The sequence below is a fragment of the Acinetobacter sp. ANC 4470 genome, assembly GCF_002135335.1.
In the GTDB taxonomy this organism is placed as follows: Bacteria; Pseudomonadota; Gammaproteobacteria; order Pseudomonadales; family Moraxellaceae; genus Acinetobacter.
The window spans coordinates 57,672-288,357 of the sequence record NZ_NEGC01000003.1; the positions used below are offsets into that span (position 1 = coordinate 57,672).

General features: G+C 39.0%; 213 protein-coding genes, 2 tRNA genes, 8 pseudogenes and 1 CRISPR repeat array (2 of these 224 only partly in view). Of the genes and pseudogenes, 134 read left to right on the forward strand and 89 right to left on the reverse strand.

Annotated features, from left to right (window positions below):
- Positions 1 to 789, reverse strand: partial view of a Do family serine endopeptidase gene (locus B9T25_RS05380; protein ID WP_086187450.1) — the 5' portion only. It extends 594 nt beyond the left edge of the window; the window shows 789 of its 1,383 coding nt (coding positions 1–789); its start codon is at positions 787 to 789; its stop codon lies off the left edge, out of view.
- Positions 790 to 1,017: 228 nt separating this feature from the next.
- Here B9T25_RS05380 and nadB point away from each other — a divergent pair, with 228 nt between their 5' ends.
- Positions 1,018 to 2,667 carry an L-aspartate oxidase gene (nadB, locus tag B9T25_RS05385; protein ID WP_171262732.1) on the forward strand — a complete coding sequence of 550 codons (1,650 nt, stop codon included), beginning with the start codon at positions 1,018 to 1,020 and terminating at the stop codon, positions 2,665 to 2,667.
- A gap of 68 nt (positions 2,668 to 2,735) precedes the next feature.
- Here the strand turns inward: nadB and B9T25_RS05390 are convergent, their stop codons facing one another.
- From B9T25_RS05390 to pabC, 4 genes are all read right to left on the reverse strand, one after another.
- Entirely contained in the window at positions 2,736 to 3,152 is a 417-nt protein-coding gene (locus tag B9T25_RS05390) for a PaaI family thioesterase (protein ID WP_086187452.1), read from the reverse strand.
- A gap of 91 nt (positions 3,153 to 3,243) precedes the next feature.
- The gene (gene tmk / locus B9T25_RS05395; RefSeq protein ID WP_086187453.1) at positions 3,244 to 3,843 is read right to left on the reverse strand and encodes a dTMP kinase; all 600 of its coding nucleotides are present in this window, start codon (positions 3,841 to 3,843) and stop codon (positions 3,244 to 3,246) included.
- A 3-nt stretch (positions 3,844 to 3,846) separates the two neighbouring features.
- Positions 3,847 to 4,896: an endolytic transglycosylase MltG gene (gene mltG / locus B9T25_RS05400; protein WP_086187454.1), complete on the reverse strand. Its 1,050-nt coding sequence runs from the start codon at positions 4,894 to 4,896 to the stop codon at positions 3,847 to 3,849.
- A 1-nt stretch (position 4,897) separates the two neighbouring features.
- On the reverse strand, positions 4,898 to 5,710 hold the full coding sequence (pabC, locus tag B9T25_RS05405) for an aminodeoxychorismate lyase (protein ID WP_086187455.1): 813 nt from the start codon (positions 5,708 to 5,710) through the stop codon (positions 4,898 to 4,900).
- A 167-nt stretch (positions 5,711 to 5,877) separates the two neighbouring features.
- On the opposite strand from pabC, the gene B9T25_RS05410 reads away from it, so the two are divergent.
- From B9T25_RS05410 to B9T25_RS14400, 8 genes are all read left to right on the forward strand, one after another.
- The gene (locus B9T25_RS05410) at positions 5,878 to 6,882 is read left to right on the forward strand and encodes a sulfate ABC transporter substrate-binding protein (RefSeq protein ID WP_086187723.1); all 1,005 of its coding nucleotides are present in this window, start codon (positions 5,878 to 5,880) and stop codon (positions 6,880 to 6,882) included.
- 176 nt (positions 6,883 to 7,058) lie between these two features.
- Entirely contained in the window at positions 7,059 to 8,072 is a 1,014-nt protein-coding gene (locus tag B9T25_RS05415; RefSeq protein ID WP_086187456.1) for a sulfate ABC transporter substrate-binding protein, read from the forward strand.
- Positions 8,073 to 8,110: 38 nt separating this feature from the next.
- Positions 8,111 to 8,716 carry an RBBP9/YdeN family alpha/beta hydrolase gene (locus B9T25_RS05420; protein ID WP_086187457.1) on the forward strand — a complete coding sequence of 202 codons (606 nt, stop codon included), beginning with the start codon at positions 8,111 to 8,113 and terminating at the stop codon, positions 8,714 to 8,716.
- Positions 8,717 to 8,799: 83 nt separating this feature from the next.
- Positions 8,800 to 9,633: a sulfate ABC transporter permease subunit CysT gene (cysT, locus tag B9T25_RS05425; RefSeq protein WP_086187458.1), complete on the forward strand. Its 834-nt coding sequence runs from the start codon at positions 8,800 to 8,802 to the stop codon at positions 9,631 to 9,633.
- On the forward strand, positions 9,630 to 10,523 hold the full coding sequence (gene cysW, locus B9T25_RS05430) for a sulfate ABC transporter permease subunit CysW (RefSeq protein ID WP_086187459.1): 894 nt from the start codon (positions 9,630 to 9,632) through the stop codon (positions 10,521 to 10,523). Before cysT ends, cysW begins: the two co-directional genes overlap by 4 nt.
- Before the next feature lie 11 nt (positions 10,524 to 10,534).
- Positions 10,535 to 11,596 carry a sulfate/molybdate ABC transporter ATP-binding protein gene (locus tag B9T25_RS05435; protein ID WP_086187460.1) on the forward strand — a complete coding sequence of 354 codons (1,062 nt, stop codon included), beginning with the start codon at positions 10,535 to 10,537 and terminating at the stop codon, positions 11,594 to 11,596.
- 53 nt (positions 11,597 to 11,649) lie between these two features.
- Positions 11,650 to 12,573 carry a CysB family HTH-type transcriptional regulator gene (locus tag B9T25_RS05440; RefSeq protein ID WP_086187724.1) on the forward strand — a complete coding sequence of 308 codons (924 nt, stop codon included), beginning with the start codon at positions 11,650 to 11,652 and terminating at the stop codon, positions 12,571 to 12,573.
- A 360-nt stretch (positions 12,574 to 12,933) separates the two neighbouring features.
- Positions 12,934 to 13,491, forward strand: coding sequence for a hypothetical protein (locus B9T25_RS14400; protein ID WP_143222457.1), 558 nt, complete (start codon positions 12,934 to 12,936; stop codon positions 13,489 to 13,491).
- A gap of 345 nt (positions 13,492 to 13,836) precedes the next feature.
- Here the strand turns inward: B9T25_RS14400 and carO are convergent, their stop codons facing one another.
- Positions 13,837 to 14,583 carry an ornithine uptake porin CarO gene (gene carO / locus B9T25_RS05450; RefSeq protein ID WP_086187462.1) on the reverse strand — a complete coding sequence of 249 codons (747 nt, stop codon included), beginning with the start codon at positions 14,581 to 14,583 and terminating at the stop codon, positions 13,837 to 13,839.
- A 300-nt stretch (positions 14,584 to 14,883) separates the two neighbouring features.
- Between carO and dapD the strand changes: the two genes are divergently transcribed.
- The 6 genes from dapD (at position 14,884) to B9T25_RS05480 (ending at position 18,923) form a co-directional block, all read left to right on the forward strand.
- Positions 14,884 to 15,705, forward strand: a complete 822-nt coding sequence (gene dapD, locus B9T25_RS05455) for a 2,3,4,5-tetrahydropyridine-2,6-dicarboxylate N-succinyltransferase (protein ID WP_086187463.1) — start codon at positions 14,884 to 14,886, stop codon at positions 15,703 to 15,705.
- 133 nt (positions 15,706 to 15,838) lie between these two features.
- Positions 15,839 to 16,549 (forward strand): 7-carboxy-7-deazaguanine synthase QueE, encoded by a 711-nt coding sequence (gene queE / locus B9T25_RS05460; protein ID WP_086187464.1) that lies wholly within the window; start codon positions 15,839 to 15,841, stop codon positions 16,547 to 16,549.
- A 41-nt stretch (positions 16,550 to 16,590) separates the two neighbouring features.
- Entirely contained in the window at positions 16,591 to 17,262 is a 672-nt protein-coding gene (gene queC, locus B9T25_RS05465) for a 7-cyano-7-deazaguanine synthase QueC (protein ID WP_086187465.1), read from the forward strand.
- Positions 17,263 to 17,275: 13 nt separating this feature from the next.
- Positions 17,276 to 17,695, forward strand: coding sequence for a hypothetical protein (locus B9T25_RS05470; RefSeq protein WP_086187466.1), 420 nt, complete (start codon positions 17,276 to 17,278; stop codon positions 17,693 to 17,695).
- 59 nt (positions 17,696 to 17,754) lie between these two features.
- Positions 17,755 to 18,447, forward strand: a complete 693-nt coding sequence (locus tag B9T25_RS05475; RefSeq protein WP_086187467.1) for a diphthine--ammonia ligase — start codon at positions 17,755 to 17,757, stop codon at positions 18,445 to 18,447.
- 14 nt (positions 18,448 to 18,461) lie between these two features.
- Positions 18,462 to 18,923 carry a peroxiredoxin gene (locus B9T25_RS05480; protein WP_086187468.1) on the forward strand — a complete coding sequence of 154 codons (462 nt, stop codon included), beginning with the start codon at positions 18,462 to 18,464 and terminating at the stop codon, positions 18,921 to 18,923.
- Between the two features lie 72 nt (positions 18,924 to 18,995).
- Here the strand turns inward: B9T25_RS05480 and B9T25_RS05485 are convergent, their stop codons facing one another.
- Positions 18,996 to 19,601 carry a LysE/ArgO family amino acid transporter gene (locus B9T25_RS05485; RefSeq protein ID WP_086187469.1) on the reverse strand — a complete coding sequence of 202 codons (606 nt, stop codon included), beginning with the start codon at positions 19,599 to 19,601 and terminating at the stop codon, positions 18,996 to 18,998.
- 138 nt (positions 19,602 to 19,739) lie between these two features.
- Between B9T25_RS05485 and argP the strand changes: the two genes are divergently transcribed.
- Positions 19,740 to 20,636, forward strand: a complete 897-nt coding sequence (argP, locus tag B9T25_RS05490) for an HTH-type transcriptional regulator ArgP (RefSeq protein ID WP_086187470.1) — start codon at positions 19,740 to 19,742, stop codon at positions 20,634 to 20,636.
- A gap of 48 nt (positions 20,637 to 20,684) precedes the next feature.
- On the opposite strand, the gene B9T25_RS05495 is transcribed toward argP, so the two are convergent.
- Both B9T25_RS05495 and B9T25_RS05500 read right to left on the reverse strand, forming a co-directional pair.
- Complete coding sequence (locus B9T25_RS05495) at positions 20,685 to 21,254, reverse strand: YceI family protein (RefSeq protein ID WP_086187471.1); 570 nt, start codon at positions 21,252 to 21,254, stop codon at positions 20,685 to 20,687.
- A gap of 51 nt (positions 21,255 to 21,305) precedes the next feature.
- The gene (locus B9T25_RS05500; RefSeq protein WP_086187472.1) at positions 21,306 to 21,881 is read right to left on the reverse strand and encodes a nicotinate-nicotinamide nucleotide adenylyltransferase; all 576 of its coding nucleotides are present in this window, start codon (positions 21,879 to 21,881) and stop codon (positions 21,306 to 21,308) included.
- A 104-nt stretch (positions 21,882 to 21,985) separates the two neighbouring features.
- On the opposite strand from B9T25_RS05500, the gene B9T25_RS05505 reads away from it, so the two are divergent.
- Together B9T25_RS05505 and B9T25_RS05510 are read left to right on the forward strand one after the other, a co-directional pair.
- Positions 21,986 to 22,786 carry an enoyl-CoA hydratase gene (locus B9T25_RS05505; RefSeq protein ID WP_086166033.1) on the forward strand — a complete coding sequence of 267 codons (801 nt, stop codon included), beginning with the start codon at positions 21,986 to 21,988 and terminating at the stop codon, positions 22,784 to 22,786.
- 107 nt (positions 22,787 to 22,893) lie between these two features.
- On the forward strand, positions 22,894 to 23,652 hold the full coding sequence (locus B9T25_RS05510) for a nitroreductase family protein (protein WP_086187473.1): 759 nt from the start codon (positions 22,894 to 22,896) through the stop codon (positions 23,650 to 23,652).
- 208 nt (positions 23,653 to 23,860) lie between these two features.
- Here B9T25_RS05510 and B9T25_RS05515 read toward each other — a convergent pair whose 3' ends face one another.
- The 4 genes from B9T25_RS05515 to purL all read right to left on the reverse strand — a co-directional run bounded on the left by B9T25_RS05515 (position 23,861) and on the right by purL (position 29,493).
- The gene (locus tag B9T25_RS05515) at positions 23,861 to 24,178 is read right to left on the reverse strand and encodes a YqfO family protein (protein WP_086187474.1); all 318 of its coding nucleotides are present in this window, start codon (positions 24,176 to 24,178) and stop codon (positions 23,861 to 23,863) included.
- Positions 24,179 to 24,208: 30 nt separating this feature from the next.
- Positions 24,209 to 25,228: a DUF4145 domain-containing protein gene (locus B9T25_RS05520; RefSeq protein WP_086187475.1), complete on the reverse strand. Its 1,020-nt coding sequence runs from the start codon at positions 25,226 to 25,228 to the stop codon at positions 24,209 to 24,211.
- 84 nt (positions 25,229 to 25,312) lie between these two features.
- On the reverse strand, positions 25,313 to 25,441 hold the full coding sequence (locus B9T25_RS14775) for a KGW motif small protein (RefSeq protein WP_265733489.1): 129 nt from the start codon (positions 25,439 to 25,441) through the stop codon (positions 25,313 to 25,315).
- 221 nt (positions 25,442 to 25,662) lie between these two features.
- Positions 25,663 to 29,493, reverse strand: coding sequence for a phosphoribosylformylglycinamidine synthase (gene purL, locus B9T25_RS05525; RefSeq protein WP_086187476.1), 3,831 nt, complete (start codon positions 29,491 to 29,493; stop codon positions 25,663 to 25,665).
- Positions 29,494 to 30,066: 573 nt separating this feature from the next.
- Here purL and B9T25_RS05530 point away from each other — a divergent pair.
- The 3 genes from B9T25_RS05530 (at position 30,067) to ruvB (ending at position 33,368) form a co-directional block, all read left to right on the forward strand.
- Positions 30,067 to 31,407 (forward strand): deoxyguanosinetriphosphate triphosphohydrolase, encoded by a 1,341-nt coding sequence (locus B9T25_RS05530; protein WP_086187477.1) that lies wholly within the window; start codon positions 30,067 to 30,069, stop codon positions 31,405 to 31,407.
- A gap of 130 nt (positions 31,408 to 31,537) precedes the next feature.
- Complete coding sequence (gene ruvA, locus B9T25_RS05535; RefSeq protein WP_086187478.1) at positions 31,538 to 32,140, forward strand: Holliday junction branch migration protein RuvA; 603 nt, start codon at positions 31,538 to 31,540, stop codon at positions 32,138 to 32,140.
- Between the two features lie 223 nt (positions 32,141 to 32,363).
- Entirely contained in the window at positions 32,364 to 33,368 is a 1,005-nt protein-coding gene (ruvB, locus tag B9T25_RS05540) for a Holliday junction branch migration DNA helicase RuvB (RefSeq protein ID WP_086187479.1), read from the forward strand.
- A 145-nt stretch (positions 33,369 to 33,513) separates the two neighbouring features.
- On the opposite strand, the pseudogene B9T25_RS05545 reads toward ruvB, so the two are convergent.
- Positions 33,514 to 34,094 (reverse strand): annotated as a pseudogene (locus B9T25_RS05545) (hypothetical protein).
- Positions 34,095 to 34,321: 227 nt separating this feature from the next.
- Between B9T25_RS05545 and ybgC the strand changes: the two are divergent.
- The 6 genes from ybgC to pal all read left to right on the forward strand — a co-directional run bounded on the left by ybgC (position 34,322) and on the right by pal (position 39,247).
- On the forward strand, positions 34,322 to 34,729 hold the full coding sequence (gene ybgC / locus B9T25_RS05550) for a tol-pal system-associated acyl-CoA thioesterase (protein WP_086187480.1): 408 nt from the start codon (positions 34,322 to 34,324) through the stop codon (positions 34,727 to 34,729).
- A gap of 23 nt (positions 34,730 to 34,752) precedes the next feature.
- A complete protein-coding gene (tolQ, locus tag B9T25_RS05555) occupies positions 34,753 to 35,451 on the forward strand; it encodes a protein TolQ (protein ID WP_086187481.1) in 699 nt (232 codons plus the stop codon).
- Positions 35,451 to 35,900 (forward strand): protein TolR, encoded by a 450-nt coding sequence (gene tolR, locus B9T25_RS05560; RefSeq protein WP_086187482.1) that lies wholly within the window; start codon positions 35,451 to 35,453, stop codon positions 35,898 to 35,900. The genes tolQ and tolR overlap by 1 nt, the downstream gene beginning before the upstream one ends.
- Positions 35,901 to 35,903: 3 nt before the next feature.
- Positions 35,904 to 37,151 (forward strand): cell envelope integrity protein TolA, encoded by a 1,248-nt coding sequence (gene tolA, locus B9T25_RS05565; protein WP_086187483.1) that lies wholly within the window; start codon positions 35,904 to 35,906, stop codon positions 37,149 to 37,151.
- A 204-nt stretch (positions 37,152 to 37,355) separates the two neighbouring features.
- The gene (gene tolB / locus B9T25_RS05570; RefSeq protein ID WP_171262740.1) at positions 37,356 to 38,639 is read left to right on the forward strand and encodes a Tol-Pal system beta propeller repeat protein TolB; all 1,284 of its coding nucleotides are present in this window, start codon (positions 37,356 to 37,358) and stop codon (positions 38,637 to 38,639) included.
- A gap of 38 nt (positions 38,640 to 38,677) precedes the next feature.
- A complete protein-coding gene (gene pal, locus B9T25_RS05575; protein ID WP_086187485.1) occupies positions 38,678 to 39,247 on the forward strand; it encodes a peptidoglycan-associated lipoprotein Pal in 570 nt (189 codons plus the stop codon).
- A gap of 55 nt (positions 39,248 to 39,302) precedes the next feature.
- Here pal and B9T25_RS05580 read toward each other — a convergent pair whose 3' ends face one another.
- Positions 39,303 to 39,497 carry an NF038105 family protein gene (locus B9T25_RS05580; RefSeq protein WP_086187486.1) on the reverse strand — a complete coding sequence of 65 codons (195 nt, stop codon included), beginning with the start codon at positions 39,495 to 39,497 and terminating at the stop codon, positions 39,303 to 39,305.
- A 191-nt stretch (positions 39,498 to 39,688) separates the two neighbouring features.
- Between B9T25_RS05580 and B9T25_RS05585 the strand changes: the two genes are divergently transcribed.
- From B9T25_RS05585 to B9T25_RS05605, 5 genes are all read left to right on the forward strand, one after another.
- Positions 39,689 to 40,663 (forward strand): class 1 fructose-bisphosphatase, encoded by a 975-nt coding sequence (locus tag B9T25_RS05585; protein ID WP_086187487.1) that lies wholly within the window; start codon positions 39,689 to 39,691, stop codon positions 40,661 to 40,663.
- Between the two features lie 51 nt (positions 40,664 to 40,714).
- Positions 40,715 to 41,491 carry a TrmH family RNA methyltransferase gene (locus B9T25_RS05590; protein ID WP_086187488.1) on the forward strand — a complete coding sequence of 259 codons (777 nt, stop codon included), beginning with the start codon at positions 40,715 to 40,717 and terminating at the stop codon, positions 41,489 to 41,491.
- A gap of 165 nt (positions 41,492 to 41,656) precedes the next feature.
- Positions 41,657 to 42,271, forward strand: coding sequence for an RNA polymerase sigma factor (locus tag B9T25_RS05595; RefSeq protein WP_086187489.1), 615 nt, complete (start codon positions 41,657 to 41,659; stop codon positions 42,269 to 42,271).
- Positions 42,268 to 42,588 (forward strand): hypothetical protein, encoded by a 321-nt coding sequence (locus B9T25_RS05600; RefSeq protein ID WP_086187490.1) that lies wholly within the window; start codon positions 42,268 to 42,270, stop codon positions 42,586 to 42,588. Before B9T25_RS05595 ends, B9T25_RS05600 begins: the two co-directional genes overlap by 4 nt.
- Positions 42,578 to 42,982: a DUF3106 domain-containing protein gene (locus B9T25_RS05605; protein ID WP_086187491.1), complete on the forward strand. Its 405-nt coding sequence runs from the start codon at positions 42,578 to 42,580 to the stop codon at positions 42,980 to 42,982. The genes B9T25_RS05600 and B9T25_RS05605 overlap by 11 nt, the downstream gene beginning before the upstream one ends.
- Positions 42,983 to 43,234: 252 nt before the next feature.
- On the opposite strand, the gene B9T25_RS05610 is transcribed toward B9T25_RS05605, so the two are convergent.
- The 4 genes from B9T25_RS05610 to cxpE all read right to left on the reverse strand — a co-directional run bounded on the left by B9T25_RS05610 (position 43,235) and on the right by cxpE (position 49,538).
- Positions 43,235 to 45,640 carry a CSLREA domain-containing protein gene (locus tag B9T25_RS05610; protein ID WP_086187492.1) on the reverse strand — a complete coding sequence of 802 codons (2,406 nt, stop codon included), beginning with the start codon at positions 45,638 to 45,640 and terminating at the stop codon, positions 43,235 to 43,237.
- A gap of 3 nt (positions 45,641 to 45,643) precedes the next feature.
- Positions 45,644 to 47,479 (reverse strand): rhombotarget A, encoded by a 1,836-nt coding sequence (rbtA, locus tag B9T25_RS05615; protein WP_086187493.1) that lies wholly within the window; start codon positions 47,477 to 47,479, stop codon positions 45,644 to 45,646.
- 118 nt (positions 47,480 to 47,597) lie between these two features.
- Positions 47,598 to 48,302 carry a DnaA regulatory inactivator Hda gene (gene hda / locus B9T25_RS05620; RefSeq protein ID WP_086187494.1) on the reverse strand — a complete coding sequence of 235 codons (705 nt, stop codon included), beginning with the start codon at positions 48,300 to 48,302 and terminating at the stop codon, positions 47,598 to 47,600.
- Between the two features lie 15 nt (positions 48,303 to 48,317).
- Positions 48,318 to 49,538, reverse strand: a complete 1,221-nt coding sequence (gene cxpE / locus B9T25_RS05625) for a chloramphenicol efflux transporter CxpE (RefSeq protein WP_086187495.1) — start codon at positions 49,536 to 49,538, stop codon at positions 48,318 to 48,320.
- A gap of 134 nt (positions 49,539 to 49,672) precedes the next feature.
- Here cxpE and purM point away from each other — a divergent pair, with 134 nt between their 5' ends.
- Together purM and purN are read left to right on the forward strand one after the other, a co-directional pair.
- Positions 49,673 to 50,740: a phosphoribosylformylglycinamidine cyclo-ligase gene (gene purM, locus B9T25_RS05630; RefSeq protein WP_086187496.1), complete on the forward strand. Its 1,068-nt coding sequence runs from the start codon at positions 49,673 to 49,675 to the stop codon at positions 50,738 to 50,740.
- A gap of 1 nt (position 50,741) precedes the next feature.
- The gene (gene purN / locus B9T25_RS05635) at positions 50,742 to 51,371 is read left to right on the forward strand and encodes a phosphoribosylglycinamide formyltransferase (RefSeq protein WP_086187497.1); all 630 of its coding nucleotides are present in this window, start codon (positions 50,742 to 50,744) and stop codon (positions 51,369 to 51,371) included.
- A 69-nt stretch (positions 51,372 to 51,440) separates the two neighbouring features.
- On the opposite strand, the gene B9T25_RS05640 is transcribed toward purN, so the two are convergent.
- Together B9T25_RS05640 and sppA are read right to left on the reverse strand one after the other, a co-directional pair.
- Positions 51,441 to 52,244, reverse strand: a complete 804-nt coding sequence (locus tag B9T25_RS05640; protein ID WP_086187498.1) for an alpha/beta fold hydrolase — start codon at positions 52,242 to 52,244, stop codon at positions 51,441 to 51,443.
- Positions 52,241 to 53,266: a signal peptide peptidase SppA gene (gene sppA / locus B9T25_RS05645; protein ID WP_086187499.1), complete on the reverse strand. Its 1,026-nt coding sequence runs from the start codon at positions 53,264 to 53,266 to the stop codon at positions 52,241 to 52,243. Before sppA ends, B9T25_RS05640 begins: the two co-directional genes overlap by 4 nt.
- 129 nt (positions 53,267 to 53,395) lie before the next feature.
- Here sppA and B9T25_RS05650 point away from each other — a divergent pair, with 129 nt between their 5' ends.
- Positions 53,396 to 54,361 (forward strand): lysophospholipid acyltransferase family protein, encoded by a 966-nt coding sequence (locus B9T25_RS05650; RefSeq protein WP_086187500.1) that lies wholly within the window; start codon positions 53,396 to 53,398, stop codon positions 54,359 to 54,361.
- On the opposite strand, the gene B9T25_RS05655 is transcribed toward B9T25_RS05650, so the two are convergent.
- The 3 genes from B9T25_RS05655 to B9T25_RS05665 all read right to left on the reverse strand — a co-directional run bounded on the left by B9T25_RS05655 (position 54,350) and on the right by B9T25_RS05665 (position 58,772).
- On the reverse strand, positions 54,350 to 56,776 hold the full coding sequence (locus B9T25_RS05655; protein ID WP_086187501.1) for a DNA internalization-related competence protein ComEC/Rec2: 2,427 nt from the start codon (positions 56,774 to 56,776) through the stop codon (positions 54,350 to 54,352). The two genes, B9T25_RS05650 and B9T25_RS05655, sit on opposite strands and share 12 nt — an antisense overlap.
- A gap of 84 nt (positions 56,777 to 56,860) precedes the next feature.
- Entirely contained in the window at positions 56,861 to 57,544 is a 684-nt protein-coding gene (gene lolD, locus B9T25_RS05660; protein WP_086187502.1) for a lipoprotein-releasing ABC transporter ATP-binding protein LolD, read from the reverse strand.
- On the reverse strand, positions 57,537 to 58,772 hold the full coding sequence (locus B9T25_RS05665; protein WP_086187503.1) for a lipoprotein-releasing ABC transporter permease subunit: 1,236 nt from the start codon (positions 58,770 to 58,772) through the stop codon (positions 57,537 to 57,539). The genes lolD and B9T25_RS05665 overlap by 8 nt, the downstream gene beginning before the upstream one ends.
- 23 nt (positions 58,773 to 58,795) lie before the next feature.
- On the opposite strand from B9T25_RS05665, the gene B9T25_RS05670 reads away from it, so the two are divergent.
- Positions 58,796 to 59,359, forward strand: a complete 564-nt coding sequence (locus B9T25_RS05670) for a PilZ domain-containing protein (protein WP_086187504.1) — start codon at positions 58,796 to 58,798, stop codon at positions 59,357 to 59,359.
- Positions 59,360 to 59,370: 11 nt separating this feature from the next.
- On the opposite strand, the gene B9T25_RS05675 is transcribed toward B9T25_RS05670, so the two are convergent.
- Positions 59,371 to 60,282 (reverse strand): DMT family transporter, encoded by a 912-nt coding sequence (locus B9T25_RS05675; protein WP_086187505.1) that lies wholly within the window; start codon positions 60,280 to 60,282, stop codon positions 59,371 to 59,373.
- Positions 60,283 to 60,294: 12 nt separating this feature from the next.
- Entirely contained in the window at positions 60,295 to 60,765 is a 471-nt protein-coding gene (locus B9T25_RS05680; RefSeq protein WP_004648315.1) for a YaiI/YqxD family protein, read from the reverse strand.
- 273 nt (positions 60,766 to 61,038) lie between these two features.
- On the opposite strand from B9T25_RS05680, the gene B9T25_RS05685 reads away from it, so the two are divergent.
- The gene (locus B9T25_RS05685; protein ID WP_086187506.1) at positions 61,039 to 61,971 is read left to right on the forward strand and encodes a hypothetical protein; all 933 of its coding nucleotides are present in this window, start codon (positions 61,039 to 61,041) and stop codon (positions 61,969 to 61,971) included.
- Between the two features lie 1,315 nt (positions 61,972 to 63,286).
- On the opposite strand, the gene serC is transcribed toward B9T25_RS05685, so the two are convergent.
- Positions 63,287 to 64,366, reverse strand: a complete 1,080-nt coding sequence (gene serC, locus B9T25_RS05690; protein WP_086187507.1) for a 3-phosphoserine/phosphohydroxythreonine transaminase — start codon at positions 64,364 to 64,366, stop codon at positions 63,287 to 63,289.
- Between the two features lie 119 nt (positions 64,367 to 64,485).
- Positions 64,486 to 65,151, reverse strand: coding sequence for a hypothetical protein (locus B9T25_RS05695; RefSeq protein WP_086187508.1), 666 nt, complete (start codon positions 65,149 to 65,151; stop codon positions 64,486 to 64,488).
- 156 nt (positions 65,152 to 65,307) lie between these two features.
- Between B9T25_RS05695 and B9T25_RS05700 the strand changes: the two genes are divergently transcribed.
- From B9T25_RS05700 to B9T25_RS05720, 5 genes are all read left to right on the forward strand, one after another.
- Positions 65,308 to 66,804, forward strand: a complete 1,497-nt coding sequence (locus B9T25_RS05700; RefSeq protein WP_143222458.1) for a TolC family protein — start codon at positions 65,308 to 65,310, stop codon at positions 66,802 to 66,804.
- A gap of 18 nt (positions 66,805 to 66,822) precedes the next feature.
- Positions 66,823 to 68,007 (forward strand): HlyD family secretion protein, encoded by a 1,185-nt coding sequence (locus tag B9T25_RS05705; protein WP_143222459.1) that lies wholly within the window; start codon positions 66,823 to 66,825, stop codon positions 68,005 to 68,007.
- The gene (locus tag B9T25_RS05710) at positions 68,007 to 69,137 is read left to right on the forward strand and encodes an ABC transporter permease (RefSeq protein WP_086187509.1); all 1,131 of its coding nucleotides are present in this window, start codon (positions 68,007 to 68,009) and stop codon (positions 69,135 to 69,137) included. Before B9T25_RS05705 ends, B9T25_RS05710 begins: the two co-directional genes overlap by 1 nt.
- An 8-nt stretch (positions 69,138 to 69,145) precedes the next feature.
- On the forward strand, positions 69,146 to 70,243 hold the full coding sequence (locus B9T25_RS05715; RefSeq protein ID WP_086187727.1) for an ABC transporter permease: 1,098 nt from the start codon (positions 69,146 to 69,148) through the stop codon (positions 70,241 to 70,243).
- Between the two features lie 482 nt (positions 70,244 to 70,725).
- Positions 70,726 to 71,892 carry a type I restriction endonuclease gene (locus B9T25_RS05720; RefSeq protein WP_086187510.1) on the forward strand — a complete coding sequence of 389 codons (1,167 nt, stop codon included), beginning with the start codon at positions 70,726 to 70,728 and terminating at the stop codon, positions 71,890 to 71,892.
- Between the two features lie 82 nt (positions 71,893 to 71,974).
- Here B9T25_RS05720 and gyrA read toward each other — a convergent pair whose 3' ends face one another.
- The 4 genes from gyrA to B9T25_RS05740 form a co-directional block, all read right to left on the reverse strand.
- The gene (gene gyrA / locus B9T25_RS05725; protein ID WP_086187511.1) at positions 71,975 to 74,983 is read right to left on the reverse strand and encodes a DNA gyrase subunit A; all 3,009 of its coding nucleotides are present in this window, start codon (positions 74,981 to 74,983) and stop codon (positions 71,975 to 71,977) included.
- A gap of 450 nt (positions 74,984 to 75,433) precedes the next feature.
- Positions 75,434 to 76,366 (reverse strand): FAD-binding protein, encoded by a 933-nt coding sequence (locus tag B9T25_RS05730; RefSeq protein WP_086187512.1) that lies wholly within the window; start codon positions 76,364 to 76,366, stop codon positions 75,434 to 75,436.
- A gap of 17 nt (positions 76,367 to 76,383) precedes the next feature.
- Positions 76,384 to 77,133 (reverse strand): electron transfer flavoprotein subunit beta/FixA family protein, encoded by a 750-nt coding sequence (locus tag B9T25_RS05735; protein WP_004648300.1) that lies wholly within the window; start codon positions 77,131 to 77,133, stop codon positions 76,384 to 76,386.
- Positions 77,134 to 77,643: 510 nt separating this feature from the next.
- The gene (locus B9T25_RS05740; protein WP_086187513.1) at positions 77,644 to 78,249 is read right to left on the reverse strand and encodes a LysE family translocator; all 606 of its coding nucleotides are present in this window, start codon (positions 78,247 to 78,249) and stop codon (positions 77,644 to 77,646) included.
- Positions 78,250 to 78,363: 114 nt separating this feature from the next.
- Between B9T25_RS05740 and B9T25_RS05745 the strand changes: the two genes are divergently transcribed.
- Both B9T25_RS05745 and B9T25_RS05750 read left to right on the forward strand, forming a co-directional pair.
- Entirely contained in the window at positions 78,364 to 78,858 is a 495-nt protein-coding gene (locus B9T25_RS05745) for an Lrp/AsnC family transcriptional regulator (RefSeq protein ID WP_086187514.1), read from the forward strand.
- 9 nt (positions 78,859 to 78,867) lie between these two features.
- Positions 78,868 to 79,476, forward strand: a complete 609-nt coding sequence (locus B9T25_RS05750; RefSeq protein ID WP_086187515.1) for a GNAT family N-acetyltransferase — start codon at positions 78,868 to 78,870, stop codon at positions 79,474 to 79,476.
- Here the strand turns inward: B9T25_RS05750 and B9T25_RS05755 are convergent.
- Entirely contained in the window at positions 79,403 to 79,771 is a 369-nt protein-coding gene (locus tag B9T25_RS05755) for a hypothetical protein (protein ID WP_171262733.1), read from the reverse strand. The two genes, B9T25_RS05750 and B9T25_RS05755, sit on opposite strands and share 74 nt — an antisense overlap.
- Before the next feature lie 452 nt (positions 79,772 to 80,223).
- On the opposite strand from B9T25_RS05755, the gene B9T25_RS05760 reads away from it, so the two are divergent.
- Positions 80,224 to 81,759, forward strand: a complete 1,536-nt coding sequence (locus B9T25_RS05760) for an FAD-dependent oxidoreductase (RefSeq protein WP_086187517.1) — start codon at positions 80,224 to 80,226, stop codon at positions 81,757 to 81,759.
- Between the two features lie 21 nt (positions 81,760 to 81,780).
- On the opposite strand, the gene xerA is transcribed toward B9T25_RS05760, so the two are convergent.
- The 5 genes from xerA to B9T25_RS05785 form a co-directional block, all read right to left on the reverse strand.
- Positions 81,781 to 82,701, reverse strand: coding sequence for a site-specific tyrosine recombinase/integron integrase (gene xerA / locus B9T25_RS05765; RefSeq protein ID WP_086187728.1), 921 nt, complete (start codon positions 82,699 to 82,701; stop codon positions 81,781 to 81,783).
- A gap of 531 nt (positions 82,702 to 83,232) precedes the next feature.
- Positions 83,233 to 84,078 (reverse strand): diaminopimelate epimerase, encoded by an 846-nt coding sequence (gene dapF, locus B9T25_RS05770; protein ID WP_086187518.1) that lies wholly within the window; start codon positions 84,076 to 84,078, stop codon positions 83,233 to 83,235.
- A 15-nt stretch (positions 84,079 to 84,093) separates the two neighbouring features.
- Positions 84,094 to 85,338 (reverse strand): diaminopimelate decarboxylase, encoded by a 1,245-nt coding sequence (lysA, locus tag B9T25_RS05775; RefSeq protein WP_086187519.1) that lies wholly within the window; start codon positions 85,336 to 85,338, stop codon positions 84,094 to 84,096.
- 39 nt (positions 85,339 to 85,377) lie between these two features.
- The gene (gene lptM, locus B9T25_RS05780; RefSeq protein ID WP_086187520.1) at positions 85,378 to 85,575 is read right to left on the reverse strand and encodes an LPS translocon maturation chaperone LptM; all 198 of its coding nucleotides are present in this window, start codon (positions 85,573 to 85,575) and stop codon (positions 85,378 to 85,380) included.
- 133 nt (positions 85,576 to 85,708) lie between these two features.
- Positions 85,709 to 87,112, reverse strand: coding sequence for an amino acid permease (locus B9T25_RS05785; protein WP_086187521.1), 1,404 nt, complete (start codon positions 87,110 to 87,112; stop codon positions 85,709 to 85,711).
- Positions 87,113 to 87,394: 282 nt separating this feature from the next.
- On the opposite strand from B9T25_RS05785, the gene radA reads away from it, so the two are divergent.
- The 6 genes from radA (at position 87,395) to B9T25_RS05815 (ending at position 93,112) form a co-directional block, all read left to right on the forward strand.
- The gene (gene radA / locus B9T25_RS05790; RefSeq protein ID WP_086187522.1) at positions 87,395 to 88,783 is read left to right on the forward strand and encodes a DNA repair protein RadA; all 1,389 of its coding nucleotides are present in this window, start codon (positions 87,395 to 87,397) and stop codon (positions 88,781 to 88,783) included.
- A gap of 114 nt (positions 88,784 to 88,897) precedes the next feature.
- Complete coding sequence (locus B9T25_RS05795; RefSeq protein ID WP_086187523.1) at positions 88,898 to 89,869, forward strand: Tim44 domain-containing protein; 972 nt, start codon at positions 88,898 to 88,900, stop codon at positions 89,867 to 89,869.
- Positions 89,870 to 90,100: 231 nt separating this feature from the next.
- Complete coding sequence (locus B9T25_RS05800) at positions 90,101 to 90,454, forward strand: hypothetical protein (protein WP_086187524.1); 354 nt, start codon at positions 90,101 to 90,103, stop codon at positions 90,452 to 90,454.
- Between the two features lies 1 nt (position 90,455).
- Complete coding sequence (locus B9T25_RS05805) at positions 90,456 to 92,168, forward strand: PepSY-associated TM helix domain-containing protein (RefSeq protein WP_086187525.1); 1,713 nt, start codon at positions 90,456 to 90,458, stop codon at positions 92,166 to 92,168.
- Entirely contained in the window at positions 92,165 to 92,503 is a 339-nt protein-coding gene (locus tag B9T25_RS05810; protein ID WP_086187526.1) for a DUF3325 domain-containing protein, read from the forward strand. Before B9T25_RS05805 ends, B9T25_RS05810 begins: the two co-directional genes overlap by 4 nt.
- Before the next feature lie 99 nt (positions 92,504 to 92,602).
- On the forward strand, positions 92,603 to 93,112 hold the full coding sequence (locus tag B9T25_RS05815) for a tetratricopeptide repeat protein (protein WP_086187527.1): 510 nt from the start codon (positions 92,603 to 92,605) through the stop codon (positions 93,110 to 93,112).
- A 48-nt stretch (positions 93,113 to 93,160) separates the two neighbouring features.
- Here the strand turns inward: B9T25_RS05815 and B9T25_RS05820 are convergent, their stop codons facing one another.
- A complete protein-coding gene (locus B9T25_RS05820) occupies positions 93,161 to 94,093 on the reverse strand; it encodes a DUF4424 family protein (protein WP_086187528.1) in 933 nt (310 codons plus the stop codon).
- 21 nt (positions 94,094 to 94,114) lie between these two features.
- Positions 94,115 to 94,648: a cysteine peptidase family C39 domain-containing protein gene (locus tag B9T25_RS05825; RefSeq protein ID WP_086187529.1), complete on the reverse strand. Its 534-nt coding sequence runs from the start codon at positions 94,646 to 94,648 to the stop codon at positions 94,115 to 94,117.
- Between the two features lie 260 nt (positions 94,649 to 94,908).
- Between B9T25_RS05825 and ahcY the strand changes: the two genes are divergently transcribed.
- From ahcY to B9T25_RS05855, 6 genes are all read left to right on the forward strand, one after another.
- A complete protein-coding gene (ahcY, locus tag B9T25_RS05830) occupies positions 94,909 to 96,291 on the forward strand; it encodes an adenosylhomocysteinase (protein WP_086187530.1) in 1,383 nt (460 codons plus the stop codon).
- A gap of 146 nt (positions 96,292 to 96,437) precedes the next feature.
- Positions 96,438 to 97,274: a methylenetetrahydrofolate reductase [NAD(P)H] gene (metF, locus tag B9T25_RS05835; protein WP_086187531.1), complete on the forward strand. Its 837-nt coding sequence runs from the start codon at positions 96,438 to 96,440 to the stop codon at positions 97,272 to 97,274.
- 46 nt (positions 97,275 to 97,320) lie between these two features.
- Positions 97,321 to 98,037 carry a 16S rRNA (uracil(1498)-N(3))-methyltransferase gene (locus tag B9T25_RS05840; protein ID WP_086187532.1) on the forward strand — a complete coding sequence of 239 codons (717 nt, stop codon included), beginning with the start codon at positions 97,321 to 97,323 and terminating at the stop codon, positions 98,035 to 98,037.
- Between the two features lie 168 nt (positions 98,038 to 98,205).
- Entirely contained in the window at positions 98,206 to 101,073 is a 2,868-nt protein-coding gene (locus tag B9T25_RS05845) for an EAL domain-containing protein (protein ID WP_086187533.1), read from the forward strand.
- A gap of 176 nt (positions 101,074 to 101,249) precedes the next feature.
- Positions 101,250 to 103,523, forward strand: coding sequence for an NADP-dependent malic enzyme (locus B9T25_RS05850; RefSeq protein WP_086187534.1), 2,274 nt, complete (start codon positions 101,250 to 101,252; stop codon positions 103,521 to 103,523).
- A gap of 88 nt (positions 103,524 to 103,611) precedes the next feature.
- Positions 103,612 to 104,847 carry a multifunctional CCA addition/repair protein gene (locus B9T25_RS05855; RefSeq protein ID WP_086187535.1) on the forward strand — a complete coding sequence of 412 codons (1,236 nt, stop codon included), beginning with the start codon at positions 103,612 to 103,614 and terminating at the stop codon, positions 104,845 to 104,847.
- 161 nt (positions 104,848 to 105,008) lie between these two features.
- On the opposite strand, the gene epmA is transcribed toward B9T25_RS05855, so the two are convergent.
- A complete protein-coding gene (gene epmA / locus B9T25_RS05860; RefSeq protein ID WP_171262741.1) occupies positions 105,009 to 105,980 on the reverse strand; it encodes an EF-P lysine aminoacylase EpmA in 972 nt (323 codons plus the stop codon).
- A 32-nt stretch (positions 105,981 to 106,012) separates the two neighbouring features.
- Positions 106,013 to 107,080 (reverse strand): 4-phosphoerythronate dehydrogenase, encoded by a 1,068-nt coding sequence (locus B9T25_RS05865; RefSeq protein ID WP_086187536.1) that lies wholly within the window; start codon positions 107,078 to 107,080, stop codon positions 106,013 to 106,015.
- 521 nt (positions 107,081 to 107,601) lie between these two features.
- Between B9T25_RS05865 and B9T25_RS05870 the strand changes: the two genes are divergently transcribed.
- Together B9T25_RS05870 and B9T25_RS05875 are read left to right on the forward strand one after the other, a co-directional pair.
- Positions 107,602 to 109,026: a PLP-dependent aminotransferase family protein gene (locus B9T25_RS05870; protein ID WP_086187537.1), complete on the forward strand. Its 1,425-nt coding sequence runs from the start codon at positions 107,602 to 107,604 to the stop codon at positions 109,024 to 109,026.
- A 204-nt stretch (positions 109,027 to 109,230) separates the two neighbouring features.
- Complete coding sequence (locus B9T25_RS05875) at positions 109,231 to 109,341, forward strand: hypothetical protein (protein WP_086187538.1); 111 nt, start codon at positions 109,231 to 109,233, stop codon at positions 109,339 to 109,341.
- 134 nt (positions 109,342 to 109,475) lie between these two features.
- A CRISPR array of direct repeats spans positions 109,476 to 114,785; the repeat unit is 28 nt; unit sequence TTTCTAAGCTGCCTATTCGGCAGTGAAC.
- Positions 114,786 to 114,916: 131 nt separating this feature from the next.
- On the opposite strand, the gene cas6f is transcribed toward B9T25_RS05875, so the two are convergent.
- The 8 genes from cas6f to B9T25_RS05915 all read right to left on the reverse strand — a co-directional run bounded on the left by cas6f (position 114,917) and on the right by B9T25_RS05915 (position 129,201).
- The gene (gene cas6f / locus B9T25_RS05880) at positions 114,917 to 115,504 is read right to left on the reverse strand and encodes a type I-F CRISPR-associated endoribonuclease Cas6/Csy4 (RefSeq protein ID WP_086187539.1); all 588 of its coding nucleotides are present in this window, start codon (positions 115,502 to 115,504) and stop codon (positions 114,917 to 114,919) included.
- Positions 115,504 to 116,547: a type I-F CRISPR-associated protein Csy3 gene (gene csy3, locus B9T25_RS05885; RefSeq protein ID WP_086187540.1), complete on the reverse strand. Its 1,044-nt coding sequence runs from the start codon at positions 116,545 to 116,547 to the stop codon at positions 115,504 to 115,506. The genes cas6f and csy3 overlap by 1 nt, the downstream gene beginning before the upstream one ends.
- Before the next feature lie 2 nt (positions 116,548 to 116,549).
- Entirely contained in the window at positions 116,550 to 117,656 is a 1,107-nt protein-coding gene (csy2, locus tag B9T25_RS05890; protein ID WP_086187541.1) for a type I-F CRISPR-associated protein Csy2, read from the reverse strand.
- The gene (csy1, locus tag B9T25_RS05895) at positions 117,657 to 118,991 is read right to left on the reverse strand and encodes a type I-F CRISPR-associated protein Csy1 (protein WP_086187542.1); all 1,335 of its coding nucleotides are present in this window, start codon (positions 118,989 to 118,991) and stop codon (positions 117,657 to 117,659) included.
- A gap of 439 nt (positions 118,992 to 119,430) precedes the next feature.
- Complete coding sequence (gene cas3f / locus B9T25_RS05900) at positions 119,431 to 122,934, reverse strand: type I-F CRISPR-associated helicase Cas3f (protein WP_086187543.1); 3,504 nt, start codon at positions 122,932 to 122,934, stop codon at positions 119,431 to 119,433.
- Positions 122,931 to 123,890: a type I-F CRISPR-associated endonuclease Cas1f gene (cas1f, locus tag B9T25_RS05905; RefSeq protein WP_086187544.1), complete on the reverse strand. Its 960-nt coding sequence runs from the start codon at positions 123,888 to 123,890 to the stop codon at positions 122,931 to 122,933. Before cas1f ends, cas3f begins: the two co-directional genes overlap by 4 nt.
- A gap of 292 nt (positions 123,891 to 124,182) precedes the next feature.
- Complete coding sequence (locus tag B9T25_RS05910; RefSeq protein WP_086187545.1) at positions 124,183 to 125,883, reverse strand: NAD-dependent malic enzyme; 1,701 nt, start codon at positions 125,881 to 125,883, stop codon at positions 124,183 to 124,185.
- A 546-nt stretch (positions 125,884 to 126,429) separates the two neighbouring features.
- The gene (locus tag B9T25_RS05915) at positions 126,430 to 129,201 is read right to left on the reverse strand and encodes a heavy metal translocating P-type ATPase (protein WP_086187546.1); all 2,772 of its coding nucleotides are present in this window, start codon (positions 129,199 to 129,201) and stop codon (positions 126,430 to 126,432) included.
- Between the two features lie 84 nt (positions 129,202 to 129,285).
- Between B9T25_RS05915 and B9T25_RS05920 the strand changes: the two genes are divergently transcribed.
- The 3 genes from B9T25_RS05920 (at position 129,286) to lon (ending at position 132,871) form a co-directional block, all read left to right on the forward strand.
- The gene (locus B9T25_RS05920; RefSeq protein ID WP_086187547.1) at positions 129,286 to 129,666 is read left to right on the forward strand and encodes a MerR family transcriptional regulator; all 381 of its coding nucleotides are present in this window, start codon (positions 129,286 to 129,288) and stop codon (positions 129,664 to 129,666) included.
- Between the two features lie 44 nt (positions 129,667 to 129,710).
- Positions 129,711 to 130,298 carry a 5-formyltetrahydrofolate cyclo-ligase gene (locus B9T25_RS05925; RefSeq protein WP_086187548.1) on the forward strand — a complete coding sequence of 196 codons (588 nt, stop codon included), beginning with the start codon at positions 129,711 to 129,713 and terminating at the stop codon, positions 130,296 to 130,298.
- 146 nt (positions 130,299 to 130,444) lie between these two features.
- The gene (gene lon / locus B9T25_RS05930; RefSeq protein WP_086187549.1) at positions 130,445 to 132,871 is read left to right on the forward strand and encodes an endopeptidase La; all 2,427 of its coding nucleotides are present in this window, start codon (positions 130,445 to 130,447) and stop codon (positions 132,869 to 132,871) included.
- 229 nt (positions 132,872 to 133,100) lie between these two features.
- On the opposite strand, the gene B9T25_RS05935 is transcribed toward lon, so the two are convergent.
- Complete coding sequence (locus tag B9T25_RS05935) at positions 133,101 to 134,060, reverse strand: M28 family peptidase (RefSeq protein ID WP_086187550.1); 960 nt, start codon at positions 134,058 to 134,060, stop codon at positions 133,101 to 133,103.
- Between the two features lie 154 nt (positions 134,061 to 134,214).
- On the opposite strand from B9T25_RS05935, the gene rlmH reads away from it, so the two are divergent.
- From rlmH to B9T25_RS05950, 3 genes are all read left to right on the forward strand, one after another.
- Entirely contained in the window at positions 134,215 to 134,697 is a 483-nt protein-coding gene (gene rlmH / locus B9T25_RS05940; protein ID WP_086187551.1) for a 23S rRNA (pseudouridine(1915)-N(3))-methyltransferase RlmH, read from the forward strand.
- Between the two features lie 203 nt (positions 134,698 to 134,900).
- Entirely contained in the window at positions 134,901 to 135,677 is a 777-nt protein-coding gene (locus B9T25_RS05945; protein ID WP_086187552.1) for a dioxygenase, read from the forward strand.
- A 135-nt stretch (positions 135,678 to 135,812) separates the two neighbouring features.
- Positions 135,813 to 136,580 carry an META and DUF4377 domain-containing protein gene (locus B9T25_RS05950; RefSeq protein ID WP_086187553.1) on the forward strand — a complete coding sequence of 256 codons (768 nt, stop codon included), beginning with the start codon at positions 135,813 to 135,815 and terminating at the stop codon, positions 136,578 to 136,580.
- Positions 136,581 to 136,650: 70 nt separating this feature from the next.
- Here the strand turns inward: B9T25_RS05950 and gdhA are convergent, their stop codons facing one another.
- Positions 136,651 to 137,997, reverse strand: coding sequence for an NADP-specific glutamate dehydrogenase (gene gdhA, locus B9T25_RS05955; protein WP_228146856.1), 1,347 nt, complete (start codon positions 137,995 to 137,997; stop codon positions 136,651 to 136,653).
- 281 nt (positions 137,998 to 138,278) lie between these two features.
- On the opposite strand from gdhA, the gene B9T25_RS05960 reads away from it, so the two are divergent.
- Entirely contained in the window at positions 138,279 to 139,139 is an 861-nt protein-coding gene (locus tag B9T25_RS05960) for an RnfABCDGE type electron transport complex subunit B (protein ID WP_228146862.1), read from the forward strand.
- A 1-nt stretch (position 139,140) separates the two neighbouring features.
- Positions 139,141 to 139,836, forward strand: a complete 696-nt coding sequence (gene nth / locus B9T25_RS05965; RefSeq protein ID WP_086187556.1) for an endonuclease III — start codon at positions 139,141 to 139,143, stop codon at positions 139,834 to 139,836.
- 2 nt (positions 139,837 to 139,838) lie between these two features.
- Here the strand turns inward: nth and B9T25_RS05970 are convergent, their stop codons facing one another.
- The 4 genes from B9T25_RS05970 to B9T25_RS05985 form a co-directional block, all read right to left on the reverse strand.
- Positions 139,839 to 140,021 (reverse strand): hypothetical protein, encoded by a 183-nt coding sequence (locus B9T25_RS05970; protein WP_086187730.1) that lies wholly within the window; start codon positions 140,019 to 140,021, stop codon positions 139,839 to 139,841.
- Positions 140,022 to 140,117: 96 nt separating this feature from the next.
- On the reverse strand, positions 140,118 to 140,777 hold the full coding sequence (gene adk / locus B9T25_RS05975) for an adenylate kinase (protein WP_086187557.1): 660 nt from the start codon (positions 140,775 to 140,777) through the stop codon (positions 140,118 to 140,120).
- A 116-nt stretch (positions 140,778 to 140,893) separates the two neighbouring features.
- Positions 140,894 to 142,210, reverse strand: a complete 1,317-nt coding sequence (locus B9T25_RS05980) for a hypothetical protein (protein WP_086187558.1) — start codon at positions 142,208 to 142,210, stop codon at positions 140,894 to 140,896.
- A 62-nt stretch (positions 142,211 to 142,272) separates the two neighbouring features.
- Positions 142,273 to 142,791 (reverse strand): hypothetical protein, encoded by a 519-nt coding sequence (locus B9T25_RS05985; protein WP_086187731.1) that lies wholly within the window; start codon positions 142,789 to 142,791, stop codon positions 142,273 to 142,275.
- Positions 142,792 to 143,023: 232 nt separating this feature from the next.
- Between B9T25_RS05985 and mrdA the strand changes: the two genes are divergently transcribed.
- The 4 genes from mrdA (at position 143,024) to B9T25_RS06005 (ending at position 146,963) form a co-directional block, all read left to right on the forward strand.
- Positions 143,024 to 145,036: a penicillin-binding protein 2 gene (gene mrdA / locus B9T25_RS05990; RefSeq protein ID WP_086187732.1), complete on the forward strand. Its 2,013-nt coding sequence runs from the start codon at positions 143,024 to 143,026 to the stop codon at positions 145,034 to 145,036.
- A 3-nt stretch (positions 145,037 to 145,039) separates the two neighbouring features.
- A complete protein-coding gene (rsmD, locus tag B9T25_RS05995; protein WP_086187559.1) occupies positions 145,040 to 145,597 on the forward strand; it encodes a 16S rRNA (guanine(966)-N(2))-methyltransferase RsmD in 558 nt (185 codons plus the stop codon).
- A 143-nt stretch (positions 145,598 to 145,740) separates the two neighbouring features.
- Positions 145,741 to 146,475 carry a sulfite exporter TauE/SafE family protein gene (locus B9T25_RS06000; RefSeq protein WP_086187560.1) on the forward strand — a complete coding sequence of 245 codons (735 nt, stop codon included), beginning with the start codon at positions 145,741 to 145,743 and terminating at the stop codon, positions 146,473 to 146,475.
- A gap of 158 nt (positions 146,476 to 146,633) precedes the next feature.
- Complete coding sequence (locus B9T25_RS06005; protein WP_086187561.1) at positions 146,634 to 146,963, forward strand: hypothetical protein; 330 nt, start codon at positions 146,634 to 146,636, stop codon at positions 146,961 to 146,963.
- 153 nt (positions 146,964 to 147,116) lie between these two features.
- Here B9T25_RS06005 and B9T25_RS06010 read toward each other — a convergent pair whose 3' ends face one another.
- Positions 147,117 to 147,704: a 1-acyl-sn-glycerol-3-phosphate acyltransferase gene (locus B9T25_RS06010; protein WP_086187562.1), complete on the reverse strand. Its 588-nt coding sequence runs from the start codon at positions 147,702 to 147,704 to the stop codon at positions 147,117 to 147,119.
- Between the two features lie 293 nt (positions 147,705 to 147,997).
- Here B9T25_RS06010 and B9T25_RS06015 point away from each other — a divergent pair, with 293 nt between their 5' ends.
- From B9T25_RS06015 to B9T25_RS14545, 3 genes and pseudogenes are all read left to right on the forward strand, one after another.
- Entirely contained in the window at positions 147,998 to 148,486 is a 489-nt protein-coding gene (locus tag B9T25_RS06015) for a copper resistance protein NlpE (protein ID WP_086187563.1), read from the forward strand.
- A gap of 172 nt (positions 148,487 to 148,658) precedes the next feature.
- Positions 148,659 to 149,417, forward strand: a complete 759-nt coding sequence (locus B9T25_RS06020; RefSeq protein WP_171262734.1) for a copper resistance protein NlpE N-terminal domain-containing protein — start codon at positions 148,659 to 148,661, stop codon at positions 149,415 to 149,417.
- 246 nt (positions 149,418 to 149,663) lie between these two features.
- Positions 149,664 to 149,852, forward strand: a pseudogene (locus B9T25_RS14545) (Arm DNA-binding domain-containing protein); the annotation flags it as partial.
- Here the strand turns inward: B9T25_RS14545 and B9T25_RS14410 are convergent.
- The 8 genes and pseudogenes from B9T25_RS14410 to B9T25_RS06060 all read right to left on the reverse strand — a co-directional run.
- A pseudogene (locus B9T25_RS14410) lies at positions 149,807 to 150,052 on the reverse strand (DUF2280 domain-containing protein); the annotation flags it as partial. The pseudogenes B9T25_RS14545 and B9T25_RS14410 overlap by 46 nt on opposite strands.
- A 51-nt stretch (positions 150,053 to 150,103) precedes the next feature.
- Positions 150,104 to 150,745 (reverse strand): annotated as a pseudogene (locus B9T25_RS06035) (putative metallopeptidase).
- On the reverse strand, positions 150,705 to 151,181 hold the full coding sequence (locus tag B9T25_RS06040; RefSeq protein ID WP_086187565.1) for a hypothetical protein: 477 nt from the start codon (positions 151,179 to 151,181) through the stop codon (positions 150,705 to 150,707). Before B9T25_RS06040 ends, B9T25_RS06035 begins: the two are co-directional and overlap by 41 nt.
- 41 nt (positions 151,182 to 151,222) lie before the next feature.
- Positions 151,223 to 151,348 carry a hypothetical protein gene (locus B9T25_RS14830; RefSeq protein WP_416202351.1) on the reverse strand — a complete coding sequence of 42 codons (126 nt, stop codon included), beginning with the start codon at positions 151,346 to 151,348 and terminating at the stop codon, positions 151,223 to 151,225.
- A 1,085-nt stretch (positions 151,349 to 152,433) separates the two neighbouring features.
- Positions 152,434 to 154,068: a chaperonin GroEL gene (gene groL / locus B9T25_RS06045; protein ID WP_086187566.1), complete on the reverse strand. Its 1,635-nt coding sequence runs from the start codon at positions 154,066 to 154,068 to the stop codon at positions 152,434 to 152,436.
- A 58-nt stretch (positions 154,069 to 154,126) separates the two neighbouring features.
- Positions 154,127 to 154,417 carry a co-chaperone GroES gene (locus tag B9T25_RS06050; RefSeq protein WP_086187567.1) on the reverse strand — a complete coding sequence of 97 codons (291 nt, stop codon included), beginning with the start codon at positions 154,415 to 154,417 and terminating at the stop codon, positions 154,127 to 154,129.
- Between the two features lie 184 nt (positions 154,418 to 154,601).
- Entirely contained in the window at positions 154,602 to 155,375 is a 774-nt protein-coding gene (locus B9T25_RS06055; RefSeq protein WP_086187568.1) for a metallophosphoesterase family protein, read from the reverse strand.
- Positions 155,356 to 156,294: a diacylglycerol/lipid kinase family protein gene (locus B9T25_RS06060; protein WP_086187569.1), complete on the reverse strand. Its 939-nt coding sequence runs from the start codon at positions 156,292 to 156,294 to the stop codon at positions 155,356 to 155,358. Before B9T25_RS06060 ends, B9T25_RS06055 begins: the two co-directional genes overlap by 20 nt.
- Before the next feature lie 416 nt (positions 156,295 to 156,710).
- On the opposite strand from B9T25_RS06060, the gene B9T25_RS06065 reads away from it, so the two are divergent.
- The gene (locus B9T25_RS06065) at positions 156,711 to 158,543 is read left to right on the forward strand and encodes a phosphoenolpyruvate carboxykinase (GTP) (protein ID WP_086187570.1); all 1,833 of its coding nucleotides are present in this window, start codon (positions 156,711 to 156,713) and stop codon (positions 158,541 to 158,543) included.
- A 78-nt stretch (positions 158,544 to 158,621) separates the two neighbouring features.
- Here B9T25_RS06065 and glpD read toward each other — a convergent pair whose 3' ends face one another.
- On the reverse strand, positions 158,622 to 160,136 hold the full coding sequence (gene glpD / locus B9T25_RS06070; protein ID WP_086187571.1) for a glycerol-3-phosphate dehydrogenase: 1,515 nt from the start codon (positions 160,134 to 160,136) through the stop codon (positions 158,622 to 158,624).
- A 345-nt stretch (positions 160,137 to 160,481) separates the two neighbouring features.
- Between glpD and B9T25_RS06075 the strand changes: the two are divergent.
- Both B9T25_RS06075 and B9T25_RS06080 read left to right on the forward strand, forming a co-directional pair.
- A pseudogene (locus B9T25_RS06075) lies at positions 160,482 to 161,741 on the forward strand (MFS transporter).
- A 158-nt stretch (positions 161,742 to 161,899) separates the two neighbouring features.
- Positions 161,900 to 162,328 carry a hypothetical protein gene (locus tag B9T25_RS06080; RefSeq protein ID WP_086187572.1) on the forward strand — a complete coding sequence of 143 codons (429 nt, stop codon included), beginning with the start codon at positions 161,900 to 161,902 and terminating at the stop codon, positions 162,326 to 162,328.
- 27 nt (positions 162,329 to 162,355) lie between these two features.
- Here the strand turns inward: B9T25_RS06080 and B9T25_RS06085 are convergent, their stop codons facing one another.
- The gene (locus B9T25_RS06085; protein ID WP_086187573.1) at positions 162,356 to 163,024 is read right to left on the reverse strand and encodes a class I SAM-dependent methyltransferase; all 669 of its coding nucleotides are present in this window, start codon (positions 163,022 to 163,024) and stop codon (positions 162,356 to 162,358) included.
- Positions 163,025 to 163,274: 250 nt separating this feature from the next.
- Positions 163,275 to 164,123: a bifunctional methylenetetrahydrofolate dehydrogenase/methenyltetrahydrofolate cyclohydrolase FolD gene (gene folD, locus B9T25_RS06090; RefSeq protein ID WP_086187574.1), complete on the reverse strand. Its 849-nt coding sequence runs from the start codon at positions 164,121 to 164,123 to the stop codon at positions 163,275 to 163,277.
- Positions 164,124 to 164,275: 152 nt separating this feature from the next.
- Here folD and B9T25_RS06095 point away from each other — a divergent pair.
- Together B9T25_RS06095 and B9T25_RS06100 are read left to right on the forward strand one after the other, a co-directional pair.
- Positions 164,276 to 164,349, forward strand: a tRNA-Cys gene (locus B9T25_RS06095).
- 12 nt (positions 164,350 to 164,361) lie between these two features.
- Positions 164,362 to 164,447, forward strand: a tRNA-Leu gene (locus B9T25_RS06100).
- Between the two features lie 226 nt (positions 164,448 to 164,673).
- Here the strand turns inward: B9T25_RS06100 and B9T25_RS06105 are convergent.
- The 4 genes and pseudogenes from B9T25_RS06105 to B9T25_RS06120 all read right to left on the reverse strand — a co-directional run bounded on the left by B9T25_RS06105 (position 164,674) and on the right by B9T25_RS06120 (position 166,935).
- Positions 164,674 to 165,666 carry an NAD(P)H-quinone oxidoreductase gene (locus B9T25_RS06105; protein WP_086187575.1) on the reverse strand — a complete coding sequence of 331 codons (993 nt, stop codon included), beginning with the start codon at positions 165,664 to 165,666 and terminating at the stop codon, positions 164,674 to 164,676.
- Positions 165,667 to 165,808: 142 nt separating this feature from the next.
- Entirely contained in the window at positions 165,809 to 166,069 is a 261-nt protein-coding gene (locus B9T25_RS06110) for a DUF2798 domain-containing protein (RefSeq protein WP_086187576.1), read from the reverse strand.
- A 33-nt stretch (positions 166,070 to 166,102) separates the two neighbouring features.
- Positions 166,103 to 166,405, reverse strand: coding sequence for a DUF3861 domain-containing protein (locus B9T25_RS06115; RefSeq protein ID WP_086187577.1), 303 nt, complete (start codon positions 166,403 to 166,405; stop codon positions 166,103 to 166,105).
- Positions 166,406 to 166,414: 9 nt separating this feature from the next.
- Positions 166,415 to 166,935: pseudogene (locus tag B9T25_RS06120) on the reverse strand (PadR family transcriptional regulator).
- A gap of 347 nt (positions 166,936 to 167,282) precedes the next feature.
- Here B9T25_RS06120 and B9T25_RS06125 point away from each other — a divergent pair.
- The gene (locus tag B9T25_RS06125; protein WP_086187578.1) at positions 167,283 to 168,227 is read left to right on the forward strand and encodes a retron St85 family effector protein; all 945 of its coding nucleotides are present in this window, start codon (positions 167,283 to 167,285) and stop codon (positions 168,225 to 168,227) included.
- Position 168,228: 1 nt separating this feature from the next.
- Complete coding sequence (locus B9T25_RS06130) at positions 168,229 to 169,176, forward strand: retron St85 family RNA-directed DNA polymerase (RefSeq protein ID WP_213032988.1); 948 nt, start codon at positions 168,229 to 168,231, stop codon at positions 169,174 to 169,176.
- Positions 169,177 to 169,206: 30 nt separating this feature from the next.
- Here B9T25_RS06130 and cysN read toward each other — a convergent pair whose 3' ends face one another.
- A complete protein-coding gene (gene cysN / locus B9T25_RS06135) occupies positions 169,207 to 170,823 on the reverse strand; it encodes a sulfate adenylyltransferase subunit CysN (protein ID WP_086187579.1) in 1,617 nt (538 codons plus the stop codon).
- An 82-nt stretch (positions 170,824 to 170,905) separates the two neighbouring features.
- The gene (cysD, locus tag B9T25_RS06140) at positions 170,906 to 171,814 is read right to left on the reverse strand and encodes a sulfate adenylyltransferase subunit CysD (protein WP_171262743.1); all 909 of its coding nucleotides are present in this window, start codon (positions 171,812 to 171,814) and stop codon (positions 170,906 to 170,908) included.
- A 341-nt stretch (positions 171,815 to 172,155) separates the two neighbouring features.
- On the opposite strand from cysD, the gene B9T25_RS06145 reads away from it, so the two are divergent.
- The 4 genes and pseudogenes from B9T25_RS06145 to B9T25_RS06160 all read left to right on the forward strand — a co-directional run bounded on the left by B9T25_RS06145 (position 172,156) and on the right by B9T25_RS06160 (position 174,520).
- Positions 172,156 to 172,698 (forward strand): hypothetical protein, encoded by a 543-nt coding sequence (locus B9T25_RS06145; RefSeq protein ID WP_086187581.1) that lies wholly within the window; start codon positions 172,156 to 172,158, stop codon positions 172,696 to 172,698.
- Between the two features lie 185 nt (positions 172,699 to 172,883).
- Positions 172,884 to 172,994 (forward strand): annotated as a pseudogene (locus B9T25_RS06150) (flotillin domain-containing protein); the annotation flags it as partial.
- A gap of 326 nt (positions 172,995 to 173,320) precedes the next feature.
- A pseudogene (locus B9T25_RS06155) lies at positions 173,321 to 173,538 on the forward strand (flotillin domain-containing protein); the annotation flags it as partial.
- A 148-nt stretch (positions 173,539 to 173,686) separates the two neighbouring features.
- Positions 173,687 to 174,520, forward strand: a complete 834-nt coding sequence (locus B9T25_RS06160; protein WP_086187582.1) for a VOC family protein — start codon at positions 173,687 to 173,689, stop codon at positions 174,518 to 174,520.
- 228 nt (positions 174,521 to 174,748) lie between these two features.
- Here the strand turns inward: B9T25_RS06160 and sucD are convergent, their stop codons facing one another.
- From sucD to sdhC, 9 genes are all read right to left on the reverse strand, one after another.
- On the reverse strand, positions 174,749 to 175,639 hold the full coding sequence (sucD, locus tag B9T25_RS06165; protein WP_086187583.1) for a succinate--CoA ligase subunit alpha: 891 nt from the start codon (positions 175,637 to 175,639) through the stop codon (positions 174,749 to 174,751).
- A gap of 12 nt (positions 175,640 to 175,651) precedes the next feature.
- The gene (gene sucC, locus B9T25_RS06170; RefSeq protein WP_086187584.1) at positions 175,652 to 176,818 is read right to left on the reverse strand and encodes an ADP-forming succinate--CoA ligase subunit beta; all 1,167 of its coding nucleotides are present in this window, start codon (positions 176,816 to 176,818) and stop codon (positions 175,652 to 175,654) included.
- 175 nt (positions 176,819 to 176,993) lie between these two features.
- Positions 176,994 to 178,427 (reverse strand): dihydrolipoyl dehydrogenase, encoded by a 1,434-nt coding sequence (gene lpdA, locus B9T25_RS06175; RefSeq protein WP_086187585.1) that lies wholly within the window; start codon positions 178,425 to 178,427, stop codon positions 176,994 to 176,996.
- 66 nt (positions 178,428 to 178,493) lie between these two features.
- Positions 178,494 to 179,711 carry a 2-oxoglutarate dehydrogenase complex dihydrolipoyllysine-residue succinyltransferase gene (odhB, locus tag B9T25_RS06180; RefSeq protein ID WP_086187586.1) on the reverse strand — a complete coding sequence of 406 codons (1,218 nt, stop codon included), beginning with the start codon at positions 179,709 to 179,711 and terminating at the stop codon, positions 178,494 to 178,496.
- On the reverse strand, positions 179,711 to 182,551 hold the full coding sequence (locus B9T25_RS06185; RefSeq protein ID WP_086187587.1) for a 2-oxoglutarate dehydrogenase E1 component: 2,841 nt from the start codon (positions 182,549 to 182,551) through the stop codon (positions 179,711 to 179,713). Before B9T25_RS06185 ends, odhB begins: the two co-directional genes overlap by 1 nt.
- Positions 182,552 to 183,386: 835 nt before the next feature.
- Positions 183,387 to 184,097 carry a succinate dehydrogenase iron-sulfur subunit gene (locus tag B9T25_RS06190; protein WP_086187588.1) on the reverse strand — a complete coding sequence of 237 codons (711 nt, stop codon included), beginning with the start codon at positions 184,095 to 184,097 and terminating at the stop codon, positions 183,387 to 183,389.
- A 14-nt stretch (positions 184,098 to 184,111) separates the two neighbouring features.
- The gene (sdhA, locus tag B9T25_RS06195) at positions 184,112 to 186,010 is read right to left on the reverse strand and encodes a succinate dehydrogenase flavoprotein subunit (RefSeq protein WP_086187589.1); all 1,899 of its coding nucleotides are present in this window, start codon (positions 186,008 to 186,010) and stop codon (positions 184,112 to 184,114) included.
- Positions 186,011 to 186,022: 12 nt separating this feature from the next.
- A complete protein-coding gene (sdhD, locus tag B9T25_RS06200) occupies positions 186,023 to 186,388 on the reverse strand; it encodes a succinate dehydrogenase, hydrophobic membrane anchor protein (protein WP_074945610.1) in 366 nt (121 codons plus the stop codon).
- Positions 186,388 to 186,786: a succinate dehydrogenase, cytochrome b556 subunit gene (sdhC, locus tag B9T25_RS06205; RefSeq protein ID WP_086187590.1), complete on the reverse strand. Its 399-nt coding sequence runs from the start codon at positions 186,784 to 186,786 to the stop codon at positions 186,388 to 186,390. The genes sdhD and sdhC overlap by 1 nt, the downstream gene beginning before the upstream one ends.
- Before the next feature lie 1,017 nt (positions 186,787 to 187,803).
- On the opposite strand from sdhC, the gene gltA reads away from it, so the two are divergent.
- Entirely contained in the window at positions 187,804 to 189,081 is a 1,278-nt protein-coding gene (gene gltA, locus B9T25_RS06210) for a citrate synthase (protein ID WP_086187591.1), read from the forward strand.
- Positions 189,082 to 189,490: 409 nt separating this feature from the next.
- Here the strand turns inward: gltA and B9T25_RS06215 are convergent, their stop codons facing one another.
- The 4 genes from B9T25_RS06215 to B9T25_RS06230 form a co-directional block, all read right to left on the reverse strand.
- Positions 189,491 to 191,209 (reverse strand): flavin-containing monooxygenase, encoded by a 1,719-nt coding sequence (locus tag B9T25_RS06215; protein ID WP_086187592.1) that lies wholly within the window; start codon positions 191,207 to 191,209, stop codon positions 189,491 to 189,493.
- A gap of 17 nt (positions 191,210 to 191,226) precedes the next feature.
- The gene (locus tag B9T25_RS06220) at positions 191,227 to 192,072 is read right to left on the reverse strand and encodes an SDR family NAD(P)-dependent oxidoreductase (RefSeq protein WP_086187593.1); all 846 of its coding nucleotides are present in this window, start codon (positions 192,070 to 192,072) and stop codon (positions 191,227 to 191,229) included.
- Between the two features lie 35 nt (positions 192,073 to 192,107).
- Positions 192,108 to 193,064, reverse strand: a complete 957-nt coding sequence (locus B9T25_RS06225) for a metal-dependent hydrolase (protein ID WP_086187594.1) — start codon at positions 193,062 to 193,064, stop codon at positions 192,108 to 192,110.
- 209 nt (positions 193,065 to 193,273) lie between these two features.
- A complete protein-coding gene (locus B9T25_RS06230; RefSeq protein WP_086187595.1) occupies positions 193,274 to 193,747 on the reverse strand; it encodes a type IV secretion protein Rhs in 474 nt (157 codons plus the stop codon).
- Positions 193,748 to 194,004: 257 nt separating this feature from the next.
- On the opposite strand from B9T25_RS06230, the gene B9T25_RS06235 reads away from it, so the two are divergent.
- The gene (locus B9T25_RS06235; protein ID WP_086187596.1) at positions 194,005 to 195,630 is read left to right on the forward strand and encodes an NAD+ synthase; all 1,626 of its coding nucleotides are present in this window, start codon (positions 194,005 to 194,007) and stop codon (positions 195,628 to 195,630) included.
- Positions 195,623 to 196,648, forward strand: a complete 1,026-nt coding sequence (locus B9T25_RS06240) for a hypothetical protein (RefSeq protein WP_228146857.1) — start codon at positions 195,623 to 195,625, stop codon at positions 196,646 to 196,648. Before B9T25_RS06235 ends, B9T25_RS06240 begins: the two co-directional genes overlap by 8 nt.
- Positions 196,649 to 196,862: 214 nt before the next feature.
- Here the strand turns inward: B9T25_RS06240 and B9T25_RS06245 are convergent, their stop codons facing one another.
- Positions 196,863 to 197,147, reverse strand: a complete 285-nt coding sequence (locus B9T25_RS06245; protein WP_086187598.1) for a hypothetical protein — start codon at positions 197,145 to 197,147, stop codon at positions 196,863 to 196,865.
- Position 197,148: 1 nt separating this feature from the next.
- Positions 197,149 to 197,877: a hypothetical protein gene (locus B9T25_RS06250; protein WP_086187599.1), complete on the reverse strand. Its 729-nt coding sequence runs from the start codon at positions 197,875 to 197,877 to the stop codon at positions 197,149 to 197,151.
- 143 nt (positions 197,878 to 198,020) lie between these two features.
- Between B9T25_RS06250 and B9T25_RS06255 the strand changes: the two genes are divergently transcribed.
- From B9T25_RS06255 to B9T25_RS06475, 46 genes are all read left to right on the forward strand, one after another.
- On the forward strand, positions 198,021 to 198,290 hold the full coding sequence (locus B9T25_RS06255; RefSeq protein ID WP_086187600.1) for a helix-turn-helix domain-containing protein: 270 nt from the start codon (positions 198,021 to 198,023) through the stop codon (positions 198,288 to 198,290).
- The gene (locus B9T25_RS06260) at positions 198,290 to 200,440 is read left to right on the forward strand and encodes a Mu transposase C-terminal domain-containing protein (protein ID WP_086187601.1); all 2,151 of its coding nucleotides are present in this window, start codon (positions 198,290 to 198,292) and stop codon (positions 200,438 to 200,440) included. The genes B9T25_RS06255 and B9T25_RS06260 overlap by 1 nt, the downstream gene beginning before the upstream one ends.
- A 55-nt stretch (positions 200,441 to 200,495) precedes the next feature.
- The gene (locus B9T25_RS06265; protein WP_086187602.1) at positions 200,496 to 201,260 is read left to right on the forward strand and encodes an AAA family ATPase; all 765 of its coding nucleotides are present in this window, start codon (positions 200,496 to 200,498) and stop codon (positions 201,258 to 201,260) included.
- Positions 201,261 to 201,280: 20 nt separating this feature from the next.
- Positions 201,281 to 201,985, forward strand: coding sequence for a hypothetical protein (locus B9T25_RS06270; protein ID WP_086187603.1), 705 nt, complete (start codon positions 201,281 to 201,283; stop codon positions 201,983 to 201,985).
- Positions 201,975 to 202,172, forward strand: coding sequence for a hypothetical protein (locus tag B9T25_RS06275; protein ID WP_143222461.1), 198 nt, complete (start codon positions 201,975 to 201,977; stop codon positions 202,170 to 202,172). Before B9T25_RS06270 ends, B9T25_RS06275 begins: the two co-directional genes overlap by 11 nt.
- Entirely contained in the window at positions 202,156 to 202,503 is a 348-nt protein-coding gene (locus B9T25_RS06280; RefSeq protein WP_086187605.1) for a LysR family transcriptional regulator, read from the forward strand. Before B9T25_RS06275 ends, B9T25_RS06280 begins: the two co-directional genes overlap by 17 nt.
- Positions 202,504 to 202,512: 9 nt before the next feature.
- Positions 202,513 to 202,734, forward strand: coding sequence for a TraR/DksA C4-type zinc finger protein (locus B9T25_RS06285; RefSeq protein ID WP_086187606.1), 222 nt, complete (start codon positions 202,513 to 202,515; stop codon positions 202,732 to 202,734).
- Entirely contained in the window at positions 202,734 to 203,351 is a 618-nt protein-coding gene (locus B9T25_RS06290; RefSeq protein WP_086187607.1) for a DUF3164 family protein, read from the forward strand. The genes B9T25_RS06285 and B9T25_RS06290 overlap by 1 nt, the downstream gene beginning before the upstream one ends.
- 37 nt (positions 203,352 to 203,388) lie before the next feature.
- Positions 203,389 to 203,661, forward strand: coding sequence for an HU family DNA-binding protein (locus B9T25_RS06295; protein WP_086187608.1), 273 nt, complete (start codon positions 203,389 to 203,391; stop codon positions 203,659 to 203,661).
- Positions 203,662 to 203,746: 85 nt separating this feature from the next.
- Complete coding sequence (locus tag B9T25_RS06300) at positions 203,747 to 204,109, forward strand: hypothetical protein (protein ID WP_086187609.1); 363 nt, start codon at positions 203,747 to 203,749, stop codon at positions 204,107 to 204,109.
- A gap of 61 nt (positions 204,110 to 204,170) precedes the next feature.
- Positions 204,171 to 204,581, forward strand: a complete 411-nt coding sequence (locus tag B9T25_RS06305) for a hypothetical protein (protein ID WP_086187610.1) — start codon at positions 204,171 to 204,173, stop codon at positions 204,579 to 204,581.
- A complete protein-coding gene (locus tag B9T25_RS06310; RefSeq protein ID WP_086187611.1) occupies positions 204,578 to 205,006 on the forward strand; it encodes a gp16 family protein in 429 nt (142 codons plus the stop codon). Before B9T25_RS06305 ends, B9T25_RS06310 begins: the two co-directional genes overlap by 4 nt.
- Complete coding sequence (locus tag B9T25_RS06315) at positions 204,972 to 205,400, forward strand: Mor transcription activator family protein (protein ID WP_086187612.1); 429 nt, start codon at positions 204,972 to 204,974, stop codon at positions 205,398 to 205,400. The genes B9T25_RS06310 and B9T25_RS06315 overlap by 35 nt, the downstream gene beginning before the upstream one ends.
- Positions 205,401 to 205,522: 122 nt before the next feature.
- Entirely contained in the window at positions 205,523 to 205,987 is a 465-nt protein-coding gene (locus B9T25_RS06320) for a D-Ala-D-Ala carboxypeptidase family metallohydrolase (RefSeq protein ID WP_086187613.1), read from the forward strand.
- Positions 205,987 to 206,565: a hypothetical protein gene (locus B9T25_RS06325; RefSeq protein WP_086187614.1), complete on the forward strand. Its 579-nt coding sequence runs from the start codon at positions 205,987 to 205,989 to the stop codon at positions 206,563 to 206,565. Before B9T25_RS06320 ends, B9T25_RS06325 begins: the two co-directional genes overlap by 1 nt.
- Before the next feature lie 127 nt (positions 206,566 to 206,692).
- Positions 206,693 to 207,079: a hypothetical protein gene (locus tag B9T25_RS06330; RefSeq protein ID WP_086187615.1), complete on the forward strand. Its 387-nt coding sequence runs from the start codon at positions 206,693 to 206,695 to the stop codon at positions 207,077 to 207,079.
- 9 nt (positions 207,080 to 207,088) lie between these two features.
- Positions 207,089 to 207,436: a hypothetical protein gene (locus B9T25_RS06335; RefSeq protein ID WP_086187616.1), complete on the forward strand. Its 348-nt coding sequence runs from the start codon at positions 207,089 to 207,091 to the stop codon at positions 207,434 to 207,436.
- Positions 207,433 to 207,741 (forward strand): hypothetical protein, encoded by a 309-nt coding sequence (locus tag B9T25_RS06340; RefSeq protein WP_086187617.1) that lies wholly within the window; start codon positions 207,433 to 207,435, stop codon positions 207,739 to 207,741. The genes B9T25_RS06335 and B9T25_RS06340 overlap by 4 nt, the downstream gene beginning before the upstream one ends.
- A 1-nt stretch (position 207,742) precedes the next feature.
- Complete coding sequence (locus tag B9T25_RS06345; RefSeq protein WP_086187618.1) at positions 207,743 to 208,291, forward strand: DUF3486 family protein; 549 nt, start codon at positions 207,743 to 207,745, stop codon at positions 208,289 to 208,291.
- A complete protein-coding gene (locus tag B9T25_RS06350; protein WP_086187619.1) occupies positions 208,288 to 209,832 on the forward strand; it encodes a hypothetical protein in 1,545 nt (514 codons plus the stop codon). The genes B9T25_RS06345 and B9T25_RS06350 overlap by 4 nt, the downstream gene beginning before the upstream one ends.
- Positions 209,833 to 209,955: 123 nt before the next feature.
- Complete coding sequence (locus tag B9T25_RS06355) at positions 209,956 to 210,978, forward strand: nucleoid-associated protein (protein ID WP_086187620.1); 1,023 nt, start codon at positions 209,956 to 209,958, stop codon at positions 210,976 to 210,978.
- Positions 210,962 to 212,161 carry a hypothetical protein gene (locus B9T25_RS06360; protein WP_228146858.1) on the forward strand — a complete coding sequence of 400 codons (1,200 nt, stop codon included), beginning with the start codon at positions 210,962 to 210,964 and terminating at the stop codon, positions 212,159 to 212,161. Before B9T25_RS06355 ends, B9T25_RS06360 begins: the two co-directional genes overlap by 17 nt.
- Positions 212,162 to 212,241: 80 nt before the next feature.
- Positions 212,242 to 213,807, forward strand: a complete 1,566-nt coding sequence (locus B9T25_RS06365; protein ID WP_086187621.1) for a DUF935 domain-containing protein — start codon at positions 212,242 to 212,244, stop codon at positions 213,805 to 213,807.
- Positions 213,807 to 215,129: a phage minor head protein gene (locus B9T25_RS06370; RefSeq protein ID WP_086187622.1), complete on the forward strand. Its 1,323-nt coding sequence runs from the start codon at positions 213,807 to 213,809 to the stop codon at positions 215,127 to 215,129. The genes B9T25_RS06365 and B9T25_RS06370 overlap by 1 nt, the downstream gene beginning before the upstream one ends.
- A gap of 87 nt (positions 215,130 to 215,216) precedes the next feature.
- Complete coding sequence (locus B9T25_RS06375) at positions 215,217 to 215,693, forward strand: phage virion morphogenesis protein (RefSeq protein WP_086187623.1); 477 nt, start codon at positions 215,217 to 215,219, stop codon at positions 215,691 to 215,693.
- Positions 215,694 to 215,898: 205 nt separating this feature from the next.
- The gene (locus B9T25_RS06380; protein ID WP_086187624.1) at positions 215,899 to 216,966 is read left to right on the forward strand and encodes a phage protease; all 1,068 of its coding nucleotides are present in this window, start codon (positions 215,899 to 215,901) and stop codon (positions 216,964 to 216,966) included.
- Complete coding sequence (locus B9T25_RS06385) at positions 216,963 to 217,376, forward strand: hypothetical protein (RefSeq protein ID WP_086187625.1); 414 nt, start codon at positions 216,963 to 216,965, stop codon at positions 217,374 to 217,376. Before B9T25_RS06380 ends, B9T25_RS06385 begins: the two co-directional genes overlap by 4 nt.
- Positions 217,373 to 218,281: a Mu-like prophage major head subunit gpT family protein gene (locus tag B9T25_RS06390; protein ID WP_086187626.1), complete on the forward strand. Its 909-nt coding sequence runs from the start codon at positions 217,373 to 217,375 to the stop codon at positions 218,279 to 218,281. The genes B9T25_RS06385 and B9T25_RS06390 overlap by 4 nt, the downstream gene beginning before the upstream one ends.
- A gap of 10 nt (positions 218,282 to 218,291) precedes the next feature.
- Positions 218,292 to 218,720 (forward strand): gp436 family protein, encoded by a 429-nt coding sequence (locus tag B9T25_RS06395; protein WP_086187627.1) that lies wholly within the window; start codon positions 218,292 to 218,294, stop codon positions 218,718 to 218,720.
- Entirely contained in the window at positions 218,714 to 219,328 is a 615-nt protein-coding gene (locus B9T25_RS06400; protein ID WP_086187628.1) for a phage protein Gp37, read from the forward strand. The genes B9T25_RS06395 and B9T25_RS06400 overlap by 7 nt, the downstream gene beginning before the upstream one ends.
- A 3-nt stretch (positions 219,329 to 219,331) precedes the next feature.
- Entirely contained in the window at positions 219,332 to 219,628 is a 297-nt protein-coding gene (locus B9T25_RS06405) for a hypothetical protein (protein ID WP_086187629.1), read from the forward strand.
- Positions 219,629 to 219,633: 5 nt separating this feature from the next.
- The gene (locus B9T25_RS06410) at positions 219,634 to 220,356 is read left to right on the forward strand and encodes a hypothetical protein (RefSeq protein WP_086187630.1); all 723 of its coding nucleotides are present in this window, start codon (positions 219,634 to 219,636) and stop codon (positions 220,354 to 220,356) included.
- A gap of 1 nt (position 220,357) precedes the next feature.
- Complete coding sequence (locus B9T25_RS06415) at positions 220,358 to 221,167, forward strand: phage tail sheath C-terminal domain-containing protein (RefSeq protein WP_086187631.1); 810 nt, start codon at positions 220,358 to 220,360, stop codon at positions 221,165 to 221,167.
- A 115-nt stretch (positions 221,168 to 221,282) separates the two neighbouring features.
- The gene (locus tag B9T25_RS06420; RefSeq protein WP_086187632.1) at positions 221,283 to 221,660 is read left to right on the forward strand and encodes a hypothetical protein; all 378 of its coding nucleotides are present in this window, start codon (positions 221,283 to 221,285) and stop codon (positions 221,658 to 221,660) included.
- Between the two features lie 3 nt (positions 221,661 to 221,663).
- Entirely contained in the window at positions 221,664 to 221,975 is a 312-nt protein-coding gene (locus B9T25_RS06425; RefSeq protein ID WP_086187633.1) for a hypothetical protein, read from the forward strand.
- A 65-nt stretch (positions 221,976 to 222,040) separates the two neighbouring features.
- A complete protein-coding gene (locus tag B9T25_RS14550) occupies positions 222,041 to 222,208 on the forward strand; it encodes a hypothetical protein (RefSeq protein WP_171262736.1) in 168 nt (55 codons plus the stop codon).
- Positions 222,209 to 224,293 carry a phage tail tape measure protein gene (locus B9T25_RS06430; RefSeq protein WP_086187634.1) on the forward strand — a complete coding sequence of 695 codons (2,085 nt, stop codon included), beginning with the start codon at positions 222,209 to 222,211 and terminating at the stop codon, positions 224,291 to 224,293.
- Positions 224,294 to 224,362: 69 nt separating this feature from the next.
- Positions 224,363 to 225,550 (forward strand): DNA circularization protein, encoded by a 1,188-nt coding sequence (locus B9T25_RS06435; RefSeq protein WP_086187635.1) that lies wholly within the window; start codon positions 224,363 to 224,365, stop codon positions 225,548 to 225,550.
- On the forward strand, positions 225,540 to 226,634 hold the full coding sequence (locus B9T25_RS06440) for a phage baseplate assembly protein (protein WP_086187636.1): 1,095 nt from the start codon (positions 225,540 to 225,542) through the stop codon (positions 226,632 to 226,634). Before B9T25_RS06435 ends, B9T25_RS06440 begins: the two co-directional genes overlap by 11 nt.
- Complete coding sequence (locus B9T25_RS06445; protein WP_086187637.1) at positions 226,631 to 227,116, forward strand: phage baseplate assembly protein domain-containing protein; 486 nt, start codon at positions 226,631 to 226,633, stop codon at positions 227,114 to 227,116. Before B9T25_RS06440 ends, B9T25_RS06445 begins: the two co-directional genes overlap by 4 nt.
- A gap of 8 nt (positions 227,117 to 227,124) precedes the next feature.
- Entirely contained in the window at positions 227,125 to 227,487 is a 363-nt protein-coding gene (locus B9T25_RS06450; RefSeq protein ID WP_086187638.1) for a phage GP46 family protein, read from the forward strand.
- Position 227,488: 1 nt separating this feature from the next.
- A complete protein-coding gene (locus tag B9T25_RS06455; RefSeq protein ID WP_086187639.1) occupies positions 227,489 to 228,535 on the forward strand; it encodes a baseplate J/gp47 family protein in 1,047 nt (348 codons plus the stop codon).
- Positions 228,532 to 229,065 (forward strand): DUF2313 domain-containing protein, encoded by a 534-nt coding sequence (locus B9T25_RS06460; RefSeq protein WP_086187640.1) that lies wholly within the window; start codon positions 228,532 to 228,534, stop codon positions 229,063 to 229,065. The genes B9T25_RS06455 and B9T25_RS06460 overlap by 4 nt, the downstream gene beginning before the upstream one ends.
- On the forward strand, positions 229,065 to 229,733 hold the full coding sequence (locus B9T25_RS06465) for a phage baseplate protein (RefSeq protein ID WP_086187641.1): 669 nt from the start codon (positions 229,065 to 229,067) through the stop codon (positions 229,731 to 229,733). Before B9T25_RS06460 ends, B9T25_RS06465 begins: the two co-directional genes overlap by 1 nt.
- The gene (locus B9T25_RS06470; protein WP_086187642.1) at positions 229,730 to 230,062 is read left to right on the forward strand and encodes a hypothetical protein; all 333 of its coding nucleotides are present in this window, start codon (positions 229,730 to 229,732) and stop codon (positions 230,060 to 230,062) included. Before B9T25_RS06465 ends, B9T25_RS06470 begins: the two co-directional genes overlap by 4 nt.
- A protein-coding gene (locus B9T25_RS06475; protein WP_086187643.1) for a hypothetical protein crosses the window boundary here: on the forward strand, positions 230,059 to 230,686 show its 5' portion. It continues 398 nt past the right edge of the window; 628 of the gene's 1,026 nt are visible here — the first part of the coding sequence; its start codon is at positions 230,059 to 230,061; the stop codon falls past the right edge of the window. Before B9T25_RS06470 ends, B9T25_RS06475 begins: the two co-directional genes overlap by 4 nt.

The window sequence follows — 230,686 nt, forward strand, 5'->3', positions numbered from 1 at the left end:
CACACCTAAATATGAACGCGTTACCTTACCATTTTTCTTCAATTGATCTGCTACATCCATCGCTACATCAATCGGAATAGAAAAAGACAAGCCCATATATCCGCCAGTCCCACTAAAGATTCGTGAGTTGACCCCAACCACTTCACCATTTTGGTTAAACAATGGTCCCCCTGAACTTCCCGGATTCAAAGCAACATCGGTTTGAATAAACGGTACGGAGGTTTCACCCATCATGTTCCGCATTTTAGCACTGACAATCCCTGCAGACGCTGAATAATCAAAACCAAAAGGCGAACCAATAGCCAGTACAGGTTCTCCTACTCGCAGACGGTCAACATTGCCAGTACGTAATTCAGGAAAATTTGAACCCTTTACTTTCAGAAGTGCAACATCTGTACGCTCATCACTGCCAACCACTGTCGCATCAATTTCACGGCGATCATTTAACATAATGGTGACTTTTGACGCATCTTCTACCACATGGTGATTGGTTAATAAATAACCATCCTTACTAATAAAGAATGCACTGCCATAAGATGTTTTTTCTTGTGGTGCTTGTGGCTGTGGAATAACCACTTGATTACCAAAAAAACGGCGCAGAATTTCAGGAACTTGCTGCTGCAATAATTCTTGCTGTGTCATCTTTTTAACGACATTTACGCTGACCACTGCTGGACTGACTTGTTCAACCAAATTAGAAAAGTCGACTGAAGAAGCTGCTTGTATTTGCACCGCTGCCATCGTAAAAACAGCCGCGTATATGCCTTTTTGTACATAGCGATTTTTCATGTAAAGCATTCGCTCCATTGCGTTATTAATATCCGTAAACAGTTTTTAGCATAAAAATTGTTTACCTTAAGTAATAATATGTTTGATTATATTTGTATAAACAATAGCTTAAAGATTACTTGAAATTTTATTGGCTTATTGCTTTTTCTCATCATAAATTAGCATATTCGCTCTTGTTTTTTGAGCAAAAAAGCGTTGTCATTAGCAAACTTTTTTTCAAATTAGCTGATGGACATGTCTAATTTAAACTCAACGCATTATTTTGATGTGATTATTGTGGGAAGTGGCGGTGCAGGTTTAAGTCTGGCTTTATCACTTCCCGATCATTTCAATATTGCAGTTTTGGCAAAATCGACTTTAACAGATGCAAGTACATTTTACGCGCAAGGCGGTGTGGCTGCGGTTCTAGATGAAACCGATTCAATTGAACAGCACATTGATGACACCATGATTGCAGGCGCACATTTATGTGAGTTTGAAGCGGTCAAACAAACAGTAGAAGGTGGAAAACCTTCGGTTGATTTTCTGTTAAAGCATGGCGTTCAATTCACCTTAGATGAACAAGAACAATTGCATTTAACCCGTGAAGGTGGGCATTCACAACGACGCATTATTCACGCAGCAGATGCAACGGGTCGTGCTATTTCAACCACCTTAGTACAACGCGCTGAAGAAAAGAAAAATATTACGATTTTTGAAAACTATATTGCGATTGATCTAATTACTTCACAAAAACTGGGCTTAGAAGATGTAAAGAATCGTGCACTAGGTTTATATGTTCTAGATGAGAAAACTGAAAAAATACATACCTTCTTAGCTCCCTCAATTGCTTTAGCTTGTGGTGGCGCGATGAAAGCATATCTCTATACCTCAAACCCAGATATTGCAACGGGTGATGGTATTGCAATGGCATATCGAGCTGGATGCCGTGTTGCCAATATGGAATTCAATCAGTTCCATCCAACCTGCCTTTATCATCCTCAAGCGCGTTCATTTTTAATTACTGAAGCCATGCGAGGTGAAGGCGCCTATTTACGCCTTCCAGATGGTGAACGTTTCATGCTGCGTTTTGACGAACGCGCTGAACTTGCTCCACGTGATATTGTGGCACGCGCGATTGACTATGAAATTAAACGTTTAGGCATACGTCATGTCTGGCTCGACATCACGCATAAATCTGCCGAATTTGTCAAAGAACATTTTCCAACACTCTATGCACGCTTATTAGAATTGGGCATTGATATCACCAAAGAGATGATCCCTGTCGTTCCTGCGGCTCACTATACTTGTGGTGGCGTTGTGGTCGATCACAACAGTCAGACTGACATCGAAGGACTATATGCCATTGGTGAAACCTCTTATACAGGTTTACATGGGGCTAACCGAATGGCTAGTAACTCACTTTTAGAATGTTTCGTTTATGGCATGAGTGCTGCCAAACATATCGAAAGCCAGTTTATTAGCGACTATGTTTCTCCTAATGTTCCTGCTTGGGATGATTCTCAAGTCACCAATCCAGATGAAGACGTGGTCATTTTACAAAATTGGGATGAACTACGCCAAACCATGTGGAACTATGTCGGCATTGTGCGTACCACCAAACGTTTAGAACGCGCTTTACACCGTATTGAAATGCTTAAAACAGAAATCACCGAATATTATCAAGATTATCAAGTGAGTAAGAACTTAATTGAACTGCGTAATTTAGTTCTAGTATCGGAAATGATTGTTCGTTGTGCTATGGAACGTAAAGAATCACGCGGTCTACATTTTACCTTGGACTATCCTGAACTTGCTCCTGAGCTCCGTAAAACAATATTGCTGCCACCAAACTTTCAGACAGAAACACCCTTAGTAAATGCTGAAGCTATCATTTAAAAACTCGTAAAACCAATAAAAAAGCCGAACATTTTAGTTCGGCTTTTTGAATACATAATAGAATTTATTTATCGCTGCGGCGGTATAGAATAGGTTCCTACCACATGTGCAATCGGCTCATCTGAATCAAGAGAATATAACCATACATCACCCACAATCAGTGCTTTACCAACTTTCATCAATTGGCAAACTGCACGAATATCTTGATCTGCTGATGGTTTCTTTAAAAAATTAGTGGATAAATTGGTGGTCACAGCCAAAGCGACAATGCCAATTTCACCCAAGATCGCAATATAAAGCGCATAATCGGCAGCAGTCATCATCGTTGGCCCCGAGACCGTTCCACCCGGTCGCAAATCAGCAGCACCCACATGATAAATAATGGATGCAGCCTTTTTAGTCACGGTTTCTATCTCGCACTTTTCAAGACTTTGTGGAAATTCAGCCTGTAAAAAAGAAATAATCTCTGCCTTGGTACTTTTCATTTACGCTTCATCTTCATCCATGATGACTCTGAATATAAAAGAATAATCCACCTTAAGCACTGATTTTTTGATCTTTTTTCAATCTAAAAAGCTACTTCAAATAAGCCACAGCCTGTTCAAAGACTTGTTCAGGCGTTTGCGTTGCATCTAGTCGTTTCATGCGCTCAGGAGACTGTTCAAATAATTCCTGATAACCCGCTCTAACTTTTTCAAAAAAAGCGACTTTCTCTTGTTCAAAACGATCCAACGCACCACGTTCCCGCGCACGAGACATGCCCAGCTCAATCGGTGCATCTAGCCAGAACGTAAAGTTTGGCATATGCGAAACAAAGTTTTGATTCAACAAATTCAATTTTTCTCGGCTTAAGCCTCGACCTGCACATTGATAAGCAAAACTGGCATCAGTAAAACGGTCACATAGCACTGTTTTCCCTGCCAGCAAAGCAGGTACAATCACTTGTTGTAAATGTTGTGCACGTGCGGCATACATTAAAAGCAGCTCAGTATCATTGGACATACTTTCGTCATGATTAACTGACAACAACAGCGCACGGATTTGTTCTGCCATCGGTGTACCGCCCGGCTCACGCGTCAGTACTACTTCATGCCCTTGCTGTACTAAATATTCATAAATTTTACGAATGAGTGTGGTTTTCCCGACACCTTCAGTGCCTTCAAAACTAATAAACATCCATCACTCCTTCTTCGATTTTAATACAGATAAGTAATCCTGCACTGCACGATTATGCTCATCTAAACTTGCCGTAAATGTATGTCCGCCATTGCCCGTTGCGACAAAATAAATATTATTTGAACCATCAGGATGCATGGCTGCTTCAATTGCTTTTTGACTTGGCAACGCAATTGGGGTTGGCGGTAAGCCATTAATGGTATAGGTATTATAGGCTGTCGGTGTGCGTAAATCTGTACGGGTGATATTGCCATGATAACGATCTCCCATACCATAAATCACCGTAGGATCAGTTTGTAGACGCATCCCCATTTTTAAACGGCGCACAAATACGCCAGAAACTTGTTCTAGCTCACGATCAAGACTGGTTTCTTTTTCAATAATTGAAGCCATAATTAAGGCTTCATATTTATCTTTGTACGGTAAATCAGCGGCACGATTTTCCCATGCGGCATCCAATGCTTTCATTTGACGCTGATATAAATCAGTCAAAATCTTTTTATCTGTTTCACCTTTGGCAAAGAAATAAGTATCTGGCGCAAATAATCCTTCAGGATGATTAAATGGAATATTTAAGGCTTTCAGCATTTGATCTTGAGGAAGATTCAAAACCTCTTTCGTGACTAAATCATCTTTTTTTAAGCTTTCAAGCAACTGTTTAAATGTCGTGCCTTCAATCACCAAAATACGATTCATTTGTGCATTTTCAGAATTCGACAGCATGTCCATCACTTGACGTACTGACATGCCTTCATGAACTTCATAAACACCCGCTTTTAGGGTGTCATGAATCATAATTTTTTGATAAAGCTTGAGAATAATGGGAAAACTAATTTTATCTTCTTTGGCTAAACGATCAATAAAACCTGAATAAGTATCGCCTGCTCCAATCGCGAGCATCTGTTTTTTGCCCTCAATGGGATAGGACTTAAATAAACTTGACCATAAAATGACTGAAGCCAGCACAATAAGACCGACAATGAAAATAACCAAGCCTTTCAAAGGAAATACTTTTGCTGCTTTATTTTTTGATTTTTGCTTTGTGCTGGACATATTAACGAATCTGATTCAATTGAAGGATATTAAAGAGTTCAATACAGGCTTGAACATTCAAAGGTCGCTGCTGAAATTCAGTCACGACTTTCATTGGATTTAAAGTATTACAGAAAAACAGGCTTTCAAATTTTGAAATTTCTTCCAGATCAATAAAGCGCTGTTCACATGTAATCCCTTGTTGCTGCATACGAGATAAAATTTCGGCACGCATCACACCATGCACACCATTATAACGAAGTTCTGGGGTAATCCATGTATTGTTTAAACGAATGAAACAATTACTACTAACCCCTTCAACAACTGAACCTTGTACATCCGTAACCAGTGCCTCAGTCCAACCTTTCTGGTCTGCCTCATGTTTTAACAAAACTTGTTCCAACCGATTCAGGCTTTTTAAACCGAGCAAACTAGGCATGGTTAAACCTAAAACTTGTTGTAATAGACCCGATTTAATTTTTTCAACTTGAAAATCATCCACGGCTTTGGGATAGAAAAACACCCATACATCGGCAGAATGATCAGGCAAGCTATAGCCACGTTGCCCTTCACCACGACTAATGACAATTTTAAGTGTGCCATTCACTTCTAGAAATTTCTGTTGTAGTAAAACCAAGCTTTTTTGAATCAAACTCAAATCTGCTTTTAACAGCAGTCGCTCACAACTTAAATGCAGCCGTGCCATATGCAAAATTTCAAGTTCAATTTTACCATGCCGAACACGTGCCGTCGTAAAACAACCATCACCATAATGAAAAGCACGATCCAATAATGAGATCTGGTTTATTTCCTGCGCATTCTTAAAACATGGCATATCAAAACATCCTGTAAATGATGATTTAGTTTATGAACAACTGAGTCGATTTTATATCTCTTTTACTCATATAAAATTCATTTCTTATTATTTTTTCCCCATAAAAGATGACGCTATGCTTAGCCATGTTACAAAACATTAATAATTTAAATTTAAAGGTTAACAAAATGCGCTCATTAAAAATTGGGGTTTTAGCAGCACTTATTTCGGCAACATCTTTTAGTGCTCTTGCAAAAGACTTTTTAAACGTTTCTTACGATCCAACCCGTGAACTTTATGAAAATTTCAATAAAGAGTTTGGTACATACTGGAAAAAATCGACTGGACAAGAGCTTAATTTCAAACAATCACATGGGGGCTCTGGTAAACAAGCACGTTCAGTCATTGATGGCCTTGATGCAGACGTAGTGACCTTAGCACTGGCCGCAGATATTGATGCCATTGCAGAAAACACCAATCTTCTGCCAAAAAACTGGCAGAAAAAATTCCCGCAAAACTCTACACCTTATACCTCTACCATCGTATTCCTGGTGCGTAAAGGCAACCCTAAGGGCATTAAAGACTGGGGCGATTTGGTTAAACCAGATGTTGGCATCATTACACCAAACCCTAAAACTTCTGGTGGTGCACGTTGGAACTATTTAGCAGCATGGGCTTGGGCTAAACATCAAACAGGTGGTAACGACATTAAAGCACAAGAATTTGTTCGTCAAATTTATAAAAACACCAAAGTACTCGACTCTGGCGCACGTGGTGCAACCACAACATTTGCTGAACGTGGCATTGGCGATGTACTGCTTGCATGGGAAAATGAAGCTCATTTAGCAATTCGTGAACAGCCAGGCAAGTTTGAAATTATCACACCATCATTATCTATTTTAGCAGAACCGCCAGTTGCAATTGTTGAAAAGAATGCACAGAAAAATAGCAATCTCAATGTCGCTAAAGCTTACTTAAACTACCTGTATTCACCTGCGGGGCAAACTATTGCTGCCAATAACTTCTATCGTCCACGCAATGCAGCGGTATTGGCAAAATACAAATCAGTATTCAAATCTTTAAAACTGGTGACGATTGACCAAGAATTCGGTGGTTGGACTAAAGTTCAGAAAAAACATTTTGACAATGGCGGCATTTTTGACCAACTCGTAAAAGCCAATAACGCGAAATAATATTAAAAGATGAAGAAAAGCATTGGTTTTATGCATAAGGCCAGTGCTTTGGATACAGAATAAACCTAATTATCTCTTTTATTCATATAAAATTCATTTTTTATTATTTTTTACGCATAAAGAATAGCGCTACTCTGCATCCATGTTAAAAAACATTTAAGAACATTGAGGTTGGCATGAGCATTTCAGCAAAATTAAAGTTAGGGGTTTTAGCAGCGGTTATCTCTGCAACATCTTTTAGCGCCCTTGCAAAAGACTTTTTAAATGTCTCTTACGACCCAACGCGTGAACTTTATGAAGACGTAAATAAACAGTTCAGCAAATACTGGGAAAGCCGAACAGGTCAAAAAATCAACTTCAAACAATCTCACGGTGGTTCTGGTAAACAAGCACGTTCAGTCATTGATGGCCTTGATGCAGACGTAGTGACCTTAGCACTGGCCGCAGATATTGATGCCATTGCAGAAAACACCAATCTTCTGCCAAAAAACTGGCAGAAAAAATTCCCGCAAAACTCTACACCTTATACCTCTACCATCGTATTCCTGGTGCGTAAAGGTAACCCTAAAGGTATTAAAGACTGGGGCGATTTGGTTAAACCAGATATTGGCATTATTACACCAAACCCTAAAACTTCTGGTGGTGCACGTTGGAACTATTTAGCAGCATGGGCTTGGGCTAAACATCAAGCAGGTGGTAACGACATCAAAGCACAAGAATTCGTTCGTCAAATTTATAAAAACACCAAAGTACTCGACTCTGGCGCACGTGGTGCAACCACAACATTTGCTGAGCGCGGTATTGGTGACGTATTACTGGCTTGGGAAAATGAAGCTTACTTAGCGATTCGTGAACAACCAGGTCAATTCGAAATCATAACGCCAAGCTTGTCAATTCTTGCTGAACCACCAGTTGCGATCGTAGAAAAAAATGCTGAGAAAAAAGGCAATAAATACTTGGCGCAAGGTTATTTGAACTTTTTATATTCACCACTTGGTCAAGAAATTTCAGCACGTAACTTCTACCGTCCACGTAATGCAGCAGTATTGAAAAAATATAGTTCAACATTTAAACCATTAAAATTGGTCACCATTGACCAAGAATTTGGTGGTTGGACAAAAGTTCAGAAAAAACACTTCGAAAATGGTGGTGTTTTTGATCAGATCGTAAAAGTTAACAATACCAAATAAGTCATTATTGGTTAAGTCACCTTCATGGGAGCAAAGACATGATTCATACCGTTATTGTGCCAGGCGTTGGAGGCAGTGAACATGCCCACTGGCAATCTTGGTTACAACGACAACTCATGTCTTGCTCACGTGTACAGCAGCAAGATTGGAATCAACCCATCTTGCATAACTGGATTAGCGAATTTGTAAATACAGTGCGCTCGATCCAGAATGAGATTCAAATAGTTGCGCATAGTTTTGGCTGTCTCACCACCGTTGCAGCACTGGCTCAGCATCCAGAATTAAATCAAAAAATTAAAAATTTGATTTTGGTGGCTCCTGCCAATCCTGCACGTTTTGGTGAAGCGGGTTTTTCACGTGATAGCCAGCAAGATTATCAACGCTATTTTCATCAACTTAAAATTGCCGTTCCAACCACCTTACTCATTAGTGAAAATGATCCTTGGTTAAGTTTTGCAGATGCAAAATGCTTAGCCAAAGCATGGAAACTGAAACCGATTAATTTAGGTCAAGTGGGACATATTAATGTTGCTTCTGGTTTTGGGCCATTTCCTGAAATTTATGATTACTTGATTTCAGAAAATGTATTGCAACATATCAATTTTACTGATGAGAAAAAGTGTTTTTTTAAATTTGCTATTTAACATCTGCAAATTATGCTTGTGCCAATTAAACTTTTATTTTCGCTGACTTTATTGGTCAGCTTTCGCTCTTTTAAGGAGTAGTCATGTCGCAGCGATCCCCAGTGCTGCCAGGATTTGGTCTTTCCCTAGGCTTTACCCTAGCGTATTTGTCATTAATTGTTCTTATTCCATTGTCCGCCGTGTTTATTAAATCATTGGGGATTGGATGGGATGGTCTATGGGAAATTCTCAGTTCAGAACGTATCCTAAAATCTTTGCAGTTGAGTTTTAGTGCTGCACTTATTGCGGCCTTAATCAATGTGGTGTTTGGCTTATTACTGGCATGGTGTTTAGTCCGTTATAACTTCCCCGGTAAACGTATTGTCGATGCATTGGTCGATTTACCTTTTGCTCTACCTACAGCCGTAGCAGGTATTGCGCTGACATCGTTATATGCACCGACAGGTTGGATTGGTCAATACTTAGAACCTCTTGGGATTCAAGTTGCATATACTCCAATTGGCATTACATTGGCATTGATTTTTATTGGTTTACCCTTTGTCGTGCGTACTGTACAACCCGTTTTGAGTGATTTAGAAACTGAGCTTGAAGAAGCTGCATCTGCGTTAGGTGCAAATCGTTTTCAGATTGTGACTAAAATTATTCTGCCAATTCTATTTCCTGCATTACTGACTGGCTTTGCATTAGCCTTTGCTCGCGGTGTTGGGGAATATGGTTCAGTTATTTTTATTGCGGGTAACCAACCGTTTGAAACTGAAATTGCACCATTGATGATTATTTCTCGTTTAGAAGAATATGATTACGCAGGTGCAACCACCATTGCAGTGGTGATGTTGGTTCTTTCATTTGCTATTTTGTTCCTGATTAACTTGCTACAAGCATGGGCAAGCCGTCGTACAGGGAGAACTGCACAATGAGTTTAATGACCAATAGCAATGCTTTAGCAGAAAAACTGCAATCTCGTGATGCCACCCGTGAACCGACTTGGGTACGCTATACGCTCATCACCATTGCACTTATTTTCTTTATCAGCTGCTTGATCTTACCTTTGATTTTGGTCTTCGTTGAAGCCTTTAAGCAAGGCGTGGGCGTTTACTACCAAGCTTTGGTCCATCCAGATACCTTGTCTGCGGTAAAACTTACCTTAATTACTGCGGCAATTGCGGTGCCTATCAATGTGATCTTTGGTGTTGCAGCAGCATGGTCTGTAGCTAAATTTAACTTCCGTGGCAAATCTATTTTAACCACCATTATTGATATGCCGTTCTCTGTGTCCCCCGTTGTAGCAGGTTTGATGGTGGTATTGATTTTCGGTTCTCAAGGTTGGATTGGCGGCTGGCTGATGGATCATGATATTAAAGTCCTATATGCCACACCTGCCATTGTGCTCGCGACTATTTTCATTACTGTGCCCTTTGTTGCACGTGAACTGATTCCTTTAATGGAAGCTCAAGGTACAGAGGAAGAAGAAGCGGCGATTGTACTCGGTGCTTCAGGCTGGCAAACATTTTGGAAAGTGACCTTACCGAATATTAAATGGGGTTTAATCTACGGTGTGATTCTGTGTAATGCACGTGCAATGGGCGAATTCGGTGCAGTATCTGTAGTTTCTGGGCATATTCGCGGCGAAACCAACACCTTGCCTTTACATGTAGAGATTCTCTATAACGAATATACCTTTAGTGCTGCATTTGCGGTGTCATCACTTTTGGCTCTGCTCGCCATTGTGACCCTCATTTTAAAAGCATGGGTTGAGATTCGCCAAGAAAATCAAAACAAACGTAATGAAGATTCAACAGTTTCTTAAGGAATGACATCATGAGTATTCAAGTTAAAAATATTGAAAAACACTTTGGTGCATTCCACGCACTGAATAATATTTCTCTGGATTTTCCAGATGGTCAGTTAGTCGCATTACTGGGCCCTTCAGGCTGTGGTAAAACCACACTACTGCGCATTATTGCTGGCTTAGAATCGGCAGATGGCGGTCAAGTGATCCTTGAAGGTGAAGATGCTACTGCTGTACATGTTCGTGAACGTCAAGTGGGTTTTGTATTCCAACATTACGCACTTTTCCGCCACATGACAGTCTTTGAAAACATTGCTTTTGGTTTACGTGTCCGTCCACGCTCTACTCGCCCTTCTGAGGCTGAAATTAAAAAACGTGTCACACGTTTACTTGATCTAGTTCAATTGGGCTTTTTAGCTGACCGCTTCCCTGCTCAGTTATCTGGAGGGCAACGTCAACGTATTGCCTTAGCACGAGCACTTGCGGTTGAACCACGTGTACTCTTACTTGATGAACCTTTTGGTGCATTAGATGCCAAAGTACGTAAAGAATTGCGTCGTTGGTTACGTACTTTGCATGATGAACTACATATCACTTCAATCTTTGTCACACACGATCAAGAAGAGGCCTTAGAAGTTGCGGATCAAATTATCGTAATGAATAAAGGCAATGTAGAGCAAATTGGTTCACCACGTGAAGTCTATGAAAAACCAACAACGCCTTTCGTATTCGATTTCTTAGGTCAAGCCAATCGTTTTGAAGGTCAAAATAAGCAAGGTGTTATTCACATTGGTGAAGATCGTATTCAATTACCACAAGTGAAAGATGCACCACAAGGTGAAATTGTTGCCTTTGCCCGTCCAAATGAACTGCACATTCATACGACTCCACAAGAAAATGCCATCCAAGCCACTTTTTTACGTGAAATATGGATTGCAGGCAAAGTGCTTGCTGAACTACAAGATCGCCAAGGTCATTTAATTGAAATTTCACTGAATTCAGATGAAGTAAAATTACATCAATTTAAACCGAATCAAACGGTGTGGTTAAGCCCAACAGCACTGCATTTATTTGCCAATGACGTCGCTTAATGGCACATCGATGGGGCAAAACAGCCCCATTTCTTTTTAAGGTATACAGCATTATGAATTTCCAACAATTAAGAATTATTCGAGAAACGGTTAGACAAAATTTTAATTTAACCGAAGCTTCAGCAGCACTTTACACCTCACAATCAGGTGTGAGTAAACACATTAAAGATTTAGAAGATGAACTGGGTGTACAGCTATTTATTCGTAAAGGTAAACGTCTATTGGGTTTAACTGAACCGGGTCAGTCTTTACTGGGTATTGTTGAACGGATGTTGGTGGATGCAGACAATATTAAACGTCTAGCGGATGACTTTAACCGTGTCGATGAAGGTACACTGACCATTGCCACCACACATACTCAAGCACGCTATGTGTTACCACCGATTGTGAATCAGTTTAAAAAAGATTTTCCAAAAGTTCATTTAATTTTACAGCAAGCCAGTCCAGTTGAAATTACTGAAATGCTGCTTCAAGGCGAAGCTGACATTGGTATTGCAACGGAGTCTTTAACCACGGAAGATAACCTTGCTAGTGTGCCTTACTATCAGTGGCAACACAGTATTATCGTGCCACAAAACCATGCACTGGCAAGTAAAACAGATATTACTTTAGAAGACTTATCTCACTATCCGATTATTACTTACCATGGTGGTTTTACGGGTCGTTCAAAAATTGATAAAGCCTTCGAAGATGCTGGAATTGATGTAGATATCGTTATGTCAGCACTGGATGCCGATGTGATTAAAACCTATGTCGAACTGAATATGGGGGTCGGCATTGTCAATAATGTCGCTTACGATGCAGAACGTGATTACCGTTTAAAACAAATTCCAACCGATATTTTTGGGGTAAATACCACTTGGATTGCTGTCCGTAAAGGTCATTTACTTCGTGGTTATGGCTATGAGTTTATTTCACTCTGCTCACCAGAGGCTGACATTAAAGCCCTGAAAAGAGTTGCTTATCCAGAAGATTAAAATCACATTATTTTTGAACATGAGGGATATAAAATATCCCTCCTCACATCTTAAGCCATTGTTTTAATTTATAGTTTCCCGACAAAAAGTCTCTATCAATCATATATATAATTTTAGCTCTATCAAATATAAGGACAAATAATATTAAAACTATGCTTGCTCAAGGCAAAGCAAACAGCATAAAGTACCCGCACTGAATTATTTACAACCTCAAAAATTCAATTACAAGGTGTGTAATTCAGTTTGATACACCCACGGCCTAAGCAAACTTATTTTTTCATTCAGGGTTTTCCATGAAAGCTACGGCACTGTATATAAGTGTAAGCATTTTTATGCCTACACAAGTATTTTCTGCAGCCCTTGAAACGTCTAACCAAAGTATTGCTGCATTTTTTAGAAGTAAATAATTACTTGGAGTTTTCAAGCGCAATTGTAGATGCCAATGTTTCAGGAAATATTTACCGACCAGAAGCTCACGATCCGTCTACATTGACAGAGATTTCCACACAAAATTTTGTCCAACAATATGTGCTTTTTAACGCTGACTTAAAATTACAACTACACCCCAATTGGTCTTTTGGTTTCATTTACGATCAACCTTTTGGTACAAATGCCAATTACGCTTTTGCCCCTGTTCTAACCAGTTCTTCCAATTTAGTCAATGCTATCCAATTTAAAGTAGACACAAAAAATCTAAGCTCTCTTTTGGGTTATCAACCCAATTCAACCTTGAATTTGTATGCCAGTTTAAGTTATCAAACTTTAACAACACAATTAAAAATTCCGGGGCAATCATCTGGTTTATTACTCGACTATAATGGAGACATTCAAAAAAGATGCTGCGGGTGGTTGGCTCATAGGGATGAGTCATCAGATTCAAAAATATGCACTCAAAACTTCTCTTACTTATCGCGCTAAAATTAGACATAAACAACAATTTGATGAACAACTCACAACAGTCCCAGCAATACCTCTACTCAATTTAAGTTCAAATCAAAACACCACGATTGAAACACCTCAATCTGTTAACCTTGAATTTCAATCAGGTATAACAGCGCATAATTTAATTTATGGTTCGCAAAGCCAAAGTTCAACAAGACCCAAATGGTTCGGATAGTTTATTTAACCCCCTATCTTCCATGAACAATAACCATGCCGGTGCATATGGCATAAAAATGGGCTATCGTTTTTAACGCAAAAAGTATTTAATCTTTAAAATAAAAAACGAGCCGCAGCTCGTTTTTTATCGAATAGAATTTTAAATTACCAATGGTAACTTACACCCAGTTTACCCACTGGCATCCATTGATACTTATCATCTTCACGGATTTTTTGCTCTTCCGCCCGTAATGCATCTTGGAAATCTTGACCGCCAGTTAATGTATCGCCACTACCTGTCAAAGTTACAGTAGGATTGCCTGTATAGTAGGCACCAACCTCACCAAATACACCCCAGTTTTTGTTGATTTTTGGCGCCCAACCCAAACCTAGGTATGGTGCAATGTCATTTTCATATTCCATTTTACCGTTGATATTTACGCCAGAACCACTTGGATCTGCAATAAAGTTCGTGTTATTTACCTTAAACGCTTCACCTGGCTTAACTCGACGGTCTAGACCATAATCATTGTCTAAATATGCTGCACCAGCTGCCACATAAATACCTTGTACCCAACGGCTAGTACTAGCACCCCAAGGATGGATTTCAGCGTTTAAATAAACGTTGTTATTGTCCATATCTAGATCATATGTTGAACCATTGACTTTTACATCATCAGACCAAGAAATGTCACCGCCGTTATAGCCCAACGCCAAGCCGACATACGGGTTTGCAGTCCAAAGTAAAGCACCACCATAGCCAGTTGTACCCACTTCAGCACGAACACCTGTTGGCACAAGTTGATTTCGATCAAATGCATAACCATCTTGTACGACTGTCTCATCCGCCATCGCTGTTCCTGCGATAGCCGTCAACACAGTTGCAGCAAGAAGAGTGCGTAAAGTCTTCATTGTATATCTCCTCAAAAAGTTATTTTCATCATTAGTCATGTTTTCTATAATCTGGACTATAAAATAAAAATTGCTTAACTTTTATTCTAATTTTGCTGATTTTTTGTTATTTTTTGATACAATTTATTTTTGATTATTAACTTTTCTTGCTCACCACTTGCTTGTTAAATACTCAACTTTTTATTTTTTAGATCACTCAGCTCATCTTTAATTATTAATTCCGATCTAAAGCGACTTTTTCATCTATTCTTGTCTCAATATAGTGTAAAATCTTGAAAATTTTTTTGGAAATGGAAGATCATGTCTCAGCTTTCAACAATCATTGAACAAGCTTTTGAAGATCGTGCAAATTTCACAGCGGCAAATTGCGCTGCAGAAATTCGTAACGCTGTAGAAGAAGCTATTGCTGGCCTAGATAACGGCACACTTCGTGTAGCTGAAAAAATCGATGGTGAATGGATTGTTCATCAATGGCTTAAAAAAGCTGTTTTGTTATCTTTCAAATTGAACGACAACAAACCAATCGAGTCTTGTGATCTTCGTTTCTATGACAAAGTAGACACTAAATTTAAAGGCTGGACTGAAGCACAATTTCAAGCTGCTGGCGTACGTGTAGTACCGCCTGCTGTTGCTCGTAAAGGCAGCTTCCAAGCTAAAAATGTGGTATTGATGCCATCTTATGTGAACATTGGTGCATATGTTGACGAAGGTACAATGGTTGACACATGGGCAACTGTCGGTTCATGTGCTCAAATCGGTAAAAATGTACATTTATCAGGTGGCGTGGGTATTGGTGGTGTTCTTGAACCATTACAAGCAAACCCAACAATTATTGAAGACAACTGTTTCATTGGCGCACGTTCTGAAATCGTGGAAGGCGTGATCGTTGAAGAAGGTTCTGTGATTTCAATGGGCGTGTTCATTGGTCAATCTACTAAGATTTTTGACCGTGCAACTGGCGAAGTTCATTATGGTCGCGTACCTGCTGGTTCGGTTGTTGTTGCGGGTAGCCTTCCATCAAAATGCGGTACTTACAGCTTATATGCTGCGATTATCGTGAAAAAAGTTGATGCGAAAACTCGCTCTAAAACAAGCTTGAACGAGTTATTACGCGAAGACTAATTTTCTATTCATTTTCTTGCGGAACTTTAGTCACCTTACGGAACTATCGCTCCTCATCTCTACGATCAGACATGAGCGTAGAGATTTTTGTTTTTTGTACTTTCTCATTTGTTTGGTGCGGTAATTTTTTGTTATGAATACTCTTCGATCTTCTGCTATTCCTGTTTCTGATCCGTCTGCGGGTTTACGTATCACGGAGATTTTCTATTCATTACAAGGTGAAGCGAATGCTGCGGGCTTACCGACGGTTTTTATTCGTTTAACTGGTTGTCCTTTACGTTGTACTTATTGTGATACTACTTATTCTTTTGAAGGTGGTGAGCGCCAATCGTTAGAGCACATTATTCAAACAACGCTTGATTTTAAAACCCCTTATATTTGTGTGACTGGCGGTGAACCGCTGGCTCAACCCAATGCTCTTCCTTTAATGACACGCCTTGCCGATCTGGGCTGCGAAGTGTCTCTTGAAACCAGTGGTGCTTTAGATGTCTCTAAAGTTGACCCGCGTGTTTCTAAAGTACTTGATTTAAAAACACCAACGTCTGGTGAAGAGAAAAAAAATTTACTCAGTAATTTGGATCATTTAACTCAGCATGATCAAATCAAATTTGTGATTTGTAATCGCGAAGATTATGAATGGTCAAAACAGCAAGTTGAGCAATATCAATTGGTGGATAAAGTGAGCACCGTTTGGTTCTCTCCTGCCTTTGCAGTTGAAAAAGGTAATGTTCGTTTACCGCAACTTGCGCGAGATTTAGCACAATGGATTTTAGAAGACCATCTCCCTGTTCGCTTCCAACTGCAATTACACAAATTGCTTTGGAATGATGAAACTGGTCGTTAATTTAGTTCTGTTCTTAAATACATCTATTTGGAGATTTTAATATGCGCCCTCGTGCCATAGTTTTGTTATCTGGCGGCTTAGACTCAACGACTTGTTTGGCTTGGGCGCAAGCACGTTATGAATGTATTGCCATCAGTTTTATGTATGGTCAGCGTTCGAGCACTGAACTTGATGCAGCTCGTGTATTAACACAACGTGCTGGTGTAGAACATCGTGTCATTAATATTGATTTAGGCAACCTCGGTGGTTCTGCTTTAACAGATTTAAGCATTGATGTACCTGAACATGAACAAGAAGGTATTCCTGTAACTTATGTTCCAGCACGTAACACCATTTTTCTTTCCTACGCGCTCGCCGCTGCGGAAGTTTTTGGTGCAGAAGTAATAATCATTGGCATCAATGCCGTTGATTATTCAGGTTATCCTGACTGTCGTCCTGAATTTATTGATGCTTTTGCAACCATGGCACGCCTTGCAACTAAAGTTGGTGTGGAAGGAAAACCTCTTAAATTTGAAACACCTCTGTTACATTTATCCAAAGCAAATATCATTCGCTTAGGTATAGAACATGGCGTAGACTATAGCCAAACAGTGTCATGCTACCAAGCAGACGACCTAGGGCGTGCTTGTGGCAAATGTGATAGTTGCCGCTTACGTAAGCAAGGTTTTGTTGATGCAGGCATCACAGATCCAACACGTTATATACCGTCTTAACAAGGTACAGTTTATGAAAAATTTAAAATCAAACATTATTCTTTCTACATTCGTTTCTGCTGTTGCAATGATGGCAACTGCTTCTCACGCTGCTGAATCAAACAAACTTCAGGAAGCGTATAAAAGCACCAATGTAAAATCGGCTTTAATTAATGTTTGTAAAGATGAAACAGGTAAAAGTAAAAAATTATCAGCGGCAGAAGTCAGTAAATATTGTACTTGTGCAGTTGAAGCTGACGGTAGATTAACCAATGCTCAAAAGTGGGAAATCCAAAGTACCATTAACCAAAAGAAAAGCCCTGCGACTTTAGCTTTTGTACAAAAACAAAATAAAGATCTACAGACTTGTTTTGGTCCACAACTGACAGGTAAGCTTAAAAGCCTAACTGAAGAAGCAATGAAAGCTGCACAGGCTGCTCAAGCTAAAAAATAAGTTGATTTAAATACCACTAAAAGCCTGCAATTGCAGGCTTTTTTAGCTATGGATAATGTATGCAACAGCAATGGAAAACCAACGCGACCCAACAAAAATTTATCGTGTCTTATAGCGGTGGCAAAGACAGCACCCTCGCCTTGTATCATGCAATGCAGGTCGGTAAAGCCATTGGCTTAATTGTAATGCTTGAAGAACAAGGGCTGCGCTCTCGTTCGCATGCTATGAGCATGGATATCATTCAAGCGCAAGCCAATGCCTTAGGTTTACCCATCATTACTGCGTCTTCCAGTTGGAATGACTATGAGACTGAATTTTTAAAATTGTTAGCAGATGCCAAACAGCAAGGTGCAAACGTTTTAGTCACAGGTGATTTAGATATGCCTGAACATGGTTGTTGGCATGATCGTATTACTCAACAAGCTGGGCTGAAACTCTGTATGCCGCTTTGGCAACGTCCACATCGGGAAGTGATTGAAGAATTCATTCAGCTGGGTTTTAAGACCATGATTGTGACTGTTAATCTTGAGTTGGGCATGAAAGTTGATGATTTAGGAAAAATTTTAACCTTAGACTATATTCAAGAATTAGAAAATCGAGGTGTTGATCCCTGCGGTGAAGGCGGTGAATTTCACAGCACCGTGATTGATGGACCTCTATTTGCTTCACCAATTGCTGTACGCAAAGGTGATATTCTATATCATGAAAATTATGCCTTTTTAGCACTCGAATTAGAAAGCAATTCATTTTAATCAAGGATTAAAGCATGACTGAAAATATTCAATTGCCAAACCAAGACTTCCCAACAACCACTGGCGAAGTTAACTTATCGACCCTTCCATCAGAATGGCTGATTGTGTATTTTTATCCAAAAGATTCAACGCCAGGTTGTACGACGCAAGCAGTCGATTTTTCTGCTTTGAAAGATCAATTTAAAGCGTTAAATACCACGATTATGGGTATTTCACGTGATTCGGTAAAAGCACATCAAAACTTTACTGAAAAACAATCACTCAGCATTAATTTGATTAGTGATAAAGAAGAAGTGTTGTGTAAGCACTTTGATGTCATTAAAGAAAAAAATATGTATGGTAAAAAAGTGATGGGCATTGAGCGCTCAACTTTCATTTTCCATAATGGCAAGCTGGTCAAAGAATACCGTAAAGTCAAAGCAGCTGGACATGCAGAACAGGTTTTAGCTGATTTAAAAGTCTTACAAGCTGTTTAAATATCGCAGCTAAAAGCCCAAGCTCGTTTTGGGCTTTTGCCTTTAGCTACTCATCATTTAGGTAATTATCATTTAGACAGTCATCATTAAAGAAATTGCAATGCTCCACATAATTAATGCAATAACAACATCTAACACTTTCCATGCTTTAGGATTTGCAAAGACGGGTATTAACACTCGAGCACCATAACCCAGACTAAAAAAGAATAACCAAGAAGCGGTGATTACGCCCAAAGCAAAATATAGTTTGGTTTGCTCAAATTGAGTCGAAATAGATCCGATTAAAACCACAGTATCTAAATACACGTGTGGGTTTAACCAAGTTAAAGCCAGACACACAAAAATAATTTTACTCAATTTAATTTCGTTTTGCGGACTAGCATGCAATGACCGATTCGACTGAAAGGCTTGTATCGCATGTTGTAATCCATACCACAATAAAAACACAGCTCCAGCCCATTTGGCAAAACCAACAACCTCAGGATAGACCTGTATCACGCTAGCAAAACCAGTGATACCCAGCGCCACTAAAATAGAATCGGAAAGCGCACAGACAAAGCAAACCCAGAACACGGCTTGTTTCTTTAAGCCTTGTTTCAGTACAAATGCATTTTGCGCTCCAATAGAGGCAATAAGACTTAAACCTATTGCAAAACCTTGTAGATATGTATACAGCATCAACTTTATGCTCTTTTGGCTGAAATGCATTATCAATGCTTTTACACGAAACTAAATATAATTAAGAAAATATCAATTTAACTAAATTATATTTAGTTTATAGTCATTGCTACAAGTGAAAAGAACGAAGCAAAAGTTATGCTGAACAGTAAACAATGTGATGCCTTTTTAGCCGTTGCAGAGACAGGAAGTTTTGAGCTCGCAGCTGAACGACTTTACATTACCGCTTCTGCTGTAACTTTACGGGTACAAAGCTTAGAAAAAACTTTAGGACATATCCTCATTCTCCGTGAACGTCCTTGCCGAGTAACGCAAGCAGGTCAATCGCTATTACATTACTTGCAACATAGTCGTTTACTAGAACAAAACTTACTTCAAAATTTAACTGGGCAAATCGCCAATTCTTCTTTTTATCAAATCAATATTGCAACCAATGATAACTCTTTAACAACGTGGCTGCTTTCCACTATTCAAGAAACGCTAATTGATGAGAAAATTGTGCTTCACCTCAAAGTAGCTGACCAAACGCAAACCCATCATTTATTGGAAGCTGGATTGGTGAATGCCTGTATTTCAACTGAAGCTATTACCATGAAAGGTTGTCTTGCCGAACCTTTAGGCACAATGACTTATCGGATGGTGGCAACGCCACAATTTGTACAAAAATGGTTTCCAAATGGCATCAACCGTGAAAATCTAAAAGTGACACCTGCCGTTATTTATAATGACAGAGATCAGATCCATACCGATATTATTTTAAAACACTATGGTTTAACCTCTGATAGCTATCCACATCACTATATTCCATCATCAAATGCCTTTGCAGAAGCGATTTGCATTGGACTTGGTTTTGGCATGCTACCTGAATATCAAATCGGTTTACGCTTAGAAACTGCGGAATTAGTTGAGATTCTCCCTCAATTTCGTACTGAAATTATGCTGTACTGGCATCACTGGAAACGGCAATCTGTAGCACTGGAAAAACTGACAGAGACCTTGCTGCAACAAGCACATCTTAAAATGAATCAGGCATAAAAAGGCGGCAAGACTAGATTGTTTAATTTTGAGCTGAATGATCTTGTGTTATTTAACTTGCCATTGTCCAGACACCTCAATATTCACCTTTTCCCCTATACCACCGAATGCTTTTTTCATACCAAAATCACTGCGATTAAGCACTGCTCTGGATTCAACATCAATGAGTCGTGGATTGGCTGTATTGGGTTTTAAAAACGTATCTAGGATTACAGGTTTAGTAACACCACGCAAAGTTAAATCACCTTTTATACTATAGTGATCATTGCCTAAGAATATAAATTCATGACTATTAAAAGTCGCAGTCGTGTATTTTTCTGCATAAAATAAATCTTCACCTAAAATCAAATTTCTCAGTGACGGTTTACTCAAACTTAGGCTATTTATATCCAATACAAACGTAGCCGAAGCATTCTGTGGTGCTTCTAGATCAAAGCTCATACTGGACTGAACTTGGTTAAACTTCCCTTTCACAATAGAAAAACCCATCGATTGGATATCAAAACCAACATAAGTTTGTGCTGTAAGTATCCACTCCTGTGCATTGACTTGAGCAACGATGTTTAGACTAACTACGCCAGCAATTAAGACGCTTTTCATTGTGGTTGTGATATTCATCCTGTCCACTCCTAAATCGTTGCAATTTTTTGCCCCAACCTAAAAGCTTACTTAAGATTCTTCAAGATTGCTTTTATCTTGTGTCAGGTATTTGTGCTGCAATTGTTGGTAAGTAGCTGTCTGCTGAAATTGCTGTAAAAACTCACTGGTTCCGAGTGGAATAGCCGATTCGATAATTTCCCCACGATAATAGGCTTCACGCAGCGGAGTCGCTGAAATGGCATCTTTTAGACTATCCAGTTCAACCATCTTCCATTGTGGAAAAAGTTGAAGATAATAGGAAGATTCATCCTTAAAGTGACCAATTAAACCAACTTTGTCTTCAAAATCAATAACATCCTCGACAAGCGATGTCAGCAATTTTTGCCATTTTTTATCATCATAGACATCAATAACATACACAAATTTAATCCGCTGTTGATCCGCTGCTGAAAAGTTAGATAAAATCATGTTTTCGCGTTCATTCGCACTAAACGGATTTTTAATATTGCGTTCATTTTGCGCTGAACCCAGTGCCAAAAGCACCTGCTGACTTTGTTGCAAGGCAATTTTAATGGTTTGCATATGTGCCAAATGAAAAGGCTGAAAACGACCAATAAAAACGAGATAATCAAAGGTATAATTCATAAGGGATCAAATTTTTTATGACTCATGAGTTGTGCCACTCAAATCAATTTACGACATAATAAACGCCATAAAATTAAATTAAGTTTTAAAGCAAGGATAGTACGATGACACTTAGTTGTATTCAACAACCTCATGAACATTTGGATGCGAATTTAGAAAATGGCGTACTGACTTTAGCCATTAATCGACCAAAAGCAAAAAATGCCTTATATGGCGAACTTTATTTATGGATTGCCAAGGCTTTAGATGAAGCCGATCAAGATAAAGAGGTTCGCGTGGTGATTTTACGTGGTGCTGATGCAGATTTCAGTGCTGGTAATGACATGCAGGACTTCATGCAGTTTATTCAAACGCCACTGGCAGGTAAAGCAGGTGATGCACCTCCTTTTGTAGTATTAAAATCTGCTGCGAAATTCTCTAAACCGCTGATTTGTGCGGTACGCGGTGTTGCGATTGGTATTGGTGTAACAATTCTACTGCATGCCGATTTGGTCTATAGCGACAACACTGCCCTATTCCAAATTCCATTTGTAAGCCTTGGTCTTTCACCTGAAGGTGCTTCAAGCAAATTACTCATTCAGCAAGCTGGTTATCACAAAGCTGCTGAGCTTCTGTTCACTGCACAAAAATTTAACAGCGAAAAAGCCTTAAATGCAGGGTTGGTTAATAGCATTGAAGATGATGTTTATGCACATGCATTGAAACAAGCACAAACTTTAGCGGCACTACCATTGGCATCTATTAAGCAAACCAAAGCTTTAATGAAACATAATTTACAAGAAATTTTAGACTGTGTAGATGATGAAGCTGTGATCTTTATGCAGCGTGTATCTTCACCAGAAATGGCTGAAGCCGTGGCTGCATTTATGCAAAAGCGTAAGCCTGACTTTGCTCAATTTAACTAAATTTAAGCACTTAAAAATTAAAAACCACTTAGTGATTTAGATTGCTAAGTGGTTTTATACTTTAAATCATTCTATTTTCTTAAACACTTTCATATTAGGCGAACATTATGTCTCAGAATAACGCTGAAAAAAAACGCTATTACGAACCTGCACCGCAGGATATTGATGTCGAAAACTTTAAGAAGGTCGTTACAAGTCGTCGTTCGGTACGTAAATTTACTGACAAAGCCATTCCTACAGAAGTGTTAGATGATTGTTTAGACTTGGCTTTACTGGCACCAAACTCCTCCAACTTACAGCCGTGGACATTTTATGTGGTGCAATCAGTAGCGAAAAAAAAGCAATTGGTCAAAGCCTGTTTGAATCAATTGGCTGCAAAAACGGCTTCGGAATTAATTGTTTGTGTGGCACGTACTGACCGTTTAGATGAAATGGCGAAGAAGAATATCAGTGAGTTTCCTTTCCCTGAAGCACCTGCAACCGTACAAAAGTATTATCGTTTTATTCCTTATAACTATAAAACAGGTTACTTCAATGCGCTTGGTAACTTTAAGAAAGTGGCTTTCAAAGTTGCACGTCAGTTTGACAAGCAATTGCCTGTAACAGCATTCAATCCAGCAGATGCCAAGCTTTGGGCCAGTAAAACCACAGCTTTAGCCTGTGAAAACCTTGTACTGGCTTTACGTGCTTATGATTTTGACAGCTGTATGATGGAAGGTTTTGACGAACCATTAGTATGCAAAATATTAAAATTGAATGACCAACAATACCCCGTGATGGTGATTGCTGCGGGTGAACGCGCGGAAGACGGAGTCTTCTTCCCACAGTACCGTTTTGACCGTAATTTATTTATTCAGAAGATTTAATTTATCAAAAGCAAAGTCACAGTCTCAAATTTCAGCTGTGACAGTATCTAATTACGTGCAGACATACGTTACTTTGAAGGATCAAAGTAACCAAAATCCTTTGTTAGACAGAAGATTCATCCATGAACCTCTGTCTAACGGGTGACATCCATGTCACCCTCCCTGTATCACAATTCATCTATAACTTCGACGAATCAAAAAATTCACATTAATACTGAACATCGACCATTTGAATAAAATCAAAAGCAGGCTCTTCATACGGATGACTTGCTTTTAAAGCTTTTGCGACGGCAGATGCTTTATCATCAGGAACAATAGTTTCGACACGCCATTCAGGTATTTGTTCTAAAGTGTCTAGCTCACCAATAAACGGATTCGCGCCCTTTACAGGTTTAAATTGCCCTGTACCTAATACTTGCCAAGCACAATGTTCATAATTGCCAATACCGCCTGCACCTGCTTCAAAGATAGCAAGCTTGGTGAATTCGAGGTGGGATTCGGGGACGTAGTAGATCAGTTTGAGCATTTAATTTAATCCTCCCAATTAATTACTATTTCAACGATTAACAGTAAAAAAATTTACATTACTTGAATCTTCAAAACTTTCAAACCATGTAGTAATCTCTATTTCCTGATCTACACTAAAAATCACTTTATTAGCTAAACCAACTTTTTCCAACATTGTGATTAAATAACTATATTCATCACATTTCTCAAAATTAGAAGCCACTAAAGATAAAATTTTAAAAACACATTCAATTGCTAATAAAACAGTTTCAACATCTGGCAATTTGCCTCGATGAGCTAATTTATTTCTCGCATTTCTAACACAATCTAAGTTAGTTTTTAAATCAGATTTAATTAATCCGCTCTCATATAAAACATTTATTTTGATAGCAATTTTATGATCTTTTGAAGAAGATAAAATTTTATCTTTCCAATATTTTTCTATCAATATTTCAGTCATTGACCAAAAATTAATTAAACTTTCTGAATAATTTCTATTCCTATAAAAAGTTGCACCATATAATAATGGTTGGAATGACATATTTTCTAAAAAATTAACTATAACTTTCCCTTTATCGTAACTATCTTTTAATTTTTTTAAGCTTACAGCTTGAGGAATATGTAAGTTAATCCTTTCAGCCATGCTTAGATGACCTACTTTGGCTTGCCTATGAAATTTTCCTGCTTTTCCTTCTGCACCACTGCAAATCATTGAGGTTTTATTCTCAAAAATGAATCCAAATCCTATATCATCTGACCAAACCACTTCACAATATTCCCCGCCTAAAAATAAGCAGGTTAAGAATTGATTAAATTCAAACAATGCTATAGTTAAGTCTAGATATTTATTTATTCTTGGCAAATGTAAAGTTCCATCTCTACTTATTGCTAATGAGTATGGGGAAATACCTATATCAACAACTCCAACAATCTCATTAAATCCTTCATAATCATAGTTATTATTATTAATCTCATCTAACGAAGCCAACCATGATTGCTCAGTTTCATTTTGTAAAACAACTTTGAAAGGTTCAAAATTAGCAGTTATTACTGGAATACTATTTTTCATATAATTTCTATATAAATCAATTTAATATAATTTAAGCACAGTAATAAATTAGCATAAAAAAACCACCTTTCGGTGGTTTTTCTATCACATTTGTAAAGCATAACCCAAAATCAAAAAGACCAATTGTAAACTCACAACCACCACAAATAGCTTCCAGCCTTTCTTACGCAGCGCTGTTTTATCAACGGTCGTATATGTCATCGTTTTTAGCATTGTGTCACCTCATTTCGAGATTCAATCCTGAACTTATATTGAGTTCATCATCTTTGGTCTATATTGCATCATCATTGCGCACAAAACATACAAAACGTATTTCACTCCAATATAAAAGCAAAATCTAAACCAAGTCCAGCAGGAGAATTAAAAAATTTAAAGAAAAAAATACAGCCAAATAAAAAAGCCACCCGAAGGTGGCTTTAAAAATTTACTTCAGATTAACCAATAAACTTACGTGCATTACGGAACATACGTAACCATGCACCATCTTCAGTCCATTCTTCTGGTTTCCAAGAATGCTGAATTGCACGGAAGTTACGTTCAGGATGCGGCATCATAATCGTTGCACGACCGTCAGTAGACGTTACACCTGTAATCCCTTCTGGCGAACCATTCGGATTCAATGGATAGTGCTGTGTTGTGTTACCGAAGCTATCTACATAACGTAGGCTGACTTGGTTGCCTGCATTTAAAGCAGCAATGTTCTCACTACTTGCAACGACACGACCTTCACCATGCGCAATTGCGATTGGTAAAATCGAACCTTCCATACCCTCTAACAATACAGAGTTTGATTTTTCAATGCGGATATTCGCCACACGCGCTTCAAACATTTCTGAAGTATTACGGTGGAAACGCGGCCAGTTCTCAGCACCCGGAATAAGTGGAGCCAATTGCGATAGCATTTGACAACCATTACAAACACCTAAAGAGAAGGTTCCATCACGGTTAAAGAATTTCTCAAATTGGTCACGAAGTTTAGGGTTGAATAGAATAGACTTCGCCCAACCGCCCCCTGCACCCATAACGTCACCGTAAGAGAAACCGCCACACGTTGCCAGACCTTCGAAATCATCAAGATCAACACGACCCGCAATCAGATCACTCATGTGAACGTCAACAGTATTGAAGCCCACTTTATCGAATGCCGCTGCCATTTCGATATGACCATTGACACCTTGTTCACGTAAAATTGCCATACTTGGACGACGTGAATTGATATACGGCGCTTCAACAGGTTCATTTAAGTCAAATGTTGGTAATGCGATGATACCTTGGTGTTCTTTGTTGGCAATCAAGCTATATTCTTGATCTGCTGTTTCAACATTGTCACGTAAACGTTGGATTTGATGCGATACTTCAGTCCATGCTTGTTGTAAATCAGCACGGTCTAAGTTCAAACCATTAATCGTTAAAGTATCGGTTGTATTGACTGTACCCACTACAGCAATTGCATCTTTTAATGTTGATGCTGCAACTTCTGCTTGAAGTGCTTCCCAATCAGACGCGCTGATTTGAAGCACTGCACCAATTTCTTCAGCAAATAAACTGTCTGTAGATTGATCTTGTAGTGCTACACCCAAGCGTGATGCAAACATCATTTCTGCAACAGTTGCGAGTAAACCACCATCACCGATGTCATGATAAGCCTTGATTAAGCCACGGTTGTTCCAATCTTGAACTAAAGCAAAGAATGCTTTGAAGTCGTCAAAGCTATCAACATCAGGAGTGATTGAACCAATCGCTTTATAAACCTGCGCAAGGATCGAACCGCCAAGGCGGAATTGACCTTTAGACAAGTCAATACGAACCAATACTGAATCTTCATTTTTCAATTCAGGTGTCAGTGTTTTACGTACATCACCCACTGGTGCAAATGCGGTAATCACACCGGTCATTGGTGAAGTCACTGATTTATCAATTCCTTCATCATTCCATGTGGTACGCATAGACAATGAGTCTTTACCGACTGGAATTGCAATTCCAAGTGCAGGGCACATTTCCATACCAATGGCTTTAACACCTTCAAACAAGGCTTGATCTTCACCTGTTTGACCCGCTGCCGCCATCCAGTTTGCAGACAATTTAATGTCGCTGATCTGTTCGATGTTGGCACACATAATATTGGAGATTGCTTCAGCCACAGCCAAACGTGCAGATGCAGCAGGATTTAATAATGCAACAGGAGGGCGCTCACCCATCGCCATTGCTTCACCTGTGAAGCCGACTAAACTTGTGGTTGTTACCGCAGCATCCGCTACAGGAACCTGCCAGCGACCGACCATTTGGTCACGTGCAACCATACCGGTAATTGAGCGATCACCAATGGTAATTAGGAATGATTTAGAGGCAACTGTTGGATTTTTAAGAACACGGTAGATCGCTTCTTTCAAATCAACTTCTGATGCATCAAAGTCATCACCTTGGCGTTCAATTGACTCAAAAGAACGGCTCATGCGAGGTGTACCACCCAGCATGACTTGCATTGGCATATCCACAGCTTTGTTATCAAACAATGGATCTTCAACGGTTAAATGACGCGCTTCAGTTGCCTCACCCAACACTGCAAATGGGCAACGCTCACGTGCACAGATCGATTCAAATAATGCTAAAGAACTTGGACGAATCGCCAATACATAACGTTCTTGTGCTTCGTTTGACCAGATTTCCATTGGAGACATGCCTGGCTCTAATGAAGGAATCTTACGAAGATTTAACACCGCACCGAGTTCGTGATCATTCACAAGCTCAGGCATTGCATTGGAAACACCACCCGCACCTACATCATGTACCGAAACGATTGGGTTGGAATCTTCAAAACGCCAGCACGTATCAATCACTTCTTGGCAACGACGTTCCATTTCTGGGTTTTCACGTTGTACCGAAGCAAAGTCTAGGTTTTCACCCAATTTACCACTGTCTACTGAAGATGCTGCGCCACCGCCTAAACCAATCAGCATTGCAGGGCCACCCAACACGATGAGCAAATCACCCGGTTGGATTGCATCTTTTTCTACATGGTCAGGACGAATATTGCCGTAACCACCAGCGATCATAATCGGCTTGTGGAAACCTTTAACTTCGCCATTTACATTTTGTTCAAAGGTACGGAAGTAACCATTTAATGCAGGACGACCAAATTCATTATTGAATGCAGCGCCACCCAGTGGACCTTCAATCATAATTTGCAACGGAGATGCCATGCGAGATGGTTTGCCGTAGTTCTCTTCCCACGGTTGTTCGAAGCCCGGAATATTCAGGTTAGACGTGGTAAATGCCGTTAAACCTGCTTTAGGTTTACCGCCACGACCTGTCGCACCTTCATCACGAATTTCACCACCCGAACCCGTCGCTGCACCTGCAAATGGCGCAATCGCTGTAGGATGGTTATGGGTTTCCACTTTCATCAAAATGTGAGCAGCTTGGCTCTTATATTTATAAACGTAGTGACCATTTTCATCTGGTTTTGGATAAAAACGTTGCGTGTCATAACCTACGATAACAGAAGCGTTGTCTTTATATGCTGACAACACATCTGTAGGAGATTCTTTATAGGTGTTCTTAATCATTTGGAACAATGATAAAGGTTGTTTTTCACCATCAATGGTCCATTCAGAACCAAAGATTTTATGACGACAATGCTCTGAGTTCGCTTGTGCAAACATCATGAGTTCGATGTCATTTGGGTTACGACCCATTTTGGTAAATGCGGCAGTTAAATAATCAACTTCTTCATCAGACAGTGCAAAACCAAATTCAGAATTGGCTTTAACCAATGCTTCTTTACCTTGACCTAAAATATCAATTGAATTTAAAGGTTTTGGCTCAGTTTCAGAAAATAATGCAGAAGCATCATCAATTTGATTGAATACGCTTTCAGTCATGCGGTCATGTAACGCAAGTTTCACTTCAGCAGATATTTCAGAAACACCTTTTAAAGTAAACAAAACACCGCGTTCAAGGCGGTGTATAGGCGTATTACAGTTGGTAAAAATATCCGTTGCTTTAGACGACCACGGAGAGATCGTACCTAAACGTGGTGTGACAAGAATTTGAATTTCATCACTTGCGGCTTGGCGAACTTCAAAAGAAGCACCATCATTTAATAGTTGTAATGCAGATTGATGCTGCTGCTCGTTGAGCGCTTGATCAAACAGATAAATCCATTGACTTTCAATTGATTGAACAGAACTCAATGACGCGAGGCGGTTTAAGAGTTGAGTTTTCTTAAAAGAAGAGTGTGCTTGCGCACCGGCCACGATAAACATGCTGATTTTGGCTCCACGGGCAGGTCTTTTGGACCATACCGCCAATGTGACTTAGAGAGAGCGCATATTCTACTTCGTATTGACCAAATCAGCTAGATAGAAATTCACGAATGTGCCATCTATTCAAGCAAGATCGCTTAAGAATACTTTAATTTTCAGCTAAAAGTTTTGAATTCCCCTTCTATCTGATCTATAAATATCTTGTTTCTAAATATTATTTAACACACTTCGGGCTATTGTGAAGCCAATATTCCTAGTCAATACCCGACTGTTTTAGCTGTAATTTCCAGTGACTTAGGATCAAAATACTGTACTGCTATGGCTTAAACTCTAATACATCGCCTTTCATCTATGCATTCAATAAAATAATGCTCATTACAAGAACTGCACCCCCAAATAGTGCAGTATCACTTGCTATTAAAATTCCACGTTTTCATAAAAACCCAAATAAACACGAATTAAAAGTATCTTCAAAAAACACGACAAGATATAAGACAAATCATGTCGCCCTGCTCTAGTGCTTTTTTTAGTTTTTTGGCATGATGCTGACAAGCGATAACTGAATAATGATAAATGACTCAAATGCGTTGGCTTGAACTGCTTTCAACAGTTCGTATTGGTAGCAAAAAACAAAGTACAGAACAGGCACGTAGCCCATTTCATAAAGATTATGACCGCATTATTTTTTCACAAAGTTTTCGACAACTAAATCGTAAAACTCAAGTTCACCCGCTGACACAACACGATGGCATTCATACGCGTTTAACTCACTCTCTTGAAGTATCTTGTATTGGTCGCTCTTTGGGGATGTTGGCAGCTGAAAAAATCAAAGATCAACTGCCTGTATGGATTTCCCCAGCCGATGTTGGCGCAATTATTCAAGCGGCCTGCCTCGCGCATGATATTGGTAATCCCCCTTTTGGACATGCTGGTGAATATGCCATTCGTGAATGGTTTGATGATGCTTCGCATGGTAACTTTTTAGAAAAACTCACTGCAGAAGAACAAGCAGATGTACGCCAATTTGAAGGCAATGCACAAGGTTTACGTCTACTGACTAAAATTGATTATCATCCCAATGATGGTGGTATGCGCCTGACTTACGCAACATTAGGCGCTTACTTAAAGTATCCTTGGCTATCTAAAACCATTGCATCGCAAGGCGATCGTCCTGCCAGTCAGCGAGCAAAATTTGGTTGTTATCAATCAGAAAAAGAAATTCTAAAACAGATTGCAGAACAACTCGGTTTAATTCAACTGGGCGAATATCACTATTGCCGTCATCCTCTAACTTATCTTTTAGAAGCAGCAGATGACATCTGTTATGCCCTGATTGACCTTGAAGATGGCATTATTTTAAATATGCTGTCTTATGAAGAAGTAGAACCTATTTTTCTTGATTTGATTGCCGACTATGGCAAACCATCCGAACTGTCTCTCCCCTCCACAACATGGCAGCAAAAAATTGCCGCTTTACGAGGTCGTGTGATGAAACGTCTGGTCGATGAAGTGACTACAGCCTTTGCTAAACATCACTTTGAAATTTTATCCGGTCAACTCAAAGGTAGCTTATTGCAATATTGCTCTGAAGATATTGAACGGGGAATTGAACGGGCAAAGAACTTAGCCCGCGACAAAATTTTTGAACATCCACAAAAGGCAGGCTTAGAGATTATTGCTCATCAAAGTCTACAAAATATTTTGGATGCTTTTATTCCGCTAACGACGCCACACAAAACCTTGAGTTTCAAAGAACAACGCTTAATGTCGATGCTACAACGTGCAGGTGTGAATTTTGAAAGTAACCATTATGAAAATATCATGCAGGTCTTAGACATTATTTCGAAGTTTTCCGATCATCAGGCTTATAACTTGTCACAAGAACTTCAAGGCAATAAAGCGGGTTTAATCTAAACAGTTAAAATAATACAGCTTCATTAAATACTTTTGCTGATCATTTCAGCAAAAAATCTACCGAGCATTTTGCCTTTATGGCAAATGCTCACTACTATGCAACGAACGATAGATAAGTGAAAAAATCAAAATGATTGGATGTCTCATTGGTGAAGTGTTTGCTTTGGAAGCACCAACAGTATTATTAAATGTAAATGGCGTTGGCTATGAGGTGGACACCCCACTTTCGACCTTTTGCCAATTACAAAAGGGGCAAAAAGTCACGTTATGGACGCATTTAACCGTACGTGAAGATGCGCAATTACTTTATGGCTTTTTAGATGCACAAGAAAAAACCATTTTCCGTACCCTCCTCAAAGTAAACGGCGTTGGTCCTAGAATGGCTTTAGGTATCCTGTCCACTTTAAGTATCGACCTGCTGATTCATACCGTTGAAAATGAAGATATCAATACACTCATTAAAGTTCCGGGTGTGGGTAAAAAAACCGCTGAACGTTTGATGATTGAACTCCGTGATCGCTTTAAAACACTTGCATCAGGTTCAACCTCGGTAAACTCGACCACAACTCAAATTCAATTCAATTCGAATTCACCCGTTGCCGAAGCAGAAGCTGCGTTACAATCACTTGGTTATAAACCTGCTGAAGCGCAAAAACTGATTAATGCCGTAAAAGCAGATTTTACCGAAGCCAGTGATATTATTCGTGCTGCGTTAAAGTCGATGAATAGATAAAAAGATTTAAATCAAATACTAGACATGGATGTCGCCAGTTAAACTGGGATACAGGACGTATCCTCTGTTTAACAAAAGGGTTTTGTTACCTTGCGCGGTATACTGCTCATCTGTCAAAAGTAAAGTTATGCCTACACAATGGCATCTAAACTCAAATATTTATCTGAGGCTGTATGAATCATCACAGACTCAATTGATGCCCCAAAGGTAAATCTAAATCATTATGCAAGACCGTTTAATCAGTGGTTCTGAAAAACCTGAAGATCATTTTGATCGTGCCATTCGCCCCACTTCACTGGATGACTATGTGGGTCAACCTGTAGTGCGTGAGCAAATGGAAATCTTTATTGGTGCGGCACGTGGCCGTGGTGAAGCACTTGACCATACTTTAATTTTTGGTCCACCCGGTTTGGGTAAAACCACACTGGCCAATATTATTGCACGTGAAATGGGTGGTAACTTAAAGTCCACTTCAGGTCCAGTACTGGAACGTGCCGGTGACTTGGCAGCCATGCTGACCAATCTTGAAGAAGGTGATGTTTTATTTATTGATGAAATTCACCGTCTTTCACCTGTGATTGAAGAAATTCTCTACCCTGCAATGGAAGACTACCAACTCGATATTATGATTGGTGAAGGACCGGGCGCACGCTCCATTAAACTAGACTTACCACCGTTTACTTTGGTTGCGGCAACAACTCGTGCAGGTTTACTGACCTCTCCGCTACGTGACCGTTTTGGTATTGTGCAGCGTTTAGAGTTTTATTCGGTTGCTGACCTCACCCACATTGTGTCACGTTCAGCCAGCTTAATGAATGTTCCCATGACTGCCGATGGTGCTAAAGAAATTGCCCGTCGCGCACGCGGTACACCACGTATTGCCAATCGTTTACTGCGTCGTGTTCGTGACTATGCTCAAGTCAAAGGTACTGGTGAAGTCAATCAAGATATGGCACAACGTGCATTAGACATGCTGAATGTCGATAAAGATGGTTTGGACACTTTAGACCGTCGTTATTTGTCGATGTTGTTAGAACGTTTTGATGGTGGTCCTGCTGGTGTTGAAGCTTTGGCTGCGGCTATGGCAGAAGATTCAGGCACCTTAGAAGATGTCATTGAACCGTATTTGATTCAGCAAGGCTATGCGATGCGTACAGCACGTGGGCGTATTGCCACCAATATGGCGTACTTACAGTTTGGTATGACACCACCTGAACCGAAAAATTAACAACCGTAGATAAGCTTGTAAAATAAGCTTATCTAAAACAATTCATTCAAAGCTGGATCTTCTGCTAAAATTTTATTTATTGAAATTTAGCTACTAAAAACTCTCTCCCTAACACTCTTCTTTAATAAACAGAGAAGGAATTTCATTACAACTTAGAAATCACTCTAACCTCTTCCACCAACATCAACTCACATGCACCATTTCCAGTATCTTCACGGCTAAGGGAACTACGCCACGTCCATCCATCTTGAGCCTTCACTTCAACCAACTGCCCTTTTAAATAAATCAAATTATCTTGATCAATTTGAGCCAATTGTTTGGCAATAGCTTTAGTTGCAGGAATTAAATGCGTATTGGCACTCTGGCTTTGAATTTCCTGCACAGGAATAGGCGGTGCATTTTCATACTGCCAATAATACCAACGGTTACTCTGTCGAATTGACAACTGCTTATAAACAGCAGGATCTGCCATTCGATCCCAGCCTAAAGCAAAATCGACTGGACTGAGTTCAGCTTCACGCCCAAAGCTATAGTTTTCTTTGGACAAAACACGAAACTCACCTACATAGGGTGCCAAATTGGTCATAACAAACTGATCACTGTGATGCACACCATCAACCACTTGATCATCAGTTGAATCCTGAATACCAAAATGAGGGCAGCCCAATACGACCAAAGCGCATAGCCTATTACCAGTGCGATCAGCCACTTTATATATCGATGTATTGCATGTTCCCCCAGAACATGAAAAGTGTATCCAGTTCATCAACAATTTTATATAACTTCAAATTGTATTTGAAACCTTGTGCCATTGGAGGAAAAGCTCAGAGTGCTAAACTTCCACGCTATACAGAACTTGACTCTTAGCGAAAACCACTTCATTTTAAAAGATGAAAACTTCCCTAAAAGTACGGCTTTAAAGCACAAAACCGAATCACAAATGGAACAAAATCATGGCGAATAAATTCGAATTCCAAATCCGTGTATATATCGAAGATACAGATGCAGGTGGAATTGTTTACCATGCTAATCATATTCGTTTCATGGAACGTACCCGCACCGAATGGCTTCGTGCATCAGGTGTAGATCATTACTGGCATCAAAAAGACTACAACTTTGTGGTACATAAAATTGCCTTGAAATATTCACGTCCTATTCTTATGGATGACCTGATTACCGTTACAGCAAGTGTAGTTTCGTGTAAAGCTACGTCTTTTGTATTGCAACAAAATATTTATCGTGGTGAAATCATGCTTGCTTCTGGCGAGGTGGAGTTGGCATGTATTAGTGCTGAAATGAAACCTTGTAGAATTCCCCACGAAATCCGTGAATTAATTCAAAAAGAATTAGCTCAGGAATAAAAATATTATTGGCACATGTAACTATGGCAACACAACTAGAATCTTCTCTACACGTATCAGATCTTATTTTACAAGCAAGTCCTGTCGTTCAACTGGTCATGTTGGTGCTGCTACTGGCATCGTTATACAGTTGGTATCTGATTGCCAAGTTACATATGAGTTATAAAAAAGCCCAGGCCGATGATGAACATTTTCAAAAAATCTTCTGGTCTGGCGCAGAACTGAATACGCTATACAACAACGCACAACTTAATTCGAAACGTATCGGTTTAGAAGATATTTTCTATCAAGGCATTGGTGAATTTTTTAAACTCAAAAAATACCAAGCAACCACCCAACAAACCATTGATGGTACTGAACGTATTTTACGTGTCGGTTTAAGTCGTGACCAAGGTGGACTTGAACAAGGCTTAGGCGCATTGGCCAGTATTGGTTCTGTTGCACCCTATATCGGTTTATTTGGTACGGTTTGGGGCATCATGAATGCCTTTATTGGTCTGGCAGATGTTGACCAAGTAACACTTGCAACGGTTGCTCCGGGTATTGCTGAAGCACTCATTGCAACCGCCATTGGTTTATTTGCTGCAATTCCTGCGGTATTGGCATTTAACCATTACACAGCGAAAGGTGAAACCGTCTATTCAGACCGTGCATTGTTTGCTGAGGAAATGGTGGCGCTATTACAACGTCAAACTGTGAGTTCCACACAGGAAAATGACTAATGGCGATTCAACGTTCTGGACGCTTTGAGCGTGTCAAAAAACCCCTAAAAAGTGAGATGAACGTCGTTCCTTATATTGACGTTATGTTGGTACTGTTAGTGATTTTCATGGTCACTGCACCCATGATCACCAGTGGGATTAAAGTGGACTTACCCCAAGCCAATGGCAATCCCATTGAATCTAAAGATGCACCGACCATCGTCACTCTAGATAAAGATGGTCTTTATTATGTGGAATATAAAAACCAAAAAAACGGCCCAGTAGATCTCACTCAGCTCACGGGTGTTTTAGTTGAAGCACAAACCAAAGCCAAAGATGAGAATAAAGAGCTGAACGTTGTCATTAACGGTCATAACACTCGTCCCTATGGAGATGTCATGGCTTTAATGTCTAGTCTTCAAGATGCGGGTTTAACACAAGTTAGTTTACTCACTCAGCCTTTAGAATAAAGTATGAAAGATTTCAAAAAGCCACCATCTAAAGAAAAAACCATTGCGCTTGGATTTACCGTTGCTGTCCATGTGGTGGCAATCACTGGCTTACTTTTTTTAGGCATGAGTAAACCTGTCGAACCACCTAAACAAATTAAAATGGTTTTAATCACACCAGAAGATTTACCCCCACCTGAGCCTACCCCTTTAGAACAAACAGATTCGGCAGAAACAGCAGATGAAAAGGTTGCGGAACAAGTGCAACAAACGGCGGAACCGAGTGTTGAACCTGCTCCTGTTATTCCAGTTACACCACCAGCGCCTGTAACTCCAAAAGCTGATACACAGAAAGCCGTACAGGAAGCCAAAGCAGCAGAAGCATTGCGTCAAGCAGAACAACGAGCTGCTGCCAAAGCCCAAGCCCATGCTGCGAATCAAGCTAAAACTGATGCTGTGAATAAAGCCAAGATTGAAGCTGCTAAAAAAGCCAAAGCGGACGCTGATGCCAAAGCCGATGCTGCTGAAAAAGCGAGAACTGATGCAGCGAATCAAGCAAAAGCGGATGCAGCAAATAAAGCCAAAGCCGACGCTGCAAATAAAGCTAAAGCCGACGCTGCAAATAAAGCCAAAGCTGATGCTGTGAATAAAGCTAAAGCGGACGCTGCAAATAAAGCCAAAGCTGATGCTGTGAATAAAGCTAAAGCGGATGCTGCAAATAAAGCCAAAGCTGATGCTGCAAACAAAGCTAAAGCTGATGCTGTGAATAAAGCTAAAGCCGACGCTGCAAATAAAGCTAAAGCGGATGCAGCAAATAAAGCCCAAGCGGATGCTGCAAATAAAGCCCAAGCGGATGCTGCAAATAAAGCCAAAGCTGACGCTGCAAATAAAGCCCAAGCCGACGCTGCAAATAAAGCTAAAGCGGATGCTGCTGAAGAAGCTAAAGCATCGGCTGCAAAACAAGCCGCAGAAGAAGCTGCCACTAAAAAAGCAGAAGCAAAGAAAATTGCTTCCACTGCAAAGCGTGATTTTGAAAATAAAGTTAAACGTGCTTGGGATATTCCAAACGGTTCATCAGGTCAAAAAGCGACTGCCCGTGTAACTTTAAGCGACAGTGGTGCAGTTCAATCTGTCATTGTGAACTCAAGTGATCCAGATATGAAAGCCAGCGTAGAAGCCGCTGTACGTGCGGCAGCACCTTATCCAATGCCGTCAGATCCAGATGCCCGACGTGAAGCTAAAACATTTACCTCTAGCTTTACCGCGAAATAAAAAATAGCCATATCAATTGAATTTGATATGGCTATTTTTTTTATTTAAATTCAACCTTCACAAAAACAATGAAATCTCACTCATTTTTCACAGTCTTATAACAGTTTTGACATAATGATGTACTTTTAATAATTTAAAATCATGCCATTATGTGACACAACCGAATTCACAATAATTTACATCTTTTAGAGTACGTAGCAGATGATGGAAATGACGCGTAAACATCTACTTTGCCTCACCATTTTGACAGCATTAAGTCCAGTTTTGGCCACCCAATCTCATGCACAACTGCATTTAGAAATTGCTAAAGCGCCAGAAGCAGCACCGAAAATTGCCATTATTCCCTTCAATAATGATCAAAGCATTTATCCCATTGTCGAAAATGACTTAAATCGTTCTGGTAAGTTTTCTAGTGCTTCAAAAAATTTACCTGCAACAGCAAGTATGAATGCTCCAAATGCAGAGGCATGGAAAACTGCGGGTGTTCCCTATTTAGTCACAGGTACAGTCAAGACAACTGAAAATGGCAGCTTTGAAATTCACTATCAACTCTATGATGTAGAAAAACAACAATATCTACTCAATGAGTTACTTACAGTTCCAGCTTCACGTATTCGCCAAGCTGGACACATGATTAGTGATACAATTTATCAAGCACTAACAGGAATTGCAGGTGACTTTAGTGGTCGTATCGCTTATGTATTACGTAACCCAGCCACACCTGAACAACGCTATACCCTACAAATTGCCGATACTGATGGTGAACAACCTAAAACCATTCTAACTTCACGTGATCCCATCCTGTCACCAGCATGGACACCTGACGCGAAGAAAATTGCTTACGTTTCTTTTGAAACCAAACGCCCTGCTATTTATGTCCAAGATTTAGCGACAGGACAACGTGAAAAACTCGCGAGCTTCCGTGGTTTAAATGGTGCACCAAGTTTCTCTCCAGATGGTCAAAGCATGTTGTTTACTGCATCCCTGCATGGCAATCCTGAAATCTATCAAATGAATTTGGAAACACGTCAGTTACAGCGTATGACCAATGATAGTGCGATTGATACTGAAGCCCGTTATGCCCCAGATGGTAAATCCTTTATTTTCACCTCTGACCGCGGTGGTTCAGCACAAATTTATCGCTATAACTTTGCCGATGCTTCAAGTAAGCGCCTCACTTTCCGTGGTGCATTTAATGCACGAGGTTCTTTGAGTGCAGATGGTAAAAAAATTGCGTTAGTCCATCGTCCAAGTGGTAGTAATTACAAAGTTGCCATTCAAGACATCAATACAGGTATTACTAACATTCTGACCCCAACCAGTTTGGATGAATCACCAAGTTTCTCCCCAAATGGGCAAATGGTGGTGTATGCAACACGTGAAAGTAATCGTGGATTATTGTCCATCATGTCACTAGATGGTCGTTTCCGCATGAATTTACCCAGTGAACAAGGTGAAGTTCGTGAGCCAGCTTGGGCACCTAAATAACAATTTAATTTAAAGCAATGATGATCATGGAGATGAAAATGAAATTAGTGAAATTATTGGTACTTCCTGTTCTTGCAACCACTTTAATCATGACGGGTTGTGCAAGTCGTAAACCTGCTGCTGACATTCAAGTCGGTCAAAATCCAAATGAATCAGGTACGGTAAGTACCGAAGGTTTAAGTGAAGATGCAGCACTCAATGCACAAAACTTAGCGGGCGCTTCTGCAAAAGGTGTGACTGCAGCAAACAAAGCATTCTTAGCAAAACGTGTGGTGCATTTTGACTATGACAGCAGCGATCTTTCCAATGAAGACTACCAAACCCTTCAAGCACATGCACAATTTCTTGTCGCGAATGCAAATTCGAAAGTGGCTTTAACGGGTCATACGGATGAACGTGGTACACGTGAATACAACATGGCTTTGGGTGAACGTCGTGCCAAAGCGGTAGAAAGCTTCCTCATCACCAATGGTGTTACAGCAACACAATTAGAAGCTGTAAGCTATGGTAAAGAAATGCCAATTAATGCAGGTCATGATGAAAATGCTTGGAAAGAAAATCGCCGCGTAGAACTTAACTACGAAGCAGTTCCACCATTATTAAAATAATGACCTTTAATAAAAAAGCGCTCAAATTGAGCGCTTTTTTAACTTAGATTAGCATTTAAACTTTTTCAGATACGTCAGGTTCTTCATACGAGCTTTGCATAGATTCGATCAGATCATGCTTGTTGAATTTTTTATATTCAGGTTTAGCTTCGTAATCTTTCCATGCTTCCTTCACTTTCTCGGCAGAAATATCGTCTAAATTCATCGCTTCATTTGGCGTTGGAGTCGCATCAAACTTTTGTGTTGTCATAACTGTGCTCCTATCGCTGTATTTAAATAGTCTCTGCTCACATCAAACATAGCATTTTCCTCAAAACTTACAAGCGCAAAATCACGACAAATAGTCGAGTTTAATTGTTCTTTTGTCTCGTTCTCATCTAAAATGAGTCCCCATATTCTTTTGATAATTTTTTATCATTTTCTAGTTGGAGCTTTCCTAGCATGTCATACCTCACCCTTTCCCAATTCTTAGAACAAAAAACAGGGAACTTAACGCCTGAACTTGCTCAAGTAGTTGAAACAATTTCAAATACTTGTAAAACAATTGATCAAGCATTGCAAAAAGGTGCCTTAGCAGGTGTATTGGGTAGTGCAGAACATGAAAATGTACAAGGTGAAACTCAAAAGAAACTCGATGTCATCTCAAATGATTATTTAATTGATGCGTTAAAAGTTCATCCACAAGTCGGTGGCTTAGCTTCTGAAGAACTTGATGAATTCACTCCTGCGCAAGAAAATGGTAAATTCCTTGTATTGTTCGATCCACTTGATGGTTCAAGCAACATCGACATCAATATGTGTGTAGGCACCATTTTTTCTATCCTACCTGCAAAAAATGCAGTGACCCAAGCTGAAGACTTTATGCAAGCTGGGACAGAACAAGTTGCTGCGGGTTATGTATTGTATGGTCCATCTACCATGATGGCGCTTACAGTCGGTGCAGGGACTATATTCTTTACTTTTGACCCAGAAACTCAAGAATTTTTGCTGACGACTGACAACATTCAAGTTGCTGCCGATACGCAAGAATATGCGATTAATGCCTCAAATCAACGTCATTGGGAAGAACCCGTAAAACGCTATATTGCTGAACTTCAAGATGGAAAAACAGCAGCCCGTGGCAAAGATTTTAATATGCGTTGGGTCGCATGTATGGTTGGCGACATTCACCGTATTCTTTGCCGCAGTGGTATTTTCTTATACCCATATGATACCAAAGATCCACAAAAAGCAGGTCGTCTGCGTTTAATGTACGAAGCCAACCCAATGAGTATGTTGATGGAACAAGCTGGTGGTGCATCTACTACTGGTCGTGTTCGTATTCTTGAGATTCAACCCACTGAACTTCATCAACGTGTTCCAGTGATCATTGGTTCTAAAAACGAAGTTGAATTAGCAACCCGCTACCACCATTAATTTATAAAATGGAAGTCAGTATATTCGCTTACTTCCATGGATAACTCTCCCATGCCAGCTTTTTTTCTTGAATCTAAAGATAATCCAAAAATCAAACATTTACGTGGTTTGATTGAACAAAATTCATTCCGTAAAAAACAGCGTCAAACCGTACTTGAAGGTACACACCTAACGCTTGCTTGGTTAGCTAAAAATCGTAAAATTCATTCTATTTTCACCACCGAAGTGGCAATGAGCCATCCTGATTTAGAGAAAATCAATGAACTCTATGATGGTTATGTTTTTGTCATCAGTGAATCTTTATATAAAGATTTAAGTACATTAGGTACATCTTTAGCATGCTTGGCAATTGTAGACTTACCAAGCTCAACTGAAGCCTTAAACTTTAAAGAAGACACCCTCATTCTAGATAATATCCAAGATCCGGGTAATGTGGGAACTTTACTACGTTCAGCTGCTGCGGCAGGCATTGAACAAGTGGTATGTACTAAAGGTTCAGCATCTATTTGGTCACCGCGCGTCCTTCGTGCAGGAATGGGTGCACATTTTTCTCTGCAAACTTATGAAAATATTGCACTAGAAGACCTTTTAGAAAAATTTACCATACCAGTCTACGTCACCAGCTCACACCAATCTGAAAGCCTTTACTCAAAGAGCTTAAGAAAACAGTGTGTTTGGATTCTAGGTAATGAAGGTCAAGGCGTATCTGCATATGCGCTTAAGCATGCTGAAGCGGTTTCTATTCCACAACCCGGTGGACAAGAATCATTGAATGTTGCCGTTGCAGGTTCTATTTGTTTCTTTGAAATGGTGCGTCAACGTTTATAAGCCTGTTCTTTCGTTACTTTATTTTAAACATCGCTCGTTAATGTTTAAAATAGATTACACTAAAAAATAATAATTTTTTTGTCAACCAAACCATTATTTCCAACGTTATGTATGTATGAATATGGAAATAATGGTGGGTATCCAATGACAGGATTTTCCATCTCTATGGATTCAGCACCAAAACAGTCTCAGTCGGAAAACTTAAGTACTCTTAAGAGTACGGCTGAACAACGCCTGAAAATTTTTATGCAGGATGTGACTGGACGTGCTTTAGTGATGATGGAAAGTGCGACTCAAGGTCAGCAAGGCATTGCTATGGATTTAGTGCAAGAAGCATTCATTTCCTTACATAAAGCATATGCTGAAAAATCGACTGATGAATGGTATCCCCTGTTTTACACCATTTTGAACCATAAACTACAAGACTGGCGCAGAAAAGAAGTCCGTCGAGCACAACCTTTTTCTTTTTTTAAAAAGGTCAGCTTAGATGATGACGATATAGAACTTAATGATATCGTTGATGAAAATATGCCTAGTCCATTTGATTTTCTTGATCAAGCCGTGACTGCTGAAGAAATACAAGAAGCGATTTCTAAGCTTCCTGTTCGACAGCAACAAGCTTTCATGCTTCGTGCTTGGGAAGGTTTTGATACACATACCACTGCGAAAATTATGGAATGTAGTGAAGGCAGTGTAAAAACACATTATCACCGTGCTATTCAAGGGCTTAGAGCTTCTTTAGCACATTTGAATCCATATCGTGGAGGGTCATCCGAATGAAACAAGATGATTTCTTAAAACAAGTTACTTCCAAACTCGATGGACTGGCACAACATCATAAAGACAAGCCTGTTGTGTTGAATCAAGTCATTGAAAAAATTCAAGACCGAGAAACTTCTCGTTACGGACTTTGGAAAATGTCAGGTTTTGCACTTGCCGCTGCAATTACAGGGTTTATGGTCTTCCCCAATTCTATTGAAATGGTCGAAGAACCGCAAAATCAAGTGGTCGTTACTCCAAAACTTTCACCACAAATGGTTGAAGATTTGGAAATGTTAATGGTTTTAGGTGAGGATAAAGTTCCACATGGCAGCTAAAAGATTAGCATTTGCTTTTTGTGCACTCGGATTTTTACAAACTAGTTTTGCTGGTTTTGAACGTTTTTGGATTTTTTCTAAAAATACGGATACGCAAGTCGCAGAAACATGGGAAACGCTATCAGATGCTGAACAACGGGCACTTATTCAACGTTATCAATCGCTAAAGGAACTACCTGAAGCACAAGGTTCGGCTTTACATCAGCGTATGGATTGGTTTACCCAACTTCCAGAGCAAGAAAAGCAAAAAATGCGTGAAACTTGGCAAAAAATGAGCAGCCAAGAACGTAAAGACTTAGGCATCCGTATGCAAAAAGCAACGCATGAAGAAAGACCTGCTATTCGAGATGAATACATTAATAAGTATTTACAGCCTGAAGCTACAAACCATTAAATTTATATAATGACGATCAAAAAGATGGTCATTATATTCTTTAGATTTAACTTTGCTAAATCATACGATTCGTTAATCAAAGTATTGGCTCTAAGTTCAGCCTTCACTACTTGTTCAAGATTCATACTTCCAGTAAAAGCCAAATAAATCTTACCACCACACACCACAATATTGATTAAATCCAATTATTTATATGTTTTTAAATTTTTGATTTTTGCAAAAAAATACCTCATTCAATGAGGCATTTTAAGTTTAGTCTTTTTTTCTACGCGCTCTATATAAGCCAAGCCCCATTAAGCCTAAAAGACTATAAACACCAATACTGCCACCACCTCCACCAGAAGCGGTAGAACTGGTATTTTGTGCGGTATTCTTCAAGTAAATTAGTGCTTGCTTCGAGATTAGACCTTCTGAATCATAAATATAATAACTCAGCTCATAATCAAATGGACTAAAATTATTCTTTGCTTGCATATGTAATTGACCACCATAACAGGTAAAGCGGATGTCATTACCAGGGCAAGGGCCAGTATGGTCAGCGGTAACCATTAAACCTGCAGGAATGGTGTCAAATCGGATAGGCAACTCTACACCAGCTGCATTTTTATAAAATGCACCGTTATAGGGAGCATTCAACTTTTTCGTAGGTCCATCGCCATCATCACTATCATTTTCCAATGGATTAATACTCAGTGTTGAATTTGAACTTGGGGTAATTGAGTATTCATCCGACTTGGCAATTGGCGCAATATTCTTAAACTGTGCCTTTAAAACCCCTGAAGATTCTAAACCTGCAATTTGATTAGACTGAATCGTATATGAACAATACGAAGGACCAGTTAAATCTGTCAATTTACCATCTAAACGATAAAGAATAATTCGCTTCAAATCACTATTCCAAACACATTTAAAGTTTGGATCAGGATCACCAACAAATTCAATTACACCATTTTTCTCAACCAACTCCCCTCGTTCTTGCGTAATAATATTATAATTATCAGCATTTAACTCTTTAGGCTGCAACGCACCATTACTATTTGGCACTTCTTCATCATTCGGCAATGCAAATGCAAATGGATCGACATAAATTGCACGATACTGTTGATTTTCAATGGTATATTTTAATAAATCTTCAAATATTTTTAAGTCTTCTGTATCTTGAATTAAGTAATCTTTACGATTAGGATCTGCAATATCCACCTTAATTGCATCAATAACTTCTTTATATTTATCAATTCGTTGTACATATGAATCATTAAATAAGTCGGTAATATCTGCCGCAGTTAAACGCATAAGTTCAACTGAACCAATGTCACAGGTGTTTTTCATGGTTGGATTCAACATCAGCGTACCCTCAGTAATTCGCTGTATGCCTCGTTGATCCGTTTTACTACACTCTCCAGTACTTACATTGACTAAATCAAATTCATTTTGATTATTTTTTGGATAATACAGAGGTAAAAATAAGTTATATTCTGATGCTTCTTGATAAGGTGACAATACCGTTAATATATTCACATCACCTAAATTTAAATTGGTATTAGAAGCAGTCGTTCCAGTCTTTGGCGCTGTCGGTAAATCACATGGCCCTTCCGAACTAAAGGCATTTTGACTAGCCGTAACGATACGTTTTGTGTCTGTTAAATCGCCATCATTCAAAGCATAACGACAAGATTTACCCTTATTAAACGCTAAAAGATTAAAACTTAAGTTAATTGAACCATTATCATCATAATAGAAAGTACTATAAGCATCATTCTCTACAATGGTATTGCTTGTTGCAACAAATGAGTAATTCAAATTCAGGCGATGATTATCACCTACCGCCCGAATAATGCTGCCTTTTGTACTATCAACTTGGTTCTGTGCAATTGTACTTGCTACGAGCTTTAAGTTTGGATTACCACATAGGTCAATCATACTTAGACTGTTTGCTGATCTGTTTTTTACAATACTGCTATTATTAATATTAATAATAGCATTTGTATCTTTCAGATTAGCCTCACAATCCATAGCTAAAACACTACCTTCTTTGGCCTGATTACCCTGTATAAGCACTTGAGATAGATTAATTTCCTTGCCTTCATTATGCGCAACAAAATAAATTGCTCCGCCTTTTTGAGTTGATTCAGAGTTTAAAATTGCACTATTGACCATATTTAATGATCCACCAACAAGTAGTGCACCACCTAATTGCTCAGAATAACCATTTTTTAAAATCAGATTCGTCAGATTAATATTTGCATTAGTATCTGACGTATTAAAAATACGCGAAGCATTATTTGCACTAATACTGGTTTTTAATGCTCGAAGGGCTGGATAGTTATGCGTCAAAGAATTTTTAGCTGAATGATCTGCCGGTGATTTACCATAAATAAAAACTTCAGCCTTAGGTCTTAACTCACTTTTTAAAACATATTCACCCGCTTCAAGCTGAATAATATCTTTTAGACCATTGGTCGTATTACCCGCGCTACAACCACCATACGATTTATTGTCTTCAGCAGTTTGTATTGCTTCTCTCAACGAGCAATTATTTAAATTTTCACCATTTTCATCAACAAAAGTATTGACATAAATGGTCTTATCTTCTGCTGCCATTAATGACATTGCAGACAATATCATGGTACAGAGAAATCCTTTTTTATAATTTTTCATAGATCATCCTTGTTTATTTTTATATCGGCGCAGTCCAACTAGACCTAATATTGTAAATATACTAAAGAATCCAAATGACCCACCTGATGTACTTACTGTACTACTCTCCATGTCATTTTTAGGCTCTTGTACCACATGTACATTAACTTCCATATATGGTCGAGTTTTATTAAAGCGAGTAGATGATGTCACTAACCGAATTTTGAACAAATCTGCCCCATGCCATGTACCTTGTGGGGTATAAACCAAGTTACCCTCTTCATCAATGGTGAGCTTACCCTTCGATGCTGTCTGCGTTTGTATTACTTGCATACAACCCGCCTGCCACGCTTCTCCTGTAGGATTCTTGCCCAATATCGCTTCACATTCTTCTTTAGGAACAAGGTCACTATCACTTAAATATTCAGTCAGAGAAATTTTTGCAATTTCCCCAATAAGTAAGTCTTTACCAACAAGTCCTGTTGTACTCGGTACAATAATTTCTATCGCACCACGATCACAAAAAATATTGTCAGAATCACGATTTTGGTCACGCTGATCTGCTGCTTCACACCCCATTAATGGCGCGTCAACATTGAGTTGTAGTCGGCCTTTATTAACGATCAGTGAATCGGATAACCCCTGATAGCTCATTAAGATACGTGGACGAAAATATCCTAAAAAAGTAGCATCAGATTGAACATAAGGACATAACAGCGCATTTTTATCTTCACTTAAAGTCTTACATTTTCCTTCTAAAGAATCACCAGCAATAAGCTGTGTTCCACTCCAAATATCATTTGGATAGTTGCTATCACCAGATGTACAACTATTTGCAACAAGATTATTTTGTATAAAGCTTTTATCACCTGCTACAAAAGTACAGTTATTATCTTGTGTCACAGGATACGGATTTCCTAAGACGATACTGTTAGCAAGATATGCTTTTTTTAAGGGCGCATTAAATTGAATACCAGCTGAATTTCCAACCACGGTAAGATTATTTAAACCAATACCATCAAGAACATTAATAATAAAACCTTTATTTTTATAAAAAGTACTGCCCGCAACTTTAAAAATCATTAATGGGAAGGCAGCAATTTCAGCATCATCTAAAGATTTGGCAGAATATATATTTGCACTCGTCGTTAATGTTGTCTCGTTTTCACGAAAAACTGAATTTGATATTCTAAATCGTGGAACTTGACTATAAAGAATAGCCCCTTCATCTGCTGTATTCTTTTCAAATAAACTGGATTTAATATCAACCAAACTGCGTTCTGTCGCATCTTTATCAGCAGCAGGTACAGCAACGTTATAAATCGCACCACCTTGTTTTGCGCTACCACCCGATAATTTCACATATTCTAAAGTCAAAAACTCATTGTTATAAATCAGCCCACCTTTGTCGGCACATACAGACTGATTACACCCTTGAAGTGATACTTCAGTCATTTTTATCGTGAAGACTTCTTTTTTTGTGTCATCAATAACGAAAATATTATCCTTAGCCAACATTTTTATAATGGCATTATTAACACCAGCAACAGGCTTATCAAAACCTGTTGTATCGTCATAAACGGTTCTTAAATGGAGCGGTGCTGAAATTTTAATGTGTGTGTTTAATTTATAGGTTAATTTGCTCCCTAATAATAGGGTAGAGCCCGTATCTTTTATACGCCCCACACACCCCTGATAACCACTATCAACAAAGTCTCTATTAACATATTCAATGGCTTCACGAAGAGAACACTCCGTGTCATCTTTAGAAACATCTTCAGTTGTTGTAACTTTAATCTCGCCGCTATAAGCATGTCCTGCAATGCATAACATACCTATGCCTATGCTCCGTTTGAGCATATCTTTCTCCTTGTGTTCTTTATATATTTTTATTCTTTAGTTGCAAATTCCCTGCAACATCGAACTATTTTGCTGTACTTTGTCACAGCTTTAATAATTTCTCAAGATTTTTTATTGTTTACCGATATTCATCAATTAAGGCATAAATTTGTCTTAAATTGGCATGACTAATTTTAATTTTTTCACCTTTTAGCAACTGAACCAATTGTTCTAAAGTTTGTAATAAAACAGAGGTTTGATGCGGCCCTTGCATAAGCAAATAATCTATAACTTGTTGGTCAAGATGAATTCCGCGACGTGTTAATACCGATGTCACGAGCGCATAGCGATCTGCATATAAACTACCCGTTGGCACTTTCACACTCACAGCTTGGGTTAAACGGGATTGTAAATCTGGAAGTTCAAGTTTTAATTCAATAGGTGCAATACGGGAAGAAAAAACCAACTGCCCCCCACCTTCATTATTATAGTTAATTAAATGAAAAACTGCTTTTTGCCAATGTGGAACACCGCTAATCGCTTCAATGTCATCCAATGCCACAAGGTCATACTGGTCTAATGATGTGATCGCCTCAGTAGGCGCATCAAGCAATTCAAGTAGTGAAACTTGAATTGCAGATTTACCGACATCTAAATAAGAATCACAAATGGCAGAAAGTAAGTGGCTCTTACCCGAACCTGCACCACCATACACATAAAAACGACTCATTAAGCCTGCATGAAGTTGTCGAACTGCATCAATAACATGCCCCCAACTTGGACCCGAAAAATCACTAATTCGAGCATCAAGTTGAGGTTCTATATCTAACTGCAGTTGACGCATATATGTGTTTTGACCTTAGGGTTCTTTATTGTCTAATGGTTCAATCTTACTCGATTTTTCAGCACCTTGCTGACTTTTTAATGCTTCAGATTTAATTTCAATATCTACATCAATTTGCCCTGTTTGCATACCTATTGCCCCTGATGAAGAACCATGTACAACTACAGCAGACACATCATACAATCGACTTTTTTCATAAGATTCCCGTGCGTGTCTAAGTAAAACCACAATCACAGCTGCAACAGGCAAAGCAATCAGCATACCAAGGAAACCTGCAAGTTGCGCACCAGCTAACACGGCAAAAACTACGGCAACGGGTGATAAACCTATTTTATCGCCCAATAGGAAGGGTTGAAGGATGTAGCCTTCAAAGGCTTGTCCAATCATAAAGACAAGAACAACCAATGCCAAATGCGTCCAATCGATTCCGAACTGGAAAAGCGTTGCAATCACGGCGGCAACAATACCAACACCAAAGCCCAAATAAGGAATAATACTGGCTAAGCCTGCAACCATCCCAATAATCAAGCCAACTTCCAAACCAATCAGTTGTAAACCGACAGCATAAACCACACCTAAAAGGAACATCACCAAGAATTGTCCCTTAACGAATGCACCCAATACATTATGACATTCACTCACAATACCTAATGTCATTTTTTCATAATGACGAGGAATCAGGCGGCGTAAACTTTCAAGCATCCGATCCCAATCCAGCAGGAAATAAAAGGCAATAATCGGAATTAAAACAACCACACCGCCAATTTGAATAAAATTCAAGCCCGATTGTGCAACACGCAATACGACACTCTGAATACTGTCAGCACTATAATTGGTCTGAATATATTCCATGACAACCTTGGATATTTGTTCAGTATCAATTTCCATTGCTTCGACATTAAAGGTCTGCGACACCCACGGTAAAAAAGTGTAATTCAACCAATGAATGCCTGCGGGAATACTGTCTCGTGCATAGATGAGCTGTTGCCAAACCAGTGGAACAACATACCAAATTGCCAAAGTAACAATGATACCAATACCAATAAAAACAATGCCAATAGATAGCCAGCGCGGCAAACCTATTTTATGAAGTTTATCTACCAATGGACTAAATAAATAAGCAACCAAAAATGCTGCTATAAAAGGTAATACCACAGGCTTAAGCAAATACAAAACCCAAAGGATGAATGCAATACCTGAGAGTATAAAAATACGACGTAAGGTGCGATCAACCATAGATTCGAGCCTTTTTTTGGTTTATTCGTTATAGAAAGTAAAATATTTTAATAAAGATAGCATTTTGGCGCATAAATAACATAAGAGTTTCGTATATTCGGGTATAATCTCGGCGCGAATGCGGAGACTTCAATATGAGCAACTCAACTTCCCCAAACACTGGTTTAAGCTATAAAGATGCGGGTGTCGACATTGAAGCGGGAGACGCACTCGTCGACCGAATCAAATCTGTCGCTAAGCGCACTGCACGTCCTGAAGTTATGGGCGGATTAGGCGGCTTCGGCGCTCTTTGTAAAATCCCTAAAGGTTATGAAGAACCTGTTCTGGTATCTGGCACAGATGGTGTTGGTACAAAATTACGTTTAGCACTCAACTTGAACCGTCATGACACTATTGGTCAAGACTTGGTTGCAATGTGTGTAAACGATCTTATTGTATGTGGTGCTGAACCATTATTCTTCCTTGACTACTATGCAACTGGTCACTTAAATGTCGATGTTGCTGCCAATGTAGTCACAGGTATTGGCGCTGGTTGTGAGCTTGCAGGCTGTGCATTGGTTGGCGGTGAAACTGCTGAAATGCCCGGTATGTATGAAGGCGAAGATTACGACCTTGCAGGTTTCTGCGTAGGTGTCGTTGAGCAAAGCAAAATTATTGATGGCACTAAAGTAAAATCTGGTGACGTATTGATTGGTGTCGCATCAAGCGGTGCACACTCAAATGGTTATTCTTTACTGCGTAAAATTATAGATGTGAAAAACATCGATTTAACCCAAATCGTAGATGGTCGCCCACTTGCAGATGTTGCAATGGAACCAACACGTATTTACGTTAAATCATTGCTGCAACTTTGCAAAGAAGTTGATGTTCATGCAATGGCGCATATCACAGGTGGTGGTTTACCAGGTAACTTACCTCGCGTACTTCCAAATGGCGCTCAAGCGATTGTTAATGAATCTTCTTGGGAATGGCCAGAACTGTTCAAACTCCTTCAACGTGAAGGCGGTGTTGAACAGCACGAAATGTATCGCACATTTAACTGTGGTGTAGGCATGGTGATTGCAGTTGATGCAACAGATGCTGATAAAACGGTTGAATTATTGACCAGACTTGGCGAAAAAGCATGGAATATGGGTCACATTGTTGACAATGCTGAATCTGTTGCCGGTGCTGATGAAAAAATTCGCGTAATCTTTGCATAACATGATCAAAATTGCTGTTCTTGTTTCAGGCAGTGGAAGTAACTTACAAGCTTTGATTGATGCCAATCTATCGGGGAAAATTGTTGGGGTTATTTCCAATAGGCCTGAAGCATATGCTCTAGAACGTGCTCAAAAGGCAGGTATTGCCACTGCGGTGATTGAACATAAACAATATCCCAACCGTGAAGCATTTGATGATGTGATGCATCAACAATTGCTCGATTGGGATGTGGATTTAGTGGTTCTTGCTGGCTTTATGCGTATTTTAAGTGCCAAGTTTGTGCAAGCTTGGGAAGGGAAAATGGTCAATATCCACCCTTCTCTATTGCCTTATTATAAAGGCATGCATACACATCAACGCGTACTGAACACGGGCGATGTCTTTCACGGTTGTACCGTTCATTATGTAACGGCTGAACTGGATGCAGGGCAAGCTTTAGCGCAAGGTGTCTTGAAAGTGAATGGGCATGATAATGCCGCTTCATTGGCGAGCCGAGTACATGTGCTTGAACATGTCATTTACCCACAAGTGGTGGAATGGATTTGTACAGGTGCAATTCAGCATACTAAAAATGATGTGTTGTATCGTGGTCAAGCCATGCTTGAACCTGTGCAATTTGCCAAGTTCTAACAGATTTAAAGATTAAAAAAACGCATCCGAGGATGCGTTTTTTTATTGATATTAATATAGATATCGCAATTATTGAGCTTGTTGCTGAATCAACTGCTTAATTAACTTCACAACTTCAACTGGATGCTCCAGTGGGAACATATGTCCGCCTGCTGTAATGCTAAAAGGCACCCCGAATTTCTTTTTCACCATCTGTGGAAAGCGACGCGGTAAAAATGGACTTTGCTTTGCAACCACCATGTGTATTGGCAGATGAATTTTTTTCTGAGGCAACCACCACAGTGATGGATTGGTTCTAAAAACCTTTACTTCATCCATTTTTGGAATGGTAAGCTCAACACCACCACGAACTTTATCTTCAGTTAAAGCATAATCGATATAGGCTTGAAAACAGTCGGCATCAAAGTCTTTATAAAAACCTTTAGTGCGAAGCAATTCCGCTGCTTGCTCACGACTATCCCAATGATCACGACGACGCAATGACAGTGCCGCAGGTGACATCCGATCCACTGCTTTGAGCTTCAACAGTTTAGCAACATGCAATGCAAAACCGTCTTTACCCATAATCAAAGGTGGATCAAGCATAATCACTTGCTCAAACAACTCAGGCCGTTTCAATGCTGCTTGAAAGGTCAGCACTGAACCTAAAGAGTGACCTAAACCAATAACAGGTCTACCCTTGGCTTGACGGACAATACTGTCAATCACTTGGTTGGTTAAGCTCTCCCAATGATTATCAATGGGATAACGCTTATCTGTTCCAAGCAGTGGCACATAAATAACCTCGTATTCATCTTTGAGTAAATCAAATAGCTTTTGATAAACTTGAGATGGCACGCCATTGGCGTGCGCAAAATGAATCAGTGGCTTCATTGTAATTTTGTCGTTTGTTCAGATTGGACTTGTTGTGAAAGTGAGCTCGCAAAGCCTTGTCCAATCGAACTTCCGATACGCCCAAGTACCGAATCAAAAGGACTATATTCAATGGTGTAATTCACCACTTTATCAACTTTGAGTTCACGTTTCAGCGTATTTAAACTACCCGTACGATCTGCAATACCCAATTTCACTGCTTGATCACCTGTCCAGAACAAGCCTGAGAAGATTGCTGGATCTTGTGATTTCAACTTGTTACCACGACCTTGTTTGACGGCATTGATAAAATGATCATGCACATTATCAAGTACACCTTGTACATGTGCTTTTTGTGGGCCATCTACAGGCTGGGTCATTGAAAGTAATGCCTTGTTCTCACCGGAAGTCATGGTACGGTCTTCAACACCTAATTTTTGCATTAAACCCGTCACACCGTAGTTCGGCATAATTACACCAATCGATCCCACAAGACTGGATGGATTAACAATAATTTCATCCGCAGCAGACGCAATATAATACGCCCCTGAAGCACCTGTATCACCAATCACGGCATACAGCTTTTTACCGGTATGGGTCTTTTTCAAATATTGAATTTCTTGCCAGATTTCATCAGACTGCACTGGTGAACCACCTGGTGAGTTAATATTTAAAACCACGGCTTGGCTTTGTTTACTTTCAAAAGCTTTCTTTAATGCTTTTATGGTATCCGCACTATTCACACTTTGTTTATCTGCAGCAATTGTTCCAACAATATCAACCACAGCAATATGCGAACTTGTTGTTGCGGTAGGATCTGTGGTTGATGTGCTACAGCTTTTCCCCATTAACACTAAAACAAAAAGGATATAAGCAAAAGTGAGACATTTAAAAAATATTCCCCAACGACGCGCACGGCGCTGTTCTTCTACCGATGCTAAAACGGCTTTCTCTAAAATATGCCATTCTTTGCCCGTTATATTTTGCGTATTATGTTGTGTATTCTGAATGTCATTTTCTGGTTTTGGCGGCCAATCGGACATGGAAAATAATCCAATGATGAGTTAAATTGAACTCATTATATACACTGAATCATAGAAATCTGCCTAAACAATATATTTTCCCCTATAATATTTTTCTTTTTGACTCTTTTTCTACATTGACGACAGGCAATGACTGACCATACTTCAACAAATACGACGTATCGCTTACTTAAATTTTTAAGCAGACAACCCATTCAAATTTCTAGATTTATTGCTCAAAGTTTAGCAGGTCTAGTGAATTTACTTAAAATGTCAAAAACGTCAGATACGATTCGTCTTAATCTGCAAATTGCGTTACCCGAATTAAGCGCTGAACAACATGAAAAGATTATTCCGCAGGCGATTCGTAATGAACTAACCGCATATTTCGAATTTTTTAGCATTTGGGGTGCAGATAATAATAAAAATATTGCTCGTATTCATTCCATTACTGGAGAGCAGCTACTGAAAGATGCTCTAACAGCACCTGAAGGTTTGGTCCTGATTGTGCCGCACTTTGGCACATGGGAAATTATGAATGCTTATCTGGCTCAATTTACCCCAATGACCATTCTGTATAAACCCGTCAAAAATGAATCCGCCAATCAATTTGTACGTGAGGCGCGAAGTCGTGAGCAGGCAAACTTAGTCCCGACCGATGAATCGGGTGTCAGACAAATTTTTAAAGCTTTAAAACAAGGCGGTACGACAGTTATTTTGCCAGATCATACGCCTAATTTTAGTGGGGAAATGATTCCTTATTTTGGCATACCACTCGCGACCAGTAATTTAAGTGCCAAACTGATTCAAAAAACCAAAGCTAAAACCTTATTTTTATATGCAATGCGTAATGATAATCATGGTTTTGATATGTACATTGAACCTATAGATGATCGAATTTACCAAGGCAATGCCAATGATGGCACTCGTGTTATTTTAGAAACAATTGAAGATTTAATTCGTCGTTATCCAGAACATTATCATTGGAGTTATAAGCGCTTTAAAGCCAATCCAGCTTTAGATCAGGTCTATCATTTAAATACAGATGAAGCACTTAAATTGGTTGAGGACATCCGCACCCAAGCTGCCCAGACTAAAAATCACTTAGTGCTTTAACCATTGCTTAGTATCTCGCTCAAATGCAATAGACATGATGTTTTTCTGCTTAAAAAAACGAATACTGCCATGTTCTATGGTGCTAAGTAGTGGAATGTTTAATTCTTTTAAACGAGACTCCACAATCACACTTGGATGTCCATAGCGATTATTCCAGCCTGCCGATGCAACTGTTAATTTTGGCTTTAATTGTTTTAAAAAGTGATAAGCGGAACTATGTCGGCTACCATGATGCCCCAATACCAAAACGTCGACTTTTAAATATGGATAAGCCTGTAAAATGTGATATTCCGTTTCCCAACCTGCGTCCCCCATCAACAAAAAATTTTGATAAGGTTGAACATTTTTCACCTGCAAATAAACCACACAAGACATTTCATTTTTTTCAAATTTCGCCTGTGCCAAGTGCTCAGGTTTCGGTGATAACACCGTAATATTGACGCGATCGCTCCACTGCCACTGCTGCCCCTGATGACAATAATCAAACTGACTCAACTTTTCGACTTTTACCTGTTCATTGGAATATACATTTTTGATGGCTAAATCATGCTTAATCGACTCATATCCACCATAATGATCTTGGTCTAAATGGGTCAAAATCAATTGATTCAATTGCGAAACACCATTTACAGATAAAAAAGGCAAAATAATTTGCTTACCCACACTAAATTGATCTTCATCATAATTTCCACCCATATCAATCATTAAGGTCTGTTCTTGATCACGGATAAAAATCGCTTGACCTTGCCCTACATCTAACACTGTCAATTCAAAATCATTTTTATCAGCATCAACCACAATCAAAGGCATAAAACACAAAATAGCCCAAAATTTTGGCACTACACCACGCGGCAAAAATAGAATCACCAAGCCCAAACATAAACTGAGTAATGTCCAACTATTCATCGCAATCGGTTGTAATGTCGGTGAAAAAATCCAATCTAACCATTGGATAAAAATAAGTAATCCAGAAATACACAGATCATTGATTTGAAAAACTAACCCACCCAATGGTTCAAAAATGAAATAGCACAGTGCTCCAATAATATCTAATGGCACAATCACTAAACCAATCCATGAAATCGCAAACAGATTACTCAATGGTGTTACCCATACGATCTGTTTAAAGAACATCAGCATCAGTGGCAACAAAGCCAAAAATATTTTCCACTGCGATTCAATTAAAATTTTCAGCTGAATTTTGATTACCTGAGTCTGGGTTTTTATTTCCTCCAGATGACTTTGCTGCTGCACCGTTTGATAAATACGCAGCAACACAAAATACGCGCTATAAGACAACCAGAAAGCAGCCGATAAAATACTAAAAGGATCAAAAATGAGTAAAATAGCAGCGCTAAAAAGTAAAATACTCAACGCTTGGATTTTCTGTTTAAATAAAATACACGCACTAATCAGTAAATAGGTCAATAACGTTCTGAGCGCAGGAATTTCAAAACCCACAAAAGCACAGTACAACAATACGCATATGCAAAAAGGTAATATCAACAGATATTGCTTGGGGCATTTCAAATAGATTTGCGGACAATAACGACAAATGAGTTGATGCAGACTCCAACACAGCAGTAAAGCAAAAATAAGAACATGCGGCCCAGATATTGCCAATAAATGACTCATGCCAAAACGTTGGAATAAGTGTTCCGTTTCTGGCTGAAGTAGGCTTTGATCCCCTGTCAATAAAGCCAACAGTAATCCTTTATTACGTACTGGTTGTTGAGCAATAAAATTGCGCAGTGCAAGACGTTGTTGCTCCACCCAGAGTTGCATTTGATTCAAAGTTGAATGTTGTTGCCTTACATAACGAGCATAACCTAAGGCATAAATGTCTTGTTCAGACAGTTTTTGTATCGCTGAAACTTTAAACCCCGACATGATATTTTGCTGAATGTACCATTGCTCTTGATCAAAAGCACCTTGCGTTGCATAACTATGTGCAGGTCGTGTGTTGCCCTGTAGGCGATAGTATTGACCAAGCTCAAGTGACGTTTTCAGCTTTGAATCTATTTCATTTTTTAAAAATGCTTGCCATTGCACAACTTCGGCATGCCGATTCAACACCTGAATTTTTTGTTGTATGGATTGATCGCCCCATTCATTTAAATTTTTGACATAGACAATCACTTCAACCTGTTCAACCTGCCGTTCTCGAAACTGTAAACGATCATTCAGTTGATGATAGGCATAACTATAGCCCAGCGTTATGCCAACACTAAAACCGATACAGAGCTGTAAACATTTGAAATACAATGAATGGACGTGTTTTAAAACTGTCAGCTTCAACATCAATACGAGGATAAAAAGAACAATACTCGGAATAAGCAACGACTGCAAAATTGGGAAGGTTTTCCCCATCGTAGCAATTCCAATGACCCAGCCTACGCAGATTAATTGCATCATTATTTTTATAGTTTTTTAATTTTTCGCAATATTAAAGCCCACCGGAGTGAGCTTCAATCATTTTTTTAATTTATCGACCAGCGTCTAACCGTCAATCCATACACCATCTTGCATATGCAAAATAGAATCGCCTGCTTGAGCCAATTGTTCATCATGCGTCACAATGAGCATAGCCATATTAAACTCACGACGTAACTCACTGAGCAGTTCAAAAATTTTCACTGCCGTTTTACGATCTAAGTTCCCCGTCGGTTCATCAGCCAACATCAGTTCAGGTTTGGTCACCAAAGCACGTGCTAAAGCCACACGTTGACGTTCACCACCAGATAACTCACCGGGCTTATGCGTCATGCGATGCGACAACCCTACGCGATTCAGCAAGTATTCAGCTTGTTCTTTAGATTGTTTGTAGTTAGTACCTGCACGTAGCATCAATGGCATCGCAACATTTTCCAAAGCGCTGAATTCAGGCAAAAGATGGTGGAATTGATAGACAAAACCCAAATGCTGATTACGCAAATAACCACGTTCAGCTTCACCCAAAATATCAAAGCGCTTGTCATTTAAAAAGACTTGCCCTTCTGTTGGACAGTCTAAGCCACCCAGCACATGCAACAAAGTACTTTTACCTGATCCACTTGAACCCACAATCGAAACAAACTCACCTGCTTTGACTTGCAAAGACAAGTTTTTAATCACTTCAACTGTAGTCTTACCATCGGTAAAACTTTTGGAGATATTTTTGGCTTCGAGGACAATATTACTCATAACGCAAAGCCTCTGCAGGTTGAATTTTGGCAGCACGAAATGCTGGATAAATCGTTGCAAGGAAGCTTAAAAGTAAGGATAAGCAAACTATGACCATCACATCTTGCCAACGCAAATAAGATGGTAAGTAATTAATAAAATACGCATCAAATAAGTTCAAACCAAATGCGGTATTGATCCAACCCATAAAACCACTAATGCTTGAGGCAAAAATAATACCCAAAATAGCACCTGAGACTGTACCAATCACACCAATGATCGTGCCTTGCACCATAAAAATTCGGGTAATCGTTGCGGGTGAAGCGCCCAATGTACGCAAAATCGCAATATCTGATTTTTTATCAGTCACCACCATCACCAACGATGACACAATATTAAATGCCGCAACCAAGACAATCAGAAAAAGTAGCAAGCTCACCATGGCTTTTTCCATCTGAATAGCACTAAACAAATTACCGTGAGTAAAAGTCCAATTCGATGCATAAAAATTCGAAGGTAAATCTTTCACAATGTCATCGGCAACTTTTGGCGCAAGGAAAATATCATCCAGTTTTAAACGAACACCTTGAGCACCATCTGGAAGACGTAATAATGTAGAAGCATCATTCAAGGCGATATAGCCCATCATGGAATCTACTTCTGCACCAATACTAAAAATACCGACAATTTTAAAGCGTTTGAAACGCGGTACCACACCTGCTGGTGATGGTGTTGCTTCAGGGAGAACTAAAGTAATACTGTCATTCAGCCCCAAACCAAGTGAATCCGTCATTTGTTTACCTAAAACAATGCCAAACTCACCTTTTTTCAAACGGTCTATACTGCCTTCAACCATATGATCTTGGATAATTGAAACTTTCTTTTCATATTCAGGTTCAATTCCTGAAACCATAATTCCAGCCACTTGCCCTTGGGCGGTCAGCATGCCTTGTAACTGGGTAAATGGTGCTACGCCTTTGACATGCTCATGTTGCTCAATTTTTTTTGCAAGTTCCGGCCAATTTGTTAAAATTTGCGTTGAAGAAACAGTAGCTTGAGGTATCATTCCTAAGACACGGTTTTTCAACTCTCGGTCGAAACCATTCATAACAGATAAGACTGTAATGAGTACAGCCACACCTAAGGTGAGACCGATCATAGAAACCAACGCAATAAAAGAAATAAAGTGGTTACTACGCCGTGCGCGGGTATATCTCAACCCTATATACAGCGAGATTGGTTTAAACATACCATCTAGTCCGAGGAATAATTATGGAAAATTTACAGCATCAAAGTGGCAACATGGAACGACGTGTGATGTCACGTATAGATGCTGCCTTGCGAATTAATTATCAGATTATTTCTGATGATGTCGCATTAAATGACCCTTATGATCCTAACTTTGTGCTGCCACGTTATTTTCTACTACTCGCAGAATTAGATCAATTTGATCATGCATTAAACTACGAATTAGAACAATTAACCCAAAAAGATCAACAAATTGCTCGAATCTTATCCTTATTCAACCAAAAATTAAACCTTATTACCGGTTCCTTGTACGACACAATTGTACAATCCATGTTACCCATACCAGAAGATGTTAATTTTTCAGAAACAGGATTCAGCTTTTTTAATGAGCGTCTCATTCAAGAAGGAACTTACATTCATGTGACCTTAAGCCACCCTGAAAATTTCTTTCATATTGCTGCAACTGCGCAAGTGGTCTATAGCCGCACAGAAGAAAATGGTAAATTCCGTACAGGAGCCTATTTCATCACCTTACATCCACAGGATCGAGTTAAACTTGCCGAATGTATATCTACTAACCAAAAATAAAAACTCAAAATTTAAGGGTTAGATTTAATCTTATGGGCGAGTGTTCGACTCGCCTTAAGGTCGCGATAGAAATAAATAAACAAACCAAATAACAAAACGAATGCCCCGACAAAAACCATTGCAGACAAAGATTCATGATTAAGAACAGCACCAATCAATAAGGCAATCATTGGAGTCATGACCGTGGTGAGTGACAAAGTCGTCGCTTGAATATTTTGTACCAATTTAAAATAACAGAACATCGCAATCAGTGATGCCATGACCACCGTATACATAAGCGCCAACAAAGACTTTGCATTTGGAATATGCGTCGGTACATATTGCCAAATAAAGGGCACGATACATATAGCCGCAATGGTTGAGACAAAAATCGAGCCCGTTGCTTGTGCTACAGGTTCAATATTGGCATTGACCTTTTTCACCCAGAAAATGGATAACGCATAGGTAAATACACTCATCAACATTAAACCGATCCCAATCGGGTTTATATGTTGATTTTCGCCACCAAAGCAAATAATGGCCAGTCCAGCCACAGCAACCACCATACCCAACCACTGTAAACGACTTAAACGCTGTTTAAAGCCAAAATACCCGATCAGACCCGCCATAATGGGGGCTAAACCAAACATCAAAGCAATAATCCCCGAACTTAAATAACTGGTCGCAATATAGGTAAAGATCTGAGACCCCATTAAGCTAAATGAACCCGCCAAATAACTATGCCAAGATGTTTGATCCGTTGGAAATTTAACTTTTAGGATCAGCAACAACATAATAGCTAGCGGTAAAGCGATAAAAAACCGTAGTACCAAAGCCCAAAGTAAATGTAGATCAGAGACACTCCACACAATCGCCAATGGCGTTGTCGCCCAAATAAACACCAACAAGGCATAGGTTGATACGATATTGGCTTTAGAAGGCATAATCAGCTCGGCTTAAAGTGCAGTTTTACGTTTCTGTTTTTGGATCGTTTGATCGAGTGAGCTGGAAAATTCACGTTTATCACGTTCAGAAATCGGCGGTGGGCCACCTGTGTTTACACCTGCCCCGCGTAAAGAATCCATAAAATCACGTAAATGCAGACGGGCTTTTACATTGGCTGTGGTATAAACCTCACCTCGTGGATGAATCGCAATTCCGCCCTTTTCAATCACCTGTGCCGCTAAAGGAATGTCTTGTGTCATCACAATATCATGCTCTTTCATGCGTTCGATGATTTCTTTATCTGCGGCATCAGCCCCACTCATCACTTGAATGGAGTTAATCCGTACTGAAGGTGTAATCCCTACATTTTGGTTGGCCACAAAAGTGACTTCTAATTGATAGCGATCTGAAGCACGAAGAATGACTTCACGTAGAATTTTAGGCAATGCATCTGCATCGACCCAAAGTTTAAATGGCAGCACAAAGCATCCATAACAAGAATAAGACGAACACTTAGTTTAACAAATTCCAGATGACAAGATGATGGATAAATCCACTTAATCCATTTAGCTCTTTTACCTCAATTCAGCGAAATAGCATTTTTAAAACAAAAACTATTGCCGCCTAAGTTCGGTTAATTCAAGGTATTTCCTCTATTTCACTGACTTTGATATTTTAATTTAGTCTAGGTGACTTGAAATTTTAAAATAACCCTCGATTTAATATACAAATACAAACCAACATCAATTGTGAATATGAAAAATCAAAATAGACCAGAAATTCTCACCATTGAAGATCAGAGCTTTGGCAGCCATGTCGAACATTGGAATTTACTCACAGATAATCCATGTACCGATGTGCCTAAATGGCTAGGCTTAGCCCTTGATGCACCTGTTATGCCGATGGGTTTGTGCAAAGAAGAATCTGACATGGATGAAGCCACATGGCTAATTCAAGGACCAAACAAAGCCGCTGTAAAAATCACTCAAGTGATTGCAGTTGAAAATAACAAACCGCAATGTGTTAAAACGGCATTTCCAAGTTTTGAAAGCCCATATAAAGTTAATGCCACGATTGAGCGTATTATTACCTGTAAATCAAATACACAGGCAGTTTTACAACTCAATTTAGGTGCAAATACCGTTGTCTATGCTTTTGATACATTGTATAGCGTCAATCATGAGCAATATGAAAAAGGTCAAAATTATCTTGCGCAATTCAATGCTTGGGCTTATGAACTTGAAGCCGTTTCCAACCATGAACAATTGGTGGTTGATGATCCCGCTTCGATTAAACACCATCGTGCTTTAAATGATATTTTAGCTGCCAATAACGGCATTGCGCCTGTCAATTTGCAAGAACAAATTGACGCTTGGCAACCTAAATCAGAAGATGATAAAGAACCTGTGACTGTCGATTTTTCGAAAATGGTGGCTTATCTTTATGGCGAAAACATGGGACAAGAAGATGAAGCTTGGTTCCAAGGCAATATTGTCGGTAAAACCTCGATGCGCTTTATGGAGCAAGAATATACGCTTTATGACGTTGCCCTCATTCATGATGAAGACCAAGAAGCAACGCTGATTCGTATTGCAAGCAAAAATGCAGCACACAAAGACTTTCAGATTGGTCAATTCATTCGTGGCAACTTATGGATTCAAGTCAATATTCACGCTAAAAAACCATAATGGATAAAAAGCAGCTCAATATAATGATAATTAACATTCATATTGAGCTGCTTTTTTATCTCTATTTATCTTCTTTCAGCAAACATTAAACCTTCAACTTATCCATAGTACTTAAAGGTTTTAAATTCAAATTAAAGCACACTTATCCACAATTCAAATTCAAAGTTTTCTATTTTAAATCCTATTCCGATTATTTTTTTATTCCGCAGTTTTAAAGCTTTTTAGATTAAAAATTCTTCATTAGACTGCTTTCATAAATTAGTTTTTAGTCAATAAAATTAATTCATAAAGCCAAAATTAAAAATAAATTTTAGCAAATATTAGATGCATAATCTGGCATAGATTCCGCACGCGTCTCATCCTTGCGCTGCATTTTAAAGCAGTGCTTAAAACTTGCTCAGAGATGTCGTGTATGGGAAAAAAGTTTTTTGCGGAATCAAAATATATTATAAGGTCTTCATTTCGACCTTCCAAAAGTAGAAAAAAACCTACGTAAAGACATAAAAATTGAATCAATCAAATAAGGTCGTGCTGATTTTAAAGAATCAAATATTGAACATTTTTTGATTTATTCAACTTATCTATTGCTCAGAAGCTGAGATTAACTTAGCGGTACATTTTATAGAATAAATATTTTAATTACATATTTTTATTTAGTACTTTATTTAATCAATTTTTTATGCTAAAAATACGCTCTAGCAATAGAAATTAACGATAAATAAATCGGAATAGAACTTTCCATGAAAATCGTACAAGAAGAAAATATACAACGAGTTGAACATCAACTCAGCAAACGTTTCCAGTTAGACTCAATCTCATGTCTATTTTTTATATTAGGCATGTTTATGTCTGCCTATCTTTTACATCACTTTATTTTATAAGCTAATTTAACCAGACTCATTTCAATAAATAGTAAAAAAGCCCATCATTTGATGTAATGCTGATCAGTTAAGGAATTTTACTCTTAATCCCTTAACTTTTTATTTGTTCACAACGGAGTCTTATATTTTTAAATCAAATACTTGGAGCTCATCTATTACTTTGGATAAGCCCAAATGAGAAGCCTCAAAATATATTTTGAGTTCGCAAGAAAGGCATCTTGCAGCGCAGTGCGCCTCACCGCAAAACTCGTCAAATACCCGTTATTGATTAATTAATCGCAAAAACTTTACCTTTTCAAAGTAGTTTTGCCTCGAACAGTTACGGATGACGTGTCCGCGTATCGAATAACATCATCAATTTAAAATAAAAAAGCCAGTCAATTTTTTAACTGACTGGCATTACATCATTTGATGAGCTTTTTTACTTTCAGGTATTAACCATTGCGTTTTGCAAAGTCATCCATAAAGTTAACCAATGCTTGAACGCCTTCTAGAGGTACAGCGTTATAAATACTGGCACGCATACCACCGACTGAACGATGACCTGCTAAGTTAAGCAAATGGTTTTCTTCTGCTTCTTTCAAGAACAATTTATCTAAATTAGCATTTGCCAAAGTAAATGGTACGTTCATGATTGAACGATTTTGTTCAACAATCGGGTTAGCATAAAAATCACTAGAATCGATATAGCCATAAAGTAAGTTTGCTTTTGCAAGGTTTACTTTATGCATGGCATCAACACCGCCATTTTCCAATAACCACTCAAAGACTAAACCTGATAAATACCAAGCATAAGTAGATGGTGTATTAACCATTGAATCATTTTTAGCTTGTTCAGAATATTTCAAAATACTTGGAATTTCAGGTTTTGCTTGATCAAGCAAGTCTTCACGAATAATGACTAAAGTTAAACCAGCAGGGCCAATATTCTTTTGAGCACCCGCATAAATTAAACCAAATTTAGGCACATCAATGGGTGCTGAAAGAATGCTTGAAGATAAATCTGAAATTAAAGGCGCATTCACTTCTGGAATACCTGCAAACTGCAAACCGCCAATCGTTTCATTCTCTGCATAATGCACATAAGCTGCATCATCAGATAAATTCCACTGGCTTTGATCGGTAATCGCCAATTTACCATTAATGGTTGTGCCCGCTTCCACGACATTGATGTCGCCATAGCGTTTTGCTTCTTTAAGGGCCTTTTCAGACCAAATACCGGTATGGATATAATCTGCTTTATTATTTTTACCCAACAGGTTTAAAGGAATAGCAGAGAATTGAAGTGAAGCACCGCCTTGTAAGAACAATACTTTATAGTTCTCTGGAATGTTCATCAATTTGCGCAAATCAGCTTCTGCTTTTTCTGCAACAGCAACATAGTCACTACTACGATGACTCATTTCCATGATCGAAAGACCTTTGCCATGCCAATCGAGCATTTCAGCTTGAGCTTTTTCTAAAACGGCAGTCGGTAATGCAGCAGGACCAGCACAGAAATTGTACGCGCGCATGATTTTTCCTTTCAAAGTGAAACACAATAAAATGAGGGCATTTAACCACATATAGCCTGTGCTTGCAGTAAATTATCCTGAAAATATTTCAATGCTGTCGAACATTTAAAGTCAAATTTTCAATAAAGATCTGACCGTTTGACAGGTTTAATAATGTCAATAAATGGTTCACCTGCAAGTAAATAACTCACGATGCGTAAAATTAACGCAGGAATAACCACAATTGCATGAATTAAAATTGCTGCAGTTAAATACACAGTAAATTCAATCCAACGCAGCCAATGTAAATAAACTTTAGGTTTATGTGCCAGTTTAAACTGTGTTAACTCTCGTACCGTTATCTCATCAGCCTGTGAATCTAACCATACTCGGGTTTTTAAATCGTAGTTATTTGAACTTTTTAAACCCAGCTTATACGCTTGCAACATACGTCTAGGCTCTAAAAAAAATCCGGTAGACAATGTAATCAAATTCATGATGCCCAATATGGGATGGCTAAACATTGACCCTGTTCCAAGTTCCCATGCACTCACTTCCCCTTCGCCAATACGCCCCACGGTATAACCTGTTAAAATATGATGAATATCATGATATTTTAAATACTTATGACGTACACCGATGTTTGGCATAGGGACAATTAAACAACCGGTATATACGCCTACGGTTAAAGGCTCACGATCGCCAACAATTGGCCCAAAACCATTCTTCTGATAAAAAAGATTGATAGCTTGATTGAGCGTACATTCATCTGGAAATTTATTCGGCTGTTTAACTTGTAAATCCATCTTATATTTATTTAAATGTATGAGATTACCTATAATATAATCGATAAATTTATGTTTTTCACGCTGGATTCATCTCGCACAAGACAGTCACTACTATCAAAACATATCATTACATGATGCTTTATAATTAAAATTACGATGTGGAGAATCTATTCGATGTTACAGCATTCACCACCCTTTTCAGGTATTAAACGAAATACTTTAATTAAGAAACCTCTTGCACAAATGTTGATTTTTTCATCTTCCATATTTGTAAGTTCAGTCAGTTTTGCTCAAAGCATCAGCTATGCACAGGCTGAACAATCTATATTAGTAAATTCATATAGCACTCAAGCCAATCAAGCCTTACAACAAGCTGCCAAATTAGAAGCTGAAGCAGTCAAAGGTTTAGGTCTACCGCGTGTCGATTTAAATGTCAGGGCTTATGCTTTTCATAATGAAGTGGATATTCCTCTGGATTCATTTAAAAATAATTTAGAACAAACGCTTTCTCAAGGCATTAATGACCGTATTAATGAGCAGAATCTACCGCCTAATATTTCAGATCCCTTAAAAGAAGGAATCAATCAAACCATTCATAGTGGTGTCGGTCTATTTCCCGACTCTGCAAATGTAATTTTAGAAGATCAAGTTGTTCGTCCAACAGTGTCGATACTCATGCCTTTATATACGGGTGGCTTAACCTCTAGTGCCAAAGAAGTGGTGAATATTAAAGCCGCACGCAGCCAACTCAGTAGTAAACAACAACAAGATGTTCAACGTTTTGAACTGATTCAAGCCTATTTTAATGTGCAACTGCAAAAGCAATTATTGAGTTCAAGTCATTCCAATTTGAATGCCATGCAAACACACTATAGCAATGCACTAAAACTGGAAAATCAGGGCTTTATTAGCAAAGGGCAACGCATGCAATTTGAAGTAGCAAAAAATAATGCGCAACGTCTGGAGCAAAATACTGATGCCAATCTCAGATCGAGCTTATTTCAACTGAATAATCTTTTACAAAGCAGCCAAATTACTGAGCTGAGCACACCGTTATTTGTCAATTCTGCGCAAAGCCAATCTTTAAATGGCTTACTCAAAACCTATCAAGATCAATCTTCTCTCATTCGTAAAATGCAAATAGATACACAACTGGCCAATGCCAACGTAAAAGTGCAAAGTGCAGCAAAAAAACCCAATATTTTTGCCTTTGGTGAATACAGTCTAGATGACAAGCAAAATTGGATTATCGGTGTGGTCGCTCGTTATAATTTATTTTCAGGGGTCGATAAAAACAAAAATATTCAGGCCGCAGAATTACAACGCTATGCCTCTGAATTAATTACAGAACGCACCAAACAGGAAATTGAAAATATTATTTACACGTCCTATAGCGAAGTGACGACGGCACAACAAAGTCATCAACTCTTACAACAAAATATGCGAGCAGCGCAAGAAAACTTACGTATTCAAACCCTGTCTTTTAAAGAAGATATGGGCACAGCCACACAAGTGATTGATGCACAAAACGTATTAACTGGCTTAAAAAGTGAAATGGCATTAAATGCTTATAAATATGTCATGTCGCTGGCGACCTTATTGCAAAGTCACGGCTCTATTGACCAATTTCAAAGCTATGTCAATCAAACTCAAACGTACTACCTTCGTTAATTTTTGATGGGGAACAAAATGACTCAAGATCAAAGCAAGCCTGATCAAGATGTAGAAAACACCTCATCGGAAGGAAGCTCTACAGCTACATCTGCTCAAGACAGCAAAACTGATACTCAAGAAATATTGCCTGAGCAGCAAGCAGATGCAGAAACGGAAGCTAAAAACCAGCAAGATATTCAAGCAGCACAAATAGACTCAAACGACGAACCTAAAAAATCAGCTGCTATAAAAGCAATGGGTTTAATTGTGCTTATTTCCCTTTTAGGTTTAATTACATTTGGTTTATGGAAAAGTTACCAACCCAAAGAAATTGAATTACAAGGCCGAGTTGAAGCTGAAACGATTCATGTCAGTACCAAAGTTCCCAGTCGTATTGAAGAAATTTATGTACATGATGGACAAAAGGTCAGCAAAAATCAGGAATTGGTTCGTTTATTTAGCCCTGAAGTAGATGCAAAAACACAGCAAGCTTTAGGCGCTTTACAATCGGCTCTGGCACTGCAATCGACTGCTGAACGAGGCTCGCAACAGGAAAATATTGATAGTCTGTATGCCAATTGGCAAAGTTTAAAAGCACAAGAAACTTTAGCCAAAACCACCTATCAACGTGGTGCTAACCTGTTTAAAGAAGGTGTTATTTCTCGCCAACGACGCGATGAAATGCAGGCTGCCGCATTATCTGCAAGTCAACTCACCGAAGCAGCGTATCAACAATATGCTCGTGCCAAACGTGGTAGTACACCACAACAACTATCTTCTGCCGATGCGCAAGTTCAAATTGCTCAAGCGGCTGTCGCTGAAGCCAATGCTTTAGCGGCTGAAACTAAATTACTTGCTCCTGTTGACGGCACAGTCTCTAAAACCTATGGCAAAGTCTCGGAACTGGTGGCTATAGGTGTGCCTGTAGTGAGCATTATTCAGGATGATGATTTATGGGTAAGCGTAAATGTACGTGAAGACCTATATGCACAAATTTATAAAGCCAAAACGATGAATGGTTTTATTCCTGCGCTGAACCAAACTGCGACTTTTAAAATTAAAAATATTGATGCTGAAGGTGAATTTGCCACCATTAAAACTACGCGCCAAACTGGAGGCTACGATATCCGTAGCTTTAAAATTCATTTAGCACCAGTGCTTCCAATCACAGATTTAAAAGTCGGTATGAGCGTGCTATTTAAAATTAAAGAGACTCAATAATGTGGTCGGGCATACTGCGTGAACTACGCTATTTACTGACACATAAATGGGACTTGTGTTTAGTTACACTTGCACCTTTATTTATTATTGTGTTGTTCAGCAGCATGTTTTATCAGGGCAAGCCTGAGCATTTGCCTATTGCCATTATTGACCAAGACCAAAGCGAACTGAGTCTAAATATTGAAAAATATGTTAGGCATAATTCAACTTTAGAAATTGCACTGATTTCACAAAGCCCCGATGAAGTGGAAAAGCTGCTGAATCAAACCAAAATTTGGGGCTATATTTCTATTCCTGCAGGCGCGGAACAGCGACTAGTTCAAGCTCAAGATGCCGAAATCAGCATTGCTTTTAACCAAAGTTATTTTAGTGTGGGTAATGCGATTTCATCTGCGATGTTATTTAGCACCCTAGAAGCGACCATTGATTTCACTCGGAAAAACTATTTAGCCAATAGCATTCCTTATTTAGATATTCCAACACCGAATGTCAAAATATCGCCTTTATATAATCCAAGTTTAAGTTATGAGTTTTATTTAGAACCCTTCATGATTCCTGCAATTCTGCATTTATTATTGTGTTGTTGTGTGGCCTTTGCTGTGGGGCAAGAACTGAAATTTAACACCACTAGGCAATGGTTAAATCAGCACAGTATTTTCAGTGCCTTATTGTCTAAAATTTTAGTTTATGTTCTTATTTTTACTGTATGGACATGGGCTTGGATGTTCTGGCTGATTGAAGTTCGTGGCTGGTTTGTTGCGGGTCAGTTATGGATGATTCTACTTGGTCAATTTTTCTTTTACAGTGCTTATGCCTTTATTAGCAGCACTGTCGTTTTAGCAACTCGCAACTTAGCTAAATCCTTTGGTTTTATTGCCGTTTATGGTGGCTCATCGTTAAGTTTTGCGGGAGTCACTTTACCTTTAAACAATGCCCCACTGTTTACGCAATTTTGGGCCAATATTATTCCTTATACTCCATATGCAAAATTGCAGACTGAACAATGGGTTATCGGTAGCCCAATCTCCGCTTCACTCTTACCACTTGCAGTTTTGGCAGCGTATTGTTTGTTTTATTTTGCAACAGCCTATATCTTCCTGAAAAAATATTTAAAGAGAATTCACTCATGAAAAATAGCATGAAAGAATTCCTTCATTTTTACTTAAAAAGCTTTAAAGATATTGCCCATAATAGCTCAATCTTTACCACCTTGGTTTTATCGGTATTTTTATATAGTTTTTTCTATCCTACTGCCTATAAAGCCGAGCATGCAGAATCTTTGCCCATTGTAATTGTGGATGAAGAACAAAGCATGCTGACTTCCACTATTATTACTGAAGTTTCAAAAAGCCCAAATGTAAAAATTAAAGCCGTCACAGGAAATTTTGCTGAAGCGCAAATGATGGTAAAAACTCAGCAAGCTGATGGGATTTTATTGTTGCCCGATAATTTATCCAATAGCGTTCATCGTGGTGAGGTGGGCGGTGTTGGCTTATATTTAAGTGCTGCTTACTTTCTCAAAACCAAACAGATTGGCTTGGGTTTAGCCGGCTCAATTGAACAGGCCATTGCTGAACAGGCCGAAAAATTTGGCCATATTTCACATTTCAGCCCTGCACTTTCAATTCATCAAATTCCTTTATTTAATACACTATCCGGCTATGGAAGTTATGTTTTCCCTGCGATTGCTCCGTTAATTATTCATCAAACCATTGTTTTAGGTTTAAGTATGCTGATTGCAGGCTACAGACAATCCAATTGGCAACCTAAAAAAACTGAATTTTTTGGATTATTCTGTGCCATTTTAACCATTGGCTGTCTAGGTTGCTTTTATTTATTTGGTTTTACCTTCTGGTTATATGATTATCCACATGGTGGTAATTTTTGGGGCATGCTATTAGCTGTACCGATTTTTATCAGTTGCGTCATTGGACTGACAATGGTCATTGCTTCATTTTTTGATATGCCAGAACGTGCAGGACACGTCATTGTATTTACTTCTATCCCGCTATTTTTACTCTCAGGCACAGCATGGCCACATGCAGCCATGCCCGAATGGATGCAATACCTAGGCAATGCACTACCATCCACCCAAGGTATTCAAATGTTTATTCAACTAAATCAAATGGGTGTACCTACTCATCTGGTCATTCCAAAAATGATTTATTTAGCAACTACAGGTGCTGTATTGTTAGTTTTGGGGTATTTCCGCCTAAGCAGAACGCGTCAAAAATAACATTCTGATTTGAAAGGTTTAGCATTTATTAGTGGTATTAACCGTATTTTATATATTGCATGTTCTGTGCTGGATGTGATTGGTAAAGGGGAAGGTCAATTCGATACTAAAAAATAAAAGAATTATGTGATTGAAATGCAGAATGCTGCGTAATACATAAAATTTTAAAAGGAAGCTTCATTTTGTACGCACTGAACTTAATCAAAAAAATTTCTTAGGTTTAAAAAATCTATTTTTAAAATAAAGCTATGCCATATAAAAACAAATTACACTCCAAAATTATCTTTAATTTGAACAAATTAAAATTAAATGTCCTATTAAAATCTAAAAGATAAAACCTCCTATTTTATCTTCTGATTCATGTAGTTAAACCTAAAACACTAACCTAAAATAACATTGTTTATAATTTTAGTAATTGAAAAATAAAGAAAAAAAGTTAATACTGATTAAATAACAATCAATAACTCATAAATAGGAAATATATGGAAAATTTTATAAATAAACTTCAGAACCATATTGAACATGTTAAACGTGTCGGGGAACACTGCTCAACAGAGGAAACAACAAAACAAGCATTAATTTTACCGTTATTAGACATTCTTGGTTTTAATCCTTATGACCCAACAAAAGTATTAGCAGAATTCGCGGCTGATTTTCCAGGAGTCAAAGCAACCGAAAGAGTTGATTATGCTTTGTATTGTAATGGACAACCTGTAATGTTCATTGAAGCAAAACCTTATGCTGCAAATCTGACCAACCATGCTCCACAATTATCTCGTTATTTTAATAGTAGTCTTGGCGTTACAATCGGAGCAATTACCAATGGTAAAGAATGGCGTTTCTTTACTGATTTAATCAATGCTAATGTGATGGATGAAAAACCATTTCTTACAGTAGATTTTATGAAACATAAAGCTGAAGAACTGGTGCAATTAGCAGAATTTAAGCATGATAATTTTCATGTTGAAAAATTACGTTTTTTTGCTGAAGAAAACCAATATATCCAACAATTTAAAACAGTAATAAAGAAAAGTATCAATGAGATTGATTTAGACTTTGTTCGTTATGTTGCACAACAAGCAAATATTCAGCGTCAATTAAATACTAAATTTTTAGAAACCATCCAACCATTTGTAAAACGAGCAGTCGAACAAGCTATTAGCGATATGGTCGTTAAAGGACTATCATCACCTACTATTATTACTGCCCACCCCATAGAACCGCAACCTACTAAAATTGAACAGCCAATAATAGACCATCAACCTGTTGATATCACTCACCCAGACAATGAAAAAATTGTAACGACAAAAGATGAACAGGATCTTTACCGTATTGTTAGTGAATTATTCCCTGAAGCAGAATTAACGGCTAGAGATACCGAAAGTTATTATTCTCTTCTTTTTCAAAAGAAAAATAATCGTTGGTTATTTAGATACGATGTAAATCGTAAACGCCCAACAATTCAATTTATAGTGCCCATTGATGATCAACGAAGACTTGAATTATGTCGTGCAGGACTTGAAGTACAAGCAAATGGACAAGTATTTTTAGATAAACCTGAACACATTTATCGTGCAGTTGGAATTCTTAAAGATTGTTTAGATTATTGTAGTAATGATGAAAATTTCAAACGAGTATCAAATATGTAATCTATGACAAAAGCAACCTAACTTCATTTTGCTATTTACAATAAAAAGAGCGCCTAAGCGCTCTTTTTATTACCGTTAAAACTTACTCTTCTTCAGACTCATTTAAATCTGATTCATTGCCAGTTTCATCAGCAATCATTTCGTCATCAATCAAAATTTCAGAATCAATCAATGCTTCAGAAGTTACGACTTCCTCACCTTCAACAGCTGCTACAAACTCTTCTTCTTCAACTGCTTCGACAGCAACAACACCCACAAGCACTTCATCTTGACCTAAACGGATCAAACGAACACCTTGCGCATTACGACCAGTTTGTGCAACTTCAGAAGCACGAGTACGCACTAAAGTACCGCCATCAGAAATCAACATCAACTCTTTAGATGCATCAATCGCAACCGCACCGACAAGCTCACCATTACGTTCTGAAGTCTTAAGTGCAATAACACCCTTACCACCACGTTTTTTGGTTGGGAAGTCGCCTACTGGGGTACGTTTACCGTAGCCATGTTCAGAAGCACACAGTACTTCACCCGTTTCAGGTACTACGACCAACGATACAATACGGCTGACTAAAACTGAATCCGAAGCATCTTCATCATCAGACTCTACATCAGTATCTTCGGTATCTTCAACTTGTGCTGCACCAATCGTGACACGCATACCGCGTACACCTTTGGCAGAACGACCCATCGAACGTACATCAGTTTCAGCAAAACGAATCGCCTTACCTTCATTTGAGAACAACATAATCTGCTGCTCACCATCGGTAATCGCCACACCAATTAAGGTATCTTCTTCATTTAACTCAATCGCACGTAAACCATTTGAACGAACATTACTAAATTGTTCAAGCTCAACGCGTTTAATCGTACCGAACTCAGTCGCCATAAATACATAGAAGTTTTTACGTACGCTTTCAGCTTGCTGGGCAAAGTCAGCAATAATGTCATCGTCCAGATCAGTCGTAGAAAGTTCTACACCTAACTGTTTCAATTGAATACGTAATGCATCAGACAAGTCATCTGCACCATCTTCAAGTTCAGCTAAAGCCGCTTCAAGTTCAACAAAATGACCATTAATAATTTCATTTTCTTGAAGTTTAGCTGTATTGGCTTTTACAAATGCTTGGAAAGCAACCAGACGATCTTTAAATTTCTTCGGTGCATCAATCACAGGAAGAATTGCTGTAATTGTTTCATTAGCATCCAGTGGCAATAAGTTCACCATTGGGCGACCTTTTGCACCACGTGATGCTTGTGGCACATCATAGACTTTCAAACGATACACTTTACCCACGTTGGTAAAGCATAGAACGGTCGCATGGTTCGATGTCACAATCAGATGTTGAATGTAATCATCTTCTTTCATTGATGTTGCAGACTTACCACGACCACCACGACGCTGTGCAGCATAGTCAGACAATGGTTGAGTTTTTGCATAGCCTGTTTTCGAAACGGTCAGTACCATTTGTTCTTCAGGAATTAAATCTTCACGTGAGAAATCAATTCGTGATTCAACAATGGCTGTTTTACGTGCATCGCCATATTGTTGCAAAATCAACGCTAGTTCTTCACGAATCACAGCCATCAATAAATTGAAGTCATTTAAAATAGCAGTAAGTTCAGCAATTTGACCTAGAATTTCAGAATATTCCGCGTGTAACTTGTCTTGTTCAAGACCAGTTAAACGGTGTAAACGTAATTCTAAAATTGCACCGACTTGCGCAGGTGAAAGACGGTAAATGCCGCCATCAAAACCATACGGTTTAGACAGATCTTCACCATCAATAATCTCTGGACGTACAGAAACTGAACCTGCTTTTTCCAGTAATGCAACCACACCACCCGCAGCCCACTCGCCTACTTGTAAACGCTCACGCGCTTCAGCGGGATTGGCAGAGGCTTTAATGGTTTCAATAATCGCATCGATATTGGCTAAAGCAACCGTTAAACCTTCCAAGATATGACCACGTTCACGCGCTTTGCGTAACTCAAACATGGTACGACGGGTCACCACTTCTTGACGGTGACGAATAAATGCCGCAATGATATCTTTTAAATTCATCAACTTCGGCTGACCATTGTCTAGGCAAACCATGTTGATACTGAACGAGTTTTCAAGCTGAGTATTTTGGAACAGGTTATTGACAATCACTTCAGCGTTTTCACCACGCTTCAAGTCAATGACAATACGCATACCATCTTTATCAGACTCATCACGCAGTTCTGAAATACCTTCAAGTTTTTTCTCTTTCACCAATTCAGCAATACGTTCAATGGTTCTTGCTTTATTGACTTGATAAGGAATTTCAGTAAATACGATGGTGATACGACCATTCTTCGGATCTTCTTCGAAGTGATACTTACCACGAATATGCAAACGGCCTTTACCCGTACGGTAGGCATCTACAATACCTGATTTACCGTAAATGATACCGCCTGTAGGGAAGTCAGGCCCTGAAATATACTGCATTAAGCCTTCAATGCTGATATTTGGGTTATCTGCATAAGCCAAACAAGCATTGACTACTTCGGTCATGTTGTGTGGCGCCATATTGGTCGCCATACCAACAGCAATACCAGTCACACCATTGATCAATAAATTTGGAATACGGGTCGGCATGACTTGAGGTATACGCTCAGAACCGTCGTAGTTATCTTCCCATTCAACTGTATCTTTTTCTAAATCAGCCAACATTTCATGGGTCAATTTACGCATACGGACTTCGGTATAACGCATTGCTGCAGCACTATCGCCATCGACAGAACCAAAGTTACCTTGACCATCCACCAATTGATAACGCAAGCTAAAATTTTGAGCCATACGTACAATGGTTTCATAAACAGCAGAATCACCATGTGGGTGATATTTACCGATCACGTCACCAACTACACGCGCAGATTTTTTATAGGCTTTGTTGTAGTCATTGCCCAATTCGTGCATAGCGAACAGCACACGACGATGAACAGGTTTTAAACCGTCTCTCACGTCTGGTAATGCACGAGATACAATAACACTCATGGCATAATCGAGATATGAGCTTTTAAGTTCATCCTCAATGGCAATCGGTCTAATTTCCGATACGCTCATGCATACTCCTTATTACAAACAGTACAGTATTGAACCGCTCGTTTTATATAATCAATCTTGCAAAAATTAACCCAAAACAAGCTGAGCTAAAGTCTAAATACAGCCGTAAATTATAGCATAAATTCTCTTATTTTTGTCTCTTATCATCGATCTTAATCTTGTTAATTTTCTGCAATTTATCGATTATTTTTTAATCATTTTTAATTGTTGTTTTTTTATGTGAATCAGTTCTTTTTTTATCGATTTTCATTCAAATCCATAACATTAAAATTTAAATATTTTTGCTCTATTTAGGTGCTCATTTTACTTATACATCAACGTAAAAATGAAATATCTAATGAGTAATCATAAAAATATCAAAACGACCGAATCATGCTGAGCACTCGTATTTTTTACTTAAAAAAAAACGCCCCTAGAAACTAGGAGCGTTTTTGAAACTGTAGCAAAGAATTAGATTTTAGATACTAGTTCTGGAACAACAGTGTTCAAATCACCCACTAACCAGTAATCTGCTACTGCGTTAATTGGTGCTTCTTCATCTTTGTTGATCGCAACGATCACTTTAGAATCTTTCATACCCGCTAAATGCTGAATCGCACCAGAAATACCGACAGCGATGTAGAGGTCAGGCGCAACGATTTTACCCGTTTGACCGACTTGCATGTCGTTTGGTACAAAGCCAGCGTCAACCGCAGCACGTGATGCGCCTTGAGCCGCACCCAGTTTGTCCGCCAATGGATCAAGTACAGTGTGATAGTTCTCACCTGAACCCACACCACGACCACCAGAAACAACAATACGAGCAGCTGTTAATTCAGGACGTTCAGACTTCACAATCTCTTCAGAAATAAACTTAGAGATGCCAGCATCTTGAACATCAGCAACAGCTTCAACCGCAGCAGAACCGCCTGTCGTAGCGACAGGATCAAATGCAGTACCACGAACAGTCGCAACTACGATAGATTCAGAAGATTCTACAGTTGCAATTGCATTACCTGCATAGATTGGACGTTTGAAAGTTTTAGGGCTTTCAACAGCAATGATGTCAGAGATCATGCTTACGTCTAAAAGTGCAGCCGCACGTGGAAGTACGTTTTTACCTGTAGTTGTAGAAGTCGCAAGGATATGTGAATAACCTTTGCCAACTTGTGCAACTAAAGCAGCAACATTTTCAGCCAATTGGTGTGCATAAGCCGCGTTGTCAGCAAGTAATACTTTGCTTACACCCGCAACTTGAGCTGCTTGGTCAGCAACAGCCTGAGCGCCTGAACCCGCAACCAATACAGTGATATCACCACCGATTTTTTGTGCTGCAGCAACAACGTTTAAAGTTGCACCGTTAAGTGTCTTATTGTCGTGCTCAGCGATAACTAAAATACTCATGATTTTATCCTTCTGTATTAGATCACTTTCGCTTCGTTTTTAAGTTTTTCAACAAGCTCGTCAACAGATTTCACTTGTACGCCAGCTTTACGCTCTGCTGGTGGCTCAACTTTAACTGTTTTAAGTTTAGTTGTAGCTGAAACGCCATAATCCGCAGGAGACTTCACATCAAGCGGTTTTTTACGCGCTTTCATGATGTTTGGAAGCGCCGCATAACGTGGCTCATTCAAACGTAAGTCAGTGGTGATAATTGCAGGAAGGTTTAATTCAACAGTTTGTAAACCACCGTCTACTTCACGTGTTACTTGAACTTTGTCGCCAGTAACATTCACTACAGAAGCAAATGTACCTTGACCAGCGCCAAGTAAAGCACCCAACATCTGACCAACTTGATTAGAGTCATCATCAATCGCTTGCTTACCAAGAAGGATCAATTCTGGTTTTTCTTGTTCTACAATGCCTTTTAAGATTTTAGCCACTTCAAGTGCGCCAATCTCATCAGTCGTTTCTACTAAGATACCGCGATCAGCACCCAGTGCCATAGAAGAACGGATTTGTTCCTGAGCTTCTTTAGGACCGATAGAAACCACAACGATTTCCGAAACTGTTCCTTTTTCTTTTAAACGAACTGCTTCTTCCACTGCGATTTCACAGAATGGGTTGATCGACATCTTAACGTTAGTAAGGTCTACCCCACTATTGTCCGGTTTAACGCGAACTTTAACGTTGGCATCAACCACACGTTTTACAGCAACAAGAGCCTTCATGTAATCCTCGGCTGTTTTAGCAAAAGTAAATATTGAGAAAAGTTATAATAACTCTTCAGTTAAAATTTTTAGGTGCCCTATCTTGCAATGTGTATGGCATTTCGGTCAAGTCACAATTATCGAAACAGTCGTAAAAATGCGTAAAATTCCTTGAACTAGGCGTTCATTTTTTTTCAAATGTTTTTATTAAGATGAATTCCTTCACTATTTAGTTATTTTTAAGCATTGATTTTTATTATATTTTTACTTGATTAACTTCATCAAAAGTTCTGATTTCACCCTTATTTTCGATTGCGTTCTTATTTAAGCAACTTTGCCTTCTTGCACATATGTACAAGTTATGCCCCGTCATTTAAGACAGATTGCACTCATTTTTTGCTGTATTTGCCGTAACGTTGGTTACTTCTTTAAGTTAAACATGTAACAAATGACGTTTAATGTAGAAATCTAACGCTATATAAAGTACTGCACAAAAAAAACACGCCATTTAGACATGCTTTTATAGCACGGTTATTGAATGATGAGCCAAGTTGCAGCAAGCATTAATAAACCGCCGGAACCACCATCAATCCATTTTTGTTTACGTTCATCAATCTGTGAATTTTGGCTAATTTTGGCAAAAATTATGCTTAAACCACAGTACACCACAAAACATAAGCCAATAAAGATAAAAGAAAGGATTAACCCCTGACTGACAGTATTGCCTGTTTTGTCGATAAATTGCGGTAAGATCGCAAAATAAATCAACATGCCTTTTGGATTCAATAAAGCGGTAACAAATCCTTTTTGAATTGGCTTGGCTGTGCTTTTATTTTCAATCGCTAATTTCTGCGTGTTAAAAACAGATTTAATTAAACTAAAAGCTAAAAATAAAAGGTAAGCAATTCCCAACCAGCGAATACTTTCAAACAAAATGGGAAAAGAAACAATAATCGCCGCAATGCCCAAAGCCACTAAAACAGAATGGACTAAATATCCTAGACACACCCCAACAGTCGCCATCATGCCGGCTTTTACATCTTTACCCATTACTTGTGACAAGATAAATAACATATCTGGCCCAGGCGTAAAAATAAGCGGAATTACCGTTAAAGCGAAGAGTAAAAAGACGGACATTTCCTTTTCCCTTTCTATATTTTGAAAGTGGAAATAAGTATCGAATAAATAGCACGAAATAGGATTTCAAAATATTCTATAATTAGAATTATTTTTCGAATTATATTCTAATTTATGAAATTATTATCTAAATCTATTTCAGTAAAGCTTGATCGTATAGATAAAAATATCATTCGTGCATTACAAACCAATGGACGTATGCAAAATAATGATCTGGCACGTGAAATTGGACTATCCGCTTCTTCTTGTTTGCGACGGGTGAAATTACTGGAAGAATCAAGGGTCATTCAAAGCTACACCACCATTATCGATCCGCAAAAAATTGGCTTACAACTGATTTTATTTTCACGTATTTGGTTGGTTGGGCAAGATGCTGAAACGATTGATTGCTTTATTGAGGCGATGAAAGAACTACCTCAAGTGATGGAATGTTATATTATTTTAGGTGAATCTGATGCCATGCTGAAAGTTGTCGTCCCCGACTTAGAAAACTATCGTAAATTTCAGTCGGCACATTTAACCAAGAAAAATGGCATTACCAGTGTGAAAACGGATTTACCCAGTCAAATTATTAAACAAAGTTTCCAACTTCCACTGGATGATCTTTAGGACATTATTTTGAACCTACAGCTTGAGACATCACGTTTAATTTTAAGGTCATGGAAAGATTCCGATCTCAAACCATTTTACGCCCTAAATTCCAATGCCGAAGTGATGCGCTATTTTCCAAGCTACTTAACACAACCACAAAGTGATGCCTTAGCACAAAAGTTCCAAAGCATAATTGAAATTCAAGGTTGGGGTTTCTGGGCAGTCGAATTAAAACACACAGGTGAGTTTATCGGTTTCACTGGTTTACATCAGCAACCCGATCAATTCACATTTTCACCCTGTACTGAAATTGGCTGGCGACTCGAGCAAAAATTTTGGGGCAAGGGTTTTGCAACCGAAACCGCGATTGCTTGTTTAAATTTTGCTTTTAATTCACTTCATTTAAATGAAGTGGTGGCATTCACTGCACAACAAAACTGTAAATCCCAAGCCGTCATGCAACGCTTAAGAATGCAATTTCAATATTATTTTAATCATCCTGCATTAGATCATCGTAGCCCACTACAAAGACATGTGCTTTATCAAATAAATGCAGCTCAATTTAAACCAGCTGGTTTTCTAAAAAATCACGATGAATATGACTCAAATCAATTAATTCATATGCTTGAAGGTTAAATATTTTCCAAATTGCCAAAAAATCTTCTTTTAAATCGACATTAACCATCGCAATCGGACGTTCTTGCCATTGCAGGTCTGAAATCCAAAGATAGGTTTCTTTGCTATCAGGATTAATCGCTTGAACCTTACCTTCGGCATTAATGCCTTGCACATACGTATTTTCAGGTAAAGAAGGTTCGATATTCGGCAAACTAATGTCCACAAAATGTTTGACCTGTCTTAAACCATAACCTGCAAAAATTTCTTTTTGTACTTCGGTTAATTGTGCATATTTTTGTTCAATATTTTTCATTTCAGTTACCCTCCATCTGTGCATTCATCATTTTCAATGAGCTATATTATTTTTATTCCACAAAAATAATATACGACCATTCTATAATGGACTGACTTTTTTAACTTTAACTGAGTTTAACCTCAAGTAGGTTCTCTATTTTCATTCTAAAGAATATGCAGATATTGTTCCAATTTGATGAATCGCAATAAAAAACATACAAACCATCTCGCTAAATATTCAATTGACGCCCTCTTAATAACTCATCGTCCTTAAGCTACCACAAAAATAAAAAACTCTACAATTCTGCTGCAAATACGCCAAGGTGAAAGGATTATGCTAAAAAATTCTTAAAAAATCTAACGAAAAAATAAAGCGCCATTCCACATCAAACATTGAACAACTTTTACCTACTCACTTTTACCTACTCACTTTTCAGGAGTCATTTTCAGGAGTCATTTTCAGGAGATAACATGAAAAATAATGTTCTGATTGTTGGTGCAGGGCCAACGGGTCTAATCCTTGCACTTTGGCTCAGTAAACAAGGAATTACTGTACGGATTATTGATAAAAATACAGAACCCAGTCAAAGTTCACGGGCGCTGGGGATTCATGCGCGCACGCTAGAATTATATCAACAAATGGATTTGGCAGAAGAAGTCATCCAAGCAGGTTATCCCAATGTACAGCTCAACTTATGGGCATTGGGGAAAAAACGTGGTGTTTTAAAATTGATCGAACAAGGCAAAACACTCACGCCCTATCCTTTTATTTTGATCTACCCACAAGATCAACATGAACGACTGCTGATCCGACATTTAGAAACATTCGGGGTGCTTGTTGAACGCTCCAGCGAACTGATTAGTTTTACCCATCATTCAGACCATGTTTGTGCAGAAATTCGTAGTCCGCAGGGTTTAGAATACTATTCTGCCCGTTTTCTTTGCGCCTGTGATGGTGGCAAGTCTCCAATACGACATCAATTAGGGCTGAAATTTCCTGGTGGGACGTATTCAAAACTTTTCTATGTTGCAGATGTTCATGTACAAGAAGCATCCGTCGATGGCGGTGTGCATATTTCTTTAGATCGGGAAGATTTTGTTTTATTGTTTTCTTATGGGCAACTCGGGCAAGCACGTTTGATTGGACTGATTCGTGAGGATCGTATCCAATCTCGACAAAACTTGAGCTTTGATGATGTCGCACATACCGCTATTCAAGACTTAGGTCTGACCATCCAAAAGGTCAACTGGTTTTCGACCTACCGTGTACATCATCGTATTGTTTCAGACTATCGCATCGGCAATGTTTTTCTGGTTGGTGATGCCGCACATTTACATAGCCCCGCAGGTGCTCAAGGGATGAATACCGGTATTGGTGATGCTATCAATCTGGCTTGGAAATTAGCCGCAGTTATCAAAAATCAAGCCTCGGAACAACTGTTAGAGAGCTATCAGATTGAACGGCGGGCGTTTGCCGAAAAACTGGTAAAAAGCACCGATCGAATATTTAGTATGATCACAGCAGATGGCTATTGGGCTGCTAAAATTAGAACCCAAATCATCCCTTATCTGTTGCCTAAAATTTACAACAATGCGCCACTGAGTCACTTCATTTTCCGTATCATTTCACAGCTTGGCATCCATTATCGGCAAAGCCCACTCAGCCAAGGCAAAAGCAGTAAAATTCATGCAGGCGATCGTTTGCCTTGGATTCAGCAATTGCAAAGTAACAATTTTGAAGCTTTAAAACAGATGCTTTGGCAAATTCATGTCTATGGCACAGCACGATCAGAGCTGCAAACATGGTGTCCTCAGCACAATCTACCTTTATCCCAATTTGTTTGGGATGCAAACTGTAAAAAGGTAGGTTTACTCAAAGATGCCGTTTATTTACTCCGTCCTGACACCTATATCGCCTTGATAGATCCACAAGCCAACATCGACACTTTGGAACAGTATTTTCAAAAAATACAGATGAAATACCCAGAGAAAGTTAAAAACCAATAGCAAAAATACGCTTGGATAAACTTAAGATTTTTGTGCCCGCGGATGTGCCTGATCATAGACTTTCGCCAACTGCTCAAAATCGACATGGGTATAAATTTGCGTGGTGGTTAAATTACTATGCCCTAACATTTCCTGCACCGCGCGTAAATCGCCACTATTTGACAACATATGACTGGCAAAACAATGCCGTAATAAATGTGGATGTAAATCAACATTTACCCCTGCACGTTGCGCTTGAAATTTTACCCGATTTTCAATTTGTCGTGCACCGAGCGGATTGCCTTTTTGGGTAATAAATACATTGGCCTCAGCAACAAAATCACCATTCCAAAGTGGATAAATTTGTAACCATTGCATCACGGCAGCTTTGGCTTTTGAACCAAACGGCACAACACGTGTTTTATTACCTTTACCTGTAATACGCAAAAGAAGCCGATTAAAATCAATATCTTTAATACGTAAACCTTGTACTTCTGCCAAGCGTAAACCACTGGAATACAATAATTCTAAAATCGCTTTATCGCGCAGCCACATTTGTTGTTCTATCGGTTTTTCAGGTTTGGGCTGATCTAAAATTTGGTTAATTGTTTCAATATCCACCATACCTGGCAAAGGTCTAGGCTGGCGTTTTAACTGAAAATCATCGGCTGGATTAAAAGCCAAATATTGCCCCTGCTCTGCCCATTTCATAAACTGCCGAATCGAAGATAATAAGCGTTGCAAACTACTGGAACTGAGTTGTTGCTGTTCTACTTTTTGAGCTAAAAATTCACGTAAATCTGTAGATTCCACATTCATTAAACTGAGTTTTTTGACTGCACAAAAATTTAAAAAATTGGAAACATCACGATCGTATGCTTGCAGTGTATGTTTAGATTGATTTTGAATTTCTCTTTCTTTGAGCCACATCACCAATAAGTCAGCTGGAGAATACTGCTGCATTTCAGGATCAATCACATTTTTTCTCACTGTATTTAATCGGTTTTTTATTCAATAGACTTCTTTCATAAGTCACTTTTCAATCAATACAAGTCGTTCGTAAAGCCAAAATTTAAAAACAGACTTTAGAAAGTATTTGATTCATGAGTGTGGCATGGATACCACACGTTTCCCATCCTTGCGCTGCGTTTTTCAAGCAGTGCCTTAAAACTGGCTCAGGACGTCGTGTATGGGAAACAAAAGGTTTTGTCTTGCATAGCAGTGCTACTCATTAACCTTTCAAAAGTAGAGCTAATACCTACGCAAAGTCATAAAAACTGAATTAATCAAATGAAGCAGCACTGATTTTAAAGAATCGAATATTGAGCATTTTTGATTTATGCAAATTATCTAATGAATCAAGCTAATCATACCCACCATTTTTATTCTATCGACTTCATTCCAACTTGCATAATTAATCATGCTATAAACTTAGATTCTCAAATAAAAAAGCACCGTCATGATGACAGTGCTTTTTAATCAAACCATGCATTTTTATGCTTGGTAATAACTCAAATCGATACGACCTTCATAGACATTGGAAGTTGGACCCGTCATCCAAACCACATCGCCTTCACGCCATTCAATTTGTAGCTTGCCACCAGCAAGTTCAATTTCCACGGCATCGGCAAGTAAACCACGGCGCATACCTGAAATTGCAGCTGCACAAGCACCTGTACCACACGCTAAAGTTTCACCCACACCACGTTCAAATACACGTAAGCGCGCATGTGTTTCATCCATAATTTGCATAAAGCCCGCATTGACACGTTGCGGAAAACGCTCATGCGATTCAACTTGTGGCCCCATTCCTGCAACGTCAGCAATCAACACATCAGGAACAATAGTCACTGCATGCGGATTACCCATATTTACCACATCAATGATAATACTTTCATCATTGGCTAAAGCTAAGCTGTATAGATTTTCAGGCTCATCAGCAAGGAACGGAATTTGGTTCGGTAAAAATTTTGGATAACCCATATTCACGCGAACCCAACCATTTTGTCCCAGTTCAGGTTCAACAATACCCGCTTTGGTTTGTACTTTAATTTTGGTTTTGGTGGTCAATTTTCGCTCATGCACAAAGCGTGTAAAACAGCGAACGCCATTGCCGCACTGTTCAACTTCAGAACCATCCGCATTAAAAATACGATATTTAAAATCGACATTGGGTAAATCTGGTGGTTCAACAATGAGCAGTTGGTCAAAACCAATGCCGAAATGACGGTCGGCTAAACGCTGAATAGTCATGGTATCTAGATAAGCACGTTGGCTGATCAGATCAACCACCATGAAGTCATTACCTAGACCATGCATTTTAGTAAATTCTAAAAACATATCGAATGACTCCATTTAAGGCAATAAGCGTTCTTTATCCCATAATGATTCTATGGTTTCACGTTCACGAATTAAATGCGCTTGATCACCATCAACCATTACTTCAGCCGCACGACCACGACTATTGTAATTTGAACTCATGACAAAACCGTATGCACCTGCACCCAACACCGCAAGGACATCATTTTCTTGAATCGCTAACTGGCGTTCTTTACCTAGGAAATCGCCCGTTTCACAAATCGCGCCAACCACATCCCATTCTTTCGTTTCAACATCAGTACGGGGGGTCACTTCTTGAATATCCATCCATGCTTCATATAACGCTGGACGAATCAAGTCATTCATTGCTGCATCAATAATGGCAAAATTACGATAATTGGTTGGTTTGAGCAAATCTACTTTGGTTAGTAAAACACCAGCATTGGCAGAAATACTACGCCCTGGTTCCATATATACTTTTAAGCCCAATTCTTCTAAAGCAGGCTTAAGTGCATTGGCATATTCAGTAACCGTTGGCGGTACTTCATCTTTATAGGTCACGCCTAAACCACCACCAATATCGATGTGTTTAAGATGAATACCCAACTCGTTCAATTGTTTAATCATCATGATCACACGATCAAGTGCATCGACAAAAGGCTGAGTTTCAGTTAACTGCGAACCGATGTGGCAATCAATGCCTATCACATCTAAATTCGGTAGTGAAGCCGCATATTGATATGTTTCAAATACACTGTCAGATGGAATACCAAATTTATTTTCTTTTAAGCCCGTTGAAATGTATGGATGTGTTTTTGCATCAACATCTGGGTTTACGCGTAAAGAAACGGGGGCTTTTTGCCCCAGTTCAGCCGCAACTTTTTGAATGCGATCCAGCTCTGCATACGATTCAACATTAAAGCAAGCAATGCCCACTTCTAAAGCTTTTTTAATGTCTGCTTCTGATTTACCTAAACCAGAGAATACAATTTTAGAGGCTTCACCGCCTGCTTTTAGCACACGTGCAAGCTCGCCACCCGTCACAATATCAAAACCTGCACCCAGCTTCGCCAGCACATTCAATACCGCAATATTAGAGTTCGACTTTACCGCAAAACAAATTTGATGATCGATAAAGCTAAATGCACGATCCATATCGAGATAATGCTTTTCAAAAGTGGCTTTTGAATAAACATAAAGTGGCGTGCCAAATTGCTGCGCAAGTTGTTGCAACGAACATTGCTCTGCGTGCAAAACCCCATGAATGCGGGTAAAACTCATGAATGTATCCTTTCTATGAAAGCGTTAAGGTGTAGCAGGCTAATTAGACTCAGTATTCGGTGTTGCAAGCTGTTTCTGTTCCGACTGCTTTTTGGAATCGACATTGGGATATAACAAATACTTGGAACGCTTGTCGTAATTCTGATCATTTGATAACTGTAAAGCTCCAGATTGACCACAACCGACCAAAGCAAAACCTGTCGCCAATAAACTGATGTAGCAAATGACAAGACGCATCTGACCACCTATCCTATGTTTTCAAAGAAGTATAACTCGATCACAGCCGTGACCAAAGTGCTAAACGTTAGAGATTATCGTGAGTTAAAAAAAAACGCCAGTTTCAAACTGGCGTTTTTCACAAACAAAGAGCTTATTTATGTTTCGGTTTGTAGAAACCAAAGTAACCAATAATCAGGATAATGAACCAAATTGGACTCACCATCAGTGCTTTCATGGTATCGGCTTCTAATGACAACACATAAATCATGCCAATAAAGAAGATGATTACCACCCAACAGGTAAATAGTCCACCCGGTAGTTTAAAGGTTGATTTCGCATGGAGTTCTGGACGAGTTTTATAATAAACAATATAACTCCAGATAATCATCAACCATACACAGATGAACAAAATGGTTGAAAGCGTGGTTGCTAAAGTAAAGGCCTCAACAGTATTGGGTACAAAGTACTGAAGTGCAGCACCTAACAACAAACATACCCCAGAGAAATACAAGGCATTGGCAGGAACAGCACGTTTATTTAAATGTCCAAATGCTTTAGGCCCTTGTTCTTCACGAGATAAACCAAACAACATACGACTGGTTGAAAATACACCACTGTTCATGGATGACATGACAGAAGATAACACCACCAAATTCATGATAATTGCAGCAGCGGCAATACCCGCTTGGCTAAACAAGTTTACAAATGGACTAATGGTTGGATCAATTTTATTCCATGGCGTCACGGACATAACAATCACCAGTGCCAACACATAGAAAATAATGATACGAATAGGAATAGAATTTATTGCTTTTGGCAAGTTACGTTCAGGATCTTTTGTTTCAGCCGCAGTTGTACCAACAAGTTCCACCCCCACAAAAGCAAAAATTGCAATTTGGAAGCCCGCGAGGAAGCCAGTTACTCCAGTAGGGAATATACCGCCATGTGACCATAAATGATTAAATGATGCGATCTCACCAGTGGTAGAGGTGAATCCAGTAAAGATCATCCATAGGCCAACAGCAATCAATACCACAATGGCAATAATCTTAATTAGGGCAAACCAGAACTCGAGTTCACCAAACAGTTTTACTGTCACTAGGTTTAAACCCATAATGAAAACAATCGCAGCAATACTGATCATTACCCCTTCTGTTGGGCTAAAGGGCATTCCATTATTAAAAAATTGTAAGTAATAAATAATCGCAGAAAGATCGGCAATCCCTATCGTGATCCAACACAACCAATAAGTCCAACCAACAAAATAACCTGCCCACGGTCCAATTAAATCGGTACAAAAATCAATAAAGGATTTGTACTGTAAGTTAGATAGCAATAATTCGCCAAGCGCACGCATGACGAAAAAAACCATAAAACCAATAATCATATAAATGATGAGAATTGAAGGTCCTGCTAGGCTGATGGTTTTACCCGAACCCATAAATAAACCTGTACCAATTGCCCCACCGATTGCAATCAATTGCAAATGTCGATTAGATAAACTTCGCTGAAGTTCACCATCTGCAGCAGATGGATTGTGGTTTTCATTTGACATTGTTATTTTCATCTCTCAAATTTCGTGTGATAAAAGTAGCTCAAACTAAAATAAATAAATAAAGTTTTTTGAGCATTTGGCTAATTTTCTTTAAATTTAACTATATATCTGCTGATTTTTCACCCAAAACTGCTCCATTTTATCATCCTGTTTTCATTTCCTTTGATATAGCAGTTTATGTGCCAACATAAAGTCTACGTAATGAGATACAAAAAATTGTATTTCAATACAGCTATTGCTACATTCCCCATCAATCTTCTTATTTATATAGATAATCCTCCCATGAGCAAAGTCAAAACTGTGTACCGTTGCGAACAATGTGGAACTGATCATCCTAAATGGGCGGGTCAATGTACAGATTGCGGAGAATGGAATAGTCTGACTGAAGTCCGTGTTGAACCAACTGTAACCCATCGTGCACAACCTAAAATAGGCGGATATGCAGGTCAAGCGGCGAATATTACCACTTTAAATAAAATTTCCGTTTCACATGAAACCCGTTTATCGACTGGCATTGGTGAATTTGACCGTGTTTTAGGTGGGGGTTTGGTGACGGGTTCTGTGGTACTGATTGGTGGCGACCCCGGTATTGGTAAATCCACTATTCTGTTACAAACCGCTACCCACATGGCATCGGCACAAAGCTCAGCGCTTTATGTCACAGGCGAAGAATCACTTTCACAAGTGGCGTTACGCGCCACTCGTTTAGAATTACCAACAGACTATCTTCAGGTTATGGCGGAAACGTGTGTAGAACGAATTTGTGAAGTTTTAGCCCAAGTCCGCCCTGCTGTTGCCATTCTTGATTCGATTCAAACGCTGTATACCGAAACACTGCAATCTGCTCCCGGTGGGGTTTCGCAAATTCGTGAATCTGCCGCACTGTTGACCCGTTTTGCTAAAAATAGTGGCACCTCACTATTTTTGGTGGGACATGTGACCAAAGAAGGTGCATTGGCTGGGCCGCGTGTTCTAGAACATATGGTCGATTGTGTACTCTATTTTGAAGGTCAATCAGACTCCCGTTATCGAATGATTCGCGCAGTCAAAAACCGCTTTGGTGCAGTCAATGAATTAGGCGTATTTGGCATGACGGATAAAGGCTTACGTGAAGTTGCCAATCCATCTGCAATTTTCTTAAGTCGTTATGATGAAGCAATTCCCGGCTCTATCGTCATGATTAGCCGTGAAGGTACACGTCCACTATTGGTGGAAGTGCAAGCTTTGGTGGATGATGCACATGGACAACCACGTCGTGTGGCTTTAGGTTTAGAACAAAACAGACTCAATATGCTGCTTGCTGTTATGCACCGTCACGGTGGCGTACAGACTTCTGGTCAAGATGTCTATGTTAATGTGGTGGGTGGTTTAAAAATTACCGAAACAGGTTCTGACCTTGCTGTTTTACTTGCCTGTGCCTCTAGTTTACGCGGTAAAGCCTTACCACAACAATTGGCTGTATTTGGTGAAGTGGGGCTTTCTGGTGAAATTCGTCCTGTGCCGAATGGTCAAGAACGCTTAAAAGAAGCCATTAAACATGGTTTCAAATATATTATTTTACCCCGAGGTAATGCTCCTCAAAAACCCATTCCAAATGTACAGATCATTTCAGTGGCACGTTTACATGAAGCTTTAACCGAAGCCATGAACTTAACTGAAGAATTGGCTTAAGCTTAAACAGATGAAAAATTATGTAAAAAACACCGATTTGATATTGAAATTTAATGTAAATGACTGCATAACTGTGTAGCTATAAATTTATTTTTATTTATTTAGGAAAAAACGATGGAAGTTCGACAGCGTAGTTTGATGGCAGGTATTTTAATGGCAGCTTTGGTGGTTGCACCAATGGCTGAAGCGAAACGTGCAGGTGGTGGTAAAAGCCATGGCATGAGTCGTTCTGCTGCTCCAAGCCAATCTTACCAACAGCCGCGTCAAGCTACTCCTGCCCCACAACCAACAACAGCACCTACTCAACAAAAATCAGGTTCTGGCGTAGGTAAAATGGTTGCTGCTGGTGTCGCTGGTGCTGCAATTGGTGCAGTTGCAGCCAATGCAATGGCGGATGACAAATCTGCGAGCAGTGCTAATGCGACTACACAGCAGGAAGAAGAAAAAGGCGGTCTTCCTAGCTGGATTTGGATGCTTCTCGCAGCAGCAGTCGCATTCTTCTTGTTCCGTAAATTCGGAGCAAAAAAAAAACTAGCCGCTAATAACCCATACGCACCAAACAATGCTGGAAATACAGCACCGTTTGGTCAACAAACTGCAGCGCCACGTACTTCAAATGACAACAGCAATATTTTTGGTCAATCAGTAGGTGGTTCTGCGGGTGCAGCAACTCATGCTCCTTTTGGTAATGCTTCAACTAGTAATGGCAATCAATTACCAGATGGCACTGAACCTGCCGCATTCTTACGTGTTGCTCGTCAGCGCTTTAACCACATTCAGTCTATGAATACAGCAAGCAATATTGCTGAAATTCAACGTTATTTAACGCCTGATCTTTATCAGTCTATGTATAACGACATTATGGCAAACCAAGACCAAGACGTTGCTGAATTCTCTAACCTCAATGCGATGGTGGCAGATTCTGCAAATGAAAATAGTCAATATGTGGTGAGTGTACGTTTCACGGGTACCGTAAGCGAAAACTTAAACAGCTTACCGCAACCTTTTGCAGAAGTTTGGCATTTCACTAAACCTGCTGGTTCTAACCAAGATTGGTTGGTTGCAGGTATCCAACAAGAAGCTTAAGCTCTTTTGGAATAAAACAGCGACTTCAGTCGCTGTTTTTTATTTAATAACTGCAAGAATTAATCATCAATAACTCATCCAATTTTCCATTCCCCCCATCTTCTTAAGCAAATCACACTAGGAAAATGCAATTTAATTGTGCATTTTTTTAAACTAATTATTTTAATAGTTAATAATAATTGTTATCATTTACATTATAAATAACTACGTTTAGTAACAATTGAACCTAAAATGATGAACAGCTCCCAACTTGATGCTTTGCCAATAAATCACCTCACCACTTCAGTACCTAAAAAAACGCAGCAAACGTCATCCTTATTGGCTTACCGTTTTATGATTTTCTATCGTTTCATATTGGCACTGATCGGGGGTTATGTTCTAGCAAGTTTAAGTGCTGTGGTCATTGCACAATACTTTGCTGAGTCTCGTGGGAATGCCGCAATGAGTGCTACCCTCATTGCTTTTACACTTTGGGTATGTGCATTTATCTGGGTTTTTATCGTTAATAAGACGCTAAAAGCCAGTCTAGGTATTATTCTTCCAAGCATCTTCTTATTTGTTATTTATAAGTTTTTAGGAAATTAATATGCGTGTAGATGCAAAACAGGAAGGTCCACGCCAATCCATGTCATGGTTACATACGTGGGCAAGTTTAATTCTGGGCTGGTTGTTGTATGCAATATTTTTGACCGGCACTTTAAGTTTCTTCCAAAATGAAATCACTGTCTGGATGAAACCAGAACTTCATCAATCTGTGCCTCAAGACAGTCAAATTCAACAAACTCAAGTGGCGCTCAATTATCTCCAAAAAAATCATCCGAATGCTGGCAGTTGGAACATTCATCTCCCAAATGCAAGGCAAAATACGACGATACTTGATATTCGTAAAATTGGGGAAGATCCTCGTGCACGGCGTGGCGGGGAAAGAATCACGTTAGATAGTGCAACAGGTGAAGTACTTGAAGCACGAGACACCCGTGGTGGTAGTTTCCTTTATCGTTTCCATTTTGAATTGTATGGTCTGCCACGCACATGGTCTCGTTGGGTCGTCGGTATTGCAACTCTACTCATGCTGGTTGCCATTATTAGCGGTGTGATTACGCATAAAAAAATCTTTAAAGATTTCTTTACCTTCCGCTCAGGCAAAGGACAACGTTCTTGGTTAGATGCGCACAATGCGACTGCCGTGTTCGCACTTCCCTTCCATATCATGATTACCTTTAGTGGCTTATTGCTACTACTGTTTACCCTCATGCCTTGGGGAATTAATCAAATTTATGAAAACCGAGGACAATTCTTACAAGAACAAAATCGTGCACTAATCGAAGATAAAGAAAATAAAAACGAACGCACTGAGGTGCGTAATACTGATCGTCAAAACAATGCACAAGCTCGTGGTGAAAATACGGAACAACGTAGTGAAAAACGTCAACAACGTCAAAAACCTGAAGCTCAACCAGCACCGTTAGCAGACATAGCGCCTATTTTGGCGATTGCACAACAAAAGTGGAAAGATAACCCCATAGGTTCAATCAAAATCATTGCGCCAAATACCAATCAAGCCAAAATTGAATTACGTGCTTTATTGGGGGAAAGTGTTGCACATCGTAATGTTTATGACAGCTTAGAATTTAATGGCGTTACAGGTCAAAACATCACAGATGACAGTACCCGTCTAAAAAATCCATCTGTACCGATGGCTATTTATAATGTCGTGACTGTGCTCCATGAGGCACGAGGCCTCGACTTAGCACTCCGTTGGTTATTGTTCTGTTCTGGTATTGTTGGCACATTGATGGTGGCAACAGGTCTAATATTATGGTGTGTAAAACGTGCACCTCAGCAACAAAAACAAGGCTATAAATCCTTTGGCTATCGTGTAGTCGAAATCACCAATATTGCAGCGATTATTGGTTTACCCATTGCCTGTGCTGCATATTTTTATGCCAACCGCTTTATTCCTGTGGAAATGGACATGCGTTCAAACTGGGAAATTCGTAGCTTCTTTATCATCTGGTTACTCAGTTTAATTTATGCAGCGATTCGTCCACACCGTCAAGCATGGTTAGAATTACTTGCGTTTGCAACAGTTGCGTTTGCTCTTTTACCTATCATTAACTTTATGACAGGGGGGCAAGCCCTATGGAACAGTATAGCTAATGGGCAATTGGTGATTGCTTCATTTGATTTAGCTATGTGGCTACTTGCTATCTTGTTCTTCTATTCTTATCGGAAAGTGAAAAATCACAAAGGTCTACCCGTAAAAAAAGCCAAAGTTACTCAGGAGCCTGAAGCATGATTTTTTTCGTCCTGATTTGGTCAATCTGCGCCGTGGCATTCTTTGCTTTAGCAAGTTGCATGTCAAAACATCAAAAACAAATTTTTGGTCGTGAATTAACGCCATCAAAAACTAGACTTGCAACTTTTACAGGTTGGATATTATTAATCATTGCACTGGCAATCTGTATCACTCATGGTAGCTTAAGCAATATGATCAGCTATTGGATTGGCGCACTAACCTTCTCTGCTTTATTTGTCGGTTTATATTTAAGCTATTTTGCACATAAAGCAAAACCGTTAGTGATAAGTTGTAGCGTAATTGCTATTTTAAGCTGGATAACCTATATCATCTAAACGTTCAAAATTAAATAACCGCTTGAAAAAGCCAATCTATGGATTGGTTTTTTTACGCTGACCATTTACGCTATACACATTATGTCCTTTGGATTTGTTATGTCTGATCTTCCTATTTCTACCGAACTGTTTAATCGTGCGATGGCAGGTAATCGTGATGCACAATTCGAACTTGCTGAAATTTATATGCAAAGTGAAAATGAAGAACATGTTGCACTGGCTGAAGAATGGGCGCTTAAAGCCGCACAATTGGGTCATGTTGAAGCAATGTACTGGTTAGGTGAAGGTTATACTTTCTATGCAAAAGATATGCTAGAAGAAGATCCTGAAGAGGCAAAAACCTATTTTGAACATGCTTACCGTTGGTTAGAACAAGCCAGTAAACATAAGCACCCTGCTGCGATTTTAGAGTTATCGAATTTTTACCGTCGTGGCGACGTGGTTGAAAAAAATGTGGCGAAATCGGTTGAGTTGGTCAAACAAGCGGCTGAACTGGGTGAGGTTCAAGCGATGCGTGATTTAGTCTGTATTTACGACCATGGTTTAGGTGTAGACATTGATGAAGCAAAAGCAGATGAATGGTCTGAAAAAGCCAAGGCTGCTGAATAAATCAAACCCAGAAGCCCATCACCCGATCGGCTTCTGGGTCTGCGCGGATTAAAACTTTTGAACAAAAATAATCTCTAAATCCTGCTTCGGTAGAAAATTATTTTCAATCATTTGAAAGCGTATTGGGCTAATTTTTGTCACCTTTCCAGCCCAGCAAAAAGAGACCAATTCATCTGTATCACGTTCAACTGTGAGCTTAAAGTGCTCAATCGGTTTAGCCCAATTGGCGCCCGTTTTTAAAATATAGCCCAAAGCTGAATAAGGAGCATGCTGTGACTTCGCTTTCTTTAAACCCGCTTTGAAATTGCCATCCATGCAATAAGCTTTTTCATCTTCTGCTGGATACAAAGATACTGAACCACCAACCAATGGTGCATATTGGTGTTGTACACGCGTTAGCGAACTGGCTTTAAAGCTTTGCTGCCAACTGTAAATTACCTGAGAAGACCACACAATTGCTTCACTTTCGCTCTTTGGCAAAAGATTTTTTAACTGTGTATTTGAACAACGTCTTAATTTATTCTCAAATATTTCATATTCATAGGTTTTGCGATTCCACGGATTCAGCATTTCAGTTTGCGTAAACCCACATTGCTTAAATAGCTCGGTTGCATCGACTGGCTTTGAGTGCTCATCTTTTTGAATAAATGTTCTCACATGCATTTGTGGCTGAATATTTTTGCCATTCACCTGCACCTTAAAGCTCTTTAGCAATTTTTCCGTATCCGCAAAATCTGATTCAAAAAAATTCTCTATCGGCGGAAGCGGAAAAAGTACCGTTTCAGAGATGTCTTTATTGGTTAAATTTTTAAATTGATAATCAACTTTAATCTGATTTTTACTAATAAATAAGTCTTCACTGTACATTTGAATATTGTTATTTTTCAGATACTCCACACCGCCCGTAGAGACATAGCCCGTACTATCATTGGCACCAATTTGCATGGAGATGAGCACGCATAGTCCGATTCTTTTTTTCATTTTAAGCTTCTTCTTTAATGTTTATTTTTCTGTATCCGTGCGAGCATTTGAATCATCAATCACGATTACTTGTCGGCAGATGCCCTCTGCTTGATGCTGTTGTTCAAAGACAGATGCAGGCATAGCATCAAAACTGTCAAAGAAACAGATTTCCTGCTCATCTATCGAATAAATCAGTGAGTGATTTCCGACATTTTCTAAAGTATCGTAATAGACAATGACAAATTTATTTTGCTCAAATGCCTGTTGAATTTTCTGGTAATTGATGGCAGGTAAAATAGGGAGTTTCAGTTGTTCTGCTTCTGCATAGCTCAGTTTTTCTTGTTCCTGAATATCGGGGTCTTTATCAGTATAGAATTGGACATTGAAACCAAATTTCTTTAATCCTACTGCCAAGCCAATGGTTGTGGTGCCGTGTTCTGCATCGTAACCACAGACCTCGATCAGCTGTTCAATATCTGCATCGATATATAAATGCTGGAGCAGCATCCATACCGCATAGATACCGCCATTTGCTTCAAGGTTCATTAGGGATTCAGGGATGTTCAAAGCCATAACACAATTCAAAAAAGATGATTGTGTTGATAATAAGCAAAACGACATTGGAACTACAACAATTTCCAAGTACAATATGCGACTCGTCGAGGGGTGCTGCGACTTTTTCACAGGCTGATTTTCAAAAACAGTAATGTGAAATCGCTAGGCTCGACGATTCGGTCAAAGCTTCTGTGAAATACGGGTTTGATCAACAACGGCATCCGCGAACATAACGATCCAATCTATTTTTATTGTTATTTAATAACTAGGAGATCCAGATGAACGCGGTTACTGCTTCATTTACAGATTACAAAGTTGCTGATATTTCACTTGCTGATTACGGCCGTAAAGAAATTAAACTTGCTGAAGCTGAAATGCCAGCATTGATGGGTTTACGTAAACGCTATTCAGCTGAAAAACCACTTGCTGGTGCAAAAATTCTTGGTTGTATCCACATGACCATTCAAACTGCGGTTCTCATTGAAACCCTAGTTGAATTGGGTGCGGAAGTTCGTTGGACATCTTGCAACATTTTCTCGACTCAAGACCATGCTGCTGCTGCAATTGCTGCATCTGGTGTTCCAGTATTTGCTTGGAAAGGCGAAACTGAAGAAGAATACATGTGGTGCCTTGAACAACAAATCAATGTGAATGGCAAACCTTGGGATGCCAACATGATTTTGGATGATGGTGGTGATTTAACTGCTGTTGTGCATGATAAATACCCTGCTCTAATTGCCAAAATCCACGGTATTACCGAAGAAACCACGACTGGTGTTCAACGTCTTCTAGAAATGTGGAAAGACGGTTCACTTAAAGTTCCTGCAATCAATGTTAACGATTCAGTAACAAAATCTAAAAATGACAACAAATACGGTTGCCGTCACTCTCTAAACGATGCCATCAAACGCGGTACTGACATGTTAATGTCTGGTCGTCGTGCACTTGTTATTGGTTACGGTGATGTAGGTAAAGGTTCTGCTCAATCACTTCGTCAAGAAGGCATGATTGTACGTGTAACTGAAGTTGACCCAATCTGTGCAATGCAAGCATGTATGGACGGTTACGAAGTTGTTTCTCCATACAAAAATGGCGTACAAACAGGTAAGAAAGAAGATGTAAATGCAGATCTTCTTCAAAATACTGACTTGATCGTAACAACAACGGGTAACTACCACGTGTGTGATGCTGCAATGCTTGATACTTTAAAAGCTGGTGCTGTGGTGTGTAACATCGGTCACTTTGACACTGAAATCGATACCAACTATTTACGTGGTTACAAGTGGGTTGAAGTTAAACCTCAAGTACACCAAGTGTATCGTACAGAAAACGATAACGATTACTTAATCCTTCTTTCAGAAGGCCGTTTGGTCAACCTTGGTAATGCAACTGGTCACCCATCACGTATCATGGATGGCTCATTTGCCAACCAAGTTTTAGGTCAAATGCATTTGTTCGCTGAAAAATTTGCGGATCTTGCTGAAGATCAAAAACAAGCTGCAATTCGTGTAGAACTACTTCCTAAGAAATTAGATGAAGAAGTTGCTGCTGCAATGGTTGCTGGTTTTGGCGGCGTATTGACTCAGTTGACTCAAGTACAAGCAGACTACTTGCGCGTTCCAGTTGAAGGTCCATTCAAATCTGACTCTTATAAATACTAAGTTTTTAATCCCCCTCTCTTAACTCTCCGTTAGGAGAGGAAATTCCTTCTCTTGTGCTGTGCTTTAGAGCAGCGCAAGAGAAGGTAAAATGAGGGTCATAACAATAAAAAACTTAAGTATTTACGAATTAAAAAAGGATTTGAAAAATGACCAAACGTATTCCAGTTTCGTTTGAATTTTTTCCGACCAAAACAGATGTAGGTGCGGAAAAACTTCGTGTAGTTCATCAAGAATTACAACTACTTAATCCTGAGTTCTTTTCTGTAACTTATGGTGCTGGCGGTTCAACGCGTGAACGTACACTTGCAGCAATCAACGATTTTAATGGTAAAGGCACACCTGTTGCACCACACTTATCTTGTATTGGTGATGATAAAGTACGTATTGCTGAATTACTTGATTTGTATAAATCGCAAGGCATTGACCGTATTGTTGCACTACGTGGTGACTTACCTTCGGGTCAAGTAGGCTTAGGAGAGTTGTCTTATGCCTCTGACCTTGTGGCGTTCATTCGTCAACATTCAGGTGATCACTTTCATATTGAAGTGGCAGCTTATCCTGAAATGCATCCACAAGCAGAAAGCTTTGATAAAGACATTCAAAACTTTATCACCAAAGCTCGGGCGGGTGCCAATGCAGCATTAACTCAATTCTTCTTTAATCCAGATGCCTATTTCTACTTTGTCGATCGCTTACAAAAAGAAGGCATTGATCTTCCTGTAGCGCCTGGCATTATGCCTATTACCAATGCCAGCAATCTCATTCGCTTTGCAGATGGTACAGGTGCAGAAATCCCACGTTGGATTCGCAAGCAATTAGCTACATATGGTGATGACAGCGCAAGTATTAAAGCCTTTGGTCATGAAGTCGTGGTTAAACTGTGTGAACGCCTGATTGCAGGTGGTGCACCAAGTCTACACTTCTACACCATGAATCAGACTGAACCCAATCGCCAACTTGTGCTTGATTTAGGTCTAGCATAATTCTAGTTTAACTGCCCTTTTCACTGATTTTTGAGAGTAATACCACATGCCGCGTTTTTTTATTGAAGCTGGTTTAGCTGTTGATACGCATGTTGAATTAACGGAAACCGTTTTTCACCACTGGGTGAAAGTATTACGCGCAAAAGTCGGTGAAAGCGCGACCTTGTTTAACGGACAAGGCGGTGAATATGAAGTCACTTTAGCGGATATCCAAAAGAAATCAGCCACCGTTTTAGTCAATAGCTTCAATCCTGATGATCGTACCGCAACTTTTAGCACCTTACTCGGACAAGTGATGAGTAAAGGTGACCGTATGGATTATGCCATTCAAAAAGCAGTTGAATTGGGTGTCTCACAAATTCAACTTTTAACCTCTGAACGCTGCGAAATGCGTTTAAAATATGATCGCGACCAAAAAAAAATAGACCATTGGCAAGGTATTGCTATTGCAGCCTGTGAACAATGTGGCATGAATCGCGTTCCAGAAATTTTAGCACCACTTGCATTAGCCGACTGGCTTGCGACTGAATTACCCACCACTAAACTGGTACTTGCACCAAATAAAGGTCAGATTGATGTACTAGCTAATGCAAGCAAAGACATTGCACTATTAATTGGCCCTGAAGGTGGCTTGAGTGAAGTAGAAATTGAGCTATCTAATAAAGCAGGATTCATCAATTGGTGTATTGGCAATCGCGTATTACGCACTGAAACAGCGCCAATTGTTGCCTTATCTATTTTAAATTACAACCTAACTGCCTAGTTCATCTTATTCTGGATAAATAGCACGCAATTCGATTGATTTTTTTAAATAACATTATTACTCTTGATTAAAAGGACAAATATAGATTTAAAAAAGTTTTTCTTTTTAAACACTCGTAAATTTTGATGGGTTAATTTATCGCAAAACAAAAATAAGGTTTTTGCTTTTATGTCAAATATTCAGGATGAATATATCAACAAGCATGTGAGTGCTGATCAAATTACCAATACGATTCGGCTTAGTCGATTCTTTCTAATTAGTATTGTGATTATTTCCCTGTATATTTATTGCATTTATCAATTTTATTTTGCGAAACCATCACTCTATTTCAACCTTTGGTTTATAAGCACGGAACTGTTTTGTTGCTTAAGTTTACTCATTACCAGTATCTATTTTACTCCCCTTAATCTCTCATTAAATCATGTACATCGTTGGCTTCAATTTCAATGTTTAGCGATAGGAAGTTGTATCGGGGCTGGTATTGGTCTGATTTATTACTATCTTCCACAATATAATCATGATTTCAATCAAGTTCATGGATTAATTTTATCTGCTTTACTTCTGATTGTAAGCCAAGCATTTGCTTTAACTTTTTTAACCCAACGGCTAAATTATTTTTGTTTAGCCTTTATTCCTGCAATTTCACCTTACCTTGCTTCACAATTTATTTCAGTAGAAAGCTCAAATTATTTATTCCACTTAACCATCAATTTTGCACTCATTGTCACGCTATTTTGTGCAAATGTAAGCTCACGTATTCATCAACGTCTTTCATCTCTTTACTCCAAAAACAATCGCTTGGTTAAAAATGCAGAGCAACAAGTACTATGGACAGATGAGTTATGTCAGCAATTAAAAACCGAAATGAATAAGTCAAAAGATATTGAACTGCAATTACAATTAAACAATCAGCTTCTTGAACAAAAAGTAAAGGAACGTACTTTCGATATCGCTAAAATGAACACCGATTTAGAAAACCAGCAACAAAATCTTGTCTTAGCCCATGAAATTGCAGGGCTTCGACATTGGGATTGGAATATTAAAGATCGGGAAATTTTAATCACCAACTCAAAACAACAAAAAATCTTAAAACCTTCAAAACAACATCATCACCAACTACAGAATATTATTCACTCCGATGATGTCGAACATTTCAAATCTTCGATGAAACAACATTTACGCGGTCAATCAGATCTTTATGAAGCCACATATCGAATTCAAAATAGTCTTGGGAAATGGAAATGGGTACATGATATTGGCAGAGTCATTAGCCGTGATCCCCTCAATCAAAAAGCTTTACGTATGGTCGGCATTCGTCGTGATATTCATCAGGAACGCACAGATCAGGAACGTTTAAAACTTGCAGCCAGCGTGTTACAACAAGCTTCAGAAGGGATTTTTATACTCGATGAACAACTGTGTTACATCGACGTCAATCCATTCTATGAACAATTGACAGGATTCTCACCTAAAAAAATCATTGGCAAACATTTATTTGATATTACTGCAAACGATAAACCCCAACAAAGAAGTGAACATTATTTAATTATCAATCAATTGCTTAAAACAGGTGAATATGATGGGGAAATCAATGAAAAATTTCTCTCAGGTAAAGAACTCACGGTTTGGATGCACATTAATGCCATCACTGATGAGCAAAATCGTGTAACACACTATATTGGTATTGTTTCTGATTTAACTGAGCGTAAACTACAAGAACAACGTCTATCCTATTTAGAAAATTACGACCCTCTAACCGACTTACCTAATCGTTTTTATTATAACTATCAATTGCACCAATATTTGGTGAGCCAACAGGATTCAATTCAACAACTTGCAGTTATTCGTCTCAATATCGATCGTTTTAGACCTTTGAATGAATTTCTCTCCAACAGTGGTGGCGATGAGTTACTACGTCAAGTTGCTCAAAGACTGCGACTCACCAACACTGAAGCTTTATTTTTAGCACATTTAAATAGTGATGACTTTGCAATTGTCTATGAAATTTCACATATTCGACTATCAATCCAGCAACATTGTGAAAAGATCAATAAAGCATTTTCATTACCCTTCAATATCTTTGGTCAAGATCATATTATCACCCTCTCTATGGGGGTGGCTTTCTATCCTGAAAATGGTCGCCAACTTGACTATCTGAATAATTGTGCCGAACAAGGATTAACCGAAGCTAAAAACTTAGGCGGTAATACCGTTTGTTATTACTCAAACAAAAATCCAGCCTTACTTGAACAAGGCATTTATTTAGAACGCGATTTAAGGCTTGCGATTAATAACAATGAATTGATTGTTTACTATCAACCCAAAATTAATTTTAGCGACCAAAACATTTATGGCTTTGAAGCCCTCGTCCGTTGGAATCACCCAACTAAAGGGATTATTCCACCAAATTCATTTATTCCTCTTGCAGAACAAACCAGTTTAATCTCAGATATTGGTCGAATTGTTATACAACAAACCGCTAAACAAATTAGACACTGGAATGATTTAGGCTTTAATAATATATGTGTCTCGGTCAATGTGGTTGCACAACAATTACAACGTGGGCAATTACTTGAAGACCTCGATCATGCCATTCAAACTTACCAAATATTAGGCTCAAGCCTAGAGCTTGAAATTACTGAATCATCGCTGCTTGAAAACTCAATTACGGTTAAAAACCTGCTCAATGAAATCAAAAAACGTAAAATCAATATCTCCCTAGATGATTTTGGAACTGGTTACTCGTCGCTCTCTTATCTTGCTGATTTTCCAATTGATATATTAAAAATAGATCGATGCTTTATATCCAAAATTGGCGAAAATAAACAAGAAGCGATTGTTAGTGCCATGATTGCTATGGGCAAAGCCATGGGCATGATGGTGGTTGCTGAGGGTATTGAAACCAAGCAACAACTTCAGTACTTACAAGATCTCAAATGTGACATTGCACAAGGTTTCTTATTTTCAAAGCCTTTACCTGAAAGTGAAGCAACGATCTTCTTAGAACAACACAAGCTTATGCCTTCCGAGATATAGACTTATACCTGCTTAATATAAGTCTACCGACCTAAGTATAAGTTTACTTGAAAAAGGTATATTCGCGACTGTGCTAAGGTCGTAACAAATGTTATATTCGACTAAAGTAAGCAAAAAACCACCACCCGCTCAGGCTGGGCAATTCAAGCAACAATCAAGCAACAATAGAGATATCGATGGACGATCAATCATTAAAACAGCAAGCTTTGTACTACCACGAACACCCAACACCAGGGAAAATCAGTGTTACGCCAAGTAAACAGCTGGTCAACCAACATGACTTAGCGCTTGCCTATTCTCCAGGTGTCGCAGCGCCATGTTTAGAGATTGAACGCGACCCATCAACAGCAGCACTTTATACCGCACGTGGGAACTTGGTTGCTGTTATTACAAATGGTACAGCCGTTTTAGGCCTAGGCAATATTGGCCCATTAGCGTCTAAACCTGTAATGGAAGGGAAAGGTGTACTGTTTAAAAAATTCGCGGGTGTCGATGTATTTGACCTCGAAATTGCTGAAAACGATCCAGACAAAATTGTCGATATCATTGCAGCATTAGAACCGACTTTTGGTGGTATTAACCTTGAAGATATTAAGGCACCAGAGTGTTTCTATATTGAGAAAAAACTTCGTGAACGCATGAATATCCCTGTGTTCCATGATGATCAACACGGCACATCAATTATTGTAGGTGCAGCATTACTGAATGCTTTACAACTGACTGGCAAAAAAATTGAAGAGATTAAAATTGTCGCTTCAGGTGCAGGTGCTGCTGCATTATCATGTTTAGATTTGCTTTGTGCTTTAGGTGCGAGCAAAGAAAATATTACCGTTGCCGATTCTCGTGGTTTGTTAACGACCAAACGTGACAACCTTGATGAATCTAAAAAACGCTACGTTCAAGATATTGAAGGCTCTCAACTTGCAGATGTTATTGCGGGTGCAGATATGTTCCTTGGACTGTCTGCGGCAGGTATTTTAACCAAAGAAATGGTTAAAGTGATGGCTGAAAATCCAATCATTTTCGCCTTAGCAAACCCAGATCCAGAAATCTTACCTGAACATGCACATGAAGTACGCCCAGATGTGATCATGGCAACGGGACGTTCGGATTATCCAAACCAAGTCAATAATGCACTTTGTTTCCCTTATATCTTCCGTGGTGCTCTAGATGTTGGCGCAACCACCATTAATGAAGAAATGAAAATTGCTTGCGTATATGCAATTGCACGTATGGCTCATGTTGAAGCAGATGCTGCAACGTATGGCGAAAAATCGGCATCATTTGGTCGTGACTACCTGATTCCACGTCCACTTGACCAACGTTTAATCCTTGAGATTGCCCCTGCTGTTGCTAAAGCAGCAATGGATTCTGGTGTAGCGACTCGCCCGATTCAAGATTTCTCTGCATATCGTCAAAAATTGTCTGAGTTCGTATACAACTCTGCATTTATGATGAAACCGATTTTTGCACAAGCGAAATCTGATCCTAAACGCATTGCCTATGCCGAAGGTGAAGACTTACGTGTTCTTCGTGCCGTTCAAATTGCAGTGGATGAAGATTTAGCAAAACCAATTCTTGTTGGTCGTACTGCTGTAATTGAAGCAAACATCAAGAAATTGGGCTTGCGCCTTGAACACGGCGTCAACATTGAAATTGTAGATCAAGAGAAAAACCCGCATTACGAACAGTTTGCAGATGATTACTATCAAACCATGCAGCGCAACGGGGTAACACCTGAATATGCGCAACGTGAATCACGTCGTCGCTCTACCCTCATTGCTTCAATGCTCGTAAAATTTGGTCATGCAGACGGTATGCTTTGTGGTACTTATTCAAGCTATGATATTCATTTAGATTTCGTTAAAAATGTGATTGGTCTTAAAGAAGGTCGTAGCACATTCTTCACGTTAAATGCGCTCATGCTGAATGATCGTAACTTGTTCATTGCTGACACCTATGTCAATACCAATCCAACGGCTGAACAGCTTGCTGAAATGACCATTTTAGCAGCAGAAGAAGTTCGTCGCTTTGGTATGACACCGCGTGTTGCTCTGCTTTCTCACTCAAGTTTCGGTAGTGATCAGCAAGATTCAAGTGCACAAAAAATGCGTAAAGTGTTTGAAATCTTAAGCGAAATTGCACCTGAGCTTGAAGTTGAAGGCGAAATGCATGGTGATGCAGCACTAGATGAAAACATTCGTCATTTTGCATTCCCTAACTCACGTTTCAAAGGTTCAGCAAATTTACTGATTATGCCAAACCTTGATGCTGCAAATATTTCATTCAACTTGTTGAAATCTACCTCAGGTAATAATGTGACCATTGGTCCTATTTTACTGGGTGCAGCGAAACCAGTGCATATTCTTACGCCAACCACGACAACGCGTCGCTTGGTCAATATGACTGCATTGACGGTTGCTGAAATTCAACAAGCTCAAGCTGAATAAAAGGGAATCTTTAGCAAAAAGCTAAGGTTCTTTACTTGAGAAAACCTCTATTCTGTAGCATGATTGCTTGAAGAATAGAGGTTTTTTCATGCGAGTTTATTTAGTAGGCGGTGCAGTACGTGATCACTTACTCGGTCACCCCTATCACGAAAAAGATTATGTCGTTGTCGGTGCTACACCTGAACAATTGTTAGCTCAGGGTTATCAACCTGTAGGTAAAGATTTCCCCGTATTTTTACATCCAAAAACAAAAGAAGAATATGCTTTAGCTCGTACAGAACGAAAATCTGGACAGGGTTATCATGGTTTTGAATTTTATACTGATGTCAGTGTCACCCTCGAAGAAGATCTGATTCGGCGCGACCTCACCATTAATGCCATGGCAATGGATGATGACGGTAAAATTTATGACCCATATAATGGTCAACAAGATTTGGCAGATCGGTTACTCCGCCACGTATCAGATGCGTTCGTAGAAGATCCCCTACGCGTTTTGCGTATTGCACGTTTTACAGCACGTTATAAATCACTCGGATTTACAGTTGCACCTGAAACCTTAGCGCTGATGCAGCAATTGGCAGAATCAGGTGAATTAGAAGCATTAACGCCTGAACGTGTCTGGAAAGAAACCTCCCGTGCCTTGATGGAAGATCATGCTGATGAGTATTTTGAAACCTTACGTGTTTGTGGTGCTTTAAAAGTTCTATTCCCAGAATTAGATGCCCTCTATGGCGTTCCACAACGTCCTGAATATCATCCAGAAATTGACTGTGGCATTCATACCATGATGTCGCTACAACAAGCTTGTAAAGCCAACTATTCACTCGATGTACGCTTTGCTGTTTTAATGCATGATTTAGGTAAAGCACTTACTCCAGTAGATGAATTACCACGTCATATTATGCATGAAGAACGTGGCATCAAGCCAGTCACTGAGGTTTGTGATCGACTTAAGGTTCCAACCCATACCAAGCAACTCGCTCTAGCCGTATGTAAGGAACATTTAAAATGCCATCAAGCATTAACCCTTAAACCGGGCACTTTATGGCGCTTATTACAACGTTTAGATGTATTACGTCGCCCTGAACGTGTTGCAGCCTATGTGCAAGCTTGTGAGTGTGATTCCCGTGGTCGCCTAGGTTTAGAAAATCGTGAATATCCACAAGCGCAATATGTATTAGATGCGATAGACGTTGTTCGTGGTATTAAAGCGCAAGATCTTCCCGCAGATATTCAAGGCCCCGATATTGGTGAAATGCTCATTCAACGTCGTATCAAAGCAATTGAAGAGTTAAAAGCACGGCAGACTGTTTCAATTGTCTAGTTTAAAAAAAAGCTTCTCTTATGAGAAGCTTTTTTTTAAACCTCCTTTACGGAGCATTTCGATTCACCTTTAAAAAATGAAGAACTTTCCCCTCCCTTTTTTAAAGGGTGAGAAACATTGTTTCGCAAGGGAGGGGTTTATAAGATTTTTTAGCGATATTCTTAAGAAACATCGGCAGGGAAAGTAATCACTTTTTCTAACGTCATCTGCTGCGTTGCAACCATCAATAAACGATCAATCCCTAAAGCGATACCGGAACATTCAGTCATATTCGGCAATGCCGCCAGTAGATATTCATCAATCGGCATCACACGTAAACCTAACTTTTCACGCTCCAAATTATCCACTTCAAAGCGAGAACGTAACACCGCAGCATCAATTAGTTCATCATAGGCATTTGCCAATTCTAGACCTTCAATATATAGCTCAAAACGTGCTGCCACTTGCTCGCCATCTTCATCGGTTCTGACTTTGGCAAGAGATGCCATTTCAGCCGGAAAATCGGTTAAAAATACCGGAGTATCAAAGCCTAAACTCGGTTCAACCATATGTGAAAATAACAAGTCGATATAGCCCAAACGGTCATCACCCAAATCCAGATTTAAACCGACACGGTTACAGCAGTCTTTTAACTGTTTTAAACTGGCTTGTAATGGATTGAGATTCAAACGATCCATAAAAGCATGTTTATAACTTAAAATAGTTGGACGCACTTCACCAAAACGATGCGCCAAAGTCACATTCAGTAAGTCAGTGACTTCAAACATTAACCCTTTTAAGCTTAAATTTGGGCGATACCATTCCAACATGGTGAATTCACTGTTGTGTTTACGTCCATGTTCATCATCACGGAACACTTTACAAATTTGGTAAATCGATCCACTACCACTCGCCAATAAACGCTTCATGGCAAACTCAGGTGAAGTCTGTAAATAATGAGTGTGTTGCTTTCCACCAAGATGACGCTTCGCCTGAACTGACGCTAAATGTACATCGGTTACACCTGCTTGTGACAATATTGGCGTTTCCACTTCCAGCACTTCGCGTTCAGCAAAAAATTGACGAATTTGCGCATACATTTTGGCACGTGCTTTTAAAGCTTTAATATCACAAGTGGGCTGATAATTTACCATTTCAGTGTTTATCATTTCAGAACTTTCCATACTCATGCTTTAGGACCTCCATGCGCTGCCCATTCACGACGTAATGGATATGTTTTACGTAAATAATCAAAAGCTTGTTGATCGACTTTGCCTTCTTTTAAACAGGCACGTAAATTTGAGTCATCTCGCGCAATATCATAAATTTGACTCAGATGTTGTTTAAGCGATTGCTTTAAATCATTATTTTTAAAATATTGCTCACATACAGGCAATTGTGTTTCAAATTGCTTATTTGCACTAAAATTAAAGGTTTTGCAAAAAGCATCGTAAATCATTTGTGTACCACGTGCCTTACCTTCCAAGCTATAACCTGCAATATGCGGTGTTACTAAACGAATTAAATTGAGTAATTCTGCTGAAATTTCAGGTTCATGCTCAAATACATCTAGTACCACTTGGCGTTTGGTACTTTGAATATCAGCAATCAAAGCTGCCTCTTCCACCACTGGACCACGTGCTGAATTGATCAGTATCGCTTCAGGTTTCATTTGTGCTAAAGCATCAGCATTGATCAAATGAAACGTCGAATGCTCCCCTGTTTTGGTTAAGGGAACATGAGTCGAAATAGCATCTGCCGTTTTTAATAACTCTTCCAATTCAACTTGCTGAATCGTTTCACCATTTACAAAGGGATCATAACCAATCACATTCCAACCGAGCAATTTTGCCATATGCGCTAAACGTGAACCGACATTTCCTAAGCCAACAATCCCTAAGGTAAATTTTTCATTTTTTTCAATTAAATCGGGTTGCAAATATAACAATGCCGTAATGACATATTCAGCGACTGCTTGGGCGTTGCACCCTGCTGCATTTGACCATGCGATGTGGTGTTTTTCTAAGCTGGTAATATCTAAATGATCTGTACCAATCGTTGCACTACCAACAAATTTCACAGCGGTATTTTCTATCAGCTGCGCATTTACTTTCGTCACAGAACGTACCAACAAGGCTTCTGCATCCTGTACATCTGCTTGAGTTAAAGTACGCCCTGCCGCTTGTTGAATTTCTCCAAAATCTGCAAAGAAATATTCAGTAAAAGCCAGATTTTCATCTGCGACAATTTTCATAGCGCGTTCCAATGACTTGAAGAGAGCTATGATAACGCTTAGAGGCTAATCTGACTATGATCCTAAACAGTATTCTGGACAGCCATTCCCTCGAAACGCTTAAAATATTTCTATCAAAAGGATTCAGGGCTTAATCAGCCATTGGTAGAATGCGTTCTGATTCGATTTTCGTAAACTTCAATCTATTCAAAGATAGCATTAGCTTCTTTTCGAGTAGTAACTGCACCACCATGTACAATATATCCTGTTCAGTATGTGAAAAAAGCTTTTAGGCACGGCTTTGTCCTATGAACAGTGACTGCACAAGATCCGGTCTCGACATGAATGGCTGAACTGTTCCTATTTTTATTGAATTACGCTTATCTAGCATAGCCTTTTACTACAATTTAATACCGTCAAGCCTCATTCATAGTTTTCGGCATTGAACGAAATTGACTTGTTACAGTAGCCAACTATGATAAAAGTATATAGATAGAGTGATCTATTCATATTTTATCTCGATTATGATGACCTAAATTCTTATGTATAAATCTGAAAAACTTGCGAATAGCTTGAAACTACTGATTGAAAATGGAACTTGGAAAGCCAATGAAAAATTGCCCTCCTTGCGCCATCAAGCAGAACAATCAGGTTTTAGCTTGATTACGGTCATGAATGCTTATCAAGAACTCGAAGCGCAAGGACTGATTTATTCAAAAGAAAAGTCTGGTTATTTTGTTGTAGCACAAGAACCTTCAAATGATGAACAAAATCAAAATGTCGTACTCAATCCTAAAATTGAAATTAACTCGACTGTATTCCAATATTTAAAATCCATTCAACCCGATATTATCATCCCTTTTGGTAGCGCTTTTCCGAATAGCCAATTACTTTATTCAGCCAAATTAATCCAGACTTTGGGACAACTCGCCCGCCATAGACTCAGCTATGAACAAACACCCAGCTTGCCACCCGGTAATTTTGCCTTACGTAAACTGATCGCTCAACGCTATTGTATGCAAGGGATTCAGACCGATCCGTCAGACATTGTCATTACATCGGGTGGATTGGATGCATTGAACTTGTCTTTACAAGCCATGACACAGGTCGGTGATTATATTTTATTACAACAGACTATTTTTTATGGCGCATGGCAAGCGGCTGAACGCTTGGGCTTAAAAGTGATTACTATTCCAGAACATCCTGAACATGGAATTGATCTGAATGCCTTCGAGCAAGCGATTCAAAAATACCCTATCAAGGTGTGCTTACTGATGCTGAACTGTCACAACCCGATTGGTTTTACCGTGAGTGATGAAATTAAGTTTCAATTGGCAAAATTATTACATCAGTATGAAATTCATTTGATTGAAGATGATGTATATGAAGAACTGTATTATGACCATAAAAAACCACTATCAATGAAATACTTTGATCAGCACAATCTGGTGCTGCATTGTTCTTCATTTTCTAAAACATTAGGTGCAGGCTTTCGTGTGGGTTGGGTCTATGCGGGAAAATTTTCCGAACATATTCAACATATTCAGTTAATGAGTACATTATCGGTCAATTCATTTATTCAAAATGCGTTGGTAGAATATTTATCACACCGCCATTATGAAAAGCATCTGAAAGCCTTACGTGCTTCTTTGGAGCGCAATAAAAAACTGTTTTACGCTTATCTAAAAGAACATTTACCAGCTATATGTAAAATTACCTATTATCCATCAGGTTATTTTTTATGGATTGAATTACCTAAATATATAGATAGTGTATATATTTATCAGATGTTATTAGCTCGAAATATTAGTATTGCACCAAGCGTCTTATTTAATGCTAATTTTGCCAAACAAAATAATTTTTTACGTATCAATTGTTCTTTTGACTTTAATGATCGGGCTGAATCTGCTTTGTCACAGGTAGTTGAATGTATTCAATATGCTATAAACAATCAACCTGTACAATAATTATTCATATTTTTACCACTTTAAAGCGTCAATGCATTCATAAAAAATTAGCATCCAAATTGTTGTATTTACATACACAACTATAACAGATGAATAAAAGCACATGAATCTGTTATATTTTTTAAATCATTTTTTGTATCTACACATTTAAACATAAACTCTACATAATTATATTATCTGAAAGACCAAACAGTGAGCATCAATATGAATTCATTAAGAAAGAAAAACAAAGCTAGTTTTGTATTCTTCATAATCACGCTTTATGCATTCATTGGATTCGGTTTAGGTTATCTCATTTGGGAATATATTTTATAAAAAAGTATATGCTGGGCGAGAAAATCTGTACTGATGCCATTGATTGGCTGTATTCAATCTAATTTGATAATTTCTGAAGCTACCAGTTCCTATTTAAAATAAGACTCAGACTCACTCACTCATTGAAACTGATAACTTTAAGCTGCCTATTCGGCAGTGAACCCACTTGGCAGGTTTTTAAGTAAGCATATAGATTTCTAAGCTGCCTATTCGGCAGTGAACATGCCAACAGCCCCGAAAAAGAATCTACAGTTTTTCTAAGCTGCCTATTCGGCAGTGAACTCGTACCGCGCTGGATGATCTTAGAGTACGAATTTCTAAGCTGCCTATTCGGCAGTGAACGACATTACTATTCACGCGATCCAGTTCTACTTTTTCTAAGCTGCCTATTCGGCAGTGAACGTAATTAATTACGGTGGTTCTCCGCACATGCCTTTCTAAGCTGCCTATTCGGCAGTGAACATTAAAGCTCAACATCATTGATTCTGTAATACTTTCTAAGCTGCCTATTCGGCAGTGAACTATACGTCAATTTAAGTACGCTCTTGCCCCAATTTCTAAGCTGCCTATTCGGCAGTGAACACGTCGTCTAGGATCTTTCGCTGTGGGTGTACTTTCTAAGCTGCCTATTCGGCAGTGAACAACAATGTTGTTGCTCAAAACAAAGCGGATCATTTCTAAGCTGCCTATTCGGCAGTGAACATTGCATCGGGCCAGTAGGCTTCGACTCTTCCTTTCTAAGCTGCCTATTCGGCAGTGAACTCCCCTTTTATTGTGATACTGATTCATATATCTTTCTAAGCTGCCTATTCGGCAGTGAACTCGGTGAATCTGTCGTAACACTCGCTCCAAACTTTCTAAGCTGCCTATTCGGCAGTGAACTTGAGCTTTGGCTTGCCATGCTTCCCACGCAATTTCTAAGCTGCCTATTCGGCAGTGAACTGGGCTATACAGTCCATACGGGTTTTTTCCTTTTTCTAAGCTGCCTATTCGGCAGTGAACGGGGCATACTACACCCAGTTCCAGATGTGCGCTTCCTAAGCTGCCTATTCGGCAGTGAACGTAAAGATAAACATTTATCTCGATGACCCAGTTTTCTAAGCTGCCTATTCGGCAGTGAACACGGTTAAATTTAAATGGCTCAGCGGGAGAACTTTCTAAGCTGCCTATTCGGCAGTGAACACTAGAAGTCAGTTCACAAGTGTGGATAAGGATTTCTAAGCTGCCTATTCGGCAGTGAACAAAGAAAATGATACAAGGTCTTTGCTTACATCTTTCTAAGCTGCCTATTCGGCAGTGAACTATCTTACGATGGTATAATGCGAAATATACACTTTCTAAGCTGCCTATTCGGCAGTGAACAAACGAGTTACTTTTGTAGCCATATCGCGCATTTTCTAAGCTGCCTATTCGGCAGTGAACGACGAAACATTATACCCTGTTTGTTATTCGCATTTCTAAGCTGCCTATTCGGCAGTGAACGGTAGCATTAGGTCTTCGCCGTTTTTGGTATCTTTCTAAGCTGCCTATTCGGCAGTGAACCCAATGCTGAATCAATGTTTCGTGAAGCAAAATTTCTAAGCTGCCTATTCGGCAGTGAACTCCTAAGGGATAGGCCACAAGTTCAATTCTTGTTTCTAAGCTGCCTATTCGGCAGTGAACAATTTAAATTAGCATTAGATAAAATTGGCGCATTTCTAAGCTGCCTATTCGGCAGTGAACTTTTTATTGAATCGCAATACGCTGATACCAATTTTCTAAGCTGCCTATTCGGCAGTGAACAAGATGGCTTGAAAATGCTGCTCAATTTATGTTTTCTAAGCTGCCTATTCGGCAGTGAACAACCTGTCTTTGCAGGCTGTGTTAAATTTAATTTTCTAAGCTGCCTATTCGGCAGTGAACACATCCGGGCGTTTATTCGGGGCGTTCGTACTTTTCTAAGCTGCCTATTCGGCAGTGAACATTTACCGACGTCTTTGACTTTTCGCTCTATTTTTCTAAGCTGCCTATTCGGCAGTGAACAGACAAGTATCTTTTAGGCTAGAGGTTGATGCTTTCTAAGCTGCCTATTCGGCAGTGAACTTAGGTTAAAGCGTAGGTTGGGCTCTTGGAACTTTCTAAGCTGCCTATTCGGCAGTGAACGTCCAAACGGACGGGGTCGTACTTTAAATATCTTTCTAAGCTGCCTATTCGGCAGTGAACTGGTTTAGCGATGTTGCGAAAGAGTGGTATTTTTTCTAAGCTGCCTATTCGGCAGTGAACTTCCTGTGTAATGAGTTGGTAAAGACTCATAATTTCTAAGCTGCCTATTCGGCAGTGAACATTTCGCAGGACTTGCTTTAATTTCTACATAATTTCTAAGCTGCCTATTCGGCAGTGAACAGTGAATTTAGAGGTTTTAATAGCCCGACTGTTTTCTAAGCTGCCTATTCGGCAGTGAACTAACTTAAAAAACGGAGAGGGCGCTAAACAATTTTCTAAGCTGCCTATTCGGCAGTGAACTAGCGAAACTCTACGGAGTCATAGGACTGACATTTCTAAGCTGCCTATTCGGCAGTGAACTACATACGCCACCAATTTGCCGTTGGCTGCACTTTCTAAGCTGCCTATTCGGCAGTGAACAAGGTGGCAAATGATAGCAACTCTAAATCAATTTTCTAAGCTGCCTATTCGGCAGTGAACTTTTTCCATATCTAACGATGTTGCTTATATATTTTCTAAGCTGCCTATTCGGCAGTGAACTTCTTGAGCGCCGCCCGTTTTATTTCGAACGTTTTCTAAGCTGCCTATTCGGCAGTGAACTAAACCTTTGTTGAGTGTTTACGAATATTAAATTTCTAAGCTGCCTATTCGGCAGTGAACATGGGATTAACCCTAAGTGGCGATTAAGAATATTTCTAAGCTGCCTATTCGGCAGTGAACCAATTTTGGGGAATTTTTGATTAACTGCGGCATTTCTAAGCTGCCTATTCGGCAGTGAACAAAGCACCATGAAAAATGTCACTGGTGGTATTTTTCTAAGCTGCCTATTCGGCAGTGAACAATCTTGCTTATAAAATGAAAGGTTCAAGCGTTTTCTAAGCTGCCTATTCGGCAGTGAACAATTAAAACCGCTTTAGCTGGTGGTGATGAAGTTTCTAAGCTGCCTATTCGGCAGTGAACAAAATTAGCAGTATTAACCTTGTTTTTAGTTGTTTCTAAGCTGCCTATTCGGCAGTGAACTTCCCTCATAATTTCTCTGCCCTTTCCTATTATTTCTAAGCTGCCTATTCGGCAGTGAACGCCCAACTGCATTACCTTGGGATGTATCTAAATTTCTAAGCTGCCTATTCGGCAGTGAACTAACCGATTGAATTATAATGATAGGCTTAATATTTCTAAGCTGCCTATTCGGCAGTGAACTTCCTTTAGCATATTCAGATCAAGATTTGACTTTTCTAAGCTGCCTATTCGGCAGTGAACAGCCCTGCCAATTGTGCAGGTTTTTGATTTAATTTCTAAGCTGCCTATTCGGCAGTGAACCCTTTACGCTGTTTTTTTTAGTTTCTTACTGCTTTCTAAGCTGCCTATTCGGCAGTGAACCTCAATTCTTGTTTGGAAATTATTTTTTTAAATTTCTAAGCTGCCTATTCGGCAGTGAACCAAATAAATGAATTACTTTTTTTGCACCCCAATTTCTAAGCTGCCTATTCGGCAGTGAACCTTTGAGGTGCAACATGGGTAACTTTTTTGATTTTCTAAGCTGCCTATTCGGCAGTGAACAGAGTGATCCGTTCCAAACATGTGTTGCAGTTTTTCTAAGCTGCCTATTCGGCAGTGAACCAACTGAAGCCATGCTTGACTCTAATTTACTTTTTCTAAGCTGCCTATTCGGCAGTGAACTTAAACGACCATTGCCCTTGTGATTGCCTTCATTTCTAAGCTGCCTATTCGGCAGTGAACGAGCTAGATATTAATTCTCTAACATTTTATAATTTCTAAGCTGCCTATTCGGCAGTGAACCTGCTTTGGTTAGCAAAAAATCTAATACGTCTTTTCTAAGCTGCCTATTCGGCAGTGAACTTATCTCATACGGTCAAACTCAAAACGATATATTTCTAAGCTGCCTATTCGGCAGTGAACCCACGTATGAGCACAGTTGAAGATTTTCGAAATTTCTAAGCTGCCTATTCGGCAGTGAACTAATTTCACCTTGATCGTTTCGGGAAGGCTCTTTTCTAAGCTGCCTATTCGGCAGTGAACACGGTAACAAATAACGAAGGGGGATTGGTAGCTTTCTAAGCTGCCTATTCGGCAGTGAACAATACTTTTGCAATATATATACCGCACCATGCTTTCTAAGCTGCCTATTCGGCAGTGAACAATTAGTTCCACCCGGATATCATCTAAATTTATTTCTAAGCTGCCTATTCGGCAGTGAACCATGATGTATCCTTAAAAAGTAATTAAAGTAATTTCTAAGCTGCCTATTCGGCAGTGAACAACCCGCTATTAATCGCGGGAGTTATTCAGCATTTCTAAGCTGCCTATTCGGCAGTGAACTGTTGAAATGCTGCAAGAGATTCGGGAGAGTTCTTTCTAAGCTGCCTATTCGGCAGTGAACAGACGCAGGCGCGCCATCGTTCCAAAAAGAATTTTCTAAGCTGCCTATTCGGCAGTGAACAAGGTTAAGCTGTTCTGTCGTAAACGGTAAACTTTCTAAGCTGCCTATTCGGCAGTGAACACGCATCTAGGTGTTCGCCCGTAGCGAGGTACTTTCTAAGCTGCCTATTCGGCAGTGAACCTTCAACGATCCAGTCGATCCGCGCAGATAAATTTCTAAGCTGCCTATTCGGCAGTGAACGTGCTCATGCAGCAGAGGGCGATATTGATGTATTTCTAAGCTGCCTATTCGGCAGTGAACAAACCAGTCGCAGCATTCCCGCACGTACTAGCTTTCTAAGCTGCCTATTCGGCAGTGAACTTGAAAGCGCAGATAACCGCTCAAGGTCGAATTTTCTAAGCTGCCTATTCGGCAGTGAACGTTGAAACAACTTTTGAAGAAGAACGCATGAATTTCTAAGCTGCCTATTCGGCAGTGAACATTGATCATATTCGTTCATTTCCATTTGGCTTTTTCTAAGCTGCCTATTCGGCAGTGAACGTAAATCAGGAAAAGAAACAGTGGGCGGATAATTTCTAAGCTGCCTATTCGGCAGTGAACTTGTTCTGCTGAACGAGTAGTTATCACGGGAGTTTCTAAGCTGCCTATTCGGCAGTGAACATCTGTATACTCTGTGGTTCTAAAAATAAATGTTTCTAAGCTGCCTATTCGGCAGTGAACAAGACCCCCCTACAATTGTTATGACAGATTTATTTCTAAGCTGCCTATTCGGCAGTGAACAAAAATAAGGGGAATGGCATGTCTGAAACAACATTTCTAAGCTGCCTATTCGGCAGTGAACAGTAATTTTATAGCAAAAAATAAAGTTATAACAGTGAGTTAACACTAAAAATCTATAAAAGACCCAAGTTTTAACCCACGTTTATAACTTATTGATTTTATTAAACTGTTAAAGAGTGAAAATATATTGGGTTAAAACTCAGGAACACTGGATTCCGAACTTAAACCATAGGTACTAAAAACCCGACTTTCAGATTGTTCAGCATTTTTCTTTTCTATGAAAAGTTTAAACATTTGATCAGACGTTAAACTTTTCATTTGAATAAAAGGCAGATCCGTTGTGGTAACAACATTACTATAACGAGCCAAAGCTTCATCAAAACCAATATCGCCACGTTTTACGCGATGACGCGCCAGACGCTCAGCATTGGTTTTCACTTGCTTACGTTTATAGGTGGCATAACTTTTTATATTTTCAGGTACTTCTTGAATAGATTTAATATGAACATAATCAATTAATCGATCTAACCATTTTTTAAGATCAAGTTTTTTCAAATCAGCTTCATTTTGAGCAAAAAGCCGAAGCTTTTCACCCAAAAACCCAACACCTTTTTCCTGATTAAATCGATATTGGGGAAATGAAACTCCAATATTAATTTTGTGTTCAGCATTTTTAATTTCTGCAAAAGCGATATGCAACTGTGTATATACTTTCGCTAGTAAAAAGTGGGCTGAAATATCATCATCGGGAAGCAATTTCAATTCCAGATAATATTTCATTACTTATCACTCTCACCAAATACACCACCACGGATTAATACAGCCATCACATAATGCTGTTGCTCGGCATCTGGTACTTTTCCAGTATTGACCCAAGCATCAAAAATATTATAGAAATCTTTTTTCTCTGCTGGCTGGCGATAGGCTTTACCTTCTGATGTCACAGAACCATATGGCTCTACGGCAATCGGCTTTTCAGCATTCGGATACCAAGTATCAATTGTACGTAGCGCATTACCAATTTTTTGCGAGTGTAAGCCTGCATCCTTATCTTTTATTGCATAAAGTGTTTTACTTTTTGCACCTTTAGAATTACCAGTATCTAGAATCAACTCCTGAGATGGATAAACTTCTTGCCCCTCACCTAAACGTGCAAAGCCTGTTACTTTCAATAACACATGTTCATCACCATTCAAACCAGCTTGCATCCAACTTGATAGTTGTTCTAACTGTTTTTGCTGATCTTGATGTACTGTAATTTCATTTAAACGATTAGCCAAAGCATCAAAATTCACAGTATCAGCTGCTTTACCATCAATAATACGTGCCACTGATACAGTTACATTTTCAGCACCTATACGATTACGCCATAAAAAACGCCCATTGGCCAAATTTGATGCGTAGCGTTTTGCCAATTCAGCAAATTTATTTTCTGCATGATAAGACGTCACTACAGCATTTAAACGCTCAGCAAAACTGACATCATTACAAGCTGATGGACGTCCTACATTTGGCAAAACACGTAAAGTAAAGGTGACTGCAACGGTATCTTTACCTTGTGGTAAAGCTGCAACATCCACTGTTTGTAGATTCGCTTTATTTACTGCCGCATCTATATCTGCTGGACTGGTTTCTTTGCTGTTTTTAGGGCGATTTGAAATCGTACCACGTACCGATTTTTCTTGAATAACGATGGCAGCAGTTCCTGAACCCTGTGAAATATCAGCCCAATTCACTGCGTACATCCGTCCATCCGATGGATCTAAATGGCGGTTAAATGAAAGTACTGATGCTGTTTTTAATTTTGTATCGTTCTTAGCCATGATTAATATTCCTCTTCTTCTATGTCGGTATTAACGTCAAATGATTGGTTTTCTGTTTCGTCTACTGATGCAAGATCAATTTTTTGTTTTGGCGCAAATGGCTGCACCAATTCATAAACACCATTTTTAGGTACAGTGTTGTAATTCCATAAAGTCTCGACAATATTCCCCATTCGATGTGGACTCTGCCATTCACCAAGACTTAATAGTGTTTCCACAAATGTTGCTGGATATTGGTCATTTCTCAATCCTTTAATTACACCCTGCTCTTGTACAGCAGTTAATGCGGCATAACCTATAGGAATAGGAACCAACCACCCTTTTAAATGCTCGGGACGCGGTCGAATTTTCCACTCGCCGTCTACATCCCCCACTGAAACAACCTCACTTTTTGCAGTGCTGACAAAATTTAAGCGCTGAATATCAAACAATGTATCGAGCATATTGGGCTCACTCTGCTGTGTCGCCAAATAATTTGGATACAGCTTTAACCAAGCTTGATGGGCTGTCAAAACCTCATGCCGATGCATTAATGCAAAACCTGGCAATAAATAACGTCGTAATTTAACGGTTTTATTTGTTGCATCATGTTGTGACCAATTCACCAATTTAGGTTTAATGCGCTGATGCGGAAAAATAACACCGCCAGCTAAACGCATGCCATAAACCAATTGATTCAGCTTCTTCAACAGGTTTTGAGTCTCAAGCGTTAAATCTTCATCATTTGCAGAAAGATATTGATCTAAGCCTTCACCCGATAAACCAATCACCAAGCTGACTTCCATATGCCCCTTACCCTCTTCCACAATTGCAGGAGTTGAGCCATTCGGATTTAAAGGATGCCGTGCTAAGTTGAGCTGATAAGGTGAATATCGATAACTGCTGCTTTTGGTGACTTGTGCTGTAAATTGATGCGATACGATTCCTACACCACAACATTCAACCTGTTGATAGCCATCAATTTCATTCAACTTGCGCTGTAAATTATGCATAAAGCCAGTAAAGGCGCTTGGAGCTGGAAAACCCCATGTTAAATGGCTGCTGATAATAGATACATTTTCAACATTTAAACGTACAAGATAGAGCGCTTTAGGATATGAATAAGACATTTAGGCAAATTCCTCTTTCAGCAACTGTAATTTATCTCGCAAAATAATCGACCAAACTCGAGATTCATGATCATCAAGATCGGTTAATTTTCCTTTAGCCGTTAATAGCTGATTGAGCCAATCACCAAAGTTAGAACCAATATCTGCATGCCAATCACGTTCCCGATAAGCTCGTAGCCATGCTTCTTCTTCCTCAGTTAAATCATCCGCATCTTCTTTATCAAACAATTCTTCACGATAACCACGATCCAACCAAAAGCTTTCTGCTAAGTTAAATGATTTCTTTTGAGTCCATCCAGAAGCTGCACTTTGCTGCAGCTCAAAACTCATATCAATCACACAGTCTGTCAATTGTGCGACTAAACTATCCCGCTCTTCACGAAATTCAACCGTATTACGACGATTTTCATTTCGATATAATTGGATAATTGAACTTAATAAAGGTTTCACATCTTTACGATTGGTCAAGTAACCCGTAAAAATAGATTTTCCTTTTGGCAATTCAACAATTTTCCCCTGCCACGTCGGTGGAATTGATGGTAACAACCACATCGAACCGCGACGGTCACTATTTAACTGTGAAATATTTTGAGGCTTCGACCCGCCAAAATTTTGCACAAGCAAATTTGGATATTCTCGGCTTTCTTGCACTTTATGAATTTTTTTAAAGCGCGCTTCACGCAGTACTTTATTTTCTTCACCAAAACGATCATTGGAGATTTGCTGATACGCTTGATGTACCAATGCACTTGGATAGAGCAATACTAAAGTGTGATAGTTATCTTGCTGAACTGGAAACAGTACTTGCTTAGAGAGTCGCCCTGCATTTAACTCCGTAGGTAACTGACTAAAAGCTAAAAACCGTTGATAGCGGATCTCAGCCAATTCATTCTTGTTAGATAATGCAGAAATAAAATCTGCATCAGCACTTAATAAGCGATCTAATAATGAAACATCATTAAATTTAAGACGCAACAATTTAAACACATCTAAAACAGCAGCATTACCAATGACATCAGCATCCAGCTTCATACCATACGAGCCAACATAGTCATGCTTATTTTGGGCATCACGATAAAACATGGCAGATGCTTTCGAATCTGGGTGATGCTGTTTAGGCGTATGTGTGGCTAAGCGGAGTTGGCTAATGCGTAAACTTGCATCTTCCAGCCACGTTTCAGTTTGGTATTTTCCTAACAACTTTTCTTGTTCCGCCACATCATCCGCTTTGAGTTTATCTAGCTTTTCATTCAAACGTCCTTGAATGTACTGCTCAATTAACTCGCGAATGCTGGCGGGTTCGGAATTTTGGGTTCCACCTTCTTCTTCATTCATTTTTTATACTCAAGTATGCTTATTACAAAACAAGCTGTTTTTTAGAATCATTTTTTTGTTATCATCTACAACAGATTAACAGTCGTAGATGATGTGTGATGCAAATTGGCTAAACCCTTCTGGTCAAATGTGTGCAAAACATCATTACCTCCTTACTCATCCATGGGTGATGTGTGATCCTCGCAGATCGGTGGTTATATCTAAATCAGAGATTGGCGTCTCTGAAAACTCAAAATCAATTCTATTAGCTACAAGTTGTAGTAGGTTGATGGTTTATATCTAACCACAGACTCTTGTGCTATACAAGAGTCTACATTGTGTTCCTTCAAACTTATTTTTGAATACATTTCACAGCCACATAGGCTGCTTAGAAATACTACAGCTTTCAGCTAATGTTCACTGCCATGTAGGCAGCTTAGAAGTCACGGTCTATCAGGGTTTACTCCCTGATAAAACCTAACCAATCGTGGTAAAGCCACTTTTGGTGCTCCTTTAATTCAGGCAAAGTTAAACTCAAATATCGGCTGCAATTTTCAATCCAGCTTCGTTCTGATGAAATTGTATCCAAATATTTCATCAGCGCTTTTTCAGGATTTTGATTCGGCCAACAATGAATTTGAGTATTTTCAATTAACTCAATGTTTCTTAACAAACTTTGCTTATACAGCCAATTCCCTATTTTATTATTAAATTCATATAGTTCTAAAGGCTGTTCTTCATCAGCCCTAAAAGCCGTAAACTTTTCAGCTTGTGACTGTCTAAATTGGCTTAATTTTTGCAAAATGCCCGTGTAGTGAATGGGTGTACTCCAAAAATCAAAGGCGGGAAATTTAATAGGTGATCCTTCTTCTAGCCGCATATTCGGGCTAATTCCATGACCCAATAATATATGATGCATTCGGTCATGTTCTAAATCGACTAAATTTGGATAACTAAACTTTTGATAATATTTTTTAAGATATGCTGCTGATGGTTGTTCCAACCGTGGTATAGAATCCAACTGATTGAAGTGTATTTTGCGAATTAATCCATTATCACTATTCTCATTTGTTCCTTTTAAAGAGTGTCTACTCGATAAAAATTTAAAACCACTTGCCTCAAATCCAGGTTTGGAAAAACAAGCCTGCGCAGAATTTTTATAATGACGAATATTACTTTCCATCAGAAAAACATTAGGTCGATCATAAGCTTCTGATCGATGCCGTCTCGCACGCCCTGATGCTTGAACAATAGAGCGCATTGAAGATGGCTCCAAAATCATCCAATCATAATCATGGTCACGCCCAACTTCACACACAGGCGAAGCTAAAACTAAAATAATATGCTGCTGTTCAGGATATCTCTTCAACCACCCTTGAATCATGGCATGATCATGCGGTTGCTTCCCTTGATTCCGATCTAAAATTTCATCTAAATATTTTTCAATATTGGCGCGCATTAACAAGGGAAAACGTGAATGATAAACACATAAATGAATCCGAATATTCGAATCAATTTTTTGCTTTAATAATTGCTGTGCAATCGTCGCTAGCGGGTCAATATTGGCAAAACGTACCAAACCTACACTGTATTGCTTAGCTGAAATTGGATCTGTAATTGCATTTTGTTGATGGGCTTTTAAGGTCGTATCTAAAATATGTTGTGTAAACATATCTTGCCATTTATCCATAGGATCTATTGCTTTAGGCAAGCCAACCCACTCTAAAGTGCGTCTTTTGGTTAATAGCGCCTGTTCATGTAAATATTCAACACGTTTTTTAGTAAAATTAAGATGGGCTTTTTGAAAAACAGGTTGAACTTCCGTCGTACTGATCGCTTGATCACATGGAATAACTTCATGGCAAATGCTTTTTGCATTTTCATCAAACCATGCTGCAATAATCGGCTGATCTGCTTTTGTACGATTAGCATTATAAAATTTTCGCCCTGAACTATATGCTAAATACAAACCATTGATTTCTGCAGGCATCAATGTTGCTGAAGATAATAAAACACGGCTGCCAAGTAACCCAGCCCAATAAACAAGGCGGGTTAAAGCATAATAATCATCTGGTGAAAAATCATCAGGCTCATCAAACACCAAATCAGATGACATTAAGCGCAACATTGGCGCAATCTGCTTACCACCTCGGGTACTTTCTGTTGCAGGAATCAAGTGATCAATCGTGCAACATAAAATTGGACTCATCAGCATTTTTTTAACTTGAGGATTGCCCTTTAGCCATTGAGCAAACATATGCTTATTGTCTAAGATGCCCTCAAAATCAATTTCATAATCTTCATAGTCAATATATGTTTCTTCATCTGACAAACCTATCAAAGACTCTGAACCCATATTTTCCGCTAAAATTTGATTTTGACTCGGATCTAAATCATCGTGTTGTTCTTCTAAAATTTCTAAAGAATCTTTTTGACTATATTGTTCAAAAATCTCTTTAACAGCACCACCACCAACCATAATGGCCAAATCAGTTTCATCTAAATCTAATTTTTGGCGTAATGCTTTTCCTGTTTGTAAAGTCAGCGTTCTTAAACCTAATGCAATATTAAATCGTGCCCCTTTTTCAGGATCAGCCAGACCATACATAATACGGGTATTTGCTAAAGTTTTTCCTCGGCCTGTTGATGCTAAATTGACACCAAAAAAACCATGATTTGGATAATTTTTTTGTATAAACTGCGCTTCTTGATAAGACTTATCTTGCCATTGGTAATACGGATTATTATTTTTACCTTCTAAACTTTTTTGTTGTGGTAATCGATCAAACAATTCATTTAATCGTGTTAATGCTCCCATCAATTGCCGTACAGATTGGCTCACACCAATTAAATGATCATCCAACGGCTGTTTTAACTCACCAAATTTATCTGTATTTGCATAACGTAAATATTGAGGATCATGCCATTTTGGTGTTGGATCACAACTCGAATAATAATGATCTGAAAGCATGAGTGCTAAACGTGAAATATGGCTAATATACGGGTCTTGCAAACTAGGTAAGTTTGGCAAACTTAGAAATTGCTTTAACTTAACAGCACAAGCATTGGCTTCTTTACACCATGTTTGGCTACTAAAAGGGATATGTTCTGCTTGTATATTCCAGCACTGTTTAATTTCCTTCGCTTTATTTTTATCATCCGCTAAATAGTTTCTTGGATAACACCATTTAAAATTCAGGTCACTTAAAACATCCTTAAATTTACGGCTTTCATAACCTGAATCATGGCTCAAATCTTTGTTCAGCATACTATTTGGAATAGGTAAACGATGATGCGAAATAATGAGCCATGCTGTTAATTGAGCAACTTGAGGTAAATCTTTTAATGGCGAAGGAGTGTACTGACTCCCATCATCTTTAATAACATTACCTAGCCAATAAAAATTATCATTATCACACGATATACCTACTAATTTACCAATCCAATCATCATCCTGACTCCCGCAAGACCGAACAAAGGCTTCAAATAGACGTAAAGAAACCCATTCATGTCGAAATGGGTCTGCAATTGGTTTTTTATTGGTTTTAGCTTTTGCTATTTTTTGTGCAAAAAATGGATTAATTTTCCCAAAGTCATGAAATAAAGCCGCTATTCGACTTACGATTGAAATTAAAGGTGCCGATTGCCAATTCAAATCACTGTAATCTATTTTTAAAGATTTTTTTGTTCTATTCACAGGCACAATGCCCTGCGTATTAAATTTATTCCGACTCCCCACAATCCAGAGTAATTCACTTCTACGTCTGCCCCGAACCCAGTGACAGCTTACCGCAGTACTTTTAGTCACCGTTTTACGTAATAATTTTTTAACAGCAATTAAGCCATCTTCGGTAATGACCGTTTGCCATGTGTTATCTCCAATTCTGTCAGCAAAAGCATCTAATACACGGCGCGTCCGAGCTAAAGCTTTCTTTTCACACTGGCTAACGAAAGTCACAATCATGCTTCATCTCCATTTTTAGAAGATAAAGCGGCTTCCTTCACCTGATCAAACATCCAATCTAAACATTTATGCTCCGTAAATTTTTGCAGTATTTGGGCTCTAAATTCTTGCTCAGTGGCTTTTTCTTTTGCACAAATAAAGGCATACGGAAGTACCACAGCATCCTTAATTAAATCCGCCACATCAAAGACCAAAGCGCCACGGCGGGTTTTACCATGCATCACTGCAAAACCATGTGGAATGCCTAAAACCCAAAGTGTCGTCGCTGCCAATCCATAGGCTAAATAATTACCGTGGTTAAGAAAATCATTGGCTAAATCACCCTGTTCACGATTTCGCTCAAAACTCATTTTGTTACGTGTTGCAGCAATTTTATAAAGTTGTTTGGTCATTGCTGCTTCATGCAAGAGCAAATCACCGACTTTGGTGGTATTCGGAATTTTCTTTTCAAAACCATCCAGTGCCGTTTGAATATCCCGATCATCCAAATAAAAACCCTGTTCTTTTAAATCACGGTCTTTATCCCAAACTTTCCGTATAAAATCGATACGAGCATGTTGAAATTGTTTTGCCACAGCGAGGCGCTTTTCATCCTCAAACCAAAACTGCATCCATCCCTGCATATACTCCGTCGGGCGATATTCACTTTGCGGTGTCATCCACTCAATTTCACTGCCCATAAAGAGTGGTGTTCCACCGCCACCACAAAATCCAACCAATACCCCTGCACTGGCTAACATACGCATCGCTGCCTGAGTGATCGACGTACCTGTGCCGAGTAAAATCACTGTGGTATTGGCAATCGGGATATTCCAGTATTGATTTTCATTTTTAGCTTCAGTCAAATATAAAACACGACCGTCTTTCTGCATCACTCTGCAATATTCGAGGTAATACACATTTGCGCGTTTGGAATGAAGAATGGCTTTTAAATCTGATGGGTTAAGTTGTTCCATTTTTATCTGTTTTATATTTTTAGATAGATCATTCAATATACATAATTTAGATTAATATTTTAAGTAAAATACAATACTTATAAAGTTTTTTATAATTTCATTTCAACTGTACTTTTTATTTAATTTAACCTTATTTCCAAACCCCAAATACTCTTGATTGATCAAGCCTCATTGCAATAAAAAATTTTAAATATAAATTAAATGCAACCTTTATCCGTTCATAAAACTTGCCCCAAAAACCTCATTGATCAACATAAAAAGATTTTTGGGGAAATAGTTGATTATTCACATATTAAAAAGTGATACGTTTATAACTACGGTACTCAGGTTTCCAGTAATGATCTTCAATGGCTTTCGCCAAAGGTTCATTACTCACAATTGGTGCTACCCCCACCTGCATTGCCGCTTGTGCCACTTTTAAAGCAATGATTTTTGAAACTTGCTGAATTGAATCAATATCTGGCAATAAGTCAGCATCAGGATTAATCAATTTCGGTGAACAATTTGCAAGAGCATTACTGGCAGCCATGAGCATACAATCGGTCACGCGTGTAGCGCCTGAAGCAATTACACCTAAACCAATTCCTGGAAAAATATACGAGTTATTACACTGCGAAATGTTATAAATCTTGCCCTGATAATTGACTGGAGCAAAAGGACTACCCGTCGCAATTAACGCCTTACCATCCGTCCATTGAATAATATCCGCAGGGACTGCTTCAACACGTGAAGTCGGATTGGATAATGGCAAAACAATAGGGCGTTCACAGTTGGCAGCCAGTGTGCGAATCACCTCTTCTGTAAATAGACCCGGCTGACCCGACACGCCAATCAATACCGTTGGTTTGGCATTTCTCACTACATCCAATAAAGAAATAACTTCTTCAGCATTACCCCATTCAGCAATCACTTCAGGTTTTTGCGCTAATTTTCTTTGGAAATCCAATAGGTTTGGCTGATTTTCAGTAATTAAACCAAAACGATCAACCATATAGACACGAGCACGTGCTTCAAGCTCCGTTAAGCCTTCTGCCATCATTTGAGCCACAATTTGTTCAGCAATACCACAACCTGCCGAACCCGCCCCTAAAAAGGCAACCGTCTGATCTTTTAGCTGTTTGCCTGCTGCATGCGAGGCTGCAATTAAGCTACCCACTGAAACAGCTGCTGTCCCTTGAATATCATCATTAAAACAGCAAATTTTATCGCGATACTTATTCAACAACGGCATTGCATTTTTTTGGGCAAAATCTTCAAACTGAATCAGTGCATCTGGCCAACGGCGCTGAATCGCGTCAATCACATCATCAACAAAATCATAATATTCATCACCACTAATACGTGGCTGATTCCAACCTAAATAAATAGGATCATTGAGTAACTGTTGGTTATTGGTGCCGACATCCAAGGTGATTGGTAAGGTATACGCAGGGCTAATACCGCCACAAGCGGTATACAGGGAAAGTTTACCAATCGGAATGCCCATTCCGCCAATGCCCTGATCACCTAAACCTAAAATACGCTCGCCATCTGTAATCACAATCACTTTGACGTTTTTACGATTGACGTTATGTAAAATATCTTCAATATGATCGCGATCAGGATAAGAAATAAAGATCCCGCGATGACGGCGATAAATATCCGAAAATTGCTGACATGCTTCACCCACTGTTGGGGTGTAAATAATCGGCATCATTTCACTTAAATGATTTTCAAGCAGATGATAAAACAGGGTTTCGTTGGTATCTTGAATATTACGCAAGTAAATATGCTTATTGATGGCATCGTTAAATGAGCAATATTGCTGATATGAGCGATGACTCTGTTCCTCAATCGTTTCAATGACATGCGGAATTAAACCATGCAAATTAAATTTACTGCGCTCTTGTTCGGTAAACGCAGAGCCTTTATTTAACAACGGAAGTTCTAAAAGAGTATTCCCTGCATAAGGAATATATAAAGGTTGTTTAATCACTAAGCTATCTGTCGTCATTTCCTATCTCATTTCAAAAGTCATGAAGATGGTATACAGAAAAATGTATATCATATCTTCACAAGTGACTAGCTTAGCCCGATTTCACCCTGATGGGATATTTTTAAATTTGATACCAATACACAAACAATTTTTTAATCTAATAAAGATAAAAAAATCTGCTTTTTCAAATCAATATATCTCGATGAATAAAAAAATGGATGCTTTCGAATAAACTTTTGCATTTATTTTAATCTTTTTAATCGTCACTTAAAGCTGTGATAAGTCTGCTTACGCACATTTCCAAAATTTATAACAATTGCATCATTATGGTGCATTATGTTTCAATGCTTAAAAATTGATTGAATGATAAAAACGGTAAAACTATATTGAACGACATTTCAGCCATTTTTCTTATTCAGCATACGCTGTGTTTATCACCGTCTTTTTCATGATGATGACCTATTTCATAAATTACTTTACTTCATTTTAGTTCCTGCTTTTTGCGCTAAAAAAATACCCAAGATATGTATCTTGGGTATAGCAGCGTGTTTGAGCCATTTAGAATTATTTAGACTTTTGCAGCCTTAAAGCATTAATCACCACGGATAAAGAACTTAGTGACATTGCAACAGCAGCCAACATTGGAGTCAATAATAAACCCGTCAATGGATAGAAAATACCCGCTGCCACAGGTACACCTAAGCCGTTATAGACAAATGAAAATGCCAAATTCTGTTTCATATTTTTGACACCCAGTTTTGCCATGTGAATGGCATCAGCTACCCCACGAATATCACCTTTTACCAAGGTAATTTGTGCCGTCTGTTTGGCAATATCTGTTCCATTGCCCATTGCAATACCCACATTGGCTTGGGCAAGTGCAGGGGCATCATTAATACCATCCCCTGCCATGGCTACAACTTTGCCCTGTGCTTGATATTTTTTCACAATGTCTAATTTTTCAGTCGGTGTGCAGTTGCCATAGACATGCTGAATACCCAGCTCTGCTGCCACTAATTTTGCATTTTGTTCGTGATCACCTGTTGCCATGACAACATCCACACCATCTGCAATCAATTGCGCAATCACTTGATGAGCATTGGGTTTAACTGCATCATGAATAGAAATATAAGCCAAGACATCTTGCTCATTGGCTAAGAAACTAATCACATTGCCTTTTGCACGTTGCTGTTGCAACTGAGCCTGAACAGGCTCTTTTAAATTTAAACCCAATTGATCCAGTAGCTTTTGACTACCGACATACAGCATTCGATCATTGATCTGACCTCTTACGCCAAAACCGGTAACATCTTCGAAGTCTTGAACTTTAAGCAATTGATCACTTGGAATAAGTTTCGTCAAAGTCTGTGCAATAGGATGCGTTGAATATTGCTCAATCGAGGCAATCCATTGTTCAGCCTGAGCTTGTGTCACCTGATCGGACAATAATTGAATTTCTTTTAGACTTGGCTTGCCTTCAGTCAATGTTCCTGTTTTATCAATCACCAATGTATTTACTTTACTTAAAGCTTCAATCGCTTCTGCATCTTTAAACAGTACACCTTTTTGTGCAGCTCGCCCCGTGGTTGCCATTACAGACATGGGGGTTGCCAAACCTAAAGCACAAGGACAGGCAATAATCAGTACAGCAACGGCACACATTAAGGCTAAATCAAATTGTGCATTGCCAAACACCATCCATGCAATAAACGTCAGTACACTAATGGCAAGCACTGTAACAACAAAATATTTAGCAAAAACATCGGCAAGCCGTTGTAACGGTGCTTTAGAACGCTGGGCTTCTGCTACAGTCTGAATCATTTTAGCAAGTGTGGTATTTGCACCCACTGCTGTAGTTTGAATACGAATACTGCCCTGCTGATTCACTGTTCCGCCAATGACTAAGTCATCTAACTCTTTTTTTACAGGGACTGGCTCACCTGTCATCATCGCTTCATCGACATAGGTTTTGCCTTCAACCACAATGCCATCCAGTGGAATTTGCTCACCCGATGAAATTTGCAGAATATCGCCTTGTTTCACCATACCAATATCGACTTCTACCACTTGATCATTCTGCACCAGTTTTGCAGTATTGGATTGCAATCGCAGTAATGACTTTAATGAATCAGCAGTTTTGGCACGGGCTTTGAGTTCCATCATTTGCCCAAGTAAACTCAAAGAAACAATCATACATGCCGCTTCAAAATACACAGCTACGCCATGACCTGTTTTGGCTTCCATTGGGATAAGAGATGGAAAAACGGTCGCAACAACACTGTAAATAAAGGCCGCTAAGACGCCAATACCAATGAGACTCCACATGTTTAAGTTACGTGTTTTATAAGATGTCCAGCAGCGCTCAATAATCGGTTTACCCGCCCAAAGCACCACAGGAATAGAAAGTACCAATTCAATCCACGGTTGAATATGCTGTGGAATAAAAGCGTGAATATGCGAACCCATGGCCAAGACAAAAACAATTAAGGTCAAAGGCAAAGTCATCCAAAAACGATGGCTAAAATCCACCAGTTCAGGGTTTGGCGCATCATCCAAGGTTGGTTGCATTGGCTCTAAAGCCATACCACAAATAGGGCAAGTCCCCGGGCCTTTTTGTACAATTTCAGGATCCATCGGACAGGTATAATCCATATCCGCCGCACCTTCTGGTACAGGACGCTCATCCAGTGGAATTAAATAAAATTCAGGATCTTGCTTAAATTTATCCAAACAAGATGGATTACAGAAATAATAGGTTTTGTCTTGATAATCTGTTTTTAAATCAGTGGTGGTGTCCACCGACATTCCACAAACAGGATCTATTTCAGTTTGCCCTGAAGAGTTTACCGAATGACCACCCGCACAACACGATGACTGTTTTTTCGGTTCTGGTGGTGTTGAAGTAACACAGCATGAAGATCTTTGAGCCTCTAAAGCGATATATTGTTCAGGTGCGATATTAAATTTACTTAAACAACGCTCAGAACAAAAATAATAGTCTTTGTCTTGGTAAATACCATGATATTGAGAATCAGTTTTAACTTGCATACCACAAACGGGATCAACCACCATTTCAATGGATTGAACTACTGTTTTCGGTTTATTTCCAGAACAGCAACTCGATGTTTTAGGTACTTCTGGTTGCAAATACTGCTCAGGATCATTGGCAAATTTTTGTTTACAGCCATCACAACAAAATAAATATTTCTTTTGATTATAATGAAAAGAATGTTTTGAATGCTCCGACACATCCATACCACAGACAGGATCTACTTTTACTAATTCAAGACTTGGTTCTTGTTTTGAACAGCAAGAAGATTTAAGTTGTTCACTCATCAGACTTACCCATTTAATTATTCAATTGTGCTAGCATAAAGTCTGTACCTAGGTACAGAGTCAAGTCATATTGAGGATACTTTTATGCTCACCATTGGAAAACTTGCCAAACAATGTCAGGTCAATGTGGAAACCATTCGTTATTATCAACGCATTGGCTTAATGCGCGTGCCTGAAACCACACAAAGTTATCGTTACTATAATACTCAGGATATTGAAACTTTAAGCTTTATCCAAAAGGCTAAAGACGCGGGTTTACAGCTCAGTGAAATTCAGGAGCTATTACAGTTACAACTTGAAGACCGCGAACAAGCTCGCCATGTCATTCAACAACGTCTGGACAAAATTGACCAACGGATTCAAGAACTCAACAGCTTAAAACAACGCCTTTCAACGTGGGTGGATGAATGTAAAACCACAAACGAAAGCAGTTGCCCAATATTGAAAGAACTTAAAAACAGTTAAACTTAAACTCTACAACTGATCTTTGTGTTTAGGACCAACGGCTTATGTCTATCGACTTAAAATTTCTACGACAACAACTTAAAACGAAGCGTAAACAAGTCGATAAATTCCAACAACAATATTCATCATCCCAAGTCTTACACCGGTTGCGTCATTTTCCACAGCTACAACAGGCAAAGCGTATCGGTATTTATTTACATGCTTTTGGTGAAATTAATACCCAGCAAATCATTGAATATTGCTTCGCACAGCATAAACAGGTCTATTTACCCATGATTTGCAGCATGAATCAGCAATTACACTGGGTCAGAATTTCAAAACAACAATATAGCAATAAGCGTTTTTCACATCACCCTTTAGGCATGCAAGAACCGATGGCAAGCCGCGGAACGCATGTATCAAAACTGGATGTACTGATTATGCCTTTACTGGCATGTGACATTTATGGCACACGAATTGGAATGGGTGGCGGTTTTTATGATAAAACCCTTGCCAGTGCGCCAAACAAGCCTTTGCGTTTAGGCATTGCACATGACTTTCAACTGGTACAAGAGCGACTTCCGCGTCAGGTTTGGGATCAGCCAGTCGATGCACTCATCACGCCCTTGCACATGCGACTGTTTAAACGTTGATTTGACATTTTTGACTATTGTTATAACTATTAAATCAACTATTTAAGTATTTATTATACAATTTATTTACACATACCCTTGTAATTTTTGAAATACACATCACTATAAAAATATGGCAACACCATTGTTACTCATTAGGAGTGCCCATGTCTGAAATTATTATGAATCAAGAAACCTTAGAACCACAGGTTCCAAGCGTATTACCGCTTTTAGCGCTACGAGATGTTGTGGTTTACCCACACATGCAAATTGCGTTATTTGTAGGTCGTGAAAAATCGATCAAAGCAGTTGACGTGGCTCGTAACAGTGACAATCTAGTATTTGTTGTTGCGCAACAAGATTCGCTTACAGAAGAAATTGATCAAGACAACCTATATCAATACGGTACTGTCGCAAAAATTGTGCAAGTTGTGAATCATGAAAATGATGAAAACTGTATCAAAGTATTAATTGAGGGGTTACATCGTTCTAAACTGGTAAAAATCATCGAAAATGATGAATATCTATCGGCTGAACATGCAATCAGTCCAATGACGGTCAACATTAAAGCTGACTCTCAAGAAACACGCATACAAGAACTACGCACTTTATTTGCACAATATGCAGAAACAAAATTACGTAATGCACGTGAATTGATTACTGCTGCCAATAAAATTGATGATTTATTGCAACTTGTGTTCTTCGTCGCAACTCGTGTTCCTTTAAACATTGATGTCAAACAAAAGTTTTTAGAACATGATGATTTTGAAGCTCACTTACAAGAGTTAATGACTTATCTATTGCAACAATCTGAAGAACAACAGATTGAACAAACTTTGCATGACTCTGTAAAACGTCAGATGGAAAAAAACCAACGCGAATACTTCCTCAATGAAAAGATGAAGGTCATTCAGCGTGAACTTTCCGACATGAATGGCGGTGCTGAAGATGATGTTGCAGAAATTGAACGTCGTCTTGAAGAAGCCGATTTACCTGAACATGTACGTAAAAAAGCTGAAAGTGAATTCCGTAAGCTTAAAGCAATGCAACCTGCTTCAAGTGAAGCTGCTGTTGTTCGCAACTATATCGAAGCCATTTTAGATACCCCGTGGAATAAAGCCAGTAAAGTTAGTATTAACTTGGCAAAAGCACAGGAAATTCTAGATGCAGACCATTATGGTCTAGATGAAGTTAAAGAACGCATTGTTGAATACTTAGCAGTTCAATCACGAGTGAAAAAACTCAAAGGGCCGATCCTTTGCTTAGTTGGGCCTCCAGGGGTTGGTAAAACTTCACTCGGTGAATCCGTTGCCAAAGCCACAGGTCGTGAGTTTGTGCGGATGGCTTTAGGCGGCGTGCGTGATGAAGCCGAAATCCGTGGCCACCGTCGTACTTATATTGGTGCGATGCCGGGCAAAATTGTGCAATCTTTAACGAAAGTCGGTGTTAAGAATCCTTTGTTCTTGCTCGATGAAATTGACAAGATGGCACAGGATTACCGCGGCGACCCTGCTTCTGCATTACTTGAAGTACTTGATCCATCGCAAAACAGTAAGTTTAATGATCACTATTTAGATCTTGATCTTGACCTATCTGAAGTGATGTTCATCTGTACTGCAAACAGCATGAATATTCCAGAAGCTTTGCTTGACCGTATGGAAGTGATTCGTCTTCCGGGTTATACCGAAGAAGAAAAAGTTAATATTGCAGATCGTTATCTTGTGCCTAAAGCAATTAAGGACAATGGTTTACGCGGCAAAGAATTGACCATTCATGAAGAAGCAATTCGTGACATCGTGCGTCGTTATACACGTGAAGCAGGTGTGCGTAGTCTGGAACGTGAAGTATCAAAAATTGCCCGTAAAGTTGTAAAAGAAGCGGTCAGCAAAAAAGCGAAGAACTTGCATATCAACATCACTGCGGAAAACTTATCCGATTACCTAGGCGTACATAAGTTCGACTATGGTATGGCAGAAGAAGAAGCAGAAGTTGGTCGTGTCAATGGTTTAGCTTGGACTTCTGTCGGTGGTGAATTACTGTCAATTGAAGTGGCAGCTGTAAAAGGTAAAGGTAAATTCATCACGACGGGTTCACTCGGCGATGTCATGAAAGAATCTATTACCGCGGCAATGACTGTGGTACGTACTCGTGCAGAGGCACTGGGTATTGAAGCTGCAAGATTTGAAGAAACTGATGTTCACGTGCATTTACCTGAAGGTGCAACACCCAAAGATGGTCCATCTGCAGGTTTAGCATTAACCACAGCATTGGTTTCTGCCTTCACAGGGATCCCTGTTCGTGCTGATATTGCAATGACAGGTGAAACCAATTTAGGTGGTCGTGCCATGCGTATTGGTGGCTTAAAAGAAAAACTGCTTGCAGCACACCGTGGCGGCATTAAGTTAGTCTTTATCCCACAAGAAAACGTACGTGACCTTGTTGAAATTCCAGACAATGTTAAAGCTGGTTTAGAAATTAAAGCGGTGAAAAGTATCGATGATATCTTGCCATTGGCTTTAATCGAAATGCCAAAACCTTTGCCTAAAAACCCGATTGTAAAACCAATCGATGAAGGTAAAGCTGCCCGCCATTAATGGTAATTTGATACAAAAAGAGAGCTTCGGCTCTCTTTTTTTATGCGCTTATTTTGCTATATTAGAGATCTAGCGAACTTGAAAAGCCGAGTTCTTGACCTCATCTATTAGAATATAAACATAGATGCGCTGTAAGCTTCTATTTTACATGTTATGTGAATGGTCATCTACATCTCCAGGTGGGTGACCTTTTGACCGCAGTCCCAGTTTTCTTAGTGGACTGCGTTTTTTATGGTCTAGATTGCATCAATAAACTATTTACTAAACCATCAATCACATTGGCCATTTTTGCAATATTCAAGGTTTTTAAAGTATCTTTTTCGGTGTGATAATGCTTATTTCGAAAAAAAGCCGTATCAGTAATCATCACTGCTGGAATATCAAACTTCCAATAATTCAGATGATCTGAAAACTCCATCCCCGAAACAAAAGATGGCGCAACCAATCTTTGGCATTCTAAACGGTTCAATGTGCGCATTTCTTCACAGTATTTCGAGCCCAAATCATAAGACTGTAAATTACTCACAGCAGCAATATAATTCGCATGATTCGGGTATACCCATTTCAAACCGACTGGATATTCTTGCACCAATTTTTCATCAAAGTAACCTATCATTTCTAGAATATACACGCCTTGAATTTGATCTTTTTGTGTTTGCACCGATTTGGCATGAATATAACTACCCATCTGTTCGGTTTTGAAAAATGGTGGTTCTTGTAAGGTATAAAATACAAATTCTACATTTTGCTCGAGTCGAGATTTCTGTTGTGCAAGAATACGTGCTGTCTCAATCACTCCTGCTACACCAGAAGCATTATCATCAGCGCCCTGCTGTTCACCTAACACATCATAATGAGCACCGACAATCACTTTATCCGTATGACCCACAGTTAAAGTACACACCACATTACGATAACCTAAACCATTGACCGAGTAGTTTTGATATTGACATGGAATACCAAACAAGCGCATTTGTTCTTTAATCCATGCGGAAACACGCTGTAGCTCTTCTATATTTTTATAATTACGATAGCTATCACTGCCAATAACTTGTTCCAAATAAACTTTTAAATTATCCGCACTTGCTGTCGTCACGCGAGGCACTGCCCATGTTGAAGTACTCAAAAAAATAGAGAAAAACAATGTGCTCAGATATATGCCTATCTTTTGATTTTTTTTTGAACCCATTTATTATTCTTCCAATATTCTTATGAGTGTTTACTCCATTACTCATGATTAAAACAGCATCACATGCTAACTTTCAATTTCAATTTGTTGCGCAAAATAAGTAAAAAGCATTTTAGTGCTTATAATAGTGCAGACTCTCAAACCATCGAATCTTATGAAAATCCGTATTATTACCATCGGTCAAAAAATGCCTGCTTGGGTACTCACTGGTTTTGAAGATTACTTCAAGCGCATCCAACCTTTTGTGCAAACTCAGATTATTGAATTACCCATGGCAAAACGCGGGAAAAATGATTCTGAAGCCGATATCTTAAAATATCGTCAAATTGAAGGTGACAGCATTTTAAATGCAGTGAAGCAGAATGAAACCCTGATTGCACTTGAAGTGGGTGGCAAAGAATTTAGCACTGAAAAACTGGCTGCAACCATGAAAGAATGGATGCTTGAAGGCAATGATGTGGTGTTAGCGATTGGCGGACCAGATGGTCATTCTGAAGCAGTGCGTAAAGCGGCTGCATGGCACTGGTCATTGTCTAAGCTGACCTTGCCCCATCCTATGGTTCGAGTGATGCTAATCGAGCAGTTATACCGCGCAATGACCATCAATCACAATCATCCTTATCATCGGGCAGGTTAAATTGACCTCTGGTTAGTCTTTCATTAAATTTAATCAAACTGAAATTATGGTCAATATCATCCAGAAGTCTTGATAAAAACGTGGAAATTTATTTTTCATTGTTCTGTTTGTGCAACGACCTGTTGAAATAACCTCTATTTATTCTATAGGTTAATTTTGGCATCATTGTTCCAGTCAATACAATTTGAATTAGGCGCATCATCATGAATTTACAAACTTTACCTAGTTTATTTATTTCACATGGCTCTCCCATGCTTGCGCTTAATCCAGAACAGGTTGGGCCTGCATTACATCGATTAAGCCTTAATCTCCCTAAACCGCAAGCTATTATTGTGATGTCCGCACACTGGGAAAGTAACTCACTTGAAGTAAGTACCAGTGTACGTGCTGAAACTTGGCATGATTTTCGTGGCTTTCCAGCTGAACTCTATGAAATCCGCTACCCTGCACCAGGTCAACTTGAGCTTGCGGAAGAAATTTTACATCTTTTAGCAGATGCAGGTTTAGCGGCTCATGCCAATAGTACCCGCCCGCGTGATCATGGCGTATGGATGCCATTGCTACATATGTATCCTGATGCAGATATTCCTGTGGTGGAAATTTCGCTACCAATGAACTGGTCAGCTGAAGATATTTATAAAATTGGTCAAACTCTTGCCCCACTACGTGAAAAACAAATATTAATGATTGGTTCGGGCAGTATTACTCATAACTTAGCTGAGTTAGCTTGGCGTGGTGAACCTGCTGAAGTGCCTGTATGGGCATCAACTTTCCGTAATTATGTCGTGAGCAAACTTGCTCATCAAGATTATGATGCCGTGCTGGATTGGCAAACGATTCCCTATGCACAACGCAATCATCCGACTTTAGAACACTTCGCTCCATTGTTCTTTGCAATGGGAACAGGTCATCGATTCAGCATTGTGCATAGTAGTTTTAGTATGGGTTCACTCGGTATGGATATTTATCGTTTTGATTAATAACTTTTGATTAATAATCAATAAAATAATAGTTATGGATACATTTTGATACCTAATTCCTCAAAATGTATCCATTTTTTTTAACATTGAATACGATATGCTTATAAAAATCTTTCAAAACCAAGTACTTTTAAAATGAAACTTAAATTTTTAGCGATTGCCCTTTTTCCCTTAATGCTTGCAGCTTGCCAATCTAGCGATATGCAAAAAGCTGGAGATTTAGCCGTGTCTATGATTCAACAACAAAATGCAGATAAAACACTCGCTGCCTACCAATGGTCTTATCAACCACAAGGCACAGATAAGCCACTTGTGTTGAATTTCAATGATCAACAGCGTTTAAGTATTGCAACGGGTTGTAATACTCAAGGTACATCATGGAAAATTGAAAAAGGTCAAATTGTCACTGCTGATTTGATGTCAACCATGATGGCTTGTTCACCAGAATTAATGAAACAAGAACAATTCTCCAGCTCACTTTTTGCTAAACGTACTATTCCCTTTGTTTTAAATATACAAGATGTAAATAAACCAACATTAACGCTTATTGATGCAACAGGTCAAAAAGTTGTATTCGAAGGTAAAATGACACCTGAAACACAATATCAAACGCAAGCGGAAACTATTTTTCTTGAAATTTCCCCAGAAACAAAAAAATGTACTGGCGTAGCACCACAAACCTGTTTGCAAGTTCGTGAAATTAAATATGCAGAGAATGGTGTTAAAACTCAGGTCGATAAAGACTGGGGCCTATTTTACAGCCATATTGAAGGTTTTGAACATAATCCATCTGAGCGCCAAATCATTCGTGTAAAACGTTACGAAATTAAGAACCCTGCCGCAGATCAGTCTAAATATGCCTATGTGCATGACATGACGATTGAACGTGCAACTATAAAATAATATACGCATTTTAGTGATAAAAAAACCGATGCCAAAGCATCGGTTTTTTTAGTATTCAAAAAATAAAACCTTAGAATACGCCTTGAGCCAACATTGCATCAGCAACTTTTACAAAGCCTGCAATGTTCGCACCATCAACATAGTTAACAGTACCATTTTCTTTAGTACCGTATTTAACACAGTTACGGTGAATTTCTTTCATGATCGCGTGTAAACGCTCATCCACTTCTTCAAAAGTCCAACCTAAACGAATCGCATTTTGAGACATTTCAAGACCAGAAGTCGCAACACCACCCGCATTTGACGCTTTACCCGGTGCATACAGAATTTTAGCTTCAATGAATTTTTCAACAGCATCTAAAGTAGATGGCATGTTTGCACCTTCAGCAACACAAATCACACCATTTGCAATCAATGCAATCGCATCTTCACCCGTCAATTCATTTTGAGTTGCACATGGAAGCGCGATATCACATTTAATTGACCAAGGACGTTTACCTTCAAGATACTCAAAGCCATGTTTAGACGCGAATTCAGAAATACGACCACGTTTAACGTTTTTAAGCTCCATGACTTCAGCCAGTAATTCGTCGGTAAAACCGTTTTTCACATAAACAGTACCCGCAGAATCTGAAAGTGAAACCACTTTAGCCCCTAAGAACATGGCTTTTTCAGCAGCGAATTGTGCAACATTACCTGAACCCGAAATAGTCACTACTTTATTTTGAAAGCAATTGCCCTTCGTTTTCAGCATTTCTTCAGCAAAATATACCGCGCCATAACCCGTTGCTTCGGGACGAGCCAATGAACCACCGAATGACAAACCTTTACCAGTAAAGACAGATGAAGTGTCATTACTTAATTTTTTCATCATCCCAGCCATGTAGCCGACTTCACGACCACCTACACCGATATCTCCCGCAGGAATATCCGTATTTGAGCCAAGGTAACGGTACAACTCAATCATTAATGCTTGGCAGAAACGCATAATTTCGCCTTCAGACTTACCTTTAGGGTCAAAGTCCGAACCGCCTTTACCACCACCCATAGGTAGTGTTGTTAAGGCATTTTTAAACGTTTGTTCAAAACCTAAGAACTTCAGAATTGAAAGGTTCACCGATGGATGGAAACGCATGCCACCTTTGAATGGGCCAATTGCTGAATTGTACTGTACACGGAAAGCACGGTTCACATGGGTCTGACCTTTGTCATCAACCCAAGAAACACGGAATTGAATCGCACGTTCTGGCTCAACCAAGCGTTCAAGTAAAGCGTGGTCAGCATATTGTGGGTTCTTTTCAATGAACGGCCACAGGCTAGTCATGACTTCTTCTACAGCTTGTAGAAACTCTGGTTGATGTGCATCACGTGATTTAACGTAGTCTAGGAAGTCGTTAAGGCTGTTATATTTCAACACTTAATCCTCAGCAGAAAGATGGATCAAAATTGGTCAAATTTTCAAAGAATGATAATTTTTGGCGCAAAATATTAAATATCTTTTACAACCAATCCACAATAGTTTTTTCAAAAAAATCAAAAAAAAGATTTAATAACATATATTTATATTAACTATAACCAACCAAAAGCACTTAATCCCAAGCATACTTCAGCTCTGTTTTCATTGACTTTTTTGCTCAATAATAATGCACTCAAAGCTCCATTTTCGAGCAAGAGATTAAACAATAAAATCATGCTAAAATCACATATCTCGCTTTAACCCTCTTTTTTGTATGCTGCTATTTCTTTAGCAGTTGTGGTTTACACATGAATTCTCAAATTGCTCTCATCCAAAATATTGATGCCTTACTCCCTCAAACCCAATGTGGTTTATGTGGCCATCGGGATGGATGCCTACCTTATGCCAAATCCATTGCAGAAGGTGAAGAAGCCAATAAATGTGTCCCCGGAGGTCAACCTGTCGCTGATGCACTTGCAGCACTGCTTAAACGACCACACTTACCAGCCGAAGAAAGTATTTGGCCTATTCAAAGCGATGGTCGTCCACAACGCATGAAAGCGATTATTCGTGAAGATGACTGTATTGGGTGTACCAAATGTATTAGTGCCTGCCCTGTCGATGCCATTATCGGCTCAGGTAAACTCATGCACAGCATTTTGACCGATCTCTGCACAGGTTGTGAACTTTGCATTCCACCGTGTCCTGTCGACTGCATTGATTTGATTGAAGATGATCACATCATACCGAATGAGACTCTGCGTATTATCGAACAAAAGGACTTACGCAATCGTTATTACTCACATATTCAACGCGAAGAACAACGACATATCAACCGTAAAGGCCCTGTAGTACGTGCCAATATTGATACTGCATTATTTGCTCAATTCTCAGCTCAAAATGACAGCGTTCCCGACATATTTATTATACAAATTGAAGATAAAGCCACGGTTCAATTAGATGCAAAATCAACCATTGATCTAGCAAAAATTCGTACACAAATTAAAAAATTAGAAAAACAACTCAGCGTTCGCGATGATGTAAAAAAACGTCTGCTCTTAGATGAACTCAACCAACAGCTCAATGCTTGTCAAGGAATGTAAAATGCCTGTAAAGAATATGACTAAAAAACAAATTCAGGTATTTTTTGAACGATTACGTGAGCAAAGACCTAACCCGAAAACTGAACTGAATTATTCCAGTCCTTTTGAGCTATTAGTCGCAGTTACCCTTTCTGCACAAGCCACCGATGTCAGTGTAAACAAAGCCACTGACAAGCTATTTCCGATTGCCAATACACCTGAAGCCATCTATGAATTAGGGGTCGATGGATTAAAGCAATATATTAAGACCATTGGCTTATACAATGCTAAAGCTGAAAATGTGATTAAAGCATGTAAGATATTGATCGAGATGCATAACAGCATCGTTCCCAATAATCGTGCCGACTTAGAAGCATTACCCGGTGTGGGGCGTAAAACAGCGAATGTGGTGCTCAATACTGCCTTTGGACAAGCAACCATGGCGGTCGATACCCATATTTTCCGTTTAGGTAACCGTACTGGACTGGCTGTGGGGAAAAATGTGATCGAAGTTGAACAGCGACTGCTTAAAGTGATTCCTAAAGAGTTTATGCTAGATGCACACCATTGGCTAATTTTACACGGTCGTTATTGTTGTATTGCCCGTAAGCCCAAGTGCAATGAATGTGTGGTATCTGATGTCTGTCAGTGGCCAGAGCGCTTTGAATTTGGCGCAGCTAAAAGCATTCCAGTAAAAATGCTGCAAGATCAAAACTGAATTTAGTTTTGATCCTTATTTTTCTGTTGCAATTTCGGATGTAGTTGACGCGCTGATTGGTTGTTTTTCTTTTCTGCCGCTTCTTGCTTTTGCACGTGACGTAAAGCTTTAAAACTCTGCACCATTAAAGCCAATACAATAAGACAAAATACAATGACCAGTACAATTAAGCCTATTTTCAGCAAGAGAACATCCTCAAAATTTTGCACAAATTAAAAGAGTCCTAATATGACTTAGGACTCTTTTAATGTCAAAACATTCACAGTGCTATGGCATATAAATTATTTTGCTTGATCTAAAATCGCGAACAAATCTGCTTGAACTTCATCAATTGGACGAAGACCATTCAATTTATCATAAGTCGGCGCATTTTCACCAGATGCTGCACGAGCTTGGTAGAAACCAACCAATTGTTCAGTTTCAGTGTGATATGAACCAAGACGTTTACGAATCGTTGCTTCTTGGTCATCTGGACGTTGAACCAAATCTTCACCAGTTTCATCATCTTTACCTTCCACTTTTGGTGGATTGTAAACAAGATGATAAATACGACCAGATGCTGCATGTTGACGACGACCAGAAAGACGTTGAACTATTTCTTCATCTGGCACATCAATTTCAATCACGTGATCGATCGCAATACCTTCGCCTTCCAAAGCTTCAGCTTGTGGAATTGTACGTGGGAAACCATCGAAAATGCAGCCGTTTACGCAATCAGGTTGAGCAATACGTTCTTTCACCAAACCAATGATGAGTTCATCAGATACAAGACCGCCGTTGTCCATGACACTTTTAGCTTGTAGACCTAATTCAGTACCTTCACGAATTGCAGCACGGAGCATATCACCGGTTGAAATTTGTGGGATATCGTAGCGCTTACAGATCAACTGAGCTTGTGTACCTTTACCTGCTCCAGGTGGTCCGAGTAATATAATGCGCATAAAAAAACATCCTCATTTAACATGTATATGACGCTTTGTTCATGCCAAATCTATTGATTCACCATGTAGTCCAGCATCCAATTAATCTAATTATAAGAAAGCCACAAACAAATGTATTATAAGAAAGCCACAAACAAATGTATTGTACCTGCTATAAATCCAGTTACGCCACCCAGTACAATCAAAATCCACTCATCTTCCTGAAAAGCAGGACGTAATAAATTTTGAAACTCTCTTGGCGTCAACTCTAGAATACGCTCTCTAAACATTTGATAGATTTTCTGTGCACGGCTCGCATTAAACGCAGGGTCGCATACAGGCACCATCGTAATTTCAATTGAGCGATCGATCAAGTCTGTCTTGAGTTTTGCATACTCTTTTGGCCCTAAAGAGAGTTGTAAAGAGGTTCTCACCAGCGGTGTTTCCATAATTTGGTTAATATGGCGTTTAACAAGACGGCGAGTTTTATCTTTCTTCCCGCCATACATCATTTCCGTCATAATTGATTTTAACGTAATTAGGTCTTCTGTGACTACTCGCGCAAAGACATCGGATACTTCATCCTGACGTTTCATAAACGCGCCTTGGACATTGTATGTGCCAATACGTGGAATCACAGGTTTTACCCACGGAAACTTACGATCTTTAGTTAATTCAAAGAATTGTGGATACCGTACATAATGCGGTTCGAGTGGATTAAACACCATCCAGATCGCAATCCAGTTGGTCAAAAAGCCCCAGATAGATGCCCAAAATGGTACGGTCCAATGCCATGGTACAACAAACCAAACAATCATTTGGAATACACCAAAGAACATGCCAATGAGTGCACTAATATGCCAAATAAAGTTGATCTCTTTCTGACCGACTTTCAGAAACATATTGACCATTAAACGGCGATCACCTTCCATTTGGCGAACCACCATTTCACGCATATCAACAAGTGACTCGACGTTCATGGTCAACTCAGTCACAAGTTCTCTTAAAATACCCGGCAATTGTTTATGTGCTTGGGCATAAATACGACGTTTAATCGAATAAGGTAAATTTTCCCAGAGTACCGCATTACGCTCAAGCATCGTTTCATCAATTAAGTGTTCAAGTTCCAAACCGACTTGTTCACCAATAATACGCGCCATATCGTCAGGATCCATTGCATCTAAAAATTCGCGCAATGAACCAAGTTTAGATAAAGTGTTATCAGTAATAATTCCTGAAATACGGCCCGCTTTACGTGGCACAATTCCTTGCCAACCCACAGGTAATGGACCTAAATGGAATCCCCAAAAAGTAAGCGGATAAAATACCATTTTAAGCGCCATCCACACGTGCGCCCAAGTAACAAAAGCCGTGACAGGAATAATGCTAAGTACTGCCCAAAAATCAGGACGATTCAAGAAGGTTTGCCACAATTCGTTGACGTACTCAAGCATGCATAGAATCCATATTTAATTTTTAATCACAAAATAACAACTGTTATAAAATCATTTTTTTACTATAAACCAATACTTAGGGTATAGGAGAATTGTATTCTCGGCTCTGTTTCAGCAACGACATAACCAGATTTATCCTCTAACTCTTCACCCGCACCAATCCCTACACTAAAAGTACTAATCCGTTCAGGACTTAATAATACATAGGCTAAATCAACCCCAGCACCTAATCGTGCTTTATCTTCATTGTCTACGCTCTTACTTTCAATATGTCCAGCATAGACACCAATATAATAGCCATTCTTATCTTTACCTGTGAGGTGATAAGGATAGCGAAATCCGACCTGACCACCCACAGTATAATCATCATCGATAAACACACCTGCTTTAGTATAGGCAATCCCATAAGGATTTACCCACTCTACATTCATATGAAGCATTTCTTGTGTAAATCCTGCCCCTAAATTCCATGTTTTTGCACTGTCTGGTGTTAATTTAGCTTCTGGTAAATATGGATTATCTTGTGCATACGCTACATTGGTTAGCGCAAAAAATGCCAATAAAGGATACATTTTTGTCATTTTTTTCATCGTGGTCCCTAATTTTATTTTTAATACAGTCCTTTTTCAATTTTGACTTTAGCAGAATTATGAGAACTCTTATATACTGCACTTTACAATTTTAATGTCTGTAAAGTCAAAGTTTAAGCTAAACAAGCCCAACTGTTTACCTGAACAAATATCAAAAAATGATGACATGCGTTAGAATATGCCTCTGGTTTTTCCACTCTCCTGTATGTTAAGTCGATCACGTATGAAGCAGCACTTTCCTTTAAAAAATGCTCAACAAGAAAAGCGCATTTATCGCAATCGAATCTTTATCTCGGCCGGGATTGTTGCCTTCTTTCTATTATTACTGATTGTTCGTTATGCTTATTTGCAAATTTCACATTATGATGAATTTTCAACAGCATCGGACCAAAATCGAATTCGCTTGCAACCTTTAGCACCAGCACGTGGCTACATTTATGACCGTAATGGTATTTTGCTCGCCGACAATTACCCTGTCTTTTCAGCAACTATGTCTCGTGCAGATGTTAAAGATATTGATGAAATGGTCCAACGCTTAATTCCAATTTTAAGCTTGACGCAAGAAGATATAGACCGTTTTAGCAGTCGAATTAAAACCTCAAAAAAGACAGAACGTGTTTCGCTTAAACTCAATTTAACTGAAACGGATATCGCTAAATTTAGTGAAGTCAAATTCCAGTTCCCTGGGGTCAATATAGAAACCCAAATGACGCGCTACTATCCACATGGCGAATTATTTGCTCATGTGATTGGTTATGTAGGGCGTATTAATGACAAAGAATTAAAATCAATTGATAAAGATTTATATGCAGGCACCAACTTAATTGGCAAAATTGGGGCTGAAAAATCTTATGAAAAACTTTTACATGGTGTACCCGGCAATGAATCTGTCGAAGCAGATGCCCACGGCAATGTACTGCGTAATTTAGGACGTAAAGATCCCGTTCGTGGCAATGACTTATATCTGTCGATTGATTATGGCTTACAAGTGGTCGCGACAGAACAACTTGCTGGGCGACGGGGTGCAATTGTGGCACTAAACCCCAAAACAGGTGAAATTCTAGCACTGGTGTCTAGCCCAAGTTTTAATCCCAATTTATTTGTCACCGGCATTAGTACTACCAATTACAGTGCGTTACGAGACAACCTAGACCAACCGCTTTATAACCGTGCTGTTCAAGGTGCCTATCCTCCTGGTTCAACCATTAAACCGATGTTTGGTTTAGGTGGGATTCATTATGGATATGTCGATTGGGCGACGGCTATTTCTGACCCCGGTTATTTTACATTACCAGGTGACAGCCATCGTTTCCGTGACCATAAAAAAACAGGTCATGGCGCGGTAAATATGCATAAAGCCCAAGTGGTGTCTTGCGATACTTATTTCTACATTCTGTCTTACCGTATGGGCATTGAAAAAATGAACGCATGGATGCGACAGTTTGGTTTTGGTGAAAAAACAGGTGTCGATTTACCGAGTGAAAGTACAGGTCTATATCCAAGCCCCGATTGGAAAATGCGAACCCGTAAAAGCAAATGGCTGAAAGGTGAAACCATTTCCGTGAGTATTGGTCAAGGTGCATTTACGGCTACACCGTTACAGTTGGCAATGGCAACCGCAATTACAGCAAATCAAGGCTCACACATTACCCCACATGTACTACGTGAAAGTCATGGTGCAAAACCATATACCCCCATTAATGCACCAGATGGGGAAATTCAGTTTAATGGTAAACCTGAAGACTGGATTAAAATGCGAGATGCAATGGTCGATGTCATTGAAACGGGCACTGGGCGTCGTATCCGTACCCCAATGTATAAAATTGCAGGTAAAACAGGAACTGCTCAGGTTAAAAGTATTGCCCAAGGTAAGAGATATAACGAATCATTATTGACTGAGCGTCAACTGGATCATGGTTTATTTGTCGGTTTTGCACCAGCTGAAAATCCTGAAATTGCCATTGCTGTGGTTTGGGAAAATGGTCGTCATGGTGGTTCGGCAGCACAATTAGCCCGTCCTATTCTTGATTATTGGCTACTTAAACGTGAGAAAAATCCAATCCGTCCAGCAGCGCATCAAATTAGCGGTGGCTTAATGACAGCAGGAATTAAACCCGGTGAATTACCAAGTGGTACAACACCTGTGACAGGTGCTTCTTCTGCCCATCCGAATCCACCTCAAGCCGCAACTCAAACGCCAGCATTAACCAGCCCACAACAAGTACAGGGTGAATGATCTATGAAAAATCAACTCCGCATTATTGGCGGTGAATGGAAACGCCGCCAACTTCCTTTTGCCAGTGTGGATGGTTTACGTCCTACACCTGACCGTGTACGTGAAACTTTGTTCAACTGGTTAATGTGGGATATTCAAAATACTCATGTCTTAGATCTTTGTGCTGGCTCTGGCGCATTAAGTTTTGAAGCATTGTCACGTGGTGCAGCACATGTCATCATGATTGAACCAAATCGCAATCAAGCCACATTTTTAACCGACAATTTACAGTTGCTTAAAGTTACTAATCAACGTGCAAAATTAAAAATTGCAACGGCGCAACAAACCCTGCCTACGCTCAAAGAGCAATTTGATTTGGTCTTTTTAGACCCACCTTATAGTTTGGATTTGTGGCAAGAACTTGCGCAACTTGCAGACCCTTTAATTAAAGATAAAGGTTTCATTTATGTCGAAGCAGATCGTGACTTAACCCAGTTAAAACTGCCATCGTCTTGGCAACAAATCAAACAAACCAAAGCTGGAACAGTGCGCTCAGGGCTATATCAAAAAACAACAGCTTAATTAAATCCAACCAAAAAGGGTTCCGCTATGGAATCCTTTTTATTAAAATTCCTACTTTGATTTGCATAAATACAGCTAAATATAGACTTGGCTTTTTCACTTATCTTTAGAATACTACTCACTTTCCTTTTGTACGCATTACTATGACTTGGCTGTTATTTATTCTTGGTGCAATAGTCGCTGGTTTTGTACAAGGACTTACAGGTTTTGCCTTCGCCTTAATTGCTATGTCTTTTTGGGTATGGGTACTCTCTCCTCAGACTGCCGCCCCTTTAGTGGTGTTTGCTTCGGTATGGAGCCATATCATTTCTTTATCTAATGAACAGAAACAAGTTCATCTGAATAAATCACTGGTTTTACCTTATTTAATCGCGGGTATGATTGGCGTTCCTTTAGGCAGTTACTTACTCCACATCATTCAACCCGATACCTTTAAATTAGTTTTAGGCTTATTTTTAATTTTGTGGTGCCCGATTATGTTTTTCAATCCACAATTTCCACGCCTGCAACAAGCAGGAAAATTTGCAGATAGTTGGGTTGGATTTATCGGTGGAATATTGGGTGGCTTAGGGGGATTTTGTGGTTCACTACCTTCCACGTGGGTCATGCTCAAAAATTTATCTAAACAAGAACAGCGTTATATTTTACGCCATTTCAATTTTGGCATTCAGCTCTTTACCTTACTCGCATATTTAGTCCAAGGCACTCTGGATATACAACTACTACCGTATATGCTCATTTTGCTTATTTTTGTCAGTTTTCCTGCAATTTTAGGGGCAAAATTATTCTATAAAATTTCAGAAAAACAATTTAAACATATTGTTTTAAGCCTTTTATTTTCATCAGGTTGTTTCCTAATGATCAGTAGCCTACTCTAACTTTCAGACTTAATTGTGAGGTTTATTGTCTTATAATAAATTGCACGATTAATCCCAATTTCATTTAATCAAAAAACATCCATTCAATATGCGATTGAGCATTTATTTTAAAGAAAACTTTATACAATATCGGATCCCCCTCACCAGTCGTTTTAAAAATGAAAACCTTGATTTTGTTAGCAGGGGTTATTCTTCTTACTGCTTGCTCCTTCGGTGCATCACGCGAAGTCAAACTTGCTGAAAAAATGCTCACACATTTTCAATGTAATAAAATTGAACATGCACAAATGACACATAGTTCTATGACCAATTATTACGAACAATCTTTAGCCTCTAGCCGCCAAAAAGCCGCGTCATATGTGCAAAGTTATCAAGATGGTGAACCATTATTTGACTTGCCTTTAACCGATATCATTGAGCAACAATATGTCATTTACAAAGCAGCTTGCCAGAATTTAGGCGGTATTGAACCTATATTTACTGAATAAGAAATTGATCAAAATAAATTGATTAATGAGATGAAATTTTATTTTTTATTAAAAATGATCAAATTATAAAACGTCTAGCTAAGCATTTTATGCTGGGTTAATCTTAGCCGCACTTTAAAGTCAGACAGGGATAATCCCCTGTCTTTTTAAACATTATGATTCACTACAATAACGTGTATCAACGCTAAATTTTTCTGGAAATTTAGGATTAATTTGAGCATAGAAATCCATAATTTCAGCCATGTCTTTCTCATAATCTCCTGTAGGATATACAATTTTCCCTACGCCAGTTTTCTTCTTCGCATAATCCATATAAGCCAAAGCAATAGGAACGCCTGCACTAATAGCAACGTGATAAAACCCAGTTTTCCATTGTTCTTGTTTGGCACGTGTCGCTTCAGGTGTCACCAACATCACCAACTTTGGATGATGTTTAAACAAATCCGTCATGACCTGAACCATACTGAGACGAGGCTCACCTGCATTTTTTGGCGTGCGGTCTATGCCTATTCCGCCCATCGCTCTTACAAATGGACCAAATGGCAGTTTCATATAACTATCTTTAATGGTTAAACGGACATTCACCCCTAAAGCTTTGAGGGCTAAACGTGCGTATAAGGCATCCCAATTACTGGTGTGTGGTGCTGCAATCATGACACATTGATCTAAATCAACCGGCCAATGATTATCAAGTTCCCATCCCATCATTTCTAAACTTTGTTCAGCTAATTTTTCGAACACCTAAAAACACCACACTTAAGAAAGTGTGCAGATTTTAACAACGCCACTAAAATATGAAAGCGCAATATGGCTAAAAAACCACCAATTAATATATAAATGTATAAATAATTGATTCATTATTTTTCAAAATTTATCTTCATGAATAAAATCATGACCTTATTTTAAAAACTATAAAAGCGGAATCGATCAAAATCCATGTATAGAATAACAAAGCATAACAATATCTCTATTTAATAAACTTCATTTTTTTCGTAGTTTTAACAGTTACATTGAAACATATTAGGAATCACCTCGTGAAAAAAATAATATTCATCCTATCTCTGACTACATTAGCTTTAAGTGCATGCACAAAACCAAACACAGATACCCAAGAGACCAACAAAGCACCTGAAAATACGACAACACAAACGACTGAAACCACATCGACCCAACCTGCAATGCCGATAGGTGACACAGCCGAAAATTCACTGGATTGGGCGGGCGAATATACAGGTATTTTCCCATGTGCAGACTGCGAAGGAATTGACACAGAACTTGAATTAAAAGCAGATAAAACCTATGAACTCACAGAAAAATATCTAGGTAAAGGAGCAGGTAATGAATTTAAAGTGAAAGGAACATTTAGCTTTGATCAGGATAATCCATCTGTGATTAGTTTAGATAAAGCTGGGGAAAATCGTAAATTTTTTGTCGGTGAAAATTTTGTTGAAGCACGCGAGATGGATACAGGTAAAGCGATCGACTCCAAACTTAATTATAAATTACAGAAAAAGCTTAACTAATTCCTCTATTTGTAGCCGAAAAAAGCCTGAATGATGGCTTTTTTCGGCTACTTTTCTAACGTATTTATCATGATTTGCTACAAATAAATGACTTATTTTGCTCATCTATACTAGATAGATCGTTCAGTTATGATTATGTTTAAAAAATCTTTTTTATAATTTGATGCTCATTATGAAAAAAATGATGATTCTGCTCGGTTTTTTTTCCATACTCTTTTTAAGTAGTTGTGAGAAATCATCAAATACATCCTCAATTAAACAGGATGTTAAGCCAAATCAACAATCCTCAACATCTATACAGACTAAAACTCCAGACTGGCTTGGACATTATAAAGCGTTCGTTCCTTGTCACTCTTGTGAAAAACAACTAATTTCGCTACAACTAAATCAAAATAAAACATATACCCTAAAAGAAGTTCAATTCTTTAAGCAAAAACTACAACAGAAAAAATCTTCAGGAACATTCCATTTCAATGCTCAAAATTCTAATTTAATACAGTTAATCGAAGATAAAACCTATCAAACTCGTTATATTTCTTTGCATGATCAGCTCATTGAACTGCTTGACCAAAATAAAAACCGATTTGAAAATTTCGAAAAATATCAAATTCCTAAAGTACATAATATTAAAGTCAATAATGCACTGAAACATGTAGATATACAGGCAGATTTATTGAAAATAGAAAAAATAAAAATAAATAGCGTTGAAAATACCAAACTAACTTATCTTTTTGAAATTAATAACCATTCAGATCGACCGCTTAAATTACACGACAACGATATTGTTTTGGTCGATGAAAAAAATAATGAACACATTTCAATAATGAAAAATAGCCAAATTACTCCCATTCAAGCCAATAAAACACAATATGAACTCATTTCCTTTATTTATCCTGAATCTTACCCACCTGCGTATATCAAGATTAAATAATTTGAATAGTCATAAAAAAATCCCCGCATGATGCGGGGATTTTTTATGACCGAATGACCTGTATGAATTACATCATTCTGGACAATCAACTAACCTTTGATGACCTTAAATAACCAATCTATGTAACCACTTGATCTATCAAATTTATTAATATAACTGTGTCTAACCTAGCATCACATGACATTACTGAATTTTGTGAGTGACATTGTGAGTAATCACTTTTTAAAACTACCTTACTCACAACTCATATTAAACGATCTTAAAATCAAACAATTAAAAGCCAGAGAAAAAATCTATCGCGTGGCAGATCACTCTGGTTTGTGTATTGAAATACGACCTACTGGTGGTAAATTCTGGCGATACAGATATCGCGTTCTTACTAAACCTAAAATGCTAACTATCGGGAAATACCCAGAGATTAGCTTAGCATATTCTTTGCGAGCCTCATTAAATAAATCTATAAGCTCCTGCGCTAAATTAGCACCAGCCACTTTCGTTGGGTCGTATACCTCAACCTATTGAGGGGATACATCTATCTTAAAGTTCTCCTTGATAGCCACCACCTCAGTGGGTGTCATAAACTGTGCAAGTGACCGAACAATAAAGACGTTTTCTACTTTTTTAAGCCTTACCATAAACCACCATCCATCAAGAATCATCAAGAAAAGTGGGTAAAAATTTTGAAGCTAACCTATTACACAGTTCCCACAACATGCAGCAATATTAGTTTCTGAAACAAACGGCGCATTCTTGGCAATTTCTAAAAGTCGTTTTACTAACTCGTCAGCACCCCATCGTTTTGTTTCACCGAAGAACACTTCCACATCATGACCAGCCAAGTAATGCTTTGGCAAACCTGTATGGTCGCTATAAATGATTTCACCATCTTCATCGCGCTCCACACCAATGTGATATAGCTCATGTTCAATCAGACGACAAAATTCACGATCAGTCGTATTCTCACAATAACTCGCATCAATGGTGATGAGATAAACAGGTACACAGCCAAACCAATCTCGCATCTGTTGCTCTTGTCGGGCCTTCTCCCATCCGCCTTGATTGAACATCACTTTTTCACATTGACCTAACACCATGCGTTTTTTGGCAACACATGCAGATGAAGCCCAAGCAAATGCCAAAAAGGTTTCATCATCGTGAACGAGTTCAGCGATATGGTCATGATCTGGGTTGTGAAGTTCTCCACCAATAGTGAGCCAATTCTTAATGACCCATTCTTTTAGATCCACAGCAGGTGCAAGCAAAATAGCTTCTTACTCTTCTGCACGGTCAATTAGATCCGTCGGTGGAAATGGTCTGATCTGTTCCATTAAATACTTGTCTCTTTAAATTCTTCATCCACTGTGATGCCAAGTGCGCCTTTATTTGCAATGGCCCTGACTCAATATCTTTAAACGATGGTGCAGACTCTAATCGCACAACTGTAAAACCCATTTCTTTGGCATCATCATAGCGATCTAAGCTCCAAGCCTTATTTTTAAGCTTTCCGCCCCGACCACCTGACCAAGGCCCACCAGAAATCTCAACTAAAATTCTGTATTCAATTAGGTGGAAGTCAAAATGCCAGTGTTTGGTAGATTTAAACTGGAATTTCTTTTCGTACTTAATTTCGAAAACATCCAAGGTATGCTCAAAATTTTCCTCAGCTTCTAGATATTTTTCTTTAGCTTTAGGTAAAGGCTTGGTGCGAGGCTTTGTTTTGGGTGGTCTTTTCTTTGTTTTACAGGAATAGTCTTTTTCGTCCATAAATTTCACCCATAAAAAAACCCGCACATCGCGGGATTTTTTTATTTATCTTGATCCATGGAATGCGGTGACGTTGTTTTATCTTGCTGACTAGTATCTGTATCCCGCTTTTGACAAGCAGTTAACCCAACCAATAATACCAATCCAAGTATTGTGAAAAATTTCATGGCTTTCATCCCTTATGGTGGAAACTAAAAAGTTATCAAATAATTTCTGCAACAATGTTGTATTTGTGAAAGTTAAAAGTTTCAAAATAAGACAGTGATCTAACCCAGCTAATCGCTTGGCATCACGCATACAAGACCGTACGCAAATTCTTAATCTGCTCTTTCAAGCGAATCATAATGTTTTCCATAGCGACCAGTTCATTATGTCTTAAACCTGTTCGACTCAAATTCTGATACTTAATCAGTTCATCACAACAAAACTGCAAATCTTTTTAGCTTGTACACGATCTGTCATGGATACCTCGAATAAGAAAAGAAAAACCCCTCAACATCTAGAATGCGAGGGGGTTTGTGTGCCGTAATACGTCCGGTAAATTAGAGAACTATTTAATCATCTTTACCGCATTTACGGCATTCTTGTATATATCCATGTTCATGGTCGTAATCAAACTCATAAGCATGAAGGCAAAATAATTTACGAAGGAAATAGATCATAGCTTTCTCCTTAATCTCAATTATGGGATATGAGAGGGATTGTCATTAGACGAGCTATCTAGCATCCCCAAATAGTTTAATATGGTGTAATCCCACCTTTTTAAAGGTTTCGAATTCGAAAATTTTCATTGATACGAAATCGATCTAATTAAAATCCGACCCTCAAATTGAGGATCGGATTTCAGACAATAAAAAAGCCCTATCAATGACCGAGCTTTCATTGCTATAAATCTAGTGGCGGTATTCAATTTAAACCACTACGAAAAAAAAAGACCGCCATAAAAAACCCATCATATGATGAGTTTTGGAAACTTTGTTGGTTAAACCGCTATACGACCAGTATAGAAAAACTCTACCCTAATTTCCGCTTATAAAAATGGTCGGAAGAACTACTGGTTAAATAGTTATGTTCTTAGTTGCATCACAAATACAGGTGAAGATCACTGCGATGGCTTGCAAGCTTAATTTAACAATAAAAAAGGTCGCTTATAGCGACCTTTTTTAACACAGCAAAATCAATTGTGAGTAATATATAAGACATATCAAATAAAGTTAATTATTATCAATACCTTAAATACACAGTAAGCAGTTTACATCATACCGCCCATACCACCCATACCGCCCATATCTGGCATTGCAGCTTTGTCTTCTGGGATATCAGTGATCATGCATTCAGTTGTTAACATTAAAGCAGCAACAGATGCAGCATGCTCAAGTGCAGAACGCGTTACTTTAGCTGGGTCAAGAATACCCATTTCAAGCATATCGCCATATTCACCCGTCGCAGCGTTGTAACCGAAGTTACCTTCACCATTTTTAACAGCATTGATCACGACAGATGGTTCATCACCCGCATTTGCAACGATTTGACGTAAAGGCGCTTCAATTGCACGACGTAGAATGTTGATACCAACATTTTGGTCATCATTGATACCAACCAAACCATCAAGTGCAGATGCAGCACGTACTAGCGCAACACCACCACCAGCAACCACACCTTCTTCAACTGCAGCACGAGTTGCATGAAGTGCGTCGTCTACGCGGTCTTTTTTCTCTTTCATTTCAACTTCTGTTGCTGCACCAATTTTGATGACTGCAACACCGCCTGCTAATTTAGCAACACGTTCTTGAAGTTTTTCTTTGTCGTATTCTGACGTAGATTCTTCAATTTGTGCACGAATTTGAGTAACACGTTCAGAAATTTGAGCTGCATTACCAGCGCCATCAACAAGTACTGTATTTTCTTTAGAAACAGTCACTTTATGCGCTGTACCTAAATCTTGTAATGATGCAGTTTCTAAAGACATACCGACTTCTTCAGAAATAACAGTTGCGCCAGTTAAGATCGCAATATCTTGAAGCATTGCTTTACGACGGTCACCAAAACCAGGCGCTTTAACCGCACATACTTTAATAATGCCGCGCATGTTATTGACAACAAGCGTCGCTAACGCTTCGCCTTCAACATCTTCAGCAATAATAAGCAGTGGTTTACCCGTTTTAGCAACAGCTTCTAACACAGCAATCAATTCACGAATGTTGCCGATTTTTTTATCAACAAGAAGAATGAACGGATTTTCAAGTTCAGCAGTTAATGTTTCTTGTTTGTTTGCAAAGTACGGGCTGATATAACCACGGTCAAATTGCATACCTTCAACAACGTCAAGCGAGTCTTCAAAGCCTGAACCTTCTTCAACCGTGATCACGCCTTCTTTACCCACGCGTTCCATTGCTTGTGCAATGAGTTTGCCCACAGTGGTATCAGAGTTCGCAGAGATTGAACCGACTTGTTCAATTGCTTTAGTGTCTGAAGCTGGTTTAGCTGTTGCTTTAATATTTTCAACAACTGCACGAACAGCAAGATCGATACCACGTTTCAAGTCCATTGGGTTCATACCCGCAGTTACAGACTTGATGCCTTCATTTAAAATAGCTTGCGCCAATACAGTTGCAGTCGTTGTACCGTCACCTGCGATGTCATTGGTTTTTGAAGATACTTCGCGAACCAGTTGAGCACCCATGTTTTCGAATTTGTCTTTTAAAACAATTTCTTTAGCAACAGTTACACCATCTTTAGTGATGTGTGGTGCACCAAAAGAACGATCAATAACAACGTTACGACCTTTAGGGCCTAAAGTCACTTTTACCGCATCTGCAAGTATGTTTACGCCTGCAATCATTTTGCTGCGAGCTGAATCACCAAATTTTACGTCTTTAGCTGACATGACTTACTCCAAATATTTTTAATTTTTCAAGAATCTGATTCAATAAAACGGGTCTAAATTAGCCTTCTAAAACAGCTAAAATATCAGACTCTTTCATTACAAGAAGCTCTTCACCATCAACTTTTACTTTTGTTCCAGCATATGCGCCAAACAATACGTTATCGCCTACTTTAACGTCTAAAGCACGTACACCAGTGTCAGTGATTTTACCGTTACCTACGGCAATAATTTCACCTTGAGCAGGCTGTTCAGCTGCTGCAGTACTTAAGATTAGACCACCCGCTGTTTTGGTTTCCTTCTCAACACGGCGAATAACAACGTTATCATGTAAAGGACGAATGTTGCTCATTTGAAACTCCATCAGACTTAGTCTTTTATAGTGAATTGATAATGACTTAATTATTCCATGGGTCATTATCAGAAAATAATTTCGATGACACTTTTGTGGGGATGGAAAAAAACGCTTCAAGGGTAAAATGAAAAAATATTTATGATTTTGGCTGTTTTTTATTCAACTTTCGCTGTTTCTTGATTTATTCCGCATTTCTGTCATTTAGAACAAAACTACCTAACCCATTGTCAAAATAATAATGTGCGATAGTACAATTAGAGTGGATCACATTAAAACTGTTTGGCAAACCACCATGTAAACGATAAGAAGTTGCCGTGCCTGCATGAATTTCTAAAACAGCATGACTCATATTTAACTGATAAAGCGCATTAAGATCATAGACAGCTGTGTGATGTAAATGTCCATGCAATAAACCATTTAGACCACTTTTACTCCAGACTTCCAGCGCCATTCGCCCTAATATTGGACAGTCTTTCACCCCATGTTCAGCATTTGGAGGAGTATAAAAAGGCTGATGTGCCACAATCAATTTAATTTTATTTGATGGTGCCTGCTGCAAAGACTGATCAATCTGCTGAATTTGCTCTAGTGAAATATGTCCTTTGGTATGATAACGTCGCCGAATACTGTTCACACCCACAATAAAAAAATGTTCCGTTTCAAGCGTGGTTTCCATATCGCCAAAAAACAGCTGGTAACGGGTAAATGGACTGAAAATACGATTCCATAAATGATACAGTGGAATATCATGATTTCCAGGCACGACCAAATAAGGTAGATTTAAACTATCCAAAAACTGTTTACAATCATAAAACTGTCTATAACGCGCACGTTGGGTTAAATCACCACTGACCACAACAGCTTCAATTTCATGTTCTAGACAAAACAGCCTGATGGCAGCCATACAACTCGATTTTTCAGTGCCAAAATGTAAATCAGACAGGTGTAGAATCATAAGGCACCATGACTTTTAACGCATTTTTCTGCACAGTTATCTTTAAGGGCGGTTGCATTTCCACAATTTCACCATCTATCGCGACGGTCAGTTTATTCCGTTTCGAATGAACTTTAACTTCACTTGCAGCAAAACTGTAAACATCTGGGGCTTTTTCCAAATTCCCTTTAATTAACTGCCATAACATTTTAAATAAAGTCAGTTTGTCACTTTTCGCGATCACCACACCAGCAACCTGTCCAAGTTCTGCGCATTTAGCAATCTGCAAATTCATTTCCGCCAATTGCAGCTGATTATTTCCAAAAAAAATCAGCGGTGTTTTCACTGGATACTTTTTATGATCCACTTCAATCTCAAGCTTCAACTCCTTGCGGTCACGAATTAATACATCCAGACCTGAGGTATAGGCATGTAAAGGAAATCGACCAAAACGCTTATTATAAAGTTCGCGCTTTTGAATAAATAGTGGATACAAACCCAAGCTGGCATTATTCAGGTAAATGTGATCATTAATCTGTGCCACATGAATATTTCTGGTGATTCCTGTGGCAATAACCTCTACAGCTTCAAGTAAATCCAGTGGGATATTCAGCACCCGAGCAACATAATTAAAAGTACCTAAGGGTAAGATTCCCATCGGAATATCCAACCCCATTAAACTTGCAGCAACGGCATTTAAAGTACCATCACCGCCAGCGGCAACAATCACTCCTTTATCTTCTGAATGCTGATGCCGTGCCAAGACCTCTTGCATCAAGGCATCAAAACTACTGTATGAACTGATTTCAAAAGACTGTATTTCAAAACCATACTCAGATAACTGATTAACGATCTGTTCATAAAACTCAGATTGGTTTGAGGCGTGAAATCCTGATTTTGCATTATAAATAATGGTTAATGGTTTATGCCGTTTCAACATTTTTATACACTTTTAAAGCTTTTGCTCTAATTTCAACCAGTTGAGCTGTTATTTAAAGCCTCTTTATGTAAAAATCAAATGACTAACATTTATTTAATCAATAACAATTCTCATAAAGAAATAATAGATAAACTTATGATTATTAAAAACATAATTAAAATAAATGACACTCATAAATATATTAAATAAAGACATGTGGATTGAAAAATCCAAATAACCAGTTGTATTTTATGATTTTTATAACAAACTATCATAAACTAGCAAAAGAAATCTAGCCTGTCTTTGGTCTTATTTTTTTTATGATTTTATGCTTTAATACAGCCACTTTTTTTCATACATAAAATCTGAATGTAGCATTCCTTCATTCAGATGATTATTTGTACATACAATTGTACACATTTCAGATAGGCCTCACCATGACCCAAGTGAACGCACCAGAATTCGTTCGTCACCCTAAGCTTATTGCATGGGTTGAAGAAATTGCGAAATTAACGAAACCAGCGAAAATTGAATGGTGTGACGGTAGCGCAGAAGAATATCAACGTTATATCGACTTGATGATCGCTAACGGCACTATGCAAACGCTTGACCAAGAAAAACATCCTGGTTCTTACTTAGCTAATTCTGATCCTTCTGACGTTGCTCGTGTTGAAGGTCGCACTTACATTTGTTCTGAAAAACAAGAAGATGCTGGCGCAACAAACAACTGGGAAGCTCCAGCTGAAATGCGTACTCGTTTAAATGGTTTATTTGACGGTTCAATGAAAGGTCGTACTTTATACGTTGTCCCTTTCTCTATGGGCCCTTTAGGTAGCCACATTGCACACATTGGTATCGAATTAACTGACTCTCCTTACGTTGCTGTAAGCATGTCTAAAATGGCTCGCATGGGTAAAGCTGTTTATGACGTACTGGGCACAGATGGCGACTTTATTCCTTGCGTACACACTGTTGGTGCTCCGCTTGAAGCGGGTCAAAAAGACGTTGCATGGCCTTGCAACCCTGAAAAATACATCGTTCATTACCCAGAAACGCGTGAAATTTGGTCTTACGGTTCTGGTTACGGCGGTAATGCATTGCTGGGTAAAAAATGCTTAGCTTTACGTATTGCATCAGCTATGGGTCGTCAACAAGGCTGGTTAGCTGAACATATGTTGATCTTGGGCGTAACAAACCCACAAGGTGAAAAACATTACATCGCAGCTGCATTCCCTTCTGCATGTGGTAAAACCAACTTTGCAATGTTGATTCCACCAGCAGGTTATGAAGGCTGGAAAATTGAAACTGTAGGTGACGATATTGCTTGGATCAAACCAGGTGAAGACGGTCGCTTGTATGCAATTAACCCTGAAGCTGGTTTCTTCGGTGTAGCTCCTGGTACAAATACCAAGACTAACCCAAACTGTATGGCAACCTTGACTAAAGATGTGATCTATACCAACGTTGCTGTGACTGACAACGGCGAAGTATGGTGGGAAGGTCTAACGAAAGAAGCTCCTGCTAACTTAACCAACTGGAAAGGTCAACCACACGTTGCTGGTGAAAAAGCAGCGCATCCAAATGCACGCTTTACTGTTGCTGCGGGTCAATGCCCTTCAATTGACGCTGACTGGGAAAATCCAGCAGGTGTTCCAATTTCTGCATTCATCTTCGGTGGTCGTCGCGCAGACACAGTGCCTTTAGTTTCTGAAGCTTTTGACTGGGTTGATGGCGTGTATAAAGCTGCAACTATGGGTTCTGAAACCACTGCTGCTGCTGTTGGTCAACAAGGTATTGTTCGTCGTGATCCGTTTGCGATGCTTCCATTTGCTGGCTATAACATGGCGGACTACTTCTCTCACTGGTTAGAACTTGGCGAACAAGTTGCGGCCAAAGCTGAAGTTGCAGGCAATAAACTTCCTAAAATCTTTAACGTAAACTGGTTCCGTCGTGATGCTGAAGGCAACTTCGTATGGCCTGGTTTCGGTCAGAACATGCGTGTTCTTGAGTGGATGATTGATCGTTGTGAAGGTCGCGCTGAAGCAACTGAAACGCCAATTGGTCTTGTTCCGACTTATGAACAATTGAACTGGACGGGTATTGATTTCTCTAAAGAACAATTCAATACTGTAACAGCGCAAGACAAAGATCAATGGATCAAAGAACTTGAAAGCCATACTGAATTATTCGCTCAGCTGGGTGAACGTTTACCAGCTGCTCTAAAAGTACGTCAAAATGAACTTTTAGAAGCGGTTAAAAAATCTGCTTAATTCTGGTTTTTATAACCAATCATTAAGTTAAAAAAGGTCACTTCGGTGACCTTTTTTTATTTCATCTTTTTAGAATCTTTAAGCAGCTGTATCTTGTGATCTTTTAATTAGCAATTTTAAAAGATATTGATCCAACAACTGTATTTCATCAGTGCTAAATTGAAAACCAAGTTTGGTTCTACGCCATAAAATATCTTGACTGGTTCTAGCCCACTCTTGATCTACCAGATAATCGACTTCTTTGGCAAATAAGCCATGTCCAACCCCCCCCCCAAGTTCATCAGAGATTGAAACGCCATTTAAAAACCCCCAGACCCTTGAACCATAAGCATGTGCCCACCTCGAAGCCAATTCAAAAGATACATCTTGAACCGCTTGTACAATCTGCTGAATTAAAAGCTCAACTGAAACCAAGTTCTCCGCACCAGGTAATAAGGCTTTTTCTGTCCAAGGCTTTTTCATGGTCGGGAAGAAAGGTTGCAAATGTGTCATAGCAGATTCCGCTAACTTTCTATAGGTGGTCAGTTTCCCACCAAATATCGAAAGCAAGGGCGCACCCTGCTCTTGCGCGAGAGCCAAAGTATAATCACGAGTGATCGCCGATGGATTATCAGACTCATCATCACATAAAGACCTGACCCCTGAATAGGTATATAAAATATCCTGAGGAGCTAACTGATGCTTAAAGTGATCATTATAAACATCCAACAAATAGTCCATTTCAGGCTGGGTAATAGCGACTTTATTTAAATCACCTTGATATTCATGATCCGTCGTACCAATTAAGGTGTATTGATCTAAATAAGGAATCGCAAAAACAATCCGCTGATCATCATTTTGCAGGATAAAAGCTTTATCTCCATCATATATTCTCGGCACAATAATATGACTACCTTGAACTAGTCGCAGACCATAAGGTGATTTTTGTTTTAAATTTTGTTGAATAAATTGAGCCACCCACGGCCCAGCAGCATTCACCAACGCTTTAGCCTGAACGGTATAACTGCCTTGCATATTTTCTAAATGAACCACCCACAAGCCATTTTCACGGTAAGCTGATGTACATCGGGTTTGGGTCGCAATATGAGCCCCTCGTTCCCGCGCCTGTATCGCATTTAAAACCACTAATCGTGCATCATCTACAGTACAATCAGAATATTCAAAACCCTGTGTAATTTCTGCTTTTAAAGGGCTTGTTGCAGCATCAAAAGTAATATGATTTGAACCTGCTAATTTTTCTCTTTTACCCAAATGATCATAAAAAAATAAGCCTGTTCGAATCAGCCATGCAGGACGTAAATGTGGCTGATGAGGCATAATAAAACGTAAAGGACGAATAATATGAGGTGCTTTGGCTAGTAAAATCTCTCGTTCTACTAAAGCTTCATGTACCAGACGAAACTCTTTATGCTCAAGATAACGTAAACCACCATGAATAAGCTTACTGCTCGCTGAAGAAGTATGGCTGGCTAAATCATCCTTTTCACATAGGAATACAGACAAGCCACGTCCTACAGCGTCAACAGCAACACCAACGCCATTAATACCACCACCAACAACAACAACATCATAAACTGGATGACTAACTTGCATGATCACCTCCCTTATATTATTCAAAAAACGGGCTTAAATTTCTTCTTATTTTATAAAACTTAACACCATTTAAAGTGAAATGACACTGAGAAATTATCTGTCAGCTTAATGCAAATAAAATAACCATTTCACATCAAAACTTAAAGTATTTACAGCAACAACTTATGCTCCCTTTCTTTTAAACCTACTCCTTTAAAAAAATTAATACCGAACACTTTTCATACAAAACCAAAAACCCAGACGCTTATCTTATACCGTTAAAACAATTCGTTTACCATTCAAACAGAATAACAAAATGGACTTGTACAGATAATTGAACAAAATGCCTCACAAGCAAATTTAGACATGAAAACACGGGTTAAATCCATTCTGGGTGGATCAGCGGGTAATTTAGTTGAATGCTATGTCTATGCCGCATTTACATTATATTTTGCCCATTTATTCTTCCCCAAAGGTAGTCCAACTACACAATTACTCCAAGCTGCTGCTATTTTCGCTGTCGGCTTGTTAATACGCCTGATTGAGGGCTTAGATTATGGGCATTTACTTGGACAAAAAAGGGCGTAAATCAGGTCTTATCCTTTCCGTAACACTTATGTGTATGGTTCTCTGATGATCGAAATCGCTCCCACGCATGATCAAATTGGGATATTTTCACCGATTATTTTAGTGGTGGTCCGACTCATTCAAGGCTTAAATATCGGTGGAGAATATGCTGCAAGTGCAACCCATCTAAGTGAAATGGCAGAAAGAAAAAGACGCGGCTTTTTTCTATTTTTCAGTACATCACCCTTATTGTAGGACAGTTCACCGCGCTCTGCGTTTTACTCATTTTACAATTTGTGCTCACCGAAAACAGCTGCATGACTGGAGATGGCGAATCTCGTTCTTTATCGGTTCTTGCCTCGCTATTGTGGTCTTTTATATTCGTCACGGATTATTAGAAAGCCAATCTTTTTAAAATGCACAACAAGATAAAAACCAACCTGAATCCAGTAAGTTTCCCTTATTTAAACATTATTCTAAACAGGCATTTACGGTTTTATTTTTAACTGCTGGGGGTACTGTTGCTTTTTACACCTACGCCACTTATCTACAAAAATATCTGATGAATACTTCTAGATTTAGCAAACCTGAAGCTACGTAAATACAACCTTGGCACTGTTTATTTTCATATATTTACAACCGTTCGCAGGGGCTTTGTCCTATAAAGTTGGTCGAAAACCACTCATAACTAGCTTTGGTGTACTCGTTGTGTTATTTACCTATTTCCTCTTTGATAAATTAGGACAAACTCAAGATTATTGGTCAGCATTTTGGATTTGCTTAGCAGGTTTAGTGATTGTTACAGGTTACACATCCATTAATGCTGTGGTTAAAGCTGAGATGTTTCCTGCCCATATCCGCGCATTAGGAGTCGCCCTTCCCTATGCCCTTGCCAATACCCTATTTGGAGGAACAGCAGAGTTTTTCGCTCTCAGTTTTAAAGAAGCGGGGCATGAGTCTTGGTACTTCATTTATGTCACCATTTTAATTTCTATCTCTTTGATTGTTTATATTTTTATGAAAGATACAAAACACCATTCAGAAATTAAAGAACATTAATTCTGCTTCAATTCTGCTTCATTAAAAAATCATCGAAAAAGCTTTCTAAATGTTCACCATTGGAAAGCTTTTTTATGGAATATCGACCGATCTAAGATCGTTAAAAAAACGAGCTTATGGCATACTCAATAGAATAATAACGCTTGGAACTTTTGAAAATGAACAATAGATATAAATTGCTTGGCTTAGGTTTTATTGCACTTGGGCTTGCTGCATGTCAAAGCACGCCTCTTCAAGACAATGGCAATACAGGCTATCAAATTGAAAGCCAATCGAAGAATACTGCAACATTGGCTTATACTTTGGCTGGTCGTCAAAACCAACAAAAGGATGAAAATAAATTACAACGTGCATGTCAAAAAGTTCTAGGCGCAAATAAACAATACACCTTAAGTATTTTAAGTATCAATGAAATTGTAAATCCTGCCACTCAACCCGAGAAATTTGGTCGTCAAATTGGCAACAGCCGTACCAGCATTGGGCTATCGAATACGCCCGACCTATACAACAGCGAAGATTATGCAACTCGCCAAGCCTTAGATGCTCGTCCGAGTACATTACGTGTGGTTCGTTATACTTGTTCTTAAATAAAAATAATCTTTATAAGACGCTAATTACAGCGTCTTATAAAAACTGACATTACGAAATTCTTTCGATTCATCCAAATCAGGCCAAGTGGTGGCGCTACGTTCATCCAATTTTTGATACTTCGGATGACTAAAGTTTTTCACTCGACTGTCTGCCACCCAAACTTCTAGCGCAAATTTTAAAAATTCATCTAAGAAAAAACGATTACATTGATCATAAAGTACATCCGCAGCCAAGAGTACATCGACTTGTTCCGCTTGATACAGATCATCTAAATATTCGAGTTCCACATCATTTAATTCAGCATTGGCACGGCATGAATCCAAACTGATGGGATCTATATCACAACAAATCACGCGTTTTGCCCCTGCCATTTTCGCTGCAATCGCCACGACACCCGATCCCGCACCAAAGTCCAAAATGACTTTATTTTTGACATGATGCGGCTCGGCAAGCAACCACTGCGCCATTGCCAATCCTGAAGCCCAACAGAAGATCCAATACGGTGTATCGTTCCAAATGCGACGAATCACTTCATCATCCAAGCGATCGGTTGGAAATATGGGTGGAATAAGCCACAGTGAAATGGCAGTCTCAGGGAGTTGCTGAGCTAAAAGCTCACAATTTGGAATCACTTCATGCAAGGCTTGAAGCAAATGTTCCGGGGCTTGATGAAATTGGAAAGTACAGCTCATAGATAAGCCTTGAAAACTTATTAGAATTTACAATGATAGTTTGATACACGATATGCCATCTACAGCTGTTCGAGGCAGACCATCATTAAATAATTAATATTTTTGCGACATATTAAATCAACGATTTAATATGTCGAGTTCTGTAGATGGCAATGGTTTTGGTTACTTTTGCCGAAACAAAAGTAACATACGAGCTTCTTACATCAATAGTTACAACGAAAAGACTCCGTCGTGACTCATATCAATCGAATTAAACTAAAGCTTTTTCAGCAGCTTCAACCGTTTGACGAATCAACGTGGTAATGGTCATTGGCCCTACGCCACCTGGAACAGGTGTATACGCAGATGCCACATCTTCAATACCAACCAATTGAATATCACCCACACCACCGCCATCACGTGGATGGAAACCAGCATCGACCACCACAGCACCTTGTTTAATCCAGTCTTTTTGGATCAATTCAGCTTTACCCACCGCACCCACAATAATATCCGCTTGTTTTACAAGTTCTGGAAGATTTTTGGTCCGTGAATGACAAATCGTTACTGTTGCATTGGCTTGCAGCAACATCATCGCCATTGGTTTACCCAAAATTGCAGAACGACCAACAACGACCGCATGTTGACCTGAAATTTCAATATTATTTTCTTTTAGAATGGTCATGATGCCGGCAGGCGTTGCAGAACCATACGCTGCTTCACCCATTGCCATACGACCAAAACCAAGGCAAGTTACGCCATCTACGTCTTTTGCAAGTGAGATTGCATCGAAACATGCACGCTCATCAATTTGCTCTGGTACTGGATGTTGCAACAAAATACCGTGAACATCTGGGTTGGCGTTTAATTTCTCAATTTCAGCAAGTAATTGTTCAGTGGTGGTTTCTGTACCTAATTCAATTTTTAATGAATCCATACCGACACGACGGCAAGCATTACCTTTCATACGTACATACGTTGCAGATGCACCATCATCACCGACCAAAATCGTCGCAAGAATTGGGGTACGACCTGTTTTTGCTTTTAACGCTTCTACACGTGTTAACAAGTCAGCTTCAATTTGTTTTGCCAATGCACGACCATCTAAAACTAATGCCACGGCACATCTCCAGAGTAGATATGAATCAATTTCGCAAATAATACATGATTATTTAGACAATTTTATTCTATATGCCGATTTTATGTGCATATACACTATTTATAGTATTGTTTTTTTTTCAAAGATTGCTAATATACGCATCAACAAGACATGGCGGGGTGGCAGAGTGGTCATGCAGCGGACTGCAACTCCGTGTACGCCGGTTCGATTCCGACCTCCGCCTCCATCTTGTTAAAATGCCCGAGTGGTGAAATCGGTAGACACAGGGGATTTAAAATCCCCCGCCCACAAAGCGTGCCAGTTCGAGTCTGGCCTCGGGCACCATTTTAATACTTCTTAAAATGGTGCAATAAAAATCCCAGCTTATGCTGGTTTTTTTATGTCTGAAATTTGAGTTTAACAGTATTTATATAATAAAAAATTCAGCGATTAATTACTGATCTTCATTTTTCATTTTGAATCCCTCCTTACACAGCAATACTGCTCATCTTTTAAAACAGAGAAAAAAAATCCCTCTTTATTACAGAGGGATTTAGGAAGACTTAAATTTTTAAATCACTTCCACCACAATCTTACCGACATGATCACCTATATCCATCGCAATATGCGCATCGACAATTTGATCAAACTTAAAAGTCTTATAGATCATAGGTAAGCATTCACCTTTTGCCCAAAGTGGCGCAACAGTGCCTTTTAAGCCTTGAGCAATTTCAGCTTTTTCAGCCGTGGTACGCGCTCGCATAGTTGAACCGGTAATGGTCAAACGTTTCATCATAATTTGACCGAGTTTTACCTCTTTGGCTTTTGCCCCACCCAAAAATGCGATATAGACCAAACGACCATCACGACGTAAAAGGTTTAAATTACGTTCTAAATAAGGTGCACCCACCATATCTAAAATCACATCTACGCCACCATTATCCGTTTTCTCATTAATCACTTGTTCAAAGTCTTGAGTTTTATAGTTAATGGCTGTTGTTAAATCTGAAATTGCAGCTACTTTTTCATCTGTACCTACTGTAGCAAAGGTTTTAAGACCAAGTGCTTTACACAGCATCAACGCAGTCGTACCAATCCCACTGGTTCCACCATGAACCAAAATAGTTTCGCCTGCTTTGGCTTTAGCCATTTGGAATACATTCGCCCAGACGGTAAAGAAAGTTTCCGGAATAGCTGCCGCTTGGCTAAAACTGACATTTTCAGGAATGTTCAAAGTTTGGCTTTCAGGCACAACGCAATATTCTGCGTAGCCACCACCATTAGTAAGCCCACAAACTTTGTCACCCACTTTAAACTGAGTAACATTTGCACCGACTGCAATAATCTCCCCAGCCACTTCCAAGCCCGGTACAGGTGTTACACCTTTAGGCATTGGGTATAAACCTTGACGTTGCAAAATATCTGGACGGTTAATACCAAAAGCATACACTTTAACCAATACTTCGTCTGCTTGTGCAGTTGGAATAGCAACCGTTTCATAGGCTAATTTTTCTGGGCCACCAGCTTCGGTAATGATGACGTGTTGCATGGTTGCTTGTGACATGTGCTTTCCCTGTTCGTTACTTTTCAAGTTTATTGAGCTTATTTGAACATAGATGGAGAAAGGAATGAAGTCAGGTCGGACTTATGTCTTAAGCCAACTCATCAAGAAAAAAAATAGCTAAACTTTATCTGACTGATCAACATTACTTTGCTGAATGATTAGCTGAAGCAACAAAAGGCATCAGCAGTTTACGAACCAAAGGTATAAAGACCAGAATTAATGGAAAAGCCACCAACCACGACAATACCCATGTATGCAGCCAAATCGAAATAAATCCATCGACGAAGCCTTTATTCATCAATAGGTTAAAGCACGACAGTGCGCCACTCATGACACATGACAGGATTAAAGGCATGAGCCAAGCCATATGTTTAGGATGAAATTTTGGAAGAGAATTTGACATAAAATACCTTAGGGATATGGATTAAATAAGCACTTAGCTTTCTTTTGGGGCAGATTTTTTCAGCGCCTGAATAAATTGCACAAACTGAGGCATAAACTCTTTAAACAAAGGTACATCTTTATTTTCCAGTAACGCCTCACCCAACAGTTTTAGTCCAACTGCGAAAGCCTTTGCAGATTCATCATCAACCAGTTCTGTTTTCTGCACATGCGCCAATACTTTAAAAATATCATCATGGTTATAGGCTTTAAACTGCAATGCTTCTGTATACGTTGATGGCTGACCTTCTGCATCAGCAATATGTTTTACAGTCACTTCATATTCATGTTGTTTCATATTTTTCTCCTACAAGCAGCCAATATTTACCGCTGCTTGATCGATTTGCTCTGCAATTAGACGGACTTCTTCTGCACTGGTTTCTGAGTTTTTCAGCTTCAGGCGTAAAAAGGTTTTTAGATTTTCCATCGCACGATGAATGTCGATGTATTGCTGATTGTTTTGAATTTCGCGTCGGGTTTCGAATCGAGCTAGAATGTTTTCGACTTGTGTTTGCCGAGCATTTAAATGTTCTACGCCTGTTTGGCTGATGCTGTATTGCTTACGATCACCTTCGATTTTTTCTGCGGAGATGAACTGCATATCTTCTAGATAATTCAGTGTTGGATAAATCGTACCTGCGCTTGGGGTGTAACCACCACCAACGATCTCACTATTTCTTTAATAATTTCATAGCCATGTTTAGGTGCGAGCGAGATGAGATGTAACACCACGAGCTTCATATGCCCTGCTTCAAACAGGCGGTTTTTACGTGGTGTTTGGGTGCTTTCTAAGCCTGTAAGTAGTTCTGAATTTGGAGTTTTAGACATAACTAAGATATAGCTTAATTAAATTAAGATGTATCTTATAGTGTTTTTTTTATTTAAAGCACTGTTTTATAGTTGATAGAATAAAAATTAAAGTCTATTTAAGCTAACCACTTACTTTATTTAATAAATCGTATATAATTTTGAGAGAACTCTTTAGCTTTATTTAGGTTACTAAAACCTAAATAGTTCGGCGTTTCGCCGAACTCTAATCGATTGTCAACTTCTAGGGTTGCGCTAATTCCCTTTTTCCTCATCCTAAAGGAATCGGAAAAATGAAATTACCGCATCCCTGTGTAAAGAGTTTTTTGAAATGGGCATATGCCCATTTCTTTTTATGTAGATAAAAGATGACTTACGAAGATTTACTTTTAGAAGAAGTCTCCAAATGGGACATAAATAAATCCACTCTTACTTATACACACCCATTGATTTTTATTTGCGGTGGTTCATTAGATAAAAAAATCGATAAAGTAGATGATCGTTATTTCTTTGAAAGTTTGAGAAAATATTTAATTGAATATGCACCAATAAATAATTCTAATTTTAATCTTAGAACAGCAGAAGATTTAAAAGACTATTTAACTGTCTATGATGACCTGCTTGAATTCGAATCAGATATTGCAAAAATCAGTGACTTAATATTAATCATTTTAGAAAGCCCTGGTACTCTTACTGAATTAGGCATATTTCTGAGTAATGATGAATATCAAAAAAAATTAGTTGTCATTAGAAATAAGGCTCATACTTTTGAAGACTCATTTATTAATTTAGGCCCATTATTAGCTTTAAAAAATTTAAAAGATACTTCAGTACTAGACTATGACTGGCCATATTGTAAAAAATTTAAAGAATTAGATAATCAAACACTAAATTTTATATGTGGAGACATTAATGATCATTTAAAAAGCCCCACAACTAACACTAAGATCAATCCAAATGATTTTTCACATATAATATTATGCATATATGAAATTGTTCGTCTTTTTTTCCCAATTTCTGAATATGAAATATTGAATATTATACAACTACTTTTCAATGATAAAAATATAACTAGAAGTCGAATTAAAAAAATTTGCTATCTTTTATATAAATTAGATTTTTTAGATAAAGAATCTGTTTCTTCAAAAACTTTTTACTACCCGTCTGATCATAAAATTACAAAAGTTAAATTCAACTATATAGCAAAAGAAAGATTTGAATTTTTAAAAATTCGATTAGCCATAAAAGAGTTTTTAGATACTTTAGTTGATACAAAACGTCTACATGTATTAAATGTGATTCAAGGACAGTAATATGGAATTAAACATATCAGGCCAGCTTCAAAGTCACTTATACATGAGTGAAAAAGAACTTTTTAATTTTTCAAAAACATGCCCTCATAGATATAAAGTCTATCCGATTCCAAAAAAAAATGGTGGGGAAAGAATCATTGCTCACCCTGCTAAAGAACTAAAATACATACAACGAGTAATAGTAAAAATACTTAAAACAAAATTAAGTATTCATCATAGTTCTTATGCTTACATGAATAATATTAGTATTAAAGATAATGCTGCACTCCACTCGAATAATGATTTTATTTTAAAAATGGATTTTAAAGAGTTTTTCCCAAGTATCACACCGTTAATTTTTTTCAATGCATTAAATACTCAAAACATCCATTTATCAAAAATTGATTCTGCACTACTTGCAAATTTTTTATTCTGGAAACCTTACAGAAAACAAAAACTAGTTTTAAGTATTGGCGCGCCGAGTTCACCATTAATTTCAAATTTTGTAATGTATGAATTTGATAATCAAATTTCTAGCTTATGTCGTAATTTAAATATCACTTACTCAAGATATGCAGACGATTTAACCTTTTCCACACAAGAAAAAAATGTACTTTATGTTTTACCTAAACAAATTCAACAAATACTTAATACCACCTATAAGAAAGGTATACGAATAAATCCTGAGAAAACTTCATTTATTTCAAAAGCCTTTCAACGAAAGGTTACAGGATTAATACTAACTAATGAAAATAATATTTCTATAGGTCGTGATAAAAAGCGTCTAATTTCATCAATGTTACATAAATATAAAATAGGACTTAATACACAAAAAGAAGATATTGAAAAACTGACTGGGTTACTTTCCTTTGCTTTTTACATTGAGCCTCATTTTAAAGAAAGTATGATCAGAAAATATGAAATTGACACAATAAATAAACTTTTCAAAAATAAAGAAAACCCATCATAAAGACAGGTTTCCTTTTAAATCAGCTCAGTCTTACAGACGAACCAATTCCACAATTTTTTCAGCAAGCTCTTCAACAGCATCTTGCGTAAACGCAACATCTGTACCTTCAGTCACAGAGGTAATTACCGCAATCCCTGTTTCACGAAGCAATGCGACTTGCGCAACATCTAAATCCGCTTTAGCAAAAGCAACAATACCTTGTTGAAGCAATAAGCTCTCAAGTGCTTGTGCATTTTCCAAAGCTTTATTCGACACCGTAATAGACGCAGGTTTTTGACCCAAACGTGCTGCACGGTCTTCTGCTGTTACAGGGTTGCTATGTGCAGACCATTCAACAGACTCTTCCACCATACCCGCACCAATCGTTACGTTATTCAAACGATCAATGAAAATAAACGAACCTGTATAACGGCTGTCTTGATAACGATCAAACACCACTGGTGCATCAAATTCAACAGTCACATTGGCAATGGCGTTGAGATCAAGATGATCCACTTGCATTTGCTCAAGTGTGTTCACATTGGTACGGAAGTTAATGCCAGTCACTTTAGCTGGAACAGTTTGCGTACCAATTTTAATGTTATATAGCTTACCAAGTACCAGCGGTTGATCCGCCATCCATACTACAGTCGCTTTTACAGCACGTGAAATTGCAGGAACACCCTGATCCGCACGTACCAACATATTACCGCGTGATACATCAATCTCATCATTTAGCGTTAATGTCACCGCCTGACCTGCAAATGCATGTTCAAGGTTGCCATCAAACGTCACAATTTCTTTAACTGTTGAAGACTTACCCGATGGTAAAGCAACAACTTTATCGCCCACGTTGATTTCACCCAGTGCAATGGTGCCCGCAAAACCACGGAAGTCGAGGTTTGGACGATTCACATATTGCACAGGGAAACGGAAATCACGTTGCGCTGTATCGCGGTTAATTTGCACAGATTCAAGCGTACCCATCAGGGTTTCGCCCTTGTACCACGGTGTGTGTTCCGAAACATTCACCACGTTATCGCCATTCAATGCAGAAATAGGCGTAAAGATGATGTTGCTTGGCTTACGGTCACCCAATTGTGCAATAAAGCCTGCGTATTCAGTTTGAATTTCATTGAAACGTGCTTCAGAAAATTCAACCAAGTCCATTTTGTTAATAGCAACAACAATGTTCTTAATACCCAGCAAGCTTGCAATATACGTATGACGACGTGTTTGCGTTTGCACGCCATAACGCGCATCAATCAAAATAATCGCAAGGTCACAAGTAGACGCACCTGTTGCCATATTGCGCGTGTATTGCTCATGCCCCGGCGTATCGGCAATGATGAACTTACGTTTTTCAGTGGAGAAATAACGATATGCGACATCAATGGTAATGCCCTGCTCACGTTCTGCTTGTAAACCATCTACAAGAAGCGCCAAATCTGGTGCATCACCCGTTGTACCGACTTTTTTCGAGTCACGAGTCACGGCTTGCAATTGATCTTCATAGATCAATTTTGAATCATAAAGTAAACGACCAATTAAGGTAGATTTACCATCATCGACGTTACCGCAAGTCAAAAAGCGTAATAAGTCTTTATTTTCGTGCTGTTTTAAATAGCCCAAGATATCTTGGCTAATCAGTTCAGATTGATGAGACATTGCTCAAACTCCACAAATTCGTTAGAAATTGGTTTTTAATCTCCCTAAATCCCTCTTTTAAAAGAGGGATTGCTTCAGGAAATTAGAAATAGCCTTCTTGCTTTTTCTTTTCCATCGAGCCTGCTTCGTCGTGATCAATCATACGACCTTGACGTTCAGAGCTTGTGGCAAGCAACATTTCTTGGATAATTTCCGGCAAGGTGTTGGCAGTTGATTCAACAGCCCCCGTTAATGGGTAACAGCCTAAAGTACGGAAACGTACCGATTTCATTTGTGGAACTTCACCTTCTTTTAAAGGCATACGTTCATCATCAACCATGATGAGTGTACCGCTACGTTCAACCACAGGACGTTCTGCAGCCAAATATAAAGGCACTAATGGAATACTTTCCAAATAGATGTATTGCCAAATATCAAGCTCAGTCCAGTTTGACAATGGGAACACACGAATACTTTCGCCTTTGTTCACTTTACCGTTGTAAAGATTCCAAAGTTCAGGACGTTGGTTTTTAGGGTCCCAACGATGCTTGCTATCACGGAACGAATAAACACGTTCTTTAGCACGTGATTTTTCTTCATCACGACGTGCACCACCAAAGGCTGCATCAAAACCGTATTTGTCCAGTGCTTGTTTTAAGCCCTGCGTTTTCATGATGTCGGTATATTTTGAACTGCCATGATCAAATGGGTTGATCCCAGCATCTTTACCTTCTTTATTTTGATGCACGATCAAATCGAAACCATGGGTTTTTGCCATGTCGTCTCGGAATGTGATCATCTCTTTAAACTTCCAGCCTGTATCGACATGCAATAGTGGGAATGGAAGTTTTGCAGGATAAAATGCTTTTAGCGCAAGATGCAGCATGACTGCCGAATCTTTACCAATAGAATACAACATGACCGGATTTTCAAATTCGGCAGCCACTTCACGGATAATGTGAATACTCTCAGCTTCAAGCTGTTTAAGATGAGTAAGTCTTTCCTTATTTATGGACATTGACAACACCAGCTCAGATCAACGTGTACTTATTACACTTTTAAAATATATATATTCATTATAAAGATTTAGTTATCTGAGTTATTGCTTGTTTTATTATATTGATATTCAAAATTATCATATAGAGCTTATCTAATAATAAGTATAAGTTTTTATTAATGATCAATTTGAAATGCGCGATGATTTTACTCAAATACAGCCGATGCAACAACTTGTGTATTAAAATGTACAAAATACAAGCTGATCGGTCATTTATCTAAAACATGTATTTTATTCAGCTTAAAAATTTTATACAGTACCTAAATACTCCCCCATATCTTATGCTGTGTTGAATAATGCTTACGCTAGACCACACGATCGAAATTGTTAAAACCAACCTAGAAAATGCACAACTGGCAGGCTATATCTATCAACATCATTCGCATATATTGGTGCTACAAGAAGCCTTAAATGATGATGGTTCAGTCCTCAATAATTTTGTTCAGCACGAGCTTACGGCTGACCAAATTGGCCTACAATTTGGTCTACGACTTTCGAATAATACATTTGAATTTTTACTTGGCTTAACCCACAGCAATCAAGACCGTAGCAATGCAATTGGTGCGGGGCATTTAAAAGCAGATCAGAAAGCTTTTAATTTACTTTATACTTTTTATAACTATCCCAAAGCATTTTATTTGATTCGTCTACCTTTAATGGCAAATAATACCCAATTAGAAGATGCTCTTGAAAGCCAATTATTTCACCAAGAAAAGCTCGACTTTCTAAATAGTGCAATTAAGACCAACCCCATGGGTCAACAGTATAATTGGATGAAAAGCTTTATTATGCAGCAAGCCTTAGATATGAAGGCCCGAATGCAGACCTGCTTATATTAAGATGAAATTGTGCTGGAATACCCTGCATAGCAGAATACGAACCATTGGCATCTCTTGATTTTTTATGCGCTGTTTTTAATGGTATAAATTCTACCCTTACCTTCATTTCAACAAAATAATTGATTAAAAAGAATCCCCCTAAAGCATAACTGACATCACATTCATATCATAAACTCATGTTATTTACACGTGCAGTCAATGAAGCCAATAACATCTTATCTTCTGAACAAGTCGAGATGCAGATTCGCTTGGCATTATTGAAATATTTACCCAAATTCATCTGTGAAAGCGTTAAATCTATTTAATAGACTTCTTTCATAAATCATTTTTTGATCAATACAAGCACTTCGTAAAGCAAAGTTAAAAAAACAAACTTTAGCAGGTATTGGATTCATGAGTGTGGCATGGATGCCACACGTTTCCCATCACGACAAGGACGTCGTGTATGGGAAATAAAAGGTTTTTGTCTACTTTTGACCTTTCAAAAGTAGAGATAATGCCTACGCAAAGGCATAAAAACTGAAGCAATAAAATGAGGCAGTGCTGATTTTAAAAACTCGAATATTGAACATTTTTTGACTTATGCAAGTTATATAATATATTGATTATATTAAATTTTTAAGTCACTGGTTTAGGCAATATTGGTGGCAAAAGTGCACAAGGTGAAGGCTATTCAGATCAAAGACAAATTTCCCTATCTGATCAAGTGGTGAATAGTTCATTACGTTATCGCACTCAAGCACCACTGATTGATAACCTGATGAATGAACTGGGTATATTCAAGATGGTGATAATGGCTTAACGCAGAATTTAAGACCTCAAGTCAATTCAGCGAAGTAAGTCCCTAAAATCTAAAAAATGCAGCCAAACGCTGCATTTTTTATTTCAGATTGAATAAATTTCATACAACCAATCTACGTAAACTTACTTGAGTTATCTCTAAAGAAAGCTACATTAGCTGCTGATACTGCATATATAGAGCACAATAATGACTCACTCTATTTACCCTGCTTTGCGGTTTAAAGAAAATGCCAAAGCGGCATTGGAATGGTATTGCTCTATTTTCCCAGATAGTCAAATTACCTATGAAAATAATGCAGCAGTTATGGCACAATTTTCAGGTGTGCCTTTTTTAGGGATTAACGGTGGTCCTCCTTTCACAACCAATCCTTCTATTTCTTTTATGGTCATTTGTGAAAGTCGTGCTGAAATTGATGAATATTGGAAACGATTAATTGATGGTGGCGGCTTCGCGCTAATGGAATTAGATCAATATGCTTGGAGTGATTATTATGGTTGGTTACAAGACCAACATGGTTTTAATTGGCAGCTGTATTTAGGCAAACTATCGGATGTCAATCAGCAAAAAATTATCCCAACGCTCATGTATTGCGGTTCATATCAAGGACAATGCCTAACTGCATTGAGTTTCTATCAAACGCTATTTAAAAACTTTCAATCTCAAGGTGTTCTAAAATATAGCGAGGGCGAATATGCTGGACAAGTAAAGCATGCACAATTTACAGCCAACGACCTTACTTTGATGGCAATGGACAGTGGCATGCAACAAAATTTCGAATTTAGTGAAGCCGTATCCTTAGTGATTGAATGCAAAGATCAAGCTGAAATTGACTATTATTGGAATGCCATCACCTTACATGGCACTGAAGACCAGTGTAGTTGGTGTAAAGATCAGTTTGGTGTCAGTTGGCAAATTGTCCCGCAAAATTTATGGGAAATTTTAACAAATAATCCTAATGCTCTCGCAGCATTATTTAAAATGAAAAAACTGATTATTCAAGATTTGATTCAAATAGAATAACTTTTATAAACAATAATTTAATCATAGTTAGCCACTGTAAGGCTTTCATCTGTATTGAAATAGATACTCACCTTTCTGTTACCACTTTTATTATTGAAATAGCATCGGACAAGCTTGGGTTTGAATTTTTGAGAATATTTAGCTATAGAAAAGCACCCTTCAAATTAGACTAAAGTGTCCAATTTTCGGGGTGCAGTTAAAATTGAGGGCTTTTTATAACTTTTTGAATTAAAGCAAACCTTTTTCCTTCAGTACTGCATACATAGTCGAACCCAGTTCTGCTGGGCTACGTGTATAAGCCATACCCGCTTTTTCAAAGGCAGCAAATTTTTCCTCAGCAGTTCCTTTACCACCCGAAATAATTGCACCCGCATGCCCCATACGCTTACCTTTAGGAGCAGTTACCCCTGCAATATAACCTACAACTGGCTTCGTCACGTTAGATTGAATATATTCCGCAGCTTCTTCTTCCGCAGTACCACCAATTTCGCCAATCATGATAATGGCTTCTGTTTGTGGATCTTCTTGGAACAATTTCAAGCAATCAATTTGATTCATACCTGGAATTGGATCACCACCAATACCAATACAGGTTGACTGACCTAAACCGAGTTTAGTCGTTTGTGCTACAGCTTCATAAGTTAATGTGCCTGAACGCGAAATAATCCCGATTTTACCCGGCTGATGAATATGCCCAGGCATAATACCGATTTTACATTCACCTGGTGTGATAATCCCCGGACAGTTTGGCCCAATTAGGCGCACGTTATTACCATATGTTTCAAGATAGCGTTTTGCTTTGAGCATATCTAAAGTCGGTACACCCTCAGTAATCACCACAATCAATTTAACACCTGAATCAACCGCTTCCACAATTGAATCCAATACAAATGGTGCAGGAACATAAATCACTGAAGCATCCGCACCAGTCGAATTGACCGCTTCTTTCATGGTATTAAACACAGGAAGATCTAAATGAACCTGACCACCTTTTCCAGGTGTTACACCACCCACAACTTTTGTACCGTAATCGAGTGCTTGTCCTGAATGAAAAGTACCGTTTTTACCGGTAAAGCCTTGTACCAATACTTTGGTGTTTTTATTTACTAATACGCTCATGATTGATACCCCTTACGCTTTCACTGCAGCAACAACTTTTTCTGCGGCATCAGCAAGCCCATTCGCAGAAATCAATTTCAAACCCGATTCATCTAGTAATTTTGCACCTAACTCTGCATTGTTGCCTTCTAAGCGAACCACCACAGGTACAGTAACATTTACTTCTTGAACCGCTGCAATAATTGCTTCAGCAATCATGTCACAACGTACAATTCCACCAAAAATATTGATCAGAACAGCTTGAACTGAGCTATCTGATAAAATAATTTTAAAGGCTTCAATCACACGCTCTTTGGTTGCCCCCCCCCCAACATCAAGGAAGTTTGCAGGCTGACCACCATACAATTTAATAATATCCATGGTCGCCATCGCCAAACCTGCACCATTGACCATACAACCAATATTGCCTTCAAGTGCTACATAGTTCAGGTCAAACTCAGATGCTTTCAGCTCACGCTCATTTTCTTGCGACTTATCACGTAGCGCGGCAATGCTAGGTAAACCATATAAAGCATTTGAGTCGATCCCTACTTTGGCATCGACACACAGAATGTCACCATTTTCACGTACAGATAATGGATTAATCTCAAACAAAGCAAAATCATTTTCAATAAATGCTGCATAAGCCGCAGTCATCACTTGAACAAATTGATTGATTTGTCCACCTTTTAAATGAAGTGCAAAAGCGACTTCACGTGCTTGAAATGGCTGTAATCCAACCAAAGGATCAACTTCAACTTTAATAATTTTTTCAGGTGTTTCTTCAGCGACTTTTTCAATTTCGACACCACCTTCAGTAGATGCCATAAATGTGACTCGACGACTCGAACGATCAACCACTGCACCCAAATACAGTTCACGTTCAACTGGGTAAACATCTTCACAAACAAGGACACTATTTACAGGTTGACCATTAGCATCCGTTTGATAAGTCACTAAACGTGTACCAATAATTTGATTGGCATAATCAGCAGCCTCGGCAGCCGACTTCACCACTTTTACACCGCCCGCTTTACCTCGACCACCGGCGTGTACTTGGGCTTTCATTACCGCAAATTTACCACCCAGTTGCTCAAAAGCTTTTACGGCTTCTTCTGCATTTGTTGCGAGTACACCTTCTTGAACTGGCATACCATATTTTTTTAATAACGCTTTTGCTTGATACTCATGTAAATTCATTGAATAACCTTTTATTACTTCTTCACTTTGTTATGAACCACTAATACCCAGACATCCGTCAAAGCAGTATTGGCATTTTTTTAAAATCTTTCTTATCTTTATTTTTAGATGATTGTTCCAATAAAAACAACCACCAAATGCAAAAAGAGCGACCTAAGTCGCTCTTTTTTTAATCTTACTTACGTTTACGCTGAATCGCGTGAATCGCACGTCCATCCACCGCCAGAGCAGCTTCATGAACCACTTCAGAGAATGTTGGGTGACCGAAAGTCATCAATTGTAGGTCTTCAATAGAAGATACAAACTCAAGTGCAATCATACCTTGGTGAACGATGTCAGACGCAGCAGGTCCAATCACATGCATACCCAATAAACGATCTGTTTTCGCATCAGCAACAAACTTCACAAAACCAGCATTTTCACCAGCAGCCATTGCACGGCCATTTGCAGCGAAACCGAATTGACCGGTTTTAACTTCGTGGCCTTTCTCGACAGCTTGCTGTTCTGTTAAACCGACCCACGCCGCTTCTGGGTGTGTGTAGACCACAGAAATGATCGTGTCATAGTTGACTTGAGCTGCATGACCGTGAATACGTTCAACAGCCATTACGCCTTCTTCCATTGCTTTATGTGCAAGCATTGGACCGCGGACTAAGTCACCAATCGCATATACACCTTCAACAGAAGTTGCACACCAATCGTTGACATCAACCAAACCACGTTCAGTCAATTTAATGCCTGAATCATCTGCCAATAAACCTTCAGCATAAGCACGACGACCGACACAAACGATCAATTTATCGAAAGTTTGAGTTTTGTCTTCGCCGCCTTGGGTGTACTGAACAGTAACTTCTGAACCATTGACTTCTGTACCTGCAACTTTCGCACCGATACGAATATCCATACCTTGCTTAGTCAACAGTTTTTGGTAGTCTTTTGCCAAAGCTTTATCAGCCATTGGTAAGAATGCATCCATTGCTTCAAATACAACAACTTCAGCACCCAAACGACGCCATACCGAACCAAGCTCTAGACCAATCACGCCTGCACCAATCACACCTAAACGCTTAGGTACTTCTTGGAATTCTAGTGCGCCAGTTGAGTCAACAATGATGTTTTGATCAACTGGTGCTGATGGGATGTTAATTGGCACAGAACCCGTTGCAAGAATCACGTACTTAGGCTCTAAAACTTGAGTTTCACCTTCGTGAGATACAAATTCTACTTTTTTACCTGCAAGTAATTTACCTGTACCTTTTAACCACTCGATACCGTTACCTTTTAGAAGGCCATCAATACCCATGGTAAGTTGGTCAACAATTTTGTCTTTACGTGCAAGTAATTTTGCAAGATCAAACTTCACGTCACCTGTGGTAATACCATGATCATCTAAGTGCTGAACGGTATCCTCATAACGGTGTGAAGAGTCAAGCAATGCTTTAGACGGAATACAACCCACGTTTAAGCATGTACCACCTAAAGATGGTTTGCCTTTATGAATGCGTTTTTCAATACAAGCAACTTTGAAACCAAGTTGAGCAGCACGAATCGCTGCTTCATAACCACCCGGTCCACCGCCGATCACAACAAGATCAAACTGTTGAGACATTTTTATCTCCAAACGCGGATTTAAAGGATCACTTTAAATCCGCTTTTATTCGTTATAAATGATGAATTAAAGATCAAGAATAAGTCGAGCTGGCTCTTCTAACAATTCTTTAATTGCTACAAGGAAACCTACTGCTTCTTTGCCATCGATTAAACGATGGTCATAAGAAAGCGCTAAGTACATCATTGGTAAGATTTCTACTTGACCATTTACAGCCATCGGGCGCTCTTGGATTTTATGCATACCCAAGATCGCTGTTTGTGGCGTATTCAAAATCGGAGTAGATAATAATGAACCGAAAGTACCACCGTTCGTGATCGTGAACGTACCACCAGTCATATCTTCAATGCCAAGCTTACCATCACGCGCTTTACCTGCGTATGCACGGATACCGTTTTCAACTTCAGCATAGTTCATGCGATCTGTGTCACGAAGAACAGGAACCACTAAACCACGTTCAGAAGAAACAGCTACACCGATGTCATAATAACCATGATAAACAATATCATCACCATCAATCGATGCGTTTACAGCTGGATAGCGTTTTAGTGCTTCAGTCGCCGCTTTTACGAAGAATGACATGAAGCCTAAACGTGCACCATGACGTTTTTCAAACGCATCTTTAAATTGTGCACGCATATCCATGATTGGCTTCATGTTTACTTCATTGAATGTAGTAAGCATTGCAGTTTGCTGAGTTGCAGCAAGCAGACGTTCAGCAACACGCTTACGTAAACGCGTCATCGGAACGCGTTTTTCAATACGTTCACCAATCGCTACGCTTAACGGTGCAGCAGCAGGAATCGCTGGTTTAGTTTGATGATTTGCAACATCTTCTTTCGTAATGCGACCACCACGACCAGTACCCGAAACATCACCAGCAGCAATGCCAGTTTCAGTTAAAGCTTTACGTACCGCAGGCGCTTGATCAGATACAGGTTGAGCACGCTCAACTACAGGTGAAGCACCTGCTTCAGTTTGAGATGCAGCTTGTTCCACTTTTACTTCAGACTGAACTGCTTGAGTTTGAGCCGCGCCAGATACAGCACCTTCTTCAAACTGAGCAATCACTTCGTTTGATAGAACTGTTTCGCCTTCACCTTTAATGATTGACGCAATTGTACCATCAGCAGGAGCAACAACTTCTAAAACAACTTTATCAGTTTCAATATCGCAGATCACTTCATCACGTGATACTGCTTCACCTGGTTGTTTGTGCCAAGTTGCAATTGTTCCGTCAGCAACTGACTCTGGGAATACCGGTGCTTTAATTTCGGTTGCCATTATTTAGAATCTCCTGATTGTTCAGCTACGATCGCTAATGCGTCATTCACGAGCTGAGCTTGTTGTTTTGCATGTAAGTATGGTGAACCACAAGCCGGTGCAGCAGAAGCTTCACGACCTGCATAGCTAATGCGAATCTGTTGAGCAGATTTCATCACACCTTCATATAAACGTGGTGCGATGAACAACCAAGCGCCTTGGTTTTTCGGCTCTTCCTGACACCAAACCAGTTCTTGGATGTTTGGATAAGATGCAAGGACTTCCGCAATACGTTGTTCTGGATACGGATACAATTGTTCAACACGAACGATTGCAGTGTTCTTAAGTTCTTCTGCACGACGTTTTTCAAGTAAATCGTAGTAAACCTTACCACCACAAAGCACCACACGCGTTACGTCTGCTTTGTTGATTTGATCCACTTCATCAATCACAGTTTGGAATGTGCCAGTTGCAAGTTCTTCTAAAGTAGACGTTGCAAGTTTGTGACGAAGCAATGACTTCGGTGAAGTCACGATCATTGGCTTACGAATTGGACGAACCGCTTGACGACGCATGGCATGGAAAATCTGCGCAGGCGTAGTCGGTGTAATCACTTGCATGTTGTCTTCAGCACATAGCTGTAAGAAACGTTCTAAACGTGCAGATGAATGCTCTGGCCCCTGACCTTCAAAACCATGTGGAAGAAGCATGGTTAAACCACACACACGTTCCCATTTGGTTTCACCTGAAGCGATGAATTGGTCAATCACAACCTGTGCACAGTTAGCGAAGTCACCGAACTGAGCTTCCCAAATTACCAAGCTTTTCGGTAACGTGGTTGCATAACCATATTCAAACGCAAGAACCGCCATTTCTGACAATAATGAGTCATAAATTGCAGTACGTGGTTGATTTTCTTTAATATGGCAAAGCGGAATATAAACAGAACCATCAACTTGGTTATGTAATTTCGCATGACGGTGCGAGAAAGTACCACGACCAACGTCTTCACCCGTTAAACGAACCAAATAACCATCATCAAGAATCGTTGCATAAGCTAAAACTTCTGCAGCGCCCCAGTTTAGTGGCATTTCACCCGTTTGCATCTTCAAGCGATCATCAATCACTTTAGATACCTGACGTTGCATCACGAAGCCTTCAGGAAGCTCGCGCATTTTCGTGCCAAGCTCTTTCAAACGCTCGATTGGGAAAGTGGTATCCCAAACGTCTGTATAATCGTGACCCAAATAAGGTGTCCAATCGACAAACATTTTTTCGTTTGGTTCAAGTACCAATGCGTTCGCAACGTGTTTACCCGCTTCTAGATCTGCACGGTATTTTTCAACCATCGCATCTGCTGAAGAACGGTCTAATACGTTTTCTTGCACCAATTGATCAGCATAAAGCGTACGCGTAGTCGCTTTTTTGTTAATCACTTGATACATCATGGGTTGAGTTGCAGCTGGCTCATCCGCTTCGTTATGACCACGACGACGGTAGCAGAACATGTCAATCACAACATCCTTACGGAATGTATGACGGAAATCATGTGCCAATTGTGAAATAAACAATACCGATTCAGGATCATCACCATTAACATGGAAAATTGGTGCCTGAATCATTTTCGCAATGTCGGTACAATATTCTGTAGAACGTGCATCACGTGGGTCAGATGTGGTAAAACCAACTTGGTTGTTCACCACAATATGAACTGTACCGCCAACGGTATAACCACGTGTTTGTGACATTTGGAAGGTTTCTTGGTTGACACCTTGACCTGCAAATGCTGCATCACCATGGACAATGACTGGTAATACATCATCACCACCAATGTCTTTACGACGTACTTGGCGCGCACGTACAGAACCTTCAACTACAGGTCCAACGATTTCTAAATGCGATGGGTTAAACGCCAATGCCAAATGAACTTCGCCACCTGGAGTCATTACGTTTGAAGAAAAACCTTGGTGATACTTAACGTCACCCGAACCTTTCTTATGAATTGATTTACCTTCAAACTCACCAAATAAATCAGCCGGGTTTTTACCCATGATATTTACAAGTAAGTTTAAACGTCCACGATGTGGCATACCAATCACGACTTCTTTACAACCTACAGCACCTGCACGTTGAATCAGTTCGTTTACCATTGGAATGAAAGACTCACCGCCTTCAACACCAAAACGTTTAGCGCCAACATATTTATTGCCTAGGAATTTTTCTAGACCTTCAGCAGCTGTTAAGCGCTCTAAAACATGTTTTTTCTGGTCAGCAGTAAAGCCAAATTGACCTTTAGCACCTTCAAGACGTTGTTGAATCCAGCGTTTTTCTTTGGTATCAACAATGTGCATGTATTCAACACCAATAGAAGCACAATATGTTGCTTCCATTGCGTTAACCATTTCACCTAAAGTCGCTTCAGACTTACCTAAAGCAAGGTTACCTGCATTAAATACTGTATCTAAATCTGATTTGGTTAAACCGTGCGTAGCAAGATCTAAATCTGGAACATCTTCACGTTTAGCCAAACCTAAAGGATCTAATTTTGCTTTTTGATGACCACGATTACGATAAGCAGCAATAAGCTGTAAAACGCCAATTTGACGACGCTCATGTTCAGAACTTACGGCACTTTGAACAACAGGTTGAACGCGACTTGAATTGCGACCTAATAAAAGGAATTGCTCACGTACATTGCTATGTGGTTGATCACCTTTAGGGAATTTATCGAAATATTCACGCCAGTCAGACCCTACAGAATCTGGTGACGTCAAATAATGTTCATAAAGTTCTTCAATATACGCTGCACTGTCAGCGGAAAGTTCAGTGTCAAGACGCATTGCGTCAGCAACTTCTTGCATTTGTGGACCCATTTCCTATTGCAAAAACATTTTCAGGATGCTTTTTAAGCGAACCCATGATTAATAACGTCAAATTGGTAATATGACATTAACCCCCATAAGGCATAAACCGTGGGGCGTTATCACTACATCAGGGAAAACCCAATGTGAACAATGAATCATAACGCCCCTTAGCGGCATCATCACTCATTAAAATACTCGACCAAAATCGAGCAATTTTTTGCAAATCGACTTAGAAAAAACAAGCACACGACTTAATTTTTCTAAAGCGATTTATCTTTATTTATAAACCTTACATACAACCCAAAATGTTGAAAAAATGTACGCAAATAAAGTACTTTTTCCACATATTACTTTGTATTAAATCGTAACATGTTCTCTAGTTACGATTGATTTTTTTGACACATACCTCTCATAAACTAGCGAAATACATAACCATTATTTTCATCTAATATATGGTGCTTTAGCTAATAATTAGACCCCATGTAGACCAAAGTTCTACACTACCAAATCATATATAACAAAAAAGAGCACAATATTTAAACTGGCTCTCTTTACTTACGTTATAGGATAACATTTTAATAGCAACTTTGCAGATTCAAACTCTATATTAACGCCTTACATTGCCGATTCGAACAACTTCACAACAATTAAACAAGCTTTTGTTCCATTTTAGATTTAGTTTTAAGCAATTCAAATCAACACTCAAAAAAAACCTGCTTAACCACAGACATTTTCATATGTGTTTTTTGCACAACCCCATTAATCACAACGATATTAAAAACATAAAAAAAGCACACCATGATGATGTGCTTTTTTTAACGACTGATGTAGATTAGCCCGCTTGATCTAACAGCATGTTACGGATGTGACCGATTGCTTTAGTTGGATTCAAACCTTTAGGACAAACAGATACACAGTTCATAATCCCTTTACAACGGAACAACGAGAACGGGTCATCAAGACGCGATAAACGGTCTTGAGTTGCTGTATCACGTGAATCGATGATAAAACGGTATGCATTTAACAATGCTGAAGGGCCCAAGAATTTATCAGGGTTCCACCAGAATGATGGACATGCAGTTGAACAACATGCACACAAGATACATTCATACAAACCATTCAAATGTTCACGCTCTTCTGGAGACTGTAAACGCTCTTTTGGAGGAGTTGGCTGATTGTTGATTAGGAATGGTTGGATTTTGTCATATTGAGCATAGAATTGGCTCATATCAACAACCAAATCTTTAACCACTGGTAAGCCTGGCAATGGACGAATTACGATTTTTTCAGGTAAATCGTTCAAATTCCACAAACAAGCCAAACCATTTTTACCATTAATATTCACACCATCCGAACCACAAATACCTTCACGGCATGAACGACGGAATGTTAATGATTCATCCTGCACTTTTAAAGCAAGAAGCGCATCAAGCAACATACGGTGCTTATCAGTCAATTCAAGTTTAAAAGTTTGCATGTACGGTGCTTTATCCTTATCAGGATCATAGCGGTAGATTTCGAAAGTACGAGTGCCTCTACTCATCTTTATTCTCCTAATTAGAATGTACGCGGTTTAGGTTCAATAGCATCTACAGTCAACGGTCTGTAACGTACTGGTTTGTATTCAAGACGGTTGTCTGATGAATACCACAAAGTATGCTTCATCCATTCATCATCACGACGACCATAAGAGTATGTCGGATGATCTGCAGGCAATTCATAATCAACTACTGTATGCGCACCACGACATTCTTTACGAGCTGCAGCAGAGATTAACGTTGCTTTAGCGACTTCGTATAAGTTTTCAACTTCTAATGCTTCAACACGCGCTGTGTTAAATACTTTAGATTTGTCTTTTAAGTGGATATTGCGTACACGCGGTGCAATTGCAAGAATTTGCTTCACGCCTTCATCAAGCAATGCTTGAGTACGGAATACACCCGCATGATCTTGCACGATGTCACGAATTGCATCTGCAACATCTTGAGCATTTTCACCTGAAGTTGAATCATCTAATTGACGAATACGCTTCATGGTATTAACCAATGCAGTCGTTGGAACTGGCGTATAATCTTCACCGTGATGTTTAGTCACGTAATCGATGATGTGTTCACCAGCAGCTTTACCAAATACCACCAAGTCAAGCAATGAATTTGTACCTAAACGGTTCGCACCATGAACAGATACGCAAGAACACTCACCAATTGCATAGAAACCCTTAACAGGTTTTACATAATTGCGATCGGTATTGTTGGTGCTGTAAGTATCCGTTGCTTGATCATAACCTGCTTCTAAAGCTACAGTTTCTGCAGTTTCAGGAACAACAACTTGACCATGAATATTGGTTGGAATACCACCCATTTGATAATGGATTGTCGGTACAACTGGAATTGGTTCTTTAGTGATATCCACGTTTGCGAACTTCTTACCAATTTCAAATACTGATGGTAAGCGCTTCATAATCGTATCAGCACCCAAGTGTGTCATATCAAGAAGGATATAATCACCTTTAGGACCACAACCACGACCTTCTTTGATTTCTTGGTCCATCGAACGTGATACGAAATCACGTGGCGCCAAGTCTTTCAAAGTTGGTGCATAACGCTCCATGAACGGTTCGCCGTCTTTGTTACGAAGGATTGCACCTTCACCACGACAACCTTCCGTCAACAATACGCCTGCGCCCGCAACACCCGTTGGGTGGAACTGCCAGAATTCCATATCTTGTAATGGAATACCTGCACGAGCCGCCATACCAAGACCATCACCAGTATTGATATAAGCATTGGTTGATGCACGGTAAACACGACCAGCACCACCTGTTGCAAACAATGTTGCTTTGGCTTGGAATACCGCAATTTTACCCGTTTCTTGGTCAATTGCAGTAACACCAATCACAGTACCTTCATCATCACGAATAAGATCAAGTGCGATCCATTCAACGAAGAACTGTGTACCCATTTTCACGTTGCTTTGATAAAGCGTATGCAAAAGCGCGTGACCTGTACGGTCAGCAGCAGCACATGCACGTGGAACTGGCTTTTCACCATAGTTTGCAGAGTGACCACCGAACGGACGTTGGTAGATTGTACCGTCTGCGTTACGGTCAAATGGCATGCCCATGTGTTCAAGTTCATAAACCACTTTAGGCGCTTCACGACACATAAATTCGATTGCATCTTGGTCACCTAACCAGTCAGAACCTTTTACTGTGTCATAGAAGTGATAATGCCAGTTATCGTCTTGCATGTTACCAAGAGACGCACCGATACCACCTTGTGCCGCAACAGTGTGCGAACGTGTTGGGAATACTTTAGTCAGCACTGCAACATTCAAACCCGCTTGAGCAAGTTGATATGAAGCACGCATACCAGAACCACCACCACCAACGATAACTGCATCGAAAGCTTGGCTTGGAATATTTGAATAATCTTCTTTAGGGGTTATAGCGCCCATGACATTTTCCTATCAATTCGCCCAAAAAATCTGGATTGCCCAGATTGCATATGCAAATACAGCAACAATCACTGCCGATGTCAGCACCAAACGCAAACCTGAAGCTGAAGGACCCATTTGACGAGTAGTCACATAATCCGTGAATACCTGCCACATGCCGATCCAAGCGTGTGCGACAAGAGATAAGACTGCCAATAAAGATAAAATCTTCATTGGTAATGTCATCATAAAGCCAAACCATTGTTCATAGTTAAATCCGCCATTACAAAGGATCCAACCCAACACCACAACAGTATAAACAGCTAATACAACAGCACTTACACGTTGGATATACCAATCGCGAGAACCTGAACCCGTTAAACCTGTAGCACTTTTCATTAGAGAACAATCCATACAAATGCTGCAACAATACCGATTGCAGACAAGATCAATGAAATAGTAGCTGCGATTCGACCACTTTGCAGCTCTTCGGCAATACCGATATCTGCAAGTAAATGCTTAACACCCGCAATAAAGTGGAAAATTAAGCCGGCTACAAATACCCATACGATGAAGCGCACAATGAAGCTACCAAAGATTGCTTGAACTTGAGCAAAACCTTCAGCAGAAGACAATGATTTGTCTAAAATCCACAAGAGTACAGGTACGAGTAAAAATACGATGACACCAGAAAGACGGTGTAGAATTGATGCAATAGCCACAGGGGATTTTAAGTTTACTTCTAAAACTTGACCCATGGACAAATTGACAGGTCTGTTGCTTTTCACAGCGGGCATCCTGTAAGTAAAAACTCCATCTGGAGTTTGTTGGAATTAATTCGAAGGAAAGCTAGCATTTTTAGGTAATTGCTATCTCCAGCAACGCCTAAACTTAAAACGACACTGAATTATAAAACGTCAACTATCAAAATACAAACGATCACATTTACCTTTTTAGCAAAAAAGCGTTAAATAAGAATCATTAACATAAAATACCACTTTAAAGCAGACAAAATACATCTAACAAAACATAGCTATATACTTGGTTTTTATTAATTAAAACTGCATTTTATTGATCGTTTTTAACTTTGATAATTAAATTAATTTATTTAGACTAAAGCCCAACAAATAATAACTACAACTTAAAAGCACTTTTTATAGAAATAAAAATTGCAACATATATATATTTCTCAAATAAATATATGTTGCCTATCTAAAACTACGCCCATACAACATCACGAAATGAAATAATCACTTAGTCTGTGAACAACTCCGCTTATCAAGATGATTACTCTTATCTCATAGACAATATGTTATGTTACTTACCTGCAATCGATTAAAAAAACAGCATATCAAGCCTATTTGAGTAGTTATTTTTTAACCAAATAAACTTTCTTTTTATGCTCATTAAGTGTTTTTAATTATGACTCAGAAAAGCCCCATAATCAGAAAAAATGAGTGTGAATTATGAGTTCTAGACTCATTTAAAGCATAAGTTTTATCAAAAAATAAAAATCTATCAGAGCTTTTAACAATTAAAAATTGCTTGTAATTAAAGCAACATACATTTTTTTTTCTGCAACTCATCTTCAATATGACTTATTATACGGCGTCGGTGCTGTGATTTTCCTCATTTTTATTGGAATATTTTGTGACAAAACCTCTATGAAAACGTCATTTTTATCCATAAGTATAATTGACAAAATTTCAGTACTCACTAATCTTATAGCAAATTTTTGATCCATCTGATTCACGCATTAAAAGATGAGTACTACGAGTCGGATAAAACATTCACCAGGACAGGAGATCGATTGAATGTCTGCAGCAACTGGCAAAAAAGCCGTTTTACAGCTTGATGGCAAAGAAATTGAATTACCAATTTACAGCGGCACATTGGGCCCAGATGTAATCGACGTTAAAGATGTGTTGGCCGCAGGTCACTTTACTTTTGATCCTGGTTTTATGGCAACAGCTGCATGTGAATCTAAAATCACATTCATCGATGGTAACAAAGGTATTCTTTTACACCGCGGTTATCCAATCGACCAGTTAGCGACTAAAGCAGATTACTTAGAAACTTGCTATTTGTTGTTAAATGGTGAGCTTCCAACTGCTGCTCAAAAAGAAGAATTTGACGCTAAAGTTCGTAACCACACCATGGTTCACGACCAAGTTAGCCGTTTCTTCAATGGTTTCCGTCGTGATGCTCATCCGATGGCAATCATGGTTGGTGTTGTTGGTGCGCTTTCTGCGTTCTATCACAACAACCTAGACATCGAAAATGTTGATCACCGTGAAATTACAGCAATCCGCTTAATTGCTAAAGTTCCTACTTTAGCTGCGTGGAGCTACAAATACACAGTTGGCCAACCATTCATGTATCCGCGTAACGATTTAAGCTACGCTGAAAACTTCCTATACATGATGTTTGCTACGCCTGCAGACAAAGACTACAAAGTTGACCCTATTCTTGCAAAAGCAATGGACCGTATCTTTACGCTTCATGCTGACCATGAACAAAATGCGTCTACTTCTACAGTACGTTTAGCCGGTTCTACTGGTGCTAACCCTTACGCATGTATCGCTGCGGGTATCTCTGCACTTTGGGGCCCTGCTCATGGCGGCGCGAACGAAGCTGTTCTTAAGATGCTTGATGAAATCGGCACTGTAGAAAACGTTGCTGGCTTCATGGAAAAAGTGAAAACTAAAGAAGTTAAACTCATGGGCTTCGGTCACCGCGTTTATAAAAACTTCGATCCACGTGCAAAAGTAATGAAAGAAACGTGTGACGAAGTACTTAGCGCGCTAGGTATCAACGATCCACAACTTGCTCTTGCTATGGAACTTGAACGTATTGCGTTGTCTGACGAATACTTCATCAAACGTAACTTATACCCTAACGTAGACTTCTACTCAGGTATCATCCTTAAAGCGATTGGTATCCCAACAGAAATGTTTACGGTAATCTTCGCTCTAGCACGTACAGTTGGTTGGATCAGCCACTGGTTAGAAATGCATAGCGGCCCTTACAAAATCGGGCGTCCACGTCAGCTTTACACTGGTGAAGTTCAACGTGACATCCAAGGTCGTTAATTCTTAAGAATTAAAGATTAAAAAACCACCCTTTTGGGTGGTTTTTTACGTTCAAAAATACTTAAACTATTTATTGAATAACGTGCATAAATCAAAAATGCTCAATATCCGATTTTTTAAAATCAACACTCCCTCATTTGATTACTTCAGTTTTTATGACTTTGCCTAAATATGATCCAATAGTGAAAGTTTTTATCGCAACTTACATAGATACCCAACCTATAAAGTATTAGAAACGACTGATAAAAAAACAAAAAACATATGCTTTTCAAACTATTATACTAAATTAATTTTTCTATAATTTAGCCTGACAGATTTAAGCCGCCATGTAACATCCGTTAATTATTTGAACCAACCGCTGTAACAACACCCGATACCCTCTGTATCGGGTGTTGTCTATTGACATTAATTAAGAAGAAATATCATAATTTTTCAAATCCATTTCACTTAATTGTTGCTTTAGTTTTTTCAATGACCATGGCCACGCCGCAAAGTTACGTCCATTTTCATCTAAATAGTAAGACTTACAACCACCTACATTAAATACAGTGGTTTTTAAATGCTGTTGTAGGGTTTGGTTATACTGATTGATCACATCACGCTTAATATCAAAACGTGTGAATTTCTGCTCACGCATTTTTAATAAACCATTGACGATATAACCCACTTGCGCTTCGGCAACACCAATAAATGAATCATAGATCAGAATGTTTGGGCCCAGCACAAGGAATGCATTGGGTACTTTTTCCAAACTCGCACCTAAATAGGCTTCAGGTGAGCTATCTTTCCAGCGTTCTGCTAAAATTCGACCATTGGCATCATACACCCGCTTACCAATTGGCGGATGCGAAACTTCAAAACCAGTTCCCCAAATAATTACATCCACTTCATGACGCTCACCATTTGCAGAAACCACAGTATTACCCTCAATTTCAACTAAACCATGAGGAATCACACTCACATTCTCCTGTTGAAGCGCTGGATAATAGTTATTGGCAAATAATAAACGCTTACAGCCAATGGTAAAGTTTGGTGTTAGGTCTTGACGCAACTGGTCATCTTTAATTTGCAACTTGAGTAACTGCTTACTCAAAAAGCTAACAGGTTCTAAAACTTTAGGGTTTCGTAACCCAAAATTAATTCCATTTAAAATCTGCGCAATGCTATTGCGCCAAGTTTGTTGAATAATAGGGAATTTAGCAATAATTCCTTTGGCCGTATCATTCAACAGCATATCTGCTTTGGGTAGTACCCACGGCGCAGTACGCTGAAATACAAATAATTCTTTCGCCAGCGGTTGTACCTGTGGAATAAACTGAATAGCCGAAGCACCTGTTCCAATCACAGCAACACGCTTGCCTGTTAAATCATAATCATGCTTCCAACGTGCCGAATGGAACATTTCCCCCTTAAAGGTTTCAATTCCTTTTAATTTCGGCATCGAGGGTTCAGTGATTGGGCCTGTGGTAAAAATCACAGTTTTTGCCTGATAAAGACCTTTCGAGGTTTCTAAACACCATTGATGCTTAGATTCATCCCATTTAGCGCCGATTAATTCATTATTAAATTCAATCTTTTCATTCAGATTATACTTTTCAGCCACTTCTTCTAAATAACTCAGAATTTCTGGTTGCTTGGCAAATAAATGGCTCCACTTATGGCTTGGCGAAAATGAAAATGAATACAAGGCAGAGGGCACATCACAACCACAACCAGGATAATTATTATCACGCCAAGTTCCACCAACACGGCTTGCCCTTTCAAGGACAATGTAATTCTCATAACCCACTTGGTTCATTTGATAAGCCGCTGCAAGCCCTGAAATACCCGCACCGACAACAATGGTGTCATACACATGTACTTGCACTTCTGGCTCTACTATTGTTGCTTTTTTATTTACTGGCTGAGCTGTTTTTTCAACCTTTCGAACAGGAATTGAGCTACTTTTCTGGTCAGACTTGAGCTCAGGTTTTGGCTCCACTTTAACTTCAGCTTTAGGCGTTTTTGGTTTGCTAACTTTTGCTTCTGGTTGCGTCACTTGCTTAACATCTGCAATAGTTGTTTGCGTAGATTTTTTCTGGGTTGTTTTTTCTTCAGGAAGCGTATCGCTGGTTATTTCTGTCATCATTTCAATATACTCAAATCTTATTTTACATATTTACTAAATAATGGATAACCAATACCCAGCAACTTTGCATATAGGCTTGGTGATGCACGCTTCATCAGCCAGAATAATTTTGCATCAGGTTGCGGGATGGTATACAGCTTACCTGCATCCAAATTATTCAAGGTTTTAATTGCAACTTTATCGCTCGTCGTAAAAGCATGATTCATCAGCAGATTATCTGCTAAACCAGAATAACGACTCGGTAAGCGACCATTTTTCATAATATTGGTTGGAACTAAGGTTGGGCAAAGCACATTGACCTTGATATTAAAACTGCGTAATTCTGCTGAAAGTGTTTCCGATAATGCCAAAACACTAGACTTAGTTACGTTATAAGCGGTCATTTCAGGTGCAGCAGTAAATCCCGCCGCAGAAGCTACATTAATAATCGCACCATAGCCTTGTTGTTTAAACTTCGGTACAAAATAGTGACAACCATGAATAACGCCCCATAAATTGACATGCATACACCATTGCCAATCCTCCAGCGATACTTCATCAAATTTCCCACCTAAGCCCACTCCGGCATTATTAATGACCAAAGTTACAGGATGGTTCATTAATTTTTCAGCATTATCTGCTAAAGCCTTCACTTGCTCTTTATCCCCAACATCACATTGCACGGCAAAAGCCTTACCTGAAGTCTGGCGTTCAATCAGTTGCACTGTTTCCAGAGCGGCATCTAAATTAATATCTGCGCAAACAATAATTCCACCACGCTTGGCGAGTTCCATTGCAAAACTACGACCAATCCCACTTCCAGCACCCGTGACTACAGCATAAGCATTCTTTGTTGGTGGCACTTTTTTTGAAAAAATTCCCATTCATTTTATCCATTATAATTTTTAATTTATGTTGCCTACACACGCAAGGCTGGTGTAAATTCTTTTACAAAATAAGGTGTTAAAATACCATCCACTGGATTTAATAACGTCTCTTTATAGTATGCTAAAAATTCAGAAGTATCATGATCATTTGGGTGGAAATCTGGACGTAAATAATCAAAAATATGCTTTAAACTACTACCATATACACCATCTTTTAGACCAAAAATCAGTTGAAAACTATGCGGAATATCTTTCCAGTAGCTCAGTCGAATCAAGTTTTTCGGGTCACGATAAAATGGAACAATCAAAGAGGCGGCAGAAATCAGTCCTAAAATCGTAATCAATGCCGGGAAAAAACCAGCGATACGTAAAGCATAATTATTTGATAAGGTTTGGAATACATCATAAGCAATGTCTTTATGCTCAGATTCTTCCAACATATGCCACATCCAAATCGCACGCTGTTTTTCATCTTGTGAACGGAAAAAAACTTCCTCATGGTTCATCATATATTCAGCAAGTACGGCGGTAAAATGCTCAATACCAGCCATTAAAGAGAGTTTCATCGGTTGTGGTAAACGATTTAAACCATAATCAAAAACCCAACCTGCCCAGATACGAAATAACTTTACTGGCAAATCAACATCCACCAATGCATCATTTAATTCTTCGTGCATTTTAGAATGAATAGCCTCTTGACCAATCAATGATGTTACTCGCTGTTTGAGTAAAGGATCTTTAATAAAGTCTCGATGATAACGTGCTGTATCAATCACTAAATCCTCACCAAAGGTTAAGAAAATTGATAACGAAGCAAAATATGCACTTGCCAACTCAGCATTTAAGAAAAATTTATGATCAATTTTTTTAGGATCAAAATCAAACTTCATATGCCGAATTGGAATAATTGCTGACTGCTTTTCAGTATTAAATGGTGATGCAGCAAAAATCTTTGCAACAGTCTTTTTGATTGGTTTAGCTAATATCATGGCGGCACCTTATTTTTCTATGTTGAGCAAATTTTATTTTTAAGCATGACTCTAACTTACAACTTAAAAATAAAAACCAAACCTTGTAGAAAAATTAAGCGATACGACCCTATATGCCACTAGCAATTCACATCAACTGATTAGCAAATTATGACTTTAAATTTGCTTGTCTAACAATTCTTACCGCAATTTAGCAGTTTAGGACAGAATCATGCTTTTTGAGACACAAATGGAATACAGGCTTCATAAGCCTGACACTCTTTTCCAAGTGCTTTTTTAATAAAATAGTCCTGAACCATCTGTGCCTGTTGCTCAATTCCATACTGTAAAAACAGCTTACCCTGCTCTAAAATGTAACGATATTGACGATCAAATATCGATTTACGTACCACAGATAGCCCTTGTTGAATTTGCCAAACATGCGTGAGTTCATGAATCAACCATGACTGCTGCTGCAAAGACAGTTTTGAGAAGTCTTCACACCAGTTTTGAGGATTAAAATAAATATTACCATTTGGGCTGATGGCGTAATTCTTAATGACTCCACGATGCGCCACAATACGAATAGCACCCAACTGTAAATGAGCACCAAAAACAGACCTAGCAAGCTGTTTTTCAGCTTGAGTTAATTTACGACTTTTAACCTCAAGCAATTGATTTATATTATTTAATATGGTTTTCATAAGTCATATCATCTGATCTAGCAATTACAATCCATCCTTCGCCTAGTTATTCTCTCACTAACACTAATATTTTTGTCTTAATTCGGATTTTTTTTTGTTTTTCTCTCATTAAATGCTGCAATTCGTATATAGTATCCAATTGCTAATTATTGATTAAACATCTATTTGTTTGTCGTCACGTATACAGCGTTGAACCAATAGCCATAATAAATCAAAAGTCTGTGTATATATCCCTATAGGTATAGGATTAAGTTGGAATGAAAAGTTTTAAAATTGCCCTTGCGCAATTCTCTCCGCATATCGGCAATATCGAAGCAAATGCTCAAAAAATGCTTGATCAGGTCAATGAAGCCAAAAAACAAAAAGCTGATTTAATTGTCTTCCCCGAACTTTCAACCGTAGGCTATCCTGCGGAAGACTTATTACTTCGCCCTAGCCTTGCTAAACGCACACAAAAAGCATTTGAGCTGCTTAGCCAAGTAAAAGATATTGTCGTGGTCTTTGGATTTGTTAACCAAACAGAAGATGGTCAACGCTATAACGCAGCAGCGGTCATGAAAGATGGTCAAGTACTGGGTATTTACAACAAGCAAAACCTACCAAACTACGGCGTATTTGATGAAAAACGCTATTTTAGCGAAGGTCAGCAACATCTTGTTTTTGAATATCTAGGTCATAAATTCGGTATTCTTATTTGTGAAGATGTTTGGTCACTCACTACTGTGCATCAACTCTCTCAACTCAATGTTGAAACGATTTTAGTTTTAAATGCATCACCTTATGAAGTGGGTAAACCTCAGCATCGACTGACCACCATGAGTGAACTTGCTAAACAACTCAATATTAACTTGGTGTATGTCAACCAAATCTGTGGTCAAGATGACCTCATTTTTGATGGTACTAGCTTTGTGATCAACAAAGATGGCAGTATTGCTTTACAAGCAGAAAGCTTTAAAGAAAATCTGTATTACGCCGAATATGAAGCCAAACAAAAAACTTTTAAAATAACAACGATTACTCCGGCTTTAGATACGATGGCTGAAATCTATCAAGGTTTGGTTCTAGCGACTCGGGATTATATTCAGCGCTCTGGTTTTGCAGGTGTTATTCTAGGCTTATCTGGTGGCATTGACTCAGCATTAACACTGGCGATCGCCGTTGATGCAATCGGTGCGGATAAAGTCCAAGCCGTCATGATGCCTTATACCTATACTGCACAAATCAGTGTTGAAGATGCCGCAGCACAAGCTAAAAACATGGGTGTAACTTTTGGCATTGCCGAAATCAACCCCATTGTAAATAGCTTCATGCAAACACTATACCCGTTCTTTGGTAACAGCCCTGCCGATACTACTGAAGAGAATCTACAAGCACGCGCACGTGGCACATTACTCATGGGCTTATCGAATAAATTCGGCAATCTTGTCTTGTCTACAGGTAATAAATCAGAACTTGCTGTAGGTTACTGCACACTGTATGGCGATATGGTCGGTGGTTTTGCGGTGCTTAAAGATGTGTATAAAACCATCGTTTTTGAATTGGCAAAATACCGTAACAGCATTTCAGAAACACCCGTCATTCCTGAACGCGTGATTACTCGCCCACCTTCTGCAGAACTTCGTCCAGACCAAAAAGACCAAGATTCCCTACCTCCTTATGACATTCTTGATGCCATTCTTTATGCTTATATTGAAGAAGATATGAGCCAAGATGACATCATTGCCAAAGGCTTTGAAAAAGAAGTGGTTGAAAAAGTAATTCGTCTGGTTGACCAAAACGAATACAAACGTCGTCAAGGTGCAATTGGCCCACGCATTAGCTCACGTGCATTTAACCGCGAGCGTCGCTATCCAATCACTAATGGATGGACACCAGGTGTCTAAGCCTGACTCTGCTCAACAGTTTGCTCAAGCGCTTATGCTTGAGCAAACTCGCTTTATTAAAAAACAATTATTATTAGAACAAAATAATCCATATATCGAAAAATTTATTCATCACATTTACAGCCATTCAGATCAAATTCTATTAAAACAATTCATTCAACTTGAAGCATTACAAGATGTGGTTCAAAAATATGCGTTTGAATTGAATTTAGGCGCAGAAATTTTAGAATTTATTGGTGTGATTGCACAAAGAATTCATCAGCTTGCAATCAATAGCAACACTCAAATACATGAATTATTTTCCGATGAATCATTTGAATTATGGATGTCCAAGATCCTTGAATTAGATCAACTGCGTCACTACATCCAAGCAAACCTATTACACACTCAACAAATACAACACGTGAGTTTACAGCTTGCAAATCAGATTTTAGAAAGCAATACCCCTTGGCTTGATCATTTACGTAAGCTCAATACACATGACTATGGTCTAGGTTCTAAAATACTCGGTTTTATTCAAGACCAACAACAAAATATTGAACTCAAACTTGAACAGCAACTCGCTCAAGCATTACTCAAACAACTGGGTAATATCATTTTATTGCCCAATGAAGAACTTGCCGATATTAGCCTACATTTGTGGGATGATATTAAAAAAAGAACACTCAAAGAAACCTTTTCTCAATTTCAAGCCATCGACTTTGAAGAGTTTTTTATTTTAGTTTATGAATCATGGCGACAGTTACGACAAGCTGACTATCTACAACACGTTATTTTAGATGTGACCGCTTGTTTTTATGATTATTTTGCAGAATATAACCTACAAGAATTATTACAGTCTGTTGGACTAGATGAAGAAGATTTACATCAAGAAGCATTACGCTTTTTACCCCACACCCTGCAAGCTTTGGAACAACAAGGTTTATTGGACGGGATTGTAAAAGAGTTAATCTCACCTTTTTATCTCAGTGAAACCACGCATCAATTTATTCAGCAGTACTTAGAAAATAATTTTTAATTTCCATCCGATCTTTTTTGCGCCACACAGAGCAATCTGTGAGTTATCTATTTATTCTGCACTAGTATGATGTGGGAAGATTCGGGATGATGTGGGACTTAATGGGATGGAAGCCTTAGCTTATAAGAGTTTGGGCTTTTTTATGGAGTAAACCAGGTGATTCCTGATTTACTCTTTATTTTGCACTAGATTTTAACGATTCTCTGGATGTAGCTTATTTTTGCTTTTCATTCTGCACTAACTTAATTAAAGAAATTTGATTGAGTAGTGCTTCGACTGCTGCCCCCACTATGTGTGTAACGGCTTTATCTGGATTATATATATCTTCCAGGTTAAATTTGAGTGTGAATAGCTCATCTCCAAATAATTTCACCTGTACCGATGTATTTTGGTCCTTTGCTTCTTCTTTAAATATTTCCATAGCTTTGGTACTTAGCTTAATACCCTGTCCTTTTAAATTATTCAATCCAAAGCTTTTATCATCACTAGTTTCTAGCATACTAAGACACACTCCTTATTAGCTGGTTTATTGTTGATGTCATTGCTTCCTTATATAAAGCATTGCCACTATACAGCTCGTAAATAGCTAGAATCAAATCAGTTTTTGCTTTCGACGACATAGTCCGTCGCTTAACCTTAAGTGCCTCCTCTACCGTCAAAATACAGTCTTGTAAAACAACCGTATCCATTTCTTCATCTTCTTTTAAACTCGCATATACCGTTGCCACAAAGCGACTCACGCCTTTAGGTTGCATTACACGACCAGTTGTTTCAAGTGCCTGTTCTAATGTGTCAAAAGCTTGCTTGAGTAATGATGTGTCTAATTCAGAAACTGAATCTGGTTCATCCTGTTCAAAAGCTTCGTCTATTTGTCTTTGAAGAATATCCTCTGAAGTCCATGTTTTAATTGGCTCGCCAGTCCCATGCTGTAACCATTCAACATTTGCACCAGTTGCCTTCGCAATTTTTTCTGCTACAGATAAGTGCATATTCTTATTATTTTTCTTAAAAATACCAAAAATTGTTGAGTTGGATAACCCTAAACGCCCGCACCAACCATATAGAGACTCACTAATACCTCTAGGCATTAAACCATTAAGCATCAAAAAGTACATACGAGACTGAATAGGGGTCAACTCTTCTTCGCAATTAAACTCTTTGAATTGCGAAAACTCAGCACAATTAAAATCAAAATTACGAAGTAAATCAACCTTATTATTATCAATCACTTATAGAATCTCCATAAAATTACTTCGTAAATATAATTACGAAGTGTTGACTGCGAAGTTATTACGAAGTATCTTTGTTCGTGAAAGGGTAAATACCCATTCTAACGAGTTAAAAAAAGCCGTTACGGCATAAGGAGGTTCTTATGGGCTTAAAGCAAAAACCCACAGAACAATGGGATAGATACAGTATTGAAGCTGAAATTAAACGCCGCGGAAAAAGCGTTACTCAGCTTGCAAAAGATTACGGAATGTCTGATCGGACAGTTCGTAATGCGCTGTATCACCCAAGTAAACAAGGCGAAATCATTATCTCCAAATTTCTGGGAGAACCTTTGCACGAGCTATTCCCAGAGCGTTGGACAGTTGATAATAAACGTATCTACCCACGATACAGCAATAAGGAATGTGCTTGATGAAAACACACTACAGTATTGCTGATCTATTAGCTTTAAAACTAGATAACTTCCCTACTACACGTAGAGGTTGGGAGTATTTAGTAAAAACTAATAATTGGAAGTATAGAGAAGTTCCTAGCCGAGGAAAAGGTGGTATCCGAAAGGAATACGAAGTAAATAGTGAAATTCAATCATTTTTGCATTTAAAAGAGATTAAAAACAAAGTTAATTCCGAAATCCAACTACAGGAAACTCAAACACAAGCTATATGTACACAACAATCTAATGAACTATTGAATTGGCAACGTGAAATTGCTGAAAACCGTTTATTTGTAGTGCGTTACATTCAACAGCAGATTAAACAAGGCTTGAAAAAAACATCTGTTATCGAGCAATTCATTGCTAATGCAGAAGCACTTTTATTGCCTGAAGATATGCAAATCGCTGTTCAAAAAGCCAATGCCAAAGCTGGTGAAGGACGTACTGTGTCACGTCGTAGCCTATTTGACTGGGTTAAGGCAGTTGATGATGCTGAAAAACATAAGACTAATGTGATAGGTGTATTGGCTCCTAAAACACGTCAAAGCGAAATCCCAGCTTGGGCTGTAGAACTTTTAAAACTTTGGGCACAACCACAGAAGCCTACTTTACCTGCTGTTTTGGAATTACTTCCAAACTACTTAAAAGCAGATGTGTCCTGCCCGACTTATAACCAAGCTTATCGTTTTATAAAGGAAAAAATGGGCAATGTTGAAGCACAACGTGGACGCATGGGCAGCCGTGAGCTGAAAAACTTACAACCCTTTATTCGTCGTGATACCGAACAGCTTCTACCTACAGATGTGTATACCGCAGATGGTCACTGCTTTGATGCTGAAATTGCTCATCCTATGCATGGCAAACCTTTTCGCCCTGAAATTACAGCGATTATTGATGTGGCGACACGTCGTTTAGTTGGCTGGTCTATTGATCTTGCTGAAAGCGGTTGGGCTGTACTGGATGCTGTACGGATGAGTGCATGTGAGTGCGGTATTCCAGCCATCTTTTATGTGGACAACGGATCTGGTTATAAGAACCAAATGATGGGTGCAAAAGGTCGTGGTGTCATGGCACGTTTAAATACAGAAATGAGTCATGCCCTGCCTTATAACTCACAAGCTAAAGGTCTTATTGAACGTAGTCACCAAAGCCTTTGGATCAAAGCCGCCAAAAACTTGCAGTCATACATTGGTAAAGACATGGATGCTGAAGCTAGCAACAAAATGTTCAAGCTAACACGTAGTGAAATTAAGCAGGTTGGTGTTTCAAAAAGTCTAATGGCTTGGGCAGATTTTCTTGTGTATGCCGAATCGGTTGTGAATGGCTACAACAACAAACCGCATAAAGGTCTGAAAAGAATTGTAGACCCCGTGACGTTGAAAAGAAGACATCAAAGTCCGCTAGAAGCATGGGATGAAGCGTTAGAAATGGGTGCGACGATTGACCGTGTAGAAGACTGGGATGCTGAAGACTTATTCCGCCCTTATGAAGAACGTAAGGTGCGTCGTGGTGAAATTGAATTATTTGGCAATCGTTACTTTAGTCAAGAGCTTTCTGAATATCACGGTGACAATGTTCTAGTTGGTTATGACATACATAACGCAGATCGCATAACAGTACGTGATGATGAAGGTCGTTTGATTTGTTATGCATTCTGGAATGCCAACAAACGCGCTTACTTCCCGCAAACCAAAGTTGAGCAGGCCCGTCAACGTCGTGCAGATGGTCGTTTACGTCGTCTTGCTGTGAAACAGGATGAAGTACTGCTAGAAGCTAATCCACAACGAGTAATTCAGCACATGGAAAATCAGACTGTTATTCCATTCAACAGTAATAAACATACTGAGTTAATGGCTGAATTAAATGCCCTACCTCTGAAGCAGGAAAAGGAAGTGATCTACTTCAAGAGCAGTCTGCAAACTGAATTTAATCAGCCAATACAACACGCTCAGCCAATTAGCCAAATGAGTAAATGGATTGATATCGACCAACGGCTTACTAAAAATGAGGAGGTAAACGAAGAAGACCGAGACTTATGGGAAATGTATCCATTGTCTAAGAAATTTAAGCAACAAAGTGAAGATGACGCTGTACTAAAAAGTTATTTAGCACAGCGCCAAGGGGCGTGAAGGTATAGCAGTACCTTCACTCAAACAAACAACATCTCTAAATATGGTGATTTATATGAATAGTAAAGTCAATCCCCAAAATCAAAACCCTAGCATGGGTGGTATCGCTAACATTAGAAATATTTCTCAATGTTATGAAGCTGTTAAACGCACAATGGAACGTAATCCATTATTGCCAGGGATCTCAGCTTTCTATGGCCCAAGCGGTTTTGGTAAGTCTACTGCTGCAAATTTTGTAGCGACCAAAACCAATGCATTTTATGTGCAAGTAAAATCTACTTATACAAAAAAAGCATTTTTACAGGCTTTACTTCGAGAAATGCGTATTCCTGAAAAAGCGACATTATCTGAAATGATGGAGCTTGCAAGCAGTGAGTTAGCTAAATCAGGACGCCCCTTAATTATTGATGAATTTGATCATCTATTAAATGGGAACAAAGTTGAGATTGTTCGTGATTTATATGAAGCCTCCCAAGGCACATTCTTAGTCATTGGTGAAGAGCTATTACCTCGTAAGCTAGAAAAATGGGAACGTTTCCATGGACGAGTATTGAACTGGGTTCCTGCCCTACCAGCGGACTTAGATGATGTTATTCAACTTGCACATATTTATGCACCTAACATCAACATTGCAGAACCTGTTTTAGAACAGTTACTTGGACAAGTACGTGGTTCTACTAGACGTATTTCAACCAACCTTGAAATGCTTCATGAGAAGGCTCTTGAGCTGGCAGTTAAAAATGTAACTCCACACAATTTGAGTGAAGTTCTTCCTACTGGATTTGTCACTGGTGAAAGCCCTAAACCACGTAGTTTTTAAGGATTGTAAGGACACTTTAAATGGATGCTGTTATTAAGACTTTAAATTTAAGTCAGGGGAAAAAACTTATGAATGCAAGTATACCGCACCAAAAACCACGTCAACGGGTTTGGCTTGCTATTCGTAAATGGAAAGATGATTTCACCTTAATTCAGGTTGCTGAAGAAGGTTCAATGAAGGAAGACAGCACCCGAGATTATCTTACTGGCCTTTTGAATGCAGGTTACATAGAGGTTGCTTATGAAGAACCGATTATGGGTAAACGTGTCAAAAGAATACATTACAAATTGGTTCGAGACGTAGGTTACAACGCTCCAGCAGTGAAACGAGATGGGACTGAAACTACTCCAGCCTGCATTAATAAAGCGATGTGGAATACGCTTCGTATTCTAAAACGAGCAATTAATGCTGATGAATTAGCTAGTCTTTCAAGCAATGACCTGTTCAATGTTTCAGTACATACCGCCAATACATACCTGCAAATTCTTAATGAAGCTGGTTACTTAAAGCTTGTACAACCAGCCATAAATATGACTGGAAAAAAAGCTAAATACCAACTACTTGAGTGCATGAATACTGGGCCAGATTCACCACAAATCCAACGTGCGAAACAAGTGTTTGACCCTAACACCAATCAATTGATGTATTCAGAACGTCCCGAACTTGAAGAAGAAATTAAACACGGGACGTTACTGCTTACCCAAGAGGAAATAGATGATGAATAAAAATATTGAAATGAATGTAAAACCACATGAGTTTATTGCTCAAGACCGTATTCGCTTATTTACGGAATGTAATAACTACAAGCTTGCCTTGTACTACGAGAAAAAACGGAATCGTGCTGTGATTGCATTACTGATGGTGATCATTATCACCCTTCTAGGAGCACTCCTTTATGTCTTCTATGGATGATTTACCCAAATGGAAACAATTAGCCTACAGCCGAATTAAAGCTGTTGGAAGTATTCAAAAAGTTGCAGATGAATTGGGTTATGCAAGAGCAAGTTTATCGCTTGCCTTACGTGACAAATACGTAGGCAGCACAGAACGCTTAGAACAAACAGTGATACGGGTTTTGGGTAGTGTGAACTGCCCTCACCTTGGGCAAGAAATTACACCTGAGCAGTGTCAGGCATATAAGCATCGTGAAGCTCCTACGCAGAACCCTGCTGATATGCGCCACTGGAGAGCCTGTCAGCAGTGCCCTATTGCTTGCAAAAAAAACAGAAAAGAGATTTTTTAAGGAAAAATAATGCCTGATTTAGCAGATGTGGCAAATGAAATGATGGATGAACGTTTAGCGTTGACACTAAACAATCGTCAGCAATACAACACTGTCAGTGAATATCAATGTGAAGATTGTGGTACTGAAATTCCAGAACAACGTCGTGCCTTAGGTGGCGTGAAACTTTGTATTAGCTGTCAAACCTTAGTTGAAAATAAACAAAAACATTTCTGTGGAAAGGTGAATTAATGAACGCAGTTATAGAAGTACCAGCGGGTTTCCGCATTGATGCCAAAGGTCGTTTTGTACCAGAAGCACAGATCAAACCAATTGACATTGAACGTAGTGATTTGGTCGAAGCCTTAATTGGTGGAGCACAGATGTTGCAAAAGCAAATGCGTAGTTTTAAAGAACAAGCATTTGCAGATGTGGCAGCATTTATTCAATTATCCGCTGAACAATATGGAGCGTCACTCGGTGGTAACAAAGGCAATGTGACTTTATTTAGCTTTGATGGCAAATATAAAATTGTTCGTCAAAGTCAGGATTCGATTCGTTTTGATGAACGTTTACAAGCAGCCAAAGCCCTAATTGATGAATGTATTCAATCATGGTCGGCTGATTCTAACGATAACTTAAAGGCACTCATTAACGATGCTTTCCAAGTCGATAAGGAGGGTAAAATTTCGACTGGGCGTGTACTCGGCTTACGTCGATTAAATATTCAGGATGAAAAATGGCAACAAGCCATGCAAGCAATCAGTGACAGCATTATCGTCACTGACAGTAAAAACTATATCCGCTTTTATGAGCGTGATAAACACGGCAAGTATCAAGCCATTTCACTTGATTTTGCCAACATTTAAAGCAACTTACTTTTTAATAAACATAGGTCTTAAAACCATGAACAAAACAGAACTTATTCAACACATTTCAACAGAAGCTGGATTAAACAAAACTCAAGCAACCGCTGCTCTTCAAGCTTTTGAAACAGCAGTAGTTAGCACCTTGGTAAACGGGGAAACGTTAGAGCTGAAAGGCTTTGGTACTTTTAAAATTACTGACCGTGCTGAACGCCAAGGCCGTAATCCTAAAACTGGTGAAGCTCTTACGATTGCTGCCTCTAAAACACCAGTCTTTAAAGCAGGTAAGACCTTAAAAGATGCTGTGAATTGAGTGTCATAAAAGTTAATTGATTTAACAAAATTCAAAAGGTCCCGCCTTTTGGCGGGATTTTTTTGACCAAAATTTAGGAAAAATTATGAAAACTGGCACAACGAAATTACTCATTCAGCTACTTAAAGCCGTAATCGAAAATGAAGGAATTAATCTAAACACCTTAAATATCAAGATCAATATTGAAAACTCAGAACCTGTTGAAGCTGAATTTTCTAAAATTTCAGCAGCTTCAGATTTGGAACTTGAACAATTGCAAACAGAGTTAGCACGCTTAGATTTCCTCGTTGAGAACAGATTACGTGTTGAGAGATGGAATACTAACCCATCCGCCGAATTTTACTACGTTATGAATGATGAAGATGTTTCGATCACCCGGCATGAAGACCTTAGAACTGCTGTTGATTTAGCTATGGAAAAATTAAAAAAAGAGGAAGAAGAACAATGATTCTAATTGAAGATTTAGACAAGCTACCGCCTGAAGTCGTCAGCAGCCTTGGAGAGACATCATGAGCCTTTCTAAAGAACAAAAGACGTTTGCCATTAAAGAACTCGAAAAAGGGAACCGTGTCAATCTGACCTGTGATAGCTACGAAATTTCGCTCATGATTCAACGCCACAAAATGAAGTTAGTGGTTGGCATTTATGTTGATGGGACTGTGAAAGGCATTTGGTGTGCTGAACATGAAAAGCATCCTGAAGCCAAATATTTGGCTCCGTATTTCATCAACGTTTACAAACCCAGCTTCAAGCAAAAACTAATTAAGCTTTGTGGGAAAAGACGTGCATATAAGGAATATCCAGATTTAGACGCTAAACATGAACACCGTCTGCCCTACTTTGCTAATGTGACTAAAGCCATTAATCACCTGATCAAAGTTTCAGATTCAATTGAACTTTTAACGGAGATGGCAACATGAAAAAAGCATCCCGTAACCAACGTATTGCAGCCATCCATATGGGTAAAAAATCATTGAATTTGGATGATGACACTTACCGTGACATGCTTGAGCAAGTCACTGGTAAACGATCTGCAAAGGATATGACTGATGATGATTTGGTTAAAGTGATTCAGCACCTTGACCAGCTCGGATTTTCTAAACGCAACTTTGGTGAAAAACCAAAAGTGAAGCTATCTAAAGAAGCTTTAATGAGCAAAATTGAAGCCCATTTAGCAGAAAATAAACTGCATTGGAATTATGCAAAAGGCATTGCAAAACAAATGTTTCAAAAAGAGGCGTTAGAATTTTGTACAGAAAATCAACTGTGGCGTATAGTTGCCGCATTGGAGTACAAAAAGAAGCGAGACCATGAAACAAGACGAGTATCTGGACAAACTACCTGAAAACCTTCGGTTAATTATTCAATTGACTGACTACAGAACTGCCATGATTTTAATTAAACATTATGGTGGTTCTGACTACAGTTTCCCTCCCCTAAAATCTATTTCAGAAAGTCATGAACTGGCTGAAATTTTAGGATTCAACAATCTTAAAAAATTGTGTCAATACTGGAATGGAGATGTGGTCTATATTCCCAAGCCTGACCGTTATTTGGGTATCTTACGTGATAAACGCATTGAACAAGACCTTGCTGAATTGGGTGCTGATTCTAAAATTCAGCGTGAACTGGCTCGAAAATATAATGTCACAACACGATGGATTCGTAGTGTACGTAAAAACCAACTTTCACCATCTTTAAAACGAAATACCAATAACCAACTTGATATGTTCGCCTAAAATCCATCTCAACGTATTTTTCTATTTGCCGCCTTCGGGCGGTTTTTTTATGGAAGCAGTTCCGCAACAATTCGCTTGCAAAATCATCAAAACTAACAGGATGTTAAATAAGAGATAACTACATGCAAGTTACCAAAAACTTCACTCTAGCTGAGCTATTACACAGTAATACGGCAGTTCGATTGGGAATAAAAAATCAGCCTTCACTGGATCACCAAGCCAATATTGTTACTGCATGTCACCAGCTATTCCAGCCGATGCGTAATCTATTAAATCAGTCTGTTTTGATTAGTAGTGGTTATCGTTCAGATGCCGTTAATCGCGCTGTAGGTGGAAGTAAAACTTCAGCACATAGTGTCGGCTATGCAATTGACTTCATTAGCCCACGATTTGGTTCACCGCGTGAAATCGCAACTTTTTTAGCAAAAGAATTACCGAAACATGGAATTAAATTCGATCAGATTATTCTTGAATTTGATAGCTGGGTGCATGTCGGTTTTAAAACCCGTGAAGGTAAACAACGTGGCGAAGTTCTAACTGCAAAAAAAGTGAAAGGCAAAACTCAATATTTCAATGGAGTGGTCTAATGGCTGTTAAAACAAATCGTAACATTCCACAATCCGTCAAAGTTCATAGACGTATTGAAGCTGAAGTTGCATTGGCACTTTCAAATCAAGCTCTTGAGTATGAAAAATTACTGCAAGAACAAAATGCTGAAAATAATTCTAACGAGTCTGACAAGATTCAAAAACTACGTCTAACGCTATCACAACGCGAAAGCCAGATTGATCATTTACAACTTGAAATGACTGAACTCATTAATCAAGGACAACGTTCTAACGAACTGTCTGAGCTTGTTCGTGATTTGAAATATGAAGTTGGTAAAAAACAAAAAACCATTACTCGCTTGAATAATGATCTTACACAGGGTCAGTTTGTTACTGGTGAACTGTTGCTATTTGTGAGCAAAAGCTTAGTTGTCCACAATTGGAAGGACTCGTGGAAATGGATCAGTAATTGGGCATTTGGTCTGGTGATGTTCTTTGCTGTCACCCCTATCCCACCTGAGTTACTGGCAGTACTACCTGAACAATTCCGCTTCTATGTAATTGCATGGATTGCATTCTGTGGAATGGTAGGTCGTTACCTTAACCAGAGTAAATAGGAGGATTCGCAATGGCTATAGAAATAATCGTCAAGCGGCATCCAATTGGTCGCCTAGTAACGTTCATTCTGGATAGTTATGCACTCATCCGACATCCCATTCAAATTGCTAAGAAGAAGAGAGCATCATGCAAAAAGTAATACTTTCTAAAAATGCAATTGTGGGTTTAGCCAGCTTCGTTCTGAATAATTACGGTCATATCAGTGAAACCATTCAACAAGGCATTGAACTGACTAAAAAGACTTATAGCAATTCAAAATTGACCCTCGTTGCTGTCTATGACTTATTTAATGAAACAGCTAAAGCTATGCAATCAATTGAAAATGAAGGGGCTTTGAAAGGTCTTGAGAAAAAACTCGCTGTATTTAATTTCATTGAAAAAGAATATGTCGAAACCAGAGCCGAAATCAAAGCAATTTGGGCAGGTTGGAAAACGACCGTATCATGGTTTATTGATCAGCTTATTACCCTGCTGAACAGTGGACGAACTGTTTTAAATACTTTTGCTGGGTAAGGGGGCAATGTGGCGATTCAATTAGAAGCTTACCAATGGATTTTAGTTCTAATTACAGTCATTAGTACTGTGATCGGGACAGTCAAAATCCTTTGGGGACGTATCGAACTTAACCTGAATACCAACTTTAAAACGTTTCAGAACCAACTTGAAGAAGTTTCAAAACAAGCAACAAAAAGTCAGCAAGACGTTCGTGAATTAGAACGTAAGTTCTATCAGTTCCAAATTGATTTGCCACATTCCTATGTTGCTCGTGAAGATTATATTCGAGGTCAAACTATCATTGAAGCCAAGCTTGATGCTTTGGCTTCAAAAATCGAAAACGTTCAAATACGCCAAGGAATGAATCAAAAATGACTGATCTCGTAAAAGCGCGTCGTGAAAATATGCGTTGGCTGTTACTGAATGCTTTAAATAATGCGCGTCCTTTAGGTGCGATGGATGTATTGCTTCTAACGGTTGTTCATGCCATTCATCCAGATGCAACGGCAAGAGAATTACATACGGAACTTGAGTACCTGGAAAGTAAAGACTTAATTGATATTGAACGCCAACCAACAGGACATTGGCATTCAAAATTGAATGCCTTAGGCATTGATGTAGTCGAATATACAGTGAACTGCCCTGCTGGTATTGCACGACCGACTAAGTACTGGGGGTAATATGGCTAAGCCTTCTGCTGTAGATAATTTAAAGTCTGAAGACAAGCACATGCTTGACCGTTGGCTTATGGATAAAGGCTTTTGCGGCTATGAAGAAATTGCAGAAAAGCTACAGTCACTGGGGTATAGCATTGGTAAATCAAGTGTGCACCGTTATGGGCAGAAACTTGAGCAAAAACTTGCAGCTGTTCAAGCCAGTACACAAGCTGCTTTGATGATTGCTGAAGCCGCACCTGATGATAGTGATATGCGAACCCAAGCTGTGCTTTCACTCATGCAAACGCAATTGTTTGACACGTTAATTAATTTGCAAGAAGCGGGTGCTGAAGGTGTAGATCCTGCCAAGCGTTTAGCATTGATTTCGAGCTGTGGTAAAGGTATTGCTTCAATCGCACAGGCATCTGTTGGTCAAAAAAAATGGATGTTAGATGTACGTGACCGTGCTGAGAAAGCAGCTCAAGCTGTTGAAAGTATCGTTAAAAAAGGTGGTCTATCTGCTGAAGTTGCTGCTGACATTCGTGCTCAAATTTTAGGAATTGCCAAATCATGACAGATAGCCCAATTGACCTTTTACAACCTGACTTTGACAGTAAAATTCCCGCAGTACTACTACCTTATCAGCAAGAATGGATTGCTGATAAAAGCCCGTTAAAGATTGGGGAAAAGTCACGTCGTATTGGTTTAACTTGGGCTGAAGCCGCTGATGCAGCTTTAGAAGTTGCAAGTGATGGATCTGCTGGTGGTCAGAACTGTTATTACTTGGGCTATAACAAAGATATGACCGTCGAATTTATTCAGGCCTGTGCTATGTGGGCACGTGCTTATAACCTCGCTGCTGCTGAAATGGAAGAAGGAATTTGGGAAGATGGTGATAAAGAAATTAAAACTTATATTATCCGCTTCCCCAATTCAGGCTTTCGTATTGAAGCCTTAACCTCTCGCCCTTCTAACTTACGTGGTCGTCAAGGCCGTGTAATTCTGGATGAAGCAGCTTTCCATGAAGATTTAGATGAGCTTTTAAAAGCAGCAATGGCATTGCTCATTTGGGGTGGTTGTGTCCGAGTCATCAGTACCCATGATGGGGAAGATAATCCATTTAATGAGCTGATTAAAGAGATCCGAGCTGCTAAACGAAAAGGCACAATACACCGCACTACATTTAAAGAATCTGTAGATCAAGGCTTATATAAACGTGTTTGCTTGCGTAAAGGCATTGAATATAAAACTGATGAAGAACAGGCTTGGATGGATGACGTGTACAGCTTCTATGGCGATGCTGCCGACGAAGAACTGGATGTCATTCCAAGTAAAGGTGGTGGGCGTTGGTTGTCTCAAGGTTTGTTAGAGCAACGTCAAAAAGATATTCCTGTGATTCGTTGGTCAGCACCGAAAGGCTTTGAAACGTGGACTGAAGAAGCACGTCACACTGAAATTGAATTGTTATTTAGTGATGTGATTAAGCCGTTGCTGGATTCGATTCCCAAAAAATACCGAAGTTATTACGGACTGGACTTTGCACGTCGTTCAGATCTGTGTGTGTTCTGGCCATTGATTGAACGTCAAGACACCCGCAAGCACTGCCCTTTCGTTGTTGAACTTTCCAATATGCCCTATAAGCAACAAGAACAATTGTTTAAATTGATTGCCAAGGCATTACCAAATTTTAGTAAAGGTGCACATGATGCAACAGGTAATGGTGGCTATTTAGCTGAAGCGATGCAATTAGAATTTGGCGATAAGATTGAAGCGATTCACTTAAGTGAAGGTTGGTATAGGGAACATACCCCACACTTTAAAGCAGCGTTAGAAGATGGCGATATTGTGGATATACCTAAAGACAAGGACATTATAGATGACCATCGTGCCTTTGTTTTGGTTAAAGGTGTGGCACGTATTCCTGATGTGAGAACGACAGGACAAGATGGTAAAAAGCGACATGGTGACAGTGGTATTGCGCACTTACTGGCAGACTATGCCAGTAAAAACCCGACTGGTACTATTGAGTTTATAGAGTTGCCTAGTCGGGATGAGATGGAAAATCAAATGAATAATGATGAGTATGATTGGGATAATGAAGTTGGGTGTATTTAGTTTTATAACGACATAAAACGACGCAGCTAATATTTATTTGGTCAATGCCCTTATTTTTAACTTTATAATATGCTTCAATCCATCTAATAATTTTAAAATTTAATTAGTTAGGGGATAATAAATATGTCTTGTGAGATCACAGCTTTTATCGTTCATAAAATGGTTCCAGCACAGCAACCACGACTTATAGCTGAGTTTGGTCCTAGTGTTTTAGCTCATAATGCTTCTATACAAAGCTTGATGGATACATTAAATCAGCGCTATATTTCACAGGGTGGTCGAACTTTTGGACAATTTTCACCAAATCAAACTAATTATCCAATTTCTCGCCATCTAGATGAAAAAGATATTTTAAATAATCCAACAAATTTCTACGATTTATCAAATGAAATTTTAAGTCATTTGGTTTCTAAAGCATCAGCAACTTCTGCAACAGGAGGTTGGGTTTTAATGTGTCTTTATAAACATAATGCTGAAAAAGTTTTAGCAGTAGCAGTTGTTAATGAAACAACTGGTGCTTCAATTGATGAAACTTTTCAAGTCCAACCTAGTATTTATATTGACTTAACAAAGTTACGGCATGCTGGTCGTATCAATTTAACAAAATGGAAAAGTGCTCAAAAGGGATATGTAAATTTTATCAAAGCAGGAAGAGAATCAACTTATTTCAAAGAGTTTTTAGGTTGTGATACCACAAATTCTAATGTGGATGAAAGTAATAAGCTTATTATTGCAATTCGTGCTTATTGTGATGCAAAAGATTTTGATTATATACAACGAAAAAATATTACAGATTTGGCTCATGATTGGTTAAAAACGGCTTCCAAAACAAAACGTCCTATTCTTTTAGCACATTTAGCCAACCATATAGCTCCAGAGGAGGCAGAGGAATTAACCATATTTTTAACATCTGATGAATATGCGATTAATGATGATTTTATTCCTGACATGCGTAGTCTGAAACAATTAGTTGAGTTGCATACTAAGGATAATCATTGGGATATTAAATTGAGTAATGATGCGTTCGAGCATGGTGCAATATATAATATAGAGACTAAATTATTAACATTGCCTGTTAATAATGTTGAAGACCAAGAAATGTTTGCTCGACATGTACAAGGTTTAGAGGATGATGACACAAATTAGTCGAGAGCAATTAATTGAGCTTTTTAGAAAAGCTCAATTTACTGACAGTCAATATTCACAAGGTCACATTACTGTTGACTCGCCAAGTCTCGTCCAAAATTTAACACTTGCATTTAACGATTCTAATTCAGGATGGCATGCAACTTCTTTACCACCTGTAATAATTAATCAAACTTATAATTTTCACTACAATGGCGCGCTTCCTAGCAGATTTGGACATGTTTTTAAAGGTGTAGAGGGGCTTTTTAGAAACAACTACTTTAGAGGTAGTAGTGGAAAGAAATTTTATATTATTGAGTTGAAGTTTGATAATAATGATTTAAACAAACCTGACATAATTAAAAAGTATGAAAAATTACTCTCTTTTATCAAACTATTGAAAGATGCTGCTATTTTTTCAGATAGTTCTATTTCAAAAATGTTGTTTTTAAATGATACAGATAATATAGAAATAGAGCCTATTTATACTAAAACTGATTTAGATCATTTAAAAGAAGCAGCAGTTGATAAAATTATCCAATTTATTGAAGATAATACTCATTCAAAACAAAAATTTGCTATTTTAAGTAAAGCAATTATTGCTGAGTGCAAAAATGAAACATTTGATAAACGATTTACTGTATTACTCTCTAAGTTAGATGATATTTATAATACTCTAGAACACGATTATGCTGTTTTTGCGTCGAGTTTTTCATATGAAAAACTACGAAATGAGATTGAAAATGCAAAGTTAGAAGAACAAGTTAAAATTCATAAAGTGATTACCGATATTCAGAATCAGATTTTGGGTATACCTGTTGCAACTGTGATTGTTGCAACTCAATTCAAAACGCAAAAAAGTGCCCAGTTTGATTATGTATACCAATTTGCAGTGAATACAGGTATCACAATAGGCGTATGTATCTTTACCATTATTATGGGATATCTTGTCTATAATCAAATTCAATCTCTAACAGGAATAAAAAGAGAAATTGAAAGGAAGGATCAGCGCTTTAAGTTTGAAAGCCCTATTGTTTATAAAAATATTCAAGTAAGTACTAAGAAAGATCCATTTCAAGATCTATTTGATAGACTTAAAACTCAAAATTTTATTTTGTGGGTTATTGTTTTAGTATGTGTTATTGCCTGCATAGCGACTATTAGTATTTATGCGAATATCACAGTGAATCCCTACTCTAGCTAAGATTTAGGAATTACTTCCACGCCTAAACTATACAACTCTGATTCAAACTAAGCACAATCCTATATTGTGCTTTTTTTATTATGGCTAAAAAAGATAAGACCCAGAAACAAGCGTTAGAAACTCCTCAAACTTCTGACATCACCTATCTTACAAACCAGTGGCAAGAACACCCAGTTGTGGGTTTAACGCCAGCACGCTTACATCGGTTACTGACTGGAGCAGAGCAAGGCAGCTTGCAAGCCATGGCTGATTTATTTGCTGACATGGAAGAACGTGACGGGCATATTTTTTCAGAAATGTTCCGACGTAAGAAAGGTGTTAATAGTTTGCCCTGGGGAGTGAACCCACCGAAAAATGCATCTGAACAAGAAAAGAAAATAGCTGAACAAGTTTATGAATGGATTGATGACATTGAAGACTTTGAAATGATGCTCTTTGATGCCATGGATGCAGTGGGTCATGGTTATAGCTGTCAAGAAATTAAATGGCATCAATTGGGGAATTTATGGCTGCCGAAAAGTTTTGAACATCAATTAGCGCGTAACTTCATGACTCCAGTCAACCAGCCCAATGAGTTGCGATTAAATGATGGTTCAATGGATGGTGCTGAGTTTTGGGACTTTGGCTGGTTTATTCACCGTCATAAAGCCAAGTCTGGATATATAGCCCGTTCTGGTTTGCATCGTGTTTTAGCATGGCCTTTCTTGTTTAAAAATTATGGCATCCGTGATGTCATGGAATTTCTTGAAATTTATGGACTACCCATCAAACTTGGTAAATACCCTGAAGGTGCAACCGATCAAGAAAAAATGACCTTATTACGAGCAGTCATGAGTATTGGTCGTAATGCTGGCGGTGTTATTCCAAAAGGCATGAGTATTGATTTTGAAAGCGCTGCCAATGGTGATACTGATAACCACATGGCACTGATTAAATGGTGTGAAGGGACTCAGTCGAAAGTCATTGTGGGTGGCACATTGCTTAGTCAAGCAGATGGTAAAACCAGTACCAATGCACAAAGTAAAACCCATGAAAATCAGTTTGATGTATTGGTTGAATCGGATGCAAAACAGCTAGCACGTTCAATCAATGACAGCTTAGTCAGCCACATGATACGACTAAACTATCCGAATATTACTGAAGACCGTTATCCAAAATTCTGCTTTGATACCAGTGATACAGAAGACCTTCAAACCTTCAGTGAGGCATTACCCAGTCTGGTTGACCTTGGATTTAAAATTCCATTGGAGTGGGCACAAAAACGTGCTGGTATTCCAATGCCTACGGATGATCAAGAGACGGTACTCGCTCGCACTCAGCAAACACCTATTCTTGCTGCAAATACATATCAGCCCCAAATTCTAACGCATCGTTTAGCAGCAAATCAGGCTCAGATTCCCTTGGAAGATCAAGCTATACAATTGCTATTAAACGAGCAAGTCAAACAAAGCCAAGCTATATCTGAAGAGTGGCTGACGGATTTAGTAAAAAAATTGCAAGCAGGTCAAAATGAAGATGAAGTACTTCAGCTACTGTCGGATCTGCACCCACATGATGAAGAGCCTGCTTTGCAAGAAAAGCTAACTCAGTTAATTTTTGCTTGTGAAATGCTGGGACGTTTAAGTGTTGAAGCGGAGGTTGAATAATGCCAACCCCTCACCGTCCTGAACTGAATGCCCTTTTCAAGCAACCGCCCAAAGATGCGATTGATTACCTTAAAAACAAAGGTTTTAAGATTGGCTGGGACTGGCATCAAACTTTAGATGATGCACATAGTCGCGCATTTACTGTTGCTAAAGTTGCAAAGATGGATGTCCTGCAAGACATTCGAAAGTCATTGATTACAGCGTTAGAACAAGGTCAAAGCTTAGAAAAATGGCAAGCTGAGATTACTCCAATCCTGCAAGAAAAAGGTTGGTGGGGTAAAAAAACTGTAGTCAATCCTGCTGGACATGAACAAGAAGTGCAGCTTGGAAGTCCAAGACGTTTACGCACCATCTATGACACCAATATGAAAAGTGCATTTTCGGCTGGTCGATATAAAACAATGCTTGAATCCACTGAAACACGCCCGTATTGGGAATATCGGCATGTCACAATGGTGAACTACCGAGTAGATCATAAAGCATGGAATGGACGTATTTTACGAGCAGATGATCCCTTTTGGTCAATCGCCTACCCACCTTCAAAGTTTGGATGCAACTGTCGTGTTATTGCCAGATCTGCGAGAGAAGTAGAAGGAAAAGAGATTTTAAGTAGCGAAGGTTATCAAACACAATTCAGCGAAAAAATTGGCGTGGATAGTTTTACTGGTGCAGATGTTTACAGTACACGGCAGCGATTTGATATACCCAGTCAAGATGGTAGTACGCTTACTTTTAGTCCAGCAGCTGGCTTTAATAACTCACCTGCTACCAGTTACGCAATGGATCAAATTCTTGCATCCCGTGCTACAAAATATATGGGCAATGAAGAAGGCTTGAAACAAGTTCAGCAAATCATCACTGCACCAGTACGGCAAAAGGCTCATCATGCTTTTATCGAAAACACCCTGAGTTTTGGAAAGACTCAGAATAAAACCAGCACTGTTGGTGTGTTCCAAACACCTGAGATTGCTTTTATAAAAATGAAAGCTCAACAGATTGATAGTCCAATCATCACAATAAGTGATCATTTACTTGTAGGGAAAAAGGCAGTACGACATGCGGATGCTGGTGATGCACTCAGCATTGCTGAATGGCAAGAGTTACCCTTACTTATGCTTCAACCCAAATATGTTTTATATGATGTTAAAAATGAAAGTGTTTTATATCTGCTAGAGAGTTTGGACAAAGAAGATGAAAAGCTGATTAAGCTTTCATTACGCTCAAAAAATGGCGTAATTGAAATTGTCAGTGTTTTTAAAATATTCGATGCTGCAATCGCGGATGGATTAAAAGCAGCTCATTATGAATTGATTAGAGAGTGAGATGGCGGCTGACTTGCACAGCATAATACTGAATTAACCGTAACCTTTCTATTAGGAAACTACCATCTCATAAGGCCAGTATAAAAGATGAGTACCATACAAATCAATAATGATGAACTTATACGTCAACTTGAAAAAGTTGCACAAAGATTAAGCCATCCCAAAGATTTAACCTCTGCTATAGCTTTGACTTTACTGTCTACGACAGAAGACAACTTTGATGCTCAAGGTCGCCCAGCTTGGGCAGGGTTAAGTCCAGTGACTGAAGCGCGACGCAAGCCAGGGAAAATATTATCTCAGTCAGGTCAGCTTAGAAATAGTATTCAACCTGACTCTAATAATGATGAAGCCAGTATCAGTACATCAGATCCTAAAGCAGCAACGCATCAGTTTGGCGTTAAGCAAGGTCAATATGGACGTAGTCGTCGTGGAGGTCCACTTCCTTGGGGAAATATCCCTGCTCGCGGTTTTATGCCAATGGATGAAAACGGTAATTTGCAGCTTGAAGCACAGAATGCAATTTATGATGATGTTGATTATTTTTATGAAAAGTTATTCGATTAGATGAATCAATAGCGTTAGATAGCCGTTAGATTTCTACTGTGACATTTAAAAAAAGCTTCATGATGAATCTGTTGTCTTTGCTTTAAGTTTGGCTTAGAACGCAAAACAAAAAGAAATCGCTATTTCAAAAATAAGGAACGTCTTCCAACCCCAAATACCCTTCCATTTTTTCATACTTAAGCTTCTTAAAACCTGAAGCAGAAGTATGAAGCTTAAAACATTGATTGCTGCTTGCTCATTAAGTTTATCAGCACAGTCTGAACATTTTGTGATTATTCCAGAGGGTGAATTCCGTGGCATTGATGGTCGTCCATTTGATGCACCATCTTGGAATCTAACGCCTGAACAGGGTCAACAAATTGTTGCTGTATTAAATCAACGTCATGTTGACATGATTGTTGACTATGAGCATTCGACTTTAAAAGCCGCTGCAACTGGTGATGCTGCTCCTGCTGCTGGATGGTTAAAGCCTGAAGGTTTTGTCTACGTAGAAGGAGTTGGGATATGTAGCACGCAATTTGAATGGACTGATAAAGCTAAGGGCTTTATTGAGTCGGATGAATATAAATACATTTCCCCTGTCCTTTTCTATGACACCACTGGTGCAGTTCTTGGACTGCACAGTGTCGCCTTAACCAACACACCGAATTTGGATACCTTGCCAGAAGCAAAGCTTGCTGCGCTGGCTCAAGATTTTTTATCAACATCTCAGGATTCTGAAATGAACGAAGAATTATTAGAACGTTTGCGCTGGATGTTGAATCTGCCTATCTCAGCAACTGCTGAAGACATCATTGCAGAACTCAACAAACTCGTATCTCAACTGAATGAAAAAACAGGCGTTACAGTGGCTGCAAATGGACAACACCTGTTTGATGCTGTTACTGCAATTGATCAATTAAAAATTGCTGCAAACAATCAAGTTGACCCTACTCAATTTGTACCCATGGCTGTTTATAAAGAAGCTCTTTCAAGTGCATCAACAGCAAATGCAAATGTACAAGCCAAAGAGCTGGATGACTTAATTGTAGCTGCCTGCTCTGATGGCCGTTTAACAGGTCAAGTATCCATTGACTGGATTAAAGGTCAAGCCAAAGCCAACCCTGATTTTGTCAAAGCACACCTTGAAGGCTTGCCAAAAATTGCCGCATTAACTCAACAACAAACTCAAACAACACCAATTGCAGCCAACAATCAGCAACAACCATTCACAGCTGAAGATTTAGAAGTAGCACGTCAAATGGGTCAGGATTTAGGAGCAAATGCAGTATGAGTAGCATTTTATTAAATGGGCAGGATCGACAAACGCCCCGTCGTGATTTGGGCTTAATTCGAGTTCCTGTCAAAGCAAATGTCATTGTACTCGCAGGCTTTATTGCTGTGGCAGGTTCAACTGGTTTTGCTGAACAAGGCAAAACGGCAACAGGTCTAACGTATTTAGGTGTATTTGATGAAAGCATTGATAACACGGGTGGTGCAGATGGTGACGTTTTCGTAATCGTGCGTACTCATCAGGCATTCTTACTTGATAACGCAAGTGCTGATGCCGTGACTCAAGCCTTAGTTGGCAAGAAGTGCTACATCACAGATGCACAAACTGTATCGGCTACCTCTGCAACGAATACAAAATCGGAAGCTGGTGTGGTTTTAGAAGTTAACGAACATGGGGTATGGATCGCATGAAAATTAATGGCGCTGTAATTTCAGCAATCTTTTTAAATTTAAGCAAAGCCTTTACAAGTGCGTTTACTGCTGCACCTAGCCAATGGCAAGACATTGCAAGTGAAGTCCCAAGTTCTGGTAAATATAATGATTATGCATGGCTTTCTAGCTTTCCAGGCATGAAAGAATGGGTCGGTAAAAAGCAAGTTAAAAAACTGTCTGAATATACATACATCATTGTTAATAAGCCCTATGAAGCCACGATTGCAGTAAAACGTGATGATATTGAAGATGACCAGTTGGGTATTTATGCAACTCAAGCGCAAGGTGCTGGACACTCTGCAAAACAGTGGCCCGATGAATTAGTCTTTGGTGCGGTCAATACTGGATTCGTGTCTAAATGCTATGACGGTAAAGCCTACTTTGCGACCAACCATCCTGTCGGTAAAGCCAGCGTCAGCAATAAGGGTACTAAAAAACTTTCAGCTGCTTCGCAAGCCGCTGCTCTAGTATCCTACGGTGCTGCACGTACTGCATTGATGAGCATGAAAGATGAAGATGGTCGTCCATTAAATGTCATTCCAAATGTACTGCTTGTACCACCAGCATTAGAAGCCATTGCCAACACGCTGATTAATGCGGATCGTTTAGAAGATGGTGCAGCCAATCTTTATAAAGGCACAGCCAAAGTTGTACTTGCGCCATGGTTAACCAGTGCTGATGCATGGTTCTTGTTAGATACAACAAAACCACTTAAACCATTTATTTACCAACCTCGTAAAAAACCAGTATTTGTACAGCAAACTACAGTCGAGTCTGATGCTGTATTTATGGAAGGTGAATTCAAGTTTGGTGCTGAAGCTCGTGGTGCAGCTGGTTATGGTCATTGGCAACTGGCTTTTGGTTCTGACGGTACGGTAGCGTAGGAGTCAGCACATGTTTGCAACGGTTGAAGCAATAATACGTAAGTTCGGTGAAAAAGAAATCATTGAACTCACAGACAATGAAGCACCTTATCAGGATGCAATTAACCTTAATAAATTGAATGCTGCCCTTGAGGAAGCCAACAGTGAAATCGAAGGCTATATTGCTGCACGTTATGCTTTGCCCTTGCAACTTGTGCCACCATTTCTTGAAGCATTGGCATGTCACTTGACACGCTATCATGCTTGCACGGGCGCGATGTCTGACAATGATCCAATCAAAACCCGTTATGACAGTGCTGTTAAGACTTTGAGAGAAATTTCAAAAGGCACGATTGCATTAGGCGGTTCACCTACTGGTGAAGCAACACCAGTAAAGACCGCAAACAATAACGTAATGATGCAAGTTGGTCGTCGGGATTGGGGTAATGGTGGATGGTAAGTCCTGATTTAAGCATCGTTGAGCAAGGCATTAAAGAAATTCTGGCTAATCAGATTGAATCGAAAGCATGGCCATGGATTCGTGAAATTAAAACCTATGGTGGTGAATTTGACGATGACACGTTGATTTGGGTAAATAGTTTTCCAGCCATTTGGATCGCATTTGTTGGCTCTGGAACGCCTAAAAAAACTAGTAATAACAAAACTCAATATCCACTTACTTTTGCGGTATTGGTGGGTTCACGCTCTGTTCGTAATGAAGAAGCACGTCGTCATGGTGCAGGTGCCGACATTGGTTCATTTGAAATGTTGTCACGAGTGCAAAATCTACTGATTGGCAATGACCTATCTTCAGTAAATGTGAAAGGACTAGCTGCGTTAGAACTGGGCAAAACAAAAACCATTTTTAATACTAAAACACGTGGTCAATCGATCAGTGTTTTATCTCAAGAATTTACAACTCAGTACACGATTACAGCGTCAGATCGGGATCGTGAAGAAGCTGAAACTGAAGCGTATATCGAACGTATAAATATTGATTATTACTTTGATCCGAAAGATTTTGGCATAGCTGATGAATCGGATTTAGTTGAATTAAAAAAGGATTAACAGATGTCTATTCCTGACAATTTAAAAACACCGGGTGTTTATACAGATGTAAATATTAATACGCAGCGCACTGGGTTGCCTGCAAATATTCATCATGTTTTGTTTATTACTAATGATCAACATCCTCAACAAGAAAATGGTAAATCCATACCTATTTCTATTTATGACAAGGCTCAAGCGGAAGCTATATTTGGTGGTGAAGTTCAAAGTGAAGCAGGTCGTATGATCACTGCTGCAATCAAAACTAATCGTGTCGTGGATGTGCAAATTTTGGGAAAGTTGGCACCTCCAGCGGAATAAGCTGTGTGGGGGCAACTTTTGATGCTCACTTTACTGACGGGACAGGTGCTTTCCATATCACGGTAAATGATCAATTATTCCAAAACCCTGATGATTGGGGTGTTGGCTATATGATGAGTAAAATTCCAGAATTAAATAATATTATTGAGGGTAATGGTGATGGAGATTTTTATTGCACTAATAAGAGTGAAAACTTCATTAGAGTTAAATTTAAACCATTATCTGGTGATTATTGGGGGGTAAAAGAATCCAATATGAACCCGACAATTGATATTGATGATGAGGGTGTAATTCAATTCTGTTTAGCACCTAAAGAGAGTGTTGAACCTGTCTGCATACCGACTGTACTTTATGTACCTGATATGACCATTCCTGAAATTGGTATGCAATATAAATATTCTTATCGCGTAAATGGTGGAGCAGTAATTACTAAAAATGAGAATGCAGGAGGTGCGCCAGCTAAAGCCGTATTCGTAAATATTCTAGGTTATTACGGTTTTTTTGATGATTTAGTGACAACCAATAGTGGTCAAAAGGCATTTTTAGCAATGCAAGATCTGCCGATTCAAGGCGGTTCTGTTGATCATCCAAACTTCGTTCAAGCTCAATCAAATACGATTGAATTTTTATTAACACCAAATGCTGAGCATGATCTTATTCAAACCATTTTTGGTGAAGATATAACCCTTCATTCTTGTGCGCTTGTTAATTGGAATATAGGTACATAATATGTCTATTCAAGATATTATCGCCCCACTTGGGCACACAATTATCGCATTGTCTTCACCACCAAATGCCGAAGTTGGTGAAAATTCAGTTCGGGCTTGGGTTGATCACTTAAACTCTGTAAGTGATGCAATCAACCAAAAACCAGTAATTTTAGTTATTCCATTCTCTGATATTGTTGAAGCTACAGCTTTTGCAGCACAAGCTGAAGTTAAAACAAGTTACCGTATTGTATGTGTTTGCTATCATGGCGCAGGTGGTCAAGAACCAGAACTTGCAGCAGCAATGGCATCAGCTTTGGCTGATTCAGCTGACCCTGCATTGCCATTTAATGGCGTTAATTTGGGTGGTATCACTGCGGTTGAAGATCAATTTAAATTAACGTTTGAACGTGTTGAAGCTGCCTTAAATCAGGGGGTTTGTATGATTCAAACGGGTGCAGATGGTCTTCCAGAAATTGTACGTGCTGTGTCTACTTATCGTGTAAATCCAGATTCTGGTGATGATGATGATTTGATGCTTGATATTAATGGTGCGTTGACCATTGATTATGTGCGTAAAGTGATGCGTACCGCAGCATCGAAAGAACGTCGTCGTAAAAATACTGCTGCACAACGTCGTAACTTACGGTCTATTTTTCTTGCTGAAGCATTGAAGTTAGACCATGCTGAAATTTTACAAAACGTAAAAGCGACAACAAATGATTTAACCGTAACTGAAGATGCAATTGACCGTTATCGTGTGAATGCTGCTATCCCTGCCGACTGGGTGCGTGGTATGCATGTAGTTGCTGCAACACTGAATGTTTACTGATTATAAATAATTTAAAAAGCCACTCAACCGAGTGGCTTTTTTATGGAAACAGTTCCGAATGAATAACCTTTAAAAGTGTTTAAGAATAAGTCATCTTTAATAAGAGCATTTTAAAATGGCTGAAGAAGTCGTTGGGTCAATCGTACTGATTGTGAATGGGCAGGAATATGACTGCGCCACATGTGAAGCTCAAGAACAAACAGGTCGTCGCCCTGTACCGACTATGAACCGAGAGCAACGTACAAAATATCGTACCAGTGGTGTTAAGGGTTACGCATTAAGCGCTGCGGTTGTAATTCCAGATGGCAAAGACACTATTGATTGGGATGATACTGTAGATGCTCGAATCTCTATTGAATCACCAACGGGTAATTATCGAACGACTTATGTTGACTGTACCACTACAGAAGTCAGTGAATCATATAGTGTTGAAGGTGAAACACGTCGTAATCTGAGCATGTTTGCTTTAGATAAACTGAAAGAGAGCATGTAACACATGGATCAAATTAAAGTTGAAGGTGAACTGCCTGTTGCATTAAAGAAATTAGTTGGTCAAACCACAATTGAAAGTAAAAAAATTGTGATGATTCAATTAACGGCTATTGAATATTATCAAGCACAAGCAGGCATGAAAGAAGGCCAATGGATTGGTATTGCTGATTTGGTGGCTATGATCAAATTAATTGCTGATGATGGTGCTGAGCATGAAATTAGCTATGACATGCTTGGGCATTCATCTAAAGCAAATATTGATTATTTAAACACTTTAAAAAGTCAGCTTGAGGCAAAGGAGAAAGCCGAGAGCTAAAACTAAGGGCGCGGTTAATACGCGCCCTTTTTGTCATTGGTATTCCATATTTAGAAGCAAAGGATATGCCCCTGAATTTGGCAATGGCATTACTTAGTGATGAGCGGCTGGATAATACTCATCAAAGAAAACAACTGGATTCTAACGCTGTCCCTCAGCAATCTAACGCACCTAAATCTTCTGGCAATACAACTTATGTTTCAACTGTGCGTAAACATTCAGAAAGCAGGTAAATCATGAGTAAGAATACGACTGTTTCTTTAACGCTTCAGATTAAGGGCAATGCTGGTCAAGAGCTTAAAAAAGTCGCAGACCAACAAGTCCAAGCTACAACTAAGATAAATCAACAATGGACACAGATCGGATCTGCTCAAGCAAAATTTGTACAAACAGCAAAAGCTGGCACACAAGCGACTGTTAATACTGCACGTGCTGGTGATCAATTACTACGTACAAATCGGATGCTTGAAGGTGTGCTGCGTCAACAGTCAATTCAAAGTAAGATACAAAGTCAGCAACTGAAACAACAGCAAACCAGTACGCAACAAATGGCGAACTGGATGAAGCAAGTTGCACAGTCAAGCCGTCAGGTTAAACAAGATGCTCAACATACTGCTTCATTATGGCAAAAAGGTGCGGCACTGGGTGGTGCTGGTGTTGCAGGCGGAATGGTTGTTTCAAGTGCTTTACAAAAACCGCGTGATTATGCTGAACAAATGACCTACATTGCCGCAACGGCAACAGGTGGACAAGGTTTAAATACTGAACAACGATTAAGTAAAATTAGTACATTAGAAGGCTATGTAAAAGATGCTGTGCGAACTGCTGGTGGTAAGCGCGAAGATGTTGCAGCTGCATTAAACGAGTTGATTGCATCTGGTAAATACGATGTAAATAATGTTGCACCTGCATTAAAAACATCTGCTAAAACAGCTTTTGCCGCAGGTGCAGATACTGTAGATGCCGCAAAAATGACGCTAGCAATGCAAAACTTTGGAGTCAAAGATATAAGTCTTGCTCAAGATAGATCAATGCGAGCTGGACAAGTCGGAAGTTTTGAATATAAAGATATGGCTAAGTTTTTGCCTGAACAAATGGCTATGGCTCGTGCTTCTGGATATTCGGGTGATCAAGGTCTTGTGAAATTATTAGCATTAAATCAGGTTGCTAAAACTACTGCCGCAGATAGTAATGCAGCTGGTAATAATGTAGTCAATTTATTGCAAAAACTTTCAAGTCGAGAATTCAGTGACTCAGTTGCAGATGCTATTGATACATCTAGTGGCGATCCAACTAAAACAAAAGGAAACGGGAAAAAAGCTAAGCAGGTTTTTGACTGGTCGGCGTATTCAATACAACAACGTGAACAAGGTGTTTATGGCGTAGAAGCATTTGTGAAACTGCTAGAGCGTCAGCTACAAGGCAATGCTCAATATTCTAAATTACAAAAAGAAGCACTATCAGCTAAAACACCTGAAGAACGCAAAGCCAAACTTGAAGATATGAGTAATATTGCACTTGGTTCAAATATGGGCCAGATTATAGCTGATAGACAAGCGCTTATGGCCGCAATGGCTGCTGTATATAATAAAGACAAAACGGCTGAACTTGAAAAAGAAATTGGCAATGCTGGCGGTACTGTTGATGCAGATCTTGCAATGATCAAGCAAACAGAATGGTCTAAAGATCAAGCTATGAATCAAGAAAAACTATTTGCTCAATCTAAAGCCTATGATGCACTCAGTGGCCCTTTATCTGCGGTTAAAGATGGCATGGTAGATATCGCATCTAAGCATGAAGGTGTTGCCACTGCTGCTTATGCAGCAACAGTAGCATTGACTGCTCTGGCAGCTGGTGCTGGTGTAGCAACTGTATTAGGTGGAAAAGGTGGTGCTGGTAAAGTAGTTGGTGGAGTCGCAAGCGCAGCACGTGCAGGTGGTCCCGCAGCTGCTGTTGCGGCAGCTGGAGCTGTTGGTTATGGTGCAGGAACACTCATCAGTAAAAACTTAGTTGAAGGTACAAATTTTGGCGATAAGATTGGTGAAACCATTGCTCGCACTTTTGCTCTTTTTGGTAATGATGAAGCTAAGGAAGCTGTTGAAGCTCAAGCAAAGTATGATCAGATGATTGCCCAGCAAGAGCAAGCTAATAAGTTTTCTGCTGACTTATCTGGCAAGCTCAGTACATTAATTAGCGTGACACAAGCCAATAAACCTGTCTTTGATTTCCCTGGTTCGAGCCCATTAATGCAATCCATGAATTCAGCTACTGAAGAAAAAAGACATGGTGCACCACCTGCTTATTTACTCCGAAAATAAGGAATCATTTCCAACTTAAAAACCATCTTAACATTGAAATAATGACCTCACAGATAGTGGGGTTTTTTTATGGGCTGGGCAACTGAATTACATGATGCAAGTTTTCGAGGCGTACAGTTTGAATGTACGACGATCAGCGATTCCATGTCCAAAACTGTATCAATTCAGCAAGCACCATACTCTAACTATGCTTCAGTCGAAGATATGGGAAATGAACCGCGTCGTATTTCTATTCAAGCCATTTATGCGGGCAATGATTATTTAATTTGGTTGAATGCCCTTTTAGCAGCATTAGAAGAAAGTGGATCGGGGGAATTAATTCATCCGATCTTTGGGATATGTAATGCTCAAGTCGTGAGCCACAATGTGAATCATGATGCTGATAATTATGATGCTTGTTTATTTACGATTGAATTTGTCATTGCACAGAGTCAGAAAAAACAACGCTTTATTCCAGTCAAAACACAGAATCTTATTCAACCTATCTATCTTGTTAAAAACCCTGCTTTAGCATTAAAACAAGCGTTAGAAAAATTAAAACTGAATGACAATAATGCCTTTTTTAACGTCATTAATAAAATCAGAACAGGCTTAGATACTGTACGTAATGTCATGGGGCTTGCCAAAAATACCATTGAAAATATTTTATCTCCAGACACCTGGGCAACTGGTTTAATTGATGACATTACTAAACTCGTCACTTTTGATACCAGTATTTCAGCTATTTCAAAATGGCGTGATGTGGTTAATCGTATTCAGCGTTTTGACCTACTATTTGATACGGATGATAGTCAGCCTGAACCAGAAGAATTAAAGCAATTATGGCGTGCAACACAAGTCGCATCAGTGATTGCAATCACTCAAAGTGTCGTTGCAACTGTACGCAATGAAATGGCACAAAATCAAGAAACCAGTTTTACTCCAGTTGAACTTGCAGTCATTCGTCAACAAAACCGTCAAACCTTGCAACAAGTAATCAATATTGAACGTGAGCAGATTGTTGAACTAGATGCTGTTAGTCAAATCCAAATCTATAAAGATGTTGCTGATCAAATCCATTTACAGATTCAAGAACTCATTGAAATCCATCCTCCGATTACAACTGCAAAAGTTGAAGTGCCCTGCACTTTACATTGGTTAGCGCATTATCTTTATGAAGATATGAATCGTGCCAGTGAAATACGTCGTTTAAATCCTGATTTGGTCAACCCAGCAGTACTTCGCCCTGGCATGGAAGTTACCGTCTATGCTCGATAATCAAAATAATGCTATTCGCCTTGTGATCGCTGGTTATGAAATTAATAACTGGGACAATGCCTCGGTTGATAGTGCAATTGATACACCGTCAGAGGGATGGAGCTTTAGTCTATTTAGTAAAGATGATTTAACAATTCCTGATGAAATTAAATCAGGTGCAAAAATTCAGGCATTTTATGGTGATGAACTTATTCTGACCAGTATTGCAGATGCCGTTGAAGAAGGCTGTGACCGTTCTGGTTATGCACTCAAAATTTCAGGTCGTGATTTAGTTGGTCAACTAATTGATTGCTCAGTACCTATTTTTAATGGTCGTCAAATCAACCTTGAAGAACTAATCAATAAATATGTGTTGTCAGGTGATTTAAGTAATTTATTTCACGATGTACGTATTCAAAATAATAGCTGGTTAAAGAATAAAGTTTCAGTTGAACCAGGCGAATCTCTGTGGGATGCCATCGTTAAAGCAGCTCAAGTGACTGGTCAACATGTATGGCTTGAACCTGATGGTACTTTGGTGGTTGGTGATCCCTTTGCCAATGCTTATCAAGTTAAAACCTCGTTACAACTGCATAAACGCAGCAATACAAATAATGTCCTTGATGCTAAATATACTGAAGACATTTCTAACGTTTTTTCAGATATTAAAATTCTAAGCCAAGATGGTAAAGGTCAGCATATTTTATCGGGTATCTCTGCAAGTACTCAATACACACATAAGCGTTTAAAAATCATTTCTATGTCAGATGTGGAAACAAAAGCTGAAGCAGACACTGCAATCCAAAAAATAGAAAAAGATAACAATCTGCAAGCTTATGCCATGACTGCAAATGTGGTCGGTTGGTCTATAGACAATAAAGTTTGGTCCACAGGTTGGCATTTAAATTTTCAGAGTAATCGACTGGTTCGTGCAACTGCAAAATGGGCTGTCACGGGACGCACGCTTACGCTTTCACGTTCTAACGGTAAACAAACATTATTAAAGCTAAACCGTCAGGGTGATTGGGCGCAACCCCTTTTATATAAAGATCCACAGGCTAAAACAACTAAAAAAGCAGTTGTGAAAAAAGGAGCGAAAAAGTGATTGAAGCCGTTCAGCGCCAAATACAAAAAGGTCTAGGTCAAATTAGACAAACGTTCCTGGGCATCGTCGCGCGTGGCGGTTCAAAGATGCTTCAGTTCACTGGTTTTGCTGATGAAGTCATGGATGAAGTTGAGCTGATTCAACACGTTGGTTTTAGTTCTTTTGTTCCTAAAGATGCGCGTGTTGTGGTGATTCCATTGCAAGGTAAAACGTCAAAATCAGTGGTTATCGCTACTTCAGGCGGTGCAATTGTTATTGATGTTCAAGAAGGTGAAACCTGCATTTATGACCAATTCGGTCATTCAGTTTGGCTGAAGGAAGACGGTACGCATATCAAAGGCGGTGATCTGTTTGTTGAAGACGGCAACCTGTACGTACTAAATGGCGATGTCATTGATCAAAAAGGCTCTATGCAAGAAATGCGTGACATTTACAACGAACATAACAATGGCAATACACCGCCTCCTAATCAGAAAATGTAGGTGATGACATGGCAACGATTAATTTAGAAACCAAAGATTATGTGCTGCTCAGCCTTGATGCTGCATTTATTAATGATGATGTGCAGTGTGTTTGCCAGCGGTTAGGTATTCACCGCGGTAAATTCTGGGCTAATCCAAATTTAGGCAGTCGTTTATATCTATTAAAACGTTCAAAGGATTTAACTCGTAATGTCTTACTTGCAAAACAATATGCAGAGGAAGCACTTAACGATTTAGTACCAGGGCGTTTTGACTCAATTGTTGTCAGTGCAAAACAATCAGAAAGAAGCCGAATTGATTTAATTGTTGCTGCCACCCGTTTAACAGGCGAAATCCAAAAAATTCTTTATTTTGTTCCCGTAGGTGGTTGATGTGGCTTATTCAGTTAAAACATTTGCTCAGATTCGCAATCTGATTATTCAAGAGATCAGAAATGCTACAGGTTTAACTATTTCTGATGATTCTGATGCTGGCATTCGCGCTGATGGTACAGCTTCAATTGTTGAAGGTTTATATCATCATCAAGTTTATATACAGAAACAGCTTTTTATTGCCACTGCTGATGAACCATTTCTTTATGTTCATGCTGAAGAACTGGGCCGCCCACGCCTAGGTGGAACACAAGCATCAGGTACAGTTATAGTAAATTCTAATGTTGCTTTGACAGTCACTGCTGGCAGTAAGCTAACTGATGGTAAATCACATTATTGGCTTGTAGTAAATGACACTGATTTATTAGCTAATACGCCAATATCTATAGATGTTGTTGCAGATCGGATTGGTGCAAGCTGGAATTTCACAGGTACTTTACTATGGGTTAGCCCTCCAGCTGGACTTAATGGTACTGCAAGTGATGTGTCTATTGGTGGTGGTACAGATGGAGAGGAGTTAGAGAGTTGGCGTGCACGCTTACTTGAACAAAAGCAGCTTGGTTTGTCGCGTGACCGCTCAGAAGACTTGATTGCTGTCATTAAAACCATTCCAAACATTAAGGATGTTTATCCTTATCCTAAGCGACGAGGCTTAGGCTCACTTGATGTAGCAATTACTGCTATTGGCAATCCCCCCACGTTGCCTAGTGGAGCATTAATTGCTTCAGCTCAACTGGTTTTAGATACATATGCAGGGTTTTGGGCTGATTGCAAAGTCTACGCACCTACAGAGCTACTTGTGCCTGTAAGTGCTTTAATTTCTGGAAATGCTGAACTTGAAACAATTAGACAAGTCATACGAGATTATTTCGCAGAAATTGGCCCAGTAGAACCTTATCAGGCTGCGATTCTGACAGCCCGTATTGTTGCCGTTGCAGGTGTTACAGATGTTGTTCTTACACCTTCCGCCAATGTTGTACCGACGGTTAATCCATTTCATACCTATTGGTTACGTCTAGGTACATTGTCTGTGAGTGCCGCACAATGACTCTAGAAGCAACAACTCAACTTTATGAAATGGTTTTACGTCAATTGTTGCCCACTGGTGGGTATGACCAAGCCCCAAATACGAATATTTCAGATGACATTAAAGGTCACGCAAAAGCTTTGGCTCAAACTGATCTTGATGCAAAAAGGCTTTTAAATGTTTTGGAAACAATTCCAGTCGAGTTGCTTGAAGAATATGAGCGAGAATATGGTTTACCACTTAAATGCACAACAAACCTTGCTCAAACAGTAGAAGAGCGGCTTGAAATTGTGAATTGGATTAGAAACACAAAGAACGTTCTTAATACTGATTATATCAAGCAGCTTCTAGTAATTTTTAATGTGAATTTGATTGAGCTAGTGACTTATAAACCAATGTTGTGCACTGCACCTTGCGACGTTCCAGTGAATACAGAGCAGCTGCGCTATAAAGTCAAACTAAAGCTGCAAAGCCCTGTGAATGCAGATATCAACTGCCTTATCAAAAATTATTTACCAGCTTACCTACGCTATGATATTGAGGTGATTTAATGAAACGAATTGATACGGTAAACGCCCGACCAGATATAAATGGGGATGGTAAAACTGGCTTTCATGATAATGCTGATATTTCTGGGCAAGATGCGACGTATATAGATCCTTCGTGGTGCAACAGTCTTCAAGAAGAAATTGCTAACGCAATTGAAGGCTTTGGTACAGAGTTAAATCCTAATGCTAAAAATCAACTTTACATTGTTTTAAAAGCATTAGCGGATGATATTGCTGATTTAAAACAAGATGTAAAAGTCGGTAATCTGTTCTTAACTATGCAAAATTTTGCCGATTCTGAGGCTGTAGCTGCATATAAAGGTTACGGTACTTGGCAAAGCGTTGGTGATGGTCACGCACTTGTAACAAAGGCTTCTGCTGCAAATGCACAAGCACCTTCTTTCATGAAAACCATCGGTCAAGATGGTGGTGAATATAAACATCAATTAACCACGGATGAGTTACCAGTATTTAAACTTAATTTCGAAACTGGTTGGCCCGCTGGTGGATCTCCGCCTGATTCAACATACTTAGGTGGTTGGAATGGTTTTTCTAATGATGAAGCTCAAGATGGTTTATTTAGACAAAATACATCATCTATCGGTAATGATGACCCGTTCGATGTTGTACAACCATCTATTACGATCGGTGTTTGGGAACGTTTGACATGAATAATGCGTATATCAAAATTGGCGACAGTTTTGCAGTCCCGATTCAGTTTTATGATACTGAGCAAGATGTCGGCATGATGATTACTAATGATATGAACATAACAGCTCAAATCGTCAATTCATCAAACGAAGTTATTGCTTCGCCAAGCATCACTGTATATCCAGATCAAGTTATAGATGCAGGTTTTATATTGTTAGAAGTACCAGCATCATTGACTCGGTTGTGGAAGGTTGGTACAGCACAGCTTGATATAAAACTAGAAATCGATGGCAACGTGCGGCACTCTCAAAATATTCAGTTCCGTATTGAGCGGAGCATTACACAATGAGCAATATCGCATTAAAAGTATTCTGGTCTAATAATCCAATGCCTGTAGATCAGAAAATAAAACAATCAGAAATTGTGATCAATACCCCCTTTGGCGTAATGATTGCCCATCCAAATCAACCCGTTAAATCTGTTAATAATAAAACTGGTGAGATTGTCTTAAATGCTGCTGATGTTAATGCAGATGTATTTGGCTCAGCTGTTGCAGTAAATGATGCTTTAGAACCGAAAATTCAAAATCTCTCAGAAAATAAACTTGATAAAGTCGATTATGTTCAGCACTTCAGAGGCCTATTTAGTAGCTACATCTCACTTAATGAGGCATTACCTGTCGCACTAGATGGTGACTATGCTCACATTGACTCTGGCAGTGGTTTTGATCGGATGTCAGCTATTTGGGATAGCAATGATTCAAAGTGGATCGTTAATGCTGTGAATGTTGGAACAAATTCGGATGAAATACCTGAAGGAGCAATCAATCTATATTTTAAAGGTGAACGTGTAAGACAGACACCTTTAACAGGCTTGACAGCACAACAGCCATCACCTGTTGTTTCTACTGATACGCTATTAAATTCTATAGCTAAACTACAAGCTCAGATTGATAATCCGCCCAAAATCAAAT

What these genes read in the sequence shown, in the direction of transcription:
- B9T25_RS05850 (WP_086187534.1), top strand. Translation starts at nt 101,250, where the DNA reads ATGGACGATCAATCATTAAAACAGCAAGCTTTGTACTACCACGAACAC.
- B9T25_RS05715 (WP_086187727.1), top strand. Translation starts at nt 69,146, where the DNA reads ATGAAAGAATTCCTTCATTTTTACTTAAAAAGCTTTAAAGATATTGCC.
- B9T25_RS05605 (WP_086187491.1), top strand. Translation starts at nt 42,578, where the DNA reads ATGGCAGCTAAAAGATTAGCATTTGCTTTTTGTGCACTCGGATTTTTA.
- sdhD (WP_074945610.1), bottom strand. Translation starts at nt 186,388, where the DNA reads ATGAAAAGTGCTACAGGTTTAACGGGTTCAGGTTCTCGCGATTGGTAT.
- sdhA (WP_086187589.1), bottom strand. Translation starts at nt 186,010, where the DNA reads ATGGGCGCTATAACCCCTAAAGAAGATTATTCAAATATTCCAAGCCAA.
- B9T25_RS06005 (WP_086187561.1), top strand. Translation starts at nt 146,634, where the DNA reads ATGAAAACCTTGATTTTGTTAGCAGGGGTTATTCTTCTTACTGCTTGC.
- B9T25_RS05440 (WP_086187724.1), top strand. Translation starts at nt 11,650, where the DNA reads ATGAATTTCCAACAATTAAGAATTATTCGAGAAACGGTTAGACAAAAT.
- serC (WP_086187507.1), bottom strand. Translation starts at nt 64,366, where the DNA reads ATGCGCGCGTACAATTTCTGTGCTGGTCCTGCTGCATTACCGACTGCC.
- lpdA (WP_086187585.1), bottom strand. Translation starts at nt 178,427, where the DNA reads ATGTCTCAACAGTTTGATCTTGTTGTGATCGGCGGTGGACCGGGTGGT.
- B9T25_RS05710 (WP_086187509.1), top strand. Translation starts at nt 68,007, where the DNA reads ATGTGGTCGGGCATACTGCGTGAACTACGCTATTTACTGACACATAAA.
- B9T25_RS06325 (WP_086187614.1), top strand. Translation starts at nt 205,987, where the DNA reads ATGGCTGTTAAAACAAATCGTAACATTCCACAATCCGTCAAAGTTCAT.
- B9T25_RS06340 (WP_086187617.1), top strand. Translation starts at nt 207,433, where the DNA reads ATGACTGATCTCGTAAAAGCGCGTCGTGAAAATATGCGTTGGCTGTTA.
- mltG (WP_086187454.1), bottom strand. Translation starts at nt 4,896, where the DNA reads ATGTCCAGCACAAAGCAAAAATCAAAAAATAAAGCAGCAAAAGTATTT.
- B9T25_RS06260 (WP_086187601.1), top strand. Translation starts at nt 198,290, where the DNA reads ATGAAAACACACTACAGTATTGCTGATCTATTAGCTTTAAAACTAGAT.
- cas6f (WP_086187539.1), bottom strand. Translation starts at nt 115,504, where the DNA reads ATGAAATATTATCTGGAATTGAAATTGCTTCCCGATGATGATATTTCA.
- B9T25_RS06470 (WP_086187642.1), top strand. Translation starts at nt 229,730, where the DNA reads ATGAATAATGCGTATATCAAAATTGGCGACAGTTTTGCAGTCCCGATT.
- B9T25_RS05480 (WP_086187468.1), top strand. Translation starts at nt 18,462, where the DNA reads ATGACTGAAAATATTCAATTGCCAAACCAAGACTTCCCAACAACCACT.
- sdhC (WP_086187590.1), bottom strand. Translation starts at nt 186,786, where the DNA reads ATGCCCGCTGTGAAAAGCAACAGACCTGTCAATTTGTCCATGGGTCAA.
- groL (WP_086187566.1), bottom strand. Translation starts at nt 154,068, where the DNA reads ATGTCAGCTAAAGACGTAAAATTTGGTGATTCAGCTCGCAGCAAAATG.
- cysT (WP_086187458.1), top strand. Translation starts at nt 8,800, where the DNA reads ATGTCGCAGCGATCCCCAGTGCTGCCAGGATTTGGTCTTTCCCTAGGC.
- B9T25_RS06265 (WP_086187602.1), top strand. Translation starts at nt 200,496, where the DNA reads ATGAATAGTAAAGTCAATCCCCAAAATCAAAACCCTAGCATGGGTGGT.
- B9T25_RS06235 (WP_086187596.1), top strand. Translation starts at nt 194,005, where the DNA reads ATGAAAAGTTTTAAAATTGCCCTTGCGCAATTCTCTCCGCATATCGGC.
- lysA (WP_086187519.1), bottom strand. Translation starts at nt 85,338, where the DNA reads ATGAGTTTTACCCGCATTCATGGGGTTTTGCACGCAGAGCAATGTTCG.
- sucC (WP_086187584.1), bottom strand. Translation starts at nt 176,818, where the DNA reads ATGAATTTACATGAGTATCAAGCAAAAGCGTTATTAAAAAAATATGGT.
- B9T25_RS06390 (WP_086187626.1), top strand. Translation starts at nt 217,373, where the DNA reads ATGAAAATTAATGGCGCTGTAATTTCAGCAATCTTTTTAAATTTAAGC.
- B9T25_RS06350 (WP_086187619.1), top strand. Translation starts at nt 208,288, where the DNA reads ATGACAGATAGCCCAATTGACCTTTTACAACCTGACTTTGACAGTAAA.
- B9T25_RS06185 (WP_086187587.1), bottom strand. Translation starts at nt 182,551, where the DNA reads ATGCAAGAAGTTGCTGACGCAATGCGTCTTGACACTGAACTTTCCGCT.
- B9T25_RS06145 (WP_086187581.1), top strand. Translation starts at nt 172,156, where the DNA reads ATGCTTACGCTAGACCACACGATCGAAATTGTTAAAACCAACCTAGAA.
- B9T25_RS05720 (WP_086187510.1), top strand. Translation starts at nt 70,726, where the DNA reads ATGGAAAATTTTATAAATAAACTTCAGAACCATATTGAACATGTTAAA.
- B9T25_RS06330 (WP_086187615.1), top strand. Translation starts at nt 206,693, where the DNA reads ATGCAAAAAGTAATACTTTCTAAAAATGCAATTGTGGGTTTAGCCAGC.
- B9T25_RS06380 (WP_086187624.1), top strand. Translation starts at nt 215,899, where the DNA reads ATGAAGCTTAAAACATTGATTGCTGCTTGCTCATTAAGTTTATCAGCA.
- B9T25_RS05410 (WP_086187723.1), top strand. Translation starts at nt 5,878, where the DNA reads ATGCGCTCATTAAAAATTGGGGTTTTAGCAGCACTTATTTCGGCAACA.
- argP (WP_086187470.1), top strand. Translation starts at nt 19,740, where the DNA reads ATGCTGAACAGTAAACAATGTGATGCCTTTTTAGCCGTTGCAGAGACA.
- B9T25_RS06080 (WP_086187572.1), top strand. Translation starts at nt 161,900, where the DNA reads ATGAACAATAGATATAAATTGCTTGGCTTAGGTTTTATTGCACTTGGG.
- B9T25_RS05520 (WP_086187475.1), bottom strand. Translation starts at nt 25,228, where the DNA reads ATGAAAAATAGTATTCCAGTAATAACTGCTAATTTTGAACCTTTCAAA.
- B9T25_RS06310 (WP_086187611.1), top strand. Translation starts at nt 204,578, where the DNA reads ATGAAAAAAGCATCCCGTAACCAACGTATTGCAGCCATCCATATGGGT.
- B9T25_RS05650 (WP_086187500.1), top strand. Translation starts at nt 53,396, where the DNA reads ATGACTGACCATACTTCAACAAATACGACGTATCGCTTACTTAAATTT.
- ahcY (WP_086187530.1), top strand. Translation starts at nt 94,909, where the DNA reads ATGAACGCGGTTACTGCTTCATTTACAGATTACAAAGTTGCTGATATT.
- queC (WP_086187465.1), top strand. Translation starts at nt 16,591, where the DNA reads ATGCGCCCTCGTGCCATAGTTTTGTTATCTGGCGGCTTAGACTCAACG.
- B9T25_RS05670 (WP_086187504.1), top strand. Translation starts at nt 58,796, where the DNA reads ATGGAAAATTTACAGCATCAAAGTGGCAACATGGAACGACGTGTGATG.
- B9T25_RS06040 (WP_086187565.1), bottom strand. Translation starts at nt 151,181, where the DNA reads ATGGACGAAAAAGACTATTCCTGTAAAACAAAGAAAAGACCACCCAAA.
- B9T25_RS06355 (WP_086187620.1), top strand. Translation starts at nt 209,956, where the DNA reads ATGTCTTGTGAGATCACAGCTTTTATCGTTCATAAAATGGTTCCAGCA.
- B9T25_RS06305 (WP_086187610.1), top strand. Translation starts at nt 204,171, where the DNA reads ATGAGCCTTTCTAAAGAACAAAAGACGTTTGCCATTAAAGAACTCGAA.
- B9T25_RS06065 (WP_086187570.1), top strand. Translation starts at nt 156,711, where the DNA reads ATGACCCAAGTGAACGCACCAGAATTCGTTCGTCACCCTAAGCTTATT.
- queE (WP_086187464.1), top strand. Translation starts at nt 15,839, where the DNA reads ATGAATACTCTTCGATCTTCTGCTATTCCTGTTTCTGATCCGTCTGCG.
- B9T25_RS06365 (WP_086187621.1), top strand. Translation starts at nt 212,242, where the DNA reads ATGGCTAAAAAAGATAAGACCCAGAAACAAGCGTTAGAAACTCCTCAA.
- B9T25_RS05500 (WP_086187472.1), bottom strand. Translation starts at nt 21,881, where the DNA reads ATGAATTATACCTTTGATTATCTCGTTTTTATTGGTCGTTTTCAGCCT.
- B9T25_RS05595 (WP_086187489.1), top strand. Translation starts at nt 41,657, where the DNA reads ATGGATTCAGCACCAAAACAGTCTCAGTCGGAAAACTTAAGTACTCTT.
- B9T25_RS05685 (WP_086187506.1), top strand. Translation starts at nt 61,039, where the DNA reads ATGAAAAATCAAAATAGACCAGAAATTCTCACCATTGAAGATCAGAGC.
- csy3 (WP_086187540.1), bottom strand. Translation starts at nt 116,547, where the DNA reads ATGGCTAAGAACGATACAAAATTAAAAACAGCATCAGTACTTTCATTT.
- B9T25_RS05390 (WP_086187452.1), bottom strand. Translation starts at nt 3,152, where the DNA reads ATGAAAAGTACCAAGGCAGAGATTATTTCTTTTTTACAGGCTGAATTT.
- nth (WP_086187556.1), top strand. Translation starts at nt 139,141, where the DNA reads ATGCCTGTAAAGAATATGACTAAAAAACAAATTCAGGTATTTTTTGAA.
- B9T25_RS06230 (WP_086187595.1), bottom strand. Translation starts at nt 193,747, where the DNA reads ATGAAAACCATATTAAATAATATAAATCAATTGCTTGAGGTTAAAAGT.
- B9T25_RS05945 (WP_086187552.1), top strand. Translation starts at nt 134,901, where the DNA reads ATGAATTTACAAACTTTACCTAGTTTATTTATTTCACATGGCTCTCCC.
- cysW (WP_086187459.1), top strand. Translation starts at nt 9,630, where the DNA reads ATGAGTTTAATGACCAATAGCAATGCTTTAGCAGAAAAACTGCAATCT.
- B9T25_RS05855 (WP_086187535.1), top strand. Translation starts at nt 103,612, where the DNA reads ATGCGAGTTTATTTAGTAGGCGGTGCAGTACGTGATCACTTACTCGGT.
- mrdA (WP_086187732.1), top strand. Translation starts at nt 143,024, where the DNA reads ATGAAGCAGCACTTTCCTTTAAAAAATGCTCAACAAGAAAAGCGCATT.
- B9T25_RS06385 (WP_086187625.1), top strand. Translation starts at nt 216,963, where the DNA reads ATGAGTAGCATTTTATTAAATGGGCAGGATCGACAAACGCCCCGTCGT.
- B9T25_RS05950 (WP_086187553.1), top strand. Translation starts at nt 135,813, where the DNA reads ATGAAACTTAAATTTTTAGCGATTGCCCTTTTTCCCTTAATGCTTGCA.
- B9T25_RS05510 (WP_086187473.1), top strand. Translation starts at nt 22,894, where the DNA reads ATGTCTCAGAATAACGCTGAAAAAAAACGCTATTACGAACCTGCACCG.
- rlmH (WP_086187551.1), top strand. Translation starts at nt 134,215, where the DNA reads ATGAAAATCCGTATTATTACCATCGGTCAAAAAATGCCTGCTTGGGTA.
- carO (WP_086187462.1), bottom strand. Translation starts at nt 14,583, where the DNA reads ATGAAGACTTTACGCACTCTTCTTGCTGCAACTGTGTTGACGGCTATC.
- purL (WP_086187476.1), bottom strand. Translation starts at nt 29,493, where the DNA reads ATGTTTATCGTGGCCGGTGCGCAAGCACACTCTTCTTTTAAGAAAACT.
- B9T25_RS05845 (WP_086187533.1), top strand. Translation starts at nt 98,206, where the DNA reads ATGTCAAATATTCAGGATGAATATATCAACAAGCATGTGAGTGCTGAT.
- sucD (WP_086187583.1), bottom strand. Translation starts at nt 175,639, where the DNA reads ATGAGCGTATTAGTAAATAAAAACACCAAAGTATTGGTACAAGGCTTT.
- B9T25_RS05485 (WP_086187469.1), bottom strand. Translation starts at nt 19,601, where the DNA reads ATGCTGTATACATATCTACAAGGTTTTGCAATAGGTTTAAGTCTTATT.
- B9T25_RS06130 (WP_213032988.1), top strand. Translation starts at nt 168,229, where the DNA reads ATGGAATTAAACATATCAGGCCAGCTTCAAAGTCACTTATACATGAGT.
- gyrA (WP_086187511.1), bottom strand. Translation starts at nt 74,983, where the DNA reads ATGAGCGTATCGGAAATTAGACCGATTGCCATTGAGGATGAACTTAAA.
- B9T25_RS05700 (WP_143222458.1), top strand. Translation starts at nt 65,308, where the DNA reads ATGTTACAGCATTCACCACCCTTTTCAGGTATTAAACGAAATACTTTA.
- B9T25_RS06420 (WP_086187632.1), top strand. Translation starts at nt 221,283, where the DNA reads ATGGCTGAAGAAGTCGTTGGGTCAATCGTACTGATTGTGAATGGGCAG.
- B9T25_RS06290 (WP_086187607.1), top strand. Translation starts at nt 202,734, where the DNA reads ATGAACGCAGTTATAGAAGTACCAGCGGGTTTCCGCATTGATGCCAAA.
- B9T25_RS05475 (WP_086187467.1), top strand. Translation starts at nt 17,755, where the DNA reads ATGCAACAGCAATGGAAAACCAACGCGACCCAACAAAAATTTATCGTG.
- lon (WP_086187549.1), top strand. Translation starts at nt 130,445, where the DNA reads ATGTCTGAAATTATTATGAATCAAGAAACCTTAGAACCACAGGTTCCA.
- B9T25_RS06400 (WP_086187628.1), top strand. Translation starts at nt 218,714, where the DNA reads ATGGTAAGTCCTGATTTAAGCATCGTTGAGCAAGGCATTAAAGAAATT.
- B9T25_RS06105 (WP_086187575.1), bottom strand. Translation starts at nt 165,666, where the DNA reads ATGTCACAAGCAACCATGCAACACGTCATCATTACCGAAGCTGGTGGC.
- B9T25_RS05745 (WP_086187514.1), top strand. Translation starts at nt 78,364, where the DNA reads ATGAAATTATTATCTAAATCTATTTCAGTAAAGCTTGATCGTATAGAT.
- csy2 (WP_086187541.1), bottom strand. Translation starts at nt 117,656, where the DNA reads ATGTCTTATTCATATCCTAAAGCGCTCTATCTTGTACGTTTAAATGTT.
- B9T25_RS06275 (WP_143222461.1), top strand. Translation starts at nt 201,975, where the DNA reads ATGATGAATAAAAATATTGAAATGAATGTAAAACCACATGAGTTTATT.
- B9T25_RS06000 (WP_086187560.1), top strand. Translation starts at nt 145,741, where the DNA reads ATGACTTGGCTGTTATTTATTCTTGGTGCAATAGTCGCTGGTTTTGTA.
- B9T25_RS05505 (WP_086166033.1), top strand. Translation starts at nt 21,986, where the DNA reads ATGACACTTAGTTGTATTCAACAACCTCATGAACATTTGGATGCGAAT.
- B9T25_RS05730 (WP_086187512.1), bottom strand. Translation starts at nt 76,366, where the DNA reads ATGAGTATTTTAGTTATCGCTGAGCACGACAATAAGACACTTAACGGT.
- B9T25_RS06245 (WP_086187598.1), bottom strand. Translation starts at nt 197,147, where the DNA reads ATGCTAGAAACTAGTGATGATAAAAGCTTTGGATTGAATAATTTAAAA.
- B9T25_RS05515 (WP_086187474.1), bottom strand. Translation starts at nt 24,178, where the DNA reads ATGCTCAAACTGATCTACTACGTCCCCGAATCCCACCTCGAATTCACC.
- B9T25_RS06215 (WP_086187592.1), bottom strand. Translation starts at nt 191,209, where the DNA reads ATGATGACAGAAATAACCAGCGATACGCTTCCTGAAGAAAAAACAACC.
- odhB (WP_086187586.1), bottom strand. Translation starts at nt 179,711, where the DNA reads ATGGCAACCGAAATTAAAGCACCGGTATTCCCAGAGTCAGTTGCTGAC.
- epmA (WP_171262741.1), bottom strand. Translation starts at nt 105,980, where the DNA reads ATGGTAAATTATCAGCCCACTTGTGATATTAAAGCTTTAAAAGCACGT.
- B9T25_RS05910 (WP_086187545.1), bottom strand. Translation starts at nt 125,883, where the DNA reads ATGACGACAGATAGCTTAGTGATTAAACAACCTTTATATATTCCTTAT.
- B9T25_RS05495 (WP_086187471.1), bottom strand. Translation starts at nt 21,254, where the DNA reads ATGAATATCACAACCACAATGAAAAGCGTCTTAATTGCTGGCGTAGTT.
- lolD (WP_086187502.1), bottom strand. Translation starts at nt 57,544, where the DNA reads ATGAGTAATATTGTCCTCGAAGCCAAAAATATCTCCAAAAGTTTTACC.
- pal (WP_086187485.1), top strand. Translation starts at nt 38,678, where the DNA reads ATGAAATTAGTGAAATTATTGGTACTTCCTGTTCTTGCAACCACTTTA.
- B9T25_RS06295 (WP_086187608.1), top strand. Translation starts at nt 203,389, where the DNA reads ATGAACAAAACAGAACTTATTCAACACATTTCAACAGAAGCTGGATTA.
- glpD (WP_086187571.1), bottom strand. Translation starts at nt 160,136, where the DNA reads ATGCAAGTTAGTCATCCAGTTTATGATGTTGTTGTTGTTGGTGGTGGT.
- B9T25_RS06300 (WP_086187609.1), top strand. Translation starts at nt 203,747, where the DNA reads ATGAAAACTGGCACAACGAAATTACTCATTCAGCTACTTAAAGCCGTA.
- B9T25_RS14830 (WP_416202351.1), bottom strand. Translation starts at nt 151,348, where the DNA reads ATGAAATTTTTCACAATACTTGGATTGGTATTATTGGTTGGGTTAACT.
- tolR (WP_086187482.1), top strand. Translation starts at nt 35,451, where the DNA reads ATGGCGATTCAACGTTCTGGACGCTTTGAGCGTGTCAAAAAACCCCTA.
- B9T25_RS06405 (WP_086187629.1), top strand. Translation starts at nt 219,332, where the DNA reads ATGTCTATTCCTGACAATTTAAAAACACCGGGTGTTTATACAGATGTA.
- B9T25_RS06360 (WP_228146858.1), top strand. Translation starts at nt 210,962, where the DNA reads ATGATGACACAAATTAGTCGAGAGCAATTAATTGAGCTTTTTAGAAAA.
- B9T25_RS05675 (WP_086187505.1), bottom strand. Translation starts at nt 60,282, where the DNA reads ATGCCTTCTAAAGCCAATATCGTATCAACCTATGCCTTGTTGGTGTTT.
- B9T25_RS06435 (WP_086187635.1), top strand. Translation starts at nt 224,363, where the DNA reads ATGGGCTGGGCAACTGAATTACATGATGCAAGTTTTCGAGGCGTACAG.
- B9T25_RS05875 (WP_086187538.1), top strand. Translation starts at nt 109,231, where the DNA reads ATGAATTCATTAAGAAAGAAAAACAAAGCTAGTTTTGTATTCTTCATA.
- nadB (WP_171262732.1), top strand. Translation starts at nt 1,018, where the DNA reads ATGGACATGTCTAATTTAAACTCAACGCATTATTTTGATGTGATTATT.
- metF (WP_086187531.1), top strand. Translation starts at nt 96,438, where the DNA reads ATGACCAAACGTATTCCAGTTTCGTTTGAATTTTTTCCGACCAAAACA.
- B9T25_RS06060 (WP_086187569.1), bottom strand. Translation starts at nt 156,294, where the DNA reads ATGTTGAAACGGCATAAACCATTAACCATTATTTATAATGCAAAATCA.
- ruvB (WP_086187479.1), top strand. Translation starts at nt 32,364, where the DNA reads ATGCAAGACCGTTTAATCAGTGGTTCTGAAAAACCTGAAGATCATTTT.
- B9T25_RS05415 (WP_086187456.1), top strand. Translation starts at nt 7,059, where the DNA reads ATGAGCATTTCAGCAAAATTAAAGTTAGGGGTTTTAGCAGCGGTTATC.
- tolB (WP_171262740.1), top strand. Translation starts at nt 37,356, where the DNA reads ATGGAAATGACGCGTAAACATCTACTTTGCCTCACCATTTTGACAGCA.
- B9T25_RS06280 (WP_086187605.1), top strand. Translation starts at nt 202,156, where the DNA reads ATGTCTTCTATGGATGATTTACCCAAATGGAAACAATTAGCCTACAGC.
- B9T25_RS05870 (WP_086187537.1), top strand. Translation starts at nt 107,602, where the DNA reads ATGTATAAATCTGAAAAACTTGCGAATAGCTTGAAACTACTGATTGAA.
- B9T25_RS05805 (WP_086187525.1), top strand. Translation starts at nt 90,456, where the DNA reads ATGCGTGTAGATGCAAAACAGGAAGGTCCACGCCAATCCATGTCATGG.
- B9T25_RS06285 (WP_086187606.1), top strand. Translation starts at nt 202,513, where the DNA reads ATGCCTGATTTAGCAGATGTGGCAAATGAAATGATGGATGAACGTTTA.
- B9T25_RS05735 (WP_004648300.1), bottom strand. Translation starts at nt 77,133, where the DNA reads ATGAAGGCTCTTGTTGCTGTAAAACGTGTGGTTGATGCCAACGTTAAA.
- B9T25_RS06255 (WP_086187600.1), top strand. Translation starts at nt 198,021, where the DNA reads ATGGGCTTAAAGCAAAAACCCACAGAACAATGGGATAGATACAGTATT.
- B9T25_RS06220 (WP_086187593.1), bottom strand. Translation starts at nt 192,072, where the DNA reads ATGGGAATTTTTTCAAAAAAAGTGCCACCAACAAAGAATGCTTATGCT.
- B9T25_RS05815 (WP_086187527.1), top strand. Translation starts at nt 92,603, where the DNA reads ATGTCTGATCTTCCTATTTCTACCGAACTGTTTAATCGTGCGATGGCA.
- lptM (WP_086187520.1), bottom strand. Translation starts at nt 85,575, where the DNA reads ATGCGTCTTGTCATTTGCTACATCAGTTTATTGGCGACAGGTTTTGCT.
- ybgC (WP_086187480.1), top strand. Translation starts at nt 34,322, where the DNA reads ATGGCGAATAAATTCGAATTCCAAATCCGTGTATATATCGAAGATACA.
- B9T25_RS05695 (WP_086187508.1), bottom strand. Translation starts at nt 65,151, where the DNA reads ATGGATTTACAAGTTAAACAGCCGAATAAATTTCCAGATGAATGTACG.
- B9T25_RS14550 (WP_171262736.1), top strand. Translation starts at nt 222,041, where the DNA reads ATGCCCCTGAATTTGGCAATGGCATTACTTAGTGATGAGCGGCTGGAT.
- cas3f (WP_086187543.1), bottom strand. Translation starts at nt 122,934, where the DNA reads ATGATTGTGACTTTCGTTAGCCAGTGTGAAAAGAAAGCTTTAGCTCGG.
- B9T25_RS05420 (WP_086187457.1), top strand. Translation starts at nt 8,111, where the DNA reads ATGATTCATACCGTTATTGTGCCAGGCGTTGGAGGCAGTGAACATGCC.
- B9T25_RS06415 (WP_086187631.1), top strand. Translation starts at nt 220,358, where the DNA reads ATGTCTATTCAAGATATTATCGCCCCACTTGGGCACACAATTATCGCA.
- B9T25_RS06370 (WP_086187622.1), top strand. Translation starts at nt 213,807, where the DNA reads ATGCCAACCCCTCACCGTCCTGAACTGAATGCCCTTTTCAAGCAACCG.
- sppA (WP_086187499.1), bottom strand. Translation starts at nt 53,266, where the DNA reads ATGTCCGATTGGCCGCCAAAACCAGAAAATGACATTCAGAATACACAA.
- B9T25_RS05915 (WP_086187546.1), bottom strand. Translation starts at nt 129,201, where the DNA reads ATGAGTGAACAACTTAAATCTTCTTGCTGTTCAAAACAAGAACCAAGT.
- B9T25_RS06345 (WP_086187618.1), top strand. Translation starts at nt 207,743, where the DNA reads ATGGCTAAGCCTTCTGCTGTAGATAATTTAAAGTCTGAAGACAAGCAC.
- B9T25_RS05530 (WP_086187477.1), top strand. Translation starts at nt 30,067, where the DNA reads ATGACTCAAATGCGTTGGCTTGAACTGCTTTCAACAGTTCGTATTGGT.
- tolA (WP_086187483.1), top strand. Translation starts at nt 35,904, where the DNA reads ATGAAAGATTTCAAAAAGCCACCATCTAAAGAAAAAACCATTGCGCTT.
- B9T25_RS05705 (WP_143222459.1), top strand. Translation starts at nt 66,823, where the DNA reads ATGACTCAAGATCAAAGCAAGCCTGATCAAGATGTAGAAAACACCTCA.
- rsmD (WP_086187559.1), top strand. Translation starts at nt 145,040, where the DNA reads ATGAAAAATCAACTCCGCATTATTGGCGGTGAATGGAAACGCCGCCAA.
- B9T25_RS06465 (WP_086187641.1), top strand. Translation starts at nt 229,065, where the DNA reads ATGAAACGAATTGATACGGTAAACGCCCGACCAGATATAAATGGGGAT.
- B9T25_RS05755 (WP_171262733.1), bottom strand. Translation starts at nt 79,771, where the DNA reads ATGAAAAATATTGAACAAAAATATGCACAATTAACCGAAGTACAAAAA.
- B9T25_RS06225 (WP_086187594.1), bottom strand. Translation starts at nt 193,064, where the DNA reads ATGATATTAGCTAAACCAATCAAAAAGACTGTTGCAAAGATTTTTGCT.
- B9T25_RS05580 (WP_086187486.1), bottom strand. Translation starts at nt 39,497, where the DNA reads ATGACAACACAAAAGTTTGATGCGACTCCAACGCCAAATGAAGCGATG.
- cxpE (WP_086187495.1), bottom strand. Translation starts at nt 49,538, where the DNA reads ATGGTTGATCGCACCTTACGTCGTATTTTTATACTCTCAGGTATTGCA.
- B9T25_RS06425 (WP_086187633.1), top strand. Translation starts at nt 221,664, where the DNA reads ATGGATCAAATTAAAGTTGAAGGTGAACTGCCTGTTGCATTAAAGAAA.
- B9T25_RS05795 (WP_086187523.1), top strand. Translation starts at nt 88,898, where the DNA reads ATGGAAGTTCGACAGCGTAGTTTGATGGCAGGTATTTTAATGGCAGCT.
- dapD (WP_086187463.1), top strand. Translation starts at nt 14,884, where the DNA reads ATGTCTCAGCTTTCAACAATCATTGAACAAGCTTTTGAAGATCGTGCA.
- hda (WP_086187494.1), bottom strand. Translation starts at nt 48,302, where the DNA reads ATGCGTCAACTGCAGTTAGATATAGAACCTCAACTTGATGCTCGAATT.
- tolQ (WP_086187481.1), top strand. Translation starts at nt 34,753, where the DNA reads ATGGCAACACAACTAGAATCTTCTCTACACGTATCAGATCTTATTTTA.
- B9T25_RS06115 (WP_086187577.1), bottom strand. Translation starts at nt 166,405, where the DNA reads ATGAAACAACATGAATATGAAGTGACTGTAAAACATATTGCTGATGCA.
- B9T25_RS06375 (WP_086187623.1), top strand. Translation starts at nt 215,217, where the DNA reads ATGAGTACCATACAAATCAATAATGATGAACTTATACGTCAACTTGAA.
- B9T25_RS06085 (WP_086187573.1), bottom strand. Translation starts at nt 163,024, where the DNA reads ATGAGCTGTACTTTCCAATTTCATCAAGCCCCGGAACATTTGCTTCAA.
- B9T25_RS14775 (WP_265733489.1), bottom strand. Translation starts at nt 25,441, where the DNA reads ATGCTAAAAACGATGACATATACGACCGTTGATAAAACAGCGCTGCGT.
- B9T25_RS05935 (WP_086187550.1), bottom strand. Translation starts at nt 134,060, where the DNA reads ATGGGTTCAAAAAAAAATCAAAAGATAGGCATATATCTGAGCACATTG.
- B9T25_RS05590 (WP_086187488.1), top strand. Translation starts at nt 40,715, where the DNA reads ATGCCAGCTTTTTTTCTTGAATCTAAAGATAATCCAAAAATCAAACAT.
- B9T25_RS05610 (WP_086187492.1), bottom strand. Translation starts at nt 45,640, where the DNA reads ATGAAAAATTATAAAAAAGGATTTCTCTGTACCATGATATTGTCTGCA.
- cysN (WP_086187579.1), bottom strand. Translation starts at nt 170,823, where the DNA reads ATGTCTCATCAATCTGAACTGATTAGCCAAGATATCTTGGGCTATTTA.
- ruvA (WP_086187478.1), top strand. Translation starts at nt 31,538, where the DNA reads ATGATTGGATGTCTCATTGGTGAAGTGTTTGCTTTGGAAGCACCAACA.
- B9T25_RS05785 (WP_086187521.1), bottom strand. Translation starts at nt 87,112, where the DNA reads ATGTCAAATGAAAACCACAATCCATCTGCTGCAGATGGTGAACTTCAG.
- B9T25_RS05655 (WP_086187501.1), bottom strand. Translation starts at nt 56,776, where the DNA reads ATGATGCAATTAATCTGCGTAGGCTGGGTCATTGGAATTGCTACGATG.
- B9T25_RS06450 (WP_086187638.1), top strand. Translation starts at nt 227,125, where the DNA reads ATGGCAACGATTAATTTAGAAACCAAAGATTATGTGCTGCTCAGCCTT.
- B9T25_RS05865 (WP_086187536.1), bottom strand. Translation starts at nt 107,080, where the DNA reads ATGAAAATTGTCGCAGATGAAAATCTGGCTTTTACTGAATATTTCTTT.
- xerA (WP_086187728.1), bottom strand. Translation starts at nt 82,701, where the DNA reads ATGCAGCAGTATTCTCCAGCTGACTTATTGGTGATGTGGCTCAAAGAA.
- B9T25_RS06050 (WP_086187567.1), bottom strand. Translation starts at nt 154,417, where the DNA reads ATGAGCAACATTCGTCCTTTACATGATAACGTTGTTATTCGCCGTGTT.
- purM (WP_086187496.1), top strand. Translation starts at nt 49,673, where the DNA reads ATGAGCAACTCAACTTCCCCAAACACTGGTTTAAGCTATAAAGATGCG.
- B9T25_RS05980 (WP_086187558.1), bottom strand. Translation starts at nt 142,210, where the DNA reads ATGCTTGAGTACGTCAACGAATTGTGGCAAACCTTCTTGAATCGTCCT.
- B9T25_RS06315 (WP_086187612.1), top strand. Translation starts at nt 204,972, where the DNA reads ATGAAACAAGACGAGTATCTGGACAAACTACCTGAAAACCTTCGGTTA.
- B9T25_RS05810 (WP_086187526.1), top strand. Translation starts at nt 92,165, where the DNA reads ATGATTTTTTTCGTCCTGATTTGGTCAATCTGCGCCGTGGCATTCTTT.
- B9T25_RS06125 (WP_086187578.1), top strand. Translation starts at nt 167,283, where the DNA reads ATGACTTACGAAGATTTACTTTTAGAAGAAGTCTCCAAATGGGACATA.
- B9T25_RS06055 (WP_086187568.1), bottom strand. Translation starts at nt 155,375, where the DNA reads ATGATTCTACACCTGTCTGATTTACATTTTGGCACTGAAAAATCGAGT.
- pabC (WP_086187455.1), bottom strand. Translation starts at nt 5,710, where the DNA reads ATGCCATGTTTTAAGAATGCGCAGGAAATAAACCAGATCTCATTATTG.
- csy1 (WP_086187542.1), bottom strand. Translation starts at nt 118,991, where the DNA reads ATGAATGAAGAAGAAGGTGGAACCCAAAATTCCGAACCCGCCAGCATT.
- cas1f (WP_086187544.1), bottom strand. Translation starts at nt 123,890, where the DNA reads ATGGAACAACTTAACCCATCAGATTTAAAAGCCATTCTTCATTCCAAA.
- adk (WP_086187557.1), bottom strand. Translation starts at nt 140,777, where the DNA reads ATGCGCATTATATTACTCGGACCACCTGGAGCAGGTAAAGGTACACAA.
- B9T25_RS05820 (WP_086187528.1), bottom strand. Translation starts at nt 94,093, where the DNA reads ATGAAAAAAAGAATCGGACTATGCGTGCTCATCTCCATGCAAATTGGT.
- B9T25_RS05435 (WP_086187460.1), top strand. Translation starts at nt 10,535, where the DNA reads ATGAGTATTCAAGTTAAAAATATTGAAAAACACTTTGGTGCATTCCAC.
- B9T25_RS06270 (WP_086187603.1), top strand. Translation starts at nt 201,281, where the DNA reads ATGGATGCTGTTATTAAGACTTTAAATTTAAGTCAGGGGAAAAAACTT.
- B9T25_RS06320 (WP_086187613.1), top strand. Translation starts at nt 205,523, where the DNA reads ATGCAAGTTACCAAAAACTTCACTCTAGCTGAGCTATTACACAGTAAT.
- B9T25_RS05825 (WP_086187529.1), bottom strand. Translation starts at nt 94,648, where the DNA reads ATGGCTTTGAACATCCCTGAATCCCTAATGAACCTTGAAGCAAATGGC.
- B9T25_RS06110 (WP_086187576.1), bottom strand. Translation starts at nt 166,069, where the DNA reads ATGTCAAATTCTCTTCCAAAATTTCATCCTAAACATATGGCTTGGCTC.
- radA (WP_086187522.1), top strand. Translation starts at nt 87,395, where the DNA reads ATGAGCAAAGTCAAAACTGTGTACCGTTGCGAACAATGTGGAACTGAT.
- B9T25_RS05920 (WP_086187547.1), top strand. Translation starts at nt 129,286, where the DNA reads ATGCTCACCATTGGAAAACTTGCCAAACAATGTCAGGTCAATGTGGAA.
- dapF (WP_086187518.1), bottom strand. Translation starts at nt 84,078, where the DNA reads ATGTTTTTAGAATTTACTAAAATGCATGGTCTAGGTAATGACTTCATG.
- B9T25_RS06020 (WP_171262734.1), top strand. Translation starts at nt 148,659, where the DNA reads ATGAAAAAAATGATGATTCTGCTCGGTTTTTTTTCCATACTCTTTTTA.
- rbtA (WP_086187493.1), bottom strand. Translation starts at nt 47,479, where the DNA reads ATGCTCAAACGGAGCATAGGCATAGGTATGTTATGCATTGCAGGACAT.
- B9T25_RS05665 (WP_086187503.1), bottom strand. Translation starts at nt 58,772, where the DNA reads ATGTTTAAACCAATCTCGCTGTATATAGGGTTGAGATATACCCGCGCA.
- B9T25_RS06460 (WP_086187640.1), top strand. Translation starts at nt 228,532, where the DNA reads ATGACTCTAGAAGCAACAACTCAACTTTATGAAATGGTTTTACGTCAA.
- B9T25_RS06190 (WP_086187588.1), bottom strand. Translation starts at nt 184,097, where the DNA reads ATGAGTAGAGGCACTCGTACTTTCGAAATCTACCGCTATGATCCTGAT.
- purN (WP_086187497.1), top strand. Translation starts at nt 50,742, where the DNA reads ATGATCAAAATTGCTGTTCTTGTTTCAGGCAGTGGAAGTAACTTACAA.
- B9T25_RS05760 (WP_086187517.1), top strand. Translation starts at nt 80,224, where the DNA reads ATGAAAAATAATGTTCTGATTGTTGGTGCAGGGCCAACGGGTCTAATC.
- B9T25_RS05470 (WP_086187466.1), top strand. Translation starts at nt 17,276, where the DNA reads ATGAAAAATTTAAAATCAAACATTATTCTTTCTACATTCGTTTCTGCT.
- B9T25_RS05585 (WP_086187487.1), top strand. Translation starts at nt 39,689, where the DNA reads ATGTCATACCTCACCCTTTCCCAATTCTTAGAACAAAAAACAGGGAAC.
- gltA (WP_086187591.1), top strand. Translation starts at nt 187,804, where the DNA reads ATGTCTGCAGCAACTGGCAAAAAAGCCGTTTTACAGCTTGATGGCAAA.
- B9T25_RS05985 (WP_086187731.1), bottom strand. Translation starts at nt 142,791, where the DNA reads ATGACAAAAATGTATCCTTTATTGGCATTTTTTGCGCTAACCAATGTA.
- B9T25_RS05800 (WP_086187524.1), top strand. Translation starts at nt 90,101, where the DNA reads ATGATGAACAGCTCCCAACTTGATGCTTTGCCAATAAATCACCTCACC.
- tmk (WP_086187453.1), bottom strand. Translation starts at nt 3,843, where the DNA reads ATGTTTATTAGTTTTGAAGGCACTGAAGGTGTCGGGAAAACCACACTC.
- B9T25_RS05640 (WP_086187498.1), bottom strand. Translation starts at nt 52,244, where the DNA reads ATGAAGCCACTGATTCATTTTGCGCACGCCAATGGCGTGCCATCTCAA.
- B9T25_RS05840 (WP_086187532.1), top strand. Translation starts at nt 97,321, where the DNA reads ATGCCGCGTTTTTTTATTGAAGCTGGTTTAGCTGTTGATACGCATGTT.
- B9T25_RS05740 (WP_086187513.1), bottom strand. Translation starts at nt 78,249, where the DNA reads ATGTCCGTCTTTTTACTCTTCGCTTTAACGGTAATTCCGCTTATTTTT.
- B9T25_RS05600 (WP_086187490.1), top strand. Translation starts at nt 42,268, where the DNA reads ATGAAACAAGATGATTTCTTAAAACAAGTTACTTCCAAACTCGATGGA.
- B9T25_RS05925 (WP_086187548.1), top strand. Translation starts at nt 129,711, where the DNA reads ATGTCTATCGACTTAAAATTTCTACGACAACAACTTAAAACGAAGCGT.
- B9T25_RS06440 (WP_086187636.1), top strand. Translation starts at nt 225,540, where the DNA reads ATGCTCGATAATCAAAATAATGCTATTCGCCTTGTGATCGCTGGTTAT.
- B9T25_RS06395 (WP_086187627.1), top strand. Translation starts at nt 218,292, where the DNA reads ATGTTTGCAACGGTTGAAGCAATAATACGTAAGTTCGGTGAAAAAGAA.
- B9T25_RS06160 (WP_086187582.1), top strand. Translation starts at nt 173,687, where the DNA reads ATGACTCACTCTATTTACCCTGCTTTGCGGTTTAAAGAAAATGCCAAA.